At 67.3% G+C, this 166,823-nt stretch carries 148 protein-coding genes, 8 pseudogenes and 1 riboswitch; of the genes and pseudogenes, 62 read left to right on the top strand and 94 right to left on the bottom strand.

Features of this window, described 5'->3' with window-relative positions:
- The 12 genes from A7D27_RS05300 to tssA form a co-directional block, all read right to left on the bottom strand.
- A partial coding sequence (locus tag A7D27_RS05300) for a contractile injection system protein, VgrG/Pvc8 family (RefSeq protein WP_256557146.1) occupies positions 1-319 on the bottom strand: 319 nt, incomplete at its 3' end.
- Between the two features lie 116 nt (positions 320-435).
- Positions 436-3,132, bottom strand: a complete 2,697-nt coding sequence (tssH, locus tag A7D27_RS05295; RefSeq protein ID WP_069564280.1) for a type VI secretion system ATPase TssH — start codon at positions 3,130-3,132, stop codon at positions 436-438.
- 2 nt (positions 3,133-3,134) lie between these two features.
- On the bottom strand, positions 3,135-4,175 hold the full coding sequence (gene tssG, locus A7D27_RS05290) for a type VI secretion system baseplate subunit TssG (protein ID WP_069564279.1): 1,041 nt from the start codon (positions 4,173-4,175) through the stop codon (positions 3,135-3,137).
- Entirely contained in the window at positions 4,139-5,998 is a 1,860-nt protein-coding gene (gene tssF, locus A7D27_RS05285; protein ID WP_069563104.1) for a type VI secretion system baseplate subunit TssF, read from the bottom strand. Before tssF ends, tssG begins: the two co-directional genes overlap by 37 nt.
- Positions 5,995-6,510, bottom strand: a complete 516-nt coding sequence (gene tssE / locus A7D27_RS05280; RefSeq protein ID WP_069563103.1) for a type VI secretion system baseplate subunit TssE — start codon at positions 6,508-6,510, stop codon at positions 5,995-5,997. Before tssE ends, tssF begins: the two co-directional genes overlap by 4 nt.
- A gap of 2 nt (positions 6,511-6,512) precedes the next feature.
- The gene (locus A7D27_RS05275; protein WP_069563102.1) at positions 6,513-7,298 is read right to left on the bottom strand and encodes a type VI secretion system accessory protein TagJ; all 786 of its coding nucleotides are present in this window, start codon (positions 7,296-7,298) and stop codon (positions 6,513-6,515) included.
- 54 nt (positions 7,299-7,352) lie between these two features.
- The gene (locus tag A7D27_RS05270; RefSeq protein WP_069564278.1) at positions 7,353-7,781 is read right to left on the bottom strand and encodes a hypothetical protein; all 429 of its coding nucleotides are present in this window, start codon (positions 7,779-7,781) and stop codon (positions 7,353-7,355) included.
- On the bottom strand, positions 7,778-8,209 hold the full coding sequence (locus tag A7D27_RS05265; protein WP_069563100.1) for a type VI secretion system amidase effector protein Tae4: 432 nt from the start codon (positions 8,207-8,209) through the stop codon (positions 7,778-7,780). Before A7D27_RS05265 ends, A7D27_RS05270 begins: the two co-directional genes overlap by 4 nt.
- A 71-nt stretch (positions 8,210-8,280) precedes the next feature.
- Positions 8,281-8,769 (bottom strand): type VI secretion system tube protein Hcp, encoded by a 489-nt coding sequence (locus A7D27_RS05260; protein ID WP_044407523.1) that lies wholly within the window; start codon positions 8,767-8,769, stop codon positions 8,281-8,283.
- Between the two features lie 74 nt (positions 8,770-8,843).
- The gene (gene tssC, locus A7D27_RS05255) at positions 8,844-10,340 is read right to left on the bottom strand and encodes a type VI secretion system contractile sheath large subunit (RefSeq protein ID WP_069563099.1); all 1,497 of its coding nucleotides are present in this window, start codon (positions 10,338-10,340) and stop codon (positions 8,844-8,846) included.
- Between the two features lie 12 nt (positions 10,341-10,352).
- On the bottom strand, positions 10,353-10,868 hold the full coding sequence (gene tssB, locus A7D27_RS05250) for a type VI secretion system contractile sheath small subunit (protein WP_069563098.1): 516 nt from the start codon (positions 10,866-10,868) through the stop codon (positions 10,353-10,355).
- Between the two features lie 86 nt (positions 10,869-10,954).
- Positions 10,955-11,986, bottom strand: a complete 1,032-nt coding sequence (gene tssA / locus A7D27_RS05245) for a type VI secretion system protein TssA (protein ID WP_069564277.1) — start codon at positions 11,984-11,986, stop codon at positions 10,955-10,957.
- 403 nt (positions 11,987-12,389) lie between these two features.
- Between tssA and tagH the strand changes: the two genes are divergently transcribed.
- The 12 genes from tagH to tagQ all read left to right on the top strand — a co-directional run bounded on the left by tagH (position 12,390) and on the right by tagQ (position 30,147).
- Positions 12,390-14,090 carry a type VI secretion system-associated FHA domain protein TagH gene (tagH, locus tag A7D27_RS05240; protein ID WP_069564276.1) on the top strand — a complete coding sequence of 567 codons (1,701 nt, stop codon included), beginning with the start codon at positions 12,390-12,392 and terminating at the stop codon, positions 14,088-14,090.
- 82 nt (positions 14,091-14,172) lie between these two features.
- Positions 14,173-14,652, top strand: a complete 480-nt coding sequence (tssJ, locus tag A7D27_RS05235; protein WP_069564275.1) for a type VI secretion system lipoprotein TssJ — start codon at positions 14,173-14,175, stop codon at positions 14,650-14,652.
- A 16-nt stretch (positions 14,653-14,668) separates the two neighbouring features.
- Entirely contained in the window at positions 14,669-16,003 is a 1,335-nt protein-coding gene (gene tssK / locus A7D27_RS05230; RefSeq protein ID WP_069563094.1) for a type VI secretion system baseplate subunit TssK, read from the top strand.
- Positions 16,004-16,009: 6 nt separating this feature from the next.
- The gene (locus A7D27_RS05225) at positions 16,010-17,359 is read left to right on the top strand and encodes a DotU family type VI secretion system protein (RefSeq protein ID WP_069564274.1); all 1,350 of its coding nucleotides are present in this window, start codon (positions 16,010-16,012) and stop codon (positions 17,357-17,359) included.
- Entirely contained in the window at positions 17,356-20,868 is a 3,513-nt protein-coding gene (tssM, locus tag A7D27_RS05220; protein WP_069564273.1) for a type VI secretion system membrane subunit TssM, read from the top strand. Before A7D27_RS05225 ends, tssM begins: the two co-directional genes overlap by 4 nt.
- Entirely contained in the window at positions 20,865-21,560 is a 696-nt protein-coding gene (tagF, locus tag A7D27_RS05215) for a type VI secretion system-associated protein TagF (protein WP_069564272.1), read from the top strand. Before tssM ends, tagF begins: the two co-directional genes overlap by 4 nt.
- Complete coding sequence (locus A7D27_RS05210) at positions 21,560-22,288, top strand: PP2C family serine/threonine-protein phosphatase (protein ID WP_069564271.1); 729 nt, start codon at positions 21,560-21,562, stop codon at positions 22,286-22,288. Before tagF ends, A7D27_RS05210 begins: the two co-directional genes overlap by 1 nt.
- A gap of 19 nt (positions 22,289-22,307) precedes the next feature.
- Positions 22,308-25,433 (top strand): serine/threonine-protein kinase, encoded by a 3,126-nt coding sequence (locus A7D27_RS05205; protein ID WP_069564270.1) that lies wholly within the window; start codon positions 22,308-22,310, stop codon positions 25,431-25,433.
- On the top strand, positions 25,433-26,149 hold the full coding sequence (locus A7D27_RS05200; RefSeq protein WP_069564269.1) for an ABC transporter ATP-binding protein: 717 nt from the start codon (positions 25,433-25,435) through the stop codon (positions 26,147-26,149). The genes A7D27_RS05205 and A7D27_RS05200 overlap by 1 nt, the downstream gene beginning before the upstream one ends.
- Positions 26,149-27,348 carry an ABC transporter permease gene (locus tag A7D27_RS05195; protein ID WP_069564268.1) on the top strand — a complete coding sequence of 400 codons (1,200 nt, stop codon included), beginning with the start codon at positions 26,149-26,151 and terminating at the stop codon, positions 27,346-27,348. The genes A7D27_RS05200 and A7D27_RS05195 overlap by 1 nt, the downstream gene beginning before the upstream one ends.
- Positions 27,341-29,038, top strand: coding sequence for an SUMF1/EgtB/PvdO family nonheme iron enzyme (locus A7D27_RS05190; RefSeq protein WP_069564267.1), 1,698 nt, complete (start codon positions 27,341-27,343; stop codon positions 29,036-29,038). The genes A7D27_RS05195 and A7D27_RS05190 overlap by 8 nt, the downstream gene beginning before the upstream one ends.
- Positions 29,039-29,154: 116 nt before the next feature.
- Positions 29,155-30,147: a type VI secretion system-associated lipoprotein TagQ gene (gene tagQ, locus A7D27_RS05185; RefSeq protein ID WP_069564287.1), complete on the top strand. Its 993-nt coding sequence runs from the start codon at positions 29,155-29,157 to the stop codon at positions 30,145-30,147.
- A 97-nt stretch (positions 30,148-30,244) separates the two neighbouring features.
- On the opposite strand, the gene A7D27_RS05180 is transcribed toward tagQ, so the two are convergent.
- Positions 30,245-30,469 carry a YdcH family protein gene (locus A7D27_RS05180; protein ID WP_069563085.1) on the bottom strand — a complete coding sequence of 75 codons (225 nt, stop codon included), beginning with the start codon at positions 30,467-30,469 and terminating at the stop codon, positions 30,245-30,247.
- A 226-nt stretch (positions 30,470-30,695) separates the two neighbouring features.
- Between A7D27_RS05180 and A7D27_RS05175 the strand changes: the two genes are divergently transcribed.
- The 8 genes from A7D27_RS05175 (at position 30,696) to A7D27_RS05140 (ending at position 40,728) form a co-directional block, all read left to right on the top strand.
- Positions 30,696-31,919, top strand: coding sequence for a DUF1444 family protein (locus A7D27_RS05175; protein WP_069563084.1), 1,224 nt, complete (start codon positions 30,696-30,698; stop codon positions 31,917-31,919).
- A 97-nt stretch (positions 31,920-32,016) separates the two neighbouring features.
- Positions 32,017-32,706 carry an ABC transporter substrate-binding protein gene (locus A7D27_RS05170; RefSeq protein WP_069564266.1) on the top strand — a complete coding sequence of 230 codons (690 nt, stop codon included), beginning with the start codon at positions 32,017-32,019 and terminating at the stop codon, positions 32,704-32,706.
- A 212-nt stretch (positions 32,707-32,918) separates the two neighbouring features.
- A complete protein-coding gene (locus A7D27_RS05165) occupies positions 32,919-33,620 on the top strand; it encodes an ABC transporter ATP-binding protein (RefSeq protein WP_069564286.1) in 702 nt (233 codons plus the stop codon).
- A complete protein-coding gene (locus A7D27_RS05160) occupies positions 33,617-34,828 on the top strand; it encodes an ABC transporter permease (RefSeq protein WP_069563082.1) in 1,212 nt (403 codons plus the stop codon). The genes A7D27_RS05165 and A7D27_RS05160 overlap by 4 nt, the downstream gene beginning before the upstream one ends.
- Positions 34,821-36,302, top strand: a complete 1,482-nt coding sequence (locus A7D27_RS05155; protein WP_069564265.1) for a TolC family protein — start codon at positions 34,821-34,823, stop codon at positions 36,300-36,302. The genes A7D27_RS05160 and A7D27_RS05155 overlap by 8 nt, the downstream gene beginning before the upstream one ends.
- Complete coding sequence (locus A7D27_RS05150; protein ID WP_069564264.1) at positions 36,292-37,551, top strand: efflux RND transporter periplasmic adaptor subunit; 1,260 nt, start codon at positions 36,292-36,294, stop codon at positions 37,549-37,551. Before A7D27_RS05155 ends, A7D27_RS05150 begins: the two co-directional genes overlap by 11 nt.
- Before the next feature lie 1,062 nt (positions 37,552-38,613).
- Entirely contained in the window at positions 38,614-39,093 is a 480-nt protein-coding gene (gene praB, locus A7D27_RS05145) for an alkane oxidation protein activator PraB (protein ID WP_069564263.1), read from the top strand.
- A gap of 189 nt (positions 39,094-39,282) precedes the next feature.
- A complete protein-coding gene (locus A7D27_RS05140; protein ID WP_069564262.1) occupies positions 39,283-40,728 on the top strand; it encodes an outer membrane protein transport protein in 1,446 nt (481 codons plus the stop codon).
- Between the two features lie 185 nt (positions 40,729-40,913).
- Here the strand turns inward: A7D27_RS05140 and A7D27_RS05135 are convergent, their stop codons facing one another.
- Positions 40,914-41,216 carry a hypothetical protein gene (locus A7D27_RS05135; protein WP_069564261.1) on the bottom strand — a complete coding sequence of 101 codons (303 nt, stop codon included), beginning with the start codon at positions 41,214-41,216 and terminating at the stop codon, positions 40,914-40,916.
- 215 nt (positions 41,217-41,431) lie between these two features.
- Here A7D27_RS05135 and A7D27_RS05130 point away from each other — a divergent pair, with 215 nt between their 5' ends.
- Genes A7D27_RS05130 through A7D27_RS05120 form a run of 3 tightly spaced genes read left to right on the top strand, consistent with a single transcriptional unit; the run spans position 41,432 to position 43,596 of the window.
- Positions 41,432-42,061, top strand: coding sequence for an STN domain-containing protein (locus tag A7D27_RS05130; RefSeq protein ID WP_069564285.1), 630 nt, complete (start codon positions 41,432-41,434; stop codon positions 42,059-42,061).
- A complete protein-coding gene (locus A7D27_RS05125) occupies positions 42,058-42,603 on the top strand; it encodes an RNA polymerase sigma factor (RefSeq protein ID WP_069560737.1) in 546 nt (181 codons plus the stop codon). The genes A7D27_RS05130 and A7D27_RS05125 overlap by 4 nt, the downstream gene beginning before the upstream one ends.
- A gap of 45 nt (positions 42,604-42,648) precedes the next feature.
- Positions 42,649-43,596: a DUF4880 domain-containing protein gene (locus A7D27_RS05120; protein WP_069560736.1), complete on the top strand. Its 948-nt coding sequence runs from the start codon at positions 42,649-42,651 to the stop codon at positions 43,594-43,596.
- A gap of 42 nt (positions 43,597-43,638) precedes the next feature.
- Here A7D27_RS05120 and A7D27_RS29045 read toward each other — a convergent pair.
- The 20 genes and pseudogenes from A7D27_RS29045 to A7D27_RS05030 all read right to left on the bottom strand — a co-directional run.
- Positions 43,639-44,091 (bottom strand): annotated as a pseudogene (locus A7D27_RS29045) (methyl-accepting chemotaxis protein); the annotation flags it as partial.
- Between the two features lie 117 nt (positions 44,092-44,208).
- A pseudogene (locus A7D27_RS29040) lies at positions 44,209-44,973 on the bottom strand (PAS domain-containing protein); the annotation flags it as partial.
- A gap of 127 nt (positions 44,974-45,100) precedes the next feature.
- Positions 45,101-46,180: a chemotaxis response regulator protein-glutamate methylesterase gene (locus A7D27_RS05110; protein ID WP_069560735.1), complete on the bottom strand. Its 1,080-nt coding sequence runs from the start codon at positions 46,178-46,180 to the stop codon at positions 45,101-45,103.
- Entirely contained in the window at positions 46,177-46,686 is a 510-nt protein-coding gene (locus A7D27_RS05105) for a chemotaxis protein CheD (RefSeq protein WP_069560734.1), read from the bottom strand. The genes A7D27_RS05110 and A7D27_RS05105 overlap by 4 nt, the downstream gene beginning before the upstream one ends.
- On the bottom strand, positions 46,679-47,488 hold the full coding sequence (locus A7D27_RS05100) for a protein-glutamate O-methyltransferase CheR (protein WP_069564260.1): 810 nt from the start codon (positions 47,486-47,488) through the stop codon (positions 46,679-46,681). Before A7D27_RS05100 ends, A7D27_RS05105 begins: the two co-directional genes overlap by 8 nt.
- Positions 47,489-47,501: 13 nt before the next feature.
- Positions 47,502-48,035, bottom strand: coding sequence for a chemotaxis protein CheW (locus A7D27_RS05095; RefSeq protein WP_069564259.1), 534 nt, complete (start codon positions 48,033-48,035; stop codon positions 47,502-47,504).
- Positions 48,036-48,090: 55 nt separating this feature from the next.
- Positions 48,091-49,728 carry a methyl-accepting chemotaxis protein gene (locus tag A7D27_RS05090; protein WP_069564258.1) on the bottom strand — a complete coding sequence of 546 codons (1,638 nt, stop codon included), beginning with the start codon at positions 49,726-49,728 and terminating at the stop codon, positions 48,091-48,093.
- Between the two features lie 29 nt (positions 49,729-49,757).
- The gene (locus A7D27_RS05085) at positions 49,758-50,276 is read right to left on the bottom strand and encodes a chemotaxis protein CheW (protein ID WP_069560730.1); all 519 of its coding nucleotides are present in this window, start codon (positions 50,274-50,276) and stop codon (positions 49,758-49,760) included.
- Between the two features lie 133 nt (positions 50,277-50,409).
- Positions 50,410-51,088: pseudogene (locus A7D27_RS29035) on the bottom strand (methyl-accepting chemotaxis protein); the annotation flags it as partial.
- 102 nt (positions 51,089-51,190) lie between these two features.
- Positions 51,191-52,708 (bottom strand): annotated as a pseudogene (locus tag A7D27_RS29030) (MCP four helix bundle domain-containing protein); the annotation flags it as partial.
- 29 nt (positions 52,709-52,737) lie between these two features.
- Positions 52,738-52,926, bottom strand: coding sequence for a hypothetical protein (locus A7D27_RS05075; RefSeq protein ID WP_069564256.1), 189 nt, complete (start codon positions 52,924-52,926; stop codon positions 52,738-52,740).
- A complete protein-coding gene (locus tag A7D27_RS05070; RefSeq protein WP_069564255.1) occupies positions 52,923-55,082 on the bottom strand; it encodes a chemotaxis protein CheA in 2,160 nt (719 codons plus the stop codon). The genes A7D27_RS05075 and A7D27_RS05070 overlap by 4 nt, the downstream gene beginning before the upstream one ends.
- Entirely contained in the window at positions 55,082-55,387 is a 306-nt protein-coding gene (locus A7D27_RS05065) for a lipid asymmetry maintenance protein MlaB (RefSeq protein WP_069560727.1), read from the bottom strand. Before A7D27_RS05065 ends, A7D27_RS05070 begins: the two co-directional genes overlap by 1 nt.
- Positions 55,388-55,400: 13 nt before the next feature.
- Positions 55,401-55,769 carry a response regulator gene (locus A7D27_RS05060; protein ID WP_069560726.1) on the bottom strand — a complete coding sequence of 123 codons (369 nt, stop codon included), beginning with the start codon at positions 55,767-55,769 and terminating at the stop codon, positions 55,401-55,403.
- A gap of 10 nt (positions 55,770-55,779) precedes the next feature.
- Complete coding sequence (locus tag A7D27_RS05055) at positions 55,780-56,553, bottom strand: methyl-accepting chemotaxis protein (RefSeq protein WP_371914806.1); 774 nt, start codon at positions 56,551-56,553, stop codon at positions 55,780-55,782.
- Between the two features lie 614 nt (positions 56,554-57,167).
- Positions 57,168-57,797, bottom strand: coding sequence for a response regulator transcription factor (locus tag A7D27_RS05050; protein WP_069560724.1), 630 nt, complete (start codon positions 57,795-57,797; stop codon positions 57,168-57,170).
- Positions 57,794-59,617: a PAS domain-containing protein gene (locus tag A7D27_RS05045; RefSeq protein ID WP_069564253.1), complete on the bottom strand. Its 1,824-nt coding sequence runs from the start codon at positions 59,615-59,617 to the stop codon at positions 57,794-57,796. Before A7D27_RS05045 ends, A7D27_RS05050 begins: the two co-directional genes overlap by 4 nt.
- 70 nt (positions 59,618-59,687) lie before the next feature.
- The gene (locus tag A7D27_RS05040) at positions 59,688-60,386 is read right to left on the bottom strand and encodes an alpha/beta fold hydrolase (RefSeq protein ID WP_069560722.1); all 699 of its coding nucleotides are present in this window, start codon (positions 60,384-60,386) and stop codon (positions 59,688-59,690) included.
- A gap of 45 nt (positions 60,387-60,431) precedes the next feature.
- Positions 60,432-61,184, bottom strand: a complete 753-nt coding sequence (locus A7D27_RS05035; RefSeq protein WP_069564252.1) for an ABC transporter substrate-binding protein — start codon at positions 61,182-61,184, stop codon at positions 60,432-60,434.
- Between the two features lie 122 nt (positions 61,185-61,306).
- The gene (locus A7D27_RS05030; RefSeq protein ID WP_069564251.1) at positions 61,307-62,194 is read right to left on the bottom strand and encodes a LysR family transcriptional regulator; all 888 of its coding nucleotides are present in this window, start codon (positions 62,192-62,194) and stop codon (positions 61,307-61,309) included.
- Between the two features lie 90 nt (positions 62,195-62,284).
- Between A7D27_RS05030 and A7D27_RS05025 the strand changes: the two genes are divergently transcribed.
- From A7D27_RS05025 to A7D27_RS05015, 3 genes are all read left to right on the top strand, one after another.
- Entirely contained in the window at positions 62,285-63,064 is a 780-nt protein-coding gene (locus A7D27_RS05025; protein WP_069560719.1) for an SDR family NAD(P)-dependent oxidoreductase, read from the top strand.
- A 10-nt stretch (positions 63,065-63,074) separates the two neighbouring features.
- The gene (locus A7D27_RS05020) at positions 63,075-63,827 is read left to right on the top strand and encodes an SDR family NAD(P)-dependent oxidoreductase (protein ID WP_069564250.1); all 753 of its coding nucleotides are present in this window, start codon (positions 63,075-63,077) and stop codon (positions 63,825-63,827) included.
- Between the two features lie 121 nt (positions 63,828-63,948).
- On the top strand, positions 63,949-64,629 hold the full coding sequence (locus tag A7D27_RS05015; RefSeq protein ID WP_069560717.1) for a DUF3313 domain-containing protein: 681 nt from the start codon (positions 63,949-63,951) through the stop codon (positions 64,627-64,629).
- A gap of 51 nt (positions 64,630-64,680) precedes the next feature.
- On the opposite strand, the gene A7D27_RS05010 is transcribed toward A7D27_RS05015, so the two are convergent.
- A complete protein-coding gene (locus tag A7D27_RS05010; RefSeq protein ID WP_069564249.1) occupies positions 64,681-65,556 on the bottom strand; it encodes a LysR family transcriptional regulator in 876 nt (291 codons plus the stop codon).
- 134 nt (positions 65,557-65,690) lie between these two features.
- Here A7D27_RS05010 and A7D27_RS05005 point away from each other — a divergent pair, with 134 nt between their 5' ends.
- Genes A7D27_RS05005 through A7D27_RS04990 form a run of 4 tightly spaced genes read left to right on the top strand, consistent with a single transcriptional unit; the run spans position 65,691 to position 69,897 of the window.
- Positions 65,691-66,740: an agmatine/peptidylarginine deiminase gene (locus tag A7D27_RS05005; protein ID WP_069564248.1), complete on the top strand. Its 1,050-nt coding sequence runs from the start codon at positions 65,691-65,693 to the stop codon at positions 66,738-66,740.
- Positions 66,741-66,744: 4 nt separating this feature from the next.
- The gene (aguB, locus tag A7D27_RS05000; protein WP_069560714.1) at positions 66,745-67,659 is read left to right on the top strand and encodes an N-carbamoylputrescine amidase; all 915 of its coding nucleotides are present in this window, start codon (positions 66,745-66,747) and stop codon (positions 67,657-67,659) included.
- Complete coding sequence (locus A7D27_RS04995; RefSeq protein ID WP_069560713.1) at positions 67,656-68,747, top strand: extracellular solute-binding protein; 1,092 nt, start codon at positions 67,656-67,658, stop codon at positions 68,745-68,747. Before aguB ends, A7D27_RS04995 begins: the two co-directional genes overlap by 4 nt.
- A 25-nt stretch (positions 68,748-68,772) precedes the next feature.
- Positions 68,773-69,897, top strand: a complete 1,125-nt coding sequence (locus A7D27_RS04990; protein ID WP_069560712.1) for an agmatine/peptidylarginine deiminase — start codon at positions 68,773-68,775, stop codon at positions 69,895-69,897.
- 201 nt (positions 69,898-70,098) lie between these two features.
- Here the strand turns inward: A7D27_RS04990 and A7D27_RS04985 are convergent, their stop codons facing one another.
- The 3 genes from A7D27_RS04985 to A7D27_RS04975 are packed head-to-tail and all read right to left on the bottom strand — an operon-like array spanning position 70,099 to position 74,190.
- Positions 70,099-71,559: a PepSY-associated TM helix domain-containing protein gene (locus A7D27_RS04985; RefSeq protein WP_069564247.1), complete on the bottom strand. Its 1,461-nt coding sequence runs from the start codon at positions 71,557-71,559 to the stop codon at positions 70,099-70,101.
- Between the two features lie 10 nt (positions 71,560-71,569).
- On the bottom strand, positions 71,570-73,741 hold the full coding sequence (locus tag A7D27_RS04980; RefSeq protein WP_069560710.1) for a TonB-dependent siderophore receptor: 2,172 nt from the start codon (positions 73,739-73,741) through the stop codon (positions 71,570-71,572).
- A gap of 59 nt (positions 73,742-73,800) precedes the next feature.
- The gene (locus A7D27_RS04975; protein ID WP_069560709.1) at positions 73,801-74,190 is read right to left on the bottom strand and encodes a DUF2946 domain-containing protein; all 390 of its coding nucleotides are present in this window, start codon (positions 74,188-74,190) and stop codon (positions 73,801-73,803) included.
- Between the two features lie 207 nt (positions 74,191-74,397).
- On the opposite strand from A7D27_RS04975, the gene A7D27_RS04970 reads away from it, so the two are divergent.
- Together A7D27_RS04970 and A7D27_RS04965 are read left to right on the top strand one after the other, a co-directional pair.
- Positions 74,398-74,910 carry a YcxB family protein gene (locus A7D27_RS04970; protein ID WP_069560708.1) on the top strand — a complete coding sequence of 171 codons (513 nt, stop codon included), beginning with the start codon at positions 74,398-74,400 and terminating at the stop codon, positions 74,908-74,910.
- A gap of 88 nt (positions 74,911-74,998) precedes the next feature.
- The gene (locus A7D27_RS04965) at positions 74,999-75,601 is read left to right on the top strand and encodes a hypothetical protein (RefSeq protein ID WP_069560707.1); all 603 of its coding nucleotides are present in this window, start codon (positions 74,999-75,001) and stop codon (positions 75,599-75,601) included.
- A 3-nt stretch (positions 75,602-75,604) separates the two neighbouring features.
- Here the strand turns inward: A7D27_RS04965 and A7D27_RS04960 are convergent, their stop codons facing one another.
- The gene (locus A7D27_RS04960) at positions 75,605-76,987 is read right to left on the bottom strand and encodes a bifunctional diguanylate cyclase/phosphodiesterase (RefSeq protein WP_069560706.1); all 1,383 of its coding nucleotides are present in this window, start codon (positions 76,985-76,987) and stop codon (positions 75,605-75,607) included.
- A 209-nt stretch (positions 76,988-77,196) separates the two neighbouring features.
- Positions 77,197-78,453 (bottom strand): OprD family porin, encoded by a 1,257-nt coding sequence (locus A7D27_RS04955; protein WP_083265528.1) that lies wholly within the window; start codon positions 78,451-78,453, stop codon positions 77,197-77,199.
- Positions 78,454-78,858: 405 nt separating this feature from the next.
- Between A7D27_RS04955 and A7D27_RS04950 the strand changes: the two genes are divergently transcribed.
- Entirely contained in the window at positions 78,859-79,635 is a 777-nt protein-coding gene (locus A7D27_RS04950; RefSeq protein ID WP_069564246.1) for an IclR family transcriptional regulator, read from the top strand.
- Between the two features lie 360 nt (positions 79,636-79,995).
- Complete coding sequence (locus tag A7D27_RS04945) at positions 79,996-80,874, top strand: DMT family transporter (RefSeq protein ID WP_069564245.1); 879 nt, start codon at positions 79,996-79,998, stop codon at positions 80,872-80,874.
- A 76-nt stretch (positions 80,875-80,950) separates the two neighbouring features.
- Here A7D27_RS04945 and A7D27_RS28625 read toward each other — a convergent pair whose 3' ends face one another.
- From A7D27_RS28625 to A7D27_RS04935, 3 genes and pseudogenes are all read right to left on the bottom strand, one after another.
- Positions 80,951-81,076 carry a hypothetical protein gene (locus A7D27_RS28625; protein ID WP_256548326.1) on the bottom strand — a complete coding sequence of 42 codons (126 nt, stop codon included), beginning with the start codon at positions 81,074-81,076 and terminating at the stop codon, positions 80,951-80,953.
- 32 nt (positions 81,077-81,108) lie between these two features.
- Complete coding sequence (locus tag A7D27_RS04940; RefSeq protein WP_069564244.1) at positions 81,109-82,047, bottom strand: magnesium transporter CorA family protein; 939 nt, start codon at positions 82,045-82,047, stop codon at positions 81,109-81,111.
- Positions 82,048-82,051: 4 nt separating this feature from the next.
- Positions 82,052-82,960, bottom strand: a pseudogene (locus A7D27_RS04935) (RimK family alpha-L-glutamate ligase); the annotation flags it as partial.
- Between A7D27_RS04935 and A7D27_RS26990 the strand changes: the two are divergent.
- Positions 82,958-83,401: pseudogene (locus A7D27_RS26990) on the top strand (peptidase C39 family protein); the annotation flags it as partial. The pseudogenes A7D27_RS04935 and A7D27_RS26990 overlap by 3 nt on opposite strands.
- A 3-nt stretch (positions 83,402-83,404) precedes the next feature.
- Here the strand turns inward: A7D27_RS26990 and A7D27_RS28620 are convergent.
- The 15 genes and pseudogenes from A7D27_RS28620 to A7D27_RS04870 form a co-directional block, all read right to left on the bottom strand.
- Positions 83,405-83,881 (bottom strand): hypothetical protein, encoded by a 477-nt coding sequence (locus A7D27_RS28620; RefSeq protein ID WP_069564243.1) that lies wholly within the window; start codon positions 83,879-83,881, stop codon positions 83,405-83,407.
- A 146-nt stretch (positions 83,882-84,027) separates the two neighbouring features.
- A complete protein-coding gene (locus tag A7D27_RS04925) occupies positions 84,028-84,735 on the bottom strand; it encodes an MgtC/SapB family protein (protein WP_069560700.1) in 708 nt (235 codons plus the stop codon).
- Positions 84,736-85,375: 640 nt separating this feature from the next.
- The gene (locus A7D27_RS04920; protein ID WP_069560682.1) at positions 85,376-85,672 is read right to left on the bottom strand and encodes a cytochrome c5 family protein; all 297 of its coding nucleotides are present in this window, start codon (positions 85,670-85,672) and stop codon (positions 85,376-85,378) included.
- A 304-nt stretch (positions 85,673-85,976) separates the two neighbouring features.
- Positions 85,977-86,528, bottom strand: coding sequence for a putative natural product biosynthesis protein (locus tag A7D27_RS04915; protein WP_069564242.1), 552 nt, complete (start codon positions 86,526-86,528; stop codon positions 85,977-85,979).
- An 85-nt stretch (positions 86,529-86,613) separates the two neighbouring features.
- Positions 86,614-87,009 carry a DUF2946 family protein gene (locus A7D27_RS04910; protein WP_069564241.1) on the bottom strand — a complete coding sequence of 132 codons (396 nt, stop codon included), beginning with the start codon at positions 87,007-87,009 and terminating at the stop codon, positions 86,614-86,616.
- Positions 87,010-87,072: 63 nt separating this feature from the next.
- The gene (locus A7D27_RS04905) at positions 87,073-88,485 is read right to left on the bottom strand and encodes a PepSY domain-containing protein (RefSeq protein ID WP_069564240.1); all 1,413 of its coding nucleotides are present in this window, start codon (positions 88,483-88,485) and stop codon (positions 87,073-87,075) included.
- Between the two features lie 84 nt (positions 88,486-88,569).
- Positions 88,570-88,950 carry a DUF2946 family protein gene (locus A7D27_RS04900; RefSeq protein ID WP_256557145.1) on the bottom strand — a complete coding sequence of 127 codons (381 nt, stop codon included), beginning with the start codon at positions 88,948-88,950 and terminating at the stop codon, positions 88,570-88,572.
- A 166-nt stretch (positions 88,951-89,116) separates the two neighbouring features.
- Positions 89,117-89,227 (bottom strand): annotated as a pseudogene (locus A7D27_RS29025) (Mn-containing catalase); the annotation flags it as partial.
- Positions 89,224-90,516, bottom strand: coding sequence for a hypothetical protein (gene mbnM / locus A7D27_RS04895; protein ID WP_139131106.1), 1,293 nt, complete (start codon positions 90,514-90,516; stop codon positions 89,224-89,226). The gene mbnM and the pseudogene A7D27_RS29025, both read right to left, overlap by 4 nt.
- The gene (gene mbnC / locus A7D27_RS04890) at positions 90,495-91,064 is read right to left on the bottom strand and encodes a methanobactin biosynthesis protein MbnC (RefSeq protein WP_083265526.1); all 570 of its coding nucleotides are present in this window, start codon (positions 91,062-91,064) and stop codon (positions 90,495-90,497) included. The genes mbnM and mbnC overlap by 22 nt, the downstream gene beginning before the upstream one ends.
- Positions 91,057-91,869, bottom strand: a complete 813-nt coding sequence (gene mbnB / locus A7D27_RS04885; protein WP_069560676.1) for a methanobactin biosynthesis protein MbnB — start codon at positions 91,867-91,869, stop codon at positions 91,057-91,059. Before mbnB ends, mbnC begins: the two co-directional genes overlap by 8 nt.
- A 54-nt stretch (positions 91,870-91,923) precedes the next feature.
- Entirely contained in the window at positions 91,924-92,019 is a 96-nt protein-coding gene (mbnA, locus tag A7D27_RS26985) for a methanobactin (RefSeq protein WP_074971730.1), read from the bottom strand.
- A 55-nt stretch (positions 92,020-92,074) separates the two neighbouring features.
- The gene (locus A7D27_RS04880; RefSeq protein WP_083265525.1) at positions 92,075-93,277 is read right to left on the bottom strand and encodes a methanobactin export MATE transporter MbnM; all 1,203 of its coding nucleotides are present in this window, start codon (positions 93,275-93,277) and stop codon (positions 92,075-92,077) included.
- Entirely contained in the window at positions 93,274-94,152 is an 879-nt protein-coding gene (locus tag A7D27_RS04875) for an MbnP family copper-binding protein (RefSeq protein ID WP_069560675.1), read from the bottom strand. The genes A7D27_RS04880 and A7D27_RS04875 overlap by 4 nt, the downstream gene beginning before the upstream one ends.
- Positions 94,153-94,162: 10 nt before the next feature.
- The gene (locus A7D27_RS04870) at positions 94,163-96,217 is read right to left on the bottom strand and encodes a TonB-dependent hemoglobin/transferrin/lactoferrin family receptor (protein WP_069564238.1); all 2,055 of its coding nucleotides are present in this window, start codon (positions 96,215-96,217) and stop codon (positions 94,163-94,165) included.
- Positions 96,218-96,575: 358 nt separating this feature from the next.
- Positions 96,576-96,772: riboswitch (cobalamin riboswitch) on the top strand.
- A 52-nt stretch (positions 96,773-96,824) separates the two neighbouring features.
- On the opposite strand from A7D27_RS04870, the gene A7D27_RS04865 reads away from it, so the two are divergent.
- From A7D27_RS04865 to metC, 4 genes are all read left to right on the top strand, one after another.
- Positions 96,825-97,508, top strand: a complete 684-nt coding sequence (locus tag A7D27_RS04865) for an energy-coupling factor ABC transporter permease (RefSeq protein ID WP_069560673.1) — start codon at positions 96,825-96,827, stop codon at positions 97,506-97,508.
- 469 nt (positions 97,509-97,977) lie between these two features.
- Entirely contained in the window at positions 97,978-98,877 is a 900-nt protein-coding gene (locus A7D27_RS04860; RefSeq protein WP_139131105.1) for a LysR family transcriptional regulator, read from the top strand.
- A 32-nt stretch (positions 98,878-98,909) separates the two neighbouring features.
- Positions 98,910-100,121, top strand: a complete 1,212-nt coding sequence (locus tag A7D27_RS04855) for a diguanylate cyclase (RefSeq protein ID WP_069564237.1) — start codon at positions 98,910-98,912, stop codon at positions 100,119-100,121.
- A gap of 189 nt (positions 100,122-100,310) precedes the next feature.
- Positions 100,311-101,489 (top strand): cystathionine beta-lyase, encoded by a 1,179-nt coding sequence (gene metC, locus A7D27_RS04850; RefSeq protein ID WP_069564236.1) that lies wholly within the window; start codon positions 100,311-100,313, stop codon positions 101,487-101,489.
- A 63-nt stretch (positions 101,490-101,552) separates the two neighbouring features.
- On the opposite strand, the gene A7D27_RS04845 is transcribed toward metC, so the two are convergent.
- The gene (locus A7D27_RS04845) at positions 101,553-103,151 is read right to left on the bottom strand and encodes a bifunctional diguanylate cyclase/phosphodiesterase (RefSeq protein ID WP_069564235.1); all 1,599 of its coding nucleotides are present in this window, start codon (positions 103,149-103,151) and stop codon (positions 101,553-101,555) included.
- Positions 103,152-103,495: 344 nt separating this feature from the next.
- Here A7D27_RS04845 and A7D27_RS04840 point away from each other — a divergent pair, with 344 nt between their 5' ends.
- The 3 genes from A7D27_RS04840 to A7D27_RS04830 are packed head-to-tail and all read left to right on the top strand — an operon-like array spanning position 103,496 to position 104,693.
- The gene (locus A7D27_RS04840) at positions 103,496-104,068 is read left to right on the top strand and encodes a hypothetical protein (protein ID WP_069560668.1); all 573 of its coding nucleotides are present in this window, start codon (positions 103,496-103,498) and stop codon (positions 104,066-104,068) included.
- A gap of 7 nt (positions 104,069-104,075) precedes the next feature.
- Complete coding sequence (locus A7D27_RS04835; RefSeq protein WP_044402756.1) at positions 104,076-104,285, top strand: helix-turn-helix transcriptional regulator; 210 nt, start codon at positions 104,076-104,078, stop codon at positions 104,283-104,285.
- A gap of 30 nt (positions 104,286-104,315) precedes the next feature.
- Positions 104,316-104,693, top strand: coding sequence for a hypothetical protein (locus tag A7D27_RS04830; protein WP_069564234.1), 378 nt, complete (start codon positions 104,316-104,318; stop codon positions 104,691-104,693).
- Positions 104,694-104,702: 9 nt separating this feature from the next.
- Here the strand turns inward: A7D27_RS04830 and A7D27_RS04825 are convergent, their stop codons facing one another.
- Positions 104,703-105,755 (bottom strand): alpha/beta fold hydrolase, encoded by a 1,053-nt coding sequence (locus A7D27_RS04825; RefSeq protein WP_069560666.1) that lies wholly within the window; start codon positions 105,753-105,755, stop codon positions 104,703-104,705.
- Positions 105,756-106,021: 266 nt separating this feature from the next.
- On the opposite strand from A7D27_RS04825, the gene A7D27_RS04820 reads away from it, so the two are divergent.
- The 3 genes from A7D27_RS04820 (at position 106,022) to A7D27_RS04810 (ending at position 111,708) form a co-directional block, all read left to right on the top strand.
- Positions 106,022-110,158 carry a CHASE domain-containing protein gene (locus A7D27_RS04820; protein WP_139131104.1) on the top strand — a complete coding sequence of 1,379 codons (4,137 nt, stop codon included), beginning with the start codon at positions 106,022-106,024 and terminating at the stop codon, positions 110,156-110,158.
- The gene (locus tag A7D27_RS04815) at positions 110,151-111,086 is read left to right on the top strand and encodes a diguanylate cyclase (RefSeq protein WP_069560665.1); all 936 of its coding nucleotides are present in this window, start codon (positions 110,151-110,153) and stop codon (positions 111,084-111,086) included. The genes A7D27_RS04820 and A7D27_RS04815 overlap by 8 nt, the downstream gene beginning before the upstream one ends.
- A 100-nt stretch (positions 111,087-111,186) precedes the next feature.
- Positions 111,187-111,708, top strand: coding sequence for a DUF4410 domain-containing protein (locus tag A7D27_RS04810; protein ID WP_069564233.1), 522 nt, complete (start codon positions 111,187-111,189; stop codon positions 111,706-111,708).
- Here A7D27_RS04810 and A7D27_RS04805 read toward each other — a convergent pair whose 3' ends face one another.
- From A7D27_RS04805 to A7D27_RS04745, 13 genes are all read right to left on the bottom strand, one after another.
- The gene (locus A7D27_RS04805) at positions 111,709-112,770 is read right to left on the bottom strand and encodes a hypothetical protein (RefSeq protein ID WP_069564232.1); all 1,062 of its coding nucleotides are present in this window, start codon (positions 112,768-112,770) and stop codon (positions 111,709-111,711) included. It abuts the gene before it with no gap.
- 12 nt (positions 112,771-112,782) lie between these two features.
- Positions 112,783-114,609: a hypothetical protein gene (locus tag A7D27_RS04800; protein WP_069564231.1), complete on the bottom strand. Its 1,827-nt coding sequence runs from the start codon at positions 114,607-114,609 to the stop codon at positions 112,783-112,785.
- 4 nt (positions 114,610-114,613) lie between these two features.
- On the bottom strand, positions 114,614-115,879 hold the full coding sequence (locus A7D27_RS04795; RefSeq protein ID WP_069560661.1) for a hypothetical protein: 1,266 nt from the start codon (positions 115,877-115,879) through the stop codon (positions 114,614-114,616).
- 18 nt (positions 115,880-115,897) lie between these two features.
- On the bottom strand, positions 115,898-116,830 hold the full coding sequence (locus A7D27_RS04790; protein ID WP_083265522.1) for a hypothetical protein: 933 nt from the start codon (positions 116,828-116,830) through the stop codon (positions 115,898-115,900).
- Positions 116,831-116,903: 73 nt separating this feature from the next.
- Positions 116,904-119,321, bottom strand: coding sequence for a hypothetical protein (locus A7D27_RS04785; protein WP_069564230.1), 2,418 nt, complete (start codon positions 119,319-119,321; stop codon positions 116,904-116,906).
- Positions 119,322-119,333: 12 nt separating this feature from the next.
- Positions 119,334-120,482, bottom strand: coding sequence for a hypothetical protein (locus A7D27_RS04780; protein WP_069564229.1), 1,149 nt, complete (start codon positions 120,480-120,482; stop codon positions 119,334-119,336).
- Positions 120,452-121,897 carry an alkaline phosphatase family protein gene (locus A7D27_RS04775; protein ID WP_069564228.1) on the bottom strand — a complete coding sequence of 482 codons (1,446 nt, stop codon included), beginning with the start codon at positions 121,895-121,897 and terminating at the stop codon, positions 120,452-120,454. Before A7D27_RS04775 ends, A7D27_RS04780 begins: the two co-directional genes overlap by 31 nt.
- Positions 121,890-123,107 (bottom strand): metabolite traffic protein EboE, encoded by a 1,218-nt coding sequence (gene eboE, locus A7D27_RS04770; RefSeq protein ID WP_069564227.1) that lies wholly within the window; start codon positions 123,105-123,107, stop codon positions 121,890-121,892. Before eboE ends, A7D27_RS04775 begins: the two co-directional genes overlap by 8 nt.
- On the bottom strand, positions 123,104-123,988 hold the full coding sequence (locus tag A7D27_RS04765) for a TatD family hydrolase (protein WP_069560656.1): 885 nt from the start codon (positions 123,986-123,988) through the stop codon (positions 123,104-123,106). The genes eboE and A7D27_RS04765 overlap by 4 nt, the downstream gene beginning before the upstream one ends.
- A 29-nt stretch (positions 123,989-124,017) precedes the next feature.
- Positions 124,018-124,776 (bottom strand): EboA domain-containing protein, encoded by a 759-nt coding sequence (locus tag A7D27_RS04760; RefSeq protein ID WP_069564226.1) that lies wholly within the window; start codon positions 124,774-124,776, stop codon positions 124,018-124,020.
- A complete protein-coding gene (locus tag A7D27_RS04755) occupies positions 124,773-125,657 on the bottom strand; it encodes a UbiA family prenyltransferase (protein WP_069560741.1) in 885 nt (294 codons plus the stop codon). The genes A7D27_RS04760 and A7D27_RS04755 overlap by 4 nt, the downstream gene beginning before the upstream one ends.
- Entirely contained in the window at positions 125,657-127,534 is a 1,878-nt protein-coding gene (locus tag A7D27_RS04750; protein ID WP_069564225.1) for a 3-dehydroquinate synthase, read from the bottom strand. Before A7D27_RS04750 ends, A7D27_RS04755 begins: the two co-directional genes overlap by 1 nt.
- 453 nt (positions 127,535-127,987) lie before the next feature.
- Positions 127,988-128,446, bottom strand: coding sequence for a GNAT family N-acetyltransferase (locus A7D27_RS04745; protein WP_069564224.1), 459 nt, complete (start codon positions 128,444-128,446; stop codon positions 127,988-127,990).
- 219 nt (positions 128,447-128,665) lie between these two features.
- Between A7D27_RS04745 and A7D27_RS04740 the strand changes: the two genes are divergently transcribed.
- The 5 genes and pseudogenes from A7D27_RS04740 (at position 128,666) to A7D27_RS04720 (ending at position 132,398) form a co-directional block, all read left to right on the top strand.
- Positions 128,666-128,899 carry a hypothetical protein gene (locus tag A7D27_RS04740; RefSeq protein WP_069564223.1) on the top strand — a complete coding sequence of 78 codons (234 nt, stop codon included), beginning with the start codon at positions 128,666-128,668 and terminating at the stop codon, positions 128,897-128,899.
- Between the two features lie 77 nt (positions 128,900-128,976).
- Positions 128,977-129,966 carry a peptidase U32 family protein gene (locus A7D27_RS04735; RefSeq protein WP_069564222.1) on the top strand — a complete coding sequence of 330 codons (990 nt, stop codon included), beginning with the start codon at positions 128,977-128,979 and terminating at the stop codon, positions 129,964-129,966.
- A gap of 7 nt (positions 129,967-129,973) precedes the next feature.
- Positions 129,974-130,861 (top strand): U32 family peptidase, encoded by an 888-nt coding sequence (locus A7D27_RS04730; protein WP_069564221.1) that lies wholly within the window; start codon positions 129,974-129,976, stop codon positions 130,859-130,861.
- Entirely contained in the window at positions 130,858-131,319 is a 462-nt protein-coding gene (locus tag A7D27_RS04725; RefSeq protein ID WP_069560649.1) for an SCP2 domain-containing protein, read from the top strand. Before A7D27_RS04730 ends, A7D27_RS04725 begins: the two co-directional genes overlap by 4 nt.
- Before the next feature lie 114 nt (positions 131,320-131,433).
- A pseudogene (locus A7D27_RS04720) lies at positions 131,434-132,398 on the top strand (GNAT family N-acetyltransferase).
- A 303-nt stretch (positions 132,399-132,701) separates the two neighbouring features.
- Here the strand turns inward: A7D27_RS04720 and A7D27_RS04715 are convergent.
- From A7D27_RS04715 to lepB, 3 genes are all read right to left on the bottom strand, one after another.
- Positions 132,702-133,430, bottom strand: coding sequence for a BPL-N domain-containing protein (locus tag A7D27_RS04715; RefSeq protein ID WP_069564220.1), 729 nt, complete (start codon positions 133,428-133,430; stop codon positions 132,702-132,704).
- Between the two features lie 80 nt (positions 133,431-133,510).
- Complete coding sequence (locus A7D27_RS04710) at positions 133,511-134,350, bottom strand: hypothetical protein (RefSeq protein ID WP_069564219.1); 840 nt, start codon at positions 134,348-134,350, stop codon at positions 133,511-133,513.
- A gap of 265 nt (positions 134,351-134,615) precedes the next feature.
- A complete protein-coding gene (gene lepB / locus A7D27_RS04705; RefSeq protein ID WP_240923040.1) occupies positions 134,616-135,383 on the bottom strand; it encodes a signal peptidase I in 768 nt (255 codons plus the stop codon).
- A 365-nt stretch (positions 135,384-135,748) separates the two neighbouring features.
- Between lepB and A7D27_RS27645 the strand changes: the two genes are divergently transcribed.
- Complete coding sequence (locus tag A7D27_RS27645; RefSeq protein WP_139134051.1) at positions 135,749-136,183, top strand: hypothetical protein; 435 nt, start codon at positions 135,749-135,751, stop codon at positions 136,181-136,183.
- A gap of 34 nt (positions 136,184-136,217) precedes the next feature.
- Here A7D27_RS27645 and A7D27_RS04700 read toward each other — a convergent pair whose 3' ends face one another.
- The gene (locus A7D27_RS04700; protein ID WP_069564217.1) at positions 136,218-136,979 is read right to left on the bottom strand and encodes a hypothetical protein; all 762 of its coding nucleotides are present in this window, start codon (positions 136,977-136,979) and stop codon (positions 136,218-136,220) included.
- Between the two features lie 258 nt (positions 136,980-137,237).
- On the opposite strand from A7D27_RS04700, the gene A7D27_RS04695 reads away from it, so the two are divergent.
- The gene (locus tag A7D27_RS04695) at positions 137,238-137,621 is read left to right on the top strand and encodes a hypothetical protein (RefSeq protein WP_069564216.1); all 384 of its coding nucleotides are present in this window, start codon (positions 137,238-137,240) and stop codon (positions 137,619-137,621) included.
- An 875-nt stretch (positions 137,622-138,496) separates the two neighbouring features.
- Positions 138,497-138,994, top strand: coding sequence for a BRO family protein (locus tag A7D27_RS04690; protein ID WP_069564215.1), 498 nt, complete (start codon positions 138,497-138,499; stop codon positions 138,992-138,994).
- Positions 138,995-139,135: 141 nt separating this feature from the next.
- On the opposite strand, the gene A7D27_RS04685 is transcribed toward A7D27_RS04690, so the two are convergent.
- The 6 genes from A7D27_RS04685 to A7D27_RS04660 form a co-directional block, all read right to left on the bottom strand.
- A complete protein-coding gene (locus tag A7D27_RS04685; protein WP_069564214.1) occupies positions 139,136-140,023 on the bottom strand; it encodes a hypothetical protein in 888 nt (295 codons plus the stop codon).
- Positions 140,024-140,028: 5 nt separating this feature from the next.
- Entirely contained in the window at positions 140,029-141,291 is a 1,263-nt protein-coding gene (locus A7D27_RS04680) for an MFS transporter (protein ID WP_069564213.1), read from the bottom strand.
- A gap of 72 nt (positions 141,292-141,363) precedes the next feature.
- Positions 141,364-142,413, bottom strand: a complete 1,050-nt coding sequence (locus tag A7D27_RS04675; protein WP_069563222.1) for a type III polyketide synthase — start codon at positions 142,411-142,413, stop codon at positions 141,364-141,366.
- Between the two features lie 206 nt (positions 142,414-142,619).
- A complete protein-coding gene (locus A7D27_RS04670; protein ID WP_069564212.1) occupies positions 142,620-143,060 on the bottom strand; it encodes a Zn-ribbon domain-containing OB-fold protein in 441 nt (146 codons plus the stop codon).
- 12 nt (positions 143,061-143,072) lie between these two features.
- Positions 143,073-144,269 (bottom strand): thiolase family protein, encoded by a 1,197-nt coding sequence (locus A7D27_RS04665; protein WP_069564211.1) that lies wholly within the window; start codon positions 144,267-144,269, stop codon positions 143,073-143,075.
- A 26-nt stretch (positions 144,270-144,295) separates the two neighbouring features.
- Entirely contained in the window at positions 144,296-145,384 is a 1,089-nt protein-coding gene (locus A7D27_RS04660) for a hydroxymethylglutaryl-CoA synthase (protein ID WP_069563225.1), read from the bottom strand.
- Between the two features lie 514 nt (positions 145,385-145,898).
- Here A7D27_RS04660 and A7D27_RS04655 point away from each other — a divergent pair.
- Positions 145,899-146,501 (top strand): TetR/AcrR family transcriptional regulator, encoded by a 603-nt coding sequence (locus A7D27_RS04655; RefSeq protein ID WP_069563226.1) that lies wholly within the window; start codon positions 145,899-145,901, stop codon positions 146,499-146,501.
- Between the two features lie 38 nt (positions 146,502-146,539).
- Here the strand turns inward: A7D27_RS04655 and A7D27_RS04650 are convergent, their stop codons facing one another.
- Positions 146,540-147,424, bottom strand: coding sequence for a DAPG hydrolase family protein (locus A7D27_RS04650; protein WP_069563227.1), 885 nt, complete (start codon positions 147,422-147,424; stop codon positions 146,540-146,542).
- A 155-nt stretch (positions 147,425-147,579) separates the two neighbouring features.
- Between A7D27_RS04650 and A7D27_RS04645 the strand changes: the two genes are divergently transcribed.
- From A7D27_RS04645 to A7D27_RS04635, 3 genes are all read left to right on the top strand, one after another.
- Positions 147,580-148,248, top strand: coding sequence for a TetR/AcrR family transcriptional regulator (locus tag A7D27_RS04645; protein WP_069564210.1), 669 nt, complete (start codon positions 147,580-147,582; stop codon positions 148,246-148,248).
- Positions 148,249-148,453: 205 nt separating this feature from the next.
- Entirely contained in the window at positions 148,454-149,014 is a 561-nt protein-coding gene (locus A7D27_RS04640) for an AAA family ATPase (protein WP_069564209.1), read from the top strand.
- Between the two features lie 27 nt (positions 149,015-149,041).
- A complete protein-coding gene (locus A7D27_RS04635) occupies positions 149,042-149,776 on the top strand; it encodes a metallophosphoesterase (protein ID WP_069564208.1) in 735 nt (244 codons plus the stop codon).
- A 49-nt stretch (positions 149,777-149,825) separates the two neighbouring features.
- On the opposite strand, the gene A7D27_RS04630 is transcribed toward A7D27_RS04635, so the two are convergent.
- The 3 genes from A7D27_RS04630 to A7D27_RS04620 form a co-directional block, all read right to left on the bottom strand.
- Complete coding sequence (locus tag A7D27_RS04630; protein WP_069564207.1) at positions 149,826-151,904, bottom strand: phosphocholine-specific phospholipase C; 2,079 nt, start codon at positions 151,902-151,904, stop codon at positions 149,826-149,828.
- Between the two features lie 912 nt (positions 151,905-152,816).
- The gene (locus A7D27_RS04625) at positions 152,817-153,728 is read right to left on the bottom strand and encodes a response regulator (protein WP_069563231.1); all 912 of its coding nucleotides are present in this window, start codon (positions 153,726-153,728) and stop codon (positions 152,817-152,819) included.
- A 3-nt stretch (positions 153,729-153,731) separates the two neighbouring features.
- Positions 153,732-155,033, bottom strand: a complete 1,302-nt coding sequence (locus tag A7D27_RS04620) for a sensor histidine kinase (protein ID WP_069563232.1) — start codon at positions 155,031-155,033, stop codon at positions 153,732-153,734.
- A 188-nt stretch (positions 155,034-155,221) separates the two neighbouring features.
- Between A7D27_RS04620 and blaPOM the strand changes: the two genes are divergently transcribed.
- Positions 155,222-156,082, top strand: a complete 861-nt coding sequence (blaPOM, locus tag A7D27_RS04615) for a POM family subclass B3 metallo-beta-lactamase (protein ID WP_069564206.1) — start codon at positions 155,222-155,224, stop codon at positions 156,080-156,082.
- Between the two features lie 36 nt (positions 156,083-156,118).
- Here blaPOM and A7D27_RS26975 read toward each other — a convergent pair whose 3' ends face one another.
- Entirely contained in the window at positions 156,119-157,147 is a 1,029-nt protein-coding gene (locus A7D27_RS26975) for an AraC family transcriptional regulator (RefSeq protein WP_069564205.1), read from the bottom strand.
- Between the two features lie 179 nt (positions 157,148-157,326).
- Here A7D27_RS26975 and A7D27_RS04605 point away from each other — a divergent pair, with 179 nt between their 5' ends.
- Positions 157,327-158,352: a pyridoxamine 5'-phosphate oxidase family protein gene (locus A7D27_RS04605; RefSeq protein ID WP_069564204.1), complete on the top strand. Its 1,026-nt coding sequence runs from the start codon at positions 157,327-157,329 to the stop codon at positions 158,350-158,352.
- Between the two features lie 7 nt (positions 158,353-158,359).
- On the opposite strand, the gene phnE is transcribed toward A7D27_RS04605, so the two are convergent.
- The 4 genes from phnE to A7D27_RS04585 are packed head-to-tail and all read right to left on the bottom strand — an operon-like array spanning position 158,360 to position 161,590.
- Positions 158,360-159,127: a phosphonate ABC transporter, permease protein PhnE gene (gene phnE, locus A7D27_RS04600; RefSeq protein WP_069564203.1), complete on the bottom strand. Its 768-nt coding sequence runs from the start codon at positions 159,125-159,127 to the stop codon at positions 158,360-158,362.
- Positions 159,124-159,951: an ABC transporter permease gene (locus tag A7D27_RS04595; protein WP_069564202.1), complete on the bottom strand. Its 828-nt coding sequence runs from the start codon at positions 159,949-159,951 to the stop codon at positions 159,124-159,126. Before A7D27_RS04595 ends, phnE begins: the two co-directional genes overlap by 4 nt.
- Positions 159,945-160,742 (bottom strand): phosphonate ABC transporter ATP-binding protein, encoded by a 798-nt coding sequence (locus A7D27_RS04590; protein WP_069563238.1) that lies wholly within the window; start codon positions 160,740-160,742, stop codon positions 159,945-159,947. Before A7D27_RS04590 ends, A7D27_RS04595 begins: the two co-directional genes overlap by 7 nt.
- Positions 160,739-161,590 carry a putative selenate ABC transporter substrate-binding protein gene (locus tag A7D27_RS04585; protein WP_069564201.1) on the bottom strand — a complete coding sequence of 284 codons (852 nt, stop codon included), beginning with the start codon at positions 161,588-161,590 and terminating at the stop codon, positions 160,739-160,741. The genes A7D27_RS04590 and A7D27_RS04585 overlap by 4 nt, the downstream gene beginning before the upstream one ends.
- A gap of 275 nt (positions 161,591-161,865) precedes the next feature.
- On the opposite strand from A7D27_RS04585, the gene selD reads away from it, so the two are divergent.
- Both selD and mnmH read left to right on the top strand, forming a co-directional pair.
- On the top strand, positions 161,866-162,900 hold the full coding sequence (gene selD / locus A7D27_RS04580; protein WP_069563240.1) for a selenide, water dikinase SelD: 1,035 nt from the start codon (positions 161,866-161,868) through the stop codon (positions 162,898-162,900).
- Positions 162,900-164,003: a tRNA 2-selenouridine(34) synthase MnmH gene (mnmH, locus tag A7D27_RS04575; protein ID WP_069563241.1), complete on the top strand. Its 1,104-nt coding sequence runs from the start codon at positions 162,900-162,902 to the stop codon at positions 164,001-164,003. The genes selD and mnmH overlap by 1 nt, the downstream gene beginning before the upstream one ends.
- A gap of 37 nt (positions 164,004-164,040) precedes the next feature.
- Here the strand turns inward: mnmH and A7D27_RS04570 are convergent, their stop codons facing one another.
- Positions 164,041-164,676: a metalloregulator ArsR/SmtB family transcription factor gene (locus A7D27_RS04570; RefSeq protein ID WP_069563242.1), complete on the bottom strand. Its 636-nt coding sequence runs from the start codon at positions 164,674-164,676 to the stop codon at positions 164,041-164,043.
- A 319-nt stretch (positions 164,677-164,995) separates the two neighbouring features.
- On the opposite strand from A7D27_RS04570, the gene A7D27_RS04565 reads away from it, so the two are divergent.
- Positions 164,996-166,534 carry a nucleobase:cation symporter-2 family protein gene (locus tag A7D27_RS04565; RefSeq protein WP_069563243.1) on the top strand — a complete coding sequence of 513 codons (1,539 nt, stop codon included), beginning with the start codon at positions 164,996-164,998 and terminating at the stop codon, positions 166,532-166,534.
- 64 nt (positions 166,535-166,598) lie between these two features.
- Here the strand turns inward: A7D27_RS04565 and A7D27_RS04560 are convergent.
- Positions 166,599-166,823 (bottom strand): type II secretion system F family protein (locus A7D27_RS04560; protein ID WP_170832271.1); only part of this gene is annotated, 225 nt, incomplete at its 5' end.

Genomic DNA, 166,823 nt, shown 5'->3' with positions numbered 1-166,823 from the left:
AGGTGCGCGACAGCAGCCACAGCCAGGGCCGCAGGGTGACGCGGTAGCCGGCGAACTGGCCGGTGCCGGAGGACTGGCTGCAGCGCGCGGCAATGCCGTGGAAGTAGCGCTGGCCACCGTCGGGCAGCTCCACCGAGACGCCCATGGGCTTGCCCAGCAGCGCGTCGAGTTGCAGGTTGTGGTCTTCGGAGACCAGCTCCAGTTCGTAGTCGAACAGCCGGCCCAGCTCGTCGTGGCCGTCCAGTCGGTCGAGCAGCAGCACATCGCCGCCCAGCGGGCTGCTGACCTTGGCCATGCGTGCCCGTTGTGAAATTGCCATCCCTATACATCCTTAGCGTTGCGCGCGTTACCGGCTGCCCGTCATGTGGCGGCCCGTTACTGCCTGTACACGCTGCCTGGAGATGCGGCGCACCGGTCGGGTACACCGCATCCGTTTCACTCGAAGCGGTAGGTGAACTCGCCGTTCTCGGCGCTCACCTGCACCTTCTCCACCTTGCGGCCTTCCAGCATGCGGTTGAGGAACTCGCGGCTGAGGTCCGGCAGCATGCTGTTGGTGAGGATGGCGTCGATCTGGCGGCCACCGCTCTCGGTCTCGGTGCAGCGGGAGACCACCAGGTCCACCACCTTGTCGTCGAACTCGAACGGCACCTTGTGGCCCGACTCGACGCGCTTCTTGACCCGGCCCAGTTGCAGGCGGGTGATGCTCTTGAGCATCTCGTCGCTCAGCGGGTAGTAGGGGATGGTCACCAGGCGGCCCAGCAGCGCCGGCGGGAAGATCTTCAGCAGCGGCTCGCGCAGCGCCTTGGCGATGCCCTCGGGTTCGGGCATCAGCTCGGGGTCGTTGCACAGGCTGGCGATCAGGTCGGTGCCGGCGTTGGTGGTGAGCAGGATCAGGGTGTTCTTGAAGTCGATCACCCGGCCTTCGCCGTCTTCCATCACGCCCTTGTCGAACACCTGGAAGAAGATCTCGTGCACGTCCGGGTGGGCTTTCTCCACCTCGTCCAGCAGCACCACGCTGTAGGGCTTGCGCCGTACCGCCTCTGTCAGCACGCCGCCTTCGCCGTAGCCGATGTAGCCGGGCGGGGCACCCTTGAGGGTGGAGACGGTGTGGGCTTCCTGGAACTCGCTCATGTTGATGGTGATGACGTTCTGCTCACCGCCGTACATGGCTTCGGCCAGAGCCAGCGCGGTCTCGGTCTTGCCCACGCCCGAGGTGCCCGCGAGCATGAACACGCCGATCGGCTTGCTTGGATTGTCCAGCCCCGCGCGGGAGGTCTGGATGCGCTTGGCGATCATCTCCAGGGCATGGTCCTGGCCGATGATGCGCTTCTTCAGGTGACCGCCCAGGTTGAGCACGGTCTCGATCTCGTTGCGCGCCATGCGCCCGACCGGGATGCCGGTCCAGTCGGCCACCACCGAGGCCACCGCCTGGTAGTCCACGGTCGGCAGGATCAGCGGGTCCTCGCCCTGCAGCGTGCTCAGGCGTGCCTGCAGGTCGGTGAGCTGGGCGCGCAGGGCGTCCAGTTCCTCGGGGGCCAGCGGCGGGGTGTCGGCACCGCCTTCGCGACTGGTGCCGTCCACCGGCTCGGCGGCGGCACGCAGGCGGGCGCGGGTGGCCAGCAGCTCGTCCACCAGGGCCTTCTCCTCGGCCCAGCGGGCTTCCAGTTCACTCAGGCGGGCGCGCTCGGCGTCCAGGGCGGCCTGGGTGTCCACCTGGCGGCTGCCGATGGCCACGCCGATGGCGTGTTCACGGCCGATGATGGCCAGCTCGGTCTCCAGCGCCTCGATACGGCGGCGGCTGTCGTCCACTTCCGCCGGTACGGCGTGCAGGCTGATGGCGACGCGGGCGCAGGCGGTGTCCAGCAGGCTCACGGACTTGTCCGGCAACTGGCGCGCGGGGATGTAGCGGTGGGACAGCTTGACCGCCGCTTCCAGCGCCTCGTCGAGGATCTGCACCTGGTGGTGCTGCTCCATGGTCGAGGCCACACCGCGCATCATCAGGATGGCGCGGTGCTCGGAGGGCTCGTCCACCTGCACCACCTGGAAGCGGCGGGTGAGGGCAGGGTCCTTCTCGATGTGCTTCTTGTATTCGGCCCAGGTGGTGGCCGCGACGGTGCGCAGGGTGCCGCGCGCCAGGGCCGGCTTGAGCAGGTTGGCCGCATCGCCGGTGCCGGCGGCGCCACCGGCACCGACCAGGGTGTGGGCTTCATCGATGAACAGGATGATCGGCTTCTCGGAGCTCTGGACGTCCTCGATCACCTGGCGCAGGCGCTGTTCGAACTCGCCCTTCATGCTGGCACCGGCCTGCAGCAGGCCGACGTCCAGAGCGCGCAGCTCCACGTCCTTCAGCGAGGGCGGCACGTCGCCGGCGACGATGCGGTGGGCGAAGCCCTCGACCACCGCCGTCTTGCCCACACCGGCCTCGCCGGTGAGGATCGGGTTGTTCTGCCGGCGGCGCATGAGGATGTCCACCAGCTGGCGGATCTCGTCGTCACGGCCGACGATCGGGTCCAGCTTGCCGTTGCGGGCCTGCTCGGTGAGGTCTACGGTGAAGCGCTTCAGGGCTTCCTGCTTGCCCATGGCCGCCGGGGCCATGGCGCCGCTGGCTTCGCCCGGGGCGCCGGCGTTGAAGCCGTCGGTGGCGGTCAGGGCGTTCTCGGGGGAGGCGCCGACCACTTCGTCGAAGCGCTCGGTGAGGGTGTCCACCTTCAGCTTCTCGAACTCGCGGGAGATGGACAGCAGCGCGTTGCGCAGGCTCGGGGTCTTGAGGATGCCCACCACCAGGTAGCCGGTGCGCACCTGGCTCTCGCCGAACATCAGGCTGCCGTACACCCAGCCGCGCTCCACGGCTTCCTCGACGTGGGAGGACAGGTCGGTGATGGAGGTGGAGCCGCGCGGCAGGCGGTCCAGGGCCTCGGTGATGTCCTTGGCCAGGCGTGCCGGCTCGATGCTGAACTGGCGGATGATCTGGTGCAGGTCCGAGTCCTGCAGCTGCAGGATCTGGTGGAACCAGTGCACCAGCTCCACATAGGGGTTGCCCCGCAGCTTGCAGAACACCGTGGCGGCTTCGATGGCCTTGTAGGCCAGGCTGTTCAGCTTGCCGAACAGCGCGGCGCGACTGATTTCTCCCATTTTCACTCTCCTCGATCCGGGTATTGGCGCGGCGTGGCGTCGGCGTAGTGGCGTGCCAGCAGCAGGTCCTTTGCGTCCTGGCCGGGGGTGCCGAGCCAGGTGTTGAAGCCGAGTCGGTCCCCGCCGGACAGCGTCAGCGGCGGGACATCCTCACGTTTGAGGACCAGGTTGGCGTCCCAGTCCAGTTCTTCTCCCAGGTACTCGGCCACCCAGGCGGCCAGTTCGTGGAACAGTTCGCCGCCCGGCAGGAAGCGCTGGTACTGCGAGAGGTCCAGCGGGCCGATGCAGATGCGGAACTTGTGCTGGCGGTCCCACACGTGGGTGCCCAGGCACAGGTCCATCCCCAGGGTGTTGGCGGCTGCGCCCAGGCGGCTGCGTTCGGGCAGCTCCAGCCACTGGCCGACGTATTCCTCGATGGCCACCGGCACGCCGAAGAACTCCGCGAGGATGGTGCGCAGGCCGTCCGGGTAGCGCGTCTGCGCCGCCAGGTGGCCGGTGTAGTAGTAGCGCGCGGCGTCGTCGATGGGGCCCTGGCCGAGCAGGCTTTCCATGCCCCGGCCGGAGAGGGCGCCCAGGCGCGGCGACCAGTAGTCCTGGTCGGGGCGGTCCATGCTCACCGTCGGCCGGGCTTCGGCCCAGGCGCGGTAGAAGAGCGTCAGCAGGCGGTGCGTGAAGACGTCGAGGAAGCGCTTGAAGGTGGCGTCGGCGCTGTTGCGCTGGCGCTCCCGGGCGTACTCGGTCAGGTGCAGCGGCAACGGCCCGTTGGGCCCGGTGAGGCCGAAGAAATACTGCTCGATGCGCGGTGTGCCGTCGGGGTTGTGCTCGACGCTGGCCAGGGTCGCCGGGGCGAAGCCGCAATCGGGCTTCTGGCCCAGGCGCAATGGGTCGTCGGCCAGGCGCAGGGAATGGCCCAGGCGCGGCCGGTCGGGGTATTCGCACTCGATGCGGCGCAGCGCCTGGAAGAAGTCGTAGTTCCAGGGCGCGGCTTCCATTTCCGCGAGGGTGTCTACAGATTCGGACGACGTCCGGGCTTCGCCCGCCATCGCATCACCTCGCCCCGTTCAGTGGTCCGCAACACCGTTTCGGTGAAGCTGTTGATCGACACGTAGCGTGTCAGGAAACGTTCCAGCACCGAGGCCAGCACGAACACGCCGGTGCCGCGGAAGGCGTTCTCGTCGAACTCCAGGTCGATCTCCAGGCCGCGCCCGAAGACGATCGGCCCCGGCATCGGCAGGCGCCGGGTGCAGGGTTTGCTGGCGACCTTGCGCAGGCCTTCGATCTGCATCTGCAGGGCCTGGTCGTTGGACTCGCCGTACAGCCGCAGCATCTCGCGCAGGGCGGCAGCGCCCTGGCCGTCCTGGCTCAGCGACAGGTAGTTGAGCGACAACTGGCTGATCAGCCGCCAGGCGCTGGCGTCATGGGCGCGGCTGGCCTTGGGCCGGCTCGGGCCCGCCAGGCAGCGCACGGCCTGCACCGGGGCGCTGTCTTCCAGGGTGAAGTCGCTGCGCCCGGTGCCCACCGGCATGAACAGCGGCAGGTCACGGTTGGTGCACAGCGCGCCGATGCCCAGTTGGCGCAGGTCGTGGCGGTGGGGCGCCTGCTTGGCGTCCACCAGGGAAATGAAGGTCTCGCTGCCGATGTAGGTGGAGCGCGGCCCCTTGCGACGCTGGTTGCTGGAGAGCACGCGGGGTTCGCGGCGCACCGTGTACCAGGCCTGCTCACGGCCGTAGCGCGAGGGGTCGCGCACGGCATAGAAGGGCTGGAAGGGCTGCTCCGGGCCGGCGCCGTGGCCGGTCACCTCGGTGAGGCTGTGCACTTCGAAGTCCAGCGGGCGGGTGCGGTCGACGATCACATGGTGCTCGTTGACCCGCTCGTTGATGTGGATGCGGTCCGCCCGGCGCGGGAACAGGTTCACCGCCGGGGTGCAGAACAGGCGGAACAGGTCGGCACCGATGCTGCCTTCCAGGGTGCTGTCCAGGCGGTTGAACAGCACGATGATCTCCAGTTCCTGGCCGGCGCAGCGCTGCACGGGGCGGCGCAGGTTGGCCAGGTCGACGAACAGGAAGCGGTTGGGCAGGGCGAAGTATTCCTGCAGCAGGCGGTAGCCCTGGAAGGCGCGGGGCACCACCGGCAGCACCGCGTCCTCGTCGTCGAAGCCGCGCGAGCGCAGGCTGTCCGGCGGCAGGCGCTCCACCCACTCGCCGCCGGGGGCCTGGGCGAACACCGCGCAGGCGTTGGCCATCAATTGCTCGTAGAGGCGGAAGGGCTGCTCGTCGGCACCGTGGAGGAAGAAGGTCAGGTCTTCCAGCGACAGGCTGTTGAACGGCAGGCCCGCCCCGGTACGCAGGCGCAGGCGCAGGCCGGCCTTGGCGCCGGGCTCGCTGGCGGCCAGGCGGCCGAGGGCCGCAGCGGGGTTGCCGAAGTATTCGGCCTTGGTCACTTCCAGCGGCCACAGGTGGACCGGCTGGGCGGTGCGGTATTCGCAGGCGGTCTGCGCGTCGGCGCCCAGGCTGGCCCGCAGCGAGGCGTTGCGCGGCACCACGAAGCCGCTGGCCAGCGACCCCTCGTTGGGATCGGCCTGCAGTTGCACCACGGTCATCGACGGGGTCGGCGCCAGGTAGTGCGGGTAGGCGATCTCCAGCAGGTTGTGGGTGAAGGTCGGGTATTCGGCGTCTAGCTTGAGCTGCACGCGGGCGGTGAGGTAGGCGAAGCCTTCCAGCAGGCGCTCGACGTAGGGGTCGGCGCAGTCGATGCCGGAGAGCGTCAGGCGCCCGGCGATCTTCGGGTACTCGCTGGCGAACTCGGCGGCACTCTCGCGGATGTGCTGCAGCTCCTGGTTGTAGTACTCCAGCAGGCGCGGGTTCATTTGCGCCTCCTGGCCTGTTCGGCGGGCACCACGCGGACGTGGCCGGTCTCCAGGTCGAGGTCGGTGGTGAGCAGCATGCGCAAGGGCACGGGTTCGGCCCACAGGTCGCCCTCGATCTCGAAGGACAATGCGTTGTGGTTCATCTGGTCGGCTGCCAGTTGGGCGCGTACACGCAGGGTGGAGCGGATGATGCGCGGCTCGTAGCCGGCGATGGTCTCGGTGAGCAGGGCCTCGATGGCCTGCACGTCGACGCTGGAGGCGGTGTGCCCGGCCAGCGGCGGCAACCCGTAGTTGACCACCGAGCTGCCGGCCTGGATCTCGCCGGAGGTGTCGCTGTCGAGCGGCGCAATGGTGTTGAACAGCCAGGCCAGGTCACGCAGGACCGAGGCCTTGAGCTGGGTGAGGGAGAGCACGCGCTTGTCGGCACTCTCCTTCGGGTTGCCCGGATCGTCGTCGGTGAGGCGATCGAGCAGGGACGGTTGCAGGCGTTCCTGCAGCGTCAGGTCGGCCATGTTCAGGCGCTCGGCTGCTCGAAGGCGAGGGTGCGCACCTCGAACAGGGCGACGTCGCCTTCATCGGTGACGAACAGGCGCTGGCCCAGGGGCAGGCCGCTGTCCAGCCAGTCGGTCTTGCGCGCCAGGCGGATGGCGCCGTCGGCGTCGTCCTGGCTGCCCGGGTAGCGGCTGGGGATCAGGCCCACGGTGGTGCCGCCGTTGACCAGGGTGATCTCCACCGGCAGCCACACCAGGTCGCGCAGGTCGGTGGGGGCTTCGATGGCCAGGTGCTGGATGTTGTGCATCGGCAGCCACACGTAGCGGCCGTTGACGATCAGCTCCAGCACCGGGCCCAGGCGCGGGTCGGCGTCGGCCAGCCACTGGAAGGGCTGCTCGTTGATCTGCCCGGCCATCGCCGGTGCAGCGTCGAAGGCGGCGTCACGCAGGGCCTGGGCGGCTTCGGGCTGGCCGTCGGCGTCGTGCTTGAGGGCCTGGATCAGCGGCGCCACCCAGTCAGCGGGTTCGCCCAGCACCACCGGGGTGAGGCGGCCGGCGAACACTTCGGCACGCAGGGCCTCGCATTCCAGGGCGGTGCGGTAGGTCTGCACCATGGCCAGGGCGCCGGCATCCAGCTCGCCGGCCACCTTCAACTGGTTGTTGGCGCGGCTCCACTGACCGAGCACGGCCAGCAGCTGGAACAGGAAGACGCGCAGCTCGGCGTTGGCCGGCTGGGTGCGGACCTGGTCCTGGAGGGCCTTGAGGGCGTCGTCGACGCGGCCGGCGCGCAAGAGTTCTTCAGCGTTCATGGTCGTCCTGTCTGCAGCGTGGCTGCATTGAATAGGGCTCTTGGGGAATCCGGCTCACCAGTCGAAAGGTCCGGTGAACAGTTTCTGGTCCCATGGCCCGCGCGGGCAGCTGGCGTTGGTCATGGGGGCCGAGGCCTGCAGCGTGCCCTGGCGCAGGCGCACGGCCTGCAGGCGGGTCACGCAGCCCTGGCCGGGGGGCGCTTCCGGCTGGCTGTGCTGCACCAGCAGGATGGGCACCGCGCCCTGGTTTTCGATACGCGGCGCGCCCTCGGCGTTGCGGTGGAATTCGCAGGGCGAGGGCAGGGCAAGTTCAAGGCGGCCGGCGGGGTGCACCAGGGTGCAGCGGCCGGCCTGGTCTTCCAGGTGCAGGACCTGGTCGCCCAGCATGGCCTGCTCGGGCGCGGCCGGTCCGGGCGTGGTGGCGGCGCAGGCGTTCAGGCTGGGGAGCAGGGCGCAGGCGAGGAGCAGGGTGGGGCGGGTCATGCCAGCTCCCAGAACCAGACCTGGGCGGCGCGATTGGCCGGGTCGTCGTAGGTCTTGGTCAGGCCACGGTTCCACAGGTCGATGTGGTCGCCGGTGGCGCGGGTCTCGCCGCTGCGGGTGAAGCAGTCCTTGAAGAAGATGATGCCGGTGCGCTCGTTGAGCGTGCGCTTGGCGGCGGCACCGTCGGTGAAGATCTGCGGACGTCCCAGGTGGTTTCGCCACAGCCAGTTGGCCAGCGACTCGGCTCCACGGGCGTGGCCGTGTGCGCACTTGGGTTCCGGGTAGGTGTTGCGGTCGATGGTGATGGACCGTTCGGCGTTGAGCGTGAGGCTCATGCGGATCGCGCACTGGTTGTCCCAGCCGCCGTCGCACGGGTACTGCTCGGTCGGGTAGTTGTTCCAGAGGTTGATGAACGCAGGCTTTGCCATGGGGGTCGCCTCGCCGGGAGGAGGGTGGAGCAGCAACGGTCCCGGCAGGGCCGGGACCGTTGGCGAAGACATCAGATCTTCACGTTCTCGCGGATGTTCCAGCCGTACTTGACCGGGCCGCCGTCCTTCGCGCCATCCGCTTTCTGCGGCTGGTAGTCCACCTGGACCTGGGCGAAGTTGAGGCTGATGTTCTCGGTCAGACGGTCTTCACCGCCGCTGCCGCCGGTGCTCACGGAGGAAATCAGGACTTCCTTCATGGTGATGATCACGTACTCCACCGGGTTCTCGCCGCCGGCCTTGCGGATGGTCAGCTTGGCTTCCGGGAAGTGCTTGCCGTTGGAGCAGGCCATCATCAGGTTGGGGCTGGACTTGTCGATGTACTTGGTCAGGGACAGGTCCTGGACGCTCACCTTGCCGGCGCCGCCACCACCACCCTGGTGCATGTTGCCGGACTGGGACATGCCCCAGCTCCAGGCCAGTACGTCGATTTCCTTGGCGTGCACCTTGTCGGCGGACTCACCCTCGATGTCCCCGATCTTGATGAACATATCAACAGCCATCTATTCCTCCTTCGTGGCTTTCGCCACCTTGTCAGGCGCGCCCGCCACCTGGCAGGCGCTTAAAGTGACGCGCTTCAGGCCCCCTTGGCCGAAGGCAGCTTGGATACCAGGCGCAGCGACACGGTCAGCCCTTCGAGCTGGTAGTGCGGGCGCAGGTAGAACTTGGAGCTGTAGTAGCCCGGGTTGCCTTCCACTTCCTCGACCACCACCTCGGCGGCGGCCAGCGGGTGCTGGGCCTTGGTGGTTTCGGTGGAGTGCGCCGGGTCACCGTCGACGTAGTTCAGGATCCAGTCCTGCAGCCAGCGCTGCATGTCGTCCTTCTCCTTGAACGAGCCGATCTTGTCGCGAACGATGCACTTCAGGTAATGCGCGAAGCGGCAGGTGGCGAACAGGTACGGCAGGCGCGCGGCCAGGTTGGCGTTGGCGGTGGCGTCCGGGTCGTCGTATTCGGCCGGCTTCTGCAGCGACTGGGCGCCGATGAAGGCCGCCAGGTCGGTGTTCTTCTTGTGCAGCAGCGGCATGAAGCCGTTCTTCGCCAGCTCCGCCTCGCGGCGGTCGGAGATGGCGATCTCGGTCGGGCACTTCATGTCCACGCCACCGTCGTCGGTGGGGAAGGTGTGCGCCGGCAGGTTCGGCACTTCGCCACCGGACTCCACGCCACGGATGCGCGAGCACCAGCCGTAGAGCTTGAACGAGCGGTTGATGTTCACCGCCATGGCGTAGGCCGAGTTGGCCCAGGTGTACTTGCTGCTGTCGGCGCCGGCGGTGTCTTCCTCGAAGGCGAACGCCTCCACCGGGTCGGTCTTGGCACCGTAGGGCAGGCGGGCCAGGAAGCGCGGCATGGTCAGGCCGATGTAGCGCGCATCCTCGGACTCGCGCAGCGAGCGCCAGCCGGCGTATTCCGGGGTGGTGAAGATCTTGGTCAGGTCACGCGGGTTGGACAGCTCCTGCCAGGAACCCATGCCCATCACGGTGGGGGAGGCAGCGGAGATGAACGGCGCGTGCATGGCGGCGGAGACCTTGGCGATCTCGCCCAGCAGCTCCACGTCCGGCGGGGACTGGTCGAAGTAGTAGTCGCCCACCAGGCAGCCGTAGGGCTTGCCGCCGAACTGGCCGTATTCCTCTTCGTAGAGCTTCTTGAAGATCGGGCTCTGGTCCCAGGCGGTGCCTTTGAACTTCTTCAGGGTCTTGTGCAGCTCGCCCTTGGAGATGTTCAGCACGCGGATCATCAACTGCTCGTCGGTCTCGGTGTTGTTGACGAGGTAGTGCAGGCCGCGCCAGGCGCTTTCCAGTTGCTGGAAGTCGGCGTGGTGCATGATCAGGTTGACCTGATCGGTGAGCTTGGCGTCGATCGCGGCAATGATCGACTCGATCGACTTGATCGCGTCATTGGAGATCAGGTTGGTCTGCTGCAGCGCATGCTCGGCCAGGGTGCGCACGGCGGTTTCCACCGCTTCGCGCGCCCGGTCGGTCTTGGGCTTGAATTCCTGCAGCAGCAGCGAGGCGAACTCGCTGGTCTGCTCGGTGGTCTGGCCGGCCTGGGGCGCGGCGTCGGTCATCAACTCGGCCATCTGGTTGTCCTCTTAGGCTTGCGGCTCGTTGTCCTGCGGCTTCGGTGCGCTGGCCAGGGCCTGCAGCAGGGCCGGGTCCTTGATCGCTTTCATGATCAGTTCTTCAGCGCCGGTCTTGCCGTCCATGTAGGTCAGGAGGTTGGCGAGCTGGGTGCGGGCTTCGAGCAGTTGGTTCAGGGAGTCGACCTTGCGCGCCACGGCGGCCGGGCTGAAGTCGTCCATGTTCTCGAAGGTGATGTCCACGGAGAGATTGCCTTCGCCGGTCAGGGCGTTGGGCACGTTGAACGCGACGCGCGGCTTCATGGCCTTGAGGCGCGAGTCGAAGTTGTCGACGTCGATCTCCAGGAACTTGCGGTCGGCGACGGCGGCCAGCGGCTCGGCCGGCTTGCCGGCGAGGTCGGCCATCACGCCCATGACGAAGGGCAACTGCACCTTCTTCTCGGCGCCGTAGAGCTCCACGTCGTACTCGATCTGGACGCGGGGTGCGCGGTTGCGCGCGATGAATTTCTGACTGCTGGTGCTACCCATGGTTGCTCCTCCTTCGCTGCCTGTTCGGCTGTTGGGGCGTCATCGGCCGCTAGCCGGTAACGGATGCACGGTCTGCCGGGTCGGGATTACTCGGACTCGGGGCCGCGCAAATTCTCGAATTGCGACATCCCATCGGGGATGAGGTTGCGCACGATCTCGGCGAAATCCGCCGTGACCAGCTTCCGGGCGCGCTTGAGCAGCATCGGAACCGGGCTGGAGGGCTCCAGGCGCTCGTAGTAGGCGAGGATGCGGTCCAGCGTGCGCAACACGTCGTCGCGGTTGTTGATCTCGTGGGGGGCGGCGCGCGGTGCGCTGGCCACGGCGACCGGGCTCTCGCCGGCACTGCCGTCGCTGTCACCCGGCGCGGCGTCTTCGGCCGGCGCGCTGTCGTCCAGGGGCGCGTGCTCCTTGACGATCTGCAGGGCCTGGCGGATCAGTTGCTTGAGCGGGGTGAGGTCGGCGCTCTGGGCCGAGCCGACCTGGTCGGACAGCGTCGACTCGATGGCCGCCAGTGCGGACTGGGCATCGGTGAGGGCCTGGCGGGTGCTTTCCAGCAGCGCCGGGTCGGTGTCGCGGAAGGCGCCCTGGAGCTGCTCGGCGGTCAGCGTCTCGCTGGGAAACCGCTGCAGGTCGAGGGCATTCAGGGCAGCACGCAAGCTGACCGCTCCGAAGGCACGGGAGCTGGTCAGTTTCGCCTCGCGCACCAGGCGGATCACCGGCTCGCAGGCGAGGCCGGTGAGGGCGTTGATGCGGAAGGTCGGGTCGTTGTCGTCGTCGGCGTCGAGCTGCGGATACAGGCCATCCCAGTACTGGGTCAGCAGCTCGCGCACCAGCGTCAGGCTCTGAGCGAGGCCGGCGAGGCCTTCCAGAGCGATGGCGCTCTGCAGGAAGTAGTTGGCGATGCGCAGGTCCTTGCTGCGGCCCAGCAACTGGCTGGACAGCTCGCGCACGTCGCGCCACGCGGGCGGTTCGGCAGGCAGCACGGAATCGCCCATCTGACGTTCGGGCTGGCCTTGGGCGATTCGTTCGAGTTCGAGATACGAGGCGTCGTATTCGAGGTCATCACCGCACGGGGACTCGGCGGAAACGGGGGAAAGCAGATGCGACACGTCCACCACGGCGGGTGTTCTCCTTGTCAGGGCAGGGGCGAGCATGGTTCTGGAGCAGACGTACGACTTGATCACAGTCCCTTGGATCAACGTCCTGGTGACGCCATTTTTCTGGCTTCAACCGCTGCAACTCCCGTCCATTTTTCGGGCCGCATTTTGCCCTTGTCAAGACAAACGCGAACCACAACCGACAGATGTGCGCTAGTCGACGCTAGCCTCTTCGGATTGTAAAAGTTTACTTTTTTCGTTCTAAGATAAGTCGGCTAAAGCCATCAGATTTTTCTTCGCTGAGAGTCTTCGCACGGCTTGGCGAAACAGGGGCACGTGCAGGGTCCGGACCGGCGCGCTGTTGCACGGCATCGAAGGGTTCGGTGTTCGCGCCCCTCTTCAGTGAGATGTGCAAGGAGTCGCAATGCCACTGCGTTTGACCATCACCAGTTATCACAAGCTCACTCCCGGGCAGCGCCCCGATGCCGAGCTGGACCGTGGTGAACTGAGGATAGGTCGTGGTACGGAAAACGACTGGGTGCTCCCCGACCCCGAGCGCCTGGTGTCCAGCCAGCACTGCACCATCCAGAGCCGCGACGGCGTCTACTACCTCACCGACACCAGCACCAACGGCGTGATGCTCGCGCAGTCGGGCATCCGTCTGCGTCGGGGCAACAGCGAGCGCCTCAACGATGGTGAAGTGCTCAAGCTCGGCGAGTACGAAATCCTCGTGCAGATCACCGCGCCGGCCACTTCGCAGCCGTTCTCCAGTGGTTCGGCGGCTGCCCCTTCGGTGGGCGGTGCGGACCCGTTCAGCAGCTTCGATGCGCTGATGAACCGGCAGGTTGCCTCCAGCGCCATCCCCGAGCCCTACACCGCACCTTCGGCCACCCAGATGCCCATGGGCGGCTCGCCGCTCGACACCAAGCCGGACCTGTTCGACTTCCTCAACCCGGCCCCGCCGCCGGCAGCCGCTATTCCCGACCACGTGCCCGCCGAGCGCCATGACTTCCGCCCGCCGACACCGGTGGCACCGCCCGCGCCGCCGCTGCCCAGCGTGACGCCGCCGCCGGCTGCTGCCGCCGAGGCCCATGCGATCCCGGCTGATTGGGACCCCTTTGCCGACCTCGGCCTCTCCACCCCGTCGGCGGCTCCGTCGATCCCGGTGCCGATGCCCACGGCCGCCACGCCCCAGGTGCCCGAGCCGGCGCCAGCGCAATTGCCCGAGGACTTCTTCGCCGGGATCGGCGCGCCCGCCAGCGATGCCCAGGCCACCTCCGTGCCGCCGCCCCAGGCCGCTGCCCAGCCGGACCCGATGGCCATGCTGTTCGGCAGCACCCCGTTCGAGCCGGGCCCGCAGACCGAGGCGCCGATGGCCGAGCCGGTGGAGGTGTCCGGCGCTCCCGCGTTGACGCCTGCCGCCCAGGCCACCCACGCCGCCATCGCCACCCCGCCGGCGGAGCCCGTTGCCGCGGCCATGCCGGTGCCGACGCTGCCTGCTGCCACGCCGCCCCCGGTTGCTGCCCAGGCGCCTCAGGGCGAGTTGCTGGAAGCCTTTCTGCGCGGTGCCGGGCTGTCCCAGTTGCGCATCGACCATGCCGAGGCGGCCGCGCAGATGGAGGCCATCGGGCGCAGCTACCGGCTGATGGTGGACGGGCTGGTGGACGTGCTGCGTGCGCGTTCCAGCCTCAAGGGCGAGTTCCGCATGTCGCAGACCATGATCCGCCCGGTGGAGAACAACCCGCTCAAGTTCGCTCCCAATGCGGACGAGGCGCTGCTGCTCCTGCTGCGCCACGGCAACGCCGCCTTCATGCCGCCGGACCAGGCGGTGAAGGAGAGCTTCGATGACGTCAAGGCACACCAACTGGCCGTCATGGCCGGTGTGCAGGCTGCCATCAAGCACCTGCTCAAGCGCTTCGAACCCGCCGCCCTCGAAGCCCGCCTGAGCAAGCCATCGGGCCTGTCGGCCCTGCTGCCGGGTTCTCGGCAGTCGCAGTACTGGGAACTGTTCACCGACCTCTACGCGAGCATCTCGCGGGAGGCCGAGGATGACTTCCAGGACCTGTTCGGACGCGAGTTCAGTCGCGCCTACGAGGAGCACAGCGCCAGGTTGCGCGGTGGTTAGCGCCGCCCGCCTGCCGGGGCATGGCCAGGCCCGTCCCGCCGTCGCTTCCGTGGATCAACAGCCGTCAACGAGGACGTACCGAATGCCAAGGATTCTTCTGCTCGCCGTAGCCGCGCTGCTCAGCGCCTGCGCCTCCGAGCCGGAAAAGGATGCACCGCCGCCGCCCACCGTGGTGCAGTTGCAGATCGAAGCCAGTGTCGACCTCAACGCGCTGCCCGGCGGCGCCGGCACGCCGGTGCGGGTGCGCCTGTACGAGCTGCGCAACGCCACCACCTTCAGCCGTGCTGATTACTTCTCCCTGGTGGACAAGGCCCAGGCGACCCTCGCCGCCGACCTGGTCGCCCAGGACGAACTGCTGGTCAAGCCGTCCGATCGCCAGATGCAGGAGCGCACCCTCGACGAGGGCACCCGGCAGTTCGGCATCGTCGTTGGCTACCGCGAACTGGATGCCGCCGTCTGGCGCGATGTCATCACCGTGCCGCTGAACCAGACCAGCGCCTACAGCCTCAAGTTCGGCGCACGCGGCGTGACCGTCGCGCCGGCGCCCATCACCGAACACTGAAAAGCGGAGACAGCCCATGTCATGGAACAACCGTGTGGTCTGGTCGGAAGGGATGTTCCTGCGTCCGCAGCACTTCCAGCAGCATGACCGTTACCTCGAAGCCCTGGTGGAAGGGCGCTGCCGTTCGCTGCGCCCCGGCAGTTGGGGATTCTCCGAGTTGAAGATCGACGAGTCACTGCTCACCCAGGGCAAGCTGGCCATCATTTCCGCCCGCGGCCTGCTGCCCGACGGCACCCCCTTCGACATCCCCGGCGACGACCTGGCGCCGGAGCCGTTCGACGTGGACGAGAGCCTGCGCGACGGCATCATCTACCTGGCCCTGCCGCTCAAGCGGGCCGGCGCCCGCGACACGGTGGAGGAGGGCGAGGAGCTGGGCGGTGCCCGTTACCGCAGCCAGGTGCGTGAAGTGCGCGACGACAACGCCGCCTTCGAGAGCCGCGCCCCCGTGTCCATCGGCGGCCGTGCCCTGCGCCTGGTCACCGAGCGCGACGGCCTGGGTGAATACGCCACCGTGGGTGTGGTGCGGGTGCTGGAGAAGCGTGCCGACCGCGCCGTGGTGCTGGACGAGTCCTACATCCCGCCGCTGCTGGACGTGGCCGTTTCCAAACCGCTGGCGGCCTTCCGCAGTGAGCTGCTGGGCCTGCTGCACCAGCGTGGCGAAGCCCTGGCCGGCCGCGTGGTCGCCTCCGGCGCGGGCGGTGCCTCGGAAATCGCCGACTTCCTGCTGCTGCAACTGGTCAACCGTGCCGAGCCCCTGGTGGCGCACCTGGCACGCATCGCCCCGCTGCACCCCGAGGACTTCTACCGCGAGGCCGTGGCCCTGGCCGGCGAGTTCTCCACCTTCACCGCCAGCGGCCGGCGCCCGGCCGAATACCCGGCCTACCAGCACGACGACCTGGCCAGCAGCTTCGCCCCGGTGATGCTGGCCCTGCGCCAGGCCCTGTCGATGGTCATCGACAGCCGCGCGGTGCCGATCCCCATCGTCGAGAAGGCCTACGGCGTGCACGTGGCGATGCTGGCCGACCGCACCCTGCTGGAGAACTCCGCGTTCATTCTCGTGGTGCGTGCCGATGTGCCCGGCGAATCCATCCGTGGCCACTTCCCGCAGCAGGCCAAGGTGGGGTCGGTCGAGCACATCCGCGACCTGGTCAACCTGCAACTGCCGGGCATCGGCCTGCTGCCGCTGCCGGTGGCGCCGCGCCAGTTGCCGTACCACGCCGGCAGCACCTATTTCGAACTGGACCGTGGCAGCGACCACTGGAAGCAGTTGGTGCATTCCGGCGGCTTCGCCTTCCACATCGCCGGCAAGTTCCCCGGCCTCAACCTGGCCTTCTGGGCCATCCGGAGTTAATTCGCGATGCACCCGATCGACGATCCCTTCGGCGGCCCGCCCATCGGTGGCGGCAGTGGCGGCAACAACAACGACCGCACCATGATCATGCCGCGCCCGGGCGGGCGTGGCCCCGAGCCGACCGCGCCGCGCCATGACGCACCGCCGCCCGGCCCGGCCCCGGCCAGCGGGCCGATGCTCACCGCGCGCGGCCTGGGCCTGAACCCCCTGGAGAACGCCGCCGGCCCGATGCTGGCGTTGCTCACCCGGCTGCGCAACACCATCGCCCACCCCATGCCCGCCAGCCTGCGTGCGCAACTGCTGGGCTACCTGCGCCAGTTCGAAGAGAAGGCCCGCGCCGCCGGCGTCCCCCAGGACGAGGTGATGCTCAGCCGCTACGTGCTCTGCACTGCCCTCGACGAGGCGGTCATGAGCACCCCCTGGGGCAGTGCCAGCGAGTGGGGCAAGCAGAGCCTGCTGATCACCCTGCACAACGAGGCCTGGGGTGGCGAGAAGGTGTTCCAGTTGCTCGACCACTGCCTGCAGAACCCGCGCCAGCGCCTGCACATCCTCGAACTGCTGTACCTGTGCATCAGCCTGGGTTTCGAAGGCCGCTACCGGGTCATGAACGACGGCCGCAGCCAATTGGACGCGCTGCGCGAGCGGGTGGCCGCCACCATCCGCGCCACCCATGGCGAGATCGAGCGCGAGCTGTCGCCGCACTGGCGCGGCCTGGTGGTCGCCCGCGACCGCCTGCGCCAGTTCCTGCCGCCCTGGGTGGTGATCGCCATCGGTGCGGCGCTGCTGCTGGCCCTGCTGTTCGGCATGCGCCTGAAGCTGGCCGCTGAGGCCGAGCCGGTGTTCAAGAACCTGCATGCCCTGGGCGATATCCCGGTGCAGACCATCGACCGCCCGCCGCAGAAGCCGAAGATCGTCGAACGCCCGCGTCTGGCCGGCTTCCTCGCCGACGAGATCCGCGCCCAGAAGGTGGCCGTGGAAGACGCCGTGGACCGCTCCGTGGTGACCATCCGTGGCGACCAGTTGTTCGCCTCCGGCAGCGCCAGCATCGACGACGACTTCCAGCCGCTGCTGCTGCGCATCGCCGAGGCCGTGCGCAAGGTCAAGGGCCAGGTGCTGGTCACCGGCCACAGCGACAACCGGCCCATCGCCACGCTGCGCTACCCATCCAACTGGAAGCTGTCCCAGGACCGTGCCCAGCAGGTCATGGACGTGCTCGCCGCCAAGACCGGCCAGCCCGAGCGCTTCCGCGCCGAAGGCCGCAGCGACACCGAGCCGGTCGCATCCAACGACACCGCCGACGGCCGTTCGCGCAACCGCCGGGTGGAGATCACTGTTTTCGCGGAGGGCGTCGAGTGAAGGCGTTTTTCAGTTTCCTGGCCCGCTGGGTCATCCCGGTGCTGGGCCTGATCGCCCTCAGCCTGGTGATCTGGTTCGTCGGCCCGCTCATCGCCATCGGCGGTTTCGAGCCCCTGGCTTCGGCCACCGTGCGCTGGGTGATCATCATCCTGCTGTTCGCCGTGTGGATCGGCTGGCGCGTGCTGCGCCTGATCCAGGCCCGGCGCAACGCGGCCAAGGTCATGCAGGGCCTGGTGGCCGTCGCCCCCGATGCCGCCACCGTGGCCACCAGCGAAGAGCTGGCCACCCTCAAGCAGCGCATGGACGAGGCCCTGGCCCTGCTCAAGCGCGCCAAGCTCGGTGGCCATGAGCGGCGCAACCTCTATGAGCTGCCCTGGTACGTGATCATCGGCCCGCCGGGTTCGGGCAAGACCACTGCACTGGTCAACTCCGGCCTCAACTTCCCCCTCGCCGAGCACATGGGCTCGGGTGCCATCCGTGGCGTCGGCGGCACCCGCAACTGCGACTGGTGGTTCACCGACGAGGCCGTGCTGCTGGATACCGCCGGCCGCTACACCACCCAGGACAGCCACGCCGAAGTGGACAAGGCCGCCTGGCTGGGCTTCCTCGACCTGCTCAAGACCCAGCGCAAGCGCCGCCCCATCGACGGTGCCTTCGTCGCCATCAGCCTGTCCGACCTGCTGCTGGGCAGCGAGACCGAGCGTGCCGCCCACGCCCGAGCCATCCGCGCCCGGGTGCAGGAGCTGTACACCCAGCTCGGCGTGCGCTTCCCCATCTACGTGATGCTCACCAAGCTCGACCTGGTGCCGGGCTTCATGGAGTTCTTCGACGCCCTGAGCAAGGAAGAGCGCGCCCAGGTCTGGGGCATGACCTTCGCCCTGGACGACGGCAAGAGCGCCGAGGGCCCGCTGGCGGTGTTCGGCAGCGAGTTCGCCCTGCTCGAACAGCGCCTCAACGAGCGCCTGGTGGAACGCCTGCAGCAGGAGCGTGACCCCGCCCGTCGCGACCTGATCTACGGCTTCCCGCAGCAGTTCGCGGCCCTGCGCGATGCGCTGTCGGGCTTCCTCGACGGCGTCTTCAAGCCCAACCCCTATGAAGAGCGCCCGCTGTTGCGCGGCGTGTACTTCACCAGCGGCACCCAGGAAGGCAGCCCCATCGACCGCCTGATCGGTGCCATGGCCCAGAGCATGAACCTGGACCGCCAGCACCTGGCGCGCCAGACCGGCACCGGGCGCAGCTATTTCATCGAGCGGCTGTTCCGCGAGGTGGCCTTCGGCGAGCGCGGCCTGGTGGGGGCCAACCCGAAGGTGGAGCGCCAGCGCACCTGGATCGCCCGGGGTGTGCTCGCCGCCACCGTGGTGCTGGTGCTGGCGGTATTGGGTGTGTGGATCGCCAGCTTCCGCGCCAACCAGGCCTACATCGCCGAAGTGGATGCGCGGGTGAAGCCGCTGCACGGCCAGTTGCAGGCCCTCAGCCCGGCCCAGCGCGAGGTGCTGGCGGTGCTGCCGCTGCTCAATGCCATCCGCAATGCGCCGGGAGACGCACCCTCCTGGGCCGAAGGCTTCGGCCTCTACCAGGGCGACATGCTCGGTGCCGAGGGCGCCAGCGTGTACCGCAAGCTGCTGATCGCGGTCATGGCCCCCCGGGTCATGGCGCGCATCGAGGAGCAACTGCGCAGCGGCGGCAGCTCCGACTTCCTCTACGAGGGCCTCAAGGCCTACCTGATGCTGGCCGACCCGGAGCACTACGACGGTGACTTCATCAAGGCCTGGATCGCCCTGGACTGGGACCGCAGCCTGCCCCGCGACCTGGCGCCGGAACAGCGCCAGGCCCTCAACGACCACCTGGCCGCGCTGTACGACCGTGCACCGCCGACGGTACGCCTGGACGACGACCTGGTGCAGGACACCCGCCGCCAGTTGCAGCAGCTCTCCGTCGCCCAGCGCGTGTACGACCGCGTCAAGCGCCAGAAGCTGCCGCAGAACGTGCCGGACTTCCGCCTCAGCGAAGCCGCCGGCCGCGACGCCGCGCTGGTCTTCGCGCGCAAGAGCGGCAAGCCGCTGAACGACCCGCTGTCCGGCTTCTTCACCCAGCGCGGCTACCGTGAGGTGTTCATGGTCTCCAGCCTGAGCCAGGCCGGGACCCTGGCCGAGGAGCAGTGGGTGCTCGGGCGCACCGTGGAAGATGCCCAGGACGCCGCCAGCCTGGCCCTGGAAGTGCGCCAGTTGTACTTCCAGGACTACCTGCGGCAGTGGGATGCGCTGCTGGCCGACATCGACTTCGTGCCCATCACCAGCACCGGCCAGGCCGCCGATGTGCTGCGGGTGCTGTCCGGCCCGCAGTCGCCGCTGAAGAAGCTGCTGGAAGCCGTGGCCCGCGAGACCGACCTGCAGAAGGAAGAGCGCCTGGCCGCCGCCAAGCTGGCGAAGGAAGGCAACGGCGCCGTCGACAAGCTCAAGGCCCTGGTGGGGCAGGGCGGTGACGACACCCAGCAACCGGCCCAGCCGGGTGCGGACGACCCCATCAGCCGCCACTTTGCCGAGCTGAACAGCCTGGTGGACAAGGGCGAGGGTGACACCGCCGCGCCCATCGAGGCCCTGCTGGCCGACCTCAACGCCCTCTACGTGCAGCTCAGTGCCATGAGCGGCGCCAGCGGCGACCAGTTGCTTGGCGAGGCGAAGAACCAGGCCCAGGCCGCCGCCCAGCGCGTCAGCCTCGGCGCCGAGCGCCAGCCGCCGCTGGTGCAGGGGCTGGTCAAGTCGGTGGTCAACGCCTCCACCAACACCATGATGGGCGGCATCCGCAACCAGCTGAACGCCGCCTGGACGGCCGAGGTGGTCAACGTCTACCGCCAGTCCCTGGCCGGTCGCTACCCGCTGGACCGCAACAGCACCCGCGACGCCACCCTGGACGACTTCGGCGCCTTCTTCGGCGTCGGCGGGGTGATGGACAGCTACTTCCGCAAGTACCTGCAGCCCTACGTCGACACCTCCGCCACCACCTGGCGCTGGCAGCCGGGCGCAGCGGAAAAGCTGGGCATCAGCGCCGGCGTGCTGGGCACCTTCCAGCGTGCGGCACAGATCCGTGATGCCTTCTTCCGCTCCGGCAACACCACGCCGATGGTGCGTTTCGAGCTGAAGGCGGTGGCCATGGACGCTGCCATCGACCAGTTCCTGCTGGACCTGGACGGCCAGCAGTTCACCTACGACCACGGCCCGAGCCGCCCGGTGGCCATGCAGTGGCCGAGCCCCAACAGCCTGGGCGTGGTGCGCCTGAGCGTGACCCCGCCCACCAGCGCCGGCCGCTCCGGCCTGACCCTGGAAGGCCCCTGGGCCTGGTTCCGCCTGCTCGACCAGTCCGACCTGACCCAAGGCAACGCACCGGACCGCTTCACCCTGCGCATGCGCGTGGACAACCTGAGCATCTCCAGCGAGCTGCGTGCCAGCAGCGCCTTCAACCCGTTCCGCAGCCGCGTGGTGAGCGGTTTCGGCCTGCCGGAGCGGCTATGAGCACAGCGGGTTTCTACGGCAAGCTCGCCGGTCGCGGCGACTTCATCCATCGCGGTCTGACCCCGGCCTTCATCGAAGCCTGGGACCGCTGGCTGGCCGCCGGCATGGCGCAAAGCCAGGCCGAGCTGGGCGGCGCCTGGCTCGACGCCTACCTGATCAGCCCGCTGTGGCGCTTCAGCATCGCCCCGGGCCTGCTGGTGCCCGAGGCGGTGGCCGGCGTGATGATGCCCAGCATCGACCGCGTGGGCCGTTACTTCCCCCTCACCATCGCCGTGGCGCTGGAGCCGTCGTGCAACAGCGGCGTGCTGGTGGGGGGCGCCGACGCCTGGTTCGAACAGGCCGAGGCCCTGCTGCTGTCGACCCTGGAGCCGGAGGCGGACATCGAAGCCTTCGAGCGCGGGGTCCAGGCCCTGGGGGCGCCGGACATGGGCCCACGGGTGACACCCCGGGTCAGCGACCTGGGCGCACTGGCCTACCCGGTGGAGGGCGAGGCGGCGCGGCGCGCGGTGCTCGGCCAACTGGCGGGCGAGGGCTGCAGCTTCTTCTGGGGGCGGGGATCACAACGGGTGGAGGCGCAACTGGTGAGGTTCCAGGGGTTGCCGCCGACCCGCTACTTCAGTCGCTTCCTGGTGGGCGAGGGCGCCGTCGGCCAGCTCCCGGCCATCGGGCAGATCGATTTCGGGAGCCTGTGATGCCGCTGCCTCCTGTCACGCAGTACCAGTCGGCCAGCCACAGCCATGTGGGCATGGTCCGCCAGGTCAACGAAGACGCCTGCCTGGACGCCTGCGAACGCGGGCTCTGGGTGGTGGCCGATGGCATGGGCGGACACGCCGCCGGTGACTACGTCAGCAACCTGATCGTCGATACGCTCCGCGGCGTGCCCTGCACCGATGCCCTGGACCTCTACGTGGAGGCCCTGCGCGCGGCGCTGGTACACGTCAATGCCCTGGTGCGGGCCGAGGCGGCCCAGCGCGGGGTGAACATGATGGGCAGCACCGTGGTGGTGCTGGCCGCACGCGGGAGCGAAGGCACCTGCCTGTGGGCCGGCGACAGTCGTCTGTACCGCTTGCGGGAAGGGCGCCTGGAAGGCATCAGCCGCGACCACAGCTACGTCCAGGACCTGGTGGACAGCCACCTGCTCAACGAAACGGAGGCCAGGGCGCACCCCATGGCCAATATCGTGACCCGGGCCATCGGCGTGCAGGATGACCTGGAGCTGGAAGAGTCGCGGTTCGTCGTGCTGCCGGGAGACAGTTTCCTGCTCTGCAGCGACGGTCTGAACAAGACCGCCGACGACCACGAACTGTGCGAAGTGCTGGGCCACGAGGACCCCTACCAGGTGGTCCGCAGCCTGGTGCATCTGGGCTTGACCCGGGGCGCGCCGGACAACATCACGGCGGTAGTCGTCAAAGCATCCTGAGACAGAAAAAAAGACCAGCATGGACATTCAGATTCCGGGGTACGAGATCGAGCGCGAACTGGGCGATGGCGCGATGGCCGTCGTCTACCTGGCGACCCAGCGCTCGCTGGAACGCAAGGTGGCGCTGAAGGTGATGGCCGCTGCGCTGGCCAACGACGCCAGCTTCTGCGAGCGCTTCCTGCGCGAGGGCAAGACCCTGGCGCGGCTGTCGCACCCGCACACCGTGACCATCTACGACATCGGCAATGTCGGCAGCCTGTACTACATGGCCATGGAGTACCTGCCCAACGGCACCCTGAAGGAGCGTATCGCCGCCGGCCTGAGCCCCGAGCAGGGCCTGGTGTGGCTGCGCCAGATCGCCTCGGCACTGGGCTACGCCCATGCCCAGGGCCTGGTGCACCGTGACGTCAAGCCGGCCAACATCCTGTTCCGCGCCGACGGCGGCGCGGTGCTCTCCGACTTCGGCATCGCCAAGGCGCTGGACGACCGCACCCAGTTCACCCAGGCCGGCTTCGCCGTCGGCACCCCCAGCTACATGAGTCCCGAGCAGGCCCGTGGTCAGGAGATCGACGGCCGCGCCGACCTCTACGCCCTGGGCGTGGTGCTCTACGAGATCCTCACCGGGCAACTGCCCTACGTGGGCACCGATTCGCTGTCCACCGCCCTGGCGCACATCACCCAGCCGCTGCCGGAACTGCCCATCGCCCAGGGCCGCTACCAGGAGATCCTCACCCGACTGCTGGCCAAGGACCCGAACGACCGCTATCCCGACGCCGCCGCGCTGATCGCCGCCCTCGACCGCCTGCCGGCTGGGCCCGTGGCGCCGCTGGCCGACGACAACGAGGCGACCCAGTTCCGCCCGCTGGACCTGCCCGGCACTTCCGCCAGCGCGGTGACCCCGCCGGCTGCCAGCGGCATGACCGGGCTGACCCCGGTCAGCGTCTCCATTCCCGACGCCGCCACCCAGGTGCCGCCTGCAGCACCGGTGGCGGACAGCGGCGCCGGCCGCAAGCGCGAGTCGGTGCTGGACACCGAGATGGTCGCCACGCAGAAGCCCGAAGGGCAGAGCCGCGCGCCGCTGATCGTCGCCGCGTCCCTGGCCGCCCTCGGCGTTGCCGCCCTGGGGGGCGGTGGCTACTGGTTGCTCAACCGCGGTGGTGAGAGTGCGCCGCCGGTGGTGCAGGTGCGGGATGACAGCAACACGGCGCCGACCACCGACACCCCGTCCACGCCCGGCACCAGCGCGGCCACGGTAGCCACCCAGGCCACCCCGGCGACCGATGTGCAGGGCGGTGATCGCCCGTTGCTGATGGCCGGCAAGAAGACCCTTTTCGAGCGCGTGCTGAGCAAGCCCGGCGCGCGCTTCGCCAGCCAGGCCGGTGGCCAGGGCGACGGCGAGGCGGTGCCGGCTTTCTCGGTGTTCTACGTGTATGCCCGCCAGGTGGTGAACGGCACCCCCTGGGTGGAAGTGGGGGCCTCCAGCGATGGCCACCGCGACGGCTGGCTGCCGCTGGACAAGGTCAGCGACTGGAAGCAGAGCCTGGTGCTGAAATTCACCGAGCGTTCGGGCCGTTCGCCGGTGATGTTCCTGCGTGATGCCAACCAGGTGGAGCAGTTCCTCATGGACTCGGCCAAGGCCCGCAACGCGGTGCACCAGGCCCAGTTCGGCGATGCCACCGACCCCGAGCTGGTGGCCATCGAGCCGCCGGCCAGCGCTGTGCCCCAGGACCAGTTCTACCTGCTGCCGATCTTCGACGCGCGGGAGAGCTTCGACAGCAACGGCCAGCCGGTGCAGGTGCTCAACGTCGCCTCCATCGACCCGGGCGACACCCCGCGCAAGCAGGGGGACGGCAAGCCCGCTGCCGCGGCTTCGTCGGACGCCTTCCGCACCGGCATCGTGCTGGTGGTGGACACCTCCGTGTCCATGCAGCCCTACATCGACCGCGTGCGCGACGTGGTCCACCAGCTCCACGGCGAGATCGCCGCCCGCGGCGAGCTGGACAGCGTCAGCTTCGGCATGGTCGGGTTCCGCAGCAACACCGACAAGACGCCGGGCCTGCAGTACACCGCCAAGACCCTGGTCAGCCTGGAGGAGGGCCGCGACCCGGCGCGCTTCCTGGAGCTGGCTCAGCAGGTCAAGGCCACCAGCGTCTCCAGCCACGACTACAACGAGGACGCCTTCGCCGGCGTGATGCAGGCCGTCGACGGCATGGACTGGAGCGGCTACGGCGGCCGCCTGATCCTGCTGGTCAGCGATGCCGGCGCGCTGCGCAAGAGCGACCCGCTGGGGCAGACCCGCATGAACGAGGCCGAAGTGCGCCAGGCGGCGCTGCGCAAGCAGATCAAGATCTACGCGCTGCACCTGAAGACCGACACCGGCAAGAAGAACCACAGCTTCGCCGAGCAGCAGTACCGCGTGCTCACTGCCGACGCCAACCCGCAGATCGGCGATCTGTACATCCCTGTGGGCGGTGGCGACGTGAAGACGTTCGGCGAGAGCGTCAACGAGATCGCCAGCACCTTCGCCGACCTGGTGCACAAGGTGCGCAGCAATGCCGAACTGAAGGCGCCCACCGGCGGCGCCAGCATTGCTGCCAAGACCGAAGCCATCGGCTACGCCATGCACATGGACTTCCTCGGCCACCGCAACCAGGCCCGCGCCCCGCAACTGGTCACCGCCTGGACCTCGGACCGCGACCTGACCAACCCGCAGCTGCCGGCCTTCCAGGTCTGTGCGCTGCTCACCAAGCTGCAGCTCAACGACCTGCAGCAGGCGCTCAAGGTGATCGTCGACGCCGCGCGCCGCACCCAGAGTTCGCCCAAGGATTTCTTCCAGGAAATCGCCAGCGCCAGCGCCTACATGAGCCGCGACCCGGCCAGGCTGACCCAGGGCGGCAACCTGGCCGAGAGCGGCCTGCTGGGCGAGTACCTGGACGGCCTGCCGTACCGCAGCAAGGCGCTGAACATGAGCCAGGATTTGTGGCTGTCGCTGTCGGTGGCCGAGCAGGAAGACTTCATCGACGAGCTGGAATCGAAGATCCGTCTCTACGAGACCTTCCACAACGACACCGCCAACTGGGTGCGCTTCGGCGACGCCGCCCCCGGTGACGCCCTCTACCGCGTGCCGCTGTCGACGCTGCCCTGATGCTGCGCATCCGCGACCTGCGCAAGACGCGCGGGCAGGGCAGCCAGCGCTACAGCCTGGAGATCCCCCGGCTGGATCTGCGCGGCGGCCAGCGCCTGGCCCTGGTCGGCCCCAGTGGCAGCGGCAAGAGCACCGTGCTCGACCTGCTGGCCCTGGTGCTGTCGCCGGACCCGGGTGCGCTGATGGAGTTCGACGACGCCGACACCCAGCACGACCTCGCCGCGCTCTGGCGTGACGGCCGGCAGGATGCCCTGGCGGCCTTGCGCGGCCGCGCCATCGGCTACGTGCTGCAGACCGGCGGGCTGCTCGGTTACCTCGACGTGGCCGGCAACATCGGCCTGCCCCGGCGTCTGCTGGGCCTGCCGGAGAACGGCAGCGTCGAGCGCCTGGCCAAGCAACTGGAGATCGCCGAGCAATTGCACAAGCGCCCGGCGGCACTCTCCGTCGGCCAGCGCCAGCGGGTCGGTATCGCCCGTGCCCTGGCGCACCAGCCGCGCCTGCTGCTGGCCGACGAACCCACCGCCTCGCTGGACCCGCTCAACGCCGAGCGGGTCATGCACCTGTTGGTGGAGCAGGCCGAGTACCGCGAGCTGTGCCTGGTGGTGGCGACACACGACCACGCCCTGGCCGAACGCGCCGGGCTGGTGCCGCTGCCCATCGGCCTGCAGCGCGGCGCCGATGGCGGCGTCACCGCGACCCTGGCGGAGGCCCGCTGATGCGCGGCACGCTGCTGGCCGGCCTGGCCTGGGACGACTACCGCGACGAGGCACGCCTGTCGCTGTGCGCGGTGCTGGCGCTGGTGGCCGTGGTGGCGCCCTTGCTGGTGCTGTTCGGCCTCAAGCATGGCCTGGTCAGCACCCTCACCGAGCGCCTGGAGCGTGATCCGGCCGTGCGCGAGGTGATCCCCCTTGGCGGTGCACGGTTCAGCCTGGCGGGCATCGCCGAGCTGGCGGCCCGGCCCGACGTGGCCTTCGTGGTGCCCCGCACCCGGCAGATCGCCGCCACCGCCGACCTCTACGCCGACGACAGCGCGCAACCGCTCACCGTGGAGATGGTCCCCAGTGCCGCAGGCGACCCGCTGGTGAATGCGGCGCAATTGCCCGGCGCCGACGAGGTGGTGCTCAGCCAGCGCGCAGCCGAGCGCCTCGGGGTGCAGGCCGGTGCGCTGCTCACCGCCGCCTTCGGCCGCGCCAGCAACGGCCAGCCGGAGTTCCAGCGCACGCGCCTGCGGGTCAAGGCGGTGCTGCCCCTGGAGGCCTACCCGCGCCCGGCACTGTTCGCCCGGCTCGACCTGCTGGAAGCAGTGGAGGACTACCGCGACGGCCTGGCCGTGCCGCGCTTCGGCTGGCCGGGTGCCGAGGCCGGCGCCACGCGGGCGCGGGTCTACCCCGGCTTCCGCCTCTACGCCCGCGACCTGGATGCGGTGGAGCCGCTGCGGCTGTACTTCGCCGAGCGCGGCCTGGAAGTCGCCACCCAGGCCCAGGCCATCGCCCAGGTGCGCGCCCTGAGCCGCAACCTGACCCTGGTGTTCTGGGTCATCGCCGCGCTCGCCCTGGCCGGCGCCTTCGCCGCCATGGCGGCGAGTACCCTGGCGGCGGTGGAGCGCAAGCGCCGCGACCTCTCGGTGCTGCGCCTGCTGGGCTTCCCGACCGTCGGCCTGGTGCTGTTCGTGGTGCTCCAGGCGCTCTACACGGGGCTGATCGCCCTGGTGCTCGCCGGGCTGTTGTACCTGGTGGCCGAGAGTGGCTTGAACCAGTTGTTCCAGTCGGCCGAGGGCGAACAGGCCTGCCGTCTGGACTTCGCCCATTACCTGCTGGCGCTGCTGGCGACCCTCGGCTGCAGCGCCCTGGCCGCTGCCACCGGTGGGTGGCGCGCGGCCCGCATCGAAGCCTCGGAAGGACTACGTGATGTCTAAGCTGCTGACAGTCGCATTTTCACTGTCCCTGGTCGCCGCCGTGGCCCAGGCCGACCCGGACCCGCTCTACAACCCCAAGCCGATGGATGACGACGTGCTGCTGCCGTTGCCCTGCGAGGGGCAGATGGCCTTCCGCTACGTCTACGTGCTGGCCAAGGGGGCGCTGGACGACCGCGAGGTGAGCCTCGGCTACCCCTTCAGCGAAGGCGAGACGGGCTACCAGCAGTCGTTCATCTCCGGCTACCGGCGCGACTACATCAACGGCCAGTTCACCCTCAACGACTTGCCCAAGCCCTGGCAGGCGAAGGTCGGCCCCGGCCTGCCCAAGCCGGAGAAGGGCACGCTGCTCAAGCCCATGCTGTATTTCGTCGGCAAGTACGAGGTGACCCAGCGCCAGTACGATCTGGTGATGGCCCAGGCACCGTCCCTGGCCGGCCAGGGCGAGCCGCCGGCGTGCGAACCGGCCCAGCCGGGCATGGCGGCGCGGTTGCCGAAGGTGAGCCTGTCGCACTTCGACGCCGAGCGCTTCGCCGCCGTCTACAGCGCCTGGCTGCTGAAGAACCACCGCGACCTGCTGCCGGTCAGCGGCCGGGGTACCAAGGCGGAGGAGGGCGGCGTCGCCTTCGTGCGCCTGCCCACCGAGGTGGAATGGGAATACGCCGCCCGTGGCGCCCATGCCGTCAGCCGTCAGGAGCTGGAGGCCCGGCTGTTCCCGCGCAAGCAGGAGGGTGCCGAGGGTGACGGCCCGCTGGCCGACTGGGCGGTGTTCAACCAGGTGGCCGGCGGCACCGGCCAGGCGGCGCGGCTGCTGCCGGTGGGCCTGAAGAAGCCCAACCCGATCGGCCTGTTCGACGTGATCGGCAACGCTGCGGAGATGGTCCAGGAATCCTTCCAACTGGTTCACGCGGGGCGTCGCCAAGGCACCTACGGCGGCTTCGTGGTCAAAGGCGGCAACTACCTGGAAGGTGAAATGACGCTGTTCACCGGCATGCGCCGCGAGTACCCGCTGTTCGCCGCCGACGGCACCGAGCAGCGCAACGAGACCACCGGCTTTCGCGTGGCCATCGGCGCACTCTCGGCCCCGCGCTCGCGCTACAAGGAACTGTTCGAGCAATGGAAGGCCGAAGGCCGTTCCTCGTCCCTCACCGACGAGATCAGCGAAGACCAGGACCCCACCCGACTGCTCGACAGCGTGATCGCCAGCAGCACCGACCCGGAGCTGCAGGGGCGCCTGGCACTGGTCAACGAGGAACTCAAGCGCAACATCTCGCTGATCGCGAAACAGCGTGAGGAGGCCGCGGGCAACCTGATACAGTCCGCCGCCCTGGTGGCCGAGACCATCAACAACTACAACATCCGCCTGACCAACCTGAAGAAGAGCCGCGACCAGGCCCAGGCGGCCAAGGACGAGAACGCCGCCAAGCTCTACGAGAGCGCGATGACCAACGGCCGCACGGCGCTCGACGGCGCCCTGGCGATCTATATTGACAACCTGGCCACCGGCACCCGCTATACCGACGCGGTGATCCAGGCGCAGTTCCAGCGAACCAGGGAGGAACTCAACCGAAACCCGGTATTGGGCAAGAGCCTCGTGAACCGGGCCACGCTTTTCGTCAAGCATGTCGGCCAATATCGGCAACAGCGCAAGGCGGACAAGGATGTGATTCTGAAGGAACTGCTCGGCCCCTGAGCGGCGGTCGGCAACGATCCGGTACCCAGGCAGGGCACAGGGATGAAGATCAGGCGGGCGACCGTGCGTCCGCATGAACCAGGACAACTCATAGAACGAGAGCAATGACCATGGCTATGGCTACTCCACGCAACATTCCGGCTTTCTCTTCGGTGCGCACTGCGCTGATCACCGCCGTCACCTGCACCAGCGTCCTGCTCACCGGCTGCGCCGGCATGGGCTCGCCCAGCTCCAAGGTGGCCGCCACCACCAAGGCGGAGTACTACCCGCAGTGCTACCAGCCGGTGAGCCAGTTGCGCGCCTCCGACCAGGCGGTGACCCAGTCCATGGCCACCGGCGCCATTGCCGGCGGTGTGCTTGGCGCCCTGGCCGGCGGCCTGTCCAGTGATGAGCACGCCGGTCGCAATGCCCTGATCGGTGCCGCCGGTGGCGCCCTGGTGGGCGGTGCAGCCGGTTACTACACCGCGCGCCAGCAGCAGATCGCCGACGACAACGCGCGCATCGCTTCCTACGCCACCGACATCGACAGCAGCAGTGGCGAACTGGACCGCAGCATCCGCTACGCCAGCGCCGCCCAGAGCTGCTACCAGCGCGAGTTCAACAACCTGATGAACGCGCGCAAGTCGAAGAGCATCAGCGACAGCGAAGGTCGCCTGCGCATGGCCGAGATCGTCGCCGGCCTGCAGGAAACCAACGCCCTGATGGCTGCCGTGGATGGCCGTGCCGGCGAGAACATCAACACCTACACCCAGGCCTACGAGCGTGACCTGCAGACCGTGGGCGTCGAGCGCCAGACCGTGACCCAGGTGGTCGCCGCCGAGAACCCGGTCAGCATCGCCAGCCAGGGCGGCAAGGCCACCGGCACCAAGGCGTCCGGCAGCAAGGCCTCCACCAAGGCGTCCACCACCAAGGCCAGCACCAAGGCGACCACCGCTGCCGCGAAGAAGGTGCCGAAGGAAGCCGTGGCCACCGAGCGCACCCTGCAGAAGGCCGAAGCCAAGCGTGCCGAAAGCCAGAAGGTCGCCAGCCAGGGCGCAACCATGGTCAGCGACGTGTGCAACAGCCCCGACATGGGTGACTGGGCACCGGCCAGTTGCTCCAAGGTGTGAGTTTGTACGGCGGGCCTCTGGTGGCCCGCCCTTTGGCTACTGCCTGTGTGCAGCAGGTTTGCACACAGGCAGTGGGGCAGGCAGTTGGGGGTGATTGTCAGGGTGTTTGTTGCGAGTGCTGTTTGAGGATCTCGTACAGCTCTTCTTTCAATTTGAGTTTCTGTTTTTTCAGGTCTCTTACTTCGTTGCTGTAGTCACTGGCGTGGTGTTTTTCCAGGTTTTTTATCTCCTCATCCAACGCATTGTGCTGGTCGAACTTCTTCTGGAAGTGAGCATCGTTGTGTTTGAGTTTCGTGATCAGCGTTCTGTATTCGGGAAACATGGACGGCGAATCTCCTGGGGTTGTTCGAGGACACCTGTTACCACGCTATGCCTTCGTCACCGGGGATTTGCTGACCCTTGTCAACATGCCTATGTGCAATGAGGCTGTATCCGTCACTCTTTTACAGGTTTCTGGTCAGGGGCGGCTGTGCAGGCCCTGTGGGGTTGCGCACAGGGAACAGATCCTCCTGAATTCATCGCCTGATTGATTCTGTTTTGGTAAAGCCATGGCATTTCTCGACTTCCTCTTCAACCGCAAGCCCTCGCCGGATGCCTTCGCCGCGCTGTTCGAATCCGCTGCCCGCAAGGCCGGCTTCAAGGGCGAGTTGCACTACAACCCCCGCGACTTCCGCCTCAACTATGGCGAGAGCGCCTTCTTCAACCTGCACAACGCTTACCGCGAGTACTGCAACGCGCGTGGGCCGGGCCGGCGCAAGGCGCTACAGGGCTACATCGCGGCCTTGTGCGACAACCAGCGCGCCCAGGCCATGCCGCTGGACGACGCCCGCCCGCTGCTGCTGCCGGTGGTGCGCAGTCTCGGCACCCTGGAAGATGTGCGCCTGCACCATCTGCGCACCGACGGTCACGACAATGACTTCCACCCGGCCTACCTGCCCCTGGGCCTGGACGCCGCCGTGCTGCTGGCCATCGACCACCCCGAGTCCACCGCGACTCTGGTGGAGGGACCGGACCGCAGTTGGGACATCCGCCTGGAGGAGGGCATCGCCATCGCTCTCACCAACCTGCGCGACAGCACCGCTGACCGCTTCATCCAGCCCGCGCCGGGGGTCTTCCAGGGCGCCTGGGGCGACGGCTACGACACCAGCCGCATCCTCCTGCCCGATGTGCTCGAACGGCTGCCGCTCAAGGGCCGCCCGGTGTTCATGATCCCCACCCGTGATGTGCTGCTGGTCGCCGGCGACCGTGACGGGCACGGCCTCGCCAGCATGGTGGAGCTGAGCCTGGAGGCGATGGAGAAGGGCCGCATCCTCTCGGCGGGCCTGTACTGCTACGAAAACGCCAAGGTGGTGCCCTACAGCGTGCACAACCCAGTGCTCCAGGCGCGCCTGGAGCGGTTGCGCAAGCTCTACACCAAGAGCGAGTACGACACCCACAAGCAGGCGCTGGACCTGATCAACGAAGACAACGCTGTGGACATCTTCGTCGCCAACTACCTGCTGTTCGCCAGCCAGCAGGACCCGGAGCAACTGTTCTCCCTCAGCACCTGGACCCGTGGCGTTGACACGCTGCTCCCGGTCACCGAGCGCCTGATGCTGGTCCGCCCGGAAGGTGACACCGGCAACGCCCAGACTCGCATGGTCGCCTGGGACCAGGCCCTGGAGCTGCTGGGCGAGTACCTGGAGCCTGCACCCGGCCACTACCCTCCGCGTTACCGCACCCTGGGTTTCCCCGAACCGAGCCGCGCCGAGCTGCTCGATGAGCTCGGCTGAGAGGCCGTTTCTGAGAAGCAGGTAGGCCACTCTGCATCGCCGGGCGTTGAGTCATGCGTGAACTACGCTCACAAAAACAACTCGTGAGGGGCTTGTCATGCGTATTTTTCTGCTTTGCGTCCTACTCTTTGCCACCCAGCTTTCTGCAGAACCTTTGCGCCTGATGACCCATGATCTGCCGCCCTACAGCTTCGTGAATGAACAGGGGAATGCAGATGGTCTGGCTGTTCGTCCGGTGCAGTGTGCCCTGGAGAAAATAGGCGTTGATTTCAGCATCCAGTTCGTTCCCTGGAAGCGTGCGCAGAGCATGGTGAAGGACGGTCTCGCCGATGGGTTTTTCGGTGCGTCGCGCTCGGCCGAGCGTGATGCCTATGCCACGCTCAGCGCGACCATTGCGCCCCAGGAGTGGCGTTGGTTCCTGCTCGCTGATAACGCTTCCGATCCTCGCAGTGAGGCGTTTCGGGCGCACAGCAAGGTTTCAAGCTTCATCGGCGCCAATATGCAGAAGTGGCTTCAGCAACATGGCTACGACGCCGAGGTCGTCCCGGCAACGAACCAGCAGTTGCTGCAGATGCTGCTTGCCAAGCGGCTTGACGCGATTCTTGCGAATCACCTCGTGATGACCGAACTGCTTCGTGAAAACAATGCAGAGGCTGACGTTCGCTCGGTTCTGCAGCTCGACAAACCCTTGGGCGTTTATTTTTCACACCGTGGGCTCAAGGCGCTTCCTGGTGATTTCATCGAACACTTCAACAGGGCTGTTGAGGCGTGCCAGCTCGAAACTTGAATGGCTGAGCATTTCGCTGGTATCTGACTGGTTCATCCACTCCGTCGAACCAAGGGGGCCAAACTAAAGATTGGCTTTACCTGAGAGGGATTTTTGCCCTTACTGAGCGCTGCGCCGAGCCCTGCCTGGGGCGGCGCAGATGCCGGTTGTAGAGCGGTTTCGCCCACGTTCTGCGGGCGTGGCGCACAGTACGGAACGGCGGAAACATGGACATGTTGCACAACAATAACGAGCGGCTTATCCGCCTGCGGGACATCGACAAGCGTTACCACCACGCCGGCCAGGAGCTGAGCATCCTGCGCGGTGTTTGCCTTGAGGTGGCGCGCGGTGAGAGCTGCGCCATCCTCGGCAGCTCAGGGTCGGGCAAGAGCACCCTGCTCAACGTCCTCGGCCTGCTCGACCGGCCCAGCGCCGGCGACTACCACCTGGCCGGGCAGGACGTGCTGCGGGCCACGCCGGATCAACTGGCGGCCCTGCGCAATCGCCTGATCGGCTTTGTCTTCCAGAGTTTCAACCTGCTGCCGCGCCTGAGCGCGCTGGACAACGTGGCGCTACCCCTGAGCTACCGTGGCGTGCCCTTGGGCGAGTCCCGCGAGCGTGCGCGGGCGGTGCTGGAGCAGGTCGGCCTGGCCCAGCGTGCGGCCCATCGCCCGGCCGATCTGTCCGGCGGTCAGCGGCAGCGGGTGGCCATCGCCCGGGCACTGGTGGGCGAGCCCTCGCTGATTCTGGCCGACGAACCCACCGGCAACCTGGATACGGCCACCGCCGAGGACATCATGGCCCTGCTGCTCGCGCTCAACCGCGACCAGGGCGTGACCCTGGTGATCGTCACCCACGACCCCGGCATCGCCGAACGCCTGGGCCGGCAGGTGCGGGTGGTGCAGGGTCGTGTCAGCGAGGCGTTGCCGGCATGAGCGCCCGCGCCGGGTTCGCCTCGCCCTCCCTGGGCCAGTTGCTGCACGAGGCCATCGGCAGCCTGCGCAACCTGGGGCGGCGTTCGCTGCTGGCGCTGCTGGGCATCGTCATGGGCAGTTGCTCGGTGATTGCGCTGCTCAATATCGGCAGCAACGCGGCGGACCAGGCCATGAGCGTGTTCAAGGAGATGGGTACCGAGACGGTGGTGGTGCAGTTGCCCTCTGGCGCCCGCGGCCAGGATGGGCTGCCGCTGCGCCTGGATGTGGATGCCCTGCGCGAAGCCGTGCCCGAGGTTGCCACGGCCAGCCCGGTGGTGCTCTACAGCGCGCCGGTGGTATTCCACGGGCGCAGCGCCAACCTGGCGTTGGTGGGGGCCGGTGATGCGCTGGCGGATACCGCCGGGCTGCGCCTGGCGGAAGGGCGCTACCTGTCCGCCTTCGACCGGCGTGAGGCCTTCGTGGTGGTTGGCAGCCGAGCGGCCCAGGTGCTGGGCGAACCGGCCGATCCGCTGCGAGTGGGCGACTGGCTGCGTATCGGCCACTACCAGTTCCAGGTGATCGGCCGGCTGCGGGCCCAGGGGGAGGGCGGGATCATCCCCTTCACCAGCAACGACTCGCTGTTCCTCACCGAAAGCGGGATGGCCCGGGTGAATACCGACCCGCGCCTCGGCGCGCTGCTGGCCCGGGTCGCGCCCGACCAGGCGGTGGCGCCAGTGGGCGAGCGGGTGGCGGCCTGGGTCAACGACCGCATCGCCGGGGAGGAGAAAGGCTCCCTGCAGGTGGCCGAGCAGATGATCGAGGCCATGCAGCAGCAGACCCGCACCTTCACCTACCTGCTGGGCGGGCTGGGGGCGATCTCCCTGGCCGGCGGCGGGGTGGGGGTGATGAACGTGATGCTGATGAACGTCAGCGAGCGCCGCCGGGAGATCGGCGTGCGCATGGCCCTGGGGGCGCGGCAGCGGGACATCCGCAACCTGTTCCTGCTGGAAGCGGTGACGCTGACCGCTGCTGGTGCGCTGTCCGGCGCGCTGCTGGGCATCGCCGCCGCCTGGGGTTACGCCTGGCTATCCGGCTGGACCTTCAGCCTGGCGGCCTCGGCGCTGCCGCTGGGGATGGGCAGCACGCTGCTGGTGGGGCTGTTCTTCGGCCTCTACCCGGCGGTCTCCGCCTCGCGCTTGCAGCCGGTCGAGGCTCTGCGCGATGCGTAAGGCGATGCTGGCGTCGCTCCTGGCCGTTGCGCTGCCCGCCCTGGGTGCGCCGTGGAGCGAGCGGCTCGCACCCTCGGCACCGAGCATGGCGGGGGAGAGTCGCAGCGTATTGCTCAGCGAGCAGGAGGCCGACCTCAGCCTGCTGGATGCCGTGGCCCTGGGCCTGCGCAACAACCGCAGCATCCAGAGCAGCTACCTGCGGCGCATTGCGCAGAAGTTCGACCTGCGGGTGGCGGAGGACGCCTTCACGCCCAAGCTCTACATCAACGGCACCTACCGGGCCAACCGCAACCACCAGGACCGCTACCGCGATGGGCGCATCGGTCCCACTGCCACCTTGCTTGGTGAGTTCGGCACCCAGGTCGCCCTGAGCTGGAGCCATGGCTACAACGAGGCCGACGTGGCCGGGCGACGGCGCAACGACGGCGTCGACCTGACGCTCATCCAGCCGCTGCTGCGCAATGCTGGGCGCGAGGTGAACCGGGCACCGGTGCGCATCGCCCAACTCGCCGAACAGGCCAATCGACTGGCGTTGAAGTCCAGCGTCTCGCAGACCATCACCGCCATCATCAGCGCTTACCGCAACCTGCTGCGGGCTCAGGAGCAACTGCGCATCGCCCATGCTGCGCTGGAGCGCACCCGCGAGCTGGTCAAGGTCAACCGCTCGATGATCGAAGCGGGGCGCATGGCCGAATTCGAAATCGTGCAGACCGAAGCCGACCTGGCGACCCAGGAACTGGGTGTGGAGGAGGCCGCGAACCAGGTGGATACCTCGCGCCTGGAGCTGTTGCGCCTGTTGGCCCTGGACCTGTCTTCGCGCATCCGTGCCAGCGACGAACTGGGAGCTGAGTCCATGGAGGTGAACCGCGAGCAGGCACTGCGCCTGGCCGAGCAGCAGCAGCCGGACTACCTGCGCCAACTGATCGCCCGTGAGCAGGCCGACCTCAACCTGGTGATCGCCGAGAACCAACGCTTGTGGGACGTGTCCCTGGAAGTAGGAGGCAGCCAGCGCCAGGATCGCTACAGCTACCCCACCGCCAGCGGCTCGGACCGCACCTGGGACAGCTACGCCGGTATCCGCGTGGACATCCCCATCGGCGACCTGTCGCGGCGCCAGGCGGAGGTGCAGGCGCGGGTCAACGTGGAGGACCAGGCCCTGCAGGTGGCCGATGCGCGACAACTGCTGGAGCGCAACGTCACCGACGTGGTGCGCGACGTAGGCACCCGCTGGCGTCAACTGGAAATCGCCAACCGCGCCCTGGCCCTGTCCCAGCGCAAGCTTGCGATCGAGCGGGAGAAGCTCGCGGCCGGGCGATCCAGCAACTTCCAGGTACTCAGTTTCGAGAGCGACCTGCGCAACGCGGAAAACGCCCGCCTCAACGCGATGCTGGCCTACCTGGAGGCGCAGACGCGGCTGGACCTGACCCTGGGCCTCACACTCGACCGATGGGACATTTCGCTCAATGACTACTGACCGTCGCGCCTTCATCCGCCGTGGGCTGTTCCTGACCCTGCCGTTGCTGCTGGTGGCCGGCCTGGCCTGGGGCCTGCGTGAAGCCCCGGCGCGGGAGCCGGCGGGGCGCCAATGGGTGACGGTACAGCCCGAGCCGCTTGAGCAGAGCGTGGGCCTGGTGGGGCGCATCGAGGCCGAGCGCACCCTGGTGCTGACGGCACCCTTCGCCGGGCGGGTGGCCGAGCTGCCCGTGGCGCTCGGACAGCGGGTGAAGAGCGGCCAGTTGCTGCTGCGCATGGACACCGGCGAGACCGAAGTGCAGCAGCGCGAGGCCCTGGCCAGCCTGCTGCGCGCCCGACGCACTCTGCAGGAGCTGGAGGATTGGGACAGCGGCGAGGAAATGACCCGTGCCCGGCGCACCCTGCGCAGTGCCGAACTGGCCCTGGCCAGCAGCGAGAAGAAGCTGGCCCAGACCCGCGCCTTGTACGAGCGCGGCATCATTCCGCGCAACGAACTGGAGGACCTGGAGCAGCAGGCTCGCCTCCAGCGCCTCGACCGCGAGGCCGCCGAGCGCGACCTGGCCCGCTCGCGCAGCCGGGGCAGTGGTGAGTACCTGCAGATCGCCCGGATGGAGCTGGCCAACGCTGAAGCGCGCCACGGGGCCCTGCAGGCCTTGCTGGAAGCCCGGGAAGTGCGTGCGCCCTTCGCCGGCATCCTGGTCGCGCCGCCGGGCAGCGGTACGCCGGAGGATGCGACGCGGGGCCCGGTCCAGGCCGGTGCCACGGTGACCCAGGGGGCGCCCTTGTTCGGTGTGGCCGGTATCGAGCGGCTGCGCATCGTCGCGCGGGTCTCGGAGCTGGACGTGAACCAGTTGCGGGAAGGTATGCCAGTGCGGGTCGAGGGCGACGGCTTCGAGGGTGAGGCGCTTCAGGGCACGGTCAACGTGGTCGGTGGGCAGGCCCTGGCCGGGAACGGGCAGGGCGGGGCTCAGTTCGAAGTGGTGGTGGCCGTCGCCGATCTCGACGAGGGCCAACTGGCCCGCGTGCGCCTGGGCATGAGCGCGCGCTTGTCGATCCAGGTCTACCGCAACCCCTCGGCCCTGGTGCTGCCGCCCCGTGCCCTGCACAGCGAAGGCGGGCGTTGGTGGGTGGATTACCGCGCCACCCCCGAGGCTGCCGTCCAGCGCCTGCCGGTGCGACCCGGACGGGCCGCCAGCGGCGGCATCGAGGTCTTCGACCTGCAACCCGGCCAGGTGGCACTGGACGGCTGAGCCAAAGCTGTCCGTAGCTGCCCGTAGCCCGGGCTTCAGCCCGGGACATAGCGCCGTGCTTCCAATGTTCGGTTCAAACCGCTGCCTGTATCGCACCCCCTGCAGCTCAGCAGACAAGAAAGATCGCCCAATAAAGGTGGCATAAGCCCACTTTTACCTTCCTGTTCCCGCCCGTCTCGCTGCCAGCCTTCTCTCGACGCACTGCAGGTCCACCGTCAGAGCCCATCCTCCAAGCACCCGCTCGTGCGCCATTCTGGTGCGGTGTCCCCAATGGAAACACGCCCCTAGCCCAGTCCTGACGGGGCAGTCAGCTTGAACTCGGGAGAAAGTGTGTAGGAAGTTCCCGTTCGCACCGCTTCGCTGGGGCGCTCTAGGCCGAGGGGGACCCATCTTTTGCTAGGTATGAATCGCAGTTCACCAACCTAATCTCAGTTCCGGCGCAACGACCTGGCAAAACCCCACACGAGGTGGGGTGTAACGCCTACGGAAAGACGCCAACAGCAACGAACCCTGGCGAATCGGTAACCACGGTCGCTACGCATTGGAACGCAGCAGGGAGGTGGCAACGGATGCTCCACGTCTTCGCCCACTTGGGCCACGCACCTATCACCTGCCGGGAATCTGCCGCCCGGCTCTTTCGCGATGAAGCCCGGACAACTGCCGGCGTCGTCGTGCTCGCACCGCCTGCGAGGCGGTATCGGCAGCACCCTGTCTTGGGCCTTGGAGCCCGGTTCAACCGACAGCAGTGAACGATGGGCCGCCCGACTCCGGGCGGCACGGTCAGCGCCTCGCCGGGGCGTGTGAAGGACGACAAGCGCAGCCAGGGATCGCTGCATTCTCGAGAGCCGACCTTCGCATTCACCGACGGGCCTGTGGAGCCTGGAGCGGGCAGTGTGCCGCCGAGATGGACCCGAATACCCAGCCAGCCGCTGCGGGTCGATCACGGAAGGGTTCGCACCAGGTTTGAAAAGCGGTCATGGGATCAACAGGAAGGTCTGAGTGGTTCATTCCCAGGTGACCAAAACAACCATGCTTTGCTTATCAACCAAGGAACGAAAAACAATGAAAATGTCCAAAATCTCCGTTGCTACCGCTGCCCTGGCCCTTTGCATGGGCGCTTCCTCTGCCATGGCGGTGACCATCACCCCGACCAACACGAAGTTCTCCGCCAAGGGCATTTCGGTGGTCAAGCCCGGCTTTCTGCCGGCAGTGACCTGCAACGTGGAATTCATCGGCACCACCAACAACAACAACACTGCCACCATCACCGCGGTGAACATTACCGGCGGTGGCTCCTGTGCCCTGGCCGGCACCTCCGGGCTGCCCTGGACCCTGACCGCCACCAGCACCACCACCGGCACCGTCAGTGGCGTCAAGTTCACCGTGGCTGGGATCAACTGCAGCTCTGCGCCGGTGACCGTGAACGGTGCCTGGAGCAACTCCGCCAACACCCTGACCCTGACCCCGAACCAGCCGGTCGGCAGCTGCACCATCCAGAGCCTGTCGGTGAGCCCGAACCCGGCCTTCACCGTTCTGCCCTGATGGCACCGGCCCTTCCCCCTGTGGGAAGGGCCGTCTCCAGCGATCCCACCCCATAACAATTGCGCGTACCCCGTACGCCCCGAGGCGATGCCCGAACGAACGCCGGCCGGTGAGCGGTTGTACGTCGAATGACTCGGAAGTCCGCCATCGGATGCACCAGCGCACAACAATAAGAACCCAGGAGTTGTCATGAAGCCGTATGTCCCGTCATCCCAACGTAACGCCCCCGTCCTGCGCCGCTCGCTGCTCAGCCTGGCGGTGGTCGGTGCCCTGCTCGGCGTCCAGCAGGCCGAGGCTGGTGCCTTCGCTGTGCCCACCTACGGCACCCCCGGTTGGGGCCGTGCCTTTGCCGGTGGCTCCCTGTGGCACAACGACCCCTCTGCTGCTTTCAATAACCCCGCAGCCATGGCCTTCATCGAACGCCCGGTGGGGCAGGTGTCGGCGATCTATGCCGATATCGACCTGAAGTTCAAAGGAGAGGCCTATGACTACATGGGCAATCCTCGCAATGAGATGGTGGACGCGAACACAGGGGAATTGAGGCAACTGGGCGATGGGGGTAACGGCGGATTCAGCAAGTGGCTGCCGACCCAGTTCCTGGTCATTCCCCTGGGCGACCGCTTTGCATTCGGCCTGTCGCAGGTGGCCCCGATGGGGATGCGCAGCACCTGGGACAACAACTTCAAGGGCAAGGATTTCGCCCTGGACACCAAGATCGAGACAGCGGCCTTGGCCGGCTCCTTGTCCTTCAAGATCGATGATCAGTGGGCGGTTGGTGGCGGCGTGGTCATCCAGCGTACCCAGGGTTTCGTCAGCCAGAACGTGGACTTCCTGGCTGCCGGGGGGGCAGGCGGGTTCCTGCCCGGCTCTCCAGCCGGCATCACGCGCGCCAAAATGCGCGTCAAGGTGGACAACGTGTCACCTGGCTGGTTCGCCAGTGTGGCCTGGAAGCCAACAGCGCGGGACACGCTCGGCCTGGCTTACCACGCCAAGATCAAGAACGAGCTGGACGGTGACTACAACTTCCACTTCGGTGACGCCGACAATTGGTTCCTGACGTCTGAGGCACTCATCAATGCCGGGATTCCAGCCATGGCTTTCCCTGGTCTTGACCTGAAGGCCGAAGGCGCCAAAGCCGAGTCCCGCATGGACATCCCGGCCATGGCGGTCCTCGACTGGGTCCATGACTTCAATGACAGCTTCAGCCTGGGTGCCAGCGTCACCTGGACCCAGTGGTCGTCCTTCGAGTCCCTCAAGCTCAAGTCCCACGGCAACCTGATCGTCGACATTCCCTACAACTACAAGGACACCTGGATGTACTCGCTGGGCGGTGACTACCGCTTCAACGACCAGTTGACCCTGCGGGCGGGCGTGGCGCTGGACCAGACGCCGACCCGCAACTCCACCCGCGATGCGCGCATCCCGGATGGTGACCGGACCTTCGTGTCCCTCGGTGGCAGCTACCGCTTCGGCTTCGACCCGAACCTCAGCGTGGACATGGCGTACTCCCGCCAGTTCGTCGACGAGGGCCGCCTGCGCACCGTCAACCAGCCGCGCCTTGGTGGCGGCAGTATCGACGGCAAGGTCGACGCCAAGGGCCAGGTCTTCAGCGTTTCGGCCACCTACCTGTTCTAAGTCGCGGTCCCCCCGCGTCATACCCCTCACGGCCCGGTTCCCGGGGCATCGGGCCGATCCGGAACAGTAAGTGGACGTTTGGGCAGGCCGATCACCCGTGTCCTCACCACGGGTGGGCCTGCCATTTTTTACGTTCCGGGCTTCCCGTGCTGCAGCCGAAACCCGGCGGGGACGGACCCTCGCCTTCAGGGACGCTGCGGGTGCACCGACTGGCCGAACTGATTGCCCATGCGCACCGATGTCGCCGCTGGTATGGCCAGGCCCATCTGGCCGGGCGCGCTGCGCTCCAGGGGTGAGCGCTGCATCGCGGCATTGCGCCGGGCGGCCTCTTCGCCTTCGGGGTTGGCCAGCCTTTCGGTCAGGCATTCGTAGGACAGCGCCTTGTAGCCGTTGACTTCCACGTCCACGCAGCCGCCGTTGCGTGGGGCGTCCTCGGCCAGTGCCGGGGCGGCGACCAGCAGGGCCAGGGTGCAGAACAGGGTACGCATGTGAACCTCCGGAAAAGGGGCATGCCAGCGACTCTACGCAAATCCTCGGGCCGCGCCAGCGATGGTTTTCTTGCAGACCCGATCACACAAATGACATGAACGCTCGTCAGCATGGACAGCCAATCGGGACGACAGTGCCCGGACGTTCAGTGCGGGTCGTTCACCCTATGTCTAACCGGGTCATGGCCGGGGTTTGCCTGCTGGTGACGTGCTGGATGCTGTTGGTCAGCACCTGGTGCCGGGCCGAGGCGCCGGAGCGCCAGGTGGACTTCGACATCCCAGCCCAGCCGTTGGCTGCGGCGCTGGATCGCTACGGCACCGCCACCGGCCTGGCCGTGCTGGTGGACCGCGAGCTGACACGGGGGCGCCGCTCGGCACCGCTGAGGGGGCGTCATGGCCTTCGCCAGGGACTGGAGCGGCTGCTGGCAGGTACCGGGCTGATGGCACTGCACGTCGGGAGCGACGGCTTCACCCTGGCGCCGGCCCGCCTGGCGTCGACGACTGCGTCACGCACGGCCCAGGCCCCGCGCGGCGTGGGCAGCTTCGCCCGGGTGCTGCAGACGGCCCTTGGCCGGGCACTGTGTGCCGAGCCGTTGACCCGGCCCGGCGGCTACCGCGCCGCGCTGCAACTGTGGATCGGCCGGGGAGGGCGGGTCGAGCACAGCCGCCTGCTGGCCAGTACCGGTGACCTGATGCGTGATGCGGCGCTGGTGGAACGCCTGTGGGACATGAGGACAGACAGGGCGCCGCCTTCGTCGCTGCCGCAGCCGATCACGGTGCTGGTGGTGCCGGAGTCGGCCGCCGGCATGGAGTGCGAGACGTGGATGAACGCGGCGGGAACATGAATGACAAGGCCCCCGGCCGGCTGCTGCGGGTCTTCCTGGCCTCGTACGAGCAGTTCCGGGTGCGCCTGCGTCGCCGCCTGGGGTCCGACGACCTGGCTGGCGACGTGCTCCACGAAACCTACCTGCGGGTCGGGCGCATGGATGAGCCCGAGGACCTGCAGCGCCCCGACGCCTACCTCTACCGCATGGCGCTCAACGTGGCTGCCGACCGCCGTGCCCAGGATGCACGGCTACTGACCGGTGCCGAGGTGCAGGCGCTGCTGGAAAGCGTCGAAGAGCCCCGCGACCCGGCGGTGATCGTCGGCGGCCAGGTGGAAGTCCTCGCCCTGGTCGAGGCGCTGGCCGAGCTCAGCCCGCGCCGTCGGCAGATTCTGGTGGCCTCGCGGATGGAGGAGGTCCCGCACCAGGAACTGGCGCGGCGCTTCAACATCTCCACCCGCACGGTGGAGAAGGAACTCAAGGCTGCCCTGGGTCATTGCGCCGGTCGGCTGGAAAGAAAAGTGGTACAGCGGTTCGGTCCCGGTGCCGGAAAACAGTCCTAGGAACAGGCACGCGCCGAATCGATCATCCAACCCGAGTCCCCGCGCTTGAACGACGACCTCCAGAGCCTCACCGACCCCGACGGCCGCCATCCCCTGCGGGACGAAGCCCATGCCTGGTTGCTGCGCCTCACCTCGGGCGAGGCCACCGGGCGCGATGCTGAAGCCTTCCGCCAATGGTGCGCCCGCAGCGCCGATCATCTGACTGCGTTTCGCCAGGCCCATGACGTGTGGCAAGCCCTGGGGCCGGCGGCCGAGCGCCTGGCCTCGCCTGCCGCGCCGGTGATTCCGTTGCCATCCCGTCGCATTGGCCGGCGCGCCTTCCTCGGAGGGGCCATTGCGGCCTCGGTGGCGCTGGTCATGCTGCGGCCTGTCTTGCGTGACCGGGGCGACTACAGCACCGCAGTGGGTGAACAACGCCGCATCGAAGCGGGCGAGGGGCTGGTGCTGGAACTGAACACCGACACCCACATCAAGCGTCAGGTGACGGGGGCCGGCCGGGTGAACCTGGAAGTGCTCGAAGGCGAAGTGGACGTGCTGGCCCGCGTGCCGGTGCGCATCCTCGCTGCCGGCGGCACGGTGGACGCCCAGGGCGCGCGCTTCAACCTGCGCGCGCGGGAAGGCCAGGTGTGCGTCACCTGCCTGGAAGGCAACCTGTCAGTGGTACTGCAGGGCCACGCCCTGCTGCTCCCCGCCGGGCGCCAGTTGCGTTATGACCCACAGCAGCGGGGCGAGCCGCAACCCTTCGACGTGGAGCAGGTCACTGCCTGGCGGCGACAGTTGCTGGTGTTCGACGACACCCCGCTGGCCGAGGTCATCGAGGAGATCAACCGCTACCGGCCCGGGATGATCCTGCTGCTCAACAGCGAACTCGGCCAGCGTCGGGTGCAGGCCCGCTTCCGTCTGGACCAGCTTACCCAGGTGGCGGGGTTGATCCGTGATGCCTACGGCGCTCGGGTCGCCGAGCTGCCGGGTGGGGTGTTGCTGGTCGGCTGATCCAGGCAGCGATTCGACCCACGCCTTGAAGTGGTCTGCAGGTCAGCTAGGTGTCGGACCGCCCTGCAGGGTGCTGGTGAAACGCTGGATGGTCTCGACCACCCGCTGGGCGCCGTCCTGGATGCTCTGGATGGCTCGGCCTGCCTGGTTAGCCAACTGCACGCCCTGGTCCACCTTGTCGCAGCTTTCGCGCATGCTGCTGACGGCTTCCTGGGCCAGTTCGTGGTTGCGCTTGACTACTTCGACTATCTCCTCGGTGGCCCGTGCGGTGCGTGCCGCGAGGTTGCGCACCTCGTCCGCCACCACGGCGAAGCCCCGGCCTTGCTCCCCCGCGCGAGCCGCTTCGATGGCGGCGTTGAGGGCCAGCAGGTTGGTCTGGTCGGCAATGCCACGGATGGACTGCACGATGCTGTTGATCACGTCGGATTGCTGGCTCACTGCGCCGATGCGTTCGGCGGCATGGTTCAGCTCCCCGGCGATGCCCTGGACCAGCGCCACGGTGCGGTTCACCACTTCTGCGCCACCCTGGGCCTCGGCGTCCGTCTGCCGTGCGGTCTCGTAGGCCATGTGGGCGGCCTCCGACTCGGACTGCTGCTCCAGCATCTGGGCCGTGATGTCGGAGGCGAACTTGACGATCTTGTAGAGCCTGCCTCGCAGGTCGAACACCGGGTTGTAGCTGGCCTCCAGCCAGATCACCTCGCCGTGGCGATTGCGGCGCTCGAAGCGCCCGCTGAAGTATTCCCCCCGATTCAACCGCTGCCAGAACTGCTGGTAGGCCGGTCTGCCGGACTCTTCATGGGAGCAGAAAATCCGATGGTGCTGGCCGATGACGTCCTGCTTGCGATAGCCCGTTACCGACAGGAAGTTCTCGTTGGCGGCGACCACCTCGCCGGCCGGGTTGAACTCGATGACCGCCATGGAGCGGTTGATGGCATTGATGATCGCGTCCTCCTCATGTTCATGCAGGAGGTTGGCGGTGATGTCGGTAGCCAGCTTGATCACCTTGGTCACCCGCCCGCTAGCATCGCGCACCGGGTTGTAGGTGGCCTCCAGCCACACATCGCGCCCTTGCTTGTCCAGCCGCAGGAAGCGCTCGCGGATGAACTCGCCCTGGCTCAGCCGTTCCCAGAAGCGCCGGTATTCGGCGCTGGCAGCCAGTGCGGGCTCGCAGAACAGGCGGTGGTGCCGGCCGACGATCTCGTCCAGGCGGTAGCCCATGGTGCGCTGGAAGTTCTCGTTGGCCGAGACGATGGTGCCGTCGGGCAGGAACTCGATGATGGCCTGGGAGCGGTCCAGCGCTTGGCGCAGTGCCGTGGCTTCAGCCAGTGCGTCCTGGCACTGGGCAAGTTCGTTTTTCAGGGCGGCACTGAATAGCATCATCTCGTTTCGCTCCAGGGCTGTGTCGGGCGGGTGTGTTCAACACACCCGCCCGTATTCAAAAGGGCCCAGCGACACCGACGACGGAGCGGGAATGTCGCCGACTGCGCATCGCCGGACCGCGAACTCAGGGGCGGTCGCCCCTCAGGATGTAGGCCGGGACCTGCTCCAGGGGGATTTCCCGGTGAATCGCATCCAGCTTGCGCGCTTCCTTGGGCATGCCGTAGACCACACAGGTGGCCTCGTCCTGACCCAGAGTGTAGGCACCGGCCTCGTACATTTCCCGCAGCCCGCGTGCACCGTCGTCGCCCATGCCGGTCATGATGATGCCGGTGGCGTTGGCGCCGGCGGCGCGGGCCGTGGAGCGGAACAGCACGTCCACCGAGGGCTTGTGCCGGGACACCGGCGGTCCGTCGACGATGTCCACCACGTACTGCGCACCGTTGCGCTTGAGCAGCATGTGCCGGCCACCGGGTGCGATCAGCGCGCGTCCAGGGACCACACGGTCGCCGTGGCGCGCCTCGCGCACCTCGATCTGGCAGAGGCCGTTCAGCCGTGCGGCGAAGGCGGCGGTGAATTTCTCCGGCATGTGCTGGACGATGACGATGCCCGGGCAGACCCGGGGCAGGGCGGTGAGCACGTATTCCAGGGCCTGGGTGCCACCGGTGGAGGTGCCCAGGGCGACGATGCGTTCTGTGGTGCGGGTCATGGCGCCCGGCCCGGCAGCCGGCAGGATGGCGTCGGCGGTGAGTTTCGGTTCCAGGGCGTGTGCGGGGGCAGCCGTGGCACCGGGCAGCCGCTTGAGGCGTGCCTGCGAGGCGGCCTTGATGGCCCCCACCAGCTCCTCGGTGGCCTCGATGAGGAACTGGCGCAGGTTGCCCTGGGGTTTGGTGACGATGGCCACGGCACCGGCGGCCAGGGCCTCCATGGTGGTGGCGGCGCCTTTCTCGGTCAGGGTCGAGCAGATCACCACAGGCGTGGGCCGTTCGGCCATCAGCTTCTTCAGGAAGGAGATGCCGTCCATGCGCGGCATCTCCACGTCCAGCACGATCACGTCCGGCCAGTTGCGGTTCATCCGCTCGAGGGCGAACAGCGGGTCGGCGGCCGCGCCGATCACTTCGATACCGCTGTGACCGGACAGGCTGCCGGTCAGTACCTGCCGAACGACGGCGGAGTCGTCGACGATCATCACCTTGATCTTGTTCATGGCGAGCAGGCCTCGTAGCGCCGACTGGCAACTTGTTGCGGGTTGGGGTGGCGGAGCGCGACGTTGCCGCTCCACACATCGAAGATCAGGTTGCGGTAGCCTCCGCCGCCGACGTGGCGGGTGTGGCAGGTGAGGCCGTGGGCGGCCAGCAGGGCCAGGCCGGCTTCGACGTTCTGCTGGCCGATGTGCCGGCGCTCGCGGGCGCCGAACATGTTGCCGCCGCCGAACAGGCTGATGCGGTAGTCCTTGGCCTGGGTGCCGCTGTTGCGGATCTCCTGCAGCAACTGGTGCAGGGCGGCATCGGCGTAGCGTCCGTCCGGCTCGCGCCCCGGGTGGCGGCAGGTGGGCAGCATGTAGTGGCACATGCCCCCCAGCAGCGCCTCGCGGTGCCAGAGCACGATGGAGACGCAGGAGCCCAGCAGGGTGCGCAGGCGGGTGTAGCGGTCGCCGAAATACAACTCGCCCGGCTGCAGGAACACCTCGATGACGCCCTGGGGCTTACGCATGGGGCCTCCGGTAGATCGACGGGCGCACGGACTGCAGCTCGTCGCTGATGCCGTTGAGACTCTCCGAATGGCTGACCAGGAAGTAGCCGCCGGGGCGCAGGTGCGCGCAGAGGCGCTTCACCACCTGGCGCTTGGTGTCGGTGTCGAAATAGATCATCACGTTGCGCAGGAAGATCACGTCGAACAGGCCCACGTCCGGCAGGGCGTTGTTGAGGTTGATCTGGCGGAACTGCACGCGGCGCTTGAGTGCCGGGTCCAGGGTGAACAGCCCTTCGTTGCGCCCGGTGCCCCTCAGGCAGAAGCGCTGGCGCAGGTCGCTGGGGATGCCTTCGGCGTCCTCCAGGAGGTAAAGCCCGGCGCACGCCTTGTCGAGGATGCGGGTGCTGATGTCCGAGGCGAGGATCTCCCAGGGGCGGGCGGCAACAGCGTCTGCCAGCAGCAGGGCCAGGGTGTAGGGCTCCTCGCCGCTGGAGCAGGCGGCGCTCCAGATGCGCAGCGGGTCGCTGCCGCTGCGCAGCTCGGTGCCGAGCTTCTCGCGCAGGAACTCGAAGTGCTTGGGCTCGCGGAAGAAGTAGGTCTCGTTGGTGGTGAGCAGGTCGACGGCGATCTGCAGCTCGCCCTTGTCCTTCATCAGCAACTGGTAGTAGTCGCCGTAGCTGCCCAGGCCGAAATGGCGCAGGCGCTTGTTCAGGCGGCCGGCGATGAGCTGGCGCTTGGCCTCCGACATGGCGATGCCGGCGATCTCGTGGATCATCCCGCGGAACTGCTGGAACTCGCGGTTGGAGAGGCTGAGATCGGTCATGGCAGGCTCCCGGTCAGGCGGACTGTTGCAGGTCGGCGGTGGCGCCGGCTTCGGCCAGGTGCTGCAGGTCGTCCAGGGACAACACCTGGCCGATGTCCAGCAGCACCACCAGGCGACCATCGAGCTTGGCCATGCCATGGATGAAGTCGGTGTGGATGCGGGTGCCGAAGCTAGGGGGCGGTTCGATGTCCTGGGTGCCGATCTCGATCACGGCGTTGACCGCCTCGACGACGATGCCCATCACCTGGCGCAGTTCGCCGCGTTCCACCTCCAGGATGACGATGCAGCTGCGCCGGCTGATGGCGGTGTGCCCGGCGCCGAAGCGTTGGCGCAGGTCCATGATCGGCACCACGCCACCGCGCAGGTTGATCACCCCGAGCACGCAGGGCGGCATCATCGGCACCGGGGTCAGGTGGCCGTACTCGATGATCTCGCGCACGCTGCGTGTGCCGACGGCGAACACTTCATCGGCCAGGGTGAAGGTCAGGTACTGCTGGGGCGCATCCGGCTGGGTGGTGTCGCCGGGGCGGCTGAAGACGCTGGACATGCTTGGCTCCTGGGGGCACCGGCAGGTGCCCCGGTCACGGTATCGAAAGGTCGGATCAGTGCTGGAAGCGGACGAAGCCGGCGGGTACTGCGTCGTCGAAGGCGTCGTCGTCACTGTCTTCCACCACCCGACGGGCTGCCTTGCGTGCTGCACCGACCTTGCCTTTGGCACCGGCATCACGGCCGGCCTTGCCGGCGTTGGTGACCTTGAAGAAGTCCATCAGCTGTTGCAGTTGCTCGGCCTGGCCGCTCATCTCTTCGGCTGTGGCGGCCAGCTCCTCGGCGGAGGAGGCGGACTGCTGGGTGATCTCGCTGAGCTGGGTCATGGCATCGCTGATCTGGTTGACGCCGGTGGTCTGTTCTTCCGAGGCGGCGGCGATCTCCTGTACCAGGTCGGAGGTCTTGGCGATGGAGGGCACCATCTGGCCCAGCAGGGTGCCGGCGCGTTCGGCGAGGGACACGCTGCTCTTGGCCACTTCGCTGATCTCCTGGGCGGCCACCTGGCTGCGCTCGGCCAGTTTGCGCACCTCGGCGGCGACCACCGCGAAGCCCTTGCCGTGCTCGCCGGCACGGGCAGCCTCGATGGCGGCGTTGAGGGCCAGCAGGTTGGTCTGGTAGGCGATGTCGTCGACGATGCTGATCTTGTCGGCGATGGTCTTCATGGCCGATACGGTGTCGCGCACGGCCTGGCCACCTTCATCGGCTTCACGGGCAGCCTTGCTGGCCATGCCGTCGGTGACCTTGGCGTTCTCGGTGTTCTGTGCGATGGAGGCGGACATCTGTTCCATCGAGGCGCTGGTTTCCTCCACCGAAGCCGCCTGTTCCGAGGCGCCCTGGCTCATGCTCTGGGCGGTGGCGGAGATCTGCTCCGAGGCACTGGTCAGCGCGTCGGCGTTGCTGCGCACCTCGCCGATGATCTGGCTGAGTTTCTCCACCATGGTCTTGATGGCCGCCAGCATGCTGCCGGTGTCGCCGGGCTTGGTCTCGACGGTGGCGGTCAGGTCGCCGGCAGCGATACGGCTGACCACGTCCGCAGCGTAGGCCGGTTCGCCGCCGAGCTGGCGTAGCAGATTACGAGTGATGAGGGCGCCGATCAGGCCAACTATCACCAGGGTGACGATGGAAACCATGATGGAAATCAGTGTGGCCTGTTTGAGAATGGCTTCGGCACGCTGGCTGCCTTCGGTAGCCATGCGGATGTTGTAGTCACGGTGCTTGCTCAGTGCGGTTCGCGTTGTTTCGATGGAGTTGTTCTGGAGCTCGATCATGGCGTCTCGGGCCTGCTCGTTCTTGTTGGCGCGAGACAGCGCCAGAATCGCTTCCGCTTTCTGCATGAGTTCCGAGATGAGCTCGTTGTCCATGTCGAAGAGTTGCTGGTCCTCGGCATTGACGATCGTTTTTTCATAGTCGGCAATGGCCGTCATCAATGCTGCCTGGTCGGCTTTGATCTTGGCCTCGATCCGTTCCATGTCCTTGTCGTCGGTTGTCAGGATGTGGGCATAGATGTGCTGGGTCTTGGCATCGACCGCATTGCGCAACTCGCTCAACGCTTCGATAGCGGGTACCGAGTTGACATTGGCAAAGTTTGCGGCGGTGTAGACCTGGTTCATCTGCTGGTAGCCGACCCCCGAGAGCAGGAGGATGCCGAGCAGGGCGGACATCACCAGGAGGATCATTTTCTTGCTGATGGTCATTCTCAGGGCTCCTGTGCGCGTCTGCGCAATCAGACGAGGGACAGTCGGGAGGTGTTGCGCTGGCCGGCCAGCGCGGCGATCTGGTCGACGTTCAGCACCTGCTCCATGCGCAGCAGGGTGAGAAAGCGTTCGTCCACACGGGCGAGGTCTTCGATGTACTCCGGGGGCACGCGGCTGCCGAAGGCGGGGGCCTGGCGCAGGGCAAGCGGCTCGATCTCCGCTACCGCAGTGACGGCGTCCACCAGGGCGCCCATCAACTGGGCCTCGTCACCGTCCTGCAGCTCGACGATGACGATGCAGGTGCGTGCGCCCAGTTCGGTGCTGCCGAGGCCGAAGCGTTCGGCGAGATCGATGATCGGCACCACGGCGCCGCGCAGGTTGATCACACCACGCACCAGCGGCGGCATCATCGGCACCTGGGTGATGGCGTGGAACTCGAGGATCTCCCGCACGTAGCGGGTGGCGACGCCGAACAGGTCGCGGCCGACCCGGAAGGTCAGGTACTGGCGTTGCTCTTCGCCTGATTGCAATGCGAGGTCGAGGTTCATGGTGTTCAGCTCCCGAAGCGGACGAAACCGCCATCCTGGTCACCGCCTTGGAACGAGGAGGTGCTGCGGTGCGGCAGCGTTGCCGAGGGGTGGGCACGTGAGCGGCTGTTTGCCTCGTTCGAGCTGCTCAGTTGGAAGAACTGCATCAGGTCCTGCAGATTGGTCGATTGCACGGTCATCTCCTCGGAGGTGGCCGCCAACTCCTCGGAGGCGGCAGCGTTCTGCTGGGTGATGTCGCTGAGCTGGGTCATGGCATCGCTGATCTGGTTGACGCCGGTGGTCTGCTCCTCCGAGGCTGCCGCGATTTCCTGCACCAGGTCGGAGGTCTTGGTGATGGAGGGCAGCATCTGGTCCAGCAGGGTGCCGGCGCGTTCGGCCAGGGAGACGCTGCTCTTGGCCACTTCGCTGATCTCCTGGGCCGCCACCTGGCTGCGTTCGGCCAGCTTGCGCACCTCGGCGGCCACTACCGCGAAGCCCTTGCCATGCTCGCCGGCTCGGGCGGCCTCGATGGCGGCGTTGAGTGCCAGCAGGTTGGTCTGGTAGGCGATGTCGTCGACGATGCTGATCTTGTCGGCGATGGTCTTCATGGCCGATACGGTCTCGCGAACGGCTTGACCTCCTTCGTTGGCTTCCCGAGCGGCCTTACCGGCCATGGCGTCGGTGACCTTGGCGTTCTCGGTGTTCTGCGCGATGGAGGCGGACATCTGCTCCATGGCGGTGCTGGTCTCCTCCACCGAAGCGGCCTGGGTGGAGGCGGCCTGGCTCAGGTTCTGCGCGGTGGCGGAGATTTCTTCTGCGGCACTGCTGAGCATGCTGGTGGACTGGTGCACCTGGCCGATCACGTCGGCGAGCTTGCGCACGGTGGCGTTGAGCGACTGCTGCAGTTCGTCGAGGTGGCCGTTGTAGCGTCCGCCCATGGTGCGGGTCAGGTCGCCATCGGCCAGGCCCTCGATGACGCTCATGGCTGCACGCAGCGGGGCGATGATGGCCTCCAGCGTGTCATTGATGCCGTTGACGATGCGGCGGAAGTCCCCTTGGTGCCGGCCGGCATCGGCACGGGTATCGAGGCGCCCGTCCAGGGCGGCCTGGCTGAGCATCTGGGTGTCTTCGATCAGTGCCTGGATGTTGCGGCGCAGGGTTTCGATGTTGTCGTTGATGAAGGCTTTCTTGCCAGGGAACTGCTCAAGGGGCGCGGTGAGGTCGCCTTCGCTGAAGGCCTTGACGCAGGCCATCGCTTTCTTCTTCACGCTGATGTGGCCGGCGACCATGGCGTTGATGCCGCGGGCAATCTCCCCGTAGCTGCCCTGGAAGCGCGAGGCGTCGATCACCACGTCGATGTCGCCCTTGTCGTGCTCGTCGGACATGTGGCGCATCTCGTCCATCAGGCCGGTGATGTTGCGGCGCAGGGTTTCGATGGTGTCGTTGATGAAGGCTTTCTTGCCGGGGAACTGCTCCAACTTCGCAGTGAGATCGCCCTCGCTGAACGCCTTGACGCAGGCCATGGCCTTTTTCTTCACGCTGATGTGGCCGGCGACCATGGCGTTGATGCCGCGGGCAATTTCCCCGTAGCTGCCCTGGAAGCGCGAGGCGTCGATCACCACATCGATATCGCCCTTGTCGTGCTCGTCGGACATGTGGCGCATTTCGCTGATGAGCTGGCCGAGCGTCTCCGTCATGGTCTTGATGGCGGCGAGCATGCTGCTGGTATCGCCAGGCCGAGTGTTCACGATGGTAGTCAGGTCACCAGCAGTGATGCGGCTGACCACGTCCATGGCGTAGGCCGGTTCGCCTCCGAGCTGGCGCAGCAGGTTACGAGTGATGAGGGCGCCGATAAGGCCGACCACCACCAGGGTGATGAGGGGGATCACGATGGAAATCACAGTGGCGTGCTTGAGGATGGTTTCGGCTCGCTGTCCTTCGGCTTTGGCCATCTTCACCTTGTAGTCGCTGTGATTTTCGAGCTGCTCGAGGAGCGGCTTCACAGAGTTCTCGATCAGGCTGGTCATGGCGTCCCGAGCCTCTTCGCCCCGGTTGTTGCTAGACATTTCCAGTACGCTCTTCATCCCCTTCTTGAGTTCGGTGATCATCTTGCGGTCAGCATCCAGCCGTTGCCGGTCCTCGTCGCTGGCCAGCAGTTTGGCGTAATCGTCGATGGAGGACTTTACATAGCCGTGGTGGGCCTCTATGGCTGCTTCGATATCTGCCTTGGCGGTGGCGTCGGTGTTGAGGATGTGGCTGAAGTCCAACTGGATTTGAGTGTTCACGGCGCTGCGTATCTTCTCCAGGGCGACGATGCTTGGCACCGAATTGACATTGGCGAAGTTGGCAGCGGTGTAGACCTGGCTCATCTGCTGGTAGCCAACCCCAGCGATCAGGAGGATGCCGAGCAGAGCGGACATCACCATTAGGGTCATTTTCTTGCTGATGGTCATTTGAAGGACTCCTGTACGGGGCTGAGCAATCAGACGAGAGACACTTGGGGGAGGGGGCGCTGGTCAGTCAGCGCGGCGATCTGGGCGATGCTCGGTGCCTGCTCCAGTTGCAGCAGGGTGAGGGCGCGCCTGTCCACACGGGCCAGGTCCTCGATGTATTCCGGAAGCGCTCGGCTGACGGGGGCGGTCAGCGCTGCGACATGGATTGTGAGATTCATTGCAGAGCACTCCTCGATGGGGTGGACTGGCCAGCGGTGTATGCGCTGCCAGGTTGCGTGAACTGGGCGAGCAGGCCGGGGATGTCGAGGATCAGTGCCACCGCGCCGCTGCCGAGGATGGTGAAGCCGGACAGCGACGGGACCTGGCCGAATACCTTGCCGAGGGGCTTGATGACGGTCTGGAACTCGCCGTGGAGCTGGTCCACCACCAGGCCGGCGCGGACCCCGGCGTAACTGACCACCACCACGTTCTCCCTGCGGGGCCGCAGGCTGGCTTCCTCGAACAGGTTGCGCAGGCGGATGAAGGGCAGCACGTCACCGCGCAGGTCCAACTGCTCGAGGTCGTCCAGGTCGCTGCTGGGCAGCTCGATGCATTCCTCCACCATGTCCAGGGGCACCACGTAGCTGGAGCTACCGACGCTGATGAGGAAGCCGTCGATGATGGCCAGGGTCAGCGGCAGGCGGATGCGCACGCAGGTACCGGCGCCCAGTCGGCTGTCCAGCTCCACGGTGCCGCGCAGGGCGGTGATGTTGCGCTTGACCACGTCCATGCCAACGCCGCGGCCGGAGAGGTTGCTGATCTGGTCGGCGGTGGAGAAACCGGGCTCGAAGATCAGGTTGAAAGTGTCCTTGTCGGTCAGTTGCTGGCCTTCGGTGACCAGGCCCCGCTGCACGGCCTTGGCGAGAATCTTCTCGGGGTTTAGGCCACCACCGTCGTCGCTCACTTCGATGACGATGCCGCCGGCTTCGTGGTAGGCGTTCAGGCGCACCATGCCCTGCAGGGGCTTGCCGCTGGCGCGACGCTGCTCGGCCGGCTCGATGCCGTGGTCCATGGCGTTGCGCACCAGGTGGGTGAGCGGGTCGCCGATCTTCTCCACCACGGTCTTGTCCAGCTCGGTGTCGCCACCGCTGATGCGCAGGACGATGTCCTTGCCCAGCTCCTTGGAGACGTCGCGCACCACCCGCTGGAAGCGGTTGAAGGTGGCGCCGATCTGCACCATGCGCAGGGTCAGGGCGGAGTCGCGGACTTCCTCCACCAGGCGCGAGAGGGTCTCGGCGGATTCGCTCATGTTCACCAGGCCGCAGCCCTGGGCGAGCATGCGGGTATTGGCGCCGGCGATGATCAGCTCGCCCACCAGGTTGATCAGTTGGTCCAGTTTGCCGGCGTCGACGCGGATCAGGTTGGTGTCGCCGCTGGTACGGGCAGTTTCCTTGAGGGCCTTGCCGACCGCGGTGGTTTCGCTCGGCTCGGCGGCCAGCGTTTCTGCCTGCGTGGCGTCGGACATCTCGGCCGGACGCAGGGCGTCCAGGCTGGCCAGTTCGGCCTCGCTGAGGGTGCCGCAGCGCAGCAGGCGCTGGCGTTGGGTCTCGCCTTCATCGGCCTGCTCGGCCAGCAGTTCGGCGTAGCGGGCGAGGGGGGCGTTGGGGGGCAGGATGCGGATGCGGCCTTCCTCGCGGACGAAGTCGAAGGCGCCTTCGAGCACCGCCTGGTCGGCCTCGGTGGTGAAGGCCACTTCCAGGCCCAGGTAGCAGGCTTCGGGGTCGAGGGCCTCGAAGCTGGGCAGGTGGTCGAGCACCGGCTCGATGTGCAGCAGGTCGCCGAAGGTGGCCAGGTAGCGCAGGAAGGACACCGGGTCCATGCCGTCGCGCAGGCTGTCGGCACCGAAGCGCAGGGACAGGTGCCAGTGCTGGCTGGCGACGCCATCGCGGGGGGCGGCTGCGCATTCGGAGGGCGTTTCGGCAGTGACGGCCGGGGTGCCGTTCAGGTATTGGCTGAGGCGTTGCACCAGTTCGGCTTCGTGGATGCCCATGACCTCCGGCAGCTCAGCCAGGTCTCGGCCCTCGGCGAGGTGGTTGACCAGGCCGGCCAGGTGGTCGCCCACCAGCAGCATCAGGGCGCTGAGGTCGGCACTGAACGGCAGTTCGCCGGCGCGGACGCGGTCCAGCACGCTCTCGGCGACATGGGTGAAGGCGACGATGGAGTCGAAGCCGAACAGCCCGGAGGAGCCCTTGATGGTGTGGGCGGCGCGGAAGATGGCGTTGATCAGTTCGGGGTCTTCCGGGGATTGCTCGATCTGCAGCAGGGCGTCTTCCATCTGCTGCAGCAGTTCCCGGCTTTCGGCGATGAAGGTGCCGATCACGCTGTCGAGGTTCATCAGTGCAGCCCTCCGATGGGGAGCAGGTCACGCAGGCCGCTCAATTGCAGGATCTCGGTCATGGCCGGGCTGGCCCCTTCGAGGCTGAGGTTGACGTGTTGGCGCCGAGCCTCCTGGCAGGCCGCCAGCAGCAGCTGCAGGCCGGCGCAATCCACTTCCTCGATGGCGCTGAGGTCCAGGTGCAGGGCCACGGCCCCTTGCAGGGCGTTGGCCAGCAGCAGCTTGGTGTCGGCGGCGGTGTAGATGGTCAGCGCGCTGTCCAGGGTGAGGCGGCGGCTGCCATCGGCGGATTCCAGGGTGCTCATGGCGGTCTCCCTATCAGGGCAGGATCAGCTTGGAAACGGCCGTCAGCATCTGCGCCGGCTGGAACGGCTTGACCACCCAGGCCTTGGCCCCGGCGGCCTGGCCTTCGGACTTCATGGCATCGCCGGCCTCGGTGGTGAGCATGATCACGGGGGTGAACTTGTACGCCGCCAGCTGCTTGACGTTCTTCAGGAAGGTGAGGCCGTCCATGTTCGGCATGTTCACGTCGCTGATGATCAGGTGGACCTTGCGGCCGTCCAGCTTGGTCAGCGCGTCCTTGCCGTCGACGCCTTCGAGGACGTCGTAGCCGGCGTTTTTCAAGGTCATGCCCACTACCTGGCGGATGGAGGCGGAGTCGTCGACGATGAGAATGGTCTTGGCCATGGATCGGTCCTCAGAAGAAGGTGATGTCGGAAGCGGAATGGCTGGTGCCGGGAGTGCCCGAGCCGTTCTTGCGGCCCTGGTGAATGGCGTGCTGTTCGGGGGTGGTGTAGGTGCGGGAGAGTTCGTCGAGCCAGGAGCGGGCATCCACGTGGCGGGCATCGTCCTCCTCCAGGTGCTGGGCCAGGCGGCCGATGTCGTCGCGCATGTGGCCGAGCATCTGGCTGACCCGGTCCTGGAACTGCAGGGCCACCAGCACCTCGGAGATTTCTTCGCCGACCACGGCGTTGTCCTGGCGCAGGGCGTTGCCGTGTTCCATCAGGCGGGTGGCGCCGGAGCGGAACTGGGCGATCACCTGGCGGATCACCTGGCTGGCGTGCTCCAGGGTCCCGGCGTCGCGGGTGGCGTGTTCGTTGGAGACCTGCAGGGTGCGTTCGATGGCGCCGCTGACGGTCTCGATGGTGTCGCCGATGCGCTTGCCGGTTTCCTCGGAGAGGGTGGAGAGCTTGCGCACCTCATCGGCAACCACGGCGAAGCCGCGACCGGCCTCACCGGCGCGGGCGGCTTCGATGGCGGCGTTGAGGGCCAACAGGTTGGTCTGCTTGGCCACGTCGCCGACTTCCTTGGCCATGGTGCGCAGTTGGGCGGTGTAGCTGTTCAGCCGCTCCACCTCCTGCAGCAGGCTCTCCTTGCTGGAGAGCGCCAGGCGCAGTTGGCTGACGATGTCTTCCAGCTCCACCTCGCTCTGGGCCAGCAGGGTGACCAGGGCATCGCTGTCGGCCTGCATGCCGCTGGAGACGGCCTCGCTGATGCGGCCGGCGAGGCGGGCGAAGCGCTCGGAAAGGGCCTCGATGGCGGTCTGGGTCTGGTGGCGGGCGGATTCGATCTGCGCCGACCAGATCGGCGCGATGCTGACGCACAGCTCGGGCAGGCCCTGCACATGGCGCTCGGCCTCGATCCGGGCCCCTTCGGCCAGGGCCTCGTCGCGGGCCCGGTTGAGTGCCTGTTCATGGGTGGCCCCGCGCTGGGCGAGGACGACCCACATCAGCAGCGTGGGTGCCACGGCCGCCAGGGCCCAGACCGGGGAGGGGAACTGGCTGGCCGTCCAGAACAGCACCGCGCAACCGGCACCGCAGAGGGCGATGGGCAGCCAGGGGACGCTGGAAGTGGGGGTCGGGCTCGTCACGGTCACGCTCCTTCAGGACACGGGGCCCGCAGCGGCGATGCGTTGCGGGGTTGTGTCCAGCATGGGCGCGGGGCGCGATCGGCCCTATCGTCCTATCCCGGTGATGGCATCGGGACATCCTGCTTTTTTGTAGGGATTTCCCGAGGGGCCGCGTTACCGCAGTCCATGGGATGTGGCGAGGTCACGCACGACATCCCGGCATGTGGCGTCGCTGCTCAGGCCGTCAGCCCGTGGGTCATGGCGTACTTGATGATGTCGGCGTTGCAGGTGAAGCCCATTTTCTCCATCAGCCTCGTCTTGTGGGTGCTGACGGTCTTGTTGCTGATCACCAGTTGGTCGGCGATCTGGTTGACGCTGAGGCCCTGACCCAGCAGGCGGAGGATCTGGAACTCGCGGTCGGAAAGCTGTGCAGCAGTATCGTCCACGGGGTTGCTGCTGGCGAAGGCGAGTTGCTCGGCGATGCGCGGGTCCAGGTAGCGGCCGCCGCCGGCGACCCGGTGGATCGCGGCCAGGAGGGTTTCGGGGTTGTGGTCTTTGGTCAGGTAGCCGCTGGCCCCGGCACGCAGGGCGCGTTGGGCGATCTGCGCCTCGTTGTGCATGCTCAGCACCAGAATCGGCAGGCGTGGGTAGCGGCCGTGAACGCGGCTGATCAGGTCCTCGCCGCTGAGGCCGGGCATGCTCATGTCCAGTAGCAGCAGGTCGAATTCCCCCACCCGCAGCTGCTCCAGCACCTGGGCGCCGTTTTCCGCCTCGGCTGCCACCTGCAGGCGGGTGTCGAACTCGATCAGTTGCTTGAGGCCGCCGCGCATGATGGCGTGGTCGTCGGCAATGAGGATGCGGGTCATGAGGACTCCGTAGGCTCGTTGACGGGGAAGGTGGCTTGCACCGTGGTGCCCTGGCCCGGGTGGCTGAAGATCACCACTTCGCCGCCCAGGCTGGTGCCGCGTTCGCGCATGCCGGCCAGGCCCAGGGAGCGCTTGCCGACCTTGGTCGGGTCGAAGCCTTGGCCGTTGTCGGTGATGTCCAGCACGTAGCGGTCGTCGAGCCGCTCCAGGCTGATCACTGCACGGCTGGCACCGGAGTGACGGGCGATGTTGGTCAGCGCTTCCTGGACGATGCGGAAGGCGGTGGTGGCCTGGTTGTCGTCCAGGGTTGGGGCTCCGCTGTGGGCCACCAGTTCGCAGGTGATGTGGGCGTGGTGGCTGCGGAATTCGTCGATGAGCCATTCCAGGGCAGGGTAGAGGCCCATGTTGAGAGCAGAGGGGCGCAGGGTGGTGGCAATGGAGCGGACCACGCCGATGGTGCGGTCGCACAGCGCCATGAGCCGCTCCACGCCCTCGCCGAGCCCCGGTGCCTGCTCGCCGTGCCGCAGGCGCAGCAGGGAGATGCCCATGCGCAGGGCGGTGAGGTGCTGGCCGAGTTCGTCGTGGATTTCCCGGGCGATCAGCTTGCGCTCCTCCTCGCGGGCGCTTTCCCGGCGGCTGGACAGCTCGCGCAACTGGCGGTTGCTGGCGGCCAGGCGGCGCTCCGCCTTGCGGATACCGCTGATGTCGCGGGCCACCGAGATGACGCTGGTCACCTCGCCCTCGGCGTTGCGCTCCGGCACCAGTTGCATGAGGTAGTGAATCTGCCGGTCGGCGGGGCCGTCGATGCCGTGGATCAGCTCCTCCTCCATGGACTCGCCGGTGGCGGCCACCTCGCGCACCAGGTCGGCCATGATGTCGACCTGGGAGTTGTCGCCGAAGGCTTCTCGCGCCGGTCGGCCTCGGGCCTCCACCAGGGGCAGGCGACACAGCGCCTCGAGGGCTGGGTTGGCGTAGATGAGGCGGAAGTCGGGGGTCAGCCGGCCGATGGCATCGGGGGTGTTCTCGATCAGCGCGCGGAACTGCCGCTCGTTGCGCAGCAGGGCGTTGGCGATACGCCGCTGTTCGGTGAAGTCGTGGACCAGCGCCAGGCTGTAGGGGCGCTGGTTGTAGTGGAAATGGCTGAACTGGAGGGTGACGTAGCGCGGCGAGTCTTCGCCGGGCACCTGCAGTTCGCAGCTCAGTATCCGTTGGTTTTCCAACGCCTCCTGCAGGCTCTCGTCGTCGGCCAGCAGGTCCGCCAGTGTGCCGACCAGTGGCGCGAGAACCTGTGACAGGGACTGGCCCAGCAAGCGCTGGCGCGATTGTCCGGTGAGGCGACAGGCAGCCTCGTTGAGGTAGCGGATGTGCCGTTCGCCATCCAGCAGAAGCACCCCGTCGGCGGTGTAGTCCAGGGCGTAGCTCAGCAGGTACATCTGCTCGGCACGCTGACGGTGTCCCAGGGGCGGTTGCAGGCGCACCAGGTAGTGGGTGGGTTGGCCGTGATCGTCCTCGACCATGCGCAGGCTCAGGTGCAGCCAGTGGGGATTGGCAGCCGGTGAGGCCAGGCGCACTTCGCCACACTCCATGTCCTCATGCTGGCGCAGGGCACGGTCGAAGGCGCGGCGTACCGCATGGCGGTCGCGCGGGTGCAACAGGGTCTCCAGTGGCTCGCCAAGCAGGTCGGCACCGGGTCGCCCGAGCATCTCCACCAGGGCCCGGTTTACGTGCTGGATACGGCCGTCGAGTTCGAGCAGGACCAGGCCCACCGACGACGACTCGAATGCCCGGCGAAAGATGTCTCCCTCAGCGCTGTGGCCCATGACTCCCCCGATCACGTGCGATGCGACCGAAGGAGTATGGATCAGTGGCGAAATGCTGGCAGATTTTTGCTCAGGCCAACCACTCGCGCAGCAGCGACAGCGTCTGCTCCGGCGCCTCCAGGGGCGGCAGATGGCCGCACCCGGGGATGATCTCCAGGCGCGAGCCGGGTATGGCGGCGTGCATCAGGTAGGCTTCGGCGGGTGGGGTGATCAGGTCGTCGGCGCCCACCACGACCAGCGTGGGGAGTTGAAGACGGGGCAGCAGGTCGAGGGCGTCCTGGCGCTGGATGATCGCCTGCTGCTGGCGGATGAAACCCTCCCGTCCCACATCGCGGGCCATGGCGCGCACGGTGTCGGCCACCGGAGTGCCCAGGTGGCGGGGGTGGATCAGCCGGCGCAGCAACTGCGGGCTGACGCCGACGAAGCGGCCGTGGCGCGCCAGCTCCAGCAAGCCCTTGCGGTTGGCGGCGCGCTCGGGGCTGTCCGGGCTGGCCATGGTGTCCACCAGGGCCAGGCGGGTCACCCGCTCCTGGGCCTGGCGGAGGATTTCGAAGGCCACGTAGCCGCCCATGGAGAGAGCGCCCAGGGCGAAGCGTGGCGGCGCCTCGGCCAGCACCCGGCGGGCCATGGCGGGAATGCTGTCGTCACGGGTCAGGTCGGCGATGTGCACCGGCCGCTCCGCGCGCAGGGCATCGGCCTGATGGGCCCACAGGCGCGAGTCGTTGAGCAGGCCCGGCAGCAGGAGCAGGGCATCGGGTGAAGGGGTCATGCGGTACTCGATACGGCGGCCCGGCGGGGCCGGGCATCGATGGGTTCACGGGGTGGGCGGTTCGACGCCTTGTTCGCGGTAGATGGACACCACGTCGCCGTTGCGGCGCATGGCCTCCAGCTCGCGACCGAGGCGATCGTAGAGTGCCGCGTGGCCGCTGTCATACAGCTTCTGCGAAGCGGCGAAGCGGTTTTCCACGCGGATCGGCTCGCGCAGCCCGGCGTAGGTGTAGTCGCTGAAGCCGATGTTCTCGAAGGCGGTGTCGATGGCGGCCTTGTCCAGCACGGCGATGGTGTCGATGCGGCCGGCGCGGAACATGCGCACCAGGATGTCGTCGTCCACCGCCGGTTGCTTGTTGAGACTGGCGTCGGTGTCGAAACGCGGAAAGTACAGGGTGCTGCGCTTGATGCCGATGTGCAGCGGTGCCAGGTCTTCGTAACGCTCCAGCCGCTGAGTGGGGCGTATGGCGAAGAGAATGTACTTGTGCTGGGTGCCGATGCTCGGCAGGTAGTGCAGGTAGTGGTCGCGCTCCGGGTCGGGCAACACCCTGGGTACCAGGTCGATGCGCCCCTCACGCAGGTCCGCCAGGCTGCGTGCGAAGGGCGCGTAGCGCCATTCCAGGTGCAGGCCGGCGCGCTCGGCGGCCACCTCCAGCACCTTGACCAAGGGGCCGGTGGGGCGCCCGTCGATGCTCCAGATTTCGGGCGGGCGGTCGCGCAGGTCGACGCGCAGCGTGTCGGCTCCGGCCAGCGCAAACGCCGGGAGCAGCAGGATCAGGAAGGCAGAAAGGAATCGCATGGGACGTTCTTCTGTTATGGCCCGTGCCCGTCGAGGGGCGTGGATGCCGGAACTGTGGAGGTGAAATCGCAGGGGTGCAACCCGACTCCCGTAGGGGGGACCCCGGCCGCGGCAGCCCGGGGTCACACCGGGGGGCTGTAGGCCAGTAGCGCGCGCATCAGCGCCAGGTAGCGTCGGGCGCCGAGGCCGCTCGGGTTCGCCTTCAGCCAGACGATGTCGACGCCGATGCGCAGGTGGCTGCTCATGTTGTCGAAGCACACCGTGTGCAGCGCTCCACCGGCCACCAGCGGCGCCACCAGGGGTTCGGGCAGGTAGGCCCAGCCGACGCCGGCCTGCACCAGTTCCAGGGCGGCCAGGTGGTTGTCGCAGAGCCAGACCCGGTGCGCCAGGACGATCTGCGGGTCCGAGGCCGTGGGCGCGCCGCTGGCGACGATGATCTGCCGGCGCGCGGCCATCTCCCGCTCGTCCAGGGGGCTGGGGGCGAAGTCCGGAGCCGCCACGGCCACCAGCACCTGGCTGCCGGCTTCCTGGAAGGCTTCGCGCTCGTCGATGCCCGGCCGTTCGAACACCAGCGCCAGTTGCACTTCGCCGGCATGCAGCAGGCGGATGGCTTCGGCCTGGGGCGCCGAGCGCACCTCCACCTCCAGGGCCGGGAACTCCCGTGCCAGGCTGGCCAGCGGGCGGCTCCAGGGGCCGCTCTGCAGCTCCGGCGCCATGGCCAGGCTGAGCCGGCGCTCCAGCCCCTGGTGCAGTTGCAGGGCGTGGGCGTCCAGCAGGTTGAGCTGGCTGGCGGCCTGGCGGGCCTGGGGCTCCAGGGCCAGTGCCGCCTGGGTGGGCAGGGCCTTGCGGGTGGAGCGGTCGAACAGCACCAGGTCAAGCTCCGCCTCCAGTTGCGAGACGGCCATGCTCACCGCCGAGGGCACCCGCCCGAGCTGGCGCGCGGCGGCGGAGAACGAGCCGTGGTCGAGCACGGCGAGGAAGGTGCGCAGGGTGTCGCGGCTGAAGGCCATGGTTGTCAGTTCGGCTGATGACGGTCGTCTTTTTCTATCAGCGAAAGGGGCCTAGTTTCCAGCGCCATCACAACCAGCAGGAGCAGGACCATGGCAACCACAGGGTGGCAAGGGCAGGTGGCGCTGATCAGCGGCGCCGGAAGCGAGGCAGGCATCGGCCTGGCCATCGCCCGGCGGCTGGGCCAGGCGGGTGCACGCCTGGTGATCACCGCCAGCAGCGAGCGCATCGCCCAGCGGGTGGCCGAGCTGCGCGCCGAGGGGTTCGAGGTGGAAGGCCGCCCGGCGGACCTCACCGACGAAGCCCAGGTGGCGGAACTGGCGAGCTGGGCCGAAGCCCGCTGGGGCCGCATCGACGTCCTCGTCAACAACGCCGGCATGGCCATGCAGGGCAGCCCGGAGCCCTTCGCCACAGTCGCGGAGATGGACCTGGCGACCTGGAATCTGTCCCTGGCGCGCAACCTCACCACCGCCTTCCTGCTCACCCGTGCCGTGCTGCCGGGCATGCAGGCACGGGGTTACGGGCGCATCGTGCAGATCAGCTCCACCACCGGCACCCGTGGCAGCAACCCCGGCGAGGCGGCCTACAGCGCGGCCAAGGCCGCCATGGTGGGGATGAACATGGGGTTGGCGCTGGAAGTGGCGCGCCACGGCATCACCGTCAACAGCGTGGCCCCTGGCTGGATCGCCACCGCGTCCAGCACCGAGGAGGAGCGCCATGCCGCCGGCTACGTGCCGGTGGGGCGTGCCGGCCGGCCGGAGGAAGTGGCGGCGGCCGTGGCCTTCCTGGCCTCCCCCGAAGCCAGCTACATCACCGGCGAGCTGCTGGTGGTGGATGGCGGCAACTGCCTGATCGAAAACAAGGCCCCCTGAGGAGCACCGCATGAACAGCATCATCATCACCGGCGCCGCCGGAGGCTTGGGGCGCAGCCTGGTGAGGCGCTTCCACCAGACCGGCTGGAACGTACTGGCCACCGACGTGGACGCCGTTGGCCTGGAGCAGGTGCGCGAGGCGTTCCCCGGCTGTGCCATCGCCGTCGCCGACATCCGTCGCCCGGACAACTGCGAGGCGGTGGTCGCGGCCGCGATCAGCGCCTTTGGTCGGCTGGATGCGCTGGTCAACGCCGCCGGCATCTGGCGCGAAGGCCCGGTGGAGCACTTCAGCGAGGCGGACTTCGATCTGGTGCTGGGGGTGAACCTCAAGGCCGTGTTCTTCATGTGCAAGGCGGCCATCCCGCACCTGCGCGCCACCCACGGCAGCATCGTCAACATCTCCAGCGATGCCGGGCGCCAGGGCAACCGCAACGCCGCCGCCTACTGCGCCAGCAAGGGCGGGGTGGCGCTGCTGACCAAGACCCTGGCCCTGGACCTGGCCCCCGACGGCGTGCGCTGCAACGCGGTATCCCCCGGCGACATCGTGACCCCGATGCTGACCTTCCAGGCCGAGCGCTATGGCAACGGCGACCCCGACGGCTATTACCGCGAGTTGCTGGCCAAGTACCCCCAGGGCGAACAGGCGCGCTTCATCCAGCCGGAGGAAGTGGCCGAGCTGTGCCATTTCCTCTGCCAGCCCCTGGCGCGCTCCATCACCGGGGCGGACCTGGCCATCGACTGCGGGCTGTCGGCCGGCAACTGAGGGGAGCGGTCCGGGCATTTTCCTCGGGATGGCCTATCACTAATGGGGGGCTTCGCCTGGCCCCGCGAGCGCTGACCGTCGTGAGCGCCGAAATGATGACTCTCCCTTGAGGAACACCTGCATGAACCCGATCCGCACGCTGCTCCCCGTTGTCCTCGCCGTGGGTATCGCCCTCGGTGGTTGCACCAGCAAGACCGTGAGCGAGGGCCAGTATTCCGGTTTCCTCTCCAGTTACGACGGCCTGGAGAGCGCGCGTTCCGCCTCCGGGGTGCCGGTGATGCGCTGGATGGACCCCGGCTTCGAACTGTCCCGCTACGACAGCCTGGTGCTGCAACCGCTGGGCTTCTACCCGCAACCCAAGCCCGATGCACGGGTCGATCAGGCTACCCTGGATGCCGTGCTGGCCCGTGCCAACCAGCAGATGGCTGCCGTTCTGGCCCAGCGCCTGCCGCTGGTCAGCCCCGAGCAGGCCGGCCCGCGCACCCTGGTGTTCCGTGGCGCTATCACCGGCGTTGCTGCCGAGAACCAGGGCCTGCGCCCCTACGAGGTGTTGCCGATCGCCCTGGTACTGGGGGGCGCCATGGCCGCCGCCGGCGAGCGGGACCAGAACACCGAACTGTTCCTGGAAGGCGAGTTGGTGGAGAACGCCACTGGCAAGTCCGTCATGCGGGTCGTGCGCAAGGGCTTTGGCAAGACCCTGAGCAACGACCGGCAGAAGGTCACCGCCGCCGACCTGGCCCCGGTGATCGACCAGCTCACCCGCGACGCCCTGCAGTTCCAGGCCGCCAAGACCGCGCCATAACGCCTCTGCCCGTCGGCTTCCCGGTGGAGCCGACGGGCTGTCTGCAACGCCTCAACCCGCAACACCGACGTCCGTTTCCAGGCGCGCCAGCAGCCACTTGCAGAAGCTGCGGGTGAGGGCATCGCCCTCGCTGTCACGGTGCACCAGCCAGCTCCAGTTCGGGCCGCGGACCTCGCGTGTCGACAACGCCACCAGCAGGCCCTGCTGGCGTACCCGGGCCGACAGCAGGCGGCTCACCAGGGCAATGCCCAGGCCCTGGACGGCGGCGTCCAGCAGCAGGCCGGGGTCGGAGAAGTTCAGGCCCTGGCTCTGTTGGCCCACATCCTCGCCGCCTTGTACCTGCCAGTGGCTCCAGTCCATTTCCCGTTCGCCATGCAGGGTGGTGCGCGCCGCTGTGGGCGTGGCCAGCAGTTGCGGATGGCAGGCCGGTTGCAGGCGGTCCTCCAGCAGCACGCGGAAGCTGCACTCGGCCTGGGCGCTGAGGTCGTCGCGCACGGCGATGTCGATGGTCTGGGTGGCCATGTCCGGGGTTTCGTCGGTGGTCAGCAGCCAGAGGTCCACCTCGGGGTGGTGCCGGTGGAAGTCCGCCAGGTTCGGCACGAGCCAGTGGCGGGCGAAGGCCGGCGTGGTGTTCACCACCAGTTGGTTGGGCTTGCGGTACTGGTCCAGCCGGCGGATGCCCACGGCCAGTTGCTGAAGCATCGACTGGGTGGTGCTGAGCAGGTCCAGGCCGGCGTCGGTGAGGGCCACGCTGCGCCCGTTGCGGAAGAACAGCGGCTGCTCCAGGTAGCTTTCCAGGCTGCGGATCTGCTGGCTGATGGCCGACTGGGTCAGGTGCAGCTCGTCCGCCGCCTTGTGGAAGCTGCCCAGCCGTGCGGCGGCTTCGAAGCCCCGCAGGGCGTTCAGGGGAGGCCAGTGCTTGAGCATGATTGATAAGCCTGTCTAATCAGATATATGGAAAAAGCATCGTTTGTTGGCCCGAATCATCGGGCCTAGCATGCAGCCCATCACCGCGGCCACGGTTTTCAGTGATAACAAATCTTTAACTGAAGGCACTTTGTATGCAACTCGACGATGCACGCGACGGCTGGTTCATGCCGGCGGAATGGGCGCCCCACGCCGCCACCTGGATGGCGTTTCCCCACAACCAGGCGCTCTGGGAGCACGGCTGGGGCGTGACCCTGGCGGACGTCCAGGACGACTTCGCCCGGGTGGCCAACGCCATTGCCCGCTTCGAGCCGGTGAAGCTGGTGGTGGACCCGTCCGCCGTGGAGCGGGCGCGGGCCTTGTGCGGGCCGAATGTGGAACTGGTGGTGATGGCCATCGACGACAGCTGGTGCCGCGACTCCGGCCCGAGCTTCGTGCTGCACCCGCGCCTGGGCGCCGCCGGCGTCAGCTGGCGCTTCAATGCCTGGGGCGGCAAGTCGGCCCACGGCCTGGACGCCACCCTGGGGGCGCGCATCCTGGCGGACCTGGGCCTGGACTGCCTCCATGCGCCGCTGGTGAACGAGGGCGGCGCGATCCATGTGGACGGGCAGGGCACGCTGATCACCACCGAGTCGGTGCTGCTCAACGCCAACCGCAACCCCGGCGTGAGCAAGGCCGAGATGGAGGCGCTGTTCGCCCGCCTGCTGGGGGTGCGCAAGACCATCTGGCTGCCGGGCGACCCGGACCACGTCACCGGCGACATGACCGACGGCCACGTGGACGGCGTCTGTGCCTTCGCCCGACCCGGCGCGCTGCTGGTGGACGCCACCCGCGACAGCGGCTCGGTGTACGCCGACGTGGTGCGGGAGAACCGCCGTGCACTGGAGCTGGCCACCGATGCCCGGGGCCGTCGTTTCGAGATGCTGGAGCTTTTCGAGGCCACCGACGCGGTGGACACCGAGGCCGAGGTGTTCTGCGCCTCCTACACCAACTTCTACATCGCCAACGGCGCCATCATCATGCCGGCCTACGGCATTGCTGCGGACGACGAAGCGGCTGCCACGCTGCGCCTGGCGTTCCCCGGCCGCGAAGTGGTGCCGGTGCGCATCAACCACCTGGCCCATGGCGGCGGCGGGGTGCACTGCATCACCCAGCAGCAGCCGGCCTGGCCGGTGGAGGGTTGAGCCCATGAGCCTCCTCACTGTTGCCACTACGCAATTCGCCTGCAGCTGGGACCTGGCGCGCAACCTGGACCGGGCCGAAGCGCTGGTGCGCGAAGCGGCCGCCCAGGGCGCCCGGCTGATCCTGCTGCAGGAGCTGTTCGCCACCCCGTACTTCTGCATCGAACAGGACCACCGCCACCTGGCCCTGGCCCAGGAATACGGGCGCAGCCCGATCCTCGCGCGCTTCGCCGACCTTGCCCGGGAGCTGGGCGTGGTGCTGCCGCTGAGCTGGTTCGAGCGGGCCGGCAACGCCTACTTCAACGCCCTCAGCGTGGCCGATGCCGACGGCCGCCTGCTGGGTGTCTACCGCAAGACCCACATCCCCAACGCCATCGGCTACCAGGAGAAGGAGTACTTCAGCCCCGGCGACACCGGCTTCCGCGTCTGGGATACCGCCCATGGGCGCATCGGCACCGGCATCTGCTGGGACCAGTGGTTCCCCGAGACCGCGCGCTGCCTGGCGCTGATGGGCGCCGAGGTGCTGCTGTTCCCCACGGCCATCGGCTCTGAGCCGGGGGCGGCCGGGCTGGACTCTCGCGACCATTGGCAGCTGACCCAGCGTGGCCACGCGGCCGCCAACATCCTCCCAGTGATCGCCGCCAACCGCGTCGGCGAGGAAGTGGCCGGCAGCGACGCCGACCTGCGCATGCGCTTCTACGGCTCGTCCTTCATCACCGACCACAAGGGCCGCCTGCTGGCCGAGGCGGACCGTGAATCCGAAGGCGTGTGGGTGCAGGCGCTGGACCTCCCGGCCATGGCCGAGGAGCGCCTCACCTGGGGCGTCTACCGCGACCGCCGACCGGAAATGTACCGCCCGCTGCTGGGCCTGGACGGGCGCCACACCCACTGCCACTGGCACCCCACGGAGGCCGGCCGATGAACCTGGGCAGATCCCTGCTGGTCCTGGCCCTCGGGCTCGGCCTGGGCAGCGCGCACGCCGAGGAGAAGCTGCTGCGCCTCTACAACTGGGCGGACTACTTCGCCCCCGACACCCTGGAAGCCTTCACCCGCGAGACCGGCATCCGCGTCATCTACGACGTGATGGACAGCAGCGAGACACTGGAGGCCAAGATGATGTCCGGCCACAGCGGCTACGACCTGATCTTCCCCGGCGATACCGTGGCCGAGCGGCTGATGCGCGCCGGTGCGCTGCAGCCGCTGGACCCGGCCAGGCTGGAGCACCTGGACGAGATCGAGCCCGGCCTCAAGACCCTGCAGACCCGCTACCCGTACTCGCGCCATGCCACCGTGCCTTACACCTGGGGCACCATCGGCCTCACCTACAACCAGGCGCAGATCGACGCGCGCCTGCCCGGTGCACCGGTCAACAGTCTGGACATGCTGTTCAAGCCCGAGCTGGCCGCGCGCTTCGCCGATTGCGGCATCTCCCTCATCGACTCCCCCGACGAGGTGCTGGCAGTGGTGCTCAACTACCTGGGGCACGACCCGCGCAGCGCACGGCCGGAGGACCTGGCCGAGGCCGTGGCGCTGCTCAAGGGCATCAAGCCCTACATCCGCAAGTTCCAGTCACAGCCGGTCACCCAACTGGTCAACGGCGACATCTGCCTGTCCCTCGGCTACAGCGGCGACATGACCCAGGCCCAGCGCAGCGCCGACGAGGCCGGCAAGGCCGTGCGCTTCCAGTACCGGGTGCCCCGCGAAGGCACCACTGTGTGGATGGACACCATGGCCATTCCCGCCGACGCCATGCACCCGGAGTACGCCTACGCGCTGATCAACTTCCTCATGCGCCCCGAGCGCATGGCAGCCATCAGCAATGCCACCGGCTACCCGACCTCCAGCGCGGCGGCGCGGCCCCTGGTGGCCGAGGACATGCGCAACAACCCGGACATCTACGTCGACGCGGCCACCTACCAGCGGCTGATTCCCGGCAAGGACATCCCCCAGCGGGACATGCGCGCGCGGATGCGTGCCTGGACCACCTTCAAGACCGCCCGGTCCCCGTGACCGCCCGTTGAACGGAGCACGTGCAATGACGACACGACGCGATTTCATGAAACACATGATGCTGGCCAGCGGGCTCGGTGCAGCGGCCACCCTGGGCCTGGGGTTCGGCGCGGCGCGGGTGCCGGCGGCGCTGGCCGCCAGCTGGTACATGCCCGGCGAGCACCACCGCCAGGAGCGGGTGATCATCGCCTACGCCGCATCCCCCGCCATCTGGGAGGACTGGGCCGGCGCGGTGAACGCCACCCTGGGCAAGCTGGCCCGCACCATTGCCAAGTACCAGCCGGTCACCGTGCTGCACCGCCCCGGCCAACTGGCCCAGGCGCGCAGTGCCTGCGGCACGGTCAACGTCGAGTACCTGCCGGTGGCGCTGGATGACGTGTGGGTGCGCGACTACGGCGGCTGCTTCGTGACGGACGGTGCCGGCGGCCTGGGGCTGGTGGACTTCAACTTCAACGGTTGGGGGCGCAAGCAGGCGGCCGGCAATGACACCCACGTCGCCGACCTTCTCAGCGAGGAGATGGAGGCCAGCTACCTGCGCAGCGCGCTGGTGGGCGAGGGCGGCGGTATCGAAGTGGACGGCGCCGGCACGGCGATCCTCACCGAGAGCTGCTGGATCAACGGCAACCGCAACCCGGGGCTGGGCAAGGCACAGATCGAGGCGGAGCTGAAGGCCAACCTCGGGCTGCGCAAGATCATCTGGCTGCCCGGCATCAAGGACAAGGACATCACCGACGCCCACGTGGACTTCTACGCGCGCTTCGTGGAGCCGGGCGTGGTCATCGCCAACCTGGACAACGATCCCAAGTCCTACGACTACGCGGTGACCCGCCGCCACCTGGAGATCCTCAAGGCGGCCACCGACGCCGATGGCCGTCGCCTGGTGGTGCACACGCTGCCGCCGCCGCTGAAGGTGCGCAGCAATGCGTACACCCGGGGCAACCCGGACTTCGCCCCTGGCTACATCAACTTCCTGCTGCTCAACGGTGCGGTGATCGCCCCGCAGTTCGGCGATGCGGCGGCGGACGCCTACTGCAAGTCGCTGCTGACCCGGCTCTACCCGGGGCGGGTGGTGGAGCAGTTGAACATCGACCCGATCGCCGCCGGGGGTGGTGGCATCCACTGCGTGACCAAGCATCTGCCACAGGTCTGAGGGCAGGTGCAACCCGGCGTGATGGCCGGGTGCTACCCACAGAAACGGTGGATGACGCTGTGGATAAGCGGTTGACCGACGACCTCGGCGCCCGGCAGGCGGGGCCTGTGCCGGGCTGGTGGTTTTATGAACGGTGGGTGTGCACAAGATTGCTGGGCGGGAAGCCCGTGCGCGCCGGGTTGCACCGGCGCGCACGGTGTTTCAGCGCTTGCGCTGCCGTGGGCGCAAGCGGCGCCAGCCGATCACCACGCCGCTGAGGCAGATCGCCAGGCCACCGAGGCTGAAGCCGATGACCAGCGCCTCGCGCAGCAGGGGCCGCTCCAGCAGCGGGGGCCAGTCCCAGCTGTGCAGCAGGTTGAATAGCCAGCGGCCGGCCCGGCGGTTGCCGTCCAGCACATCCAGCACCGCGCCGGTGTGCGGGTCCAGGTGGACCCAACTGTGGCCGTCGTCCTCGAACTGGAGTCGTAGCATCGGCAGGCGGCGGGGCTGGCCGCCGTACATGCTGGCATCACCGCGGGCGTAGTAGTACGCGTCGTAGTGCTGCAGCCATTCGGCGTGGGCCACCGGGATCGGCGCGGCCGCTTCCAGGGTGGCCTGGGGCAGCCGTTCCAGCGCCGCGCCGGTGCCGTCCTGGGGCAGCACGCGGCTGTTGCCCTGGGCATCCAGCGCGCTGAGGTAGGCGTGCCCGCCGAGCATCCGCCATTCCAGCTCCACCGGCGCCAGGCCCGATTGCTCCAGGCGCTGCAGGGCGTCCGCCAGGTCGCCTTGCAGTGTCGCCGCGCTGAGCGGAGCGCCCTGGAAGACTGCTGGCGTCAAGGCCGAGCGGCCTTCGGTGAGGTGCCAGGGGCGCATGGACATCAGCCCGCTGAAGACCCACAGCACCAGCAGGGTGCCGAACAGCAGCCCGCTGATGTGGTGCCAGCGACCGAACCCCGAGGGGTAGGGCGAGCGCGAGCCGCTGCGGTAGGGCTTGGAGAAGCGCCAGCGCAGCAGCCCGACCACCATGCCCAGCAGGGCCATCAGCGTGGCGGCGAGGGCGAGGTAGATGACGATGTTCGACCAGGCGCCATCCAGCCACCCGCCGCGCAGCGGGTACAGCCAGTGCAGCCAGGCCCCGAGCAGGTTCCAGGCCCGTTCGTGGGCGCTGGCGTCGCGCACCACTTCACCGGTGCGCGAGGACAGGTAGAGCTGGGTGCCGGCGGCATCGCGCAGTTGCACGCGGTGCAGGGGCCGGTCCCCGTCCAGGGCACGGCTGTGGCTCCAGAGGTCTTCGTCGACCAGCCCGAGGTGGCCCGCCTCGGCGCCGCCGAAGTGCCGGGCGATGCCCAGCGCTTCGGCGGAACCGACCCCGTCCAGCACCTGGCCGCTGCGGGCGTCCACCGCGCGGTTGCCGCTGGCGTAGCCGAGCAGGTAGCGCGGCTCACCCGCCACCTGGGCCAGGCGCAGGCTGCGCGGCGGCTCGCCGCCGGCCGCCTGCAGGGCCTGGGCCGGCGATACGCAGCCGGCACAGGCCAGCGGGGCCTGGTGCTGCAGGCGCTCGGCCTGGGTCAGCTTGGGGTAGCCGACGTAGAGCATGACGATGCCGGAGACGAACCACAGCGCCATGAACAGGCACAGCGCGATGCCCAGCCAGCGGTGCCAGAGGTAGAGGTGGCGTTTCATCACGGCCGCCTCAGAAACGCAGGTCCAGCGCTACTTCGAGGCTGCGCGGTTCACCCAGGTAGTACTGCGCGTTGCTCTGGTGGATGAAGCGCGCGTAGACCTCGTCGGTCAGGTTGCGCAGCCGCGCGCTGACCTTGGTGTTGGCGTCCAGTTGATGCTCCACGAAGGCGCCGTAGAGGGTGTAGGAGGGCACCCACTGGGTGTTGGCGTTGTTGGCGTACACCGCCGAGACGTAGCGCGCGTCCACGCCGGTGCGCCAGCCTTGTACCGGCTCCCAGGTGAGCCAGAGGTTGGCCAGGCGGTCGGGGATGTTCACCGGGGTCTTGCCCTTGCGCGAGACGTTGACGCCGCCGACGGTCTCGTTGAAGTCGTCGAAGCGGGCGTCCACCCAGGCGACGTTGCCTTCCAGGGTCCACTGCGGGGTGAAGCGGTAGGAGGCCGCCAGTTCCACGCCGTCGGAGGTCTGCTGGCCGGCCTGGACGGTGCCGTTGGGGTTGTTGACGTCGCTGATGGGGAAGTCCTTGCGGACGATCCGGTAGGCGGCGACGGTGGCGCTGCCACGGCCTTCGTCGAAGTCCAGCTTGCTGCCCACTTCCAGTTGCTTGCCGGTGCTCAGGTCGTAGTCGCGCACCTGGGTGAAGGAGGCGCCGGTGAGGGTGCCGCCCGGCGGCTCGGCCGAGGTGCTGTATTGCACGTAGAGGTTGGCGTCGGAGGTGAACTGCCAGACCAGCCCGGCACGCCCGGTGATGGCGTCCCAGCGGCGCTCGAAGGAGGACGGCGCGTTGGCGCTGACGGTGCCGTGGTTGGTGGCGTCCAGCTCGATGTGGTCGTAGCGCAGGGCGGTGATCAGCGAGAAGCTGTCGGTCAACTGCTGGCGGTTTTCGGCGAAGCCGGAGGTGGTGCGCACCTCGTTGCTGCGGGCCTTGACCAGCCCGCTGGCCATGCCGGGGATCTCGTCGAAGCTGCCGGGGTTTGGGTTGCCGGGGGTGACGATGTCGACGGTGCCGCTGCTGGAGCGCGGGTAGACGCTCTGCTGGTTGACGCTGTAGTCGAGGCCGAAGGCCCAGTCGCTGACGCGGCCGAACAGCTCGCCCTTGTGCAGCAGCTCCAGGCGGTTGCCGTTGAGCTCCTGGTCGTGGCGCTGCAGGTAGGCGCCGCTGCGGACGATGTTGCCGGCGGCGTTGTACTTGTAGACCTCGAGGTTGCGGTAATCGCGCTGGCCTTCGTAGTGGTAGAAGGTGTTGCGCAGGCTGGTGGCGTCATCCACCTGGTAGTCGGTGATGGAGCGCAGCCAGCGGGTGCGCTGCTCGTAGCGGCCGTCGTCGACGTTGTAGTTGCTGAAGCGGTCGTGGCGGTCGATCTTCAGCTCGCCGGTGCGGTTGGCGTTGAGCGTCGGTGCGCCCCAGTAGGGGCTGTCTTCCTTCTCTTCCAGGTACTCCACCGCCAGGGTGTGGGAGAGGCGGTCGGTGAGGTCGCTGAGCAGGGAGAAGGCGACGTTGCTGGCGCCGCGCTCCTGGCGGTCGATGTAGCCGTTGCTGTCGTTGCGGCTGAAGTCCAGGCGCGCGTAATGACGCGGGCCGGGGCCATCGTTGAGGGCGCGGTTGATGCCGATGGAGGTTTCCCGGTCATCGAAGCGGGCGTAGCGGATGCGCGCTTCGCCGCTGTCCTCGCGGCTGGCCAGGCGGGTGATGTAGTTGAGGCTGCCGCCCACCGAGCCGCTGCCGTGGAGGAAGGAGGAGGGGCCGCCGACCAGCTCGACGCGGTCGTAGATCCAGGCGTCCACCGGGCGGTTGGCGGCGCTGTACTGCAGGCTGATGCCGTTGAACAGCTGGTTGACCTGGGCGCCGTTGAAGCCGCGGTAGGCGACGTAGCCACCCCAGCCGGGCGGGGCGGAGGCGTTGACGCCGGGCAGGGCGTTGGCCACGTCGAGGAAGTTGCGCGCGCCGATGCGGTCGATCTTCTCGCGGTCGGCCACCGCCACCGAGGCGGGGTTCTCCCGCAGGCTCAGGCCCAGGCGCGAGGTGCCGGGGGATTGGCTGTCCAGGTCCAGGCCGGGTTGCTTCTCGGCGTCGGCGTTGACGGTGCTGGTGGGCAGTTCGAGGGCGTCGTGCTTCTTTTCAGCGGCGTAGGCGAGGTTGCAGGCGCAGATCGCCAGCGCCAGGCAGGTGTACTTCGGGGTCATGGAGACTCTTTCCTTGCAAGCGTGCAGCAGCGAGCCGGCGCGTCAGGCGCCGGGGCGGTTCAGGCGGGCAGGAAAAGGGCAGGGGAGGCGCGGGGATTGAGCGAGGGCCAGCGCTCGCGGGGCGGTGGCTGGGGGTGCTGGTTGGCGTCGAGGGTGACGCCGCGCGGGGCAATGCCCAGGTCGAGCTGCCAGGCGTCGCTGTTCAGTGCGACGGCGGCGGCGTAGGACGAGCACAGCGGGCAGGTGAACTGCATCGGCGCGTGGTCGCTGCCGTTGTCGTCGAGGCCGTCGGAGGCATCGTGACCGAGGCTGCAGTAGCCGCCGTCGAGACCGCTGAGCTCCAGGCCGCTCATCTGGCCATGGTGCAACCCGCAGGCGAACAGGCTGAACAGGACGCTCGCGTAGAGCAGCCAGGCGGTCAGTGTCCGGGTCGAGGGGGCGGGTTTCATGGGCGGCGACTTTATCAGTCGGCGGTGCTGGCGCGATACGGACGTGTCCGAAATTTCCCTGCCAAATGAAAGGCTTGGCCCTTTGCTTCATGGGGTGAAAGCGAGGCTGCGACCATTCGGGGCCTGCAGGTGTTCTGTGCGGGTCGTCATCACTGGATGGTCGCCGCTCCGTTATGCTGCGCGACCGATCACCGCAGGGCACCCCGGATGAGCGAGCCGACCCTCACCCCTTATCGCATCAGCGAGCAGGACTACCTGCGCAGCAGCCGCCTTGGCGGACGCTTGCGCACGCGCCACCGCAACCTGCTGCTGGCAGGTGTTTTCGTGCTGGTCGCCATGGCGTTGTATTCGCTGAAGGTCGGTGATCGGGCGACGGCCTATCCCCTGGTGGCCGGCATCGGTGGCGGGGGGCTGGTCGCGCTGGCCTTGCGCCTGCTGGTGCAACCCATGCTGATGCGCCGGCAGTACCGCCGCTACGCGCTGATGAAGCAGGAGCAGCGGGTTGGCTTCGCACCCGAAGGGCTGCACTTCCAGTCCGCCGTGGGCGAGGCGGTGGTCCATTGGGCCAACTTCCATGGCTGGCGGGAGAACGAGGCGTTCCTGGTGCTGTTCATCGCGCCCCGGGTCTTCTACGTGCTGCCCAAGCGGATCGCCGAGGCGGGCTTCCCCCTGGAGGCGCTGCGCAACGCCTTGGCTCGGGAAGTGGGGCCGTCCTGCTGAGGCGTGTTCGGGAATGGGGCCTGTGCACGGCCCTGCCGGGCCACTTGTGGGTAGAGTGGCCGTCCCTCGACATCACCACGGAAGGTCCATGAGCACGCCACGCATTCGCCTCTTCGCGGACAACGTCCATTTCGTCGACACCGATTTCCGACGCCCGCAACCCCTGGGCCCCGTCAACAGCACGCTGGGCAAGCTCATCCTCGCCGTGATCCTGGGCATGCTCGGGCTGTTCGTGCTGGGCTTATGGAGTGATCAGGAGTGGCTGGTGGCCCTGGGGCTGCTGGGTGCCGTGGTGGTGCCGCTCGTCATGCTGGGGGTGAGCAGTTGGCTGCACCCGCCGGCGCGCGAAGAGGCCTACTTTGACGCCGAGGGCCTGTTGCTGAAGCTTGTGCCGGCACGCGAGTCGGAGCCGGGGCGGGAGGTGCGTATCCCTTTCGCGACCCTGCAGGACCTGGTGATGGAGTCCAAGGTCAACCGCGAGGGCAGCCGCATCCACCAGTGGCGCCAGTACCGCATCCGCACCCATCAGGAAGGGGAGCGCCCCCACGTGATGATCAACACCTTCCGCCCGCTGCACCTGGTGCTCCAGGACCTGGAACGGATCAGCCAATTACCCGGTGCGGCTGAACTGCCGATACGCCTCGAACTGCCCCGGGACCAGCATGACGCGCTGATGCAGGTGGAGCGCTGAGGGTCAGCCGGCGGCGTCGGCCTGCCGCGCAGCGCGTTCGCTGACGAAGGCCTGGAACGCCTGCAGCGGCAGCGGGCGGCTGAACAGGTAGCCCTGGAACTGCAGGCAGCCGTTGTCGGCGAGAAAGCGCTGCTGCGCCTGGGTCTCCACGCCCTCGGCGATCACGCTCATGCCCATGCTCTGGCCCAGGGCGATGACGGTGCGCACGATGGTTTCGCTGCTGCTGTCGGTGAGCACGTCGCAGACGAAGGAGCGGTCGATCTTCAGCTTGTCCAGGGGCAGGCGCTTGAGGTGGCTGAGGGACGAGAAGCCGGTGCCGAAATCGTCGAGGGTGAAGCGCACGCCGTGTTCCACCAGGGCGGCCATCTTCCGCGACAGGTCCTCCATGTCCTGCACGATCAGGGTCTCGGTCAGCTCCAGTTCCAGGTTGCGCGCCTCGATTCCCGACTGCTGGATCAGCCCCAGCACGTCGTTGACGAAGGTGGCCTGGCGGAACTGGTTCTGGCTGATGTTCACCGCCAGGCGCAGCTCGCGGAACAGCGGGTTGGCCTTCCAGGTGGCCAGTTGGGCACAGGTTTCGTGCAACACCCACTGGCCGATGGGGATGATCAGCCCGGTCTTCTCGGCGTGGTCGATGAACTCGCCGGGCGCCAGCAGGCCGCGTTGCGGGTGCAGCCAGCGGATCAGCACCTCGGCGCCGAGCACGCGCCCCTGGATGTCCAGTTGCGGCTGGTAGTGCAGCACGAACTGCTGCTCCCGCAGGGCCGTGCGCAGGTCGCGGTCCAGCTCGGAGCGCTCGGCCGCATCGGTCTGCAGGATGTGCAGCAGCAGAAACAGCATCACCGCGGCGGCGATGCTCTGCACCCAGGAACCGACCACGCGCAGTTCGTCCGGCAGGCCGTAGCCCAGGCCCGGGCTCCAGGTGGTGGAGGCCATGAAGGTGAACAGCGCCAGGCAGAACAGCGAGACGCCATAGCGCAGCCACATCGGCTCGTCGCGGAAGGCCATCAGCGCGGCCACCGACACCGGCAGCAGGTAGAGATGGGACGCCCGTGGGGCAGCCGGGCTGGGCTCGTCCAGCACCAGGGTGGAAATGCTGATGACCACCACCAGCACGGCGAACAGCAGGAGGTTGGCGCTGCGCGCACGGTTGCGCAGGGTCAGGGCCAGCACGCCGAGCCCGCAGAGCACCAGCAGCAGGTCCATCGCCACGATCAGCCAGGCGCCACGCACCGCGAACACGACGCCCCAGAGCCCACCGATCACTAGCATCACCAGGCTGGCCAGCATCCGCATGCGCCGCTCGCGGCGTTGGCCGATCAAGGCCAGGTCGTGGGCAAGCCACAGCTGCTTCAGGCGTTTGAAAAAAGGCTGGGACGCGGGCATCGGCGGCTGAATACCTGGAGGGTCGGTATTCATTCTTGAGGAGGTTTGGCCGTTTGCAACCCGACGGCAAGCGAAACGGCAGCCTGTGTCGTGGATGGACAAGGGGAGCACGGCGTTCCGGGGTGCCGGTGCCAGGTGGGTGAGGGAGGGGTGCACAACAAGAACAAGGCCCGCCAAGGCGGGCCCGAGGTCCAGCGAGGGATGGTGTGTCAGAGCAGCGAGAGCGGGTAGCTCACGATCACACGGTTCTCGTCGAAGCGGTTGGTGTTGCCCCAGTCGCGGCGCTGGCTGGAGTTGCGCCATTTGACGGACAGGTTCTTCAAGGTGCCGGACTGGATGATGTACGCCAGCTCGCTCTCGCGACCCCATTCCTTGCCATCGGTCACGCTGCCGACATGGACGTTGCTGCCGTGGATGTAGCGGTTCATCAGGGTCAGGCCGGGCGCGCCGAGGGTGGCGAAATTGAAGTCGTGGCGCAGCTGCCAGGAACGCTCCCTGGCGTTGTCGTAGCTGGAGTTGTAGCTGTCGTTGGCCAGGGTGCCGCCGCTGGTGCCGTTGACGCGCATCCAGGCGTTGTCGCCGCTGAGCTTCTGCAGGCCCAGGTAGAAGGTGCTGCTGCCGTACTTGGCGGAGAGCAGGGCGGACCAGGTGCGGTTGTCGAGGTCGCCGGCCCGGGCGGAGCCGTCTTCCCGGCCGGTGAAGTAGCTGAGGTTGGCGCCCAGGGTCCAGTCGCCCAGAGGCTGGTTGTGCGCCACCTGCAGGTAGTTCTGGCGGTAGATGTCCTGCAGCTCGGCGTACCAGAGCCCGACCAGGGTGCGGTGCTCGTTGAAGCTGTATTCGCCGCCGGCGAAGCTGAAGCGGTCGGAGGTGAAGGCCGCCTTACCCATCAGGGACAGGTCTTCCATGCTGGCGTCGTTGCGCGGGCTGTTGCCGCGGAACTGGCCGCCGTAGAGGGTCAGCCCGGTGATCTCCCGGGAGGTCACCTGGGCGCCCTGGAAGGTCTGCGGCAGCGAGCGGCCATCGTCGGCGCGCAGGATCGGCAGCACCGGCATCCACTCGCCCACCTTCAGCTCGGTGTTGGCGGCCTTTAGCTTGCCGGCCACCGCCAGGCGGCCGAAGTCGTCGGCCGGGCGGCCGTCGTCGTGCACCGGCAGCAGTTGGGTGCCACGGGTGCCCTTGCCGCCATCGAGCTTGAGGGCGTACAGCCCGAGCACGTCGACCCCGAAGCCGACGGTGCCCTGGGTGAAGCCGGACTTGGCGTCGAGGATGAAGCCCTGGGTCCATTCCTCGGCCTGGTCCTGGGTGCTGGTGCCGACGAAATTGCGGTTCATATAGAAGTTGCGCAGGTTGAGCGTGGCGGTGCTGCCGTCGATGAATCCCGGGTTCTCGGCAGACTGGGCGGCCTGGCTGGCGAGGGCGCTGGCCAGGAGGGTGGTATGCAGGGCGTGGCGATGAGTGAGGGGCATGGTGGCCTCTGTCTTGTTGTTGTCGGGGCGCAGAACGCCCTTCGCGGCGTTGGCGAATGGGCGATGGGCGTGGAGCGGGTGATCAGGCCGGGCGCGGGCAGTGCAGTGCCGGGCAGGCGGCAGCGGGCTGGCGATCAGGGGCGCGAAGGCGTGGGAGGAAGCAGGTGGGGTGCATCGGGAGGACCTTTCTTGTCGTTATTGGGGTCGCCGGCGTCAGGGCCGGGCCTGGGCCGATAGTGGTTGCAGGCTGGGCGCCGTTCAATTCGTCGAAGGCGCTTGTGTTCGGTCAGCGAACGCAAAGTAACTGCTTCGTACATTTCTACGTAACGCTGCAGGTGTGTTCCAGGTTTCAGCATGGGGGCCGTGTCTTCTAGAATCGCCGTACCCGCATCCAGGACCCACGCCATGGCCGGTAGCCAGATCGAACGCGCCTTCAGTCTCCTTGAACGTCTCACCTCCGATCCCCAGGGGTTGGCGCTGCAGGCCCTCTCCGATGAGCTGCAGATCCCCAAGAGCGCAACCCACCGCATGCTGGCCGAGCTGATCCGCCTCGGCTACGTGCGGCAGAACCCCGACAACAGCCGTTACCAACTGTCCACGCGGCTGGTGGCCATGGCCTTCCGCCACCTGGCCAGCAGCGGGGCGGACATTGTCCAGCCGATCCTCGACCGCCTGGCCCGGGAGAGCGCCGAACTGGTGCGCCTGGGCGTGACCGAGGGCGGCCGGCTGACCTGGATCGCCAAGTCCCAGGGGGCTCGCTCCGGCCTGCGCTACGACCCGGACATGGGGCGGGACGCGCCGCTGTACTGCACCGCCTCGGGGCACGCCTGGCTGGCGGCCCTGAGCGACGCCGAGGCGCTGGCCCTGGTGGAGCGCCAGGGCATCGTCGACCCGGCCGGCTTCGGCCCCAACGCGCCGCGCTCGAACATCGAGCTGCTGGAGCGCCTGCGCTGCGCCCGTGAGCGCGGTTATGCCTGGGTGGTGGAAAGCTCCGCCGTGGGCATGTCGGCGATGGCCGCCGTGGTGCGCCACCCGGTCAATGGCCACGTCATCGGCGTGCTCAGCGTGGCCGGCCCGAGCGCCCGCCTGCCGGAAGTACGCATGCACGAATTGGCGCCGTACCTGCTGGCCGCTGCCGGTGAGTTGGCGGACGCGAGCCAGGCTTCCGAGCTGTTCATGTGAGGTCTCCTGCGTGTGCTGCCCGCTTCCGTAGATGGCTGTGGGGCTATTGCGTGAAAATGGAATTACGTTCTAAATATCGCGAATTCATTTTTGGAACACCTTTCAGCGAGGCGTGCGTGCTCACTCATTTCCCTGGCGACGGGTTGCACAGCCGGTTGTTCATGCGTGCCAGCTGACACCTTTCCGGCCGGAAGCTGCCCATGCCCGAGCGGGCTTGCTCCCTGGCCGACTTGAGGTTGCTGGGCGTTCTCCATTTCGGCTGTTGCGCCGCGCGTCCTGGCGAACCAGGCATCGGCGCGAACCCTGGCGCTGCTGGCCGGTCTCTGATCCATCGGCCTTTGCGCCGGTTCTCGAGGTTTCATGAGCGATCCGATTTCAACCGCTGTCAGCCAGCCCTTGCGCGGTGTGGCGCTGGTCCTGCTGGCGACCTTCCTGTTCGCCGGGCACGACGCGCTGTCCAAGCACCTGGGGGGTCTGTACCCGGTGGTGATGGTGGTGTGGGCGCGCTACCTGGTGCACAGCCTGCTGATGGCCGGGCTGTTCCTGCCCCGCGCCGGCCTGCGCGGGCTGCGCACCCAGCGACCGGTGCTGCAGGTGCTGCGGGCGCTGAGCCTGCTGAGCACCAGCCTGCTGTTCACCACCGGCCTGCAGTTCGTGCCGCTGGCTGAGGCCACCGCGGTGAACTTCCTGGCGCCGATCCTGGTGACGGCGCTTTCGGCACCGCTGCTGAAGGAACGGGTCAGCGCCGGTCAGTGGCTGGCGGTGGCGATGGGCTTCGTCGGCGTGGTGGTGATCGTGCACCCGGGCGGGGCGCTGTTCACCCCGGCGATCCTCTTCCCGCTGGGGTCGGCCCTGGGCTTCTGCGCTTATCAGTTGCTGACGCGCATCCTCTCGGCCCACGACAGCCCCACCACCAGCAACTTCCTCGCGGGGGTGTGCAACACCCTGGTGATGAGCCTGCTGGTGCCGTTCTTCTGGCAGGTGCCGAGCCTGTTCGACGGCTTGCTGCTGGTGGCCCTGGGCACGCTGGGCATGGCGGCGCACCTGTTCCTGACCCAGGCCTTCCGCCATGCGCCGGCAGCCTTGCTGGCGCCCTTCGGTTATTGCCAGATCGTGTTCGCCGGGCTGCTGGGCTACCTGCTGTATGCCCACGCGCCGGACCTGACCACTCTGGTGGGCATCGGCATCGTCTGCCTGAGTGGACTGGGGGCGGCCTGGCTGCAGCGCAGCCGCGGCTGAAGGTGGGGAGTGGAGCGTGCACAGCCTCGGGAAGGCCTGTGCGTGAAGGGGAAGCGGGGGCCGAGGCCCCCGCCGGTCAGTGTCCCGGGTCCTCCTCGTCCCGTTGCCCGCGCGGGCCGCGCAGGTGGTCGAAATAGAAGAGTACGAGGCCGAAGGCGACGATGATCGCCGAGACGGCCAGACCGAGATGAGCGTTCTGCATCATGGATTCCGTTTCCAATGGGTGCGGTGGGCTCAGGGCTGGTGGCGAGGGTGCGCCATTCGCCTGAGAAAGGCCAGCATGACGCCGCTCAGGAGGAGCATCCCGAACAGCAGGAGGGGGTAGGCGATCCACCAGGGCGCGCCGGCGGTCATCATGCTGAATTCCGACATGCCGCCGATGCTGGCCACCAGGTTGAGCGGCAGGAACACCACGTTGATCAGCGTCAGCTTGCGCAGCATGTCGTTGATGCCGTGGTTGGCCAGGCTGCCCCGTGCGTCCATCAGCGCGGCGAACACCGTGGAGTAGATCCGCGCCTGCTTGTAGCACTGCTCGTTCTCGATGATCAGGTCGTCCAGGGTCGCCAGGGCTGCCGCATCCAGTTGGTACTCGGTGGCGTGGTTGCGCAGGCGTACCAGTACGGTGGCGTTGCTCTGGATGGCGTTGAGGTAGTGGATGAGGCTTTCGCTGAGGTTGACCATCTGCATCAGGTGGCTGTTGTCCAGCGAGCGGTTGAAGCGGGCCTGCAGCTCGCGGGCCACCAGCTTGATGACCCGCAGGTGGCCGAGGTAGTGGTGGACGCTGCTGAACAGCATGTCCAGCAGCACGTCGCGTGGGCAGTTCAGGGCTCCACGCTGGCCGACCCCTTGCAGCAGCGAATCGCCGGCGGCGATCACCAGCAGCCGCGTCGGCTCCAGCAGCATGCCGAAGGCGCTCACTTCGAAGACCATGCCGTCCTGCCCGGTGCAGCGCTCCGGGCGCTTCCAGATCAGGAACAGCCGCTCGCCGTGGAATTCGATGCGCGACACCTCGTCGGGGTCCAGGGCCGAGTCCAGCGCGTGCTGGTCCAGTTGCCAGGTGCTGCGCAGGTGCTCGCGTTCGCCGGCATCGGGGTCGACGCACAGCAGCACGCTGGCGTCCGCTTCGGTGGTGCGCTGCAGGCGGCCGTCGCCCAGGCGGTAGGCATCGAGCATGGGCTCACCAGGCCTGGCCGCGACGGCGGAGGTCGAGGCGGCGGATGAACTCCTCCAGCACCAGAGCGTAGAGGTCGTCCTGCAGGTAGGCGTCCTCGATGCCGGCGTCCAGGTTGGGGTTGTCGTTCACCTCGATCACCACCACGCGGTCGCCGGCCTGCTTCAGGTCCACCCCGTAGAGGCCATCGCCGATCAGCCCGGCGGCCTGCAGGGCCAGGTCAACCACGGCACGGGGCGCCTCGTGCACCGGCAGGGTGCGGCACTCGCCGTTGATGTCGGCGCCCTTGGCCTTGTGGTTGTAGATCTGCCAGTGGCCTTTGGACATGAAGTACTGGCAGGCATACAGCGGCTTGCGGTTGAGGACGCCGATGCGCCAGTCGTACTCGGTGTAGCAGTACTCCTGGGCGAGCAGCAGCACCGAGTGCTCGAACAGCTCGCCGGCCGCGCGGCGCAGCTCGGCGGCGGAGGTCACCTTGATCACCCCGCGGGAGAAGCAGCCGTCGGGAATCTTCAGCACCAGGGGGAAGCCCAGGCGCTCGCCGACCTGCTCGATCTCGCCGAGCCGTTCGCGGTAGAGAATCTCGGTGGCGGGCATGCCCAGCCCGTGGCTGGCCAGCAGGTCGGCCAGGTAGACCTTGTTGGTGCAGCGCAGGATGGAGCTGGGGTCGTCCATCACCACCAGCCCTTCGCTCTCGGCCTTGCGGGCGAAGCGGTAGGTGTGGCTGTCGACGCTGGTGGTCTCGCGGATCAGCAGGGCGTCGTACTCGGCGAGCCGTGCATAGTCCTTGCGGCCGATCAGGTCCACGGCGATGCCCAGGCGCTCGCCCACCTCGACGAAGCGCTGCAGGGCCAGTGGGTTGGACGGCGGCAGCGCTTCGCCCGGGTCATGCAGGATGGCCAGGTCGTAACGGGCCTGGCCCTGGCGGCCTGGCGACGGGGCTTTCGGGTGCGCTTGCAGGTGAGCCGGCGTGGGCCACTGTTTCTCGAAGGCGTGCGCAGCGAGGACAAGCGCGCGGTGATGCGCTTGGTGCACGAGGTGTTTCTCGATGCCCTGGCCGGCACCGACGTGGAGCAGGTGGAGGCGCCCTGGGCGGAACTGGACGGCGGTCTGCGGGCCGGCGGGGTGCTGCTGGTGTTGATCAGCAGCTACCGGCTGACCCGTTCCAAGTCGCCGCACTGGGTGGTAGTCACCGGGTGCGACGAGGATTTCGTCTACCTGCATGACCCCGATGTCGACCACAGCCGGCAGCCCCTGGATTGCCAGCACCTGCCGGTGAGCCGGGAGGCGTTCGCCCGCATGAGCGCCTTCGGCCGCCACAAGCTGCGGGCTTCGGTGACGTTGTTCCGCCGCGAGGGCTCAGTCGCCGCAGAAGCGCAGCCGGGTGACGCGGTAGTCGATCATGCTGCTGTGGGCCTGCATGGTCTGCAGCCACTGTTCGGCCACGTCTCGGCGGGTGAAGGCGCCCATGGAGGCGACCCGCTTCCAGGTGCGCTCCTCCCGCAGGCGTGACTCCAGGACGAAGACCGCCTCCAGGCCGTGGTCCTGGTACCAGGGCAGCGCCGCTTCGCGGTCGTCGGGCCGTTGCTGCAGTCGCTGGACCTGGGCTTCGAGGGCTTCCAGCTGGCGTTGCGCTTCGGCCAGGGCGGTCTGGGCCTGGTCGCGCTCCTGGCGGAGGAACTCGGTGAGCCGGCTGCTGGCGTGGTCGTCCCGTGCCTGGCGCTCGCGCTGTTCAGCCTGGCGCTGGCGCCAGGCACGCTGGCGTTCGGCGTTGCTCTGGGCCTGGCCGTTGCAGGGGCGCCCGCGCTTGCGCGGCGGAGGGGCGGTCGTGCTCATGGGGAAGTTCCGGGGGGCGTCGGAGGCTGATTATCGTTACGTAACAAAAACCTGCAAGTCCTTGATGATCCCGTCATTCAGGGTGTTTGGCGTGTTTAGCGTTACGTAACGAATAATCTGAGCAAACGGGTACTGATCATGAGCGGCTATTCCTCCGTTGCCAGGTCGTGAAGCCGCCAGCGCACCGAGCTGACGCCTTTCTCCAGGCTCACCCGGCTGACCAGGCGCTCCAGTTGGGTGGTGGTGCCGGGTTTGCCGAGCAGTTCGGCGCGTACTTCCAGGCGCCCGGGTGTGGTCTGGTCCTGGCTGTGCAGCGATTGAAGGCGCAGGCTGCCGCCCTCCAGGTCATGCAGCATCAGGCTGCGCACCTGAATCTCGTCTTCGGCGCGGCAGACGATGTCGACGCTGTAGCGTTGTTCAACTTCGCTGCCGGGCAGGGTGTCCAGGTGGTTCAGGCGCTGGGCGATGTCACGCAGCAGGATGTTGGCGCAGAGCACTGCCAGGGTGCCGAGAGCGGCTTCCAGCAGCAGGCCCATGCTGCACAGCACGCCAATGGCGGCGGTGCACCAGAGGGTTGCGGCGGTGTTCAGGCCGCGCACGTTGAGGCCGTCGCGCATGATCACGCCGCCCCCGAGGAAGCCGATGCCGGAGACCACGTAGGCGGCGATGCGCGAGGCATCGCCGGCCATGCCCGGTACGCCCTGGCTCATCAGCACGAACAGGCAGGCGCCGGTGCTCACCAGGGCATTGGTGCGCAGGCCGGTAAGGCGCTGGCGCAGTTGACGCTCGGCGCCGATCAGCGCGCCGAGTGCGAGTGCTGCGGCGACCCGCAGCAGGAAGACTTTCCAATCCATGTTCCACCTCATGTCCGGCCGTGGGGCCGGGGTGTGTGCCGGATGACCGGCGCTGAAGGGGCGTGGATTGCACAGGCAGGCATCACCGTCGCGCAGGCAGCGCGTCGATGAACGTCGAGGAGGGGGCGTGTCGGGCCGCCGTCCGCTGAAGGCAGCGAGACGGCGGCAGGGGAAACCGCTGGACGTGCTCGCTGTTCAGCCCTGTCGCAATCGACCGGGGCAACTGTCCAAGGGGTTCTCCTGTTACTGGGGAAGGGGCGGGCGGAATCTACGCGCGTCCCGGGATGAGGTCAAACGCGCCAGGCGATCCGTTCAGTCAGCGTTCAGTCATGCGCTTGCAGGCATCCGCGAAACGTTGTAGCGGGGCCCTCCCAAAGAGCTACAGGCGCGCAGGAAGGGGCTGACTGGCTGTGTGTCGCTGCGGGCCACCGAACATCGCCTGCCAGGTGGACGTCACCGGCCAGGCCAAGCAGGCCGTGCACAGTCTCACCGAGCAGGGCACCACGATTCGGATCGTTTCGCGAGTCAACGCTGCTGACCGAGAAAGCCTCCAAGCCGCGCTCGGGAGCTGGCGGACACTGACGGGGCGGAGGTAGGGAAGCGGCACCCTGGAAAAGGCGCCGCGAAGGGCATTACCGGCTTACTTGCTCATCCACTCGATGACGGCCTTGTAGTCCTCGGCCGAGCAGTCCATGCACAGGCCGCGCGGTGGCATGGCGTTGAAGCCTTCGGTGACATGCTTGACCAGGGTGTCGTTGCCCTGGGCCAGGCGCGGGGCCCAGGCAGCGTGGTCGCCTTTCTTCGGCGCCTGGGGCAGTTGGCCGTTGTGGCACATGGCGCAGGCACGGTTAAACACGGCTTCCGGGTCCTGGGCGGCTTGGGCGGTCTGGATGGCGCCCAGGGACAGCAGGCCGAAAGCGAGCAGGATGGCTTTCATCGGGGATTCCTCATCGTGGGTGTTGTTATCGGATCACGGTGGCGTCTGCCGGGCGCTATCTTGCCGGGCCCGACAGCCTGAAAAAAAGACCCTCCCGTGCGGGAGGGTCGTCATCGACGGTGTCGATTCGAGGGGGGCCCCGAACCCAACCGTGGAAGCCCTGCCAAGGACAACTCCAGGTTCGGGGCCCCGCCATCCTAGTGGGGGCGTGAAAACCCCCTCAACTGCGACGGCCTGCCGCAGCCGGGTACCTGGCAGGCGCCGTTACACACCGGACAGGTACCTGCGGCAGGCTGTCGCAGGTTCAATCGTGGATCCTCAGCCAGCGGCGGAAGCTGCCGATGCCGCCGCGCCCCAGGGGCGACCAGGCGAAGTCGAAGCGTGCCGGCGGCAGCACCTGGATATCGGCGTCGCTGCCGACGGCGTTGCCTTCCTTCCATTCCACGGTGGTCATGGGGAAGGCGCTGCACGCCAGGAGGATGCCCTGGGCCTCGCTGGGGTCGCTGTTGATCCAGCGTGCCGCTGCCGCGGAGAGCAGGCTCTCCACATGGGCGGCCTTCACCTGGGGGGCGTACCCGGACTGCAGCAGCCAGCGGCAGAAGCTGATGTGGAAGGTCCAGTCCTGCGCTGGCTGGTGGCGGTAGGCCCAGACCATGAAGGCGCGGAACAGCCCCACGCCCTCCGGCGGATCGAGCTTGAGCAGCACCGGGCAGAGGTCGAACAGCATGTGCCAGTACGGCAGCAGCCGCGTGTCCAGCGCAATGAACGACCGCGCATTGCTGGGGTAGTCGGGAAAGGGTTGCTCGCCACCCGCGCGGCGGGTGGAGAGGGTGGACCTGAGTTTGGGTGAACGCATCGCTCACGCTCCTTGTCATCGCGGGCCTCTTGGCCCGTCTAACCCTGGGTTCGGCCGGTGTTGCAGGCCGGCCGGTGACGGACGATCAGGAAATGACCGGCGGCGCCCGGGAGCGGGAGGAGGGGAAGTGCAGGGCGGCAAGCGCCGCCAGGGGCTGGCCCGAGCACACCGGCGTACCGGGGTGGGCGCAGGGCAGCGGCTGCCAGAGCGGGCCGGTGGCCGCCGGGGAGTTGAGCAGCAGCGAGCAGTAGCCGCAGGCGTCCAGCACCGTCAGCGCGGGGGCTTCGGGCGCCTTGGGTTGCAGCGCAAGGGGCGCCGGGCCCGGGCTGGCCTGGACGCCGCCGGCGTGGCAGGCCAGCGCCTGCAGCCAGCTCCAGTCCTGCGCAGGGGCCTGCAGGCGGGCCACCAGCGGCCCCAGCACGATGAGCGCCAGGGCCAGCAGCCCGAGGTGCGCGCCCAGCCGGCGCAGGCGCGCGTTCATCGACGTTCGCCTTCGTACGGGTATCGGGCCGTCTGCATGAGTACACGCGTCAACGTGCGGACCTCAGTCTGCCGCAGCGTCGGCATGGGCCAGGGGGCGCAGCAGCCGGACCACCCGGTCCAGCAGCCACACGACCACCAGCGACGCCCCCACCAGCGGGAAGGCCACGGCCAGCACCAGCATCACGCCGATGGCCGTCTTCCAGCGCGGCAGGTCATGGCGCAGCGGCGGCACACCGAGGCGGCCGGCCGGGCGGCGCTTCCACCAGAGCACCAGGCCGCTGACCGAGCTGAACAGGATCAGCAGGCACACGGCCGCCATCAGCAGTTGGTTGGGCAGGCCGAACAGCTTGCCTTCGTGGAGCATCACCCCGGTCTCGACGGTGCGCGCCACCGGGCCGTAGTCGGCCCAGCGCACGTCTGCCAGCACCTCGCCGCTGTACTGGTCCAGGTGCAGGGTGGCGTCGTTGCGCGGGTCGTCGGCGAACACCGAGACGCTGAACACGCCCTCGGCGCCCTTGGGGAAGCTGATGCTGTAGCCCGGCGTCACCTGGCGTTCGCGGGCGGTGTCCACCACCTGCTGCAGGGGGATGCGCGACCCACTGGCCGGCGCCTGCTCGCCACCGTGGACGTGGTGCGCGGCATGCGGGTCGGAGGCGGGCAGGGGCGTGGTCTCCACCGCCCAGGGCACGGTCTGGCGATGGGCCTCGTTGAGGCTGGCCGCCGCCTGGCCAGACTTCGGCACGTCCTCCCACATGGCTGCCGGGAAGTGGTTCCAGGCGCCGGCGAACTGGGCGCCCCAGAAGCCGGTCCAGGTCATCCCGGTCATCAGCATGAACAGCAGCAACAGCGAGCCCCAGAACCCGGTCACGCCGTGCAGGTCCCGCCACAGCAGGCGCCCGCGTGCCGAGAGGCGCGGCCACAACACACCGGCACCGCCGCTGCCCCGTGGCCACCAGAGGTAGAGCCCGGAGATCACCAGCACGATGCCCCAGCCAGCGGCCAGTTCGATCAGGCGATCACCCAGCGGGCCGATCAGCAGGTCGCCGTGCAGCTTGCGTGCGGCGGCCTGGAGGTTCCACAGCGCATCCTGGGTGCCCAGCACCCGGCCGCTGTACGGGTCGATGAAGAGGTTCAGCTCGCGGCCCTGCTCGGTGATCACGAACTGCCCGCTCCAGCCTTCTGCCACCGGCGGCAGGTACTGGCTGACCACCCCCTGCGGATGGGCAGCCTGCGCCCGCTGCAGCAGGGTATCGGCGCTGAGCGGCTGGCCGGCTGTCGGCACGCGCAGCAGGTCGGCGTACATCGCCTGGTCCAGTTGCGGCTTGAACAGGTAGATCAGCCCGGTGATGGACAGCAGGATCATGAACGGGATGACGAACAGGCCGGCATAGAAATGCCAGCGCCAGGCCAGGGTGTAGAACGCCGGGCGGGCAGCGGTCGCCGGCTGGGCCGGCGCAGGGGTACGGGTGGTCATCTTCGGGCCTCCAGGCCACGACTTGCCGGACAGGCCGGCACAAACGGTTCGCAGGGGCAAGCGACGGCCAGTGAGGCCGATGGGTCAGGCGAACAGCGGGGAGGCGCGAGGGTTGGCGAGCACCCAGGCTCGCCGGAGCGGATGACGGTGGGCCGATTCGGGCACGGGCCAGTGACGGCTGGGTGCCAACAGGGCGAGCAGGCCGAAGAAGGCCGCGAGGAGGAGGGCGCCGAAGCTGGAGCTCAGCACGCAACCCGAGTCGGAGGCCAGGTTGCCGCTGGCCACGCCCGAGTCGCCAAGGCCCTTGCCGCTGCCGCTGGCATCGTCCAGGGAGCAGAACTGCCCATCGATGCCGCTCAGGGCGAGGCCGGCCATCTGCCCGTGACCCACCGCGCAGGCGAGCGTGCCGAACAGGACGCTGAAATACAGCATCCAGGCGATCAGCGAGCGATGTCGGCGGGCCATGTTCATCACGTCGGTCCGGGTAGGTTCAGGTCGGGCTGGGTGGCAATGCTAGCAGAGTGTCGCCGTTGCGAAACAGCGGGCCGCGCATGAATCGAATCGCTGAAAAGCCCCGTACACAGGCCGCCAAGCCGTGCACGGGGAAGCGTCCACACCAGTCGGCCGGGCGAGTGGTGACACCCGAGCCCAGCTCCGCACCGGTCAGCGAGCGGTACAGGTCACCCTTGGCGCCCTTGTTGAGCATCCCGACGATGCAACCGATTACGTCCAGGTGGCTCAGCCCTCGGTGCGTTCGCCAGGCCCTGCCAGGCTGGCCCAGGCCTTCCTGCTGTGCAGACCCGTGATCACGCACAGTTCGGGCAACAGCAGGTAGGCATAGGCCAGGGGTGGGCAGTCCAGCGCCAGGCCGGCCAGCAGCACCGGCAGGCCGACGAGCCAGAGGGCAGCGGCCTCCAGCCGGCTGACCTCGGCGAAACGCCCGGCCGCCTGGTACTGGGCGCGCTGGAGGTTGCCCAGCACCCGCAGCGGCAGGGACAGCGCGAGCAGCAGCAGGCCGGCCGTCCACCAGGGGCCCGATTGCCCGTAGAGCTGGCCGAGGGCCTGTGTTGCCAGCAGCAGGCCCACCGACGCCACGGCAGCGACGGGCAGCGCCCGTCGCCGCACTTCATCGCGGATCGCCACCGGGTCACCGGCCGCCAGGCGCAGGGCGAGAAAGCGCAGCAGGGCGTTGAGCGGCGACAGCACCAGCAGCCCCAGGGTGAGTACGGCGGAAAATCCATCCAGGCGCCCGCTGGACTCCGGCCAGGGGTGGTCCATGGCCACCAGCACCACAGCCGCCAGACCGAAGGCCTGGATCGCCAGCACCCGCTGGCTCTCCCAGCCGCTGTGCAGCAGCGCCTGCCGGCACCAGGCCCACCGAGGGCGCCATGGTTGGCCCGGGGAGGCTCGGGCCAGGTGGCGCAACAGCCAGGCGCAGGTGCCGAGGTTCAGCAACAGGCCGGCGATGAAGCAGCCCGAGAGGCCCGCACCGAACCCCAGGACCAGCACCAGGTCCAGCACCAGCCGTGCCAGCAGCTCGACGCCCTTGATGCGCAGCGCCTGCCGGCCCTCGCCACGGGCGTGGAGCAACAGGCCGGCGCAGCCGTTGAGCAGGCGCAGGGGCGTGGCGAGGAAGAACCAGGGCAGCGCCGCCATCACCTCGGGCAACCGCGCCGCCTCGCTGTGCAGCAGCATCGGCAGCAACCCCAGGCCGGCCAGGGCGCCGAGCAGGCCCAGGGGCACCCCCAGCGCCCCTGCCAGCACCAGGGCCGGACGCAGTCCTTCCCCGTGGCGGCCCGCGCGCTGGGCCTGGCTGGCCATCACCGACAGCGCGGTGCCCAGGGCCATGGTGACCACCAGTTCCAGCAGTGCCAGGCGGGTGAGCAGTACGTACAGGCCGGCCAGAGCGTCGTCGGCCCGGGCCAGCACCGCCAGGTCGATCTGCGGCCCTAGCTGGCCGGCGGCAAAGGCCAGCAGCAGGGCCAGGTAGCCGTGCCAGAACCGGGTGTTCAACGGGGCAGGTCGGTCCATCCGGGGAACCCCTCGGAGAGGTCGCCGGTGGCGCTGGTGAAGTAGCCGAAGGCGGCAGCGGGTGCGGGCAGGGGTTCCTCCAGCTCGAAGCGCTCGACCTGGCGGCCGGCCTCCAGGCTGCTGGCCTTCCAGCCGCACACCAGGTCGGGCAGGGCGGCGCTGCCGAGCACGATGCCGCGCTGGCCGGAGCGGTCGCCGGTGGCCCAGCGGGCGGCGGAGGCGGCCATCAGGCTGTAGCGCAACTCATCGTCCACCGCGTCGCGGAACGCCGACTGCTGCAGCCACACGTCCACCCACAGGTACCAGGCCCAGTTGAACGAGCAACCCTGTTCCACCGCCCAGGCCATGAACGGGCGGAAGATCGCCAGGCCATCGGGGCCGGAGAGGGACAGAAGGCCGGGGCAGATGTCGAACAGGCTGTGCCAGTAGACCCGCAGACTGGTGTCGATGCGCACGAAGGCGCGGGAGTCACGGGGGTAGTCACCCTGGCGGGCCGGTTGGTAGAGGGCCGCCAGCAACTGGCTGTCGGTGCGCGGCTGGTCAGCCATGGCGGCGCACCTCCGGTTGGGCGAACAGCGTGCGCAGGCAGGCCAGGTCGCTGTCGATCTCGCGCTGCACGAAGGCGTCGTCACGCTCGTAGGTGAGGGTGGCGCCGGGGCGGTCGAAGCGCTCGCGCCAGGTTTCGATGAATGCCAGGGTTTCATCCGACAGCGGGCGGTCGTGGGTGTCCAGCACCAGGTGCGGCTGGAGGATCGACAGGTTGTAGCCGGCGACGTGGAAGTGGCGGGAGGCGTCGATCACCGGCAGCCAGGCCTCCAGGGGCACACCGCAGTTGAGGTGGGCGCACACCGCATTGGAGATGTCGAACAGCACCCCCGCACCGGTCTCCCGGCACAGCCGCTCGAAGAAGGCCGGCGCGTCGTGGCCACCTTCGAGGATGGACGGGTAGTTCTCCAGCAGAAGCTGGCAGCCCAGGCGCTGCTGCCAGGCGTCCACGGCATCACGCACGCGGGCGTAGTCGGCCTGGTAGTCGATCTCGGCCAGGTGGTAGAGCTGGCGCCCCTCGTGGCTGAAGCGGGCGACATGATCGGAGACGTACAGCGGCTTGACCCGGTCGATCAGCGTGCGCAGGCGCTGGGCCATGTCGTCCAGGCTGGCGGCGTCGGCCTCGATGAAGCGCGAGAACATGATGTGGAACCCCATCGGCGCGTCGAAGGCCCCGGCCAGGGTGTCCGTGTCGAGGGTGAGGAAGTTGTCGATCAGCAGCTCCACGTAGTCGATCCGCCCTTCGGCCAGCAGGCGGCGGACCAGGGGCGTGGTTTCCCCGAGGGTGAAGTTGAATCCCAGGCGCATGGTTCCTCCTTGTCGGGAACCCACGCCGGCGGCAGGCGCCGGCGTGGGTGGGGCTCAGTTCACCCCGAGCGGGGCGCAGCAGGCACCACAGCAGGCACCGGCACGACCGGCGACGGTGAGGGTTTTCTTGCTGGCGATCTTGATGTTCATGGGGTTTCTCCTTGTGGATCAGCAATGAAAGGAACGTCGTTCGACGGCAACGCCGTCAGGGTTGTGAGGTGGAACGGTGGGCGGTTTCTCGGTGCGCAGCCTCCTGGGTGTGGGTGGGTTGGAACCGGTAGCCCGCCGGCCAGGGGTCGGCGTAGCGGGGGTCATGGGGCAGGCTCAGGTCGGTGAGGCTGCCGAGGAAGGCTTCGAGATCGTCCAGCTCGGCCTCGCTGAGGTCGATGCGGGCGATCAGCCCGCTCTTGTGCGGGTTGCGCCGGCCATCGCCCTTCAGCGGCTCCTCGGGAATGTCGCGGCCGCCGGCCGAGTAGATGCGCAGCACCTCGCGCAGGGTGGCGGCGCTGCCGTCGTGGAAGTAGGGCGCGGTCAGTGCCACGTTGCGCAGGCTGGGCGCGCGGAAGGCGCCCATGTCCTGGGCCTGGGCGGTCAGCTCGAACACGCCCCGGTTGGGGAAGGGGTAGCTGCCCTGGTCATCCAGGTTGTAGAGCCCGGTGTTGTGGAAGGGCGTTTCCACCTCGCGGGTGCGGGCATGCACCACCTGGTCGTTGAAGTTGAAGCTGCCGTGGCAGTGGTGGCATTCGGCGCGTTCGCCGAAGAACAGCTCCATGCCGCGCTTTTCCGCGGCCGTCAGTTGCAGGCGGCCTTGCAGGTAGCGGTCGTAGCGGCTGTCCACCGCCAGCAGGGTGCGCTCGAAGGCGGCGATGGCGCGGATCACCGAGGCCATGGCGATGGGCTCGGGGCTTTCGGGGAAGGCCTGGGCGAACAGCGGCGGGTACAGCGGCTCCTCCCGCAGGCGCTGGAGGATGGTGGCGCGGTTGCTGTCGTTCACCCCCATCTCCACCGGGTCGTCGCCGAACAGCGGGCCTTCCATCTGCCGCTCCAGGGACACCACGGCCGGGTTGGCCCAGTTGTAGGTGGCGTTCCAGGCCACGTTGGCCAGGCCCGGGGCATTGCGGTGGGTGAGGGCGCCGGCGCTGCCGGTGGAGCGTGGCGTGCGGTCGCTGAAGGCCTTGGCCTGCAGGTGGCAGCCGGCGCAGGCGAGGGTGCCGTTGCCGGAGAGGCGCGGGTCGTAGAACAGCCGGCGGCCCAGCTCCACCTTGGCGGCGCTCATGGGGTTGTCCGCCGGTACGCGGGGCGCGGGCACGTGGCTGGGCAGTGGCCAGGCCCAGTCCTGTGCCAGGGCGCTGCCGACCAGCCCGAGGCCGGCCAGCAGTGCGGCGAGTCGGCCGATGCGCCGCGTCATGGCCGGGGTACGGCGCGGAAGGCCGGAACCTGGCCATCCGGCAGCGGCTGGCCGCTGGCCAGGTCCAGGCCGAGGCGGGCGAACACCGCCGGGCATTCGGGGTCGTCCGGGCCGCTCATGCAGCCCACAGCGCCGCCCTGGTCACGGCCGAGCTGGCTGCCAGCCAGCAGGCTGGACAGGTCCAGTGCCACGGCATCGCGCCGGGGGTCGAAACCGCGCAGGGTGACGGGCACCCGGTTGGCCCGCAGGCAGGCCACCGTTTCTCCGGTGAGCGGGTTGCCGCTGCAGCCGGTGGAGCCCAGGTGCAGGTACCAACTGGGGGCGCTGGCGCCATCGGCCTTGGCCACGCCGCCTTCGGGGTTGACCTCGACCTTGGCGAACTTGCGCCCGGCCTGCCAGCTCCAGCCCATGGCGGCGATGTCCAGGGGCGGGCCCTGGAGTTCGGTGCTGGTGTGGTTGAGGGCCTCGGGCACGCCGAGGCTGAAGCGCAGGCCGACGTAGTCGCCGGCCGGTGCCTGGCCGCGCACCTGGGTGCGGGTGGCCGGGGTGCCGCCCCGGCAGGTGCCGGTGGCGTCCTCGAAGTCCAGCAGGGCGACCTGGCCGTCCTGCCAGTCGTCGTGGTCGAGCACCAGGGGCACGGCCTGGCCGTCGGCGCGGAGCAGCGCCACGTCCTGCACGTAGAACCGCGCATCGCGCAGGGTCGAGGGGCGGGCATCGGCGCCCTGCGGGCCCAGGGGCGCACCGCAGCGGGCGGGGTGTCCGTTGGCCAGCAGGGCGAAGTCGATCACCACCGGTTGCGGGCCGCTGGGTGCCTGGGCGGCACATGCCGAGAGCAGGGTCGTGCCGAGCAGAAGGGGAAGGCGATGGGCGTGCATGGGCGGCCTCTCAGAAGCGCGAGCTGAGGGTGAGGTTGACGCTGCGGCCTTCCTCGTAGCTGAAGGTGTTGGCCTGGGTCTGCTGGTAGGTGGCGTAGGCCTGGTCGAACAGGTTGGTCACCCCCAGGTCGACGCGGTACGGGTCGCGCTCCCAGGTCAGGCCGATGTCGTGCAGGGCGTAGCCGTCGCGGCGGCGCAACAGCGTGTCGTCGTAGTCCTGGGCCTTGACGAACTGCCCGCGGTAGTTGACCGACCACTGCTCGTTGAGGCGGTAGCCCAGGGTCAGGGCCAGCTTGTCCGGCGGGGCGTAGAGGTCGGCGCCGGTCTGGGCGTTGCGCGAGCGCAGCTGGGAATACCCCAGGCCGACGCTCAGGCGGTCCAGCTCGTAGGCCGCTTCGATCTCGCCACCCCGGCGCTCGGCCCGGGCCACGTTGCGCCGCTGGAAGACCTGGCCGACACCGGCGAAGGGCGCCTGGCGCACGTAGGTGCCGACCACCTGGGAGTCGATCAGGTCGTAGACGTCCTCGTCGAAGCCGGTGGCTTTGAGGCGGAACTGGTCGCCGCTGGCCAGCAGGTCGCTGAAGTCCAGGGTGAAGCCGGCTTCCCAGGTCTTGCTGGTCTCCGGTTCCAGGGTCGGGTTGGGGCGGAAGTTGAATAGCGCCCGGCGGGTGTCCAGGTTGCCGTACATCTCGGTCATGGTCGGCGCGCGGAAGGCTTCGCCGTAGCTGACGAACAGCCCCAGGGGGTCGATGGGTTGGTACTTCAGGGCGATCTTCGGCGAGAGGCGGCTGTGGCGGGCATCGCCCTGGCCGGGGGAGGACAGCCTGTAGTCGTCGTGGCGCAACGCGGCGATCAGGGTCCAGCGGTCGAAGGTCTGCTCGCTCTGGATGAAGCCGCCAAGGGCACGCAGCTCGCCGTCGGGCAGCACCGAGTTGCCCTGGCCGTTGGAGGTGTTCTCGGCGGTGTCCTTGTAGTAGTCCACGCCGTAGGTGAGGCGCTGGCGGTAGTGCTCACCCACCTCGAAGGTGCTGGTGTTCTGCAGGCTGCCGCCGTCGGTGCGGGTCATGGCCGAGGTGTCGGCCTGGGGCGGTGTCGAGCGGCTGTGGCCGGCGAGGCTGAAGCGGGTGCGGTAGAGGCTCAGCTTGCCGTCCAGCCAGCTGCGGTCGGTGTCGTGGAACGACCAGTTGCCGGTGTACTGCTCCTGCCGGCGGCGGGTGTCCTGGTCGAAGGGGAACACCAGGTTGCCGCCGGGGTTGGTGGGGCCGGTGAAGTCGTCGTCGAAGGTCTGGCGGCTCAGCTCCACCCGGTTCAGTTCGCCCAGGTTGAGGCCGGCCTTGAGCAGGCTGGCGCCCAGGTCGCCGTCGTTGGGGTACTCCGAATCAGCGCCGCCCTTGCCGGTGTGAATGGCGCCGTAGTTGCGGTAGGTGGCACTGGCCAGCACGTCGGCCTGGTCGTTCATCGCTGCGGCGGTGAGGTGGGTGGAGAAGGCCTCGTTGCCGCTGCGGTAACCCACCTTGGCCTGGCCGCCGTAGCCGCGCTCGGGGTCGACGTAGTCTTCCGCTGCCAGGGTCTCGAAGGCCATCACGCCGCCCAGGCCGCCGCTGCCATAGGCCGCCGACATGGGGCCGCGCACCACGTCCACCTGGCGGATGAAGTCGGGGTCGAGCAGCAGCGGGCTGTTCACGCCGCCCTCGTTGTTACGCCGCGCGCCGTCCACCGTGAGGATGATGCGTGGCCCCTGCAGGCCACGGATGGCGGGGATCTGTGCTGCAGGGCGGGGGCCGCCGCCAAAGTTCACGTTGGGCAGGCTGCGCAGTACGCTGGAGACGCTGTCGGCCTGGGCATCGTCGAGGGCCTTGCGGTCCACCGTGGACACCGAGGCTGGGAGGTCAAAGCTGCTGTTGGCACTGCGGGTGGCGGTGACGGTGGTGCTGTCCAGCACCAGGGTCTTGCTGTCTTCCTGGGCCTGGGCGGCGGCGCAGAGCAGGAGCAGCAGCGGCCAGGCAGTGGCGGGCGTCGGGCGGAAGGAGGTTCCCCAGAGCGAGGAAGAGGGTGTGGCGGCCATGGGCGTCGATTCCCTGTTGTTGTCGTGGGTACGCGGGGCGTACCGGGTGATTCCGGGAACGACGTATGCCGCTTGGCGCCTAGCTGTCCGGTCCCTGGATGACTACCGGGCGCCCAGGGCGCCCGCATTCACATGGCAGACCCCGTTGGGGCTGCGGGAGGGATGCTAGCAAGGGCCTCCGGCATCGCCCGACTGCGACGAGCTGCCACACCCTGGCCCCCGGGGCACCTGGGCACGGCGCCGGCACGGGCAGGCTGGACAGCCTGCGGCAGGCTGTCGCAGGGGGCGTTGGCGCAGGCCGGCCGGAAAGGGATGAGCAGGGCCCTGCAAATTTGCCTTTGCCGCCTGCAGGCCCCCCAGTAAGATGGCCGCCGATGGTTTCCGGGCAGCCGCCCGGAGCAACAGGGAACATGGTGCGGCGCAACGCCCAGGCCATGGCTGCCCCCGCAACTGTAAGCAGCGAGCGAAACCCGAAGCACCACTGGCCCCGGCCGGGAAGGTGGGTGGAGCATTGACCTGCGAGCCAGGAGACCTGCCATCCGTCACGGGCACGAGGCCCGACCCCTAGAACTGGTCACCGCGCGGTGGGCGCGGCAAGGAACCGCACATGCATATCGAACCCGGCGTCGTCGAAGGCGCCAAGCTCCTGCTCAGTTACGGCACCGCCGTCACCGCTTTCGGTCTCACCGCCAAGATGGCCTACGACAGTATCCGCACCAATGGCGGCATCAGCGCCCTGGCCCTGCGCAGCCTGATCGCCACGGCCCTGGTGTTCTGCTTCTTCGAGGTGTTCCCGCACCACGCGGTGGGCGTCTCCGAGGTCCACCTGATCCTCGGCTCGACCCTGCTGCTGATGTTCGGTGCCGGTGCCGCGGCCATTGGCCTGGCTGCCGGGCTGCTGGTCCAGGGCCTGTTCTTCGCCCCCTTCGACCTGCCGCAGTACGGGATGAACGTCACCACCCTGCTGGTGCCGCTGTGGGGCATCAGCCTGCTGGCCAACCGCATCATCCCGGCCCGCACTGCCTATGTGGAAACCCGCTACAGCCAGGCCCTGGCACTGTCCACTGCCTACCAGGGTGGCATCGTCGCCTGGGTGGCCTTCTGGGCCTTCTACGGCCACGGCTTCAGCGCCGAGACCCTGGCCTCGGTGGGCACCTTCGGCCTGGCTTACATGAGCGTGATCCTGGTGGAGCCGCTGATCGACCTGGGCGTACTGGCACTGGCCAAGACCCTGTCGCGCTACAGCCAGGGCCCGCTGTTCAATGTTCGCCTTCACCACGCCGCTGCCTGATCCGATACACCTGCCGCCTGGCTGCAATGGTCGGGCGGTCTTGCAAGCCCTTCGAATTCGTCCTGATTCCGTCGCCTAAGTTGCACACGGCAGTGAAGGTGACGAGTTTCCGTCGCCTTACTACATCCAAGTTCGCCAGTAAATGGCAGCGGATGACAACTTCGCCGGATTAATCGTGCCCCCCCACAACTTGGACAACTTCCAAGTTTCCTCGGGGGCAATGAGAAATTTTCCCCGTAAGTGCTGAAAGCCCCGCCTGGCGAGGGTTTGCCGAACTCCTTGACAAAAGTTGGGTGCCACTGAATCGGCCGTCCGGAACACCGCGAATTGCACACTACTTGCCGGTTAAGTTCATTCGAAAAATGGAGATCGGCAGTCCGGAAATGTAGGTTCTCTGCAAAAAAACCGGCTGTTAGCATGAAAACTGCACGACGCGGATAAGTCTCGACGAGTTTCGAAGTTGGTGAAGATGCTGGATGACTTGGCTTTATTCGTGCAGATCGTACGGGCAGGAAGCTTCGCAAAAGCAAGCAGGGCACTAGGGATACCTGCCAATACCCTCAGCCGCCGCCTGATGAGCCTGGAGCGCAGTCTCGGCACGGCCCTGTTTCTCCGTTCCACCCGCTTGTTGCGCTGCACGGCCGACGGGGAGCGGCTCTACCAGAAATGCAAGTCGAGCATCGACCACCTGGGCAACGCCCTGGCCACCTTGCGCGACGATGCCCAGGGCATCGTCGGCCAGGTGCGCATCCAGGTGCCCACGGGATTCTTCGAGTGCCAGGAGAACGGCTTCTTCAGCCAGCTTCTGCGCCAGCATCCGGGCCTGGAGCTGGACGTGGTAGTGGCCGACCACGAGCCGGACCTGGTGCTGGATGGGTTGGACCTGCTGTTTTTTCTCGGTGAGCTGAAGAACGACGCCTACGTGGTGCGCAAGTTGTTCGACCTGGAGCTGGGCCTCTACGCCAGTCCGGGCTACCTGGCCATGCATGGCGTGCCGGAGCGGGTGGAGGACCTGGCCGAGCACGCCTGCCTGCACCTGAAGCACGCCCAGGGCTTCGAGCTGCATTCGAGTTGCGGCCGCAAGACCTATCGCCTGCGTTCCGGCGGCAGGTTGACGACAACCTCCAGTTCGGCGCTGCTCAACGCGGCAATCAACGACACGGGCGTCGCCCTGCTGTCCACCCTGGTGGCGGAATGGCGCAAGGAGCAACTGGTGCGCATCCTGCCCGACTACGCGGTACGCGGGCGGGCGCTGCACGCCGCCTATTCCAGCCACCGCACGCTCTCGGCCTGTGCCCGTGCCGTGCTCGATTTCGCCGTGGCCACGGTCCAGCAAGCCTGTGACCTGGTGCAGGCCAACCACGCCTGACGGATACCGGCAGGCGCCGGGGAGGGAAGGGAATGCGCAATCCGGACACTGAGCAGTTGTACCAGGCGCACCAGGGCCGGAGCCTCCTGCGCCCACGTTTTTCGCCTCGGCTCGAACAGCAGTACCGCGACTCGCTGACGCGGGATTTCCTGCCGTTCCAGAAGGCTTCTGCCGTGGTGGTGATGCTGGTATGGGCGTTGTTCATGGGGCTGGACCTGCTGCACTTCGACCTGCGGGCCGGCCTCGACGGCTGGCTGCTGTTGCTGGTGGTGGTGCGGGTGGGTGTCCTGCTGCTGCTCGTTGGCCTGGTGCTGCAGATGCTGTTGCGCGGCATCGAGGCCTACTCGGTGCGCTTCGCTTCCTGGGTGCTGCTGCTGGTACTGGCGGGCGGCATGGCCTCGATCTTCATCTACCGGATCAAGGGCCTGTACTTCTCCGACGGCATCTTCGCGCTGCTGGGAGTGGCGGCCTTCTTCCCCCTGGGCATCAGCTTCCGCCGCAGCCTGCTGGTGGCGCTGGCATTGTTCGGGCTCTGGCTGCTGGTGGGCTACCCGGTGTACGCCGTGGAGTCGCTCGGGCAGTACGGCTCGGTGTCCCTGGTGTTCCTGTTGTCGATCATCGCCTGTGCCATGGGCGGGTACATCCGCGATCAGGTCAAGCGCGAGCAGTTCCTCCTGCGCGAGCTGCTCAAGTGGCAGTCCAGCCACGACCCGCTGACCGGGCTGCACAACCGCCGTGCCTTCGACCAGCACGTACAGACCGTGCTGGGCCTGGCCGCGCGGGAGGGCGCGAGCCTGGCCCAGTTGATCGTCGACCTCGACTACTTCAAGCAATACAACGACTACTACGGCCACCAGGCCGGAGACGCGGCCCTGTGCGCCGTGGCTACCGTGCTGGAGTCCTTCGCCCGCCGTCCGCTGGACATCGCCGCGCGGCTGGGCGGCGAGGAGTTCACCCTGGTGCTCTACGACGTGGAGGAGGCCCACCTGGCGACGGTGGCGCTGCGGATCGTCCAGCAGGTGCGAGCCCTGGAAGTTCCCCATGCACGTTCGGCAGCAGCCCCGGTGCTGACGGTGAGCGTCGGTGCCTGCCTGTTCCACCTGCCCGTCAGTGAGGCGCTGATGTATCGCCGCTCCGACGAGCTGCTCTACGAGGCCAAGCGCCTGGGCCGCAACCGCAGTTGCGTGGCCGTGGAAGGGGCGCCGGTGCCATTTCAGGGCGAGGCCAGCAGCGCCCTCAGGTAACCGGCGAAGCCCTCAGGGTGCGGCGAACTCGTCGCCGGCCGCCAGCATCGGCGTGCCCTGGGAGAACAGCGACTCAGGCGCCTGCCCATGGGCATGATGCCGGCCCGGGCTGCCGACGACGGTGGGGAATCGGTTAGCATCGCGGCCTTTGCCCGGCCGCTTGCGCCGGGCCTCGACAGGCTCAGGCACATGAACAGAGACGACATCCCTTCCTTCGGCATCGGCACCCGCCTTTCCATGCTCGGGCGTGATCCTTCCGAGCAGTACGGCTTCGTCAACGGCCCGCTGTACCGGGGCTCCACGGTCATCTACAAGACCCTCGACGACATCGAGCAGCGCCGTGCGCGCTTCTCCTACGGCACCGCTGGCACGCCCACCATCGCCAACCTGGAGGATGCCTGGACCCAACTGACCGGTGCCGCCGGTACGGTGCTCTCGCCCTCTGGCCTGGGTGCGGTGGCCCTGGCGCTGTTCAGCACCACCCGCGCGGGCGATCACATCCTGGTGCCGGACAGCGTCTATCGGCCGACCCGGCACTTCTGCAACCACATGCTGGCCCGCTACGGCGTGACCACCACCTACTACGACCCGATGATCGGCGCCGGCATCGAAGCGCTGATGCGCCCCGAGACCACCACGCTGTTCCTCGAGGCGCCGGGCTCGCAGACCTTTGAGGTGCCGGACCTGCCGGCCCTGGTGGAGGTGGCGCGGCGGCGCGGGGTGCGCACCATCCTCGACAACACCTGGGCAACACCGCTGTTCCTGCGGGCCCATGACCTGGGCATCGACCTGACGGTGGAGGCGGGCACCAAGTACCTCGGCGGGCATTCGGACCTGCTGCTGGGCCTGGTGACGGCCAACGCCGAATGCTGGCCGGCCCTGCGCGCCAGCTACGACAGCATGTCCATGCTGCCGGGTGCCGAGGATTGCGTGCTGGCGCTGCGTGGCCTGCGCACACTGAAGCTGCGACTGGAAGAGGCCCAGCGCCGAGGCCTGGAGATGGCCCACTGGCTCAAGGCCCGGCCGGAGGTGAAGCGCGTGCTGCACCCGGCCTTCGAGGACTGCCCTGGCCATGCCCATTGGAAACGCGACTTCACGGGGGCTTCGGGGCTGTTCTCCATCGTTCTGGAGGACCGCTACAGCCGCGATGGCCTGGCGGCCATGCTGGACCACCTGCGGGTGTTCAGCATGGGCTTCTCCTGGGGTGGCTACGAGAGCCTGGTGATCCCCTTCGACTGCCGCAGCTACCGCACCGCCACGGCCTGGACGGAAACGGGCTTCTGCCTGCGCCTGCAGATCGGTCTGGAAGACATGGACGACCTCAAGGCTGACCTGGCCGACGGTTTCGCCCGGCTGGCGGCAGGCTGAGGCGGTTCAGCCCCGCCCCGGACGGCCGTTCAGTAACAGGGAGCGACGACCCCAGGGGCGGAATCAGGGTTCCGTGGAGTGGGGGCGGGCGGATGGCTGGGGGACCGGCCCCAGCAGGCAGGGCCCACGGGCCACCATGGCGGTGGCCTGTGCGGTGGACACCGGCGGGCTGAAGTAATACCCCTGGCCTTGCCGGCAGCCGACGCTTTGCAGCCATTCCAGTTGCCGCTGCGTCTCGATGCCTTCGGCAACGGTGGGGATGCCGAGCTCCTGGCTGAGGCCGAGCATGGCTCGCAGGATGCTTTCGTCCTTGCTGCCGTTGTCCAGCGCAGCGACGAACTGACGGTCGATCTTGAGCTTGTCGAAGTTGTAGCGGCTGATGTGGGCGAGGGACGAGTAGCCGGTGCCGAAGTCGTCCAGTGACACCCGGATGCCCATGGCCTGCAGCGCCTGGATGTTGGCGTTGGCCCGCTCGACATGGTCGATCACGGCGGTCTCGGTGACCTCCAGCTCCAGCCGCCGGGGCGGGAAACCCACCTTGTTGAGGATGCGCGAGACATGGAACGGCAGGCTCTCGTCTGCCAGGTCGATGCCGCTGAGGTTGAACGAGAGGAACACACCGTTGGGCCACTGGCGGGCTTCTTCACAGGCGCGCTGGAGCAGTTGGCGGGTGATGCGGGTGATGTAGCCGAGGCGCTCGGCCGCCGGGATGAATTGCGCAGGCGCCAGGCTGCCGGCCTCGGGGTGGTCCAGCCGGGCGAGGGCTTCGAAGCCGAGGATCTCGCCGCTCTCCAGAGCAACGATGGGCTGGTAGTCCACCCGCAGGTAGCCGGCCTTCATGCCGTCGTCGAGCAGCTTCACCAGGCGTGTCTGCTGCTCCAGTTCGGTGTCGTTGCCGGCCTCGTAGAACACCAGGGTGTTGCGCCCCTCGCGCTTGCCCGACTGCACGCAGAACGCGGCGCGGGCCATGAGGTCGTCCAGGCGGCGGCCGTCGTCCGGGTAACGGGCGACGCCGAGGGTGGCGCTGACCTCGATGCGCGCGTCCTCGTGCTGCACCGGCTGGCGGATCAGCTCCAGCAGAGCCTCCAGCAGGGCGTTGGCGGCGGTGCGGCTCTTCTGGGAGTGCAGCACCAGGGCGAACTCGTCGGCGCCGGTGCGGCCGATCAGGTCGCCCTCTGGCAATGCGGTGGCCAGCCGGCGGGCCAGCACCTGCAGCAGGTGGTCGCCGGCCTCGTGGCTGTGCAGATCGTTGACCAGGCGGAAGCCGTCGAGGTCCACCAGCACGAAGTAGAACGGCGAGTCGGACACCCCCAGGCAGGGCTCCAGGTGACTGCGCAGACCTCGGCGGTTGGGCAGGCCGGTGAGCATATCGTGCTCGGCCAGGCGGGTGACCTTGAGTTCGGCGCTGCGCCGGGCCTGGGCCTCCCAGCGCATCTCCATCAGCCGGCGCACGCCGAAGATGAAGCCGCACCAGCCCACCAGGCTGAGCATCAGCAGGATCTCGTCCAGCTCCCAGTGCTCATGGCGCGCGGCCGCCCGTTGCAGGCGATCGCCCGCATCGAAGTGAATCAGCAAGGCCAGGCTGACCAGGGCGAACAGCAGGATCAGGACGATGTCGCGCTTCATCCGGCTGGTGCGCGGGCGGTCGTGGGTATCGGGCATGCGAGGCAACACTCCGGGGCCCTGGCGCAGGACTGGCGCCGGGGATACGGAAAATATAGACGTGCCAGGTGCAGGCAAGTGTCAGCCGGCTCGGTGCGCCCGGTCGCCTCTGCGGGGGTGCCAAGGGCCGCAAGCCTCGGCCTGGGTGCGACATTCGCGCATGTGGCTCCGTCGTCTGTCGTGGCGTCCCCGTCGAGAACGGGTGCCTTGGTAGCGGGCACGAATGGGGCGGCCTGAATTTTAGGGCTTGATCGATCGGCTTTATTTGCATTATTTTTTAAAAAGTTATCGTGAAACGATAATTTATTAATCCCAAATGCAATTGAACCCAGGACGGTTTCCCCATGCACCACCTTCCCTTGCTGTCTTCCTTCAAGCGCCTCAAGTGGGCCGGGCTGGCCACTGCCGGCCTCGCCTGCGTCATGGCCCTCAGCGACATCATCATCAACACCGCCATGTGGCACAGCGGCCTGATCAGTACTAGTTATCTGGAGTTCTGGGGCGAGAGCATCCCGCTGCTGCTGGCAGAGGACTACCAGCTTCCTACGCTGAACCTGATCCTGTTGGTGGCACTGGACTATGTGCCGGTGCTGATCTCAAGCCTGGGCCTGCTGCTGACGGGGCTGTTCTTCCTGCGGCTGTCACGCCGCGAACTGTGGTCCACCCGCAATGCGCGGCTTCTGATGACCATCGGCGGGCTGTCTATCCTCGGTCTTGTGCTGCAACCAGTTCTCTATACCCTGACCGGTCTAGTACTATCGCTCGGCCTTCCCCCGGGGGAGGGTCTCCTGGCGGTTTCCGTCGGTTTCAATACCGAATCCATGTCCGAACTCCTCAAGGCGGTCTTCGTCTGCTCGTTCGGTTTCATGATGAATGAAGCCCGCTCGCTCAACGAGGAAGTCAAGGCGTTCGTATAACGGCACCATGAGCATCATCATCAGGCTGGACGTGGTCCTGGCGCAGAACAAGGTTCGCTCCAAGGAACTCGCTGAAATCATCGGCATCACCGAGCAGAACCTTTCCCTTCTGAAGAACGGCAAGGTGAAGGGCATTCGCCTGGAAACCCTCGACCGCATCTGCCGGACACTCAACTGCCAGCCTGGCGACATCCTCGAGTACCAGCCGGACGACTGATCCGGCCCCACCCCCAACCCCGGTGATCCCTTGAAACGACTCCTGTCCCTGGCAGGCGCGGCGGCGCTCGTCCTGCTTTCTGCCTGCGGCCCTTCCGGCCGCTACCAATACGACCTCCCCAAGGATGGTTACTCCCAGGCCTGCGTCGCCCAGTGCCGCATGCAGAAGCAACAATGCGGCTACCTGGACGACAGCAAGCGGCGCCTGCAGGAAGCCCGCATGGACGCTTACCACTACTGCGTGGCCGGCAAGGGCAAGCGCCAGGCCCGCAAGGACTGCGCGTACCCCGCTACCTACGGCGGTTATGGCAGCGGCTACAGCGCCTTCAGTTCCTGCGCAGACGACTACGACCAGTGCTTCACCGGCTGCGGCGGCACCATCCGCTGGATACCGGCGCCGACGCAGTAGATCGCGGCCTCAAGGGCTGGTGCGCTGCCAGGCGCAGATGTCCAGGGTGGCGCCGCGCTTGAGCAACGGGCCGGCCTCGCGGGTCTCCACCAGGCGTGATTGCCCGCGCCAGCACAGCAGCGTGCGACGCCCGCCGTAGGCCAGGTCCGCGAGGATCTGCCCCCAATGGCGGTACTGCACGTCGTGGCCCTCGCCGGGGTACAGGCGGGTGGCCACGACGTTGGCGTAGTGGTTGCGCCAGAACGTGGCGTGAGCCGGCACCACCGTGGTGTCGGCTTCGCCGTGGTAGATGAACACCGGCGCGGCCACCGCCGAGACATCCGCCACCGGCTGGCTGCAGTAGAGCTTCAGCTCGTGCACCAGGGGCTGCAGGTCGAAGCCGGTCGAACCCTTGCCATAGAAGAAGCGCGCGCCTTCGTCGGCGGCTTCGTCTAGGAAGCCCGGCACCCGGTTCACCGCTGTGTTCGGCCCCAGGTCCCACCACACCGAGGGCACGTCGTAACGGGCAGCCAGGTACTTGTCGATGATCTGCTGGTCACTGAGCGCGCAGGACGGGGAGGGCGCCGCCACCCCCGCGTTTTGCGAGATGGCCGCTGCCAGGTGAACCGAGCGCAGGCGTGTCGGCAGGCGCGAGGCGATGGCGGCGCTGTACGGCCCACCGCCGGAGATCGCCACCAGTGAGAAGCGTTGTACGCCCAGGTGTGCCAGCAGCGCCTCCACCTCGGTGGCGTAGCTGGCGTAGTTGCCGTTGGGGTCGAAGGACGTTTCGCCGAAGCCGTTGCGTTCCAGGGCGATGAAGCGCAAGCCCAGGGACTGGCGCAGGCTGTGCAGGAAGTCGGTCAGCACCAGGGCCCGGCCGCTGGTGCCATGCCCGCTGACCAGCACCACCGGGATGCCGTTGCGCGGGCCTTCGTCCAGGTAATGCAGGGTCTTGCCGTTGCCATCCACCCAGCGCTGCATCGCCGGGCCGATGTAGTCGAAATCGTTCTGCACCTTCACATCCGCCAGCGCCGTTCCCAGGCTCAGGACCAGGGCCGGCAGCCATCCGAAGCAACCTTTCATGGGGTGTTCTCCTGTTCGTCGTGGTTTCGTCCCATCCACCGCATCCCGATTGCCAGGCCACCGGGGAAGCTGCGTCGGCAACCAGTCTAGGGTGGCGACAGGGCTTCTCCGCCGCATGAACGACGTGTTTTAGGACTGGGCCGACATGACGACCGTCAATTGCCCGAAAGAGAGCCCTGTATTTTGTCCGGCAGCGCCTAGGCTGGAACAAAAGCCCTGGCATGGTTCATTCAAGCTCGATCGCCAGGGGGGACCGGGTGGAAGAAATGGTTGTCAAGAAAGCGCGCGTGATTCTGTGGATGCTCGGCGTACTGGCCGTCTGTCTGCTCGTCGGCCTGTTCGCCAGCTACCAGCAGGCGGTGCGCAACGATGAACTCATCAATCAGGCATTGTTGAGCGAGGGCAAGCTGATCGAGCACGATCTGGTCGGCCGTCTGGACATTTACACCTATCGGCTACGCAGCATCCGCGGTGCCATCTACATGCTGCAGCTGCCCAACGTAACGCGGGACCTGATGCATCGGTTCAGCCAGGTCCGGGACATCGAAAAGGAGTTTCCGGGCGCACGGGGCTTCGGGTTCGTCAGGCGTGTTCCCTTGGAGGACGAGGCTGCCTTCCTGAAGCGTGTCCGCGCCGAGGGCCGGCCCGATTTCATGCTACGCCAGTTGGTCCCGCACAAAGGGGAACGCTTCGTCATCGAGTACGTGGAACCGGAGCACCTGAATCTGCAAGCGCTGGGGTTTGACCTGGCCTCCGAGACACGCCGCCGACAAGCTGCCGTCACTGCAATGGAAACAGGCCAAGCGACCCTGACCGCGCCCCTCGTTCTGGTGCAGGAGTCGGCGGAGCCGTCTCGTGCCTTCCTCCTGCTGGTCCCGGTGTACGCCTCACCCAACACGCCGCCCACGGTCGAGGAGCGGCAACGGGAAACGCTTGGCTGGACCTATGCGCCGTTGTCCATACGGGAGGTGATGCGCTTCATCGACGTGCTGCAGGCGAAGAGCCTGCGTCTGACCCTTTATGACGTTGTGGGGGGCGGCACATCGCACCTGCTGTTCGACTCGAGCCCCAACGAAACGAGTGACGCCGCATTCACGGTCACATTCGATCGAGAAGTCTATGGGCGCACCTGGCGGTTCGAGGTCGCCTCGTCGCCAGCCTTCATCCAGTCATTGGAGCTGACCAGCCCGGAGCGTGTATTCGGACTTGTTGCGCTGGCCGGCCTGCTGCTCACCGGCATGACCGGTGCGCTGCTGGTCTCGCGCCAGCGGCAGAAGACCATTGCCGCGCAACAGGCGCGCCTTGCCACCATCGTCGAGAACTCCCGGGACGCCATCATCGGCGAAGCCCTGGATGGCACCATCGTCACCTGGAACCCCGCCGCCGAGCAGATGTTCGGCTACAGCGCCGACGAGGTGATCGGCCGGCCGCTGGCGCCGCTGCTGCTGCCGCCCGAGCGCATCTCCGAGGATGAGGACCTGCTGGAACGGGTCGCCCGTGGCGAACTGGGTTCCACCCTTGAGACCCAACGACGGCACAAGCAGGGCCACCTGATCGATGTCGCCATCACCTGCAGCCTGATCCGTGAGTCGGACGGCGAGATTCTCGCCGCCGCCAAACTGATGCATGACATCAGCGACCGCTTGCGCGCGGAACGCTACCTCAAGGAGTTCAACGCCAGACTCGAACAGCAGGTGAGCCAGCGCACTGCCGAGCTGTCGCGACTGGCGGGCCTGCTGCAGGGTGTCCTGAATGCCTCCTCCGAGGTCTCCATCATCGCCACCGATACCGAGGGCACCATCATGGTGTTCAACCGTGGTGCCGAGCGCCTGCTGGGCTACCAGAGCGGTGATGCGGTGGGGATGCTGTCGATCCTCTCGCTCCACGAACAGGACGAGATCAGCCGACGCGGCGAAGCCCTGAGTGCCGAGGTCGGGCGGGTGGTACAGGGGCTGGAGGTGCTGTGCCTGAAGGCCGACAACGAGGGCGCGGAAACCCGCGAATGGACCTACATCCGCCAGGATGGCAGCGCCGTCCCGGTGTCGATGATCATGACTGCCATCCGCACCGCCGAGGGCGAAGCCATCGGTTACCTGAGCATCGCCCAGGACATCACCGAGCGCCTGCGCTCCAGCGAAGAGCTGCGTGCGGCCACCGTGGCCGCCGAGCGCGCCAACGCGGCCAAGAGCCTGTTCCTGGCCAACATGAGCCATGAGATCCGCACACCGATGAACGCCGTGATCGGCGTCGCCCATCTGCTGCAGAGCACCCCGCTCAATGAAGAACAACGCAACCTGCTGGGCAAGCTGGAGATTGCCGGGCGTTCGTTGCTGGGGATCATCAACGACATCCTCGACATCGCCAAGATCGAGGCCGGCGAGATGCGCCTGGAAAGCCGGCCTTTCAGCCTGCGCCAGGTGCTGCGGGAGCTGGGCGAGCTGTTCTCGCCGCAGGCCGAGGCCAAAGGCCTGGACTTCACCCTGGAAGGGCTCGACGAGCTGCCCGGCCAGGTCATGGGGGACTCCCTGCGGATCAGCCAGATCCTCATGAACCTGGTGGGCAACGCCATGAAGTTCACCGCTACGGGCGGCATCACCGTCCGCGTCGCCTGCCAGAAGGAGGGGACTGCCCGCGCCCGTGTAAGCCTCACGGTGATCGACACCGGCTGCGGTATCGCCGCCGACGTGGTGGACCAGTTGTTCTCGCCCTTCACCCAGGCCGACACCTCCACCACCCGACGGTTCGGCGGCACTGGGCTGGGGCTCTCCGTGGTGCGTGGCCTGGCCGAGCAGATGGGCGGCAGCGCCGGGGTGCGCAGCGAACTGGGGCAGGGCAGTGAATTCTGGGTCTGTGTCCCGATGGAGATTGCCCAGACCGACCTCGACGCCACGGCCACCGCACGCAGTCTCGAAGTGGTGGTGGTCGACGACAGCGAAGCCGACCGCCAGCAACTGGCACGTCATTGTCGCGGTCTCGGCTGGCGGGTACGCACGCTGGACAGCGGCGAAGCGCTGCTCGACCTGTTGGGCGAGCGCATGCAGCACGGCCTGCAGTTGCCCGACGTGCTGCTGGTGGACTGGCAGATGCCGGGGCTCGACGGTGTCGCCGTACTGGAGGAAAGCGCCCGCACCCTCGGTGCGAACCGCCTGCCCAGCAGCCTGTTGGTCTCAGCCCATGAACTCGACGGCTATGTGCGGGCGGCCGGGAGCGGACTGGTGGACCAGGCCCTGCGCAAACCGGTGGACAGCTCCAGCCTGTTCAATGCGGTCAACTCGGCGGTGGTTCGCCACGTCGGCAACACCGACAAGATCATGCTCGGCACCGACCTGGACACCCTCTCCACCCGCTGGCTGGAGGGCACCCGCCTGCTGCTGGTGGACGACAGCGAGATCAACCTCGAAGTGGCCAGCCTGCTGCTTGGTCAGCAGGGGGCCGAGGTGGACACCGCCATGAACGGGCGTGAGGCGGTGCAGCGCCTCGAGCAGGCACCGGAGCGCTACGACGCGGTGCTGATGGACGTGCAGATGCCGGAAATGGACGGCTACGAAGCCACCCGCATTGTGCGCACGCAGCTTGGCCTGACCCGCCTGCCGGTGATCGCTCTGACCGCCGGAGCCCTGGCCGAGGAGCGCCGCCAGGCCGAGGCGGCCGGCATGGACGAGTTCCTCTCCAAACCCCTGGAGCCGGCTTCGCTGATCCGCACCCTGCGTCGGCTTATCGAGCAGTTCCGCCTGGAGCCGCTGCCCGTGCGCAACCTGTCTGCACGTCTGGAACCACTGGGCGACCAGACCTGGCCGGTGATTCCCGGTATTGACGCCCGGGAGGCCGCCAACCGTCTGGGCAACGACATCCAACTGTTCCTCGGGTCACTGAACAAGCTGCTCAACGAGTTCGCCGACCTCGAGGACACCCGACTCGCCCAGCAACTGCTCAGCCGCGATGCAGCGGCCCTGGTCAGCAAGCTGCACAAGTTGCGGGGCTCCGCCGGCCTGCTGGGGGCCATGGCCTTGCACCGGGCTTGTGGCGATGGCGAGTCGAGCATCCGCAAGCAGGCCAGCGGCGCCGAACAGCGTCTGGCCCTGCAGCAGGTGTCCGAAGCCCTGGTGGCCCTGCGTGCGGCAGCCGCGCCCCATCTGGAGGCTCAGCAGCATGCCCCCGCACCCGGGTCTCAGGACAGCGACGAGACCGAGCAGGCCCTGGCGGCGCTGATCAGCCAGTTGCGGGGGCGTGACATGGCGGCCATCGACACCTTTCCCGACGCCGTGGCGGCCTTGGTGGCAAAGGGCGGTCAGGCACTGGCGGACGCCGCCTGGAAGGCGGTGGACGACCTGCAATTCGACCAGGCACTGGGCATCCTGGCGGCTCATGGACTGACTGGCAACGAGGGCAGCGAACATGCATGAAGCCATCATCCTCCTGGTAGACGACGACACCCTGGCCATCCGCGCGCTGAGCAAGGCCCTCAATGGGCTGGGTCAGATCCGCTTCGCCACCTCCGGGGAGGAGGGCCTGCGCATCGCCCGTGAGAGCTTTCCGGACCTGATCATCCTCGACTCGGAGATGCCTGGCATGAGCGGTTTCCAGGTCTGCGAGGCGCTGAAGAAGGACCCGGTACTGGAGGAAATCCCGGTGATCTTCATCACCAGCCACACCGAAGGCGACATGGAGGAGGCCGGCCTGGCCCTGGGTGCCGTGGATTTCATCGCCAAGCCCATTCGTCCGGCCATCGTCGCCGCCCGGGCCGGCACCCACCTCAGGCTCAAGCAGGCCCTGGACCGCCTCAACGTACTGGCCCAGACCGACGGCCTCACCGGGCTGTCCAACCGGCGCACCCTCGATGCAGCCCTGGAGCGCGAATGCATCCGCGCCAGCCGTTCCGGTGGCGAGGTGTCCCTGGTGCTGCTCGATATCGATTTCTTCAAGCGCTACAACGACACCTATGGCCACATCCAGGGCGACCAGTGCCTGGTGCTGGTGTCGTCGGCTCTGCGCCGCTGCGCCAAGCGTGCAATCGACCTGGTGGCGCGCTACGGCGGCGAGGAGTTCGCCCTGCTGTTACCGGATACGGGAGCCGATGGCGCTTGGGAGGTTGCCGAGCACATCCACCAGGAGGTGGCGCTGTTGGGCATCCCGCACTCGGCCAGCGACAAGGGGCAGGTCTCAGTCTCCATCGGCGTTGCCAGCTTCGCGCCTGCCGAACCGGCAGCACACCGGCACCTGACGCCGCCCGACCTGCTCAAGGCGGCGGATGCGGCGCTCTACGAGGCCAAGACGGGTGGACGTTCCTGCAGTCGCCAGCGTGACGTGTCCGGTGAGCCTGCCGCCGGATAATGCCGTTCACGCCGGCTGCACCGCGCTTCGCCGGGCCGCCCTCGACAGGCGCCCGGCGTTCGCTCAGGCTGCGTTCCTCCAGTCCCCTTGGGGTTCCTTCATGCGCTCGATCCTGTTTGCCGCCGTGCTGTCGTTGCCCGTCGCCACGCTCGCCGCGCCGCCGCTCTACCTTGCCGACTTCGTGGCGGCAAACCCCGGAGATGCCCAGCAGCGTGAGCGCGCCGGCCAGTTGGGCACAGCGTTGCAGCAGGCCCTCGCTGCGCGACAGGTGCAGGTGCTGCATCTGGATGATCGCCAACCCTTGCCACAGAGCGGCTGGCTGATCCAGGGTCAGGTCGCCAGCCAGGGTGGTCGGCGTCTGGTGCGCACGGCGGTGGGTTTCGGCGCCGGCGCCAGCAGCGTCGAGGCTCAGGTGTGGATCAGCGATCTGGCAGCGGGCGAGTGGCGTCAGTTGGCCGCCCAGGACCGTTCCGGGCGCCTGCCCGGTGCGTTGCTTACACGCAACCCCCAGGTGGCAGCCGCCAAGTTCCTGCTGGAGCGCCGAGCCCTGGACCGCAACCTGGACGATGTCGCCGCCGAACTGGCCGACGAAATCGTCCGGGACCTGGCCAAGGCGCGCTGATCAGCCCAGCCCGGTCAGGGGAATGCGGCGGATGCGTCCGTCCAGGGGGGCGGTGCCTGCGCCTGGCGTCGGCAGCGGCCGACCGCTGAGGCCCATGCCCTCGCTGACCAGCACCGCATCGGCCAGCAGGCAGAGGTTGGACGGTGTATCCAGCCCTTCGGCCAGCACCGCAACCGCACCACGGCCCAGGTCGCAGTGCAGCAGGCGCCCGCTGAAGCGCTCGAACCCGCCGTGCCAGGCCGCGCCGGCCCAGTCCGGCGTCAGCGGTTGCAGCAGGCGCTGGCACAGCTCCAGGACCAGCAGGTTGCCGTCCTTCGTCAGTGCCAGTCCGGTGGGTAACTGCAGGCCGAACACCACCGTCTCGATGTGGCCGTCCTCGGGCCAGACGCGGATCACCTGCCCGGCGTGGTCGGCGAACTCCACGCCGCGCAACGCCGGGTCGCGGCGCAACTCGCCGGAGAACAGCGTCACCAGCAGCGCACCGGTGGCCGGCTCGTGCACCAGGGTCACCGGCACCGCTTCCTGGCCCTGGGCCAGGTCCGGCAACTGGACCAGCACTCGCTCGTCATAGCCTTCGACGAACTCCACCACCTGGTTGGTATCCGGCTTGACCGACAGCCAGCTGCGGCGCCCCGGGTGGTAGCACAGCGCGTTGAGGTTGCCCCGGCTGCGGAACAGCATGGCAGGCGGCGATTGGCCGAGGTCGAGGATGCGCGAACCGTCCACGTAGTCGGTGAGGCTGGCCAGGCAACGCCCGCCGTCACAGCACACGTCGGACAGCCCCATGATCTCGTCCCGCAGCATGCGCACCTGCATGTTCATGGAGCGGAAGCCCTCGGCGATCACCTCCGGTGCCTGGTAATGGCCGGAGAGGCCCGGCATCGGTCGCAGGCGGCTGATACGCCCGCTGAGGGGCTGGTCGGCGTGTCCGGAACCGGCCTCCACCAGCAGCAGGCTGCCGTCTTCTTCTACGCACAGGCCCCGGGGGTTGAGCAGCCCCTCGGCAATCACCGTACTGCTGCGCACGGCGTCGCGAGGGTTGAAGGGGATATGGATGGTCATGGCGGCTCCTCCTCAGGCTGCCGGGGGTTGCCAGGGGCTGCCGGTGAGGTAGGCCTTGAGCAGCGCCCGCTGGCACGGCGACATGGAGCGCACCACCGGCATGTACAGCGTGGTGCCTTTGTAGGCGTCGTCGGTACGCGCGAGGATCGCCTGCCGTGCATTCCAGATCGCGTCCTGCTGGTTCAGCGGGATGTAGCGGGACATGGCAGGGAAGGCCAGGTAGTGGAAGCGCAGCACCGCCGGGTAGACCTGGTCCCAGGTGACGGTGCTGCCAGCGGGGATGCCGAAGCCGGTGTGGGAGTAGAAACGGAAGTTGGTGAAGCCGTTGGAGGTGCCGAGGCTATAGGCCAGGGAGGTGTAGCCAGCCTCCGCCGAGGTGTCGCTCTTGCGTGAGAGGGACACCTTCACTTCCGTCTGTCCGGACTCGACCGTTACCGGGTCAGCGGGGTACTGCAACAGGTCCCAGTTCGAGGGATCGGCGAGGATGCCGGCGGGCCCTGCGCTAAAGCTGATCGACGTGGCCTGCGGCAGCGGCCCGCCGAGGTAACGCACCTGCAGGGTGAGTTCCAGGCCATCGGGGTAGTCGTCCATGTACAGGTTGCGCTGGTCGCTGTAGATGCGCATTGGGGTTTCGCTGACCTGCAGCTGGGTGCCGGAGACCATGTTGGGGGCGTGCATGCCCAGGGCCGTGGTGCTGGCCAGTTCGCAGGCCGGGTGGGGCAGGGGAATGTCCACCAGGCCACCGTAGACGTAGTACTGCTGCAGCAACGCCGAGTCGGCGGGCAGGGTGGCCAGGGTCAAACCCCCGGCGGTGATGGTCACCGGGCCGTAGTCGGCATTGGGGCCGATGGGGCTGGTGATGTCGGTGCGGTCGGCGCGGAAAGTCGCCTTGGGAATCAGGTTGACCATGTCCAGACTCAGCCAACCGCAATGACCTGGTGCACTGGCGGGCACCACCTGGGCATAGCCCGCGCCGCCGGTGTCGGCGTTGAACAGCGAACGGCCGGCCGGGCAGATCTGCGGCTCACCGGCGAACGCCGGGGCCAGCGTACCGATGACCCGGCCGATGCTCGGGTTTGGCGTGTAGCGGCCGGCGGCATAGTCCGCGTCCAACTCGGCAGTGGTCATGCCGGGGCACATCTCGAACATCACGAAGCGCAGGACCAGGCCCGTGGCGCCGGGGGCTTCGATCAGGCTTTTGAGGGCCGCGCTGTTCTGGTTCCAACTGACGATGGCGCTCAGCGGGAAGGTGACCTGGAAGGTGCCGCTGATGACGCAGGAGCCCGGCGCATCGTCGATGCGCTCCAGGATTCGCTTGGCCAGGTCGAAGCTGCTGGCCACCACGTTGGCATGGATCACCAGTTGCGGGTCGGTGGTGCCGCCGATCTGCAGGCCGCCGATGTAGATCTGGGTGGAGATGGAGCCGGTTGGATCCAGGTCCACCATCATCGGGCCGGATACCGGAGCCTGGCCGGTCACCGGGTCCACCGAGCCGAGCAGGTACACCGGCTGGCCAACCAGGTCACCGGTGGTGCTGATGGCGCCGGGGGTGCCCTGGGAGCTGATCAGCACGTTCTGCAGGTCCACCACATGCTGGCCGTAATGGTTCCAGCCCCCGGCGGTGTAGTACCTGCCGGCAGGCGCGTTCATCAGGTCGTTGAGTTCGTCGTCGCTGTAGCCCTGGGCTTCGGGAGCCACCTGGGAGTTGGGGATGTCGAACAGGTCGAGGGTCTGCGAGTCGTCGGGGCCCATGGGAATGGTCGGCTTGTTGTTGGGCAGGCTCACGTCGGTGCGGATGCCGCCCCAGAAGTTCAGTCGGGGTCCGTTCAGGATGCTCATGGGCTCATTCCTCGTCCTTGTTGAGAGCGGCCGAGGCGGGCGCCTTGGCGAATTTGAACAGGTAGGAGTAGTCGGACTTGTAGGGGCTGTTCCTCGCCGTAGCCATGGAGTGGCAGTTCATGCAGCTGCTGTTGGGCTGGATGTAGCTCTCCATGGTGACGTTGGCGGACAGCGCCGGCGTCGGCTGGCCCAGTGGGTTGCCGGGGTTGTCCGGCATCAGCGGGCGCTGGGTGGTGACCAGTTGGTAGTAGCGCAGCACGCTCTGCTGCACGTTCTGCTGGTACTGGGCGTTGACCGCTGCCGTGTCACTGGCGATGGGGGTGACACGGGTCAGCGGGTCGGGGGTCTGGAAGGTGGTGCCAGGCTTGGGAACGCAGACCAGGTTGCTGTCCTGCTGCTGCCAGGTGCAGGGCGACTGGTTGACGCTGCTCGCCGGGGCGCTGGCATCGTAGTAGCTGTACGGACTGGCGCTGCCACTGCCACCGGGCACGTTGTCCACCTGCTCGAAAGTGGACCAGACCCACTGCGGGTAGCCCGGTGCCTTGACGATGATGTGCAGCCCCACCAGGCCCAGAGTGGCTTCCACGGTCGTGCCGGTGGCAACGCCCTGGCTGTTGAACTGCGCCACCTGGGCGCGGGTGGTGAAGTAGCGCGCGGCATTGTCCTGGGGCGTCAGCACCCGCCAGGCAGCCTTGATCTCGGTGGCCTGGGCGGGGAAGGCGATGTTGCGCGCCTGGCTCACCACGCTCAGGTCGTAGAAGCGGTTCTGCACGATGTAGTCGTATGAGACCTCGTTGGCGGCAATGTCGTAGTAGGTGGGGTTGCCGCGCTGGTCGATCAGCCAGCCGCCCACGGCCTGGTCCACTAACTGCACCACGGAAGTGTTCTTCAGCGCGGCGATGTTGATCATGCCCAGGCTGCGGGCGCTCATCGGGCTGTTCCAGGGCCCGGGATTCTGGCCGTTGGGCAGGAAGATCTCGTTCACGTCCTTGTAGCTCTGCCACACGGTGGGCCCGGGGGAGCCCAGGGGCCGGTTGCAATCCGGCTGGCCGCGCTGGCCGGCCTGCACCGGCCAGTTGAGGGCGATGAAGAGCTGCCAGCTGTAACGGTCGAAATCGGCCTGGGCGGCAGTAGGAGCCGGTGCACTGGTGGGCGGCTGGCAGGCCGGGGTGGTGCCGGTGACGGCGGCCTGGGGCTGCTCACGGGCCTGACAGGCAAGGGCACTGGCCAGCAGCAGGGCGGAGCCGGCGTAGCGGAAGGTCGGGTTCATGGTGGCGCTCCTTGCCGGTCAGGGCTGCATGGATTTCAGCTGGTTCCACTGCGCCTTGGCCCCGTTGGCCTGGGGCGACGGCGGGTTGAACAACTGGCAGGGCTCGGGGTTGACCGGGCACTTCTTGGCCACCTGGTCCCAGGTCTTGGCCGGGTCGGGCTTCTCGATGCGGAAGTTCACGTAGTTCTGGCTGACGATGGGCGCGTTGGCGACGCTGGCATCCCCGGAGAAGTAGAACGACTGCGGGTGGCGGAACAGCGGCTGGCCGGGCGCGGCGCGGGTGGCGTCCTTGTAGAAGGCGTAGCCGAACAGGATCGGCCCCTGGGGCGACTGCACGTCCAGTGCATAGGCCTGCACGCTGCCGTCCAGGTTCTGGCTGCGGGTGGGGCTGTAGGGCAGGTGCTGGATGAAGTCCTGCCGCGCCGGGTGGTTCATGGGCGAGAAGGCGCAGCACTCGGGCATGGTCTTGGGCCGGTCCTCGTAGGTGAGGAAGTAGGCCTTGTTGCCCAGGGAGACGAAGGAGCAGGTGTAGTTGTTGTCCTTGATCGGGAAGATCGGCAGGCAGTACTTCTCGTAGTGCTCCATCATCGCGCCGTAGCCGTCGCCATCGGCGGGGATGTAGGTGGTGTCGTAGTAGCTGGTGCCCTTGGAGACGGTGTAGTCGGCGGGCTTGAGGGTGCTGGGCGGATTGCTGTAGGGCGGCGGGTTCTTCTCGTAGTTCTGGGTGACACGGAACATGGTCCAGTCACTGACCCAGGTGGCGGGGAAGAACGGGTCGCTGGGCTCGCCGGGTTTGCGCTCGGCGATGCAGTTGCCGTTGCTGGCGTCGCACTCGTAGGTGTTGTGCACGCCGTTGGTGAAGAACACGTTGGGGGCGTCATCGGCGGCGAGGGCGGGTTGGCCGAGCAGTGCGAGGGGCAGCAGCCAGGCAAGCAGATGGACTTTCTTCATGAGGACTCTCCTTCGTAACGGCAGGGCGGGCGAGCGGTGCCGGCCCGCCTGCGGGTTCCAGGTCAACGACGGTTCAGGTCAGGGGCCGTGGCGGGTAGTTGAGCTTCACCAGCTCGTTGGCCCAGCGTTCCAGCACCGCGCGCCGGCTCTGCGGCAGGTCACGGGTGATGGGCATGGCAAGGGTGCTTTCCTCCTGGTAGGGCTTGCTGACCAGGCGGATCAACTGGTCGATGGCGCCCTCGATGCGCTGCAGGGAGTTCAGCGGCATGTACTTGTCCATGATCGGGTAGAGGTAATAGAACGGCTCGAAGATGCGCGGGTAGATGAAGCCCTCCCAGATCTGCACCCGCGCGTCCGTGAGCTTGCACACCTGGTTCCAGGCCGCGACGAACTCGCCCATTAACCCGGGCTCGTCCGGCAGCACCCGCAAGGGCGCGAGGAAGTCGGTGTAGGCCTCCATGTAATCGAAGCTGAAGGGCACCGCAGGCGCGGCGCCGGGGCCGTCCTGGACGAAGAAGCGCAGGGTCGGGAAGCCGGCGGCGATAGCCTTGACCGTCACCTGGGCGATGCCGTTGGCGTCGGTGGTGATCTGCGTGAGGCTGTAGTCCACCGTGGCGCCGTTACCCAGCACGCCCGTACGCGGGATGGACGGCACGAACTGCAGGCAGGGCGCCAGGCTGACGCCGGCCGGGGTGGCCTTGACGTGCTGGTAGTTGACTGTGGTCGTCGGGGCGTCGCTCGCCGGCAGCACCTGCTGCAGGCTGCGGCCGGCGCCCTCGCTGAGCAGGCTCGCCGGCGCCTGGGTGACGCCGAACTGCGGCAGCAGCGTGGCGTTGTTGTTGCGGTTCGCGGGGTCGTCTGCGATGAGCCCGAAGTCCAGGTCGTTGCTGAAGGCCAGGAAGTAACTGCTGGTGGTCAGCATGTAGGGGTTGTTGTATTCCGCCACCCACAAGGTGGTGCCGGCCGGTGCGGGCCGGCCGTCGTACTGCACCATGATCTGCAGGGTGCGGGTGTCCCCGACGTCGATGAAGGTGCCGCTCTCGATCACTTCGGCGGTCCACATCTGCTGCTGGGCGGCGAGCACCGGGCTGGCGCCCTGGGTCTGCAGGGCCAGGGTGCCGGCCTGGGTCCTGGCCACGGCATCCTTCACGGGCAGGTCCAGCAGGCCTGCGCGCTTGTCGAAGGCGGCCTGGGCGTACTGGGTGTAGGCGAGGTAGGCCAGGGGCTGGAACTGGCCGTTCTGCTGGATGCCGACCTGGAAATCGCCCAGCTGGAGCTTCTCGCACTCCGGCACGGTCGCCTGGCTCTCCGGCAAGGGGTAGAAGGGAAAGCCGGTACCGAGGTCCAGGGTCAGCAGGTCGCCCTGGGCCTGGGCGGAGATCACCCCCAGCTTGATCGACAGGGGCGCATCGGGATTGCCCGGGATGGGCGACAGGATGGATACCGCATTGGCCGGCTCCAGCCGGGGACCGGCAGGGGCCGTGGGGTACTCATCGGCGAACCACAGGCCTAGCACGCCGGCGGTACGGCTGTAGGCGGGGTTGAAGAAGATGTCGGCGACGTTGTCCAGCCCCTTCTGGTACATGTCCTGCAGCGCCTGCTGCTGCACGGCCAGGGCCTTCAGGCACTGCTGGCAGTCAGCGCACTGCGGATCCGTCGCGCAGGTCTTGCAGCCGGGGCCGCCGGTGCGGGTCACCACCTTCGGGTAGTCGTTGAAGATGCCGTTGCGGTCGTAGTAGGTCAGGTAGGTGGTGAAGCGGAACATCAGGCCCTTGGCGTTCTGCGCCTCCATCTGTTGCTGCAGGGCCTTGAGCAGGGCCGAGTCGCCCAGTTGCCACTGCAGGTTCTCGCGGGGGAAGCAGGTCTGCCAGGTGGTGGTGACCGTGTTCAGGCCCTGCACGGCCCCCCAGTTGAAGTTGAGGAAGCGGTCGAGCATGCGGTAGGCGCGCTTGGCCGTGAGGCCGCAGGTGGCGTCGCCCAGCACCAGGCGGTCGAAGTACAGCGCGGTGAAGGTGTTCTGCCAGGGGCTGATGTCGACGAAGCGCGCGGGGGTGGGCTTGTCGCTGCCGAAGGGGTTGCCCAGCAACTGGAAGCCCTTGCCCACGATGGGGTCCTGCTCGATGTAGCTGTTGGCCTGCAGTTCGCCGCCGATGATCAGCGAGCGGATGTCGTTGTAGTCCACGGTGCCGCAGGCGTTGTCACCGAACAGGTCCCATTCCGCCGGGATCTGCGGCAGGCCGCTGTTGGCGCTGTTGTTGGGCACCTGCAGCACGTAGTCCGGCACCTGGGCTTCGGGCAGCGGGGCGATCATCCAGGGCAGGACCTTGTCCCGCGCATTGCCGGGGTTGATGCCGAAGTGCTCCAGGAAGGGCCAGTTCAGGTCCATCTTCACGGCGTCGTAGAGCGGGTAGAGGTCGTTGTTGTTGGCCGTGGGCGGGTTCCAGAAGAAATGCCCGTTGAGGTAGAGCCGTGGGAAGTTCAAGACGCTCATGGTTCGTGCTCCTTATTGTTTCCACTGGGCGCGCTTGAGCGACCAGACGTAGTCCAGCCGGTTGTAGCCGGCGAAGGCGCTCTCCGGCAGCGGTTCCACGGGGTAGGCGATGCCGTCCTGGGACGGCAGGGCGAAGTTGAAGTAGCCCTTCTTCGCCGAGAAGGCCGCCGTGCCATGGCAGGCCAGGCACGAGGACTGGCTCTGGAAGGCCGACTCCAGCTGCGAGTTGGCCAGCAGCTTGGGCTCGCCGCCGGCGATGTACTGCACGCCGATCAGCTCGTACTGGCCCAGCGCGGCGTACTGCGGCTGGAACTGGGCGTTGGCGGCCTGGGCCGCCGGGGTCGGGCCGGTGCTGTTGGTCATCGGCTTGGGCGGGATGTCGTTGGTGACGGTGTACTTGCTGTTGTTGCGGTTCTCGAAGGTGGTCCAGACCCAGTCGGGGGTGAGCTTGTTGATCACGTGCATGCCGCTGAGGGCGGCGTAGCCCACCTCGTACTGGCTGCCGTTCTTCAGGTAGTAGGCCTGGGCGATGTAGTAGCCGTCGTTCTCCAGGGCCTTGCGGAAGGTGGCGTCGGTGCCGATCCAGATCCACGCCGTCTTCACCTCCCAGGCGTTGGCGGGGAAGGCCAGGTTGGCGGTCAGCGCGGCCTGGCCATCGACGTTGTAGACCTGCTTGTCGACGATGTAGTCGAAGGTGCCCTGGCCCATCAGCAGCTGGAAGCGCACCGGCTTGCCCCTCTGCGCCGCCGGCACCTGGCCGCCCATTTCCAGCACCAGGCCGTCCACCTGCTGGATGCTGTCGAGGTTGTGGAAGGTGGCCTTGGTGTCCAGGCCCAGTTGCTCGGCCTGTTTCAGCACCGTGGTGGGGGTGGGTTCGCGCTCGTTGTAGGGCAGCGGTTTGCCACCGTTGGGCAGGAACACCTGGTCGGTGGGCTTGAGGCCCTCCCAGACGCGGCTGGTGCTGCCCTTTATTTCGGGCTGGTTGAGGCAGACGAACCAGTTCCAGGCGGTGACTTCCGGTGCGCCGGTGAACTGCGTTCGCAGGGCATCGGCATGGCCGCCGTAGTCGAAGAAGCCGGTGCAGTCGAAGGAGGGTTGGCTCTGGGCCTGGGCCGAACCGGCCAGGATGCTCAGGACTGCAAGGGAGAGGGCTCGTTGCATGGGGTCTCCTTGGCCGAAGCCTTGTCGAGAGAGCGATGCCCCAGGAAGTACTGCAGGAGCAGGTGTTTTACCGAGGTGACCGGCAGGCGGTCCGGTAAGGGGAGGTCGCAATCGGTGATCAGCAGCGGCCCATCCTGGTCGCTGCTGGGAAGACGGCCGTGGCTCCCACGTACCAGGCGGGTGTCCAGGGGGATCAGGTCCATGTAGTAGCGGAAGCCGAGCAGCTTCTGCGCCAGGCGCCGCGCCACCCGCAGGCGCGGGAAGGCGATGGCGGGGTCGACGAACAGTTCCAGCGGGTCGTAGCCGGGCTTGCGGTGGATGTCCACGGTGCGGGCGAAGTCCGGCGCGAGGCGATCGTCGAACCAGTAGTAGTAATCGAACCAGTAGCCGGGCGCGGCCATGGCCACCAGGTCGCCGGCGCGGGGGTGGTCCAGTTGCCAGGCGCGCTGCTCGTCACGGTCGAGCACCCGCTCGATGCCCGGTTGGCGCGCCAGCAGCGCCTTGACCCGGGGCAGCTCGCGGGGTTCGCGCACGTAGACGTGGGCCACCTGGTGGTCGGCCACGGCAAAGGCGGCGCTGGCACCGGGGTCGAGCAGTTCCCAGCTCAGCGAGCGGCGCACCTGCAGCCAGCCTTCGGCCCGCAGCAGGCGGTTGATGGAGATGGACTGCTGCACCGGCTCGATGCCGTACTCGGACACCAGCATCACCGCGGCGTCCTGGGTGCGGGCGAAGTCCAGCAGGCGGCCCACCTCGGCGTCGATGGCGCGCACCTGGGCACCGATCTCCGGGTGGCGTGGGCCGAGGCGCTGCAGGTCGTAGTCCAGGTGGGGCAGGTAGACCAGTTGCAGGTGCGGCCTGTTGAGGTCGAACTCGGCCATGGCGCAGTCGACGATCCAGCGGCTGGAGCCGATGCCCGCCATCGGGCCCCAGAAGCTGGGGAAGGGGAAGGTGCCGATGCGCTGCTCGATCTCCGCGTGCAGCGAGGCGGGGGACGAGTAGAGGCCGAACACCTTGCGCCCATCGGCGGGGTAGTGCGGGCGCGGGGTGATGGAGGCGCCAACGTCGGCATACATGTTGTACCACCAGAACAGCTGGCTGCAGCGGAACTCCGGCCACTGGCGGGCGATGGCCTGCCAGACCTTCTCGCCCTGGACCAGGGCATTGGGCTGCAGCCAGAAGCGCACCTCGGCCTGGTCGCGGAAGTACCAGCCGTTACCGACGATGCCGTGCCCCGAAGGCGGCAGGCCGGTGAGCATGGAGGCCTGCACACTGGTGGTGACGGCCGGGAACACCGGTTGCAGGCCGGCCATGCGCCCACGCTTGAGCAGGGCGTTGATGTGGGGGGTGTTATCGCCGAGCAGGGACGGGGTCAGCCCGACCACGTCCACCAGCAGCAGGGGCCTGGGGTCAGCCATGGCGCACCGCCCGCCGGCGCAGGGCCGGCCCGAAGCGCGAGGCCAACTGGTCATCGACCCAGGCCAGTTCCGCGGCGATGCCCTGGGCCAGGGCGGTTTCGCTGGCCGGGCGCAGAGCCTCGGGCAGCACGTTCCAGCTGTAGGTCTCCACCTCCAGCACCGGGTGCAGCCCAGGGTGCGCGGCCAGGGTGTCGAGCACCGCGTGCAGGGCCGCTTGGGTGCCTTGCAGCTCCTGCCACTGGAAGCGCTCGGTGAACAGTGGCACGTGGAAATGCACGCGCAGCTCCGTGCAGGCGTGCAGCGCCGGGTCGGCCAGGGCCTGGGGCAGGTCGACCCAACTGCTCAGCCTGCCGTCGTGGCGGCGGCCCTTCACCTGATGCAGGTAGACGCCCTCGGCAAAGCCGGCCAGCCGCTCCAGGGCCATGGCCCGGGCGCGCGCCTGAATCGGCAACTGGCAGGCGAGAGCGTTGGACAGTTGGATCTTGCCCACCGGAATGCCGGCCTGGTGCAGTTGCACCAGGGATTCGCCCACCTCCTCGAACAGCACCGCTTGGTGGCACACGTCGAGGCACAGCGCCAGGTGGCGCCAGTTCGGGTCCGTGTCGCGCCAGCGGGTGAAGAACGCCAGAGCCTCCTCGGTGCGCTCCAGCACGCAGTCCGGTTCCATCTCCAGGCACAGGCGGATGTGCTTGCCGGTGCGCTGGCGCAGTTCGGCCAGGCTCCGGGTGAGTTGGCGCAGGCGGCTCTCGGCGTGCCGCTGACGGGCCGGCGTCCAGTGGGCGCGATAGCCCAGGGGGACGCTGGAGATGACGCCCTGGTCGCAGTCCTCCGGCAGAGCTTCGGCCAGCAGTTCGGCCAACAGCAGGCTGTAGGCCAGACGCCGGGGATCGGCCCAGTCGGGCTGGTACACCTCGGCCTTGACTGCCGCCCCGTGGAAGCGCCCGAAGGGGAAGCCGTTCAGCGAGGTCAGGCGCAGCCCGCAGCGCCGCAGCAGAGCGAGGAAGGCCCGACGGCGGTCCGGCACCTGCAGTTCGCTGGCGGCATGGGCGCTGATCCACAGGCCGCTGTCCTGTTCGGCCAGGCCGCGCTGCCGGCGCACTGCCTGGAACGGCCCGGTGATGGAGGCGCAGAGCGCTTCCAGGTCATGGGCCGGGTGGACGTTGCCGCAGTAACCCAGTTGCGCTGGGGTCCATCCCATCGCACCGTTCATTTCACCACCGGTTCCTGGCCGCGCAGGGCCGAGTTTTCCTGCCACAGGCGGCGTTGGTCGATGGGCAGCAGGCTGCCGACTTCGGCCTTGTCCAACTGGCCGCTCTGGGCGAAGAAGTCCACCGGGTTGTCGAACAGCACCTGCTCCACCTGGGCCTCGCTGAAGCCGGCCTGGCGCATGGCTTCGCCGGTCTTGGGCACCTTCAGCGGGTCGCTGACGCCCCAGTCGGCGGCGCTGTTGACCACCATCTTCTCGGTGCCGTACTGCTGCAGCAGCGCCACCATGCGCTGCTCGGACATCTTGGTGTTGGGGTAGATGGAGTGCCCGCGCCAGCAGTCGCTTTCCATCACCAGGGGCAGGGTCAGCTCGTTGAGGTGGTCGATCAGCACCAGGTGCTCGGGGACGCCCACCTCGCGGATCACCGAAAGGGTGCGGCGGGTGCCGCCGATCTTGTCGCGGTGCGGGGTGTGCACCAGCACCGGCAGGTTGAAGCGCTTGGCCAGGTCCAGTTGGCGGGCGAAGAAGTGCTCCTCCTCGGGGGTGATGTCGTCGTAGCCGATCTCGCCGACGCCCACCACGCCTTCCTTGACCAGGTAGCGCGGGAGGATGTCCAGCACCTCGTTGGCCAGGGTCATGTTGTTGGCCTCCTTGGGGTTGAGGCCGATGGTGCAGAAGTGGTGGATGCCGAACATGCTGGCGCGGAAGCGCTCCCAGCCCACCAGGGTGTCGAAGTAGTCGACGAAACTGCCCAGGCTGGTGCGGGCCTGGCCCTGCCAGAAGGCCGGCTCGATGACGCCGGTGATGCCGGCGTCGGCCATGTTCTGGTAGTCGTCGGTGGTGCGGCTGACCATGTGAATGTGCGGGTCGAAGTACCTGGGCATGGGGGCATCCTTTCTCGGTGTGCGGGGAATCAGGTGCGGGGGAAGTCGGCGGGCAGCCAGCCGGGCGGCAGCCGGCCGGCGCGGGCGTGGGCCTGAAGGCTGGCGATCTGCGCCAGGGTCAGCAGGGGCCAGGCCAGCAGTTGGGCGAGGCCGGGCAGGGCGCTGCGGTCGGCGGCCAGGCGTTCGTTCAACTGGTCCAGCACCAGTTGGTTGAGCACCCCGTTGCGCCGCGCCTCCAGGCCCTGCACGCGGCGCATGTCCAGCTCCATGGCGACGCCCTTGAGCATCAACTGCTGGAAGGCGCGCTCGGGGAAAAAGCGGGCGGGGTAGGGGTTGTCCAGGGCCAGGGCGGCGAACACGTCGCTGCTGTTGGTGCGGGTGGCCTGCAGGGCGAGGTCCAGGCAGGTGCCGTGGCCATCGAGCCAGTCCAGCGCCTTCAGCAGGGCGGCCTTCTCCAGGTCGTCGCCCCAGGCGAAGTAGCGCTTCAGCAGCGCTTCGCGGGCGCCTTCTGGCTGGGCCTGCAGGGCCTGGGTCAGCAGCAGGGCACGGCCAAGCTCACCGCGCCGCCAGTGCAGGCCCTGTACGTACTGCTCGCCAAGCTGGCGGCGCAGGCGACCGCTGAGCAGGGCCAGGGTGTCGCCATCGGGGTGTTCGGCCAGGCGCTGGCAGGTCAGCTCCCAGGCCGCTCGCGCGTCATCGTCGAGGGCGGCGACCAGGGCCTGGCGCAGGTCGGTGATCCGTGCGCTGTCGAGGCGCAGGTCGGGCAGGAGGCAGGCAGTGGGATTCATGTCGGTTTCACCCAGCGTTGCAGGCGCGGCAGGAGCAGGAACACGCCGATGCAGAAGAGGCTGCCCAAGGGCACGTCGGCCAGGGCCAGGACCATGCCGTCGTACAGCGGCAGCGCGCTCAGCCCGGCACCGATGAAGGCCCGCACGTTGCGCTGGCCGGGTCGCGCCAGATGCTGGCGGTAGTTCTTGCCCAGCCAGCCGAGCCAGAGCAGCAGCATCAGCCAGAACATCAGGCCCTCTCCCCGGAGGGCCAGCAGCAGCGGGCTGAGCATCAGCAGCAGCGGGACCAGGCTGGTGAGCCGGTTGAGGTGTTCCTGCCGGGCCACGTAGGTGAGGCCGCTGATGTAGGTGCCCAGCAGCAGCGCACAGAGCCACAGGGACGCCGACGGGGCGCCGAGGCTGGCGGCAGCGGTGAGGTAAAGCGCAACACGGCAGCCGCCCATGAGCCACACGCTGTGCAGGTAGTGCTTGTGCAGCAGGTTGTAGGCCAGGATCAGCCCGGCCAGGGCGGCGGCGCTGGCCAGCAGCCAGAGGGGCTGCGTGGCGAGGCGGCTGAGCAGGAGCACGGCCAGTGCTGCCATACCCAGCAGCCCGGCACTGGCGAGCAGCACCTGCTGCCGGCTGGCCTGGCCCAGGGCGATGGGGCGCGGGTTCTGGTGCTGGCTGTCCCAGTCGGCGTCGAACAGGTCGTTGAGCAGCATGCCCGCCAGGTACAGCGCGGACCCTGCCGCCAGCAGCAGGAGCCAGCCCAGGGCCGAGGGCGGGGCATGGGGCCCGGACGCGCTGGCGATCAATGCGGCAGCCAGGACGTTGGTCCAGACCGTGGGCAGGTTGGAGACCCGTCCCAGGGTCAGCCAGGTGTGCAGCGAGCCCTGGGCCATCATGACGGGGCGCCCTCTGCAGGGGCGAAGGCCAGGTGGCCGAACCCGGCGAGGCGTTCGATGGCCTGCTCCATGCGCAGGTCGTCGATCTGGTGCAGGTCCACGGCGTGGCCGATGCGGTCGAGCATGGGGATCGACAGTGCGCCGCCCAGGTGCTGGCGGAAGTCTTCCAGCCCTTGCAGCACCCGCAGTTGGCCCTGTTCGTCGCGCAGGGTCAGTTCCGCCGGGGAGAGGTCGAAGCCCAGGCCCAGCAGCAGGTGCAGCAGGCGCTCCAGCTCGGAGGTGGGCAGCAGCCCGCTGGCCTGGGCGTAGAGCGCATCCAGGGCCATGCCGACGGCAACCGCTTCGCCGTGGCGGAGCCGGTGGCGGCTGAGTTTCTCCAGCTTGTGAGCGGCCCAGTGGCCGTAGTCCAGCGGCCGGCCGTTGCCGCGCTCGAAGGGGTCGCCGGCGCGGGTGATGTGCTGCAGGTGCAGCTCGGCGCAGCGGTGGATGGCGTGGCGGCTGGGGGCGTGCTCGAAGCGGGCGAGGGCGTCGGCGTGCTGCTCCATCCAGGCGAAGAAGGTAGCGTCCTTGATGGCGGCGACCTTTACCGCCTCGGCCAGCCCGGCCAACTGGTCGCGGCGCGGCAGGCTGAGCAGTAACTGGAAGTCATTGATCACCGCATCGGCGGGCTGGAAGGCGCCCAGCAGGTTCTTCTGCTCGAAGGCGTTGATGCCGTTCTTCACACCGATGCCGGCGTCGTTCTGGGCCAGCACGGTGGTGGGGATGCGCACCAGGCGCACGCCCCGGTGGAAGGTGGCGCAGGCGTAGCCGACGCTGTCCAGCAGCGCACCGCCGCCCAGGGCGAGCACGTAGCAGTGGCGGTCCAGGCCGTGTTCGAGCATCTGCGCGTAGAGCCGCTGCAGCACCTCGGCGGTTTTCGCTGCTTCGCCGGCCGGCACCGGGATGGGCGCGGCCAGCAGGCGCAGGTCCCCGTGGGCTTGCACGTAGCGGGTGATGCGTTCGTCGAGGCCGGGCGCGGCATCGAGCAGGCCGGCATCGGCGAAGGCCAGCAGCGAGACGGGGGCGCTGCCGCGCTGGGTCAGTTGCTCATGCAGGCAAGGGTTGGCGGGGTCGAACAGGTGGTCGGTGAAATGCACCGGGTAGTGGTAGGCCACGGTGAAACGGCCATCCAGGGTTTCGCCGGCCTCGGCGGCACGGGGCTGGCGACGGGCCAGGGCACCCTTGCCGAGCAGGAAAAGCCCGGGCAGGACCATGCTGGCCATCACTGCCCAGAGCAGCACCTGCTCCTCGGCGACAACGCTGCCCAGGGCACTGTACACCAGTGCCAGGCCGGCGTTGGCCAGGGTGGTGATGACCAGGAAGCGTCGCAGCGGGTAGCGCTGCATGCCGGCGGCGAGCACGGAGGTTTCCGCCAGCACCGGCACGCCGCGCAGGCAGATCAGCGACAGGGTGTTGATGCGGTTGGCCAGGCGGCTGGCCTTGTCCCAATCAGCGAGGTTCAGCCAACCCGAGAGCAGGCGGATGTAGCCGGCCCCCAGCCAGTAGCCCAGCAGCGAGCCCAGGCAAAGGCCGGTGAAGATCGCCAGGTAGCCACCAATGGCGCCCAGGGCCGCCACGGCCAGCAAGGAGACCATGCTGGAGGGCACCGGCAGCACCACGTCCAGCGCCAGCAGGGCCACCAGCAGGGCAGCCAGGCCCAGGCTGCGCAGTGGGTCGGTCGCGGTCGGGCCGAGGCCGTCCAGCCATTGCTGCAAGGGGGCTTCGAGCAGCAGGAAGCTGACGATCACCAAGCCCACGAAGAGGGCCAGCGATAGGCAAAGGAATTCCGTACGGCCTCTGCGGGAGAGGACGTGAGTCATCAGGCCACGTTTCATGCGAAGTCCTTGTTCTTATGGCGGATTTCCGTATCCCGTCTGTCTCAAGGCGCGCTGCCGTGCAGCGGATTCAGCGGGGCCGACACACTTCCGGATGGGTCGGTTGGGAGAAGGCTTACCTGTGCTGTGGTTTTGCTATCAACGTAGCCAGCGAAGGGGTATTTGCAAGGCGCCGCGACTGGCCCGCCAGTGGCAGCAGAAGCCCGCACCAGGGCGCTGCGTTCTACTTCATGGAGGGACTGAAAGCCGCGTCGGACGAGGGGTCCGAGGGGGCAGGGCGCGTAGGCGAGGACGCCACCTGCCAATCCATTGGTTATGGATGCGCGGTCCTGTGATGAAGAAAGGCTCTAGCAGGCACGGGTGCCCTCAGCAGGATTGCAGCGGCAGCCGGTGGCAACCCGTTGGGTGTTGGCGGGCGAAACGAAGCGAGGCCCCGGGCCTCGCTCCAGGGTGTTACAGCGCCATGCGGTATTCGATCACGCCGGGTTTCTCGGCGATCCAGTCATACAGGCGCTGGGCGGTGTGGTTGGTTTCCTGGGTGTGCCAGTAGAGCCGGTCGCAGTGGCGGGCACGGGCCTGGTGTTGGACGTGTTCGATGAGCTGCTTGCCGATCATCCGCCCACGGGCCTCGGGGGAGACGAAGAGGTCTTCCAGGTAGCAGAAGTCGTTCTGCCCCCAGGTGGAGCGGTGGAACACGTAATGGACGAAGCCGAGCACCCGCTCGCCCTCCACGGCCACGGCGCACTCCACCGGCTCGCTCGCGTCGAAGAAGCGGGCCCAGGTGCGCCGGGTGATTTCCGGCCCCAGTTCCACCTTGTAGAACGCCTGGTACTGGCCCCAGTACGTCTGCCACTGCTCAAAGTCCGCGTCCGTAACGGGGCGAACGGCTACCACCTGCTGCATTGCTGTCATGGGTCTGAATCCTTGCTGGTCATGAAAGTCCGGGTCGGCAACTGCCAGGGCCCAGGCCGGGATTTATACCGGGGCAGTGGTGGGTGATTACGGACCAGTTTTTAGCAGTCAGGCAGACCAATTTTCGGCGTGTGCCAGGGGTTCAGCCCTCGTCTACGGCTTGGGGCGCCTGGTTGCGTTCTGGCCGCTCAGGGCCGCCGCGTCGTATTGCCGCGCTCGGTGTCGCTGCCGGCCGGCTTCAACTGGCTCAAGGCCAATGGGCGGCGGCAGTACCTGCGCGCTCGGCTGGTACCGGTGGCTGGTGAGCTGCGAGCCGTGCTGCACGCGCATCAGGGCTCGGCGATGCTGGGGGCCATGAGCTGGGCAGAAGGTTTTGCGGTGGTGGAGACGGGGCAGACTTTGAGGGCTGGGGAGCCCGTTGAGTTCCTGGCGCTGGACGGCCTCTTGGCCTGAACCGCTTGACCGTGATCAAGGCAGCCACAAATGCCCTGTCTAGACTGGCGCATCGCCGTTCGAGCAGGAGTCGATTCATGCATCTGGTCTGTCCGGCGGGCAGTCTGCCCGCCCTCAAGGCTGCTCTCCAGCAAGGCGCGGACGCCATCTACGTGGGCTTTCGCGATGACACCAACGCACGCCACTTCGCCGGGCTCAATCTGGATGAGCGGCAGTTGGAGACCGGCCTTCAACTGATCCGCCAGCGCGGCCGGCAGCTCTATGTGGCGGTGAACACCTACGCCCAGCCTCAGGGGTGGGCGCGCTGGCAACGCGCTGTGGACCAGGCGGCGGCGCTGGGCGTGGATGCGTTGATCGCGGCCGATCCCGGTGTGCTGGCCTATGCCAGCCGGCGCCACCCCGATCTCAACCTGCACCTTTCCGTGCAGGGCTCGGCCACCAACCCGGCCGCGCTGGCGTTCTACCAGCAGCGCTACAACATCCGCCGCGCGGTGCTGCCACGGGTGCTGTCCCTGGCCCAGGTGCGCCAGGTGGCGGAGAAGAGCAGCGTGCCGCTGGAGGTGTTCGCTTTCGGCAGCCTGTGCATCATGGCGGAGGGCCGCTGCCACCTGTCGTCCTACGTGACGGGGGAATCGCCCAACCTCTGCGGCGTGTGCTCACCCGCCAAGGCGGTGCGCTGGCAGGAGGATGCCGAGGGCCTGAGTTCACGCCTCAGCGAGGTGCTCATCGACCGCTATGCGCCGGGCGAGCCGGCAGGCTACCCGACCTTGTGCAAGGGCCGCTTTCTGGTCGAAGGCCAGCGCTTCCATGCGCTGGAGGAGCCCACCAGCCTGAACACCCTCGACCTGATCCCGCAGTTGGCGGAGATGGGCATCGCGGCGGTGAAGATCGAGGGCCGCCAACGCAGCCCGGCCTATGTCGAGCAGGTCACGCGGGTCTGGCGCGAGGCACTGGACGCCCACGCCAGCGGCCGCTTTGTCGTCCAGGAGCGTTGGCGCAGGGCACTGGACGGGCTGTCGGAAGGCAGCCAGACGACCCTCGGCGCTTACCACCGATCCTGGCAGTGAGGACCCTATGAAACTGAGCCTCGGACCCGTGCTGTTCTACTGGAGCCGCAACAAGCTGCTGGACTTCTACGCCGAGATGGCCAGCCAGCCGCTCGACATCATCTACCTGGGTGAGACGGTGTGCTCCAAGCGCCGCGCCTTATCGCTGGACGACTGGTTGGGGCTGGCCCGCGAGTTGCGTGAGGGCACTCGGGCCGAGCTTGTGCTGTCGGGCCTGGCGCTGGTGGAGGCGTCCTCGGAGCTCTCCAGCCTTCGCCGCCTGTGCGACAACGGCGAGCTTATGGTGGAAGCCAACGACATGGGCGCGGTGCAGTTGCTGGCGGAGCAGGGCAGGCCCTTCGTCGCCGGCCCGGCGCTCAATCTCTACAACGCCCATGCGCTGATGGAGCTGCAAGCCTGTGGCCTGCAGCGCTGGGTGCCGCCGGTGGAGTGCTCCGGGCGACTGCTGGACGAGTGCCTGCAGCAACTCGACGCTTTGCAGGCGCCGCGCCCGGAGGTGGAGTTGTTCGCCTACGGCCATCTGCCGCTGGCGTATTCGGCCCGCTGCTTCACGGCACGGGCCGAGAACCGGCCCAAGGACGATTGCCAGTTCTGCTGCCAGAACTACCCCGAAGGCATCCCGCTGCTGAGCCAGGAAGGCCAGGCGCTGTTCACGCTGAATGGCATCCAGACGATGTCCGCCGTGGTGGGCAATCTGCTGGCCGACTACGCCAGTGTCGCGGGCAGTGGCGTTGATGTGCTGCGCCTCAGCCCACGCAGCGAGGGCATGGATCGGGTCATTGGCGAATTCGCCGCCGTGCGTGACGGTGCCTTGCCGCCCCTCGCGGTCAGTGGCTGCAACGGTTACTGGCACGGCAAACCGGGGATGCTGGCCGTGGAGGAGGGCGGGCTATGAGCGTCGCCAAATGGGCCTTGAGACTGGGCCAGCCGCTGCTGCCTTACAGCCGTCACGTGCCGTTCGCCATCCAGCGCCGAGTGATCGAGCTGGCTGCCGCGCGGTTGTTCGCCGCGCCGCTGTCCGAGGGTGCGTTCCATCTGCTGGAAAATCGCTGGCTGCGCCTGGAGGTCAGCGACCTGGGCCTGGCCTGGTGCGTGAGTTGCAGCGGCAATCGGCTGCGAGTGGCCCAGCGCCGCTCGGTGGATGTGTGCATCCGCGGAACCTGGCGCGACTTCCTGTTGCTGGCCAGCCGCCAGGAAGACCCGGACACACTGTTCTTCCGTCGGCGCCTGGTCATCGAAGGCGATACCGACCTGGGACTCGGCATGAAAAACCTGCTCGACGGCCTCGACCCGGACCAGTTGCCACCGAGGCTGTGGCAGTTCATGCAGGAGGTTGGGGCGCAGGTGCGGTAGGTTTTACGCCGTGCCTACACAGCAGGCATGCAACGGCTGATCCAGTAAAAGCGCTCAGGTCGTTCGCCATTCTTGCCCAATGCCTTAAAGTGGCCGGTCGCAGAAAGAACCGTCATGGCCGTAGCCATGAAGGGCTTTCATTCTTTACGGATACGTGTGTGGTGAAGATGAACAAGCCTTTCATTTCGCTGTGCCCTGAAATCACTCGGGCACACGCGCTGACGTTGATGGACTGGTTGGAGGATGAGCGCGTCACCTGCTACCTGAGCGATTCGCGTGATGTCTCGCGCTCCATCGAGCAAGCCATCGATCGGTCTCAATCGCCGATCCTCACTCATCTGTTCAACCGGGATGGCCGATTCTTCCTGGCCTTCGACCGGCACGACACCCCGGTGGGCTTTGTCCGCCTCATCAAGACCGGCCCGGATTGCGAGATCGTCCTGGCCATCGGAAACAGCGGCGAGTGGGGCCGGAACCTCGGCGCCAGTACGATCCGCGAGGGCATGAAGCTGGCCTTCCTCGACATGCGGGCCAAGAAGCTCATCGCCAAGATCCACCCGGACAACGTGCGATCACTGAAAGCCTTCCTGCGCAGCGGCTTCCTGCTCGAGAGCGAAACGCCGTCATTGAAGTCGCTTGCCATGTCGGCGGAACGCTATTTCCAGCTCTTGCGCGAAGGTGCTCTTGGCAATGCCACGGGCATATCCATCACCGAGTTCGACAAGGCCAGGCTCGAAAGCCTGATCGTCCTTGAAGAAGGCCCAGCCATTGTGGAACTCGAGCATGAAATCGAGCGGGCCACCGTCGTCACGCCGGAGCAGGTGGCGCGCGATGTCGTCACGATGAACTCGCGGGCTTTGCTGCAGGTGGACGACGAAGAGCTCGAGGTGGTCCTGGTCTACCCGGAAGACGCAGACAGCCGCGCCGGTAAGCTTTCCGTATGCTCCGACATCGGCGCCGCCATCCTGGGTTACCAGGAGGGGGATGCCATCGACTGGCGAATCTCAGACCGGACCCGCCGGATCGAGATCAGGAAGGTGCTTTACCAACCGGAAGCTGCAGGTGACTTCCACCTGTAGTTGGCTGCGCAGGCATCGCTCTCGGCGCCCGCGAAACGAAACAGCCTCGACCAGTACCTACGTGGCGAAGGTCGAGGCGATGTCCGATACGAACGAAGCGGGGCGAGTGAGTGAGAGGACACAGGCATCAGTGATGCCCAATCCATAACATGCAATTTAACATAATATGCATTATGGGTTAATTACGTGTTTTCTGGCTGAGTGATTCCCCAGTGCTTTCCACGCTGTGGATACGCTGGAAATCGTCCTTGGCTCGCTCTTCGATCAGTCTTTCGGTTTTTACGCCGTTCCCACACACCACGGTCATCGCCCGGCGCGTTCCTTCATCTGCGCCAGCATGGCCGCCAGCAGGTCCTGATGTTCGTCTGCATCGGATGGCAACCCATCGGCGGCGTACCAGGCGCTGTCCGCTTCGTAATGCGGGCCGATGAGACCGACCGTACCTTTGCCGTAGGACGAGATTCGCGCGGCGATGCGCCGGGATTTCGTGTAGTACGCCGTCGCCTCGGCACCAGCCGGGAGCCGGCTGCCGAAATGCGGGCCGGCCTGATAGTAGACGTCGCGCTGCTCGTTGCCTGCGGGCAGTTGGATGGAGATGAACTGCGCCGTGTTGTCCTTCGGGATTTCCTGATCGACCTCGGCCAGCTCGATCAGACCAAAGGCCGGTATGCCTTCCTTCTCGTCGGCATAGCGCCCAGCCAGGTAACCGCCGGCACAGATGCCCAGGTACTGGCCACCCTGGGCGACGAAGTCACGGATGGCCTGCACCTGGCTGGCGGACAGCTCCGACAAGGTGTCCATGATGTCGTCCGAGCCACCCGGCTGTACGTAGAGATCGGCGTCCTCGAGCACCTCGGCGCTGAGTTGTTCTTCATCCACCAGGCGGACGTTGTAGCGCTCTTTCTGCAACAGCTCGGCGACGGTCTTCGCGCAGCCGTCGCAGGTGCCGGCACCGTCGAAGATCACCGCCAGTTCGGCCTTGGCCAGCAGCGGAAACACCAGGGCCAGGGCGGCCAGTACAGTCTTTTTCATCAGCACAGTTCCTTTGTGTTGGAGTGGCACGGGCACTACATGTAACAAGCCCGTATGGCGGTTAATCGCTTATGACAGCGTCAATTTACGCAAGCCTTGAGCGTCGACGAGAAGGGTCGCTCCCCTCCTCCCCCTACCCGTTCACCTGTCTCAAAGGTGCGCGTCGACCTCACTGGCAATGCGCCCCAATGCCAGCCACACCCTGTGCTCCCGCTGGAACGGCAGCGCGGGCTCGACGGTGATGTCCAGGGGGTCAGCCCGGTGAGGATGTCCTTTCGTTCATCCCGGGGCAGGATCGCCACGTGCTGGAATGGCTGCCGAAGGCCCTTCGAGAGCACCAGTGTCGGGGCATCGCCAGTGATCCGAACGGGCACGGCTTCGGGAGAATCGATGGGCTGCGCCAGGACCGAGAACACCGGATCGATGCTCTTCTCCAACTCGACGAAGCCCACCAGGACCAGCAGCGCCTGGCGTTGGCTGGGCAATGCCAGCGAGAAGACCGACCCCACAGGCGCCGTGGTACGGACCTTCCTGGGCTTGGGCGACGACACCTTCACAGACTTTTCCGTCGGCTGAGGGGTAGCCAGCCTGGCTTCTAGCGCCTTGAGGGTCTTGCGACGGGCCGGCACATCCCGCGGCGCATCGCGCTCCCACACGAACAGGTCCCCGCCCGCGCGCAGCAGCGACAGCGCCTTATCCTTGAGCGTCTCGTCCAGCCGGCCGTACCTCCAGGCCGTGTCGGCCAGGGCGACGTACACCAGGCAGGCCACCTCAGGCTCGCCCAGCCGTGCGGCATGGCGGCCCAGGACCTTCTCGCAGGCCTCGCCGTGGGAAAGCCCGTGCTTCAGGTGCTGGACGTAGTCATCCCGCACATCACAGGTGGTGTCATTGGAATACAGCCCCGTGCCCCAGGCGCCCATGGTTCTACACCTCTCCAGTATTCGGATTTGGCAGGCTGTCGTGCCGCAGCAAATAGCCCATCGACTCCAGCGTCATATCGAGGGGGTTGGCGAAGCGCTGCTGGCGCAAAACGACAGCACACTAAACCAAAGGTCCCCGGCACCTCAGTGCGCTGCTCACGGATTCAGGCACGAGCCAGCAGAACGCATCACCGCCCTGCCCTCGCCGGCTCATAACGAGGGCAGCTCATATGAGTTCAGGCGTTCAAGAAAGAGCGCTGCCGTCTCATTCAAAGTTCGTCCCGGTCCTTTCCTGATCGGCCGAATACCAGATGCCCGTTACCTTGCCGGTCAGTTCCGAAACAGCGACCTGCCCGATGAAGCGGCTGTCATTGCTGCCGTCGCGGTTGTCGCCCAGCAGGTAGACATGCCCCTCCTCGATCTTCAGAGGCGCGAGCGTCAGCGAGTAGTCCCGCTTCACCCGCTCGGCCGGTGCGCCGAGAAGGCCGAAGTTACGACCGTTGTTGATCACCTCACCGTTTACGATGGCCAATGTATCCCCGGCCACAGCCGCCACGCGTTTGGTGGCCTCGATACCTTTGTAGCGATACACCACGATGTCACCCGCCTTCGGCGTGTCGTAGTGCGTGTCGGCGACGATGTAATCGCCTATCGACAGCGTCGGGACCATCGAGCCGGAAGGAATGTAGTAGAGGGCATATCCGAGCACGCTGGAGCGCAGCGTGAAGATCAATACATAGGTGAGCGCCACGATGGGCACTACATATGACAAGTGAGTGACGGCACTCGGACGCGGCACCGATTCGCTCACCTTTTCAGCAAGCGCCCCAGCCATCCAGGCTGAAGTGAGCTTCACCAGCACGATGAATGCGCCGGCTACATAGAGGCCGATCGGGCTCGCAATCAAGCCCAGAAGACCCGCAAGCGTTATGCCTCCGTACAACAGGCCGACGACGACCAATGCCCACTTGAGCCTGCCCACATACATCAACCCCCAGCCGGCCACCAGGAACGACATGAGGAATGCGAGCATTGGATTTCTTTGAGCGTTCATAAGCGGTGCCAACTCCCTTGAGCACTGGTTCTGGCGGGCGCTGGATGATGCCCGGCGAACGATCTGGACGCTACTGGCAGTTGGTGTTCTGAGGCGCCGGTCACCCTCGTCCCCACTGACTTGCCTGCGCAGACACGCTGCTGGCGCATACCGCTGGGAGTCATGTCGTCACCCTCCCCAGCAAACCGGTCTCAGGCAGATTTACTGCGGGTTCGTAACTTCAAATCAGATATCCTTCCGCCCTCCTGGCAACTCCTGCCCCCCGGTATACGCAGCGGCTGTGAGCCTTTTCCGTCACAACGCTGGCTATGTCACTCACCCACAATTTGGTACTGCACAGTTCCATGAAGAAACTCATAGCGATCTCCTTCATCCTTCTAAGCGGCTGTTCAATCTTTCCTGAAACCAAGGAAGAGCTGCTGCAAACGGGCACCAAAAGCCCGGAATACTGCTTCAACAACGAGAGCGAACTGGTTGCCAGACGCGTCGAGGCCTATCTGTCGAAGTGCTATAGGCCAAGCTACGTTCGCACTGGAGAAGTCACCGGCTTCGTAAATAACCAACAGGTAAAGAAAGAAGTAAGCAATGGAGCCACTGAGCTTTCTGTTTACTCGCCATCAGGCACGGGCGCCGGCTACTTCTTGAATGTGCTGATTTCAAAAGGCGACGCCAGTTGCAAGACAAAAATGTCTGTTACTGCTTACAACTTTGCGTGGGTAAGACACTTCAAGAAGCTGAATGAGAGCGCAAACGGCGGTGACCCGTGGTGTCCCTTGTAAGCCCCCGCATACGGTTCTTTTCGCGCTGGGTGCCTTAAGCCTCTTTCCTGTAAGGATTGGGCAGATCGTTGCGTTCGAGCAGGTATTCCATCGAGTTGTTGATCGCCCACACCAGAAGCGCATCCAGCGTCATGTCGAGGGGTTGGCCGTTCAGCAGCGGTTCGAGCCGCTGCAGGGTGCCGGGGTAGTCTTCGGTGTGGAAACGGAATCGCCCGTAGTTGCCGTGGCGGTCCACCAGAAGATAGGTGCAGTAGTGGTCATCGTCCGACCAGCGCCCGAAGCAGAAGTAGTTGGCGCTCAGGTGCGCGATCTGTTCTTCCGACAACTCCTCCCTGGCGAAGTACTCGCCGAAGTTCCAGGCGATCGCCGGGCAGAACGCATGCAGGCACGGGTAGGAGGTCGAGGTTGAACGCCCGTAGATCTCGAGGATGCGACGGTCGCCCCAGCGGCCGCGATCCGCAATGACGTCGTAGATGGCGAAGCGCTTCCTGAACAGCGCCTTCAGTTCCTCCGGCATCGCGAATGCATGCTGCGTCTCGGCGCTCAGCAGGTCCTCGTCGGAAACAGCGCCCGACCACTCGAACAGCGTGCCATCCTGGAAATACTCGTCGAAGTACAGCTCATAGGTTTCCCCTTCCTCGTCGTAGAACGCATGCAGGCTCCGGCAGAACGACTTGAAACGGTTCAGGGCCTCAGGCCAGGTTTCGTCCGCCCCGCCACGGAGATGCTCGCCGTAGCTGTTTTCACCAGCGGGTTTAGGCTGGATGCCGAGGATGCCTTTGAGTTTTTTGAACACGGTAGGGCCTTGATGAAGGATTTGGGGGGTGTGAGGACATTAAATGAAAAGGGTTCTGCTTGGACGGGCGTGGTTATCGAATCGAGAACTGGCTAGTAGGCATGGCGTACGCCCTCCTCCAATGCGCTATCGTCGGCCTACCGAACGTAGACACACAGCTGACAGCTTCTTAACCTTCAAGCAAGTTGCTATTTCTGCCACTCCGGCTGGTCCGAGCCTTTACTGCTGAAGTAACCGATTCAAAAGACAAGGAACGTTATGCATCAAGGATTGATCCGCTTTACAACGCTCGCCCCCGACCGCGACTCAGGTCATACAACCGGGATTCTAGTAGCCGCGCATGACCTGCGAGACACCGGAGATCTCACAGTCAGCGAGCATTCGGAACTGCGGACCTCATTGGTGTGGTTCAACGAGAATCTGACTGTCCCGAGCGTACTGAAATCCATGGAGCATCGACGGGCCATCTCCTGGTTCAAGCCGGCGGCCACTGAAGCCATCCAGCGCATGTGGCACCTGAAGACCCTCTTGGAACTTCATGGCCTCCACGTTGACGTGCTTCGAACCTCTGTGCCCGGTTCAGTTGTCTACGAAGATGAGTGGCAGATCATCGCCAAGCCTGCCAAGGGGCAGCGTTACTAAAAGCGTGCTACTTACGAGCCAATATGGATATCCGGTGCTGCCGATAGCCGACGCTTAAGAGGGGCAGCTGCCGACCAGAGGTGTTCATTCAGTCTTGGATTGCTAACTTCTTGACAGCGAATGAGTTTTTCCAAAAGTAAAAATCCAGAGTCTCATACTTATTGAAAGCACCCGCTAATATCAATAAGCTAAATCCGCAACAAACAACATCAAGGAGAGATACTATGGCGCTTAAGCCAGGCCCAAAACCCATTGCCAAGTCAACCGGCGAAGTCGACAAGCGTCGCCGTGACAATAAGGAAACTCCGGGAAACAATCCCGACTTGAAACCTAGCAAGCCCAAAAAGAAGTAGGCTATCACCGGCAAAAGCTACTGTAATGGTAGCTTTTGTCATTTTAATCAGCAGGTTATGAGCGCATAGTCTTAAAATTTAATTGCACCTGCTTCGCAAAGAGCCTGAGTGACTGTTTCCGACTGATAGCAGTCGTTCACGAGGAGCTTTGTGAATCGCCACTACTCATCTACAACACACCGCTCAAATACTTGAATAGCGGCAGTAGCCCTTCTCCACTTGCTCTCACGCTCCCCCATCCCTATCCTCCCACCGCCACGGTCAATCCCGTGGTCGGGTTTGACAGCCCGCATACGTTGGCGCGATTGCGCCGCAGGGTGCATGCGAAAAACGGCGAATGTTTTTTGCAGGCATCAGCACGCATGCAGTTTTCATAACTGCTCTGCTTTATGGCAGGTCGCGCGGGGAGGTCCTCGTGGCCTGCCGGTTCCAACGTGCCGGTCTGTCAACCCCGCGTGCCCTGTCACCCTTCGATTGACAGCGAATGGCGACAGCTACCTGACCTTACGTTGGAGCTGCACCATGCATGACGCATCCACCCCCATCACCTTTCAACGCCATTGCCACCAACTGCGCGCAGTGATGATCGACAACCGCCCCTGGTTCGTCGCCATCGATTTCGCCCTGATGATCGCCGCTGCCCGCCCCTATCGGCTGACCAAGCGCCTGTATCCCCACCAGCACCGTTTCGCGACGCTGCGCTTTGCCAGCGGTCGTTGCGAGGAGCTGGAGTTGATCAGCGAGGCCGGGCTTTACCGGGCGCTGTATCGCTTCGGGCATCCGGAGCATTGCGCGTTGAGCCAGTGGCTCAGCGACGAGGTGATCCCTGCGCTGTACGACTATCACCGCGAGGTCGATGCCAGCCCGCGACGCATCCTGATGACCTGGGCGAACCAGCGTGTCGGAGCTCTGCGTTGGCAGGGAGAGCTGTGGATTGCGCGGCGGGACCTGCCGCGTTTCATGGCCGCGCACGATGACCCGGCATTGAGTGATGGGCCGAGTTGGAAGCGGTTCATCTAGGGCTCGGCCGGGAACGCCGCACTAAGGTGCGGCGTTTTCTTTGTTGCGTGTGCCGGGCAGGAACGGTGGGCTGAAGCCCACCCTACGTACTGGAGCCGCCCGGCCCACCCTACGGCCTGAAGCGGAGCGCCACCCGGTGACTCAGGCAGCTCTACCCTGCCCCGCGCGGCGGCGTGACGAGAGCGGCAGCAGGTGGCGCAGTTCTTCTTCGACGATGCGGTTTTCGAGGCGCATATCGAGCATGGGGCAGCTCAGTTCCAGGCAGTCGCCGTGCTGCAGGTGGGTGGCGACGATTTCGCTGTCGAGGCGGCTGAACAGGTAGTGGACCATGCCCGGCTGGAGGAATTGCGGGTGCTGCTCCAGCAGGGCTTCGCCGGCTTCCCGCGAGGCACGCCAGGCCTGTGGGTCGAGGCGCAGGTGGGTTTCGCTGAAGCAGGTGCCGTTGCGCTCGATGCGTTGGCGCAGGTGCAGCGGTTCGTCCAGCTCGCCCAGCAGCAGTTCCGAGGCCACGGCGCATTCGAGCAGGTGGGCGCGGGCGGAGTGGCCCTGCAGCGGGTCGTGCAGGTCGTGGCCGAGGGTGACACCGACGTGGAGCAACTGGCCCCGCGAGCCCACCAGGTAGATGGAGACCAGGCAGGCGTCCGCCGCGATGGCCTGGACGTGGTACGGCACTTCGAGGTCGTCGCGGTCGATGCGCAGGACGCGGCCGTTGCCCTTGTAGAACCAGCCGGCATCGTCCCGCGCGCCCAGCGGCAGGCCGCTGACGTGGGTGAGCAGCGGGTTGTCGGGCATGGCGGGCGGGCGTAGGCGGGTTTCCTGGCGCAGGGCGGGCAGCGTTTGCGTCGGGCCCGGCAGGTGGCGCAGGTGCGCCAGGTGGTCCTGATGGCGGCGCGCGCAGTCCTGCAGGGTCTGGTAGAGGCCGCTGCTTTCGCCGTGCACCCGCACCGTGTGCGCGGGGTCGTTGCCCAGCAGGCCGATGCGCGGCCCGCCGCTGTGTTCGATGTCGAGGACTTTCAGGTAGTCGCCCATTTCAATTACTCCCTTATAAGCAGTGCGGCGTTGGCCGGCGGAGTGGCTTCGCGGGGTGCCTGTATGCGGCCTTCCTTGAGCCCGAGCGCCAGGCAGAGGCCGGCGAGGCTGCCGGCCAGGGCCAGGTAGAGGATCGATGGCAACCCGTGGTGGGTGGCGAGGTAGCCGGCGAGGATCGGCGCGAGGCCGCCACCGAGGATTTCGCCGAAGCCGATGACGATGCCGGTGGCCGCCGTGAGCAGGTGCGGCGCCACCGACTCGCCCGTGAGCGGGCCGACGGTGAGGCAGATGAGGCTGAAGTTGAAGAAGGTGATGAAGAACAGCACTCCGAACAGCAGCCAGGGGTCGGCGGGGGTGACGATCAGCATGGCGACCAGCGCGGCGCTGGCGCAGAACGAGAGCAGCACCACCGGCTTGCGCCCGAAGCGGTCGGACAGGCCAGGGATGATCAGTTGGCCGACGAAGCCGCCGAAGCCGATTGCCGAGATCACCAGCGCCATCGCCTCCAGCGACAGCCCGAGGTGGTCGGTGAGGTAGCTGGGCAGCAACGCGCAGAGCACGAACTGGCAGGTGAGGATGCAGAACATGATGCCGATGTTGCGCCGCACGTTGCCGCTGCCGAGGGCCGCGAGCCACAGGTGCCAGGGCCGCTCGACCGTGGTTTCCACTGGCGCTGGCACAGGGCGGTAGGTGCGGTGCAGCCACCAGGCGAGGATGAACCCGGGGATGGACACGCTGATGAACACCCAGCGCCAGGAGCCGAGCCAGGCCAGCAGACCGGCGGCGATCAACGGCCCGAGGCCGAGCCCGAGGATGGGGAACACTGCCTGTTGCACGCCGATGTTGAAGCCGATGCGCCGGGGGTGCGAGACCTGGGTGGTGACGCTGATGCTGGTGGGGGTGAAGGCACCCTCCGAGAAGCCCATGAGGCCACGCAGGAGGATGAGCCCGAGCACCCCGCCGGCCAGGGCGGAGAGCCCCGAGAGCAGCGAGAAGGCGAGCACGGAGACGACCAGCACGCGCTTGGCGCCGAGCCGCTCCACCAGGCAGCCCATGCCCAGGGCGGAGACGCCCCAGGTCAGCGCCAGGGCCGCGGAGATGTTGCCGAGGTCCTGATAGTCCAGTTGCAGGTCGCGCATGATCAGCGGGAACAGCGGCAGGATGATGAAGCGATCCAGCCCCACCAGGCCGAAGCTCAGCGACAGCAGGATCACCATGCGTGTTTCGTAGCGGGCATCCCAGCCCGTGTCGCTTGCCTGCTCGCGCATGGCCAGCCCTCCTCTTCTAAGGAGCCGAAAAGGGTGGCGCGGGTTGCCCCGCGCCACCGTGCCCGAGGGTACTCAGGCTGCCCATTCACCGAGTGCCATTTCGGCGGTGAAGCCCGGCCCGAACGCGGCGAGCAGACCTTTGCTGCCGGGTTTGGGGGAGCTGTCGAACTGCCGGCGCAGCACGTCGAAGACCACCACGCTGGCGATGTTGCCGGCCTCGGAGAGGCTGGTGCGCGAGAGCGAGACGCGCTCGGACGGCAGGTCCAGGTGGCGGACCAGTTCGTCGAGGATCTTGCGGCCGCCGGTGTGGAAGATGAAGAAGTCGTTCTGCGCGCAGTTCTGCTGGTAGCCGGCCTGGTTGAGGCGTTCGATCACTGGGGCGACGTCTTTGATGGAGTTCATCACCGCCTTGTCGAGGGTGAAGTGGAAGCCGGTGTCCTTCACGTCGTACTTGATGTAGTGCTCGCTCTTGGGCAGGAAGAACGAGTCGGTGGCCTTGATGCGGAAGCCCTTGGCCTCGTCGTCGGCGCGCAGCACGCAGGCGGAGACGGCATCACCGAACAGCGCCGCCGAGATGAAGGCGTGCAGCTTGGTGTCGTCCGGCTGGTAGCACAGCGAGGAGAACTCCAGGGACACGATCAGCACATGGTTGTCGGCCTTCAGGGTGGCGAAGTCATGGGCGCGGTTGATGGCGGCGGCGCCGGCCACGCAGCCGAGCTGGGCGATGGGCAGCTGGATTGTGGAGTTCGGCAGGCCGAGGTCGTTGATCAGGTGGGCGGTGAGCGACGGCATCATGAAGCCGGTGCAGGAGGTGACGATGACCATGCGCACGTCCTCGGGCTTGAGGCCGGCATTGTCCAGCGCCTGGCGGGCGGCGGCGGAGGACATCTCGCGGGCGGCACGCTCGTAGACGATGCTGCGGTGGGTGAAGCCGGTGTGGATGGCCAGCTCGTCGATGGGCAGCACCAGGTGGCGTTCGTTGACCTCGGTGTTGAGGATCATGCGCTTGGCCAGGGCCATGCGCGGGTGGTCACCGTGGAGGTTCTCCAGGTGCTCGATCATCTGCTGCTGGGTGATCTTGTGTTGCGGGAACAGTACGTGGGGTTGGCAAAGAGTCGACATGTTGAATCCTCGTTGATCGTTCAAAATTTGTTCATTCAGTGGGTAAGAACCCGTTCTTCAGGCACAGCCAAGCCCGTCAGCGCTGGCGTGGGCCAGCACTTCCCGGGGGGGGGCAGCGGCAGGAGAAAAGGGCGTAAACCTCACGCCGGAAAAAGGTTCTTGTTATGGCTGCCACGGAGCCCATTCGGGCCCCGCGGGCAAGAGCCTCAGTGGTCGAGTACGAACTTGTAGGCGTACTGCCAGGCCAGGTTGCTTTCACGCACCTGCTTGCGGACCACCATCTTCACGCGAGCGCCGACCTTGAGCTGGGCCGGATCGACGACGTCGACGATCTCGGAGGCGATCACCAGGCCGTCGTCCAGACGCACCATGGCGATGTGCCGCGGCACCACTTCGCCGTAGCCCATGGCCGCCAGGATCGGGTTCTCGGCGTTGGCCATGACTTCGATATGGCCGGTGCGCTCGCAACGGTAGGCACTGACCTTCAGCGAGTTGCAAGCGCCACAGACGGTGCGCCGGGGGAAGAAGATCTCGTGGCATTCGTCGCAGCGGCTGCCTTCGAGCCGGTATTTGCCGCCATGCTCGCGCCATTCGCGAAGCATGCTGGCGGTGGTCATCCGGTGGATCTGCTCGGGGTACAGGGACATGGTCGACACTCCTTAGTCGTTGGACAGGACGATCACCGAGTTGTGAGCGGCGTAGCCACCCAGGTTCTGCGAAACGGCGATACGGGCGCCGGGAACCTGGTTGGTGGACTCGCCGCGCAACTGGCGGAACAGTTCGGTGATGTGCAGGATGCCGTCGGCGCCAGAGGCGTGGCCGCGTCCGATGTTGCCACCGTCGGTGTTCAGCGGCAGTTGGCCGTCCAGGGCGATGCCGCCCTCGCGGACGAAGTCGCCGGCCTGCCCGGGTTTGCACACGCCCATGGACTCCATCTGGATGAGCCCGGCACCGAGCAGGTCGTAGACCTGGGCGACGTCGATGTCCTTGGCGGTGATACCGGCCTTCTTGTAGGCGATCTCGGCGCAGGCGATGGAGTTGGCCGAGACGGCCATGCCGACGTCCTGGGGCAGGCCCGGGTACTTCAGTGTCGGGTTGTGGTAGCGGGTGCCGTAGTAGTGCGACACGCCGGTGTAGGCGCAGCCCCGCACGAACACCGGTTTGTCGGTGTACTTGTGGGCCAGGTGCTCGGCCACCAGGATCGCGCAGCCGCTGGCCTCGCCCCAGGCGAGCATGGAGCCGCAGGCCTCGGTGCGCTTGAGCTCTTCGAGGCTGGGGATGGGTTGGCCGTAGCGGGTGGAGCCGGGGGTGTTGTGGGCGTAGATGCGCATCTGCCGGCCGAAGCTGGCGAGCACGTCGGCCTCGCGGCCAGCGTAGCCGTACTTGTGGAAGTACTCGGCGGTGGCCAGGGCGAAGGCGTCAGTGTGGGAGATGCCGAGGAAGTAGTCGTACTCGCACTCGGTGCTAGAGCCGATGTACTCGGCGTAGTTGAAGTGGTCGGTCATCTTCTCGAAACCGCCGCACAGGACGATGTCGTATTCGCCGGAGGCCACCATCTGGTGGGCCATCTGGAACGACACCGAGCTGCTGGTGCAGTTGGCGGTGCTCATGAAGGTGGGCGCGGGGCTGATGCCGAGTGCGTCGGACAGGGTCGGGCCGAGGCCACCGTATTCGGAGATGCCCTCACCGTGGTAGCCATACGCGACGCCCTGGATTTCACGCGGGTGCATCTTGGCGGCGTGGATGGCCTCGTAGGCGGACTCGACGATCATTTCCTTGAAGGTCTGCCGGACGCGGGAGTTGCCGGGTTTCGGCGTATGGGCGGCCGACACGATTGCAACGCGACGTGCAGTCATGGTTGTGCTCCTTGCAGTACGGGCGGTCAGAGGTAGGCGGTCAGGGCGTAGTCGGCGCGCAAATACTTGAATTCGTATTTGATCGACGTGCCGTAATCCACGTACACCTTGTTCTCCAGCACCTTGCGCAGCGGCTTGGTGCGCTGCTGGTAGGCGAGGATGGCGTCGGTGACCGTCAGCGCGATGGCATCGCTGCCTGCGCCGAATCCGTACGACGAGAGGAGGATCTTCTGCCCCGGTCGTGCCTGGTCGAGCACGTTGATCAGCCCCAGCAGCGGACTGGCCGAGCCGGTGTCGCCGACGCTGCCGGCGTAGATGCCGGGCTCGATCTGGCGCGGCTCGAAGCCGAGGTGGCGGCCCAGCGAGTGGGGGGTGGAGACGAGGTTCTGCTGGAACACCGCGTAGTCGTAGTCATGGCTGGAGGTGCCGAGCTTCTTGAACAGACCCTTTACAGCGCGTGCGGTCTGCTCTTCCAGGCCTATGCTGTTCTTGTCGGAGCCCAGGCCCATGCCGGAGCGGATGTAGCGCTCGCCCTGCGGGCGGATGTTGTCAGCGACGTCGGCGGCGCAGGAGAAGCTGCCGTCGAACTCGGCGATCAGGTTGTCGCGGCCCAGCAGCAGCGCGGCGGCGCCGGCGCCGGCGTAGGCTTCGGTGAGGTCGCCCGGAGCGGTGTTGCGGTTGATGGTGTCGGCACCGATGGCCAGGGCGTTGCGAGCCATGCCAGAGGCGACCAGAGCGTGGCCGATTTGCAGGGCCGAAGTGCCTGACTTGCCGGCGAACTGGACGTCGGCGCAGAAGGCGTCATAGCCGCTGCCGAGCATCTCCAGGATCACCGCTGCCGAGGCGCGGGATTCATAGGGGTTGGTGCAGGTTCCCAGGTACAGGGCGTCGAGCTCGGCGATACCGCCCTGCTCCACCGCCTGCTGGGCCGCGAGGGCACCCAGGGTGATGACATCCTCGTCCGGCTGGAGCACGGCGCGTTCAGTTATCCCTAACTGATCCCTGACCAGTCTCAGGTCGGCGTTACGCCAGACGCTGAGCACGTCTTCGACTTTCAGGCGGCAGACTGGCAGCCCGTAGCCGTAACTGACAATTCCTGTCTTATGCACGGTCATATTCCTCTTGAGCACATTTTCATTGAGACAAGCCATCCCTTGCCATCCGGAATGGGCAGCACACAAATCACATCGAAAAAAGGCACTCCTGCTTTTTGTGTCGAGCGGGGACGCACGAGTCGTCCGGCTCGCTACAGGGTGTCCGCGACGTCCGCAGGTTGTCGCACGGGCACCGATAACTCTCTCACGCATGAGGCGTGCTTGCGTTGCCAGCGCCAACGGCGCTGTGCAGGGCATTTGGCAAACATCGCCTTCTCGTCATCTACCTCCTTTAAAATACGAAACGTTCCGTATCTATTTTATGAAACATTTATAACTTTCGTTTGCCCAAGCGAGAGAGGTACCGGAAGCCGTGGTTTTATCTGCCGTGATATGTGACCGTCGACCCGATCCCCCCTTCTCAAGAGGGAGTTTTGTTACAAATCTACTTCACGAAACGGTCCGTATCGTTTCGCGAAGTCAGCCTATACCTTAGAATTCGTTTGTCAATACTTTTTCCATGAGGACCTTTGCCTTGACTCGAACACGCTCCCGAAGCTCCATCGGCTCGCTGCGTAGCCCGCATGCGCACAAAGCCATCCTTAAATCGACGACCGAAATCCTGATGGAAAGCGGTTATGCCGGGTTGAGCATCGAATCCGTCGCCCGACGGGCAAGTGCCAGCAAGCCGACGATCTACCGCTGGTGGCGGAACAAGGCGGCACTGATTGCGGAGGTGTATGAGAAGGAGAGCGAGCAGATCAGGATTTTCCCGGAACTTGGATCATTTCGCGAAGATCTGTCGTTTCTTCTGCACAATCTCTGGAAGATCTGGCGAGAGACCATTTGCGGTCTGGCCTTCAGGAGCGTCATCGCCGAGGCCCAGTTGGACCCGGAAACGCTGGAGGAACTCAAGGATCAGTTCATGGAGCGGCGCCGGGAAGTTCCCAAACGCCTGGTGGAAAACGCTGTGAATCGAGGTGAACTACCGAGGGACATCAACCAGGATCTGCTGCTTGACATGATCTTCGGCTTCTGTTGGTACCGATTGCTTACCGACCAATTGCGGGCCGAGCAGGACATTGACGACTTCATCGACATGCTGACCAGCGGAGTATGTGCCTCCCCCGCCGCTTGACCAGCAAAAAGACCCGCAAGGAGCGCGGGTCGCCCCGATCAGGCCGGGTGGCCTGAAAACTCGCGGTAGAGTTCTGGCAGAAAACTCGCCAGGTGGTTGAACTCGCACAGATCGTGCACCGCGAACTCGAATGCCAGCTCCTCCAGCCCGGCAGCATCCAGCCCCAGCCCCGCCAGCAGGCTCTCTGCCCGTTCAGCTCCGGGGAACCGCGCCATTGACGGGTGCGCACCGACCCAGTAACGGCTGGTCAGCCACATCCCCTCCTCCGTTTCCTTGAACAGGTGGACCATCAGCGACACCGGCACGTCCGGCTCCTGGGCCAAGCTCATCAGCGCACTGACGCTGCCATCGATCTTCGCCTCGCGGTACAGCGCAGGGTCCAGCCCAAGCTCTGCCGGCTCGTGGAAGTCAATCCTCAGGTCCAGTAAGCGCGAGCCGACGTATTCCGTTGCGCAAAAGCTGTTGCCATACAGCCGGTGCCTGAAGCAGCGGTCCGTGTCGCAGAGTTTCTGGGCGTTCAGGCAGGGATTCTTCACATGGGCATAGGGGAACCAGAGCATGTAGCGCTCGGCTTCCAGCGGGTGCCAGAGGAACCACCACTCGAACATGCGTGCACTGCAACCCGGAAAGAACTTCTGACTCTGGACATAGGCCATCGGCCCGTTCAACAGTGCATACCCGGCTTCCGCGCTGCGGTAGTCGGGATCGAGCAAGCGGTTGATATCGTCCACCGACGGCGTCAGCGTCTGCTCAAGGGGCAACGGCCCACGCTGCAGCAATTGCACTGCAGACAGCGGGACCCACATCTCGCCGCTGAAGAAGCGCGCGTAAGGCTTGCCGCGAATCGCTTCGCGGTTGCGCAGGAACTGCTTCTGCATCGGCAGGGAAAAATAACTGAATGGCACCATCACGCGTGTTTGCATTGAAGTAACCTGCATCGTTGGTTGCGATGGGGATCAGGTGCGGACGGATCACATATCTCACCTCCCTGCGGGAAGGTGTCGGCCCCTGAGACGCTAGGACAGGTCTAAAGCAAAGTCAAATTTGAATTTAAATTAACCCAAATAGAGTCAGTTACATGACAGCTACACAGCAGCAGCCCGCAGGACGCGCATCTCGCCAGGACGGTCAGGCCACACGTCAGCAGATACTCGAAATCGCCGGGCAGGTTTTCGCTGAACGCGGCTACGCCAATGCCACCAGCAAGGAGATCTGCGCCCGCTCCCAGGCCAACGTCGCCGCAGTGAACTACCACTTCGAAGGCAAGGACGGCCTCTACACCGCCGTGCTGCTGGAAGCCCACCAGCGGATCATGAGCCTGGAGACGCTGGAGGCGCTGACCACCAGCGAGTTGTCAGGGGAAGACAAGTTGCGCCGGCTCATTGCCGAACTGCTGGGCAGCCTCGGCAGCACCGACCTGGCCTGGCCTGCCAAGGTGCTGGCGCGGGAGCTGCTCTCCCCTTCCCCGCTGCTGCCGGCTGTACTGAGAAAGGAGTCCTTCCCCAAGGCGCGCGCTGCCCGCCGCATCATCGGTGAACTGCTGAACCTGCCGGAGGACGATCCGGCGGTGCTGCGCAGCGCGCTGAACATCTTCTCGCCCTGCCTGTTCCTGCTGATCGCCCACGACACCCTCAGCACCACGGTGCTTCCTGGCCTCGATACCGAGGCACAACCGCTGTTGGAACACATGCTCGCATTTGCCCTGGGTGGGCTTGCCGCCCTCGGCCAGCAACGCCACACCGCGTGACAAGGTGTGGCGCAAGAGGGCTGGAACCACCCCATGCCCTCCTGCGCAGCGCTCCCCGGCCGAGCCGCCACAGTCTGCCGAGGTCAATGAGGATGAGCCGAGCCCTGGGCGCTCTTGCCCCCTCGCACGACACGCTTTGAAGATCGGGCACGGATTGCCCTACCCTTGCCGCCCTGTCGAGGATGTACAGCGAGAAGGAGTCTTGATGCAGCGCGTGATGATCATCGGCCACCCCGGGGCCGGCAAAAGCACCCTGGCCCGCAGGCTGGGCGAACTGACCGGCTTGCCGGTCGTCCACATCGACACCATCCATTGGCAGCCGGGCTGGGTGGAACGCAGCCGGGACGAGAAGACCCGCCTGTGCCACGAAGTCGAGGCCCGTGAGCGCTGGATCTTCGAAGGCGGCCACTCCGCAACCTGGGGCAACCGGCTCGCCCGGTCCGACCTGCTGGTCTGGATCGACCGTTCGGCGCCGCTCCGTTTCTGGCGCGTACTGCTACGGACCTTGTCCCAGCGGGGCCTCACCCGCCCCGACCTGCCGGAGAACTGCCCGGAGCGACTGGGCAGCCTTCCCGAGTTCTTCGGCTTCATGTGGCGCACCCGGCAGTCGGCCCGGGCCAAGATGGAGCAGCTCGCCGCCTCCGCGCCCTCCACCTGCCGCGTCGTGCGCCTGCGCTCCAACCGGGATACCGAGCGTTTCCTGGCGGACATCCAGGCATCCCGGGTAGCCTCAGGCCTGCGCACCGGCGCGCCGCTGAACGGCTGACCCCCTCCCCCAGGCGCCAGTGCGACCATGCGTATCCACCTGCTGTCAGACCTGCACAACGAATTCAGCCTCTTCCAGCCCCAGGTGCTGGACGCGGACGTGGTGATCCTCGCCGGTGACATCGACCTCAAGGGCCGTGGCGTGCATTGGGCGCGGGAGGTGTTTCCAGGCCAGGTGCTCTACGTCCCCGGCAACCACGAGTACTACGGTGGGCACCTGAAGCGGACCCTTGAAAAGATGAAGGCCGCGCAGGACGCGCGCATTCGCGTCCTGGATAGGGACGAGGTGGTGATCGGTGGTACCCGGTTTCTCGGCGCCACCCTCTGGACCGACTACTGCGCAACCGGCAACCCGGCGATAGCCGCCTTCACCGCGCAGAGCGGCATGAACGACTTCAAGAAGATCCGCACCGGCGAGTTCCGGCGGATCAGGCCGGCCGACCTCAAGGATGAATCGGTGCTGGCGCGCAACTGGCTGCGGGAGAAACTCACCACACCCCATGACGGCCCTACGGTGGTGATCACCCACCACGCACCGTCCCTGCGCTCACTGGCAGACAACCCCTACGCGGGCGGCCACATGGATGCCGCCTACGCCAACCGGTACGACGACCTGCTGGAGATGGGCGCGGACCTCTGGGTTCACGGCCACTCCCACACCGCGTGCGACTACAGGACGGGCACCACCCGCGTGGTGTGCAACCCGCGCGGGTATCCCGGTGAGCTCACCGATTGGTCCCCTGACCTGGTGCTGGAGCTGTAGGCGCTGGTAGTGCCACGACCCGGCCCGCCCACGCGGGCCGGGTTCCCCCTCAGAAGGTCAAGGTGCCCAGCCCCATCCCCGGATCACTGAAGCTCGGCCGGCCGTTTTCCAGGTGGCCGCTGAATCGCCGCAAAAAGCCCTCCACACCCTGCGCGCTGACACTGAAGTCGTACCAGTTGCCGCTGCTGCGCAGCGAATAACGCACCTCGCGGCGCTGGCCTGGGGCGACGCTCAGGGTCTGGCTCTCGCCCCGGTAGTAGACGTTGTCCTTCACGGTCATGCGCAGGGGCTTGAGACCCCGGTTGATCAGTTGCACCACCAACCTGCCAAGCAGCGGGTCATGGTCGATGCGCACTTCGGGCTGCGGCGCCCTGCGGTCGGCAGCGGCCACCCGCAGATTGCCACGGAACACCCGCAGGAAGCCGTTGGGGCCGTGCACTTCCAGGTGGTAGTCGCCGCTGGCATCCCCCGTGAAGCGGTCATGCAGGCGCCGGTGAGCACCCACTGTGTAGCGTCTCGGCGCGCGGACGCTGTCCAGCAGGTCATAGACCTGGAACACCGCGCCGGCCTTGCCGGTGTTGGCGAAGGTCAGGCTCAGGGCTTCCTCGCGGACGCGGTAGCGCGCGTGTACCGCCAGGTCGTAAGGCAAGGGGCGCGCACGACGCAGGCCCATCTCCTGCTTGGGCATTGCAGCCACCGCCGGCGGCTTCGGCTTGGGCAGCTTCACCTGGCTGGCGACGATCGCATCGGCCTGGCTGGTGTCCGGCAGCCCCGGCAGCGGCCCGTTGTCCGGGTGACTGAAGTCGAAGGCCGAGGTCAGGTCGCCACACACCGCACGGCGCCAGGGGCTGATGTTCGGCTCCATCACGCCGAAGCGCTGCTCGAGGAAGCGAATCACCGAGGTGTGGTCGAACACCTGGGAGTTCACCCAGCCGCCCTTGCTCCAGGGCGAGATCACATACATGGGCACGCGCGGGCCGAGGCCGTAGGGCTGGTTGCGGTGGCGAGTGTCGCCTTTGGTGTGCCATTCGAGGGTTGCGTCGGCAGTGGTCTTGCCGTTCAGCGTGCCGTCGGCGTTGAGGCCCGGCGCGGCGGGCGGGGCCACATGATCGAAGAAGCCGTCGTTCTCGTCGAACATCACCAGCAGTGCGGTCTTGCTCCACACCTCCGGGTTGGCGGTGAGCGCGTCCAGCACCCAGGCGGTGTACTCGGCGCCCCAGATCGGGCTCGACGGGCCGGGGTGCTCGGAGTACTTGGCCGGCGCCACGATCCACGACACCTGCGGCAGCGTATTGGCGAGCACATCGCGCTTCAGCGCATCCAGTTTCCAGGTGCTCAGGCCATTGACGATCAGCGGCGAGTCCGGCCCGGCCGCGCGGTACTGGCGGAAGCCGATCAGCGGGTTATCGGAGAAGTTGTCCGCCATGTCCTGGTACACGCGCCAACTGATGCCATCGGCCTGCAGCCGTTCCGGGTAGGTGGTCCAGGTGTAGCCCTGCTCCACCGGGCCGTTGCTGTCGTGGTCGTTGGTGGTCACCGGGCCGCCGTGCTGGCCGAGTGGGTCGTTGGTGCCGGTCCAGAGGAACAGGCGGTTGGGGTTGGTGCCGCCCTGGAACGAGCAGTGGTACGCGTCACAGACTGTGAAGGCGTTGGCCAGGGCGAACTGGAAGGCGATGTCCTGCTCCTTGTAGTAACCCAGGGAGCGCTCGGTCTTTGCCGGCAGCCACTTGTCCATGCGCCCCTCGTTCCACGCCTGCTGGGCATCGGGCCAGGTGTGCGGGGTGCCGTCCACGCGCTGGGCGCTGGTGGTGCGGGTGTCGAAGTGGTACGGCAGGACCTCGCCCTTGCTGCCCTTCTGGTGCCACACGCGCTGGCCGTCGGGCAGCGGGATCGGCATGCGGTCGCCGAAGCCGCGCACACCCTTGAGCGTGCCGAAGTAATGGTCGAACGAGCGGTTCTCCTGCATCAGGATCACCACGTGCTCGACGTCCTTGAGGTTGCCGTGGCGCCGGTGTGCCGGGATGGCCAGGGCCGCCTGGATGCTGGGGGGCAACATGCTGGTGGCAACGGTGGCACCCACCGTACCTGCCGCCAGGCGGATGAAGCTTCTTCTGCTTTTGGAAATCATCGAGAAACTCACCAGTTCATAGGGGTTGCACAGGGCTGCAGAGAGCGTCCATGACCACTCGGCAGCAGGCTGTTCGAACTCCGACGACGCTAGAGAGGGAAAAAGACGCTTTGGTTTCAGGCGGTTTTGCAATGGGCACATGCGCCAACTGCGTCACGTTTCAGATGCGATTTTCTGGTCTAGGCCACTCATCCCTTGACAGGCCGTTCAACTGCTTCTAAGGGCACCTCACGGCGCACCCAGCGCTCCCCGGGCAAGGTGCCTGGGCCAGGAGGTGGATGGCATGACTGGTCAAGACCAGCACAGGATCAGCGTCAGGGAATCTCGGTGAAGGCCCCGCTGCCGGGTACGGCAGAGCCTCTCCTGAGTCTCCCAGCCGTCATTCCTGAACTGCACGCTGATCGAACGGTGCACCAGCCGATTCCGCAGGGATGCTGCTCGAAGGGCCACACGGGACACCTGTCGGCAGACAGGGGACGAGAGCGCCGTGGTGAGCCTGCCCGACGAGCGGCCCCCATTGATGGCGCGCTGGTATCAACCAACCCGTATCACTGCGCCCGTGGTCAGGAGCCTTGAACCCGTCCCGGCAGCTCCGCTCCATACCTTCGTCATCCCGATATCGAGACGGAGACAACCCCCGATGGAAAAGACCCGATCTCGCCCCGACCTCCAAGGGCGTTCCTCCGGCCTGAGGCCGGAGGAACGCCTGCGTTTTCAACGCGCCGGATGGCCGCTGCCAGGTTGTCGATCCGGTCAGAGCCGATGGGGGATAAGGCATCGGGATGAAGGACGCACTGCGTCCCGCATGAAACGGTGTTTTCCGACCGATAGCGTTTCGATACAGGTCCTCGACGACGTCGAGCGGAACACCCTCCTGCACCTGCTGCGCAAGGCCTGTCGCAAGCGCCTGCCTCAGGCGCTGAGGCGCTCGCGCAGCCGGCCGAGCATCCCCAGCAGGCTCCCCACCCGTTCCTTCTCCCGCGCCTCGCGCGGCAGTTCGGCCTGCCGCGCCGGCACCTGGGCCGGCTGCTCGCGCCAGTTGCGCGCCTGCTCGGCAGCCGCCTTCAGCCCCTTCTCGAACAGCCCCCGGCGGATCGGCTTGGGCAGGTAGCGGAAAATCTGCGCCTCGTTCACCAGTTGCAGCAGCGCCTGGGTGTCGCGGAACGGCGTCACCACCAGGCTGAGCAGGCGCGGGTGGGCCTGGGCCAGTGACTTGAGCAACGGCGCAGTGTCTTCGCCGCCACAGCGCAGGTCGCTCACCAGCAGGTCGGCGCCCTCCTCGTTCAGCAGGCCGATGGCCTCGGTGAGGCTGTAGGCCCGCAGCAGCCGGTGGCCGCCAGCCATGCAGAAGTCGGCCACGCTCGCCAGAGTCTCCGGGTCTTCGTCCAGCAACAGCACGCTCAGGCCACGGGGTTCCGCGCTGGGCGTGCTGGCCGCGGCGGCCTGCGGGCGGGCGGCGATCTCTGCCGCCTGGCGCAAGGTGAAAGCCATTTCCTGCGGGTCCCAGGGTTTGGTCAGGTAGCGGAAGATGCCGCCGCTGTTCAGCGCCTCCACCGCCGCATCCAGGTCGGAGTAGCCGGTGAGCAGGATGCGCAGGCAGTCCGGGGCGATCTCGCGGGCCTGGGTCAGCAGCTCGGCGCCGTTCATCTGCGGCATGCGCTGGTCACTGACCACGATGTGGAAGGTCTCCCGCGCCAGGCGCTCCAGGGCGCGTAGCGGGTCGTTCTCGGTGACCACCTGGTAGTCCCGGCGGAACTGCATGGCCAGGCTGCGCAGGATGCGCTCCTCGTCGTCGACGAACAGGATGCGGATGGCGGATGTCATGGCTCAGGCACTCCGTTTCAGGGCGCGGGCCTGCGCAGTCGGCAGGCGGATGAGGAAGCGCGTGCCGCGCCCCAGTTCAGAGGCCACGCGAATACTGCCGCCGTGGTCCTGGATGATCTTGTAGCTGATGGACAGGCCCAGGCCGGTGCCCTCGCCCACCGGTTTGGTGGTGAAGAACGGATCGAAGATGCGCCGGGCCACCTCGGGAGCCATGCCGCAGCCGCTGTCCTGCACCGAGACGCACACCCAGTCGCCTTCGGCCCAGCTGCGGATCTGGATGCGGCCATGGCCGACCATGGCCTGGGCGGCATTGGTCAGCAGGTTGAGCAGCACCTGGTTGATCTGCGAAGGCGCGGCGCTGACGGCGGGCAGTTCGCCCAGACCCAGCACCACCTCGGCTTTGTCCTTGATGTGGTTGCGGGCAATCAGCAAGGCGCTGCGCACGCAGTCGTTGAGGTCCACGGCCTCGTCCATGGCGCGGTCGAGCCGGGCGAAGTCCTTCAGCCCCACCACCAGCTCGCCGATCTGGCCGAGGCCGTAGAGGGTGTCGTCGAGCAGTTGCCGCAGATCGTCCGCCAATTGTTCGGGAGCGGCCTGCTCGCGCATGACGGCGGCGGCCTCGAAGGCCTGGGCCAGGCGCGCTTCGTCGCAGGCCGGGTCGGCCAGGCAGTCGGCCAGCGCGGCCTGGCTGCGGGCCAGCTCCACCAGTGGAGCGCTGAGCTGGTCGAGCAACTGCACGTTGTTGCGCACATAACCCAGCGGGGTGTTCAGCTCATGGGCGACGCCGGCGACCATCTGTCCGAGGGAGGCCATTTTCTCCGACTGCACCAGTTGTGCCTGGGACTCCTTGAGGTCCACCAGGGCCTGGCGCAGCACCCGGTTGCGCTGTGCGATGCGCAGCTCCATGGCCTTGAGCAGGTCGAGCACGGTGCCGAGGCCGCGGTACAGGCCGTCGCCGTCCACCAGGATGAAGTCTTCGGTGATGGGGTACTGCAGGCCGGCGGTGACCTGCTTGGCGGCCTGCTCCAGGTTGCTGTCCAGGCTCAGCACCAGGGGCTCGGCGTTCATCACGTCGGCCACCGGGCGGCGGCCCCAGAGGTCGCGGCCGAAGCGCTGCATGAAGATGTCCTGCAGGGTGTAGCGGCTCACCAGGCCGATGGGCCGGCCGTCCTCTACCACCGGGAGGGATAGAAAGCGGCGGTGCTCGGGGGCCAGCAACTGGTCCGCCACGTCGCTGATGCTCAGGCTCGATGGCAGCGCCGCCACTGGTCTGAGCAGGCGTTCCAGCGCATTTTCGGCTGCCATTGGCGACTCCCCCGAGCCCGTTGAATGGCGGCCATTGAAGCAATGTCAGGTTGCCATCCTGTGACAACTGTCTCATTCGCGTTACAGGCGATGCACGGCACGCTCCGACAGGCTGGCCAGTCGACAGGCATTGACCTGCGCGACCAGGCAGTCAGAATGGCGCCCCTTTATTTTCCGAGGACTGCCCCGTGCGTACCCTGACCACCCTCGGCCTCGCCCTGCTGCTGGCCCAACCCGCCGTGGCCGCCCAGGCCGTCCTGCCGCAACTGCAGCCCTACACCGCCCCGGCCGCCTGGCTGACCCCAGTGGCGCCGCTGCGCATCGCCGACACCACCTGGCACATCGGCACCGCCAGCATCACCGCGCTGCTGGTGAAGACGCCGGAAGGCGCCGTGCTGCTGGACGGCGGCATGCCCCAGGTGGCCGACCACCTGCTGGCCAACATGCGCGAGCTGGGCGTGGCGCCGGGCGACCTCAAGCTGATCCTGCACAGCCACGCCCACATCGATCACGTCGGCCCGCTGGCCGCCATCAAGAAGGCCACCGGCGCGCAACTGGTGAGCAACGCCGAATCGGCCGTGCTGCTGCAGCGCGGCGACAGCCAGGACATCCACTTCGGCGACGACATGGTCTTCGCCCCGGTGCAGGTAGACCGCCTGGTGCAGGACGGCGAAACGGTGGAGCTGGGCGGCATGACCTTCACCGCCCACTTCACCCCCGGGCACACCCCCGGCAGCCTGAGCTGGACCTGGACCGACCGCCGCGACGGCAAGCCCCTGCGCATCGCCTACAGCGACAGCCTGAGCGCCCCCGGCTACAGCCTGTGGATGAACCCGCGCTTCCCGAAGATCGCCGAGGCCTTCCGCAGCGGCTTCGCCGCCGTCCGCGCCCTGCCCTGCGACCTGCTGATCACCCCGCACGCCGAGGCCAGCGGCTGGGACTACACCAACGCCGAGCACCCCAACCCGTCCCCCATGAGCTGCAAGGCCTACGCCGACAAAGCCGAGGCCGCCTTCGACGCGCAACTGAAGAAGCAGCGCGGCGGCTGAGCCACCTCAGCTCGCCGAGGGTGACCGGGCCTTTCTTCAGTCCATCGACCGCACCTGCCGTGCCGCGCCGGGTGAATGGCCGAACCAGCGGCGGAAGGCCCGGTGGAAGGTGCTCACGTCCTTGAATCCCAGCGCCTCGCTGATCGTCTGCACGGGAACGCCTTCACGGGCCTGCTGCAAAGCGACACGGCTGCGCTCCTCCTCCAGCAGCTCGGCGAAGCCGGTGCCCTGCTCCCGCAGGCGCCGGTAGAGCGTCGGCCGACTGAGGTGCAAGCGGGCACAGAGCGCGTCCACGCCCGGACCGCTGGCCAGGTCGGCCCGGATCAGCAGACGGACCCGCTCGACCAGGTCGGTTTCCGCCCGGAGCTGCTCCTGAGCCTCCTGGACGCGGGCTTCCAGCAACGCCTTGAGGTAGGGGTTGGCGCTGCGGATCGGGCTGGCCACCTGCCCGGCAGAGAGGTACACGCGGTTGGCGGCGCACCCGAACTGCGGGGCAATGCCGAACGCATCGACGAAGCGCTCCCCATAGGCCGGGCGCGGGCAGGCGAACTCCACCCGATCCGGTACGAAGCCGTCCCCCGCCAGCTCGCGCCCCCAGCGCACCAGTGCCACCAGGCTGCGCTCCACCGCGGCCTGGGGATAGCCGCGCCCGGCGGCGAACGCCAGCTCCAGGCACAGGCCGTCGCCAGTGTCATGGGCCTGCCATTGTTCGGAGGGGTTCATCAGCGCGCCATGGCGCAGGAAGGTCGACAGCGCCTCGCCCACCGATGCGCACTGGAACAGCAGGCTGGCCAGCAGACCGCGCCGCTCCGGGTTGAACGCCAGCCCCACCAGCAGCCCGACGTGGGGCAGCGCCGGGTGGCTCGCGGCCTGTTGCCACAGGCCCCGCAGCAGCGACTCGTCCAGGCGCTGCTCCGGCAGTGGCCGTAGCGGGTCGCAGCCCGCCAGCAGCCCCTCGCGGGAGAGGCCGGCGGCTTGCAGCTGGGCGGCGTCGACCGCGCCCAATTGCAGCAGCAGGTCATGCAGATCGAGTACCGCGAGGGCGGAAACGCGGGTTGGGCTCATGGCAGGCAGTCCTTTTTCCTGGGCGGACAGTAACGCCCCGCGACGGCCTCCGCCAGGGATCGCTCCTTCAGGGCGGCGCATGAATGCAACCGAACGCCATGTGGATTGAAACCCGCTGCCATGCCCCTGCCGGCAGGCTGCTCCTAGCATCGGGACACCCGTTCACGAGGAGTCGTCCCATGCCCCGTCACCGCATCGAATCCCTCGGCGCCCTGCGCACGCTGATCGCCGAACCGCCTGCCCTGATGAAGAAACGCCTGCAACCGGCGATCGACGACCACTGCCTGACCGTCATCCGCAACGCCAGCGTCTGCGTCGTCGGCCTGGCCGGCAGCGACAGCCCCATCGCCTTTCTCGACCTGTGCGCCACACCGGTGATCCACGCCGAGGGCACCCGCATCCGCATGGCCTGGCCGGCCCTGCTGCCACCAGTAGCCAGCCAGGCACCCAGGGCGTGCAGCCTGCTCTTCATCATGCCGGGCATCGGCTTTGCCCTGCGTGCCAACGGGCGTTGCCACACGCAGCAGGAAGACGCCGGCCTGCTGCTGGAGTTCTGCGCCGACGCGCTGTTCCTGCACTGCTCGCGGGCCATGGTGCGGGCCGACTTCTGGACCCCACGGGAGAGCCGGTCGGCGTGGCCGATGGGCCGGGGCGAAGGGGCGCTCTCGGAGGCGGCGCAGGCCTTCATCGCCCGCTCGCCGTACCTGCTGATACTGACCCGCAACGCCGAGGGTGCCACCGAGCTGTCCCCACGCGGCGATCCCGATGGTTTCGTCGGTGTGCTGGACGGGCACCGGCTGCTGATCCCGGAGCGACCGGGCAACAAGGTGGCGGTGTCGCTGAGCAACATCCTCAGCTGCGACCAAGTGAAGCTGGCCTTCCTGCTACCGGGTGCGTCCACCGTGCTCAGCGTCACCGGCCGCGCCCAGGTGAGCGCCGACCCGGGGTTGCTGGGCCTGCTGTCGGTGAACGGCAAGGCGCCGGTGCTGGGTACGCTGCTGGAGGTGGAGCGCTTCGCCTTCGTCGAGGCCCCGGAGTTGGTGGCCGCTGGGCTGTGGCGCACGGAAACCCACCTGTCGCCTGCGGCCATCCCGTCCTTCCCGAAGATGCTGGCCGAGCACATGAACGGCACCGGCCTCCTGGGCAAGGCCACCACCCTGGTGGTGGACGCCGTGGTCCGCCACGACCTCAAGCATCTTTATTGATGGCGTCTCAGGCCCTTACCCAGCGCTGGCGCATGCGGTCGCTGAGGGCGTCCACCAGCAGCACCAGGGCTAGCATGGCGAGGATCACGGTGCTGGCCTGGCGCTCCTGGAACAGGCTGAGGGTGGTGTAGAGCATCTGCCCCAGCCCGCCGGCGCCGACGAAGCCGAGCACGCTGGCCATGCGGATGTTGTTCTCCCAGCGGTACAGCATGTAGGCCAGCAACTGCGGCCAGAGGTTGGGCAGCGTGCCGTAGCAGAAGGCCGCCAGGTGGCTGCCGCCCTGCAGGCGGATCGCATCGGCAGGCTCCGGCGGGGCGTTCTCCAGGGCCTCGGCGAACAGCCGGCCAAGCACCCCGGCGGTATGCGCCGCCAGGGCCAGGGCCCCGGCGTTGGGGCCGAGGCCGGCCGCCAGCACCATCAGCGCGGCCCACACCAGCTCCGGAATGGCCCGCAGGGCATTGAGCAGCAGCCGCGCCAGGGCCTTGCCCGGCCAGCCGAAGCGCCCGGCGGCGGGCAGTGCCAGGAGCAGGCCGAGCAGCGCGGCCAGGAGCGTGCCCAGGCCGGACATGGCCAGGGTTTCCAGCGCTCCCCGGCCTACCGCCTGGAGGTGCTCCAGGCCCAGGTCCGGCCGCAGGAAGCGCAGGGCGTAGTCGGCCATCTGCCCACCCACGTCCTCCCCCAGCAACGCCTGAAGGTCGAGCCCGAGGTAGCGGAACGACCCCACCACGGCCGCCAGCAGGGCGAGGACAATGGCCAGGTCGACCCCCCGCTTCATGCCAGCCTCCCGCGCAAGAGGCGGCTCAACTGGTCCGCCAGCCACACCAGCAGCAGGAAGGTCAGCAGCATGCTGGCCACCTCGGCACCGGCGAACATGCGCATCGACAGGTCGATCTGCTGACCGAGCCCGCCGGCACCGACGAAGCCCATCACCACCGAGGCGCGCACGGCGCATTCCCAGCGGTACACGGTGTAGGACACCAGCTCGCCGGCGGCGCTGGGCAGGATGCCGTAGAAGAACGCCGACAGGCGCCCGGCGCCGGCCTGCATCAATGCATGGGCAGGCCGCTGGCCGACCGATTCGAAGATTTCCGCGTAGACCTTGCCGAGCATGCCGCTGTAGGTGATGGCGATGGCCAGCACCCCGGCGGTCGGCCCCAGGCCCACGGCGCGGACGAACAGCAGCGCCCAGACGATCTCCGGCACGCTGCGCAGGAACACCAGCAAGGCCCGCACCGGCCAGCGCAACACCAGCCCGAGGGTGCTGGGCCGACCGCTGCGGGAGGCGGCCGACAGCGACAGCGCGCGGCTGGCCAGCAGGCTCATGGGCACCGCCAGCAGCAGCGCCAGGGCCATGCCTGCGGTGGCCACGGCGAGGGTCTGCAGGGTGGCGTCCAGCAGTAACTCAAGGAACTCGGCGCCGTGGGCCGGCGGCCAGAACCCGGCCAGGAAGCTGCCCATGGCCTGGCGGCTGTCGGCCTGGAACAGCACCCGCGGGTCCAGTTCGGCCAGGTGGATGCCCGGCCACAGCACCAGAAGCGCCACCAGCCCCAGCAGCAGGCGCGGCACAAAGGCCGGATCGCGGGTGTCGCGGCTCAGCATCGGGGGATCTGCACCGGGGCGGGCACTAAACCGGCGGCCTGTGGCGAGGTGATGCCGGCGTTGGCGTAGAGCGCGTCCAGGCGCTCGGGGGTGACCTGGGCGGCCGGCAGGTCGAAGGCCAGCCGGCCGTCGCGCACGCCGATCACCCGGGGAAAGTGCGCCAGGGCCAGCTCCACCGCATGCAGGCTGGCCACCAGGGTGACGCCGCGCTCGCCGGCATGGCGGCAGAGGGTCTCCAGGGTGTGATCGGCCAGCACCGGGTCCATGGCCGAAACCGGCTCGTCCGCCAGCAGCAATTCGGGTTGCTGGTACAGCACGCGGGCGATGCCGACGCGCTGCAACTGGCCGCCGGACAACTGGCCGCACTGGGCGAAGAGCTTGTCCGCCAGGCCGAGGGTGGCCAGGGCCGCACGGGCACCGGGCACATCCCGTGGGTGCAGCAGGCTGGCCAGCCCGCGCAGGGTGCCCCAGCGCCCCAGGCGCCCGGCGAGCACGGCGGTGACCACCCGCTGGCGCGAAGGCAGCGGCGGCGCCTGGTGGATCAACCCGATGCGGGTGCGCAGGCGCTGGCGTGCGCGGCCGGCGAGGCGCCAGGGCGCCTCGCCGAGCAGCTCCACGGTGCCGCTATCGGGTTGCAGGGCGGTGGCCAGGAGGTTGAGCAGGCTGGACTTGCCGGCCCCCGAGGGGCCGATGACCGCCACCCGCTCGCCGGCCTCGATGTGCAGGTCGATGCCGTCCAGGGCGCGGACCTGGCCGAGGCGCAGGCCCACACCGGTGAGGCGGACGGTCATTTCAGCAGTTCGGCGGCCCGGGCGGCCTCCTCGATGCCCTTGTAGTTCTCGGGCTGGGTCTCGATGAAGCGGCTGGCGGCCTGCAGATCGAGGATCGCCTTGTGCTCCGGGTTGGCCGGGTCGAGGGCGAGGAAGGCGGCCTTGATCTTCTCGGCCAGAGCCGGGTCGAGGGTGCCGCGCACGGTCCAGTTGTAGTCGTAGTAGGTCGGCGTGGTGGAGAGCACGCGCACCTTGGCGGTGTCCACCTTGCCGGCGGCCACCAGCTTCTCCCAGACGCTGGCGTTGAGCACACCGCCGTCCACCTTGCCGGCCTGGACCCAGGCCACGGTGGCGTCATGGGCGCCGGAATAGGCCACGCGGCTGAAGAAGCTCTCGGGCTTGATGCCGTCCTTGAGCATGAAGAAGCGCGGCATCAGGCTGCCGGAGGTGGAGGACACCGAACCGAAGGCGAAGCTCTTGCCCTTGAGGTCGGTCAGGCTCTTCACCTCCGGGTTGGCGGTGATGAACTTGCTGGTGAACTGGGCATCCTGCTCGCGCTGGACAAGAGGGATGGCATTGCCGGTCTTCAGGCGCACCTGGACGAAGGTGAAGCCGCCGAGCCAGGCCAGGTCCAGGCGGTCGGTGGCCAGCGCCTCGACCACCGCCGGGTAGTCGGCCACCGGCACGAACTGCACCTTCATGCCCAGTTGCTGCTCCAGGTAGGCGCCGAGCGGCTTGAACTTGCGCAGCAGCTCGGTGGGCGCTTCATCGGGGATGGCACTGACCCGCAGGGTTTCGGCGGCCTGCACGGCCAGGGCGGAACAGGACAGGGCAAGGCCGGCAACGAGGGCCAGGGTGCGCTTGAGCATGCAGATTCTCCGGTTCAATAGCGGAAAGATCGGGGGGAGATGGGCGGCCACTGCGGGCGCCGCGGCGGAATTATAGGAATCGCGGGCGCAAAGGCCAGTGTTGCCGGGGGCTTTTGGAAAACCTGGACGAAACAATCCATGCCAGGTGCCCCCAGGAAACCTCTGCTCAGGTTTGAACAGGCATCCACAGGGTGCTCCAGGCACCTCGGCGGCAACCCGGTGAGTTTCCCGGCGGCCTGATAGAATCCGCCGCCACGATTTCAGTGAGGTGCGACATGAGCGAACCCATCCGCCTGACCCAGTACAGCCACGGCGCCGGCTGCGGCTGCAAGATCTCCCCCAAGGTGCTGGAAGTGATTCTCGCCGGCAGCGGCGCGCAGAACCTGGACCCGCGCCTGTGGGTGGGCAACGCCTCCCGCGACGACGCGGCGGTCTACGCCCTGGACGAGGAGCGCGGGGTGGTCTCCACCACCGACTTCTTCATGCCCATCGTCGATGACCCCTTCGACTTCGGCCGCATCGCTGCCACCAACGCCATCAGCGACATCTACGCCATGGGCGGCGACCCGCTGATGGCCATCGCCATCCTCGGCTGGCCGGTGAACGTGCTGCCGCCGGAGGTCGCCCGTGAAGTCATCCGTGGCGGCCGCGCGGTGTGCGACGAGGCCGGCATCCCCCTGGCCGGTGGCCATTCCATCGACGCCCCCGAGCCGATCTTCGGCCTGGCCGTCACCGGCGTGGTGGACAAGCGCCACATGAAGCGCAACGACACCGCCATCGCCGGCTGCCGCCTGTACCTGACCAAGCCGCTGGGCATCGGCATCCTCACCACCGCGGAGAAGAAGTCCAAGCTGCGCGAGCAGGACCGCCACCTGGCCCGCGACTGGATGTGCACCCTGAACCGCCCCGGCAGCCGCTTCGGCAAGCTGGTCGGTGTCCACGCCATGACCGACGTCACCGGCTTCGGCCTGCTCGGCCACCTGGTGGAAATGGCCGACGGCAGCGGCTTGACCGCACGCATCCGCTACGACGCGGTGCCGCGCCTGCCCGGCGTGGAGCATTACCTGGCCGAGGGCTGCATCCCCGGCGGCACCCTGCGCAACTTCGACAGCTACGGCGAGCGCATCGCCCCGCTGGACGAGGCCCGTCGCCACCTGCTCTGCGACCCGCAGACCAGTGGCGGCCTGCTGGTGGCAGTGGCCCCGGAGGGCGAAGCGGAGTTCCTCGCCGTGGCCCGCGAACTGGGCCTGGACCTGGCGCCCATCGGCGAACTGGCCGAGCGACAGAGCCACGCGGTAGAGGTGGCGTGATGCGCGAAAACACCACCGACTACCGCCGTCTGTTCCTTGAGGGCGTGCCGATGATGGACGCCCGTGCACCGGTGGAGTTCGCCAAGGGCGCGTTCCCCGGTGTGGTCAACCTGCCGTTGATGACCGACATCGAGCGGCAGAAGGTCGGCACCTGCTACAAGCAGCAGGGCCAGCAAGCCGCCATCGCCCTGGGCCACCAACTGGTCAGCGGCGCCACCAAGGCCGCCCGCATCGAAGCCTGGGCCGCCTTCGCCCAGGCCCACCCCGATGGCTACCTCTATTGCTTCCGTGGCGGGCTGCGCTCGCAGATCGTCCAGCAGTGGCTGAAGGACGAGGCCGGCATCCAGTACCCGCGCGTCACCGGCGGCTACAAGGCGATGCGGACCTTCCTCATCGAGACCCTCCAGGCCGCCGTCAGCGAATGCGACTTCGTGCTGGTGGGCGGCCTCACCGGTACCGGCAAGACCGACGTCATCCAGGCCCTCGGCAATGCCCTGGACCTGGAGGGCCACGCCAATCACCGGGGCTCCAGCTTCGGCCGCCGCGCCACCGCCCAGCCGGCGCAGATCGACTTCGAGAACGGCCTGGCCATCGACCTGCTGCGCAAGCGCGACAGCGGCATCGGTCAGTTCGTGCTGGAGGACGAGGGCCGTGTGGTGGGCAGTTGCAACGTACCCCTGGAGCTGTACCAGGGCATGCAGCAGTACCCACTGGTGTGGCTGGACGACAGTTTCGGAAACCGCGTGGAGCGCATCCTGCGGGACTACGTGATCGGCCTGTGCGCCGAGTTCGTCGCCCTGCACGGCGACGAAGCCGGCTTCGAGCTGTTCGCCGCGCGCCTGCGCCAGGGCATGGCCAACATCCTCAAGCGCCTGGGGGGCGAGCGCCACAAGCGCATGACGGCGATCCTCGACGAAGCGCTGCAACGCCAGCAGGCCAGCGGCGAGGTGGACCTGCACCGGGGCTGGATCGAAGGGCTGCTGCGGGAATACTACGACCCGATGTACGCCTTCCAGCGCGAAGGCAAGGCCGCGCGCATCGAGTTCGCCGGTGACCAGGCCGCCGTGCTCGATTACCTCCGCCAGCGCCCGTCCCGGCGTTGACCACCCACCCCGCGCCCGATCACGGCGGGCGCGAGGCTCATTTCAGGCGAACGCGGTAGACGCAGCGATTGGCATCGGCCAGCAGATGCTGCTCGCGCTCCACCTCGGCGTCGGCACCGATCACCTCGCGGAACAACTGCAGCTCCGACCGGCAGAACCCCTGGCAGACCGTGGCCGCGGCGCAGATCGGGCAGTGGTCCTCGATCAGCAGCCAATCCGCGCCATCGGCCTCCACCCGCGCCATGTAGCCCTCGCGGGAGCGCACCTCGGCGAGCTGCTGCAGGCGCCCGACCACGCTGTCGGCCTGACAGACCTCACGGTAGAGCGCACGGGTTTCGCACTCGCGCTGGCCGATCAGGCGGTCCATGCCCTCCTCACCGAACAACTGCCGCACCGAGGCGATCAGTTGCACGGTGAGTTGCGCGTGGGCATCGGGGAAGCGCCGGTGGCCGGCCTCGGTGAGCGCCCAGCGCTGGCGCGGACGGCCAGCGCCGCTGATGGGCGCCTGCTGGCCTTCCAGCAAGCCGCCTTGCGCCAGCTTCTGCACCTGCTGGCGGGCGGCTTCGGGGGTCAGCTCCAGCTCCTGGGCCAGCTCTGCGGTGGCCAGCGGGCCCCGGGTCTTCACCAGCATCAGGATGCGATCGGCCGTGGAGGTGGCGGAGTCGTCGGTCATCGGTGGGGCTTTAGGCAAGAAAGGCCTTGCATATTAGAAGGGCGTTCCTGCCAGTGTCGAGCGCATTCCCCGTATCGGTGAGCGGCTTCCCCGCCTGTTTTCCTGACCGTTCGTCCAGCTTCAAGGCCATGTACGGTTTCCGGTGCTTTCGATGAATCCGCTCTGCAACGCAGGTTTCAAGCGCTCCTACGCCAATGCGTCGACTGCCTGGTCGAAAATCGCACACAGGGTCCCGAATTTTATGTATACAACCATCTGGAAACATTGAGACAAAAAGCACTACAGTGCGCGCACAACGACAAGAAGTGAGTGCACCTCCATGAAAAACACCGCTACGACCGCGCCCGCAGCACAAAGGCCGGAAGATGAAAAACTCAGCGTCGGCGCCAACCTTGCGTATGGCATGCAGCACGTCCTGACCATGTACGGCGGCATCGTTGCCGTACCGCTGATCCTCGGTCAGGCCGCTGGTCTCTCCCCCGCCGAGATCGGCCTGCTGATCGCCGCCTCACTCTTCGCCGGTGGCCTCGCCACCCTGCTCCAGACCCTTGGCGTTCCCTTCTTCGGCAGCCAGATGCCCCTGGTCCAGGGCGTGTCCTTCGCCGGCGTGGCGACCATGATCGCCATCCTCCAGAGCGGCGAAGGTGGCGGCATCCAATCGGTGCTCGGCGCGGTGATGGCGGCCTCGCTCATCGGCCTGTTGATCACCCCGGTGTTTTCCCGCATCACCAAGTTCTTCCCGCCGCTGGTCACCGGCGTGGTCATCACCACCATCGGCCTGACGCTGATGCCGGTGGCCGCGCGCTGGGCCATGGGTGGCAACAGCCAGTCGCCGGAATTCGGCAGCATGGCCAATATCGGCCTCGCCGGTCTCACCCTCGTGGTGGTCCTGCTGCTGAGCAAGGTGGGCAGCGCCACCATCTCGCGCCTGTCGATCCTGCTGGCCATGGTGATCGGCACCCTGGTGGCCATGTCCCTGGGCATGGCGGACTTCTCCAAGGTGTCCGAAGGCCCGCTGGTGGCCTTCCCCTCGGTCTTCCACTTCGGCATGCCGACCTTCCATGTGGCCGCCATCATCTCCATGTGCATCGTCATCATGGTGACCCTGGTGGAAACCTCCGCCGACATCCTCGCCGTGGGCGAGATCATCGGCACCAAGGTGGACTCCCGCCGCCTGGGTGACGGCCTGCGTGCCGACATGCTGTCCAGCATCCTGGCGCCGGTGTTCGGCTCCTTCACCCAGAGCGCCTTCGCCCAGAACGTCGGCCTGGTGGCCGTCACCGGGGTGAAGAGCCGCTACGTGGTGGCCACCGGCGGCCTGATCCTGGTGACCCTCGGCCTGCTGCCGGTGATGGGGCGCATCATCGCGGCGGTGCCCACCTCCGTGCTGGGCGGCGCCGGCATCGTGTTGTTCGGCACCGTGGCCGCCAGCGGCATCCGCACCCTGGCCAAGGTGGAGTACCGCAACAACATGAACCTGATCATCGTCGCCACCTCCATCGGCTTCGGCATGATCCCCATCGCCGCGCCGACCTTCTACCACCAGTTCCCCGGCTGGTTCGAAACCATCTTCCACTCCGGTATCAGTTCCGCCGCGATCATGGCCATCGTGCTGAACCTGGTGTTCAACCACTTCACCGCCGGCACGCCCGACCAGCCTTCGGTCATCGCCGCCGGCCGCGAGCGCCAGTTGCGTTACACCGACGTCGCCTGCCTGAACGAGGGTGACTACTTCCAGAACGGCAAGCTGTACGACGCTGCCGGCAATGAAGTCCCTCTATGCGAGGACGATGACCACCACCCGGCGCCGCGCAGTACCGGGCGCAGCAGCAAGACGGCGGAACCCAGTAACGCCTGACGCACCCTCCCCCGAAAGCCCCGTCCCTGACGGGGCTTTTCCATTGGTACAGCGCCGTGTGCGGTCACTGAACCAGTTGGTTGATCTCGATGATGGGCAGCAGCACGGCCATGACGATGGTCAGCACCACGCCGCCCATCACCACGATCATCAGCGGCTCCAGCAGCGCGGTCATGCCCAGGGCGCGCCGCTCGATGTCCCGCGACAGGGTCTGGGCCGCGCGCTCCAGCATCGGCGGCAGCGCGCCGGTCTTCTCCCCGCTGGCGATCAGGTGGATGAGGATCGGCGG

Origin of the sequence: Pseudomonas sp. 1D4, assembly GCF_001728925.1 — a bacterium.
In the GTDB taxonomy this organism is placed as follows: Bacteria; Pseudomonadota; Gammaproteobacteria; order Pseudomonadales; family Pseudomonadaceae; genus Metapseudomonas; species Metapseudomonas otitidis.
Note: the sequence above shows the minus strand (reverse complement) of the source record. Positions and strands in the feature narration are given on the sequence as shown.

What these genes read in the sequence shown, in the direction of transcription:
- tssH (WP_069564280.1), bottom strand. Translation starts at nt 3,132, where the DNA reads ATGGGAGAAATCAGTCGCGCCGCGCTGTTCGGCAAGCTGAACAGCCTG.
- tssG (WP_069564279.1), bottom strand. Translation starts at nt 4,175, where the DNA reads ATGGCGGGCGAAGCCCGGACGTCGTCCGAATCTGTAGACACCCTCGCG.
- tssF (WP_069563104.1), bottom strand. Translation starts at nt 5,998, where the DNA reads ATGAACCCGCGCCTGCTGGAGTACTACAACCAGGAGCTGCAGCACATC.
- tssE (WP_069563103.1), bottom strand. Translation starts at nt 6,510, where the DNA reads ATGGCCGACCTGACGCTGCAGGAACGCCTGCAACCGTCCCTGCTCGAT.
- A7D27_RS05275 (WP_069563102.1), bottom strand. Translation starts at nt 7,298, where the DNA reads ATGAACGCTGAAGAACTCTTGCGCGCCGGCCGCGTCGACGACGCCCTC.
- A7D27_RS05270 (WP_069564278.1), bottom strand. Translation starts at nt 7,781, where the DNA reads ATGACCCGCCCCACCCTGCTCCTCGCCTGCGCCCTGCTCCCCAGCCTG.
- A7D27_RS05265 (WP_069563100.1), bottom strand. Translation starts at nt 8,209, where the DNA reads ATGGCAAAGCCTGCGTTCATCAACCTCTGGAACAACTACCCGACCGAG.
- A7D27_RS05260 (WP_044407523.1), bottom strand. Translation starts at nt 8,769, where the DNA reads ATGGCTGTTGATATGTTCATCAAGATCGGGGACATCGAGGGTGAGTCC.
- tssC (WP_069563099.1), bottom strand. Translation starts at nt 10,340, where the DNA reads ATGGCCGAGTTGATGACCGACGCCGCGCCCCAGGCCGGCCAGACCACC.
- tssB (WP_069563098.1), bottom strand. Translation starts at nt 10,868, where the DNA reads ATGGGTAGCACCAGCAGTCAGAAATTCATCGCGCGCAACCGCGCACCC.
- tagH (WP_069564276.1), top strand. Translation starts at nt 12,390, where the DNA reads ATGCCACTGCGTTTGACCATCACCAGTTATCACAAGCTCACTCCCGGG.
- tssJ (WP_069564275.1), top strand. Translation starts at nt 14,173, where the DNA reads ATGCCAAGGATTCTTCTGCTCGCCGTAGCCGCGCTGCTCAGCGCCTGC.
- tssK (WP_069563094.1), top strand. Translation starts at nt 14,669, where the DNA reads ATGTCATGGAACAACCGTGTGGTCTGGTCGGAAGGGATGTTCCTGCGT.
- A7D27_RS05225 (WP_069564274.1), top strand. Translation starts at nt 16,010, where the DNA reads ATGCACCCGATCGACGATCCCTTCGGCGGCCCGCCCATCGGTGGCGGC.
- tagF (WP_069564272.1), top strand. Translation starts at nt 20,865, where the DNA reads ATGAGCACAGCGGGTTTCTACGGCAAGCTCGCCGGTCGCGGCGACTTC.
- A7D27_RS05210 (WP_069564271.1), top strand. Translation starts at nt 21,560, where the DNA reads ATGCCGCTGCCTCCTGTCACGCAGTACCAGTCGGCCAGCCACAGCCAT.
- A7D27_RS05205 (WP_069564270.1), top strand. Translation starts at nt 22,308, where the DNA reads ATGGACATTCAGATTCCGGGGTACGAGATCGAGCGCGAACTGGGCGAT.
- A7D27_RS05200 (WP_069564269.1), top strand. Translation starts at nt 25,433, where the DNA reads ATGCTGCGCATCCGCGACCTGCGCAAGACGCGCGGGCAGGGCAGCCAG.
- A7D27_RS05195 (WP_069564268.1), top strand. Translation starts at nt 26,149, where the DNA reads ATGCGCGGCACGCTGCTGGCCGGCCTGGCCTGGGACGACTACCGCGAC.
- A7D27_RS05190 (WP_069564267.1), top strand. Translation starts at nt 27,341, where the DNA reads ATGTCTAAGCTGCTGACAGTCGCATTTTCACTGTCCCTGGTCGCCGCC.
- tagQ (WP_069564287.1), top strand. Translation starts at nt 29,155, where the DNA reads ATGGCTACTCCACGCAACATTCCGGCTTTCTCTTCGGTGCGCACTGCG.
- A7D27_RS05180 (WP_069563085.1), bottom strand. Translation starts at nt 30,469, where the DNA reads ATGTTTCCCGAATACAGAACGCTGATCACGAAACTCAAACACAACGAT.
- A7D27_RS05175 (WP_069563084.1), top strand. Translation starts at nt 30,696, where the DNA reads ATGGCATTTCTCGACTTCCTCTTCAACCGCAAGCCCTCGCCGGATGCC.
- A7D27_RS05170 (WP_069564266.1), top strand. Translation starts at nt 32,017, where the DNA reads ATGCGTATTTTTCTGCTTTGCGTCCTACTCTTTGCCACCCAGCTTTCT.
- A7D27_RS05165 (WP_069564286.1), top strand. Translation starts at nt 32,919, where the DNA reads ATGTTGCACAACAATAACGAGCGGCTTATCCGCCTGCGGGACATCGAC.
- A7D27_RS05160 (WP_069563082.1), top strand. Translation starts at nt 33,617, where the DNA reads ATGAGCGCCCGCGCCGGGTTCGCCTCGCCCTCCCTGGGCCAGTTGCTG.
- A7D27_RS05155 (WP_069564265.1), top strand. Translation starts at nt 34,821, where the DNA reads ATGCGTAAGGCGATGCTGGCGTCGCTCCTGGCCGTTGCGCTGCCCGCC.
- A7D27_RS05150 (WP_069564264.1), top strand. Translation starts at nt 36,292, where the DNA reads ATGACTACTGACCGTCGCGCCTTCATCCGCCGTGGGCTGTTCCTGACC.
- praB (WP_069564263.1), top strand. Translation starts at nt 38,614, where the DNA reads ATGAAAATGTCCAAAATCTCCGTTGCTACCGCTGCCCTGGCCCTTTGC.
- A7D27_RS05140 (WP_069564262.1), top strand. Translation starts at nt 39,283, where the DNA reads ATGAAGCCGTATGTCCCGTCATCCCAACGTAACGCCCCCGTCCTGCGC.
- A7D27_RS05135 (WP_069564261.1), bottom strand. Translation starts at nt 41,216, where the DNA reads ATGCGTACCCTGTTCTGCACCCTGGCCCTGCTGGTCGCCGCCCCGGCA.
- A7D27_RS05130 (WP_069564285.1), top strand. Translation starts at nt 41,432, where the DNA reads ATGCTGTTGGTCAGCACCTGGTGCCGGGCCGAGGCGCCGGAGCGCCAG.
- A7D27_RS05125 (WP_069560737.1), top strand. Translation starts at nt 42,058, where the DNA reads ATGAATGACAAGGCCCCCGGCCGGCTGCTGCGGGTCTTCCTGGCCTCG.
- A7D27_RS05110 (WP_069560735.1), bottom strand. Translation starts at nt 46,180, where the DNA reads ATGAACAAGATCAAGGTGATGATCGTCGACGACTCCGCCGTCGTTCGG.
- A7D27_RS05105 (WP_069560734.1), bottom strand. Translation starts at nt 46,686, where the DNA reads ATGCGTAAGCCCCAGGGCGTCATCGAGGTGTTCCTGCAGCCGGGCGAG.
- A7D27_RS05100 (WP_069564260.1), bottom strand. Translation starts at nt 47,488, where the DNA reads ATGACCGATCTCAGCCTCTCCAACCGCGAGTTCCAGCAGTTCCGCGGG.
- A7D27_RS05095 (WP_069564259.1), bottom strand. Translation starts at nt 48,035, where the DNA reads ATGTCCAGCGTCTTCAGCCGCCCCGGCGACACCACCCAGCCGGATGCG.
- A7D27_RS05090 (WP_069564258.1), bottom strand. Translation starts at nt 49,728, where the DNA reads ATGACCATCAGCAAGAAAATGATCCTCCTGGTGATGTCCGCCCTGCTC.
- A7D27_RS05085 (WP_069560730.1), bottom strand. Translation starts at nt 50,276, where the DNA reads ATGAACCTCGACCTCGCATTGCAATCAGGCGAAGAGCAACGCCAGTAC.
- A7D27_RS05075 (WP_069564256.1), bottom strand. Translation starts at nt 52,926, where the DNA reads ATGAATCTCACAATCCATGTCGCAGCGCTGACCGCCCCCGTCAGCCGA.
- A7D27_RS05070 (WP_069564255.1), bottom strand. Translation starts at nt 55,082, where the DNA reads ATGAACCTCGACAGCGTGATCGGCACCTTCATCGCCGAAAGCCGGGAA.
- A7D27_RS05065 (WP_069560727.1), bottom strand. Translation starts at nt 55,387, where the DNA reads ATGAGCACCCTGGAATCCGCCGATGGCAGCCGCCGCCTCACCCTGGAC.
- A7D27_RS05060 (WP_069560726.1), bottom strand. Translation starts at nt 55,769, where the DNA reads ATGGCCAAGACCATTCTCATCGTCGACGACTCCGCCTCCATCCGCCAG.
- A7D27_RS05055 (WP_371914806.1), bottom strand. Translation starts at nt 56,553, where the DNA reads ATGCAGGCCGACAGCGATGCCCTGGTCACCCTGCTGGCCCAGAGCGAG.
- A7D27_RS05050 (WP_069560724.1), bottom strand. Translation starts at nt 57,797, where the DNA reads ATGACCCGCATCCTCATTGCCGACGACCACGCCATCATGCGCGGCGGC.
- A7D27_RS05045 (WP_069564253.1), bottom strand. Translation starts at nt 59,617, where the DNA reads ATGGGCCACAGCGCTGAGGGAGACATCTTTCGCCGGGCATTCGAGTCG.
- A7D27_RS05040 (WP_069560722.1), bottom strand. Translation starts at nt 60,386, where the DNA reads ATGACCCCTTCACCCGATGCCCTGCTCCTGCTGCCGGGCCTGCTCAAC.
- A7D27_RS05035 (WP_069564252.1), bottom strand. Translation starts at nt 61,184, where the DNA reads ATGCGATTCCTTTCTGCCTTCCTGATCCTGCTGCTCCCGGCGTTTGCG.
- A7D27_RS05030 (WP_069564251.1), bottom strand. Translation starts at nt 62,194, where the DNA reads ATGGCCTTCAGCCGCGACACCCTGCGCACCTTCCTCGCCGTGCTCGAC.
- A7D27_RS05025 (WP_069560719.1), top strand. Translation starts at nt 62,285, where the DNA reads ATGGCAACCACAGGGTGGCAAGGGCAGGTGGCGCTGATCAGCGGCGCC.
- A7D27_RS05020 (WP_069564250.1), top strand. Translation starts at nt 63,075, where the DNA reads ATGAACAGCATCATCATCACCGGCGCCGCCGGAGGCTTGGGGCGCAGC.
- A7D27_RS05015 (WP_069560717.1), top strand. Translation starts at nt 63,949, where the DNA reads ATGAACCCGATCCGCACGCTGCTCCCCGTTGTCCTCGCCGTGGGTATC.
- A7D27_RS05010 (WP_069564249.1), bottom strand. Translation starts at nt 65,556, where the DNA reads ATGCTCAAGCACTGGCCTCCCCTGAACGCCCTGCGGGGCTTCGAAGCC.
- A7D27_RS05005 (WP_069564248.1), top strand. Translation starts at nt 65,691, where the DNA reads ATGCAACTCGACGATGCACGCGACGGCTGGTTCATGCCGGCGGAATGG.
- aguB (WP_069560714.1), top strand. Translation starts at nt 66,745, where the DNA reads ATGAGCCTCCTCACTGTTGCCACTACGCAATTCGCCTGCAGCTGGGAC.
- A7D27_RS04995 (WP_069560713.1), top strand. Translation starts at nt 67,656, where the DNA reads ATGAACCTGGGCAGATCCCTGCTGGTCCTGGCCCTCGGGCTCGGCCTG.
- A7D27_RS04990 (WP_069560712.1), top strand. Translation starts at nt 68,773, where the DNA reads ATGACGACACGACGCGATTTCATGAAACACATGATGCTGGCCAGCGGG.
- A7D27_RS04985 (WP_069564247.1), bottom strand. Translation starts at nt 71,559, where the DNA reads ATGAAACGCCACCTCTACCTCTGGCACCGCTGGCTGGGCATCGCGCTG.
- A7D27_RS04980 (WP_069560710.1), bottom strand. Translation starts at nt 73,741, where the DNA reads ATGACCCCGAAGTACACCTGCCTGGCGCTGGCGATCTGCGCCTGCAAC.
- A7D27_RS04975 (WP_069560709.1), bottom strand. Translation starts at nt 74,190, where the DNA reads ATGAAACCCGCCCCCTCGACCCGGACACTGACCGCCTGGCTGCTCTAC.
- A7D27_RS04970 (WP_069560708.1), top strand. Translation starts at nt 74,398, where the DNA reads ATGAGCGAGCCGACCCTCACCCCTTATCGCATCAGCGAGCAGGACTAC.
- A7D27_RS04965 (WP_069560707.1), top strand. Translation starts at nt 74,999, where the DNA reads ATGAGCACGCCACGCATTCGCCTCTTCGCGGACAACGTCCATTTCGTC.
- A7D27_RS04960 (WP_069560706.1), bottom strand. Translation starts at nt 76,987, where the DNA reads ATGCCCGCGTCCCAGCCTTTTTTCAAACGCCTGAAGCAGCTGTGGCTT.
- A7D27_RS04955 (WP_083265528.1), bottom strand. Translation starts at nt 78,453, where the DNA reads ATGCCCCTCACTCATCGCCACGCCCTGCATACCACCCTCCTGGCCAGC.
- A7D27_RS04950 (WP_069564246.1), top strand. Translation starts at nt 78,859, where the DNA reads ATGGCCGGTAGCCAGATCGAACGCGCCTTCAGTCTCCTTGAACGTCTC.
- A7D27_RS04945 (WP_069564245.1), top strand. Translation starts at nt 79,996, where the DNA reads ATGAGCGATCCGATTTCAACCGCTGTCAGCCAGCCCTTGCGCGGTGTG.
- A7D27_RS28625 (WP_256548326.1), bottom strand. Translation starts at nt 81,076, where the DNA reads ATGCAGAACGCTCATCTCGGTCTGGCCGTCTCGGCGATCATCGTCGCC.
- A7D27_RS04940 (WP_069564244.1), bottom strand. Translation starts at nt 82,047, where the DNA reads ATGCTCGATGCCTACCGCCTGGGCGACGGCCGCCTGCAGCGCACCACC.
- A7D27_RS28620 (WP_069564243.1), bottom strand. Translation starts at nt 83,881, where the DNA reads ATGAGCACGACCGCCCCTCCGCCGCGCAAGCGCGGGCGCCCCTGCAAC.
- A7D27_RS04925 (WP_069560700.1), bottom strand. Translation starts at nt 84,735, where the DNA reads ATGGATTGGAAAGTCTTCCTGCTGCGGGTCGCCGCAGCACTCGCACTC.
- A7D27_RS04920 (WP_069560682.1), bottom strand. Translation starts at nt 85,672, where the DNA reads ATGAAAGCCATCCTGCTCGCTTTCGGCCTGCTGTCCCTGGGCGCCATC.
- A7D27_RS04915 (WP_069564242.1), bottom strand. Translation starts at nt 86,528, where the DNA reads ATGCGTTCACCCAAACTCAGGTCCACCCTCTCCACCCGCCGCGCGGGT.
- A7D27_RS04910 (WP_069564241.1), bottom strand. Translation starts at nt 87,009, where the DNA reads ATGAACGCGCGCCTGCGCCGGCTGGGCGCGCACCTCGGGCTGCTGGCC.
- A7D27_RS04905 (WP_069564240.1), bottom strand. Translation starts at nt 88,485, where the DNA reads ATGACCACCCGTACCCCTGCGCCGGCCCAGCCGGCGACCGCTGCCCGC.
- A7D27_RS04900 (WP_256557145.1), bottom strand. Translation starts at nt 88,950, where the DNA reads ATGGCCCGCCGACATCGCTCGCTGATCGCCTGGATGCTGTATTTCAGC.
- mbnM (WP_139131106.1), bottom strand. Translation starts at nt 90,516, where the DNA reads ATGGACCGACCTGCCCCGTTGAACACCCGGTTCTGGCACGGCTACCTG.
- mbnC (WP_083265526.1), bottom strand. Translation starts at nt 91,064, where the DNA reads ATGGCTGACCAGCCGCGCACCGACAGCCAGTTGCTGGCGGCCCTCTAC.
- mbnB (WP_069560676.1), bottom strand. Translation starts at nt 91,869, where the DNA reads ATGCGCCTGGGATTCAACTTCACCCTCGGGGAAACCACGCCCCTGGTC.
- mbnA (WP_074971730.1), bottom strand. Translation starts at nt 92,019, where the DNA reads ATGAACATCAAGATCGCCAGCAAGAAAACCCTCACCGTCGCCGGTCGT.
- A7D27_RS04880 (WP_083265525.1), bottom strand. Translation starts at nt 93,277, where the DNA reads ATGACGCGGCGCATCGGCCGACTCGCCGCACTGCTGGCCGGCCTCGGG.
- A7D27_RS04875 (WP_069560675.1), bottom strand. Translation starts at nt 94,152, where the DNA reads ATGCACGCCCATCGCCTTCCCCTTCTGCTCGGCACGACCCTGCTCTCG.
- A7D27_RS04870 (WP_069564238.1), bottom strand. Translation starts at nt 96,217, where the DNA reads ATGGCCGCCACACCCTCTTCCTCGCTCTGGGGAACCTCCTTCCGCCCG.
- A7D27_RS04865 (WP_069560673.1), top strand. Translation starts at nt 96,825, where the DNA reads ATGCATATCGAACCCGGCGTCGTCGAAGGCGCCAAGCTCCTGCTCAGT.
- A7D27_RS04860 (WP_139131105.1), top strand. Translation starts at nt 97,978, where the DNA reads ATGCTGGATGACTTGGCTTTATTCGTGCAGATCGTACGGGCAGGAAGC.
- A7D27_RS04855 (WP_069564237.1), top strand. Translation starts at nt 98,910, where the DNA reads ATGCGCAATCCGGACACTGAGCAGTTGTACCAGGCGCACCAGGGCCGG.
- metC (WP_069564236.1), top strand. Translation starts at nt 100,311, where the DNA reads ATGAACAGAGACGACATCCCTTCCTTCGGCATCGGCACCCGCCTTTCC.
- A7D27_RS04845 (WP_069564235.1), bottom strand. Translation starts at nt 103,151, where the DNA reads ATGCCCGATACCCACGACCGCCCGCGCACCAGCCGGATGAAGCGCGAC.
- A7D27_RS04840 (WP_069560668.1), top strand. Translation starts at nt 103,496, where the DNA reads ATGCACCACCTTCCCTTGCTGTCTTCCTTCAAGCGCCTCAAGTGGGCC.
- A7D27_RS04835 (WP_044402756.1), top strand. Translation starts at nt 104,076, where the DNA reads ATGAGCATCATCATCAGGCTGGACGTGGTCCTGGCGCAGAACAAGGTT.
- A7D27_RS04825 (WP_069560666.1), bottom strand. Translation starts at nt 105,755, where the DNA reads ATGAAAGGTTGCTTCGGATGGCTGCCGGCCCTGGTCCTGAGCCTGGGA.
- A7D27_RS04820 (WP_139131104.1), top strand. Translation starts at nt 106,022, where the DNA reads ATGGTTGTCAAGAAAGCGCGCGTGATTCTGTGGATGCTCGGCGTACTG.
- A7D27_RS04815 (WP_069560665.1), top strand. Translation starts at nt 110,151, where the DNA reads ATGCATGAAGCCATCATCCTCCTGGTAGACGACGACACCCTGGCCATC.
- A7D27_RS04810 (WP_069564233.1), top strand. Translation starts at nt 111,187, where the DNA reads ATGCGCTCGATCCTGTTTGCCGCCGTGCTGTCGTTGCCCGTCGCCACG.
- A7D27_RS04805 (WP_069564232.1), bottom strand. Translation starts at nt 112,770, where the DNA reads ATGACCATCCATATCCCCTTCAACCCTCGCGACGCCGTGCGCAGCAGT.
- A7D27_RS04800 (WP_069564231.1), bottom strand. Translation starts at nt 114,609, where the DNA reads ATGAGCATCCTGAACGGACCCCGACTGAACTTCTGGGGCGGCATCCGC.
- A7D27_RS04795 (WP_069560661.1), bottom strand. Translation starts at nt 115,879, where the DNA reads ATGAACCCGACCTTCCGCTACGCCGGCTCCGCCCTGCTGCTGGCCAGT.
- A7D27_RS04790 (WP_083265522.1), bottom strand. Translation starts at nt 116,830, where the DNA reads ATGAAGAAAGTCCATCTGCTTGCCTGGCTGCTGCCCCTCGCACTGCTC.
- A7D27_RS04785 (WP_069564230.1), bottom strand. Translation starts at nt 119,321, where the DNA reads ATGAGCGTCTTGAACTTCCCACGGCTCTACCTCAACGGGCATTTCTTC.
- A7D27_RS04780 (WP_069564229.1), bottom strand. Translation starts at nt 120,482, where the DNA reads ATGCAACGAGCCCTCTCCCTTGCAGTCCTGAGCATCCTGGCCGGTTCG.
- A7D27_RS04775 (WP_069564228.1), bottom strand. Translation starts at nt 121,897, where the DNA reads ATGGCTGACCCCAGGCCCCTGCTGCTGGTGGACGTGGTCGGGCTGACC.
- eboE (WP_069564227.1), bottom strand. Translation starts at nt 123,107, where the DNA reads ATGAACGGTGCGATGGGATGGACCCCAGCGCAACTGGGTTACTGCGGC.
- A7D27_RS04765 (WP_069560656.1), bottom strand. Translation starts at nt 123,988, where the DNA reads ATGCCCAGGTACTTCGACCCGCACATTCACATGGTCAGCCGCACCACC.
- A7D27_RS04760 (WP_069564226.1), bottom strand. Translation starts at nt 124,776, where the DNA reads ATGAATCCCACTGCCTGCCTCCTGCCCGACCTGCGCCTCGACAGCGCA.
- A7D27_RS04755 (WP_069560741.1), bottom strand. Translation starts at nt 125,657, where the DNA reads ATGGCCCAGGGCTCGCTGCACACCTGGCTGACCCTGGGACGGGTCTCC.
- A7D27_RS04750 (WP_069564225.1), bottom strand. Translation starts at nt 127,534, where the DNA reads ATGAAACGTGGCCTGATGACTCACGTCCTCTCCCGCAGAGGCCGTACG.
- A7D27_RS04745 (WP_069564224.1), bottom strand. Translation starts at nt 128,446, where the DNA reads ATGACAGCAATGCAGCAGGTGGTAGCCGTTCGCCCCGTTACGGACGCG.
- A7D27_RS04735 (WP_069564222.1), top strand. Translation starts at nt 128,977, where the DNA reads ATGCATCTGGTCTGTCCGGCGGGCAGTCTGCCCGCCCTCAAGGCTGCT.
- A7D27_RS04730 (WP_069564221.1), top strand. Translation starts at nt 129,974, where the DNA reads ATGAAACTGAGCCTCGGACCCGTGCTGTTCTACTGGAGCCGCAACAAG.
- A7D27_RS04725 (WP_069560649.1), top strand. Translation starts at nt 130,858, where the DNA reads ATGAGCGTCGCCAAATGGGCCTTGAGACTGGGCCAGCCGCTGCTGCCT.
- A7D27_RS04715 (WP_069564220.1), bottom strand. Translation starts at nt 133,430, where the DNA reads ATGAAAAAGACTGTACTGGCCGCCCTGGCCCTGGTGTTTCCGCTGCTG.
- A7D27_RS04710 (WP_069564219.1), bottom strand. Translation starts at nt 134,350, where the DNA reads ATGGGCGCCTGGGGCACGGGGCTGTATTCCAATGACACCACCTGTGAT.
- lepB (WP_240923040.1), bottom strand. Translation starts at nt 135,383, where the DNA reads ATGCTCGCATTCCTCATGTCGTTCCTGGTGGCCGGCTGGGGGTTGATG.
- A7D27_RS27645 (WP_139134051.1), top strand. Translation starts at nt 135,749, where the DNA reads ATGAAGAAACTCATAGCGATCTCCTTCATCCTTCTAAGCGGCTGTTCA.
- A7D27_RS04695 (WP_069564216.1), top strand. Translation starts at nt 137,238, where the DNA reads ATGCATCAAGGATTGATCCGCTTTACAACGCTCGCCCCCGACCGCGAC.
- A7D27_RS04690 (WP_069564215.1), top strand. Translation starts at nt 138,497, where the DNA reads ATGCATGACGCATCCACCCCCATCACCTTTCAACGCCATTGCCACCAA.
- A7D27_RS04685 (WP_069564214.1), bottom strand. Translation starts at nt 140,023, where the DNA reads ATGGGCGACTACCTGAAAGTCCTCGACATCGAACACAGCGGCGGGCCG.
- A7D27_RS04680 (WP_069564213.1), bottom strand. Translation starts at nt 141,291, where the DNA reads ATGCGCGAGCAGGCAAGCGACACGGGCTGGGATGCCCGCTACGAAACA.
- A7D27_RS04675 (WP_069563222.1), bottom strand. Translation starts at nt 142,413, where the DNA reads ATGTCGACTCTTTGCCAACCCCACGTACTGTTCCCGCAACACAAGATC.
- A7D27_RS04670 (WP_069564212.1), bottom strand. Translation starts at nt 143,060, where the DNA reads ATGTCCCTGTACCCCGAGCAGATCCACCGGATGACCACCGCCAGCATG.
- A7D27_RS04665 (WP_069564211.1), bottom strand. Translation starts at nt 144,269, where the DNA reads ATGACTGCACGTCGCGTTGCAATCGTGTCGGCCGCCCATACGCCGAAA.
- A7D27_RS04660 (WP_069563225.1), bottom strand. Translation starts at nt 145,384, where the DNA reads ATGACCGTGCATAAGACAGGAATTGTCAGTTACGGCTACGGGCTGCCA.
- A7D27_RS04650 (WP_069563227.1), bottom strand. Translation starts at nt 147,424, where the DNA reads ATGCAAACACGCGTGATGGTGCCATTCAGTTATTTTTCCCTGCCGATG.
- A7D27_RS04645 (WP_069564210.1), top strand. Translation starts at nt 147,580, where the DNA reads ATGACAGCTACACAGCAGCAGCCCGCAGGACGCGCATCTCGCCAGGAC.
- A7D27_RS04640 (WP_069564209.1), top strand. Translation starts at nt 148,454, where the DNA reads ATGCAGCGCGTGATGATCATCGGCCACCCCGGGGCCGGCAAAAGCACC.
- A7D27_RS04635 (WP_069564208.1), top strand. Translation starts at nt 149,042, where the DNA reads ATGCGTATCCACCTGCTGTCAGACCTGCACAACGAATTCAGCCTCTTC.
- A7D27_RS04630 (WP_069564207.1), bottom strand. Translation starts at nt 151,904, where the DNA reads ATGATTTCCAAAAGCAGAAGAAGCTTCATCCGCCTGGCGGCAGGTACG.
- A7D27_RS04625 (WP_069563231.1), bottom strand. Translation starts at nt 153,728, where the DNA reads ATGACATCCGCCATCCGCATCCTGTTCGTCGACGACGAGGAGCGCATC.
- A7D27_RS04620 (WP_069563232.1), bottom strand. Translation starts at nt 155,033, where the DNA reads ATGGCAGCCGAAAATGCGCTGGAACGCCTGCTCAGACCAGTGGCGGCG.
- A7D27_RS26975 (WP_069564205.1), bottom strand. Translation starts at nt 157,147, where the DNA reads ATGAGCCCAACCCGCGTTTCCGCCCTCGCGGTACTCGATCTGCATGAC.
- A7D27_RS04605 (WP_069564204.1), top strand. Translation starts at nt 157,327, where the DNA reads ATGCCCCGTCACCGCATCGAATCCCTCGGCGCCCTGCGCACGCTGATC.
- phnE (WP_069564203.1), bottom strand. Translation starts at nt 159,127, where the DNA reads ATGAAGCGGGGGGTCGACCTGGCCATTGTCCTCGCCCTGCTGGCGGCC.
- A7D27_RS04595 (WP_069564202.1), bottom strand. Translation starts at nt 159,951, where the DNA reads ATGCTGAGCCGCGACACCCGCGATCCGGCCTTTGTGCCGCGCCTGCTG.
- A7D27_RS04590 (WP_069563238.1), bottom strand. Translation starts at nt 160,742, where the DNA reads ATGACCGTCCGCCTCACCGGTGTGGGCCTGCGCCTCGGCCAGGTCCGC.
- A7D27_RS04585 (WP_069564201.1), bottom strand. Translation starts at nt 161,590, where the DNA reads ATGCTCAAGCGCACCCTGGCCCTCGTTGCCGGCCTTGCCCTGTCCTGT.
- selD (WP_069563240.1), top strand. Translation starts at nt 161,866, where the DNA reads ATGAGCGAACCCATCCGCCTGACCCAGTACAGCCACGGCGCCGGCTGC.
- mnmH (WP_069563241.1), top strand. Translation starts at nt 162,900, where the DNA reads ATGCGCGAAAACACCACCGACTACCGCCGTCTGTTCCTTGAGGGCGTG.
- A7D27_RS04570 (WP_069563242.1), bottom strand. Translation starts at nt 164,676, where the DNA reads ATGACCGACGACTCCGCCACCTCCACGGCCGATCGCATCCTGATGCTG.
- A7D27_RS04565 (WP_069563243.1), top strand. Translation starts at nt 164,996, where the DNA reads ATGAAAAACACCGCTACGACCGCGCCCGCAGCACAAAGGCCGGAAGAT.